Source organism: Pseudomonas sp. StFLB209 (assembly GCF_000829415.1).
Classification (GTDB): Bacteria; Pseudomonadota; Gammaproteobacteria; order Pseudomonadales; family Pseudomonadaceae; genus Aquipseudomonas.
On record NZ_AP014637.1, the window covers coordinates 6,133,507 to 6,332,373 of the forward strand.

General features: G+C 61.3%; 171 protein-coding genes, 5 tRNA genes, 3 rRNA genes and 1 pseudogene (1 of these 180 only partly in view). 80 read left to right on the top strand and 100 right to left on the bottom strand.

The features are described 5' to 3' along the window. The 8 genes in view from nuoG to nuoN are tightly spaced (at most 39 nt apart) and all read left to right on the top strand, a layout consistent with a single transcriptional unit that may run on beyond the window. Positions 1–2,420, top strand: the 3' portion of a protein-coding gene (nuoG, locus tag PSCI_RS27225; RefSeq protein ID WP_045493169.1) for an NADH-quinone oxidoreductase subunit NuoG. Its footprint begins 304 nt before the window's first position; only the last 2,420 of its 2,724 coding nucleotides appear in the window; its start codon lies off the left edge, out of view; its stop codon occupies positions 2,418–2,420. Further along, entirely contained in the window at positions 2,417–3,424 is a 1,008-nt protein-coding gene (gene nuoH / locus PSCI_RS27230; protein WP_045493172.1) for an NADH-quinone oxidoreductase subunit NuoH, read from the top strand. The genes nuoG and nuoH overlap by 4 nt, the downstream gene beginning before the upstream one ends. A 12-nt stretch (positions 3,425–3,436) precedes the next feature. Continuing rightward, positions 3,437–3,985 carry an NADH-quinone oxidoreductase subunit NuoI gene (nuoI, locus tag PSCI_RS27235; RefSeq protein WP_045493175.1) on the top strand — a complete coding sequence of 183 codons (549 nt, stop codon included), beginning with the start codon at positions 3,437–3,439 and terminating at the stop codon, positions 3,983–3,985. Positions 3,986–3,995: 10 nt separating this feature from the next. Continuing rightward, positions 3,996–4,511, top strand: coding sequence for an NADH-quinone oxidoreductase subunit J (gene nuoJ, locus PSCI_RS27240; RefSeq protein WP_045493178.1), 516 nt, complete (start codon positions 3,996–3,998; stop codon positions 4,509–4,511). Next, positions 4,508–4,816, top strand: a complete 309-nt coding sequence (gene nuoK, locus PSCI_RS27245; protein ID WP_003317980.1) for an NADH-quinone oxidoreductase subunit NuoK — start codon at positions 4,508–4,510, stop codon at positions 4,814–4,816. The genes nuoJ and nuoK overlap by 4 nt, the downstream gene beginning before the upstream one ends. Further along, positions 4,813–6,663, top strand: a complete 1,851-nt coding sequence (nuoL, locus tag PSCI_RS27250) for an NADH-quinone oxidoreductase subunit L (protein WP_045493186.1) — start codon at positions 4,813–4,815, stop codon at positions 6,661–6,663. Before nuoK ends, nuoL begins: the two co-directional genes overlap by 4 nt. Before the next feature lie 39 nt (positions 6,664–6,702). Then, positions 6,703–8,235, top strand: a complete 1,533-nt coding sequence (nuoM, locus tag PSCI_RS27255) for an NADH-quinone oxidoreductase subunit M (protein WP_045493189.1) — start codon at positions 6,703–6,705, stop codon at positions 8,233–8,235. Between the two features lie 7 nt (positions 8,236–8,242). Continuing rightward, entirely contained in the window at positions 8,243–9,712 is a 1,470-nt protein-coding gene (nuoN, locus tag PSCI_RS27260; protein ID WP_045493192.1) for an NADH-quinone oxidoreductase subunit NuoN, read from the top strand. A 55-nt stretch (positions 9,713–9,767) separates the two neighbouring features. On the opposite strand, the gene PSCI_RS27265 is transcribed toward nuoN, so the two are convergent. From PSCI_RS27265 to PSCI_RS27290, 7 genes and pseudogenes are all read right to left on the bottom strand, one after another. After that, positions 9,768–10,832 (bottom strand): AI-2E family transporter, encoded by a 1,065-nt coding sequence (locus PSCI_RS27265; RefSeq protein ID WP_045493195.1) that lies wholly within the window; start codon positions 10,830–10,832, stop codon positions 9,768–9,770. 93 nt (positions 10,833–10,925) lie between these two features. Beyond that, entirely contained in the window at positions 10,926–11,756 is an 831-nt protein-coding gene (locus tag PSCI_RS30390; RefSeq protein WP_442965486.1) for a methyl-accepting chemotaxis protein, read from the bottom strand. 27 nt (positions 11,757–11,783) lie between these two features. Next, positions 11,784–12,605, bottom strand: a pseudogene (locus PSCI_RS30395) (cache domain-containing protein); the annotation flags it as partial. A 92-nt stretch (positions 12,606–12,697) separates the two neighbouring features. Further along, on the bottom strand, positions 12,698–14,014 hold the full coding sequence (locus PSCI_RS27275) for a sensor histidine kinase (RefSeq protein ID WP_045493201.1): 1,317 nt from the start codon (positions 14,012–14,014) through the stop codon (positions 12,698–12,700). Then, positions 14,011–14,679 carry a response regulator transcription factor gene (locus PSCI_RS27280; RefSeq protein ID WP_045493204.1) on the bottom strand — a complete coding sequence of 223 codons (669 nt, stop codon included), beginning with the start codon at positions 14,677–14,679 and terminating at the stop codon, positions 14,011–14,013. The genes PSCI_RS27275 and PSCI_RS27280 overlap by 4 nt, the downstream gene beginning before the upstream one ends. Beyond that, the gene (locus PSCI_RS27285; protein WP_045493207.1) at positions 14,679–14,987 is read right to left on the bottom strand and encodes a PepSY domain-containing protein; all 309 of its coding nucleotides are present in this window, start codon (positions 14,985–14,987) and stop codon (positions 14,679–14,681) included. Before PSCI_RS27285 ends, PSCI_RS27280 begins: the two co-directional genes overlap by 1 nt. Continuing rightward, positions 14,987–15,295: a PepSY domain-containing protein gene (locus PSCI_RS27290; RefSeq protein WP_045493210.1), complete on the bottom strand. Its 309-nt coding sequence runs from the start codon at positions 15,293–15,295 to the stop codon at positions 14,987–14,989. Before PSCI_RS27290 ends, PSCI_RS27285 begins: the two co-directional genes overlap by 1 nt. A 171-nt stretch (positions 15,296–15,466) precedes the next feature. Between PSCI_RS27290 and queD the strand changes: the two genes are divergently transcribed. Next, positions 15,467–15,823: a 6-carboxytetrahydropterin synthase QueD gene (queD, locus tag PSCI_RS27295; protein ID WP_144403353.1), complete on the top strand. Its 357-nt coding sequence runs from the start codon at positions 15,467–15,469 to the stop codon at positions 15,821–15,823. Positions 15,824–15,948: 125 nt separating this feature from the next. Here the strand turns inward: queD and rrf are convergent. From rrf to PSCI_RS27320, 5 genes are all read right to left on the bottom strand, one after another. Further along, a 5S ribosomal RNA gene (gene rrf, locus PSCI_RS27300) occupies positions 15,949–16,064 on the bottom strand. Positions 16,065–16,197: 133 nt separating this feature from the next. Further along, a 23S ribosomal RNA gene (locus PSCI_RS27305) occupies positions 16,198–19,089 on the bottom strand. Positions 19,090–19,311: 222 nt separating this feature from the next. Beyond that, positions 19,312–19,387 (bottom strand) — tRNA-Ala (locus PSCI_RS27310). Between the two features lie 7 nt (positions 19,388–19,394). After that, positions 19,395–19,471 (bottom strand) — tRNA-Ile (locus tag PSCI_RS27315). 125 nt (positions 19,472–19,596) lie between these two features. Then, positions 19,597–21,133, bottom strand: a 16S ribosomal RNA gene (locus PSCI_RS27320). The 16S, 23S and 5S rRNA genes sit together here with 2 tRNA genes alongside, the layout of an rRNA operon. 606 nt (positions 21,134–21,739) lie before the next feature. On the opposite strand from PSCI_RS27320, the gene rhtA reads away from it, so the two are divergent. Together rhtA and PSCI_RS27330 are read left to right on the top strand one after the other, a co-directional pair. After that, the gene (rhtA, locus tag PSCI_RS27325; protein ID WP_045493213.1) at positions 21,740–22,627 is read left to right on the top strand and encodes a threonine/homoserine exporter RhtA; all 888 of its coding nucleotides are present in this window, start codon (positions 21,740–21,742) and stop codon (positions 22,625–22,627) included. Between the two features lie 161 nt (positions 22,628–22,788). Then, positions 22,789–23,079, top strand: a complete 291-nt coding sequence (locus tag PSCI_RS27330) for a hypothetical protein (protein ID WP_045493217.1) — start codon at positions 22,789–22,791, stop codon at positions 23,077–23,079. 18 nt (positions 23,080–23,097) lie between these two features. On the opposite strand, the gene PSCI_RS27335 is transcribed toward PSCI_RS27330, so the two are convergent. Next, on the bottom strand, positions 23,098–24,906 hold the full coding sequence (locus PSCI_RS27335; protein ID WP_045493220.1) for an aminopeptidase P family protein: 1,809 nt from the start codon (positions 24,904–24,906) through the stop codon (positions 23,098–23,100). A 100-nt stretch (positions 24,907–25,006) separates the two neighbouring features. Then, a complete protein-coding gene (locus PSCI_RS27340; protein ID WP_045493223.1) occupies positions 25,007–26,185 on the bottom strand; it encodes a cysteine desulfurase family protein in 1,179 nt (392 codons plus the stop codon). Between the two features lie 795 nt (positions 26,186–26,980). Here PSCI_RS27340 and PSCI_RS27345 point away from each other — a divergent pair. The 15 genes from PSCI_RS27345 (at position 26,981) to ssuE (ending at position 43,427) form a co-directional block, all read left to right on the top strand. Beyond that, entirely contained in the window at positions 26,981–27,784 is an 804-nt protein-coding gene (locus tag PSCI_RS27345) for a hypothetical protein (RefSeq protein WP_045493225.1), read from the top strand. Further along, positions 27,777–28,889, top strand: a complete 1,113-nt coding sequence (locus PSCI_RS27350) for a DegT/DnrJ/EryC1/StrS family aminotransferase (protein WP_045493227.1) — start codon at positions 27,777–27,779, stop codon at positions 28,887–28,889. The genes PSCI_RS27345 and PSCI_RS27350 overlap by 8 nt, the downstream gene beginning before the upstream one ends. Before the next feature lie 5 nt (positions 28,890–28,894). Beyond that, positions 28,895–30,391 (top strand): lipopolysaccharide biosynthesis protein, encoded by a 1,497-nt coding sequence (locus tag PSCI_RS27355; RefSeq protein ID WP_045493230.1) that lies wholly within the window; start codon positions 28,895–28,897, stop codon positions 30,389–30,391. Positions 30,392–30,394: 3 nt separating this feature from the next. Further along, on the top strand, positions 30,395–31,330 hold the full coding sequence (locus tag PSCI_RS27360; protein WP_045493233.1) for a glycosyltransferase family 2 protein: 936 nt from the start codon (positions 30,395–30,397) through the stop codon (positions 31,328–31,330). Beyond that, positions 31,320–31,775, top strand: coding sequence for a low molecular weight protein-tyrosine-phosphatase (locus PSCI_RS27365; RefSeq protein WP_045493236.1), 456 nt, complete (start codon positions 31,320–31,322; stop codon positions 31,773–31,775). Before PSCI_RS27360 ends, PSCI_RS27365 begins: the two co-directional genes overlap by 11 nt. Then, positions 31,772–33,988, top strand: coding sequence for a polysaccharide biosynthesis tyrosine autokinase (locus PSCI_RS27370; protein WP_045493239.1), 2,217 nt, complete (start codon positions 31,772–31,774; stop codon positions 33,986–33,988). Before PSCI_RS27365 ends, PSCI_RS27370 begins: the two co-directional genes overlap by 4 nt. Before the next feature lie 30 nt (positions 33,989–34,018). Then, positions 34,019–34,801, top strand: coding sequence for a WbqC family protein (locus PSCI_RS27375; protein ID WP_045493242.1), 783 nt, complete (start codon positions 34,019–34,021; stop codon positions 34,799–34,801). Positions 34,802–34,805: 4 nt separating this feature from the next. Then, a complete protein-coding gene (gene rfaH, locus PSCI_RS27380) occupies positions 34,806–35,291 on the top strand; it encodes a transcription/translation regulatory transformer protein RfaH (RefSeq protein ID WP_045493245.1) in 486 nt (161 codons plus the stop codon). A gap of 162 nt (positions 35,292–35,453) precedes the next feature. Continuing rightward, positions 35,454–36,455 carry a glycosyltransferase gene (locus PSCI_RS27385; RefSeq protein ID WP_045493247.1) on the top strand — a complete coding sequence of 334 codons (1,002 nt, stop codon included), beginning with the start codon at positions 35,454–35,456 and terminating at the stop codon, positions 36,453–36,455. After that, on the top strand, positions 36,452–37,681 hold the full coding sequence (locus tag PSCI_RS27390) for a glycosyltransferase family 4 protein (RefSeq protein WP_045493249.1): 1,230 nt from the start codon (positions 36,452–36,454) through the stop codon (positions 37,679–37,681). The genes PSCI_RS27385 and PSCI_RS27390 overlap by 4 nt, the downstream gene beginning before the upstream one ends. Before the next feature lie 65 nt (positions 37,682–37,746). Continuing rightward, a complete protein-coding gene (locus PSCI_RS27395; protein ID WP_045493251.1) occupies positions 37,747–38,832 on the top strand; it encodes a glycosyltransferase family 4 protein in 1,086 nt (361 codons plus the stop codon). Positions 38,833–38,902: 70 nt separating this feature from the next. After that, positions 38,903–40,108, top strand: a complete 1,206-nt coding sequence (locus tag PSCI_RS27400; protein ID WP_045493253.1) for a glycosyltransferase family 4 protein — start codon at positions 38,903–38,905, stop codon at positions 40,106–40,108. A gap of 9 nt (positions 40,109–40,117) precedes the next feature. Beyond that, complete coding sequence (locus PSCI_RS27405; protein WP_045493255.1) at positions 40,118–41,521, top strand: undecaprenyl-phosphate glucose phosphotransferase; 1,404 nt, start codon at positions 40,118–40,120, stop codon at positions 41,519–41,521. Between the two features lie 39 nt (positions 41,522–41,560). Further along, a complete protein-coding gene (locus PSCI_RS27410; protein ID WP_045493258.1) occupies positions 41,561–42,649 on the top strand; it encodes a polysaccharide biosynthesis/export family protein in 1,089 nt (362 codons plus the stop codon). A 196-nt stretch (positions 42,650–42,845) separates the two neighbouring features. Beyond that, positions 42,846–43,427 carry an NADPH-dependent FMN reductase gene (ssuE, locus tag PSCI_RS27415; RefSeq protein WP_045493261.1) on the top strand — a complete coding sequence of 194 codons (582 nt, stop codon included), beginning with the start codon at positions 42,846–42,848 and terminating at the stop codon, positions 43,425–43,427. 650 nt (positions 43,428–44,077) lie between these two features. On the opposite strand, the gene PSCI_RS27420 is transcribed toward ssuE, so the two are convergent. The 3 genes from PSCI_RS27420 to PSCI_RS27430 form a co-directional block, all read right to left on the bottom strand. Beyond that, complete coding sequence (locus PSCI_RS27420; RefSeq protein ID WP_045493264.1) at positions 44,078–44,680, bottom strand: LysE family translocator; 603 nt, start codon at positions 44,678–44,680, stop codon at positions 44,078–44,080. Between the two features lie 138 nt (positions 44,681–44,818). Then, on the bottom strand, positions 44,819–45,094 hold the full coding sequence (locus PSCI_RS27425) for a hypothetical protein (RefSeq protein ID WP_045493267.1): 276 nt from the start codon (positions 45,092–45,094) through the stop codon (positions 44,819–44,821). An 87-nt stretch (positions 45,095–45,181) separates the two neighbouring features. Continuing rightward, positions 45,182–46,072 carry a LysR family transcriptional regulator gene (locus PSCI_RS27430; RefSeq protein WP_045493270.1) on the bottom strand — a complete coding sequence of 297 codons (891 nt, stop codon included), beginning with the start codon at positions 46,070–46,072 and terminating at the stop codon, positions 45,182–45,184. Positions 46,073–46,222: 150 nt separating this feature from the next. Between PSCI_RS27430 and PSCI_RS27435 the strand changes: the two genes are divergently transcribed. From PSCI_RS27435 to PSCI_RS27445, 3 genes are all read left to right on the top strand, one after another. Next, entirely contained in the window at positions 46,223–46,921 is a 699-nt protein-coding gene (locus tag PSCI_RS27435) for a CoA transferase subunit A (RefSeq protein ID WP_045493272.1), read from the top strand. 15 nt (positions 46,922–46,936) lie between these two features. Further along, positions 46,937–47,593, top strand: coding sequence for a CoA transferase subunit B (locus tag PSCI_RS27440; protein WP_045493274.1), 657 nt, complete (start codon positions 46,937–46,939; stop codon positions 47,591–47,593). A 66-nt stretch (positions 47,594–47,659) separates the two neighbouring features. Continuing rightward, entirely contained in the window at positions 47,660–49,081 is a 1,422-nt protein-coding gene (locus PSCI_RS27445; protein WP_045493276.1) for a short-chain fatty acid transporter, read from the top strand. 50 nt (positions 49,082–49,131) lie between these two features. On the opposite strand, the gene PSCI_RS27450 is transcribed toward PSCI_RS27445, so the two are convergent. Together PSCI_RS27450 and PSCI_RS27455 are read right to left on the bottom strand one after the other, a co-directional pair. Beyond that, positions 49,132–50,067 (bottom strand): 2-hydroxyacid dehydrogenase, encoded by a 936-nt coding sequence (locus tag PSCI_RS27450; protein WP_045493279.1) that lies wholly within the window; start codon positions 50,065–50,067, stop codon positions 49,132–49,134. A gap of 72 nt (positions 50,068–50,139) precedes the next feature. Then, positions 50,140–51,402 (bottom strand): GGDEF domain-containing protein, encoded by a 1,263-nt coding sequence (locus tag PSCI_RS27455; RefSeq protein ID WP_045493282.1) that lies wholly within the window; start codon positions 51,400–51,402, stop codon positions 50,140–50,142. Positions 51,403–51,571: 169 nt separating this feature from the next. Between PSCI_RS27455 and PSCI_RS27460 the strand changes: the two genes are divergently transcribed. Beyond that, positions 51,572–52,705, top strand: coding sequence for a glycerophosphodiester phosphodiesterase (locus PSCI_RS27460; RefSeq protein WP_045493285.1), 1,134 nt, complete (start codon positions 51,572–51,574; stop codon positions 52,703–52,705). 152 nt (positions 52,706–52,857) lie between these two features. Then, positions 52,858–54,201 carry a CDP-diacylglycerol--serine O-phosphatidyltransferase gene (gene pssA / locus PSCI_RS27465; protein WP_045493288.1) on the top strand — a complete coding sequence of 448 codons (1,344 nt, stop codon included), beginning with the start codon at positions 52,858–52,860 and terminating at the stop codon, positions 54,199–54,201. An 87-nt stretch (positions 54,202–54,288) separates the two neighbouring features. Here pssA and nagZ read toward each other — a convergent pair whose 3' ends face one another. After that, complete coding sequence (nagZ, locus tag PSCI_RS27470; protein ID WP_173426727.1) at positions 54,289–55,284, bottom strand: beta-N-acetylhexosaminidase; 996 nt, start codon at positions 55,282–55,284, stop codon at positions 54,289–54,291. An 83-nt stretch (positions 55,285–55,367) separates the two neighbouring features. Then, the gene (locus PSCI_RS27475) at positions 55,368–56,087 is read right to left on the bottom strand and encodes a TetR/AcrR family transcriptional regulator (protein WP_045493293.1); all 720 of its coding nucleotides are present in this window, start codon (positions 56,085–56,087) and stop codon (positions 55,368–55,370) included. 229 nt (positions 56,088–56,316) lie between these two features. Here PSCI_RS27475 and lexA point away from each other — a divergent pair, with 229 nt between their 5' ends. Together lexA and sulA are read left to right on the top strand one after the other, a co-directional pair. After that, positions 56,317–56,928: a transcriptional repressor LexA gene (gene lexA, locus PSCI_RS27480; RefSeq protein WP_045493296.1), complete on the top strand. Its 612-nt coding sequence runs from the start codon at positions 56,317–56,319 to the stop codon at positions 56,926–56,928. Between the two features lie 11 nt (positions 56,929–56,939). Then, positions 56,940–57,410 (top strand): SOS-induced cell division inhibitor SulA, encoded by a 471-nt coding sequence (gene sulA, locus PSCI_RS27485; RefSeq protein WP_045493299.1) that lies wholly within the window; start codon positions 56,940–56,942, stop codon positions 57,408–57,410. 14 nt (positions 57,411–57,424) lie between these two features. On the opposite strand, the gene PSCI_RS27490 is transcribed toward sulA, so the two are convergent. From PSCI_RS27490 to PSCI_RS27520, 7 genes are all read right to left on the bottom strand, one after another. Then, on the bottom strand, positions 57,425–57,661 hold the full coding sequence (locus tag PSCI_RS27490; protein ID WP_045493302.1) for a hypothetical protein: 237 nt from the start codon (positions 57,659–57,661) through the stop codon (positions 57,425–57,427). A 67-nt stretch (positions 57,662–57,728) separates the two neighbouring features. Continuing rightward, positions 57,729–58,256: a DUF6586 family protein gene (locus tag PSCI_RS27495; protein WP_045493305.1), complete on the bottom strand. Its 528-nt coding sequence runs from the start codon at positions 58,254–58,256 to the stop codon at positions 57,729–57,731. 79 nt (positions 58,257–58,335) lie between these two features. Next, the gene (gene topA, locus PSCI_RS27500) at positions 58,336–60,948 is read right to left on the bottom strand and encodes a type I DNA topoisomerase (protein WP_045493307.1); all 2,613 of its coding nucleotides are present in this window, start codon (positions 60,946–60,948) and stop codon (positions 58,336–58,338) included. 115 nt (positions 60,949–61,063) lie between these two features. Further along, positions 61,064–61,300 (bottom strand): DUF1653 domain-containing protein, encoded by a 237-nt coding sequence (locus tag PSCI_RS27505; RefSeq protein ID WP_045493310.1) that lies wholly within the window; start codon positions 61,298–61,300, stop codon positions 61,064–61,066. A 100-nt stretch (positions 61,301–61,400) separates the two neighbouring features. Then, the gene (gene fadA / locus PSCI_RS27510) at positions 61,401–62,576 is read right to left on the bottom strand and encodes an acetyl-CoA C-acyltransferase FadA (RefSeq protein WP_045493312.1); all 1,176 of its coding nucleotides are present in this window, start codon (positions 62,574–62,576) and stop codon (positions 61,401–61,403) included. Positions 62,577–62,582: 6 nt separating this feature from the next. Further along, on the bottom strand, positions 62,583–64,748 hold the full coding sequence (gene fadB / locus PSCI_RS27515) for a fatty acid oxidation complex subunit alpha FadB (protein WP_045493315.1): 2,166 nt from the start codon (positions 64,746–64,748) through the stop codon (positions 62,583–62,585). A gap of 556 nt (positions 64,749–65,304) precedes the next feature. Next, positions 65,305–65,748, bottom strand: coding sequence for a hypothetical protein (locus PSCI_RS27520; protein ID WP_045493318.1), 444 nt, complete (start codon positions 65,746–65,748; stop codon positions 65,305–65,307). Positions 65,749–65,873: 125 nt separating this feature from the next. On the opposite strand from PSCI_RS27520, the gene PSCI_RS27525 reads away from it, so the two are divergent. Next, positions 65,874–66,314, top strand: coding sequence for a universal stress protein (locus tag PSCI_RS27525; protein WP_045493321.1), 441 nt, complete (start codon positions 65,874–65,876; stop codon positions 66,312–66,314). A 62-nt stretch (positions 66,315–66,376) separates the two neighbouring features. On the opposite strand, the gene PSCI_RS27530 is transcribed toward PSCI_RS27525, so the two are convergent. Next, positions 66,377–68,299, bottom strand: a complete 1,923-nt coding sequence (locus tag PSCI_RS27530) for an ATP-binding cassette domain-containing protein (RefSeq protein WP_045493323.1) — start codon at positions 68,297–68,299, stop codon at positions 66,377–66,379. Positions 68,300–68,491: 192 nt separating this feature from the next. On the opposite strand from PSCI_RS27530, the gene PSCI_RS27535 reads away from it, so the two are divergent. Then, entirely contained in the window at positions 68,492–70,420 is a 1,929-nt protein-coding gene (locus PSCI_RS27535; protein ID WP_045493326.1) for a transglycosylase SLT domain-containing protein, read from the top strand. Between the two features lie 176 nt (positions 70,421–70,596). Here the strand turns inward: PSCI_RS27535 and PSCI_RS27540 are convergent, their stop codons facing one another. Then, a complete protein-coding gene (locus PSCI_RS27540) occupies positions 70,597–71,406 on the bottom strand; it encodes an MOSC domain-containing protein (protein WP_045493329.1) in 810 nt (269 codons plus the stop codon). A gap of 42 nt (positions 71,407–71,448) precedes the next feature. Then, complete coding sequence (locus tag PSCI_RS27545) at positions 71,449–72,378, bottom strand: chemotaxis protein CheV (RefSeq protein ID WP_045493332.1); 930 nt, start codon at positions 72,376–72,378, stop codon at positions 71,449–71,451. A gap of 617 nt (positions 72,379–72,995) precedes the next feature. Between PSCI_RS27545 and PSCI_RS27550 the strand changes: the two genes are divergently transcribed. The 3 genes from PSCI_RS27550 to PSCI_RS27560 all read left to right on the top strand — a co-directional run bounded on the left by PSCI_RS27550 (position 72,996) and on the right by PSCI_RS27560 (position 75,174). Further along, a complete protein-coding gene (locus PSCI_RS27550) occupies positions 72,996–73,412 on the top strand; it encodes a hypothetical protein (protein ID WP_045493335.1) in 417 nt (138 codons plus the stop codon). 200 nt (positions 73,413–73,612) lie between these two features. Beyond that, positions 73,613–74,512: a sensor histidine kinase gene (locus tag PSCI_RS27555; RefSeq protein ID WP_231906537.1), complete on the top strand. Its 900-nt coding sequence runs from the start codon at positions 73,613–73,615 to the stop codon at positions 74,510–74,512. 2 nt (positions 74,513–74,514) lie between these two features. Beyond that, positions 74,515–75,174 (top strand): response regulator, encoded by a 660-nt coding sequence (locus PSCI_RS27560; RefSeq protein ID WP_045493341.1) that lies wholly within the window; start codon positions 74,515–74,517, stop codon positions 75,172–75,174. On the opposite strand, the gene yegS is transcribed toward PSCI_RS27560, so the two are convergent. Beyond that, positions 75,158–76,090 (bottom strand): lipid kinase YegS, encoded by a 933-nt coding sequence (yegS, locus tag PSCI_RS27565; RefSeq protein ID WP_045493344.1) that lies wholly within the window; start codon positions 76,088–76,090, stop codon positions 75,158–75,160. The two genes, PSCI_RS27560 and yegS, sit on opposite strands and share 17 nt — an antisense overlap. A 279-nt stretch (positions 76,091–76,369) precedes the next feature. On the opposite strand from yegS, the gene PSCI_RS30025 reads away from it, so the two are divergent. The 12 genes from PSCI_RS30025 (at position 76,370) to PSCI_RS27620 (ending at position 90,910) form a co-directional block, all read left to right on the top strand. Next, positions 76,370–76,504, top strand: coding sequence for a hypothetical protein (locus tag PSCI_RS30025; RefSeq protein ID WP_257106889.1), 135 nt, complete (start codon positions 76,370–76,372; stop codon positions 76,502–76,504). 68 nt (positions 76,505–76,572) lie between these two features. Next, a complete protein-coding gene (locus PSCI_RS27570) occupies positions 76,573–78,009 on the top strand; it encodes an undecaprenyl-phosphate glucose phosphotransferase (protein WP_045493347.1) in 1,437 nt (478 codons plus the stop codon). Beyond that, positions 78,009–79,466 (top strand): mannose-1-phosphate guanylyltransferase/mannose-6-phosphate isomerase, encoded by a 1,458-nt coding sequence (locus PSCI_RS27575; RefSeq protein ID WP_045493350.1) that lies wholly within the window; start codon positions 78,009–78,011, stop codon positions 79,464–79,466. Before PSCI_RS27570 ends, PSCI_RS27575 begins: the two co-directional genes overlap by 1 nt. 167 nt (positions 79,467–79,633) lie before the next feature. After that, positions 79,634–80,434, top strand: coding sequence for a polysaccharide biosynthesis/export family protein (locus tag PSCI_RS27580; RefSeq protein ID WP_373568494.1), 801 nt, complete (start codon positions 79,634–79,636; stop codon positions 80,432–80,434). A 17-nt stretch (positions 80,435–80,451) separates the two neighbouring features. Then, on the top strand, positions 80,452–82,443 hold the full coding sequence (locus PSCI_RS27585) for an exopolysaccharide transport family protein (protein WP_045493352.1): 1,992 nt from the start codon (positions 80,452–80,454) through the stop codon (positions 82,441–82,443). Next, positions 82,443–83,621, top strand: a complete 1,179-nt coding sequence (locus PSCI_RS27590) for a glycosyltransferase (RefSeq protein WP_045493354.1) — start codon at positions 82,443–82,445, stop codon at positions 83,619–83,621. Before PSCI_RS27585 ends, PSCI_RS27590 begins: the two co-directional genes overlap by 1 nt. 3 nt (positions 83,622–83,624) lie before the next feature. Then, positions 83,625–84,941: a cellulase family glycosylhydrolase gene (locus tag PSCI_RS27595; protein WP_045493356.1), complete on the top strand. Its 1,317-nt coding sequence runs from the start codon at positions 83,625–83,627 to the stop codon at positions 84,939–84,941. Positions 84,942–84,943: 2 nt separating this feature from the next. After that, a complete protein-coding gene (locus tag PSCI_RS27600; RefSeq protein WP_045495109.1) occupies positions 84,944–86,161 on the top strand; it encodes a glycosyltransferase family 4 protein in 1,218 nt (405 codons plus the stop codon). Then, positions 86,152–87,252, top strand: a complete 1,101-nt coding sequence (locus tag PSCI_RS27605) for a glycosyltransferase family 4 protein (RefSeq protein ID WP_045493358.1) — start codon at positions 86,152–86,154, stop codon at positions 87,250–87,252. The genes PSCI_RS27600 and PSCI_RS27605 overlap by 10 nt, the downstream gene beginning before the upstream one ends. Then, a complete protein-coding gene (locus PSCI_RS27610; RefSeq protein ID WP_045493360.1) occupies positions 87,252–88,667 on the top strand; it encodes an O-antigen ligase family protein in 1,416 nt (471 codons plus the stop codon). Before PSCI_RS27605 ends, PSCI_RS27610 begins: the two co-directional genes overlap by 1 nt. Then, entirely contained in the window at positions 88,664–89,485 is an 822-nt protein-coding gene (locus tag PSCI_RS27615; protein WP_045493363.1) for an acyltransferase, read from the top strand. The genes PSCI_RS27610 and PSCI_RS27615 overlap by 4 nt, the downstream gene beginning before the upstream one ends. A gap of 9 nt (positions 89,486–89,494) precedes the next feature. Beyond that, positions 89,495–90,910, top strand: a complete 1,416-nt coding sequence (locus PSCI_RS27620; RefSeq protein WP_045493366.1) for a lipid II flippase MurJ — start codon at positions 89,495–89,497, stop codon at positions 90,908–90,910. 508 nt (positions 90,911–91,418) lie between these two features. On the opposite strand, the gene PSCI_RS27625 is transcribed toward PSCI_RS27620, so the two are convergent. Beyond that, entirely contained in the window at positions 91,419–92,372 is a 954-nt protein-coding gene (locus PSCI_RS27625; RefSeq protein WP_045493369.1) for a LysR family transcriptional regulator, read from the bottom strand. 110 nt (positions 92,373–92,482) lie between these two features. On the opposite strand from PSCI_RS27625, the gene PSCI_RS27630 reads away from it, so the two are divergent. Continuing rightward, positions 92,483–93,352 carry a CAP domain-containing protein gene (locus tag PSCI_RS27630; protein WP_045493372.1) on the top strand — a complete coding sequence of 290 codons (870 nt, stop codon included), beginning with the start codon at positions 92,483–92,485 and terminating at the stop codon, positions 93,350–93,352. A gap of 184 nt (positions 93,353–93,536) precedes the next feature. Here the strand turns inward: PSCI_RS27630 and PSCI_RS27635 are convergent, their stop codons facing one another. Continuing rightward, positions 93,537–94,454, bottom strand: coding sequence for a LysR family transcriptional regulator (locus PSCI_RS27635; RefSeq protein WP_045493375.1), 918 nt, complete (start codon positions 94,452–94,454; stop codon positions 93,537–93,539). A 125-nt stretch (positions 94,455–94,579) separates the two neighbouring features. Here PSCI_RS27635 and PSCI_RS27640 point away from each other — a divergent pair, with 125 nt between their 5' ends. From PSCI_RS27640 to PSCI_RS27650, 3 genes are all read left to right on the top strand, one after another. Continuing rightward, positions 94,580–95,338: a 5-oxoprolinase subunit PxpA gene (locus PSCI_RS27640; RefSeq protein WP_045493378.1), complete on the top strand. Its 759-nt coding sequence runs from the start codon at positions 94,580–94,582 to the stop codon at positions 95,336–95,338. Between the two features lie 69 nt (positions 95,339–95,407). Next, positions 95,408–96,280, top strand: a complete 873-nt coding sequence (locus PSCI_RS27645; RefSeq protein WP_045493381.1) for a 5-oxoprolinase subunit B family protein — start codon at positions 95,408–95,410, stop codon at positions 96,278–96,280. Further along, entirely contained in the window at positions 96,277–97,251 is a 975-nt protein-coding gene (locus tag PSCI_RS27650) for a biotin-dependent carboxyltransferase family protein (protein WP_045493384.1), read from the top strand. Before PSCI_RS27645 ends, PSCI_RS27650 begins: the two co-directional genes overlap by 4 nt. A 24-nt stretch (positions 97,252–97,275) precedes the next feature. Here PSCI_RS27650 and PSCI_RS27655 read toward each other — a convergent pair whose 3' ends face one another. Then, positions 97,276–98,388 carry an MBL fold metallo-hydrolase gene (locus PSCI_RS27655; protein ID WP_045493386.1) on the bottom strand — a complete coding sequence of 371 codons (1,113 nt, stop codon included), beginning with the start codon at positions 98,386–98,388 and terminating at the stop codon, positions 97,276–97,278. Positions 98,389–98,521: 133 nt separating this feature from the next. On the opposite strand from PSCI_RS27655, the gene PSCI_RS27660 reads away from it, so the two are divergent. Further along, positions 98,522–99,145: a TetR/AcrR family transcriptional regulator gene (locus tag PSCI_RS27660; protein ID WP_045493389.1), complete on the top strand. Its 624-nt coding sequence runs from the start codon at positions 98,522–98,524 to the stop codon at positions 99,143–99,145. A gap of 632 nt (positions 99,146–99,777) precedes the next feature. Here PSCI_RS27660 and PSCI_RS27665 read toward each other — a convergent pair. The 4 genes from PSCI_RS27665 to PSCI_RS27680 form a co-directional block, all read right to left on the bottom strand. Next, on the bottom strand, positions 99,778–101,361 hold the full coding sequence (locus PSCI_RS27665) for a DHA2 family efflux MFS transporter permease subunit (RefSeq protein WP_269451219.1): 1,584 nt from the start codon (positions 101,359–101,361) through the stop codon (positions 99,778–99,780). 18 nt (positions 101,362–101,379) lie between these two features. Next, positions 101,380–102,585 (bottom strand): HlyD family secretion protein, encoded by a 1,206-nt coding sequence (locus PSCI_RS27670; RefSeq protein WP_045493395.1) that lies wholly within the window; start codon positions 102,583–102,585, stop codon positions 101,380–101,382. A gap of 72 nt (positions 102,586–102,657) precedes the next feature. Continuing rightward, the gene (locus PSCI_RS27675; RefSeq protein WP_045493398.1) at positions 102,658–103,146 is read right to left on the bottom strand and encodes a MarR family winged helix-turn-helix transcriptional regulator; all 489 of its coding nucleotides are present in this window, start codon (positions 103,144–103,146) and stop codon (positions 102,658–102,660) included. Positions 103,147–103,296: 150 nt separating this feature from the next. Next, entirely contained in the window at positions 103,297–103,908 is a 612-nt protein-coding gene (locus PSCI_RS27680) for a tRNA-(ms[2]io[6]A)-hydroxylase (protein ID WP_045493401.1), read from the bottom strand. A 140-nt stretch (positions 103,909–104,048) separates the two neighbouring features. On the opposite strand from PSCI_RS27680, the gene PSCI_RS27685 reads away from it, so the two are divergent. After that, positions 104,049–104,912, top strand: coding sequence for a universal stress protein (locus tag PSCI_RS27685; RefSeq protein ID WP_045493404.1), 864 nt, complete (start codon positions 104,049–104,051; stop codon positions 104,910–104,912). Positions 104,913–104,926: 14 nt separating this feature from the next. Here PSCI_RS27685 and PSCI_RS27690 read toward each other — a convergent pair whose 3' ends face one another. Next, positions 104,927–105,397: a DUF1289 domain-containing protein gene (locus tag PSCI_RS27690; protein WP_045493407.1), complete on the bottom strand. Its 471-nt coding sequence runs from the start codon at positions 105,395–105,397 to the stop codon at positions 104,927–104,929. Positions 105,398–105,798: 401 nt separating this feature from the next. Between PSCI_RS27690 and acnB the strand changes: the two genes are divergently transcribed. Beyond that, positions 105,799–108,408, top strand: a complete 2,610-nt coding sequence (acnB, locus tag PSCI_RS27695; RefSeq protein ID WP_045493410.1) for a bifunctional aconitate hydratase 2/2-methylisocitrate dehydratase — start codon at positions 105,799–105,801, stop codon at positions 108,406–108,408. 340 nt (positions 108,409–108,748) lie between these two features. Here acnB and PSCI_RS27700 read toward each other — a convergent pair whose 3' ends face one another. Then, positions 108,749–113,605 carry an NAD-glutamate dehydrogenase gene (locus PSCI_RS27700; RefSeq protein ID WP_045493413.1) on the bottom strand — a complete coding sequence of 1,619 codons (4,857 nt, stop codon included), beginning with the start codon at positions 113,603–113,605 and terminating at the stop codon, positions 108,749–108,751. Between the two features lie 360 nt (positions 113,606–113,965). Between PSCI_RS27700 and PSCI_RS27705 the strand changes: the two genes are divergently transcribed. The 10 genes from PSCI_RS27705 to PSCI_RS27750 all read left to right on the top strand — a co-directional run bounded on the left by PSCI_RS27705 (position 113,966) and on the right by PSCI_RS27750 (position 127,090). Continuing rightward, positions 113,966–114,328 (top strand): hypothetical protein, encoded by a 363-nt coding sequence (locus PSCI_RS27705; protein ID WP_045493416.1) that lies wholly within the window; start codon positions 113,966–113,968, stop codon positions 114,326–114,328. A 42-nt stretch (positions 114,329–114,370) separates the two neighbouring features. After that, the gene (locus tag PSCI_RS27710) at positions 114,371–115,129 is read left to right on the top strand and encodes an amidohydrolase family protein (protein ID WP_045493419.1); all 759 of its coding nucleotides are present in this window, start codon (positions 114,371–114,373) and stop codon (positions 115,127–115,129) included. A gap of 197 nt (positions 115,130–115,326) precedes the next feature. Then, positions 115,327–116,286, top strand: a complete 960-nt coding sequence (locus PSCI_RS27715) for an AAA family ATPase (RefSeq protein WP_045493422.1) — start codon at positions 115,327–115,329, stop codon at positions 116,284–116,286. A 4-nt stretch (positions 116,287–116,290) separates the two neighbouring features. After that, positions 116,291–117,235, top strand: coding sequence for a DUF58 domain-containing protein (locus PSCI_RS27720; protein ID WP_045493425.1), 945 nt, complete (start codon positions 116,291–116,293; stop codon positions 117,233–117,235). Beyond that, positions 117,232–117,726, top strand: coding sequence for a DUF4381 domain-containing protein (locus PSCI_RS27725; RefSeq protein WP_045493428.1), 495 nt, complete (start codon positions 117,232–117,234; stop codon positions 117,724–117,726). The genes PSCI_RS27720 and PSCI_RS27725 overlap by 4 nt, the downstream gene beginning before the upstream one ends. Then, positions 117,719–118,783: a vWA domain-containing protein gene (locus tag PSCI_RS27730; protein ID WP_045493431.1), complete on the top strand. Its 1,065-nt coding sequence runs from the start codon at positions 117,719–117,721 to the stop codon at positions 118,781–118,783. The genes PSCI_RS27725 and PSCI_RS27730 overlap by 8 nt, the downstream gene beginning before the upstream one ends. After that, entirely contained in the window at positions 118,780–120,495 is a 1,716-nt protein-coding gene (locus PSCI_RS27735) for a VWA domain-containing protein (RefSeq protein ID WP_045493434.1), read from the top strand. Before PSCI_RS27730 ends, PSCI_RS27735 begins: the two co-directional genes overlap by 4 nt. Next, the gene (locus PSCI_RS27740; protein ID WP_045493436.1) at positions 120,492–122,144 is read left to right on the top strand and encodes a BatD family protein; all 1,653 of its coding nucleotides are present in this window, start codon (positions 120,492–120,494) and stop codon (positions 122,142–122,144) included. Before PSCI_RS27735 ends, PSCI_RS27740 begins: the two co-directional genes overlap by 4 nt. A gap of 63 nt (positions 122,145–122,207) precedes the next feature. Next, positions 122,208–123,449 (top strand): exonuclease SbcCD subunit D C-terminal domain-containing protein, encoded by a 1,242-nt coding sequence (locus PSCI_RS27745; RefSeq protein WP_045493438.1) that lies wholly within the window; start codon positions 122,208–122,210, stop codon positions 123,447–123,449. Next, a complete protein-coding gene (locus tag PSCI_RS27750; RefSeq protein WP_045493440.1) occupies positions 123,446–127,090 on the top strand; it encodes an AAA family ATPase in 3,645 nt (1,214 codons plus the stop codon). Before PSCI_RS27745 ends, PSCI_RS27750 begins: the two co-directional genes overlap by 4 nt. A gap of 6 nt (positions 127,091–127,096) precedes the next feature. Here PSCI_RS27750 and PSCI_RS27755 read toward each other — a convergent pair whose 3' ends face one another. From PSCI_RS27755 to PSCI_RS27770, 4 genes are all read right to left on the bottom strand, one after another. Beyond that, a complete protein-coding gene (locus PSCI_RS27755) occupies positions 127,097–127,291 on the bottom strand; it encodes a hypothetical protein (protein WP_045493442.1) in 195 nt (64 codons plus the stop codon). Between the two features lie 300 nt (positions 127,292–127,591). Continuing rightward, complete coding sequence (locus PSCI_RS27760) at positions 127,592–127,780, bottom strand: hypothetical protein (RefSeq protein WP_045493444.1); 189 nt, start codon at positions 127,778–127,780, stop codon at positions 127,592–127,594. A gap of 121 nt (positions 127,781–127,901) precedes the next feature. Continuing rightward, positions 127,902–129,077, bottom strand: coding sequence for a lactonase family protein (locus tag PSCI_RS27765; RefSeq protein WP_045493446.1), 1,176 nt, complete (start codon positions 129,075–129,077; stop codon positions 127,902–127,904). 73 nt (positions 129,078–129,150) lie between these two features. Further along, positions 129,151–129,696 carry a hypothetical protein gene (locus PSCI_RS27770; protein WP_144403354.1) on the bottom strand — a complete coding sequence of 182 codons (546 nt, stop codon included), beginning with the start codon at positions 129,694–129,696 and terminating at the stop codon, positions 129,151–129,153. On the opposite strand from PSCI_RS27770, the gene PSCI_RS30030 reads away from it, so the two are divergent. After that, entirely contained in the window at positions 129,695–129,817 is a 123-nt protein-coding gene (locus PSCI_RS30030) for a hypothetical protein (RefSeq protein ID WP_257106902.1), read from the top strand. The genes PSCI_RS27770 and PSCI_RS30030 overlap by 2 nt on opposite strands. A gap of 114 nt (positions 129,818–129,931) precedes the next feature. Here PSCI_RS30030 and PSCI_RS27775 read toward each other — a convergent pair whose 3' ends face one another. The 17 genes from PSCI_RS27775 to PSCI_RS27855 form a co-directional block, all read right to left on the bottom strand. Then, positions 129,932–130,210, bottom strand: a complete 279-nt coding sequence (locus PSCI_RS27775) for a DUF5629 family protein (RefSeq protein WP_045493451.1) — start codon at positions 130,208–130,210, stop codon at positions 129,932–129,934. Positions 130,211–130,277: 67 nt separating this feature from the next. Continuing rightward, positions 130,278–132,671, bottom strand: a complete 2,394-nt coding sequence (locus PSCI_RS27780) for an efflux RND transporter permease subunit (protein ID WP_045493453.1) — start codon at positions 132,669–132,671, stop codon at positions 130,278–130,280. A 17-nt stretch (positions 132,672–132,688) separates the two neighbouring features. Further along, positions 132,689–133,681 (bottom strand): WD40/YVTN/BNR-like repeat-containing protein, encoded by a 993-nt coding sequence (locus PSCI_RS27785; protein WP_045493455.1) that lies wholly within the window; start codon positions 133,679–133,681, stop codon positions 132,689–132,691. Positions 133,682–134,041: 360 nt separating this feature from the next. Beyond that, the gene (locus tag PSCI_RS27790) at positions 134,042–135,199 is read right to left on the bottom strand and encodes a glutathionylspermidine synthase family protein (RefSeq protein ID WP_045493456.1); all 1,158 of its coding nucleotides are present in this window, start codon (positions 135,197–135,199) and stop codon (positions 134,042–134,044) included. A gap of 12 nt (positions 135,200–135,211) precedes the next feature. Then, positions 135,212–135,937, bottom strand: a complete 726-nt coding sequence (locus tag PSCI_RS27795; protein ID WP_045493458.1) for a DUF1190 domain-containing protein — start codon at positions 135,935–135,937, stop codon at positions 135,212–135,214. Between the two features lie 15 nt (positions 135,938–135,952). Further along, positions 135,953–136,378, bottom strand: a complete 426-nt coding sequence (locus PSCI_RS27800; RefSeq protein ID WP_045493460.1) for a DUF350 domain-containing protein — start codon at positions 136,376–136,378, stop codon at positions 135,953–135,955. Positions 136,379–136,395: 17 nt separating this feature from the next. Further along, a complete protein-coding gene (locus PSCI_RS27805; protein ID WP_045493462.1) occupies positions 136,396–137,049 on the bottom strand; it encodes a DUF2491 family protein in 654 nt (217 codons plus the stop codon). Beyond that, positions 137,046–138,071 (bottom strand): ion channel, encoded by a 1,026-nt coding sequence (locus PSCI_RS27810; RefSeq protein ID WP_045493463.1) that lies wholly within the window; start codon positions 138,069–138,071, stop codon positions 137,046–137,048. The genes PSCI_RS27805 and PSCI_RS27810 overlap by 4 nt, the downstream gene beginning before the upstream one ends. Positions 138,072–138,135: 64 nt before the next feature. Next, entirely contained in the window at positions 138,136–138,684 is a 549-nt protein-coding gene (locus PSCI_RS27815; protein WP_045493464.1) for a rhomboid family intramembrane serine protease, read from the bottom strand. Between the two features lie 140 nt (positions 138,685–138,824). Then, entirely contained in the window at positions 138,825–139,526 is a 702-nt protein-coding gene (locus tag PSCI_RS27820) for a PspA/IM30 family protein (RefSeq protein WP_045493467.1), read from the bottom strand. Between the two features lie 26 nt (positions 139,527–139,552). Then, the gene (locus tag PSCI_RS27825; RefSeq protein ID WP_045493470.1) at positions 139,553–140,206 is read right to left on the bottom strand and encodes a YjfI family protein; all 654 of its coding nucleotides are present in this window, start codon (positions 140,204–140,206) and stop codon (positions 139,553–139,555) included. 220 nt (positions 140,207–140,426) lie between these two features. After that, positions 140,427–143,081, bottom strand: a complete 2,655-nt coding sequence (pepN, locus tag PSCI_RS27830; RefSeq protein WP_045493478.1) for an aminopeptidase N — start codon at positions 143,079–143,081, stop codon at positions 140,427–140,429. Positions 143,082–143,094: 13 nt separating this feature from the next. Further along, the gene (locus tag PSCI_RS27835) at positions 143,095–143,928 is read right to left on the bottom strand and encodes a DUF2797 domain-containing protein (RefSeq protein WP_045493479.1); all 834 of its coding nucleotides are present in this window, start codon (positions 143,926–143,928) and stop codon (positions 143,095–143,097) included. Continuing rightward, positions 143,925–144,185: a YeaC family protein gene (locus tag PSCI_RS27840; protein WP_045493480.1), complete on the bottom strand. Its 261-nt coding sequence runs from the start codon at positions 144,183–144,185 to the stop codon at positions 143,925–143,927. Before PSCI_RS27840 ends, PSCI_RS27835 begins: the two co-directional genes overlap by 4 nt. Positions 144,186–144,213: 28 nt before the next feature. Continuing rightward, entirely contained in the window at positions 144,214–145,086 is an 873-nt protein-coding gene (locus PSCI_RS27845) for a rhomboid family intramembrane serine protease (protein WP_045493481.1), read from the bottom strand. Then, the gene (locus PSCI_RS27850) at positions 145,083–146,054 is read right to left on the bottom strand and encodes a metallophosphoesterase (RefSeq protein ID WP_045493482.1); all 972 of its coding nucleotides are present in this window, start codon (positions 146,052–146,054) and stop codon (positions 145,083–145,085) included. The genes PSCI_RS27845 and PSCI_RS27850 overlap by 4 nt, the downstream gene beginning before the upstream one ends. Next, positions 146,054–146,947 carry an NAD(+) kinase gene (locus PSCI_RS27855; protein WP_045493483.1) on the bottom strand — a complete coding sequence of 298 codons (894 nt, stop codon included), beginning with the start codon at positions 146,945–146,947 and terminating at the stop codon, positions 146,054–146,056. The genes PSCI_RS27850 and PSCI_RS27855 overlap by 1 nt, the downstream gene beginning before the upstream one ends. Before the next feature lie 257 nt (positions 146,948–147,204). Between PSCI_RS27855 and PSCI_RS27860 the strand changes: the two genes are divergently transcribed. Next, entirely contained in the window at positions 147,205–148,152 is a 948-nt protein-coding gene (locus PSCI_RS27860; protein ID WP_045493484.1) for a DUF1853 family protein, read from the top strand. 10 nt (positions 148,153–148,162) lie between these two features. Here PSCI_RS27860 and PSCI_RS27865 read toward each other — a convergent pair whose 3' ends face one another. The 5 genes from PSCI_RS27865 to PSCI_RS27880 all read right to left on the bottom strand — a co-directional run bounded on the left by PSCI_RS27865 (position 148,163) and on the right by PSCI_RS27880 (position 154,237). Continuing rightward, a complete protein-coding gene (locus PSCI_RS27865) occupies positions 148,163–149,368 on the bottom strand; it encodes an MFS transporter (RefSeq protein ID WP_173426705.1) in 1,206 nt (401 codons plus the stop codon). A 139-nt stretch (positions 149,369–149,507) separates the two neighbouring features. Beyond that, complete coding sequence (locus PSCI_RS27870) at positions 149,508–150,848, bottom strand: MFS transporter (RefSeq protein WP_045493489.1); 1,341 nt, start codon at positions 150,846–150,848, stop codon at positions 149,508–149,510. Positions 150,849–150,925: 77 nt separating this feature from the next. Then, positions 150,926–151,849 carry a 1-aminocyclopropane-1-carboxylate deaminase/D-cysteine desulfhydrase gene (locus tag PSCI_RS27875; RefSeq protein ID WP_045493492.1) on the bottom strand — a complete coding sequence of 308 codons (924 nt, stop codon included), beginning with the start codon at positions 151,847–151,849 and terminating at the stop codon, positions 150,926–150,928. Positions 151,850–151,916: 67 nt separating this feature from the next. Beyond that, positions 151,917–152,180: a bacteriocin immunity protein gene (locus PSCI_RS28870; RefSeq protein ID WP_084710170.1), complete on the bottom strand. Its 264-nt coding sequence runs from the start codon at positions 152,178–152,180 to the stop codon at positions 151,917–151,919. 20 nt (positions 152,181–152,200) lie between these two features. Continuing rightward, entirely contained in the window at positions 152,201–154,237 is a 2,037-nt protein-coding gene (locus PSCI_RS27880) for an NADPH-dependent 2,4-dienoyl-CoA reductase (protein WP_045493495.1), read from the bottom strand. 213 nt (positions 154,238–154,450) lie between these two features. Between PSCI_RS27880 and PSCI_RS27885 the strand changes: the two genes are divergently transcribed. The 4 genes from PSCI_RS27885 (at position 154,451) to PSCI_RS27905 (ending at position 159,801) form a co-directional block, all read left to right on the top strand. Beyond that, the gene (locus tag PSCI_RS27885; RefSeq protein ID WP_045493498.1) at positions 154,451–155,566 is read left to right on the top strand and encodes a carbon-nitrogen hydrolase family protein; all 1,116 of its coding nucleotides are present in this window, start codon (positions 154,451–154,453) and stop codon (positions 155,564–155,566) included. Between the two features lie 2 nt (positions 155,567–155,568). Continuing rightward, the gene (locus PSCI_RS27890; protein ID WP_045493501.1) at positions 155,569–156,612 is read left to right on the top strand and encodes an AraC family transcriptional regulator; all 1,044 of its coding nucleotides are present in this window, start codon (positions 155,569–155,571) and stop codon (positions 156,610–156,612) included. Positions 156,613–157,174: 562 nt separating this feature from the next. Next, positions 157,175–158,689 carry a threonine ammonia-lyase, biosynthetic gene (ilvA, locus tag PSCI_RS27900; RefSeq protein ID WP_045495112.1) on the top strand — a complete coding sequence of 505 codons (1,515 nt, stop codon included), beginning with the start codon at positions 157,175–157,177 and terminating at the stop codon, positions 158,687–158,689. Between the two features lie 68 nt (positions 158,690–158,757). Beyond that, positions 158,758–159,801: a DNA topoisomerase IB gene (locus PSCI_RS27905; RefSeq protein ID WP_045493504.1), complete on the top strand. Its 1,044-nt coding sequence runs from the start codon at positions 158,758–158,760 to the stop codon at positions 159,799–159,801. A gap of 2 nt (positions 159,802–159,803) precedes the next feature. Here PSCI_RS27905 and PSCI_RS27910 read toward each other — a convergent pair whose 3' ends face one another. Further along, a complete protein-coding gene (locus PSCI_RS27910) occupies positions 159,804–160,685 on the bottom strand; it encodes a DUF2242 domain-containing protein (RefSeq protein ID WP_045493507.1) in 882 nt (293 codons plus the stop codon). A gap of 299 nt (positions 160,686–160,984) precedes the next feature. On the opposite strand from PSCI_RS27910, the gene PSCI_RS27915 reads away from it, so the two are divergent. Further along, a complete protein-coding gene (locus PSCI_RS27915; protein WP_231906538.1) occupies positions 160,985–161,707 on the top strand; it encodes an IclR family transcriptional regulator in 723 nt (240 codons plus the stop codon). Between the two features lie 22 nt (positions 161,708–161,729). On the opposite strand, the gene PSCI_RS27920 is transcribed toward PSCI_RS27915, so the two are convergent. Together PSCI_RS27920 and PSCI_RS27925 are read right to left on the bottom strand one after the other, a co-directional pair. Beyond that, positions 161,730–163,223 (bottom strand): class I adenylate-forming enzyme family protein, encoded by a 1,494-nt coding sequence (locus tag PSCI_RS27920; protein ID WP_045493514.1) that lies wholly within the window; start codon positions 163,221–163,223, stop codon positions 161,730–161,732. 2 nt (positions 163,224–163,225) lie between these two features. After that, positions 163,226–164,248, bottom strand: a complete 1,023-nt coding sequence (locus PSCI_RS27925) for an alcohol dehydrogenase catalytic domain-containing protein (RefSeq protein WP_045493517.1) — start codon at positions 164,246–164,248, stop codon at positions 163,226–163,228. Between the two features lie 146 nt (positions 164,249–164,394). Between PSCI_RS27925 and PSCI_RS27930 the strand changes: the two genes are divergently transcribed. The 5 genes from PSCI_RS27930 to PSCI_RS27950 all read left to right on the top strand — a co-directional run bounded on the left by PSCI_RS27930 (position 164,395) and on the right by PSCI_RS27950 (position 171,592). Then, positions 164,395–165,096, top strand: a complete 702-nt coding sequence (locus PSCI_RS27930) for an enoyl-CoA hydratase/isomerase family protein (protein WP_045493520.1) — start codon at positions 164,395–164,397, stop codon at positions 165,094–165,096. A gap of 96 nt (positions 165,097–165,192) precedes the next feature. Next, positions 165,193–167,715, top strand: coding sequence for a TonB-dependent receptor plug domain-containing protein (locus PSCI_RS27935; RefSeq protein ID WP_045493523.1), 2,523 nt, complete (start codon positions 165,193–165,195; stop codon positions 167,713–167,715). 4 nt (positions 167,716–167,719) lie between these two features. Then, positions 167,720–169,072 (top strand): MFS transporter, encoded by a 1,353-nt coding sequence (locus PSCI_RS27940; RefSeq protein ID WP_084710176.1) that lies wholly within the window; start codon positions 167,720–167,722, stop codon positions 169,070–169,072. A gap of 11 nt (positions 169,073–169,083) precedes the next feature. Next, the gene (locus tag PSCI_RS27945; protein WP_045493526.1) at positions 169,084–170,268 is read left to right on the top strand and encodes an acyl-CoA dehydrogenase family protein; all 1,185 of its coding nucleotides are present in this window, start codon (positions 169,084–169,086) and stop codon (positions 170,266–170,268) included. Then, positions 170,234–171,592 (top strand): amidohydrolase, encoded by a 1,359-nt coding sequence (locus PSCI_RS27950; protein WP_045493529.1) that lies wholly within the window; start codon positions 170,234–170,236, stop codon positions 171,590–171,592. Before PSCI_RS27945 ends, PSCI_RS27950 begins: the two co-directional genes overlap by 35 nt. An 80-nt stretch (positions 171,593–171,672) precedes the next feature. On the opposite strand, the gene PSCI_RS27955 is transcribed toward PSCI_RS27950, so the two are convergent. From PSCI_RS27955 to PSCI_RS28100, 30 genes are all read right to left on the bottom strand, one after another. Next, a tRNA-Asp gene (locus PSCI_RS27955) sits at positions 171,673–171,749 on the bottom strand. A gap of 119 nt (positions 171,750–171,868) precedes the next feature. Beyond that, positions 171,869–171,945, bottom strand: a tRNA-Asp gene (locus PSCI_RS27960). Positions 171,946–172,015: 70 nt separating this feature from the next. Then, positions 172,016–172,091, bottom strand: a tRNA-Val gene (locus tag PSCI_RS27965). 220 nt (positions 172,092–172,311) lie between these two features. Further along, the gene (locus tag PSCI_RS27970; RefSeq protein WP_045495118.1) at positions 172,312–173,082 is read right to left on the bottom strand and encodes an SDR family oxidoreductase; all 771 of its coding nucleotides are present in this window, start codon (positions 173,080–173,082) and stop codon (positions 172,312–172,314) included. A gap of 11 nt (positions 173,083–173,093) precedes the next feature. Further along, a complete protein-coding gene (locus PSCI_RS27975; protein WP_045493534.1) occupies positions 173,094–174,305 on the bottom strand; it encodes an O-succinylhomoserine sulfhydrylase in 1,212 nt (403 codons plus the stop codon). Between the two features lie 18 nt (positions 174,306–174,323). After that, positions 174,324–175,832: an amidophosphoribosyltransferase gene (gene purF, locus PSCI_RS27980; protein WP_045493535.1), complete on the bottom strand. Its 1,509-nt coding sequence runs from the start codon at positions 175,830–175,832 to the stop codon at positions 174,324–174,326. Between the two features lie 12 nt (positions 175,833–175,844). Continuing rightward, positions 175,845–176,432 (bottom strand): CvpA family protein, encoded by a 588-nt coding sequence (locus PSCI_RS27985; protein WP_045493536.1) that lies wholly within the window; start codon positions 176,430–176,432, stop codon positions 175,845–175,847. A 102-nt stretch (positions 176,433–176,534) separates the two neighbouring features. Then, positions 176,535–177,215 carry an SPOR domain-containing protein gene (locus PSCI_RS27990; RefSeq protein WP_045493537.1) on the bottom strand — a complete coding sequence of 227 codons (681 nt, stop codon included), beginning with the start codon at positions 177,213–177,215 and terminating at the stop codon, positions 176,535–176,537. Positions 177,216–177,233: 18 nt separating this feature from the next. Beyond that, positions 177,234–178,514 carry a bifunctional tetrahydrofolate synthase/dihydrofolate synthase gene (gene folC, locus PSCI_RS27995; RefSeq protein ID WP_045493538.1) on the bottom strand — a complete coding sequence of 427 codons (1,281 nt, stop codon included), beginning with the start codon at positions 178,512–178,514 and terminating at the stop codon, positions 177,234–177,236. Beyond that, the gene (gene accD / locus PSCI_RS28000; RefSeq protein ID WP_045493541.1) at positions 178,511–179,437 is read right to left on the bottom strand and encodes an acetyl-CoA carboxylase, carboxyltransferase subunit beta; all 927 of its coding nucleotides are present in this window, start codon (positions 179,435–179,437) and stop codon (positions 178,511–178,513) included. The genes folC and accD overlap by 4 nt, the downstream gene beginning before the upstream one ends. Before the next feature lie 249 nt (positions 179,438–179,686). Beyond that, positions 179,687–180,307, bottom strand: a complete 621-nt coding sequence (locus tag PSCI_RS28005; RefSeq protein ID WP_045493545.1) for a phosphoribosylanthranilate isomerase — start codon at positions 180,305–180,307, stop codon at positions 179,687–179,689. 59 nt (positions 180,308–180,366) lie between these two features. Continuing rightward, positions 180,367–181,191: a tRNA pseudouridine(38-40) synthase TruA gene (truA, locus tag PSCI_RS28010; protein WP_045493552.1), complete on the bottom strand. Its 825-nt coding sequence runs from the start codon at positions 181,189–181,191 to the stop codon at positions 180,367–180,369. 147 nt (positions 181,192–181,338) lie between these two features. Next, on the bottom strand, positions 181,339–184,218 hold the full coding sequence (locus PSCI_RS28015) for a FimV/HubP family polar landmark protein (protein ID WP_045493555.1): 2,880 nt from the start codon (positions 184,216–184,218) through the stop codon (positions 181,339–181,341). Positions 184,219–184,305: 87 nt separating this feature from the next. Then, positions 184,306–185,316 carry an aspartate-semialdehyde dehydrogenase gene (locus PSCI_RS28020; RefSeq protein WP_045493558.1) on the bottom strand — a complete coding sequence of 337 codons (1,011 nt, stop codon included), beginning with the start codon at positions 185,314–185,316 and terminating at the stop codon, positions 184,306–184,308. A gap of 86 nt (positions 185,317–185,402) precedes the next feature. Then, positions 185,403–185,963: a DUF1285 domain-containing protein gene (locus tag PSCI_RS28025; RefSeq protein ID WP_045493569.1), complete on the bottom strand. Its 561-nt coding sequence runs from the start codon at positions 185,961–185,963 to the stop codon at positions 185,403–185,405. A gap of 7 nt (positions 185,964–185,970) precedes the next feature. Continuing rightward, entirely contained in the window at positions 185,971–186,573 is a 603-nt protein-coding gene (locus PSCI_RS28030; protein WP_045493573.1) for a DUF4823 domain-containing protein, read from the bottom strand. Positions 186,574–186,662: 89 nt separating this feature from the next. After that, positions 186,663–187,325 carry a TetR/AcrR family transcriptional regulator gene (locus tag PSCI_RS28035; RefSeq protein ID WP_045493577.1) on the bottom strand — a complete coding sequence of 221 codons (663 nt, stop codon included), beginning with the start codon at positions 187,323–187,325 and terminating at the stop codon, positions 186,663–186,665. A 427-nt stretch (positions 187,326–187,752) separates the two neighbouring features. After that, positions 187,753–188,538: a TatD family hydrolase gene (locus tag PSCI_RS28040; protein ID WP_045493580.1), complete on the bottom strand. Its 786-nt coding sequence runs from the start codon at positions 188,536–188,538 to the stop codon at positions 187,753–187,755. 13 nt (positions 188,539–188,551) lie between these two features. Continuing rightward, positions 188,552–188,908, bottom strand: a complete 357-nt coding sequence (locus PSCI_RS28045) for a PilZ domain-containing protein (protein WP_045493581.1) — start codon at positions 188,906–188,908, stop codon at positions 188,552–188,554. A 177-nt stretch (positions 188,909–189,085) separates the two neighbouring features. Next, positions 189,086–190,072, bottom strand: a complete 987-nt coding sequence (locus tag PSCI_RS28050) for a DNA polymerase III subunit delta' (protein WP_045493582.1) — start codon at positions 190,070–190,072, stop codon at positions 189,086–189,088. Beyond that, positions 190,065–190,697: a dTMP kinase gene (tmk, locus tag PSCI_RS28055; protein ID WP_045493583.1), complete on the bottom strand. Its 633-nt coding sequence runs from the start codon at positions 190,695–190,697 to the stop codon at positions 190,065–190,067. The genes PSCI_RS28050 and tmk overlap by 8 nt, the downstream gene beginning before the upstream one ends. Before the next feature lie 16 nt (positions 190,698–190,713). After that, positions 190,714–191,832 carry an endolytic transglycosylase MltG gene (gene mltG / locus PSCI_RS28060; RefSeq protein WP_045493586.1) on the bottom strand — a complete coding sequence of 373 codons (1,119 nt, stop codon included), beginning with the start codon at positions 191,830–191,832 and terminating at the stop codon, positions 190,714–190,716. 3 nt (positions 191,833–191,835) lie between these two features. Next, the gene (pabC, locus tag PSCI_RS28065; protein WP_045493589.1) at positions 191,836–192,651 is read right to left on the bottom strand and encodes an aminodeoxychorismate lyase; all 816 of its coding nucleotides are present in this window, start codon (positions 192,649–192,651) and stop codon (positions 191,836–191,838) included. Further along, the gene (fabF, locus tag PSCI_RS28070) at positions 192,651–193,895 is read right to left on the bottom strand and encodes a beta-ketoacyl-ACP synthase II (protein WP_084710178.1); all 1,245 of its coding nucleotides are present in this window, start codon (positions 193,893–193,895) and stop codon (positions 192,651–192,653) included. Before fabF ends, pabC begins: the two co-directional genes overlap by 1 nt. Before the next feature lie 255 nt (positions 193,896–194,150). Further along, positions 194,151–194,387 carry an acyl carrier protein gene (gene acpP, locus PSCI_RS28075; RefSeq protein ID WP_025261008.1) on the bottom strand — a complete coding sequence of 79 codons (237 nt, stop codon included), beginning with the start codon at positions 194,385–194,387 and terminating at the stop codon, positions 194,151–194,153. A 199-nt stretch (positions 194,388–194,586) separates the two neighbouring features. Continuing rightward, positions 194,587–195,327 carry a 3-oxoacyl-ACP reductase FabG gene (gene fabG, locus PSCI_RS28080; protein WP_045493596.1) on the bottom strand — a complete coding sequence of 247 codons (741 nt, stop codon included), beginning with the start codon at positions 195,325–195,327 and terminating at the stop codon, positions 194,587–194,589. Between the two features lie 16 nt (positions 195,328–195,343). Beyond that, on the bottom strand, positions 195,344–196,282 hold the full coding sequence (gene fabD, locus PSCI_RS28085; RefSeq protein ID WP_045493599.1) for an ACP S-malonyltransferase: 939 nt from the start codon (positions 196,280–196,282) through the stop codon (positions 195,344–195,346). Between the two features lie 109 nt (positions 196,283–196,391). Next, positions 196,392–197,429, bottom strand: a complete 1,038-nt coding sequence (gene plsX / locus PSCI_RS28090; RefSeq protein WP_045493602.1) for a phosphate acyltransferase PlsX — start codon at positions 197,427–197,429, stop codon at positions 196,392–196,394. A gap of 4 nt (positions 197,430–197,433) precedes the next feature. Then, a complete protein-coding gene (rpmF, locus tag PSCI_RS28095; RefSeq protein WP_009406838.1) occupies positions 197,434–197,616 on the bottom strand; it encodes a 50S ribosomal protein L32 in 183 nt (60 codons plus the stop codon). A 9-nt stretch (positions 197,617–197,625) separates the two neighbouring features. After that, positions 197,626–198,153, bottom strand: coding sequence for a YceD family protein (locus PSCI_RS28100; RefSeq protein WP_045493607.1), 528 nt, complete (start codon positions 198,151–198,153; stop codon positions 197,626–197,628). A 106-nt stretch (positions 198,154–198,259) separates the two neighbouring features. Here PSCI_RS28100 and PSCI_RS28105 point away from each other — a divergent pair, with 106 nt between their 5' ends. Then, positions 198,260–198,838, top strand: coding sequence for a Maf family protein (locus PSCI_RS28105; protein WP_045493609.1), 579 nt, complete (start codon positions 198,260–198,262; stop codon positions 198,836–198,838). Positions 198,839–198,867 lie beyond the last annotated feature (29 nt).

Below are 198,867 nucleotides of genomic sequence, written 5' to 3' on the forward strand. Positions count from 1 at the left end.
ACTGCCCGGTCTGCGAGGAAGGCGGTCACTGCCACCTGCAAGACATGACCGTGATGACCGGCCACAACGAGCGCCGCTATCGCTTTACCAAGCGCACGCACCAGAATCAGGACCTGGGGCCGTTCGTCGCTCACGAGATGAACCGCTGCATCGCCTGCTACCGCTGCGTGCGTTACTACAAGGACTACGCTGGCGGCACCGACCTGGGCGTGTATGGCGCTCACGACAACGTGTATTTCGGTCGCGTTGAAGACGGCGTGCTGGAGAGCGAGTTTTCCGGCAACCTGACCGAGGTCTGCCCGACCGGCGTGTTCACCGACAAGACCCACTCCGAGCGCTACAACCGCAAGTGGGACATGCAGTTCGCCCCGAGCATCTGCCATGGCTGCTCCAGCGGCTGCAACATCAGCCCCGGTGAGCGTTATGGCGAACTGCGGCGCATCGAAAACCGTTTCAACGGGTCGGTGAACCAGTACTTCCTGTGCGACCGCGGCCGTTTCGGTTACGGCTATGTCAACCGCAAGGATCGTCCGCGCCAGCCGCTGCTGAACAAGGGCCAGGAGCAGCTGAAACTGAGCCTGGACGAGGCGCTGGACACCGCCGCCGACCTGCTGCGCGGTCGTAACATCGTCGGTATCGGCTCGCCACGCGCCAGCCTGGAAGGCAACTACGCGCTGCGCGAGCTGGTCGGTGCCGAGCACTTCTACAGCGGTATCGAAGCCGGTGAGCTTGAGCGCGTGCGCCTGATCGCCCAGGTATTGAGCGACAGCCCGCTGCCGGTGCCGAACATGCGTGACATCGAAGATCACGACGCGATCTTCATTCTTGGCGAAGACCTGACCCAGACAGCTGCCCGGGTCGCCCTGGCCGTGCGTCAGGCGGTCAAGGGCAAGGCCCGCGACATGGCCGCCGCCATGAAGGTCCAGCCATGGCTTGATGCTGCGGTGCGTAACATTGCCCAGCACGAACTGAACCCGCTGTTCATTGCCAGCCTGACTGACACCCGTCTGGACGACGTGGCCGAGCACTGCGTGCACGCCGCGCCTGACGACCTCGCCCGTCTCGGCTTTGCCGTGGCCCACGCCATCGACGCCAGCGCCCCGGCTGTTGCTGGCCTGGACGCAGAAGCGCTGGAACTGGTGAAAACCATCGCTGATGCACTGCTGGCCGCCAAGCGTCCACTGATCATTTCCGGTGGTTCGCTGGGCTCCAAGGCCATGATCGAAGCCGCCGCCAACATCGCCAAAGCGCTGAAACTGCGCGAGAAAGAAGGCTCGCTGAGCCTGGTGGTGCCGGAAGCCAACAGCATGGGCCTGGCCCTGCTCGGTGGTGATTCGCTCGATGCTGCGCTGCAGCAGGTGATCTCGGGTCAGGCCGACGCCATCGTGGTGCTGGAAAACGACCTGTACAGCCGTACCGATGCCGCCACCGTGGACGCCGCACTGAACGCGGCCAAGGTAGTGATCGTTGCCGATCACCAGAAGACCGCGACCGCCGACCGTGCCCATCTGGTCCTGCCAGCGGCCAGCTTCGCTGAAGGCGATGGCACCCTGGTCAGCCAGGAAGGCCGCGCCCAGCGTTTCTTCCAGGTGTTCGATCCGACCTATCTGGACGCCAGCATTCTGGTCCACGAAGGCTGGCGCTGGCTGCACGCGCTGCGTTCGACCCTGCTCAATCAGCCGGTGGACTGGACCCAGCTCGACCAGGTCACCGAAGCCTGCGCCGCGGCCAACCCCCGCCTGGCAGGTATTGTCGATGCCGCACCGTCCGCGTCGTTCCGTATCAAAGGTCTGAAGCTGGCTCGCGAACCGCTGCGTTACAGCGGCCGGACCTCGATGCGCGCCAATATCAGCGTGCACGAGCCGCGCACGCCACAAGACAAGGACACGGCGTTCTCGTTCTCGATGGAAGGTTATTCGGGCTCGGTCGAACCACGCCAGCAGGTGCCATTCGCCTGGTCACCGGGCTGGAACTCACCACAGGCCTGGAACAAGTTCCAGGACGAGGTCGGCGGTCATCTGCGTGCCGGTGACCCGGGCGTGCGCCTGATCGAAAGCACCGGCGACAAGCTGAGCTGGTTTGCCAGCGTGCCACGCGCCTTCGCTCCGGCGCAGGGTAGCTGGCAAGCGGTGCCGTTCTACCACCTGTTCGGCAGCGAAGAGAACTCTTCGAAAGCCGCACCGGTGCAAGAGCGCATCCCGGCTGCCTACGTTGCACTGGCCAAAGCAGAAGCCGATCGTCTGGGCGTCAACGAGGGCGCGCTGGTCAGCCTGGAGGTGGCCGGCCAGACCCTGCGTCTGCCGCTGCGCATCAATGAAGAACTGGGCGCTGGCCTGGTCGCCCTGCCGGTCGGTCTGGCAGGCATTCCGCCGGCGTTTTCCGGCAAATCCGTGGCCGGTCTGCAGGAGGCAGCGCAATGAGCTGGTTCACCCCTGAAGTGATCGATGTGATCATTGCGGTCCTCAAGGCCATCGTCATCCTGCTTGCCGTGGTCATCAGCGGCGCGTTGCTCAGCTTCGTCGAGCGACGCCTGCTGGGCTGGTGGCAGGACCGCTATGGCCCGAACCGGGTTGGCCCGTTCGGTATGTTCCAGATCGCTGCCGACATGCTGAAGATGTTCTTCAAAGAAGACTGGATGCCGCCGTTTGCCGACAAGGTGATCTTCACCCTGGCACCGGTGGTGGCCATGAGCGCCTTGCTGATCTCGTTCATCGTCATCCCGATCACCCCGACCTGGGGTGTCGCAGACCTGAACATCGGCCTGCTGTTCTTCTTCGCGATGGCGGGTCTGTCGGTGTACGCAGTGCTGTTCGCCGGTTGGTCGAGTAACAACAAGTACGCCTTGCTGGGCAGCCTGCGGGCCTCGGCCCAGACCGTGTCGTACGAAGTGTTCATGGGTCTTGCGCTGATGGGCGTGGTGGTTCAGGCCGGCTCGTTCAACATGCGCGACATCGTCGAGTATCAGGCGCAGAACCTGTGGTTCATCATTCCACAGTTCCTCGGCTTCTGTACGTTCTTCGTCGCTGGCGTCGCCGTGACTCACCGTCACCCGTTCGACCAGCCCGAAGCCGAGCAGGAACTGGCCGACGGTTACCACATTGAATATGCCGGCATGAAATGGGGCATGTTCTTCGTCGGCGAGTACATCGGCATCGTGCTGATCTCGGCGCTGCTGGTCACCCTGTTCTTCGGTGGCTGGCATGGTCCGTTCGGTATCCTGCCGCAGATCCCCTTCATCTGGTTCGCTTTGAAGACCGCGTTCTTCATCATGCTGTTCATCCTGCTGCGCGCTTCGATTCCGCGCCCGCGCTATGACCAGGTGATGGATTTCAGCTGGAAATTCTGCCTGCCGCTGACCCTGATCAATTTGCTGGTGACTGCCGCGATCGTGTTGCTCAACACGCCGGCAGGCGCGGTTCAGTGAGGTAACTGACCCATGTTCAAATATATTGGCGACATCGTTAAGGGTACCGGTACCCAGTTGCGCAGCCTGGTGATGATTTTCGGTCACGGCTTTCGCAAGCGCGACACCCTGCAATACCCGGAAGAACCGGTTTATCTGGCACCACGCTATCGCGGCCGGATCGTCCTGACCCGCGACCCCGACGGTGAAGAACGCTGCGTGGCCTGCAACCTGTGCGCCGTGGCCTGCCCGGTCGGCTGCATCGCCTTGCAGAAGACCGAGGCCGAAGACGGTCGCTGGTACCCGGAGTTCTTCCGCATCAACTTCTCGCGCTGCATTTTCTGCGGCCTGTGCGAAGAAGCCTGCCCGACTACCGCGATCCAGTTGACCCCGGATTTCGAAATGGCTGACTTCAAGCGCCAAGACCTGGTGTACGAGAAAGAAGACCTGCTGATTTCCGGCCCCGGCAAGAACCCCGACTATAACTTCTATCGCGTTGCCGGCATGGCAATCTCCGGCAAGCCCAAAGGCGCCGCGCAGAGTGAAGCCGAACCGATCAACGTCAAGAGCTTGCTGCCTTAAGGAAGTCCAGATGGAATTCGCTTTCTACTTTGCATCCGGCATTGCTGTCGTGTCGACCTTACGGGTCATCACGAACACCAATCCCGTGCATGCCCTGCTCTACCTGATCATCTCACTGATCGCCGTGGCTATGACCTTCTTCAGCCTCGGCGCACCATTTGCCGGGGTGCTGGAAATCATCGCCTACGCTGGCGCGATCATGGTTCTGTTCGTGTTCGTGGTCATGATGCTCAATCTGGGCCCTGCCTCGGTGCAGCAAGAACGTAACTGGTTCAAGCCTGGGATCTGGGCGGGACCTGTGTTCCTGGGCGGCATGCTGCTGTTCCAACTGCTGTATGTGCTGTTTGCCAACCCGAGCGGTGCCGGCCTGGGCCACACCACAGTGGACGCCAAGGCCGTCGGCATCAGCCTGTTCGGTCCTTACCTGCTGGTGGTGGAACTGGCCTCGATGCTGCTGCTGGCGGCTGCCGTGACCGCATTCCACCTTGGCCGTACCGATACCAAGGAAGAAGGAGCCCAGCCATGAATGCAATTCCTCTCGAACACGGCCTGGCGGTTGCCGGGGTGCTGTTCTGCCTTGGCCTGGTCGGCCTGATGGTGCGCCGCAACATCCTTTTCGTGCTGATGAGCCTGGAAATCATGATGAATGCCGCCGCCCTGGCATTCGTGGTAGCCGGTAGCCGCTGGGGTCAACCGGATGGACAGGTAATGTTCATTCTGGTGATCAGCCTCGCAGCTGCCGAGGCCAGTATCGGCCTGGCGATCCTGATGCAGCTGTATCGCCGCTTCCACACTCTCGATATCGATGCTGCCAGCGAGATGCGCGGATGAACCTTCTCTTTCTGACTTTTGTATTTCCCCTGATCGGTTGGCTGCTGCTGTCGTTCTCCCGTGGCCGTATCTCGGAGAACCTCGCGGCACTGATCGGCGTCGGCTCGGTCGGCCTGTCGGCCATTGTCACTGCCTGGATCATCTGGCAGTTCAACGTCGCACCACCCGAAGGCGGCCACTACACCCAGGTGCTGTGGCGCTGGATGGACGTGGACGGCTTCAGCCCCAACTTCGCCCTGTACCTGGACGGCCTGTCGGTCACCATGCTCGGCGTGGTGGTCGGGGTGGGCTTTCTGATCCATCTGTTCGCCTCCTGGTACATGCGCGGCGAAGAGGGCTACTCGCGCTTCTTCTCCTACACCAACCTGTTTATTGCCAGCATGTTGTTCCTGATCCTGGGCGACAACCTGCTGTTCATCTACTTCGGTTGGGAAGGCGTGGGCCTGTGCAGCTACCTGCTGATCGGTTTCTACTATGGCCAGCGCAAGAATGGCGATGCCGCACTGAAAGCCTTCATCGTCACCCGGATCGGCGACGTGTTCATGGCGATCGGTCTGTTCATCCTGTTCCAGCAACTGGGCACCCTGAATATCCAGGAACTGCTGGTGCGTGCGCCTGAGCACTTCAAGGCCGGCGACTTCTGGATCGTGCTGGCGACCCTGATGCTGCTTGGCGGTGCCGTAGGTAAATCCGCGCAACTGCCGCTGCAGACCTGGCTGGCTGATGCAATGGCCGGTCCTACTCCGGTTTCGGCACTGATTCACGCCGCGACCATGGTCACCGCCGGCGTGTACCTGATCGCCCGTACCCACGGTCTGTTCGTCCTGGCGCCGGATATCCTGCATCTGGTCGGCGTCGTCGGTGGTGTGACGCTGGTACTGGCCGGCTTCGCCGCGCTGGTACAGACCGACATCAAGCGGATTCTCGCCTACTCGACCATGAGCCAGATCGGCTACATGTTCCTGGCCCTGGGCGTCGGTGCCTGGGAAGGTGCGATCTTCCACCTGATGACCCACGCGTTCTTCAAGGCCCTGCTGTTCCTTGCCTCCGGTGCGGTGATCGTCGCCTGCCACCACGAGCAGAACATCTTCAAGATGGGTGGCTTGTGGAAGAAACTGCCTCTGGCCTACGCCAGCTTCATCGTCGGCGGCGCCGCCCTGGCCGCCCTGCCGCTGCTGACCGCCGGTTTCTATTCCAAGGACGAGATCCTCTGGGAGGCTTTCGCCAGCGGCCATACCGGCCTGCTGTATGCCGGTCTTGCCGGTGCGTTCATGACCTCGATCTACACCTTCCGGCTGATCTTCATCGCCTTCCACGGCGAGGCCAAGACCGAAGCTCATGCAGGCCATGGCATCTCGCACTGGCTGCCACTGTCGGTGCTGATCGTGCTGTCGACCTTCATCGGTGCCTGGATCACTCCACCACTGGCAGGCGTGCTGCCGCAAAGCGTCGGCCATGCCGGCGGCGATGCCAAGCACAGTCTGGAGATCGCTTCGGGGGCCATTGCCATTGCCGGTATCGTGCTCGCCGCGCTGCTGTTCCTGGGCAAACGCACTCTGGCTACCGCCATCGCCAACAGCCGTATCGGCCGTTTGCTCTCGGCCTGGTGGTTCGCCGCCTGGGGCTTCGACTGGATCTACGACAAACTGTTCGTCAAGCCATACCTGGCGATCAGTCACTTGCTGCGCAGTGATCCGTTCGACCGTCTCATTGGTGTGATCCCGCGTCTGGTCAAAGGCGGTCATGTTTCCATGAGCCGCACCGAGACTGGTCAGCTTCGTTGGTACGCTGCCTCGATCGCGTTTGGTGCCGTTCTGGTACTGGGCGGCATTCTGGTTGCGGTCTGACATGAACCTTGCGAATTTGCGAAAGGAATTGAGCCCGTCATGATTCTGCCTTGGCTAATCCTGATCCCCTTTATCGGCGGCCTGCTCTGCTGGCAGTTCGAGCGCGTCAGCGCGACAATGCCACGCTGGATCGCGCTGGCGACCATGTCCCTGCTGCTGGGCCTCGGCCTGTGGCTGTGGGCTGTCGGCAACTACACCCTGGCCCCTGCGCCGGGCGGTAATCCTGCCTGGGCCCTGGAATTCCAGGCCCAGTGGATCACCCGCTTCGGTATCAGCCTGCACCTGGCGCTCGATGGCCTGTCGCTGCTGATGATCATGCTCACCGGCCTGCTCGGTGTGCTGTCGGTGCTTTGTTCGTGGAAAGAGATCGACCGCAAGGTCGGCTTCTTCCACCTCAACCTGATGTGGATCCTCGGTGGCGTGGTCGGTGTGTTCCTGGCCATCGACCTGTTCCTGTTCTTCTTCTTCTGGGAAATGATGCTGGTGCCGATGTATTTCCTCATCGCACTCTGGGGTCACAGCTCCTCGGACGGCAAGAAGACCCGGATTTACGCCGCGACCAAGTTCTTCATCTTCACCCAGGCCAGCGGCCTGATCATGCTGGTGGCGATCCTTGGTCTGGTTCTGGTGCATTACAACCAGACCGGCACCCTGACCTTCGCCTATGCCGAGCTGCTCAAAACGCAACTGGCACCTGGCACCGAGTACATCCTGATGCTGGGCTTCTTCATCGCTTTCGCGGTGAAGCTGCCGGTGGTGCCGCTGCACTCGTGGCTGCCTGACGCTCACGCCCAGGCGCCGACCGCAGGTTCCGTGGACCTGGCCGGTATCCTGCTGAAAACTGCTGCATACGGCCTGTTGCGCTTTGCTCTGCCGCTGTTTCCGAATGCTTCGGCAGAGTTCGCGCCGATTGCCATGACCCTGGGTCTGGTCGGGATTTTCTACGGTGCCTTCCTGGCGTTCGCCCAGAGCGACATCAAGCGCCTGATCGCGTTCTCCAGCGTCTCGCACATGGGCTTCGTGCTGATCGGTATCTACTCGGGCAGCCAGCAAGCCCTGCAGGGCGTGGTGATCCAGATGATCGCCCACGGCCTGTCGGCAGCGGCACTGTTCATCCTCAGCGGCCAGTTGTACGAGCGTCTGCACACCCGTGACATGCGCCAGATGGGTGGCCTGTGGTCGCGCATTCCTTACCTGCCGGCAATCAGCCTGTTCTTCGCAGCCGCGTCGCTGGGCCTGCCCGGCACCGGTAACTTCGTCGGTGAGTTCCTGATCCTGCTGGGTGCCTTCGTCAGTTCGCCATGGGTCACTGCCATCGCCACCTCCGGTCTGGTGTTCGGTTCGGTCTATTCGCTGATCATGATCCACCGCGCCTACTTCGGCCCGTCGCAGTCCGATGCGGTCTACAAGGGCCTGGATGCACGGGAAATGATCATGGTGCTGGGTCTTGCCGTCCTGCTGATCGTGCTCGGGGTCTACCCGCAGCCGTTCCTGGACACTTCGGCGTCGACCATGCACGGCGTGCAGCAATGGCTAGGCACTGCCTTCACTCAACTCGCTTCGGCCCGGTAAGAGCGCTATGGACCTGACGATTCAACACTTTATTGCGCTAGGCCCTCTGCTGATCACCAGTATCACCCTTGTGGTGGTGATGCTGGCCATCGCATGGCGCCGCAATCACTCGCAAACCTTCCTGCTCAGCGTGGCCGGCCTGAACCTGGCCCTGCTGTCGGTTTACCCGGCCCTGAAGGTCGCGCCACTGGTGGTCACCCCACTGCTGCTGGTCGATCCGTTCGCCTGCTTCTACATGGCGCTGATCCTCGCTTCGACCCTGGCTTGCGTGACCATGGCTCATGCCTATCTGGGTGATGACAAGACCGGCTATCCAGGCAACCGCGAAGAACTGTACCTGCTGATTCTGCTGGCGGCAGCCGGCGGCATGGTGCTGGTCTGCGCGCAGAACCTGGCCGGCCTGTTCATCGGCCTGGAATTGCTCTCGGTACCGGTCTATGGCCTGGTAGCCTATGCGTTCTTCAACAAGCGTTCGCTGGAAGCCGGTATCAAGTACATGGTGCTGTCGGCAGCCGGCTCAGCGTTCCTGCTGTTCGGCATGGCACTGCTGTACGCCGAAGCCGGCAGCCTGAGCTTCGACGCGATCGGCAAGGCGCTGGAGGCCACCGGCCTGCCTAGCCCGATTGCCAGCATGGGTCTGGGCATGATGGTCATCGGCCTGGGCTTCAAGCTCTCGCTGGTGCCGTTCCACCTCTGGACGCCAGACGTTTATGAAGGTGCTCCGGCGCCGGTCGCGGCCTTCCTGGCCACTGCCAGCAAGGTGGCGGTGTTCGCGGTGCTGGTGCGGCTGTTCCAGATGTCGCCGGCGGCAAGCGGCGGTGTGGTGCTGGACGTGCTGGCGGTTGTGGCCGTGGCATCCATCCTGGTCGGCAACCTGCTGGCACTGGTGCAGAACAACCTCAAGCGGCTGCTGGGTTACTCCTCGATCGCCCACTTCGGTTACCTGATGATCGCGCTGGTGGCAAGCAAGGGCATGGCGGTAGAAGCCATCGGCGTGTACCTGACCACCTATGTGCTGACCTCGCTGGGCAGCTTCGGTGTGATCACCATGATGTCCTCGCCGTACAGCGGCCGTGACGCTGATGCCATGTTCGAGTACCGCGGCCTGTTCTGGCGTCGTCCATACCTGACCGCAGTGATGACCCTGATGATGCTGTCGCTGGCGGGTATTCCGCTCACTGCAGGCTTCATCGGCAAGTTCTACATCATCGCTGCCGGTGTCGAGTCGCACCTGTGGTGGCTGATCGGTACGCTGGTGCTGGGTAGCGCCATCGGCGTGTTCTACTACCTGCGGGTGATGGTCACCATGTACCTGGTCGACAACAAGCTGCCGCGTCATGACGCCGCCTTCAACTGGGCACAGCGTACCGGCGGTGTGATGCTGCTGGCCGTGGCGATCCTGACCTTCGTGCTGGGTGTGTACCCGCAGCCGTTGCTGGATCTGGTACTCAGTACCGGCCTGCAAGTACCGAGCTGATTCACTGCGCATAAAAAAACCCTGCCTCGGCAGGGTTTTTTATTGCCTGGGTTTTTTAACCCGGCAGGCGTACCGGGCGTTTATTGCTGCTGAACAGTGCCCAGGACGACATGAACAGGGCAGCGATCAACGGCCCGATGACAAAGCCATTGAGGCCAAATACCGACATGCCGCCCAGGGTGCTGATCAGGATCAGGTAGTCCGGCATCCGAGTGTCCTTGCCGACCAGTACCGGGCGCAGCACGTTATCTACCAGGCCGATCACAAACACGCCGAACAAGGCCAGTACCACACCTTGCCAGATCATCCCGCTGAGCAGGAAGTACACTGCCACCGGCGCCCAGACAATCCCTGCACCCACCGCCGGCAACAGCGACAGGAAGGCCATGATCACTGCCCAGAGCAACGCACTGGGAATATCGAGGAACCAGAAGATAAGGCCACCCAGCGCGCCCTGGGTGACCGCAACCACCAGGTTGCCCTTGACCGTGGCGCGCACCACGCGGGTGAACTTCAATTGCAGGCGGCGCTTGTGCTGGTCTGCCAATGGCGCTGCATTGCGCATCTTGCGGACCAGTTCCTGACCGTCACGCAGGAAAAAGAACAGCAGGTAAAGCATGATGAAGAAGCTGACCACAAAATCGAAAGTGCCCTGACCAAAACTGAACGCCTGGCCGGCCAGGTATTGGCTGCCTTGCATGGCCCCCTTGGAGATTTTGTCGCGCAAGCCGTTGAAATCGCCCATGCCCATCCGGTCCAGCAGACGCTGCCCTGAGGCCGGCAACAGTTCCTTGTACTCGGTCAGGTACTGCGCGACATCCAGCTTGCCGCTCTCGACATTCTTGTACAGCAGCGCGCCTTCCTGAACCAACATGGCGCTGATCACGATCACCGGCAAAATGGCGATGACCAGACAGATTCCCAAGGTCAGCAACGAGATACGGTTACGTGGCCAGCCCAGCTTGAGTTGCAGGCGACGCTGCATGGGGGAAAAGATAATGGCCAGGATCACCGCCCAGAATACCGCGCCATAGAACGGCAGCAGGATCCAGATAAAAGCGATGCTGACCAGCACCAACAGGAGCAGAAAGGTCTTGTAATGCAGGGAGGTTTCGTTCATGTCTCATCCGTGTCGTCAGGCTGGCTAGATGCCCGCTCAGAGCATTAGTCAGCCACGACACGCAGGAGTGCCCCGAAGCCTTCGGGCAATGGTTCAGACGCGAAATTGTGCCGCCAGCCCTCCCAGCCGCTGGCCGAGATCGGACAGGCTGCGTGAAGTGATCGCGCTCTGGCGGGTTTCCTCAGCAACGCTGTCCACTGCTACGGCGATCTGGTGCACGCTGCGGTTGATCTCTTCGGCCACGGCAGTCTGCTCCTCTGCGGCGCTGGCAATCTGCGCGTTCATCGCGTTGATGGTGGCGATCAGTTCACCAATGGTGACCAGCGAACGGCCGGCTTCGTTGGCCTGCACCGAGGTGCCCTCCCCCGCCTCACTGGAACGCCGCATGGCACTGACTGCCTCTTGAGTGCCAGACTGCAGACGGTCGATCATGCCCTGGATTTCCTGAGTGCTCTGCTGGGTTCGGCTAGCCAGCGCCCGAACCTCATCGGCAACCACGGCAAAGCCACGTCCCGCCTCGCCGGCCCGCGCCGCTTCGATGGCTGCGTTGAGCGCCAACAGGTTGGTCTGCTCGGCAATCGAACGAATCACCCCCAGAACGCTGACAATCGACCCGACGTCTTGCTGCAGGCTGTCGAGCGACACACCACTTTTGCGAATGTCTTCGACCAGCGAATGGATCTGCACAATGCTGCCGTCCACCACCCGCTTGGCAGTACGCCCCTGCTCGTCGGTCTGCTGCGCGGCGTTCGAGGCATTTTGCGCGCTGCTGGCTACCTCGTGGGCAGCTGCAGACATCTGGTTGATGGCAGTGGCCACCTGATCGGTTTCGTAGCGCTGGCGCTCCATGGCCTGCTCAGAGCGCTGAGCCTGGGAGGACACCTCAGCCACCAGCCCGGTGAGTTGCGAGGTCACTTCGGTCATTTGCCGCACCAACGAATGGATCTTGTCGACAAAGCGATTGAAAGAACCGGCAAGCTCGCCCAACTCGTCCTGACTGGTGACAGGCAGACGGCGGGTCAGGTCGCCTTCGCCGGCGGCAATATCGTCAAGGCTGGCTTTCATCAGGCGCAGTGGGCGCAGCAGCGTGCCTGTCACCAGCACGCCAATCACGCTGATGATGACCAGCACCACCAAAGTAATGCCGACAATGCTGTAGAGCATGTCCTGCAGGCGAGCATCGACATTCTTGCGCACCTGTTCGACCTGGGCCTCGATGCCATCAAGGTTGACCGCGCTGCCAACCACCAGGTCCCACTTGGGCAGGTATTCGGTGTAACCCACTTTAGGTACCGGTTCGCTCTTGCCCGGCAATGCCGAGGCGTAGCGCACGTAGTGAGTACCGTTTTTAGCCACCGCCACCAGTTCGCGGTTCAGGTAGATGCCGTTGGGGTCCTTGGTGTCCTTGAAGCTCTTGCCCAGACCATCGGTGCTGTTACTGCGAAAGATCCGGATAATCTCCGAATCATAGCCGAACAGATAACCGTCTTTGCCGTAGCTGACAGAGGCAAACTGCTTGATCGCAGCGGCGCGGGGCGCTTCATCGCCAGGCGCGGCAGCATCGTAAAGGGGTTTGATCGCACTGATGGCGACGGAGACGTGATCCTTGAGATTGCTTTTGGCTTCTTCAAGCAGACGTTCACGGGTCTCGTTGACCTCTATATCAGCCTGTTGGTGGAGGATATAGATCGTCGAGGCACTGACGACCAGGGCGAATAACAGAACCGGCGCAATCGCCAGTGACAGCACTTTGGCCTTGAGATTGGGTCGCATGATCTTTGCCTTATCGTTATTGTCGTTCTTGAAACAAGCGCTCTTGATCAGCTATCGACTGATAGCCAGGAAACTGATGCCCCTTTGGCAATTCATTTACGTTCTGGCAAATCGATACGGACGCGTAGCCCGTCTGCCGGGCTCACCAGCAGTTGCAATGTGCCACCCCATGTTTCCACGATATCACGAACAATGCCCAAGCCAAGCCCGTGGCCGCTAATCTGTTCATCCAGACGGGTTCCGCGGCTGAAAACCCCTTCACGGCGTGACTCAGGAATACCCGGACCGTCATCATCAATCAACAGGCATGTTCCTGCTGCGCTGACACTGATGCTCAGGCTCACCTCGCTGTCGGCCCATTTGCAGGCGTTGTCCAGCAAATTGCCGAGCAGTTCCAGCAGATCCTCGCGATCCCAGGGCAGCGTCAACCCGGGTGGGGTGTCGTTGACCAGTTGCAAGTGTTCGCCATGGATCATGTTCAGGGTGGAAAACAGCGCGGGAAGCTCCACATCACAATCAAAGCGTGCCCCCGGTAACGCATCTCCCGACAGGCGTGCACGATTAAGCTCACGTTCAAGACGCTGCTGAATCTGTTGCAGTTGTTCATGCAAGGTCTTGCGCAGCGCAGGCTGGGACTCCAGCGCCGGGCTGGACGCAATGCTGAGCAGCACCGCCAACGGAGTCTTGAGTGCATGGCCAAGATTGCCCAAGGCATTGCGCGAACGTTTGAGGCTGTCTTCAGTGTGGGCAAGCAGATGGTTGATCTGGTCGACCAAGGGCTCAAGCTCACGAGGCACCTGATCATCAAGTTGCGAACGCTGGCCCTGCTGCAACTGAAAGATCTGTTCACGTACGGTATTGAGAGGCCGCAGTGCCCTGCGCACAGTAACCCGCTGCAAGCCCAAAACCAGTAACAACGCCGCCAGCCCCAGCCCCATGCCAATCTGCTGCACGCGCTTGAAGGTCTGGCGTACTGGCGTGTAGTCCTGCGCGACGCTGATGGAGAACTGCTGGCCGAACTTGCGGTAATCGGCTGTCAGGACCAATAACGACTGGCCAGTCTCGCCCAGTTCGAGGTCGCTGTGCAGCCCTGTGCTCTGTGGCTTGGGCAGCTCGAAATCCCACAAGGATCGCGAGCGCCAGTGGCCATCGGCAAAATCGACGCGAAAGTAGTGACCCGAGAAAGGCCGATGGTAGGCGCCGGACAACCGCTGCTCGTCAAGTTGCAAGCCCACCGGGCCGCGCACGATAGCGACCAACAGGTTCTCACTCTCGTTGCGCAGTCCTGACTCCAGATAACGCTGCAGGCCCAGCTCGAACAACCACAGACTGGTCTGCGCCATGACCAGGCCGATCACCAGCATGATCGCGACCAGCCCCAGGCTCAGACGTCGCTGGATGGACCTCAACCGCCAGCCCCACCATACAGATAACCCTGACCGCGGCGGGTTTCGATCACTGAGCGGCCCAGCTTGCGGCGCAAGTGATTGACGTGAACCTCGATGACATTGGAATCACGCTCGCTCTCGCCGTCGTAGAGATGCTCGGCCAGATGACTCTTGGAAAGGATTTGTTCCGGGTGCAGCATGAAGTAGCGCAGCAAGCGGAACTCTGCGGAAGTCAGCTGGATATCGACGCCGTCGCGTGCCACCGATTGACGTCCCTCATCCAGGTGCAAGCCTGCCGACTCCAGTTTCGGCTGATTGGCCAGGCCCCGGGCGCGGCGCAGCAGGCCCTGAATGCGCAATTGCAGTTCTTCAGGATGAAAAGGCTTGGTCAGGTAATCGTCTGCACCGGCCTTGAGTCCCTCTATGCGCTCTGACCAGGAGCCGCGCGCGGTCAACACCAGCACCGGCGTCGCCAGACCGTTGCTGCGCCAGTGCGCCAGAACTTCCAGGCCGGGTATGCCCGGCAATCCCAAATCAAGCACGATGAGGTCATAGGGCTCGCTCAGCCCCTGATACTGCGCATCCCGGCCATCTGCCAACCAGTCAACCGCATAACCCTGGCGGGCCAGGGTCGCCATTAGCTCATCAGCCAGAGATACATGGTCTTCAACCAGCAACAGACGCATCAGTCATCTTCCTCGTCTTTGAGTAACCGACTGTCACGGGCATCGAACTTGAGTTCACGTACCACGCCTTCAGGAGTAACCAATTCAACCTCATAGACATACACATCGTTCTTTTCTTCGAGTTCGGCCTCAAGCAACCTGGCGCCGGGATACCGCGCCAAGGCCTGCCCGATGAACTGTTCGAGTGGCAGAATAACGCCACGCTGGCGCAGTTGCAGGGCTTCATCCTGGTCAAGGTCACGGGCCTGAACCAAGGTGCAGGTAAACAGCAGACCCAGTAATGCGATACGACGCTTAGCAGCAGTCATCAATTATCCTGATGGTTCTTGTAGATCTGCCCGGTTACCGCATCGAGTTCCAGATCCCATTCAATGCCCTTAGTATCGCGCAATTCCACCTGGTAAACATATTTGCCGTATTCACTTTCGAGCTCAGTATCGGTAATGCTCGAACCAGGATGAGCGGCCAGCGCAACGGCGTTGAGTTTCTCGAACGACTGGATAACACCGTTATCTCTGAGTCGCAGGGCTTCATCCGGACCCAGGTCCCTGGCCTGTGCCAGATTGGCCGTCAGGGCCCAGGCAAAGGCAGTTGTAAAGGTCAGCAAAGCTTTCATTGTTGGCTCCACGGTCAGCTAATGTTGATGCCGTCACCATACCTTCAGGAACTTAATTCAAACTGAATGACTCTGGCCACATGCCATTAGCTTTGCAATGGTACTGATCATGCCGTGTTGAGTGTATTGCTGTTACACTCGTGTGCTGTATCTCGTTTCAGAGTCAAGATTTTGGAAATTTTCAAGGAATTCACCTTTGAGTCCGCGCATCGCCTTCCCCACGTGCCGGAAGGCCACAAGTGCGGTCGCCTGCATGGCCACTCATTTCGCGTAGGTATCCATCTGTCCGGCCCGGTCGACCCCCATACCGGCTGGATCCGGGACTTCTCAGAGATCAAGGCGATATTCAAGCCGCTGTACGAGCGACTGGATCACAACTACCTCAATGACATTCCCGGCCTGGAGAACCCGACCAGCGAAAATCTGGCCAAGTGGATCTGGAATGAGTTGAAGCCGCTGTTACCTGAGCTGTCTGCCATTCGTATTCACGAGACCTGCACCAGCGGGTGTGAATACCGAGGCGACTGAAACAGAATTGACGTTGTTGACCGCCCTCTGAGGCGGTCTTTTTTTGCCCGGCAGGAGCGGCCGACTTTTCTTTCGCGCAAAGCAAAACCCCCGATCGCAGAGCGATCAGGGGTTCTGTGTTTGAATCTTGACGATGACCTACTCTCACATGGGGAAGCCCCACACTACCATCGGCGATGTATCGTTTCACTACTGAGTTCGGGATGGGATCAGGTGGTTCCAACACTCTATGGTCGTCAAGAAATTCGGTGGCCAGTGCGTTTTCACACGCTGGCAAATTCGGTTATGTGAACATTTTTCAGCGTTTGTTGATCAGCTTTCGGCTGTATCGTCTTCACACACCGCCACTGCTGTGCAGATGGCTTGGGTGTTATATGGTCAAGTCTCACGGGCAATTAGTATGGGTTAGCTCAACGCCTCACAGCGCTTACACACCCCACCTATCAACGTCGTAGTCTTCGACGGCCCTTCAGGGGATTCAAGATCCCAGTGAGATCTCATCTTGAGGCAAGTTTCCCGCTTAGATGCTTTCAGCGGTTATCTTTTCCGAACATAGCTACCCGGCAATGCCACTGGCGTGACAACCGGAACACCAGAGGTTCGTCCACTCCGGTCCTCTCGTACTAGGAGCAGCCCCTCTCAAATCTCAAACGTCCACGGCAGATAGGGACCGAACTGTCTCACGACGTTCTAAACCCAGCTCGCGTACCACTTTAAATGGCGAACAGCCATACCCTTGGGACCGGCTTCAGCCCCAGGATGTGATGAGCCGACATCGAGGTGCCAAACACCGCCGTCGATATGAACTCTTGGGCGGTATCAGCCTGTTATCCCCGGAGTACCTTTTATCCGTTGAGCGATGGCCCTTCCATACAGAACCACCGGATCACTAAGACCTACTTTCGTACCTGCTCGACGTGTGGGTCTCGCAGTCAAGCGCGCTTTTGCCTTTATACTCTACGACCGATTTCCGACCGGTCTGAGCGCACCTTCGTACTCCTCCGTTACTCTTTGGGAGGAGACCGCCCCAGTCAAACTACCCACCATACACTGTCCTCGATCCGGATAACGGACCTGAGTTAGAACCTCAAAGTTGCCAGGGTGGTATTTCAAGGATGGCTCCACGCAGACTGGCGTCCACGCTTCATAGCCTCCCACCTATCCTACACAAGCAAATTCAAAGTCCAGTGCAAAGCTATAGTAAAGGTTCACGGGGTCTTTCCGTCTAGCCGCGGATACACTGCATCTTCACAGCGATTTCAATTTCACTGAGTCTCGGGTGGAGACAGCGCCGCCATCGTTACGCCATTCGTGCAGGTCGGAACTTACCCGACAAGGAATTTCGCTACCTTAGGACCGTTATAGTTACGGCCGCCGTTTACCGGGGCTTCGATCAAGAGCTTCGCTTGCGCTAACCCCATCAATTAACCTTCCGGCACCGGGCAGGCGTCACACCCTATACGTCCACTTTCGTGTTTGCAGAGTGCTGTGTTTTTAATAAACAGTCGCAGCGGCCTGGTATCTTCGACCGGCATGGGCTTACGGAGCAAGTCCTTCACCCTCACCGGCGCACCTTCTCCCGAAGTTACGGTGCCATTTTGCCTAGTTCCTTCACCCGAGTTCTCTCAAGCGCCTTGGTATTCTCTACCTAACCACCTGTGTCGGTTTGGGGTACGGTTCCCGATTATCTGAAGCTTAGGAGCTTTTCCTGGAAGCATGGCATCAACCACTTCATGTTCTAAAGAACACTCGTCATCAGCTCTCGGCCTTGGGATCCCGGATTTGCCTAAGATCCCAGCCTACCACCTTAAACCTGGACAACCAACGCCAGGCTGGCCTAGCCTTCTCCGTCCCTCCATCGCAATAACCGGAAGTACAGGAATATTAACCTGTTTTCCATCGACTACGCTTTTCAGCCTCGCCTTAGGGACCGACTAACCCTGCGTCGATTAACGTTGCGCAGGAAACCTTGGTCTTTCGGCGTGGGAGTTTTTCACTCCCATTGTCGTTACTCATGTCAGCATTCGCACTTCTGATACCTCCAGCAAGCTTCTCAACTCACCTTCACAGGCTTACAGAACGCTCCTCTACCGCATCACCAAAAGGTGATACCCGTAGCTTCGGTGCATGGTTTGAGCCCCGTTACATCTTCCGCGCAGGCCGACTCGACTAGTGAGCTATTACGCTTTCTTTAAAGGGTGGCTGCTTCTAAGCCAACCTCCTAGCTGTCTAAGCCTTCCCACATCGTTTCCCACTTAACCATGACTTTGGGACCTTAGCTGACGGTCTGGGTTGTTTCCCTTTTCACGACGGACGTTAGCACCCGCCGTGTGTCTCCCATGCTCGGCACTTGTAGGTATTCGGAGTTTGCATCGGTTTGGTAAGTCGGGATGACCCCCTAGCCGAAACAGTGCTCTACCCCCTACAGTGATACATGAGGCGCTACCTAAATAGCTTTCGAGGAGAACCAGCTATCTCCGAGCTTGATTAGCCTTTCACTCCGATCCACAGGTCATCCGCTAACTTTTCAACGGTAGTCGGTTCGGTCCTCCAGTCAGTGTTACCTAACCTTCAACCTGCCCATGGATAGATCGCCCGGTTTCGGGTCTATACCCAGCGACTAAACGCCCTATTAAGACTCGCTTTCGCTACGCCTCCCCTATACGGTTAAGCTTGCCACTGAATATAAGTCGCTGACCCATTATACAAAAGGTACGCAGTCACCTAACAAGTAGGCTCCCACTGCTTGTACGCATACGGTTTCAGGTTCTATTTCACTCCGCTCTCCGCGGTTCTTTTCGCCTTTCCCTCACGGTACTGGTTCACTATCGGTCAGTCAGTAGTATTTAGCCTTGGAGGATGGTCCCCCCATATTCAGACAAGGTTTCTCGTGCCCCGTCCTACTCGATTTCATGACAAGGAGATTTTCGCGTACAGGGCTATCACCCACTATGGCCGCACTTTCCAGAGCGTTCCGCTAATCTCCAAGCCACTTAAGGGCTGGTCCCCGTTCGCTCGCCACTACTAAGGGAATCTCGGTTGATTTCTATTCCTCAGGGTACTTAGATGTTTCAGTTCCCCTGGTTCGCCTCTTGCACCTATGTATTCAGTGCAAGATACTCAGCTTGTGCTGAGTGGGTTCCCCCATTCAGAGATCTCCGGATCAAAGTCTGTTTGCCGACTCCCCGAAGCTTATCGCAGGCTACCACGTCTTTCATCGCCTCTGACTGCCAAGGCATCCACCGTATGCGCTTCTTCACTTGACCATATAACCCCAAGCTATCTGGTTATACTGTGAAGACGACATTCGCCGAAAGCTTGATTCAACAAACTTTCTTTGCCTTAGCCTGCACCCCACCAGTGAAAGTGGCGCACAGTCTAAAATGTTTCACATATCCGAATTTTTAAAGAACGATCTGGTAAAAACCAGAAATCAACATTCGCACCGCGAATATTCATTTCTATTTTCTAACCAAGGAAGCAGTTAATGGTGGAGCCAAGCGGGATCGAACCGCTGACCTCCTGCGTGCAAGGCAGGCGCTCTCCCAGCTGAGCTATGGCCCCAGGGAACTGGTAGGTCTGGGCAGATTTGAACTGCCGACCTCACCCTTATCAGGGGTGCGCTCTAACCAACTGAGCTACAGACCTAGATCTTGATGCCTACAACAATCAAGCCTGAAGCTTGCAGCTTAAAGCTTGGAGCTACTTCTATCGTCTTCTTCAATGAATCAAGCAATTCGTGTGGGAACTTACGACGCAGCTGGGTCGTCGATTAAGGAGGTGATCCAGCCGCAGGTTCCCCTACGGCTACCTTGTTACGACTTCACCCCAGTCATGAATCACACCGTGGTAACCGTCCTCCCGAAGGTTAGACTAGCTACTTCTGGTGCAACCCACTCCCATGGTGTGACGGGCGGTGTGTACAAGGCCCGGGAACGTATTCACCGCGACATTCTGATTCGCGATTACTAGCGATTCCGACTTCACGCAGTCGAGTTGCAGACTGCGATCCGGACTACGATCGGTTTTGTGAGATTAGCTCCACCTCGCGGCTTGGCAACCCTCTGTACCGACCATTGTAGCACGTGTGTAGCCCAGGCCGTAAGGGCCATGATGACTTGACGTCATCCCCACCTTCCTCCGGTTTGTCACCGGCAGTCTCCTTAGAGTGCCCACCATAACGTGCTGGTAACTAAGGACAAGGGTTGCGCTCGTTACGGGACTTAACCCAACATCTCACGACACGAGCTGACGACAGCCATGCAGCACCTGTCTCAATGTTCCCGAAGGCACCAATCCATCTCTGGAAAGTTCATTGGATGTCAAGGCCTGGTAAGGTTCTTCGCGTTGCTTCGAATTAAACCACATGCTCCACCGCTTGTGCGGGCCCCCGTCAATTCATTTGAGTTTTAACCTTGCGGCCGTACTCCCCAGGCGGTCAACTTAATGCGTTAGCTGCGCCACTAAAATCTCAAGGATTCCAACGGCTAGTTGACATCGTTTACGGCGTGGACTACCAGGGTATCTAATCCTGTTTGCTCCCCACGCTTTCGCACCTCAGTGTCAGTATGAGCCCAGGTGGTCGCCTTCGCCACTGGTGTTCCTTCCTATATCTACGCATTTCACCGCTACACAGGAAATTCCACCACCCTCTGCCCTACTCTAGCTTGCCAGTTTTGGATGCAGTTCCCAGGTTGAGCCCGGGGATTTCACATCCAACTTAACAAACCACCTACGCGCGCTTTACGCCCAGTAATTCCGATTAACGCTTGCACCCTCTGTATTACCGCGGCTGCTGGCACAGAGTTAGCCGGTGCTTATTCTGTCGGTAACGTCAAAATCGCCACGTATTAGGTAACGACCCTTCCTCCCAACTTAAAGTGCTTTACAATCCGAAGACCTTCTTCACACACGCGGCATGGCTGGATCAGGCTTTCGCCCATTGTCCAATATTCCCCACTGCTGCCTCCCGTAGGAGTCTGGACCGTGTCTCAGTTCCAGTGTGACTGATCATCCTCTCAGACCAGTTACGGATCGTCGCCTTGGTGAGCCTTTACCCCACCAACTAGCTAATCCGACCTAGGCTCATCTGATAGCGTGAGGTCCGAAGAGCCCCCACTTTCTCCCGTAGGACGTATGCGGTATTAGCGTCCGTTTCCGGACGTTATCCCCCACTATCAGGCAGATTCCTAGGCATTACTCACCCGTCCGCCGCTCTCAAGAGAAGCAAGCTTCTCTCTACCGCTCGACTTGCATGTGTTAGGCCTGCCGCCAGCGTTCAATCTGAGCCATGATCAAACTCTTCAGTTCAATACTGCTTGGGTTTTGAGAAAACCCTAAACTTGGCTCAGCAATCTCAAATGACTATGTGATTTCTCGCATGGTCACTTACGTTGCTGATAATCTGTTGACTCTCAGTCTGACAGCGCAAGCACCCACACGAATTGCTTGATTCAATTGTTAAAGAGCGGTTGGTTGAGCCTTTCGCTTCAACCGAGGCGCGCATTCTACGCTAACCTCTTGTTCTGTCAAGCGTTTATTTTAAGAAGTTTCAAACTCATTCAAAACTTCGAAACGCTAGAACTGAACAGCGTGCCGAGCATCTTTCGACTAACTCGTCAGCGGGAGGCGAATCTTACAGCATCCTAAGTTGCTGTCAACTGCCTTTTTCACCGCCGGAGCCAGGAGGCTCGCACCGCCTCCAACCCTTTCTGAACTGCTAACTCGTTGATTACCAAGAAGTTTTTCGTTCATTCCGCGTTGGAAGTGGTGCGCATTATAAGGACATCTGAAACCCCGTCAACCGTTAATTCTATTTTGTTTCAAAATTAAATAATTGCGCATTATATTGCGCACTTCTGCATTGTTACGCATCATGCTCATCAGTGATCCATCCTTATCCTGTTCGAGCCTGTCATGACCACTTCATCCCGTAGCCTCGCCCCCCTACTCTTCCCGCTGGGATTGCTGTTGATCGCGATGGCTTCGATCCAGACCGGCGCATCCCTGGCCAAGAGTCTTTTTCCTGCTGTAGGCGCACAAGGCACAACGACTCTGCGCCTGATATTCGCCGCCATCATCATGATCCTGGTGCTGCGCCCCTGGCGTGCGCGTCTTACCGCCCAGTCCATTCCGGCCATTATTCTTTATGGTGTGGCGCTGGGCGGCATGAACCTGCTCTTCTATATGTCGTTGCGCAGCGTACCGTTAGGCATTGCCGTGGCACTGGAACTTACCGGCCCGCTAACAGTGGCGCTGTTCGCTTCGCGCAAGCTGGTCGACTTTCTCTGGATAGGCCTGGCGATTCTTGGTTTGCTGCTGCTTATACCGGGTAGCGAGTCAGCCGCCAGCCTTGATCCATTCGGCGCCGCCTGCGCCCTGGGTGCCGGCGCCTGCTGGGCAGCTTATATCGTGTTCGGCCAGAAGGCCGGTGAGCATAACGGCGTGCAGACTGCCGCACTTGGGGTAATTGTGGCCGCGATGTTCGTTGCCCCGTTCGGGATCGCGCATGCCGGCTCTGCATTACTGGATATTTCACTACTGCCCGCGGCCATCGGGGTGGCCATCCTCTCCACAGCCCTTCCTTACAGTCTGGAGATGGTCGCCCTGACCCGCATGTCGGCGCGAACCTTTGGCACCCTGGCCAGTCTGGAGCCGGTATTTGCCGCACTTTCCGGCATGGTCTTTCTCCATGAGCAATTGTCACTGCTGCAATGGTTGGCCATCGGCGCCATTATCCTGGCTTCTATAGGCGTCACGCTGTCGACGGCCCCGGACCAGCCCAAACTGGTACCGGCTGACTGAGTGCCGAGCATGCAGGGCTAGTATTTATCTCGCACATGAGACATGTTTAGGCCATCTCTGGTACGGTTTATTCATATGGATGAACTGACTACGGTGAAAGCCATCGAATGTCCACGCCAGCTTCAATGCAGGCTCAACCAGGTGACCGGTTAAGGAGCGGGATGAAATACATCGTTATCGTACTGGCGCTCGTGGCCGTGGCAGGCTGCGCAGCCACCAGCGCACCGGTCAAGAAGACCAAACGCGGCATTCATATCAATTGCTCGGGCCTGTCGTCCTCTTGGGACAGGTGCTACGAACAAGCGACCAATGTCTGCGAGTCGACCGAGTACCGGGTCATCGCCAAGTCTGGCGATGCCGTCGAAGATCCAGGCGATTACCCCTTCGGCCTCAATCCCGCCGGCTACACCAGCCGCAGCATGATCATCATCTGCAAGAAACCCCGCCTTTAGTCTGACGGTGCCGCTGTCTCAGACAGCGGCAGTACGCGCCCTCAACCATGCCAGCCCAGCCCCCTGCAGCAAGGGGCTCAGCCGCTCGTTAACGTGAGCATGGTAGGCATTGAGCCAGCCTTTTTCTTCAGCGCTGAGCATACTCAGGTCCAGGCAACGGGTGTCGATCGGGCACAGGGTCAGGGTTTCAAAACGCAGGAACTCGCCAAACTCGCTTTGCCCCGCCGGCTGATTAATCACCAGATTCTCGATTCTCACGCCCCACCGCCCCGGCCGATAAGTACCAGGTTCAATGGAAGTAATCATGCCCGGTAGCATGGCGGTCTGCGGCGTCGCCGGTGCCTGGTAGGCGATCACTTGCGGCCCTTCATGAACGTTCAGGAAGTACCCGACCCCGTGCCCGGTTCCATGACCATAGTTCACCTCATCAGCCCAGATGGGCGCCCGCGCAATCGCGTCCAGCAAGGGTGACAGGATGCCTTTGGGGAAATGCGCCCGTGACAGGGCAATCACGCCCTTGAGTACTCGACTGCAGTCCTGCTTCTGCTCGGCACTCAGCCGACCGACAGGAACCATACGGGTAATGTCGGTGGTGCCACCCAGGTACTGACCACCCGAGTCGATCAGCAACAGGCCATCACCTTCGATCTGCGCAAACGCCGCCTCGCTAGCGCGGTAATGCGGCATGGCCCCATTGCCATTGAATCCGGCAATCGTGGCGAAGCTGGGGCAGATGTAACCAGGACGACGCTTACGGGCCAGACTCAGTTGCTCATCGATATCAAGCTCACTGACCGGCTCACGCCCCAGCGCCCCGTCCAGCCAGGCAAAGAATTCGCACAGTGCTGCGCCGTCCTGCTCCATGACTCGACGAATATGCCGTGTGTCCTCAGCGTTCTTCTGCGCCTTGAACTGGGTGGTCGGGTTCAGCGCTTCGACCAGACTGACTTGTGCATCCAGATAGTCGAGCAGACCGCAGGTCACCTTCGCAGGGTCCAAAAGCAACCGCGCATCGCCCGGCACTTCACGCAAGGCCGCACCAATCTGGGTGTACTCCAGTAACGACACACCGTCGCGCTCCAGGCTTTCGCGCACAAACTTGCTGACCTTGTCGCCTGCGACAAACAGCGTGACGCTGTTCGGTCCGATCAGCGCAAAACAGATGAACACCGGGTTATAGGAGACATCCGAACCCCTCAGGTTAAACAGCCAGGCGATGTCATCCAGGGTCGCAATGAAATGCCAGTCGGCATCGCGTTCGAGCATGCTCTTGCGCAACCGCTCGATCTTGTCGCGACGGCTCTCGCTGGCCTGGGGCGGCAAATGCTCATACACCGGGTTGGCCGGCAGCGCCGGGCGATCCCGCCACAGCTCGTTGAGCAGGTCCATATCGGTACGCAGGCGGGCACCACGCTCATAGAGCTTGCTGGCCAACGCCCGCGAAGAGGCCACCGCCAGCACCGTACCGTCGACTGCTACCACACTGTCGGCGACCGCCTGATCAGCCAGCCACTCCAACGGGCCTTGCTGGCCGGGCAACAGCTTGACCAGTTCGACGCCACTGCCAGCCAGCTCCTTTTCGGCCTGCTCCCAGTAGCGACTGTCGACCCACAACCCGGCGAAATCATGGGTGATAACCAGCGTGCCAACCGAACCGTTGAATCCGCAAAGCCATTGCCGGCCTTGCCAGTAGCCCGGCAGGTATTCAGAGAGATGCGGATCAGCCGACGGCACCAACCACGCGTCGATTCCTTCACGACTCATCAACGCCCGCGCGCTGGCCAGACGTTGCGCCGCCACTCCCTTGGCATGGGTTTGTGTACTCATTGCTACTCCTGCTGACCCGTTCGATTCAGGTCAGATAATGGAGCAGGTCTTAGAGGGTGTCTACAAAATGGCTGCGCTCGCCGATTCTGTAGCCTCCCGCTCAGGCATGGGCAACCGCCCAGAACGGCGCCGGCCGCAACGCATCGCGAATCAGCCCGGCAACCCGTTCGATATCCGCCGCCTGGGTGAAACGCCCCAAGCTCAGGCGGATGGTCTGTGCAGCGCGCTGCGCATCGTATCCCAGCGCCGACAAGACATGGGACGGAGCGCTGCTGGCCGAATTGCACGCCGAGGTCGAAGAAAACGCCAACGATTGCCCCAGTGCGGCGACATCCAGGTCCAGATGAGTAAAGGTCAAGCTCAAGGTATGCGGTATACGTTGCTCGCGGCTGCCGTTAATGACCAGCCCGGGAACGTCTGCCAGCAATTCGCACAAGCGCCGGTTCAACTGCCATGTGTCGGCAATCTCCTGTTCCAGATGTTCGCCAGCCAGAGCGAAAGCGCTGCCCATTCCGGCAATCTGGTGGGTCGCCAGAGTACCGGAGCGCAAGCCCTGCTCATGGCCGCCACCGTGAATCTGCGCCAGTACCCGCTGCTCGGCACGCGGTCCGACATACAGCGCGCCGATACCTTTGGGCCCGTAAATCTTGTGCGCTGAAAACGACATCAGATCGACCTCCAGTACGCTCAGATCAATCGCCAACTTGCCCGCCGCCTGAGCCGCATCGACGTGCAGCAAGGCGCCATGGGCGCGCACCCGGCGACCGGTCTCGGCGATGTCATTGACCGTGCCCAGTTCATTGTTGACCAGCATCAGCGAGACCAGCAGCGTGTCTTCACGCAGCGCGGCGCTGACCGCCTCGGGAGTGATCAGCCCGTCCGCGTCAGGGACCAGGTAAGTCACCTCAAAGCCCTGCCCCTGAAGGTAATGGGCAGTATCGAGAATGGCTTTGTGCTCAATCTGGCTGGTGATGATATGCCCGCCGGCGCGACCCTGGCGCTGACACCAGGCTTGCGCTGCGCCCTTGAGTGCCAGATTGTTGGATTCGGTGGCCCCGGAGGTCCAGATGATCTGGCCGGCGCTGGCGCCCACCAGTGTCGCGACCTGTTGGCGGGCCAGTTCGACCGTTTGCCGTGCTGCCTGCCCGAACCGGTGAGAACTGGAAGCCGGATTACCAAAGGTGCCTGATTGGCCCAGACACGAAACAATCACCTGAATGACCCGCTCGTCCACAGGCGTGGTGGCGGCATAATCGAAATACAGTGCGTTATCGCTCATGAACATCCCTCTAGAATGCACGATCTGGCTCGGCAGATCGTTTCCAGGGCCGGCTCACGTTACAGAGGTTGCGTGATACCCGACCCATCTAACCATGGGCTCATGATGCACCAGACCAAATAGAACTAAAAATTATTAATTTGAATTAATTAATAACCAAATCACATATAAAAATACTCATTATCCCGCCAACTTGATCAACAGACCGATTCAAGGCGTACCGCAAGACTGTCAAGTCATCAATAAAACCGGCAGTAAACCGGACAGTTAAAAGTCGACACAGGGGCGCCAAAAAAACAACACATGTTTTTTGACACCTTTAAAATCAATCGGTTACCTGAAAGTCATGTTTTTTATCAGAAACAAAACAGGATTTTGACGAAATAATTTGACAGATCCTCAGACGGCCCCAATATATAGGTCTGTCTGACCACACCTGGCTTGTATGCCAATGCCACAGAGCATTGCATTGATGTGGTCGTATTGACCCCTACATGGTTGTATTCCCGTATTCCGGTTGTTTCCAGGGTGCTATTGGCGCCACTGGATGTCTGTCAACTCGCATACCCCTTATTGAACTGCTGACTCTGTTCGGTGTGGCGGTAGCTTTGCCTGGAGTTTTTCCATTGCTCGGACATTTCTGAGCGATTGACAAGGACTGGTTACACCTATTCACGCCTCCCCCCGAAGCATTGAGCTTCGGGCGGTAGCGTGCCCAGACAAATGCTCGATGAACCAGGCCATGGCGCCAATGTATTTGGTTTTTCGCCTCCTCCTACCCAGAGGTGTGAACGAATGCCGTCTACTTTTGCAGCTGTTTCTGAACCGATCAGACAATTGGCCCGCAGCATTGATACTCAGGGCTACGCCTGTATCGAGAGTCTGTTGAGCCACGATGACCTGACACAACTGCGCGCCTTTACCGACCAGCAGGCCCAGCGGCATGCCGGGGAGTATTTCGCCTGTCATGGAGAACAGGCACTGGCAGGTTGTTCACTGCTGCAGATGTGCTCCAGCCCGACCCTGCAACAATTGCTCGCCGACCTTTACTGCCTGGCTGCCGGCCAGCAAAGCGTAGGCCAGAGCATCTTTCCGGTCTTGCGTTGCGTGCAAGGCAACCAAGGGCGTCGGGAGTCGAACTGCTTTCACTTCGATGCCAGCCTGGTCACGGTGCTCATCCCCATCTACATCCCGGATGAAGGCCAGCAGCGTGGCGACCTGATGATGTTTCCCAACCTGCGCAGCGCCTCGCGTTCGTTGCTGGTCAATGTGCTGCACAAGATGCTGCTGCAAAACGCCATAACCCGCAGCTTGCTGGCATGGGCAATCCGCCTGGGCTGGCTCAAGCCGCTGATCGTGCAATTGGTCCCCGGCAGCATTTACCTGTTCTGGGGCTACCGATCGCTGCATGCCAACCAGCCGTGCAGCCCCGGCGTTATCCGCGCCACCGCCATTTTGCACTTCGGCGACCCGCACCACGGCAGCCTCATTACCCGTCTGATCCGGCGCATTACCGAACGCCGGGCCATGCGGGTCAGCGCTCAGGCCCTCAGGCCTGACGCTTCTTCAGCCCGACAACACGGAGGTTCAGATGATTAACGTGACCAAGACGTACCTTGGCGACATCGACAAGTTCAAGCGCTACGTCGAAGGGATCTACAGCCGTGGCTGGCTGACCAATCACGGGCCACTGCTGATGGAACTGCAAGCCCGGCTGCGCGACTACCTGGGCGTGCGTCACGTGATCCTCACCAACAACGGCACCCTGGCCTTGCAAATCGCCTACCGCGCACTGAACCTGACCGGCAGTGCCGTCACCACCCCGTTCAGCTTCGTCGCCACCACCAGCTCATTACAGTGGGAAGGCATCCGCCCGTTATTCTCCGATATCGACCCACAGACCTGGAACCTCTCCCCGGCGCACATCGAACAAGCCATCGAAGCCGACACCAGCGCCATCGTTGCCACCCATGTGTTTGGCAACCCGTGTGACGTCGAGGCGATTGACAGCATTGCCCGCCGGCGCAACCTGAAAGTCATCTACGACGGTGCTCATGCCTTCGCGGTGCGCCACGCCGGGCAATCGGTGTACCGCTGGGGTGACATCAGCACCTTGAGTTTTCATGCCACCAAGCTGTTTCACACCATCGAAGGCGGCGCCATCGTCACTGACGATGACGAGGTGGCGCGGCGGGTCATGCTGCTGTGCAACTTCGGCATCGCCAATGTCGACCGCATCGAGGGCATCGGCATCAATGCCAAGCTCAACGAATTCTCCGCCGCCATGGGCCTGTGCATCCTCGACGATATCGACAACATCCTTGAAGCCCGTGCCGAAATCGCCTGGCGCTATAACAGCCGCTTGCGCGACTACATGGACCTGCAGAGCGCCCAGGCCGACAGCCAGTTGAACAACAGCTACTTCCCGGTGGCCCTGCGCGACGAGCAGCAACTGCTCAAGGCGCGTACGGCGCTCAACGCCAACGGCATCAATCCGCGCCGTTACTTCTACCCCAGCCTCGACACGCTGGAATATCTCCAGCCACAAGCCGGCCAACCCATCGCCCGCGCCCTGAGCGAGCGGGTGCTATGCCTGCCGATCTACCCAGGCCTGCACCCGCAAGAGCAGCAACAAGTGATCCAGACCCTGCTCGAAACCTGCAGTCCAGAGGCTGCCGGCTCCGCCGTGGCCCAGGTCGGGTGACAGCCATGTCGGTCATGCGCAATACGCTGTTCAACTATGCCGGGCAAGCCTACGTGCTGCTGGTCGGCATTGCTGTAATGCCGTTCTACCTGGCGCATCTGGGGGCAGAGGCCTATGGCCTGATCGGCTTCTTCACGGTGTTGCAAGCCTGGTTGCAATTGCTCGACGCCGGCCTGTCACCGAGCCTGGTACGCGCCGTTACCCAACAACCGGCAGACGCAGCCGGTCGCCAGGCAAGCGGGCGGCTGCTGCGCTCGTTCGAGCTGCTGTTCGTGCCGCTGACCGTCGCTTGCGCGCTGGCCGTGCACCTGGCCAGTGCGTGGCTGGCCAGCCAATGGCTGAACGCACAAGTGCTCTCGGCGCAGACTGTCAGCGATTGCATTAGCCTGATGGGCGTGATTATCGCGCTGCGCCTGTACGCGACCCTGTATCGCAGCGGGCTACAGGGCCTGGAACAGCACGCCTGGCTGAACGCCGCCAATGTGCTGGTCGCGACCCTGCGTTATTTCGGTGCCCTGCTGCTGGTCAGCCTGTGGTCGCAAGAGGTACGCGATTTTTTCCTGTTCCAGGTACTGGTCAGCCTGCTGGAAAGCTTGCTGTTCGCGGTGCGAGCCTGGCGGCAAATGCCTGCCGGCCTGGCTGGTTTCGATGCCGCGCTGGTCAGGCCGCTCATGCCGTTCGCCGCCAGCCTGTCGTTCACCGCGATCCTGTGGATCGTGCTGACCCAACTGGACAAGGTGTTGTTGGCCGAGCGCCTGCCGCTCGATGAATACGGCTACTTCGCGCTGATCGCACTGATCGCCACCGGCCTGCTGACCCTGACCAACCCGCTGGTGCAGACCCTGCTGCCGCGCCTGGCACGGTTGATGGCCGAGAACCGCGAAGCGGACATGCACCGGCTGTTTCTTGATGCCCACCGGTTTGTCTGCACCCTGCTGTTTCCTCTGGCAGGGATCATCGCCCTGCATGGCCAGGCGCTGATCTATGCCTGGACCGGCGACCTGCAGGCCGCCCGCTGGAGCCAGCCGGTGCTGGGCTGGTACGTGCTGGGCAGCGCGATCATGGCCATCAGCGGCTTTCAGTTTTACCTGCAATACGCCTACGGGCAGATCCGCCTGCACGTCACCTACAGCCTGGTTTGCGCCGTCATCAGCGTGCCGCTGACGGTCTGGGCCATCCATGAACTGGGCGTGCTCGGTGCAGCGCTGAGCTGGGCCGGCCTGCGTCTGGTGTCACTGGCGATCTGGCCGCTGATCGTCCACCGCCGCCTGGCGCCTGCCCTGCATGGGCCGTGGCTGCGCGACCTGCTGCGGATCAGCCTGATGACCTTGCTCGGCCTGACGCTGAGTGCGCCGCTGTTCAAACTGATTGCCGGCCCTGATCGTTTCAGCGTGGTCCTTGCGCTGGCGCTCTGCGGTTTGCTGACCCTGTTGCCGGTGACCCTCAGTCATCGCCCGCTGCTGCACAAGATCTATCTAACGTTGAGCAAACCGAGTACCTGAGCCATGGATGCCATTGCCCGTCATACGCGCCACGAATCGTCCCAGCCACCGTTGTTGAGCATTGTCTGCCCGACCTATAACCAGGAAGCGTTCATCGCCCAGACCCTGGATGGATTTCTGGCGCAGCAGACCGATTTCAACTTCGAGATCCTCATCAACGACGATGCCTCGACTGACAACACCGCGCGGATCATCGCGCAATACGCCGAGCGCTATGCGCACATCATCCGGCCGTTTTATCAGAGCGAAAATCAGTTTCGGCTCGGCAAGCCCTGTGTGCCCGAATTGTTTGTCAAAGCGCGGGGCCGCTATATCGCGTTCTGTGAAGGTGATGACTACTGGACCGACCCGCGCAAACTGCAGTTGCAGGTGGATTTTCTGGAGCGCCACCCCGACTACGTGATCACCTACCACGACGCGATTGCCTTCGATGACAAGGGCCAGTACGGCGTGCAACTGCAAGGTAAATTGCGCGGCGATGCCACTGCGCTGGAGCTGCAAAAGGCCCGGCCCATATCGACCCTGACCACCTGTTTTCGCAATGTGCTGAGCAGCATGCCGCCAGAGTTGCAGATGCGCGTCGCACCGCTCAACGACCTGTGCTGGTGGTCGCTGCTCGGCGCCTATGGCAAAGGCAAGTTCATGGCGCAAATCAAACCGGCGGCCTACCGCCTGCACCCTGGCGGGATCTTTTCGATGCGTAGCGACAAGCGCAAGTTGCACATGAGCCTGCAGACCAGCTCAAGCCTGGCCAACTACTACCACCGCCTCGGCAACCAGGCGCTGTATGAGCACTTCCTGATCCAGAGTGTCTGCCTGTCGCTGTCTGCCTTGTCGCCGCGCCACAAGGTCCAGGCCCTGCTGCGGGTGGCACGCAACTTCGTTGTCAACCTTGGCCGGCGCCTGCGTCCACAACCGGCCAAAGCCCATGTTCAGTGAACTGCTGGTGGTCTGCGTCGGCAACATCTGCCGCAGCCCCATGGCCGAGGCCATTCTGCGTGACCGGCTGGCAGACCGGCCGATCTCGATCCGCTCGGCCGGCCTGCACGCGCTGACCGGCGCACCGATCGATGGCCTGGCCAGGGAAGTACTGGACCTTCACGGCCTTGAGTTGCCCGGCCATCGCTCGCAGCAGGTGGACCGGCAAATGTTGCGCCGTGCCGACCTGATCCTGTCGATGGAGCAACCGCACCTGGCCAGTCTGTTTCGTCTGGCCCCGGAGGTGCGCGGCAAGACCTTCCTGATCGGCCAGTGGCAGCACGCGGCAGAAATCGTCGACCCCTATAAGCGCCCCAGAGCGGCGTTCGAACAGACCTACACGCATCTGTCGCGCTGCGTCGATGACTGGCTTCCTTATATTCAGTCAGGAGATCCGAACCAATGACTGTCATGAACCGCTCCACCCTGGACCACTACCAGGACACCCGGATCGACCTGACCACCCTGTTACACCTGTTGCTCGACCACAAGCGCCTGATTTTCTGGCTGACCGGCATGTTCTTGGTGCTCGGCGTACTGTACGTGGTGCTCGCCACACCGGTGTACCAGGCCTCGGCGATGATCCAGATCGAACCGCGCAAGGTTGGTATCGAAGGCGTGCCGGAGGTCAGCAACAAACCGATGTCGGCCTCCCAGGCCACCACCGAGATCGAGCTGATCAAATCCCGCGCGCTGCTGGTCAAGGTGGTCGATGACCTGCGCCTGAACATCGAGGCAACCCCCGACCACGTGCCGGTCATCGGCGCCTGGCTGGCGCGTAATTTCCAGCCCCAGTACCAAGGGCAACTGGCCGAACCGCTGTTTGGCCTCGATAGCTATGCATGGGGCGGGGAGAAGCTCGATATTTTCCAGCTCACAGTGCCCGAGGCGTTGCTGGGTGAGGCATTGAAACTGGTGGCCGGCAAAACCGGTGAGTACAGCCTGTATGACGCCGACGGCAATCTGCTGCTCAATGGCGCGGTACGACGCACCAGCCTGGGCCATGGTGTGATCATGCAGGTCGCCGAACTCAACGCCCGTCCCGGCACCGAGTTCAGCGTGTCGCGTCAGCGCACCCTGAGCAGCGCGCTGCTCTGGCAGGATCGCCTGAAGATCATCGAGGCCGGCAAGGACTCGGGCATCATCTACCTCTCTCTGCAGGACCCGGACGCCGAGAAAGCCAACCGCATTCTCAACGAGGTCAGCCGCCTGTATGTGCGCCAGAATGTCGAGCGCAGTTCGGCCGAAGCCGCGCAGCGGCTGGAGTTTCTTCGCTCGCAATTGCCGATGGTGCGCAAGCAACTCGAAGAAGCCGAGACCGCTCTGCAGAAATTCCAGACCAGCGCCCGCTCGGTGGACCTGTCCATTGAAACCAAAGGCGTGCTCGATCAGGTCGTGGAGATGGACAACCGGCTCTCGGAGCTCAAGCTCAAACGCGTCGAGCTGGAGCGTCTTTACACCCGCGAGCACCCCACCTACCGCAGCTTGATGAGCCAGATCGGCCAACTGGAAGGCCAGAAGCAGATCCTGCTGAAAAAGATCGACAGCCTGCCCCAGTCACAGCAAGAACTGTTGCGCCTGACCCGCGACATGCAGGTCATCAGTCAGACCTACACCCTGATGCTCAACAAGAGCCAGGAACAGGACATCCTGCGCGCCGGCAGCATCGGCAACGTACGCATCATCGACAATGCCGACACCAACATCGAGAAACCCGTCAAGCCAATGAAGAAACTGCTGGTGCTGGTCGCCACCCTATGTGGCGCCCTGCTGGCGGTGATCATCATTTTTATCCGCCAGGCGTTCTATCGCGGCATCGAAAACCCCGACCTGATCGAAAACCTCGGCATGCCGGTGTACGCCTCGCTGCCGTTCTCGCGCCAGCAAGAGCGTCTGGATAAAACCGCCAACGCGGCGGGCTTGCCCCGCGAGTCGCGCCTGCTCAGCACCCGCGCCCCGGAAGAACTGGCCCTGGAATCCTTGCGCAGCCTGCGCACCAGCCTGCATTTTGCGATGCTCGAAGCGCGCAACAATGTGCTGATGATCACCAGCCCCCTGCCCGGCGCCGGCAAGTCGTTCGTCTCCGCCAACCTGGCGGTGATCATTGCCCAGACCGGCAAGCGGGTCCTGCTGATCGACGCCGACATGCGCAGGGGCTACCTGCACAAGGTACTGGGCCTGCAACCGCGCCACGGGTTGTCTGACACCCTGGCAGCAAGGCTCAAGTACACCGAGGTCATTCATCACACCGAAGTCCGTCACCTGGACTTCATTTCCTGTGGCTTCGCGGCGCCCAACCCGTCGGAATTGCTGATGCACGACAACTTCAACCGGATGCTCGGCGAGCTATCGCCGCAGTACGACCTGATCATCATCGACACCCCGCCGATCCTCGCCGTGACCGACGGCACCCTGGTCGGCCGCCAGGCCGGCACTTGCCTGCTGGTGGCACGTTTCGGCCTGACCACCACCCGCGAACTGGAAGCCTGCAAACGCCGCCTCAACCAGAACGGCATCGTCATCAAGGGCGCGATTTTCAACGCAGTGGTGCGCAAGGCCTCCACCGCCGAATACGACTGCACGACCTACGGCTACAGCTACCACCCGGTTCAAAAATAAACCGGCCTGCGACGAACAAGGAGCTTTACCATGACCAGGACCATCGCAATGATGCAGCCGTACCTGTTTCCCTATCTGGGCTATTTCCAGCTCATCGCCACCGCCGATGTATTCGTACTGGGCGATGACCTGCAATACATCCGCGCCGGCTGGGTCAACCGTAACCGTATCCTCTGCGAAGGCCAGCCACGGCTGATGACTTTTGCAGTCAAAAAGGACCGCTTCGAGCTGCCCATCATGCAGCGCCAACTGGCCGACAGTTTTTTCGAGAACGACGCGCCGCGGCTGGTCAACCTGCTCGTTCACAGCTACCGCAAGGCACCTTACTTCAGTGAGGTCATGCCGCTGCTGGAGCGGCTGATCCGATTCCCCCAACACAATCTGGCCCTGTATGCAGAAAACGCCCTGCGTGAAATCTGCGCTTACCTACAGATCAGCACGCCGATCCTGCGCGGCTCAAACCTCACCCTTAGCGCCTGCACGGACAAGCAGGAGCGGGTCATCAACATCGCCCACACCTTTTCGGCAGGCACCTTCCTCAATCCGATTGGCGGCCTTGAGCTGTACGACCGTGAGCGCTTCGCCCGCAACGGCCTGCAACTGCGCTTCTTCACCATGAACCCGATCAGCTATGCACAGCTCAAGCATGAGTTCGTGCCCAACCTGTCGATCATCGATGTGCTGATGTTCAACAGCGTCGAGCAGGTGCAGGCGCTGCTCGGCAACTTCAGTGTGAGTGAGGGCGGTGCTGCCAACGACCCGTGCATGGACGCCGATATCGTGCCGTTCAGCTCACAGCTTGCCGGGGAGTGATTGCATGACGACTCTCGCCGTCCCCGCCCGCTGGTACCTGATCCAGACCCGCCCACGCCAGGAAGCCCGTGCCCTGGAGCATCTGCAGCGCCAGCAGTTCGAGTGCTATCAGCCGCTGACCAATAACACGGCCCGCCCCGAAACCCTGTTTCCCGGCTATCTGTTCATCCGCATGGACCAGATGCAGGACAACTGGTACCCGATTCGCTCCACCCGTGGCGTGTCGCGAATCGTGACGTTCGGTAGCCAGCCGACCCCGGTAAGCGATGAACTGATCGAACAGATCCGCCAGCGCCTGGCCGGTCAGACACCGCACTCAAGCTTCAACCAAGGTGACCCGGTGCTGATCCGCAGCCGCAGCTTCTGTGACGTGGAAGCCATTTTTCTGGCCTTCGACGGCACCGAACGGGCCGTGATCCTGCTTAACCTGATGCAGCGCCAGCACCGGGTCGTCCTGCCGCTCAACGAGTTGGCGCGTGTACCGGCCTGAAGCCTGCGGATTTGTCGGCTGGATTGCTTCTCTGTAGGAGCGACCTTGGTCGCGAATGCTATTGGCCAGGCGCCACAAATGTCGTGACTGCAATTGCCTCTTCGCGAGCAAGTTCGCTCCTACAGGCAAATCACCACCCTCGCCTTTACAACGGAATGTCCCATGTCCAAGCAGACCACGCTGGTGACCCTGACCTACGGGGATCGCTACAGCTATTTGCATACGCTGATCAGCCGCTCGCTGGCAAACCCCTTGATCGAGCGGGTCATTGTGGTCAGTAACGCCTCGACGGCGCCGCTGCACAAATTGACCGAACAGTGGCCCGAGCAGGTTCGGGTGATCCACCTTGAGCACAACACCGGCTCGGCCAACGGCTATGCCATAGGGATTCAGGCCGCGCTGCAGGCCGGTGGCGAGTACCTGTGGTTGATGGACGACGACAATGCGCCGACGCCCAATGCCGTAGAAGTGCTGCATGACCGGCTACAACGCCTGATCCAGGCGCACGACGCCGACAACACCGCAGTGCTCGGCTTTCGCCCTACCCATCAGGCCGACATTGCCACCGGCGTGCCGCAGCGTTTTGCCCTGCAGAAGCGCTCAAGCTTTCTGGGTTTTCATATCGCTCAGGTGCCGTACAAACTCTGGCGGCGCTTGCCGTGGGGACGACCACGGCTCAGTGCTGGCCTGCCTTCGCTGGTGCAACTGCCGTTTGCCACGTACGGCGGTCTGCTGGCCCATCACAGCCTGTACCGCAAGATCGGTCTGCCGCTCGATGCCTTGAAGCTGTACGCCGACGACAACGAATACACCTGGCGCATCACCGCCAATGGCGGACGCTTGTTTCTGGTGCCCGAAGCGCTGCTCGACGACCTGGAGCATTCCTGGAACATCAAGCAACGCACCAGCAATGTCTACGAGAGTTACCTGCTCGGCGATTCCGACCTGCGCGCCTACTACGGTGCACGTAATCAGGCCTGGTTTGACAAGAACATCTGGGTCAGTTCGCCGTTGCTCTACCAGCTCAATCGCTGGTTGTTCCTGCGCCTGCTGCGGGTCTTCGCCCGCCGCTGCGATGCCGGCCCGCGTCTGAAACTGCTCGAACAGGCGATTGCCGATGGCGAGTCGGGGCTGTTGGGCCTGAACCGGTCCTATCCGCTATGAAGCTTCTGTTTCTCAGCAGCCTGTATGCCCCGGACATTGGCGGCGGTGCAGAAATCATCCTGCAACGCACTGTCGAAGGGTTGCAGGCGCGCGGCCATAACGTACGGGTGCTGGTCACGGGTGCCAAAGCCGGCCTGTATCAGGAAGAGGTCAATCAGGTCAGGGTCTACCGCGCCGGCCTGCGCAATTTCTACTGGCACTTCACTCAGCGCCGTCCAGGTCGGCTGGCACGCCTTGGCTGGCACCTGCGTGACCGCTACAACAGCGGCATGCGCGAGCACCTCAAGCGGGTCATCAAGCTCGAACAACCCGACCTGGTGGTCTGCCATAACCTCACCGGCTGGTCGGTCTCGGCCTGGGATGAAATCAGCCATAACAACCTGCCCATCGTTCAGGTGTTACATGACCTGTACCTGCTGTGCCCGAGCAGCACCATGTTCAAGCAAGGCCGTGACTGCCAGCAGCGCTGTGGAATGTGCGTGCAGTTTCGCAAGGGGCACGCCGAACGCTCGACGCAGGTCGACAGCGTGGTCGCGGTCAGCCGCTTCATGCTCGACCGGCTGCGTAACCATGGCTACTTCAAGGGCGCGAGCTGTCAGGTGATCTATAACGCCAGCCCGTTTCCAGCGCCCTTGCCGGCCTGGTCGCCGAGCCGCAGTGCGCAAGCACCGCTGCGCTTCGGTTATCTGGGCACGCTGTCAGAGCCCAAGGGCGTGGGCTGGCTGATCGAGCAGTTCAAGCGCCTGCCGTTCGACGCCACGCTCGATATCGCCGGGCGCGGCCAAGTGGCCGATGAACAGCGCTTCAAGGCCATGGCCGGCAATAGCGAGAGGATCCGTTTTGTCGGCTATCAGCAACCGGAACGGTTCTACGCCGGAATCGATGTGGCGGTGGTGCCTTCGACCTGGAGCGAGCCATTCGGCATGGTCGCCGTAGAAGCCTGCGCTCATTCGCGGCCGGTGATCGCCAGTCGTATGGGCGGCCTGACGGAGATCATCCAGGACCAGCTCAATGGCCTGCTGTGCAGCCCGGACGACCCCGACTCACTGGGCCTGGCGATGCTCAAACTGCACCAGCAACCGCAACTACTGGCCCGCCTCAGCGCTCAGGCGCGCAGCAGCGTTGCCGCGCTACTCGACCTGGAGTTGATGCTCGACAGCTACGAACGCCTGTTCATCCAGACCCTGCAAGGGCGCATGGCCCTGCCCCAGCCACATCCGATCTGACGCCCGCGACACAACCCGTCAAGGCTCTGACATTCATCCGCTTCATCACTTTGCAGGCCCCTGCGATGATCGTTATCAATGCCCGTTTTCTGACTCAGGACACCTGCGGTGTGCAACGCTACGCCGAGCAGATCTGCCTGGCGCTGCGCCAACTGCGCGACGATCTGGTCTTCGTCGCCCCGCACGGTATCAAAAACCACGCCAGCGCCCAGGCCTTGCAGGTACAGTGCATCGGCCGCCACCAAGGCCATTTGTGGGAACAGCTTGACCTGCCGCTGTACCTGCGGCGCAACGGCAATCCGCTGCTGCTGTCACTGAGCAACAGCAACCCGATGTTCTACCGCAATCAGGTTGCCACCCACCACGACATCACCTACGTTCGCCATCCGCAAAGCTATAGCTGGCGCTATCGCGCAGCCTACCGGACGATCATGCCGATCCTGCTGTCGCGGGTCCGCGCACTGGTCACCAACAGCGAGTTCTCCAAAAGTGAAATAGCCGGATTTTACCGGCTGCCCAAAGAGCGCATCCTGATTCTGTCAGCCGCCGTCAGCGAGCAGTTCATGCCCGCCGCCAGCCAACCGGAACAGCCTTACCTGCTGGCGGTCTCCTCACCCAATCTGCACAAGAACTTCAGGCGCATGATCCAGGCGTTCCTGAGCCTGCGCGGCCAGCCAGACCTGCAACTGCACATCGTCGGCAGCGCCAACAGCCTGTTCGCTGACCCGGACCTGCAACAACTGGCCTGCCGCGACCCACGCATCCGTTTTCTCGGCCGCCTCGAAGATGCCGAGCTGATCGCCCAGTACCAGGGTGCCACGGCATTCGTGTTTCCTTCACTGTACGAAGGTTTCGGCATCCCGCCACTTGAGGCCCAGGCCTGTGGCTGCCCGGTGCTGGCGTCCAGCGCCGCGTCGATTCCGGAAGTGCTGCGCGACAGCGCGCTGTACTTCGACCCGCTGGATGTCCAGCAGATGGCCGCCGCCATGCAGCGGCTGCTCAATGAGGCGGATCTGCGCCAGTTCCTGCGCCGCAAGGGCCTGGCCAACGTTGCGCGCTTCAGTTGGCGCCACTCAGCGCTGCGGCTGTCGCAACGGCTCGACCAGCTCCCCGAACCTGGCGTGCAACGCAGCAGCCTGCCGCGCACCTGACCCCAAGCCCTGAGATCCGGCTGCACGCTGTTCGCATCGCCGCTCACTCGCCACCGCTCAAGGAAGACCCATGAAAATCGCAATCGTCCACGACTGGCTGGTGACCTACGCCGGCGCCGAACGCGTATTGGCCTCGCTGCTCAAGGTCTGGCCGCAAGCCGATCTGTTTGCCGTGATCGACTTCCTCAGCGACCGTGACCGTGCCCAACTGGGCGGCAAAGTCGCCACCACCAGCTTCATCCAGAAACTGCCCGGTGCACGCAAGCACTACCAGCGCTATCTGCCGCTGATGCCGATGGCCATCGAGCAACTGGACCTGTCTGGCTACGATCTGGTGATCAGCAGCAGCCATGCGGTCGCCAAAGGGGTGTTGACTGGCCCGGATCAGTTGCACGTCAGCTATGTGCATTCACCGATTCGTTATGCCTGGGACCTGCAACATCAATACCTGCGTGAGTCAGGCCTCGACAAGGGGTTCAAGGGCACTCTGGCGCGGATGGTCCTGCACTACATCCGCATGTGGGACCAGCGCAGCGCTGCCGGGGTCGATGAGTTCATTGCCAACTCGGCGTTCATCGGCGCGCGCATCGACAAAGCCTATCGGCGCTCGTCCACTGTGATTTATCCGCCCGTGGACACTCTGCACTACACCCCGCTGGGGCTGCGCGATGACTACTATTTCACCGCCTCGCGCATGGTGCCTTACAAGCGCCTGCCGATGATCGTCGAGGCATTCGCCAACATGCCGGACAAACGTCTGGTGGTGGTCGGCGACGGTCCGGAAATGCCGCGCTGCCAGGCCATCAACGCCCCCAACGTCACGCTGCTCGGCTACCAGCCGGCGGCGGTAATGCTGGAGCACATGCGCGCCGCCAAAGCCTTTGTGTTTGCCGCCGAAGAAGACTTCGGCATCAGCCCGGTCGAGGCCCAGGCCTGCGGCACCCCGGTGATCGCCTACGGCAAGGGCGGGGTGCTGGAAACCGTGCTGGGGCTGGACCATCCAACCCCGACCGGGGTGCTGTATGACCGCCAGGACGCCGCGTCATTAATAGCCGCCGTTGGCCATTTCGAAAGCACTCAGGGGCGGATCAGCGCCAGCGCCTGCCGCTTCAATGCCGAGCGTTTTTCCACGGAACGCTTTGAACAGCAGATCAAGGCCCTGGTTGACGCCCGCCTGGCCAGTGCCCGGCAACAGCGCCCCAACCTGCTGGACTGGCGCGCAGCTTCGCCTGACAGCGAGCTGGCCGCCCGCGTCGTACCGATCAAATCGGTCTGAGGGTGAACCATGGACACTCCGCTTCGCGGCATCTTACATGCCCATCAATCGCTGCTGTCAGTCGCCCACCGCCTGCTGGATCTGCTGGTCATCGTGCTGATCGGCTATTGGCAACACCAGCAGCAAGCGTTGTTTGGGCCTACCGAAAGCTGGCTGCAGATTCTTATGGCGGTGCTGGGCTTTCACTGGCTCAGCGAATTTCACCAGTTGTACGGATCCTGGCGTGGCGAGCGTATTTTCGGCGAACTGGCCAAGGTCTTCACCTGGTGGTCACTGAGCTTTGTCAGCTTGCTCTCGATGGATTACCTGTTGCTCGACGGCCAGGCATTGCCAACGCCCCAACAGATGACCTGGTTCGCCCTGGTGCTGGCGACCCTGTGCGGTTATCGGGTGCTGATTCGTCAAGTGCTGCACGCCTTGCGCCGACACGGTTTCAATACCCGCCGGGTGGCCATCGTCGGCACCGGCCAGGTCGGTGCCAGCCTGGCCCGCTCGATTGCCGATGCGCCGTGGATGGGCCTGAAACTGCTGGGCTTCTATGACAGCCACCCGCAGCAGATGGACCTCGACAGCAAGGGTTCGCGGCTGCTGGTGCTGGGTGACCTTGAGCAATTGATCATTGATGCCCGTCAGGGCCGCATCGACAAGGTCTACATCACCCAGGCCGAACCCCACCTGCGCGAGCTGATTACCGGGCTGTCCGACACCACCGTCTCGGTGTACCTGATCCCGGATGTGTTCACGTTCGAGCTGTTGCATGCGCGCAGCGAGAGCATCAACGGCCTGCCCACCATCAGCATTTTCGACTCGCCCATGGAGGGAGCGCTGGGCCTGGTCAAACGTGCCGAAGACGTGATCCTGGCCAGCCTGATCCTGCTGCTGATCGCGCTGCCGCTGCTGGTCATCGCCGCTGCGATCAAGCTCACCTCCAAAGGCCCGGTGCTGTTTCGCCAGCGCCGCTACGGGCTGGACGGCCGGCCGATCATGGTCTGGAAATTTCGCAGCATGACCGTCCAGGAAAACGGCGACGAGGTCCGCCAGGCAACCCGCAATGACGCCCGTGTCACGCCGCTGGGCGGCTTTCTGCGGCGCACTTCGCTGGATGAACTGCCGCAGTTTTTCAACGTCCTGCGCGGTGACATGTCCATCGTCGGGCCGCGCCCCCACGCCGTGGCGCACAACGAGCAATACCGCAAGCAGGTCAGCCGTTACATGTTGCGCCACAAGGTCAAGCCGGGGATCACCGGCTGGGCTCAGGTCAATGGCTGGCGCGGTGAAACCGACACCCTGGACAAGATGCGCAAGCGCGTCGAGTTCGACCTGCAGTACATCCAGCAGTGGTCGCTGTGGCTGGACCTGAAAATCATCCTGCTGACCCTGTTCAAGGGCTTTCTCAACAAGAACGCCTTCTGACCCCACCCCACCGCGTATTCTCAGGAAGGAAACCTCCCTATGTATCGATCGCCCGTCGCCGCACTGCTGTTTGCCCTGCTCCTGCAAGGTTGCGCATTCGCCCCCGGCCAGCATATGAGCCTCAGTGATGTCGAAGCCGATGACCCTGACGGCCCCAAGGCCAGACTGGTCAACATCACCCCGCAGAGCCTGGCGCAGCAGCAACAGGTCGCCCTGGCCAATGGCAAGCCGCTACCGGCGCAGCTGTTGAACTACACCACCCCGGAGTATCTGGTGGGGCCGGGCGATACCTTGCTGGTGACCGTGTTCGAACATCCGGAACTGACCGCGCCGGGCTCGCAGGACCAGCTCGATGCCAATACCCGTGAAGTCCAGGGCGACGGTACTCTGTACTTCCCGTATGTCGGGCGTATCCAGGCAGCCGGCAGATCCGTGCGGCAGATCCGCGATCAACTGCGCATGGGCCTGTCGCCGCAGTACACCGAGGTCAAGGTCGATGTGAAGGTGCTGCGCTACAACAGCCAGCGGGTGCTGCTGTCCGGCTCGTTTCGCAATCCCGGGCAACAGTCGATCACTAACATTCCATTGAGCCTGGTGCAGGCGGTCAGTACCGCAGGCATCGATAGCAGCGATGCCGACCTGGCCAGCCTGACCCTGCGCCGTGACGGCACCGATTATCAGATCGACATCGACGCGCTCAACCGCAAGGGCTCGCAACTGGGGCGCATCTATCTCAAAGACGGCGATCATCTGCACCTGAACAGCAACTCGAAAAACCGCATCTATGTGCTGGGTGAGGTGCGCAACCCGCAGGTGCTGTCATTCGGCACCACCCAGGTGACCTTGCTGGAAGCCTTGGGCAACTCCGGCGGCCTGAGCCCGGACAGCGCCGACGGTGATGCGGTGTATGTGATTCGCGGCGTGGACAATCAGGCCAATGCCGAATCGACGGTCTACCACCTCAACGCCAAGAAGCCTACCGCGTACCTGCTGGCCCGCCAGTTCGAACTCAAGGCCCAGGATGTGGTGTTCGTAGGCCCGGCGAACATTACCCGCTGGAGCCGCTTCATCAGCCAGTTGCTCGGCTCGGCAAGTGTCGTGCAGACCGGCGCGGCGTTTCGTAACTGACCGGGCATTGCGTTAGGCGCAAGTGTTGCTGAGGCAACAGTGCTTCGACACTGCTGTGTTGCTCCAGCACCAATCCAGCCTGCAAACAACCCTCCAGCGGTCATGAAATGCCTTGTGTTAGCTCAGTGGCAATGAGTCTCGCAAGCTGGCACACAAGCTGCTTTGCGTATGGACGCTTATTGCAAGGAATCTCTCGATGTTGGTTGTTTCACTCTCAGGCAGTCCCTCTCCTACTTCGCGTTCGGGCGTGGTACTGGCACATGCCGGTAACTGGCTCAAAGCCCACGGCGTGGATGTCACCACCGTACGGGTGCGTGACTTCAATGCTGAAGATCTACTGTGGGCGCGCTTTGACAGCCCGCCAGTGCAGGCCTTTATCGAGGCCGTGCGCCAAGCGGACGGGTTGTTGATTGCCACCCCGGTGTACAAGGCATCGTTTGCCGGAGCCTTGAAGACGCTGCTGGATCTGTTGCCGGAGCGGGCGCTGTTGGGCAAGGTGGTGTTGCCGCTGGCGACCGGTGGCAGTATTGCCCATATGCTGGCGGTTGATTACGCGCTCAAGCCGGTGTTGTCAGCGCTCAAGTCCCAGGAGGTCCTGCACGGGATCTTCGCGATCGACAGCCAGATCAGCTACGGCGATGTGCCTGAGGGCGGCGTGCTGGATGAGGTGCTGACCGGGCGACTCCATGAAGGGCTGGAGCATTTTCTACGCGGCTTGCAGCATCGGTTGCATACGCGCAAAAAGGCGGTTGGCGCGCATTTGCAGCTGGCGCTTTGATTTACAAGAACTCTTTCGATCGATGGAAAATCCTTTATCGCGGTGGCTGGGCTGCAGGTTTCGCCCTGCTGGGCGAGTTCCTTTGTCTTGGCAAAGGAACCAAACCGCTTGCTCCGGTCTTGGCCCCGCCCTTGAGGGCGGGGTTCCCTCGCTCCGGCGCCCCATCACCGGTACGCGCTGATGTGCCCTCCATGGCACAGCAGCGCTTGCCAGGCATCCATGCCTGGCACCCGGTTCTGCGACACCTGCGCTCGGCCAGCGCCAATCGTCGCGTTCGGCGTCGTCTGTGCCATCTCGACTCAAAGATCAACAGCAACAGCAACGAGCTAAAGCCAGGCGTGGATCATCTGAAATGCAATCTCACAGACGCCGCCGAACGCGACTTGGGCGCAGGCCGAACGCAGGTGTCGATTTGGTGGGAAAGCCGGCAGGGAAGCCGCTGCTCTTTCTATAAGGAGCAGGTGCGCTGGGCAGGACGCCCATCGCGCCGACCGCCAAATCGGCCAAAGGGCGGGGCCAAGGCAGGAGCAAACGGTTTTGGTTACTTGCCACCAAGACAAAAGTGACCCGCTGTAAAAGCGGAAAAGTGACTCAAACCCAACGCCGCTGCGGCGAATGCACGCCACTCAAACCGCCAAACCGCCAAACGATCAGTGTTGCACCACCAGCGGATACAACGATAACACCAGCAGCAACGCCATCACGCCATTGAACACCCGCACCCGACGCGGGTCGCGCAATACGTTGCGCAGCAGGCTGCCAAACCCCGCCCAGATCCCCACCCCCGGCAGGTTGATCAAACCAAACACCGCCGTGATCACCAACACATTGGTGAAATACCCCTGCATCGGCGTATAGGTCGTGATTGCCCCCACCGCCATCACCCAGGCCTTGGGGTTGACCCACTGAAACAGCGCAGCGGCAAAAAACGTCATGGGCTCGCCGCGTGACGGCCCGTTATCACCCACCGGCCCGGACGTCGCGATCTTCCAGGCCAGGTACAACAGATACGCACCGCCGACATACCGCAGCAAGGTATAAAACCATGGCCAGCTCTGGAACACACTGCCCAGGCCCAAGCCTACCGCCAGCACCAACACCATGAAGCCGATACTGATACCGAACATATGCGGCACCGTGCGGCGCAAACCGAAGTTCACCCCCGAGGCCAGCAGCATCATGTTATTAGGGCCCGGCGTGATCGAGGAGACCAGCGCAAACAGGGCAAATGCCAGAAGCAGATCGAAAGACATACGGCAATCCGTGCAAACCAGTGAGACAGGTCGCTCACCCTACCCAGACGGCGTCTGGAAACACACGGACAGCTAGAAGAAAGTTTTACCGGTACAGTTTTCGCAAATCAGAAAATCAGTAGAACTGTCAGAGTCGCATCAGCCCTGACGATCCCGGCTGACGACGCCCGCGTCAACATTGACTTCGGCGCTGTGGTCAAACTCGCGTACTTGCTGCAGCTGCGGGTTGGCCAGCAACTGGGCCTTGCGGGCATGGTATTCGTCGAACGACAGGCCGCGACGGTTAAGGTCTTCCAGCGCCAGTTGCAGGGTTTCTTCAGCGCTGTAAGGGCGCTGCTCGACGGCATGGTGGGTCGAGCAGCCGCTGATCATGGCGACAGAGAACAACAGGGCAAGAGCAGTAAAACGGTGCATGGTGACCTCCTTGGAAGGTTCGATTCGGGAATGAACAAAGGTTAATCCCGCCCCGCTTCCAGCAGAAATCACCGCAACTGATAGTGACTATCGGCGCATTGATGCCTGTTCGATCAACACCTCACGCAGGGCCTGGGCCGCCACCGACAACTGCTGATCGGCCAAGGTCATCAGGCCAATGCGCCGCTCGATGCGCGGCCCTACCAGCGGGATGCAGCAGGCGCCCAGTTCGTGCATCTGCTCGATACACAGTGCCGGCACGGCACTAACGCCCAGACCACTGGCAACCATCCGTCCCACCGTCGCCAACTGATGACTCTCGAAGGCCACCGCCAGCCGTCCATGCTGCGCAGCCACCGATTGCTCCAGCAGCAGGCGCACTGCCGAAGGTCTTTGCAAGGCGATGAAGTCCTCTTTGAGCAATTCACTCCAGTGCAACTCGGCACATCCGGCCAGGGGGGAATCGGCAGGCACCACGGCAACGAAACGGTCTACGCAGAACGGCGTGAAATGCAGTGAGTGGCCAGGCTCCGGCTCGAAACCGATGCCCAGTTCGACCCGCCGCTGGCGGACCATCTCCAGCACCTCTTCGTTGATCACATCGTGCACCGCGATATTGACCCGCGGGTAACGCTCGCGGAACACCTTCAAGGCCGCCGGCAAACGGTTGCCGGCATACGAAGGCATCGCCGCCAATGAAACCTTGCCCATTTGCAGGGTAAAACGCTGGTGCAGCAATTCTTCGGTGTTGTCCCAGTCAGCCAGCAACTGGCGAGCCAGCGGCAGCAGGGTTTCGCCTTCCGGGGTGAGGTTGACGCTGCGTGTGGTGCGAATCAGCAACTGCCCCCCCAGCGATTCTTCAAGCCCCTTGATCGTCAGGCTCAGGGCCGGTTGTGACAGGTGCAGGCGCTCACCGGCCTGGGCAAAGCTCAGGCATTCGGCAACCGCCACGAAGGCGCGCAGGTGTTTGACGTTCATTGTTTTGTCTTTCTTATCAAACCATCAGAAAAACAAAATTAACAAATCATTCGCCAAGACAGAAGATGTCAACAACGCGATTCAGTGGCAGAGCAACTAGCCTGTCCATTGCAGCGACAACGACAACAACAATGACCAGAGGCCGACATCATGGCTGGACTCGACAAACGAGTGGCGACCTACGAGCAAGCCCTCGAAGGGCTGACCGACAACATGACCGTGCTGTGTGGCGGCTTCGGGCTGTGCGGCATACCGGAAAACCTGATTGCCCAGATCAAGCGCATGGGCACCCGTGGCCTGACCGTTGTGTCCAATAACTGCGGGGTCGACGGGTTTGGCCTGGGCATCCTGCTCGAAGACCGGCAGATCCGCAAAATGATCTCTTCCTACGTCGGTGAGAACGCGCTGTTCGAGCAACAGTTGCTCAGTGGCGCGCTGGAAGTCGACCTCACCCCGCAGGGCACCCTGGCCGAGAAACTGCGTGCCGGCGGTGCCGGGATTCCGGCCTTCTACACCGCCACCGGCTTCGGCACGCCGGTGGCCGAGGGCAAGCAAAGCCGTCAGTTCAACGGCCGCGATTACATTCTTGAAGAAGCCATCACCGGTGATTTTGCCCTGGTCAAAGGCTGGAAGGCCGACCACTTCGGCAATGTGATCTACCGGCATACCGCGCAGAACTTCAACCCACTGGTGGCCACCGCCGGGAAAATCACGGTGGTGGAGGTCGAAGAAATCGTCGAGCCCGGCGAACTCGACCCGGCGCATATCCACACCCCGGGTATCTACGTCGACCGGCTGATCCTCGGCAGCTTCGAGAAACGCATCGAAAAGCGCACCCTCAAGGCCTGAGAAAGGAGTTGCACCATGGCACTTTCCCGCGAACAAATGGCACAACGGGTCGCCCGCGAACTCAAGGACGGCTACTACGTCAATCTGGGCATCGGCATCCCGACCCTGGTCGCCAACTACGTACCAGACGGCATTGACGTGATGCTGCAATCGGAAAACGGCCTGCTGGGCATGGGCGAGTTTCCCACCGAGCAGACCGTCGACGCCGACATGATCAATGCCGGCAAACAGACCGTCACAGCCCGCCGCGGCGCATCGATTTTCCACTCCGCCGACTCGTTCGCGATGATTCGCGGCGGGCATGTCGACCTTACGGTGCTGGGCGCATTCGAAGTCGATGTGCAGGGCAACATCGCCTCCTGGATGATCCCCGGCAAGCTGGTCAAAGGCATGGGCGGTGCCATGGACCTGGTCGCCGGTGCCGAGAACATCATCGTCACCATGACCCACGCCTCCAAGGACGGCGAGTCGAAACTGCTGGATCGTTGCGAACTGCCGCTGACCGGCGCCGGGTGCATTCGCCGGGTGCTGACCGACCTGGCTTATCTGGAGATCGACAACGGTGCCTTCATCCTGCGCGAACGTGCGCCGGGCATCAGCGTCGAGGAAATCGTCGCCAAGACCGCCGGCCGGCTGATCGTGCCCGACGATGTGATTGAAATGCGTTTCTGAATCTTCGAGGCCCCGTCAGGGGCCTCGAACGTTGTGCCTTCAAAAAAACAATAAAGAGGTATTGCTATGTCGTCCGCTTCCCTCCAGGAAAGCCGCTCCGCGCGCTTTGCCCTGCGCTGCTCGGCCTGGGCCGAGCGCTGGTTTCCCGATGCCTGGGTATTCGCCGCCCTGGCCGTACTGATCGTCACGCTTGCGGTGCTGGGCATGGGCGCCAAGCCTGCCGACACCGCCAAGGCATTTGGCGATGGCTTCTGGAGCCTGATTCCCTTCACCCTGCAAATGGCGTTCGTGGTGATCAGCGGCTACGTGGTCGCCAGCTCGCCACCGGCGGTGCGTCTGATCGACCGCCTGGCACGCCTGCCGTCCAATGGCCGCAGTGCGGTGGCCTGGGTGGCGCTGATCTCGATGCTCGCCTCCTTGCTCAACTGGGGCCTGTCGCTGGTATTCGGCGGCCTGCTGGTACGCGCACTGGCACGGCGCAAGGACCTGAAAATGGACTACCGCGCCGCCGGTGCCGCCGCCTATCTGGGCCTGGGCGCAGTGTGGGCGCTGGGCATCTCGTCGTCGGCTGCGCAATTGCAGGCCAACCCCGGCAGCCTGCCGCCATCGATCCTGGCCATCACCGGGGTCATCCCGTTTACCGATACCATCTTCCTCTGGCAGTCCGGGGTGATCCTGCTGGTGCTGATCGTGCTGTCGATCATCGTCGCCTACGCCACCGCGCCAGGCCCGGCCAATGCCCGCAGTGCCGAGGACTGTGGCGTCGACCCGGCTTTCAACCTGCCACCGCTGGCGCCGCGCACCCGTCCTGGCGAGTGGCTGGAATACAGCCCGCTGCTGATCATCGTGATGGTGGCGCTGGGAGTCGGCTGGCTGATCAACGAGTTCAGCAGCAAACCGGCGATCACCGCCATCTCGGGCCTGAACACCTACAACTTCCTGTTCATCATGCTCGGCGCCCTGCTGCACTGGCGCCCGCGCAGCTTCCTTGATGCGGTGGCGCGTGCCGTGCCGACCACCACCGGGGTGCTGATTCAGTTCCCGTTGTACGGCTCGATCGCCGCGCTGATGACCACCGTCAAAGGCAGCGATGCGCAGACCCTGGCGCACCATATCTCGCTGTTCTTCACCAGCATCGCCACCCACGATACCTATGCGGTGCTGATGGGCGTCTACTCGGCCGTGCTGGGCTTCTTCATCCCCTCCGGTGGCGGCAAGTGGATCATCGAAGCACCCTACGTGATGCAGGTGGCCAATGAACTGCAGTACCACCTGGGCTGGGCGGTGCAGATCTACAACGCCGCCGAGGCATTGCCGAACCTGATCAACCCGTTCTACATGCTGCCGCTGCTCGGCGTACTGGGTCTCAAGGCCCGGGAGCTGATTGGCTTCTCGTTCGTGCAGTTGCTGGTGCACGCGCCGGTGGTGCTGTTTCTGCTCTGGGCGCTGGGCACAACCTTGAGCTACACCCCACCGGTCATGCCTTAAGGGCAGTTGCAAGCGATAAGCGTCACGCTCCAGGCTATGCGGTGTTGCCCTCAGTCTGCCGAAACCGGGGTCAACACCGGCTGGCCGGCAAAGAACGCCTGCAGGTTATCGCGTACCAATTGCACAGAGTCATGCGAAGCCTCTGGCGACAGGCCCGCCACGTGGGGGGTAAGCACCACATTGGCGAGGCTCTTGAACGCATCCGGCACGTTCGGCTCGTCATCGAATACGTCCAGCGCAGCGCCGGCGATGCGCTGTTCGCGCAAGGCGCCGAGCAGTTCCTGGGTATCGACCACGCTGGCCCGGGCGATATTCACCAGATAACCCTGCGGGCCAAGCGCCTGGAGCACTTCGTCATCGACCAGATGGCGGGTATTGGCGCCACCCGGCGTGGCCAGAACCAACACGTCCGAGGCCTCGGCCAGTTCGCGCACCGAGCGATACCAGACATAATCCACATCACTGCGTGCGCGCCGATTGTGATAAGCGATGGACATGTCAAAGGCGGCTGCGCGCCGGGCGATGGCCAGGCCCACTGCGCCCAGACCAAGGATGCCCAGGCGTTTGCCAGCCAGCGAAGGGCACATCGCCTTGCGCCACTCGCCACGACGTACCGAGGCATCGGCCTGGGGGATGTCGCGCATCACCGCCAACAGCAGGGCCATGGCATGGTCGGCCACGGTCGATGCATTGACCCCGGCACCGTTGGTGACCACGATGCCACGGGCCTGGGCGGCCGCCACATCGACCTTTTCATAACCCGCCCCGCTGACGCAGATGATCCGCAGGTTCGGCAGGGCGTCCATTTCTTCGGCAAACAGCCCCAGCGGCCCACGGGTCACCACGGCCTGGATTTCGTCGCCATGTCGGGCGATCGCCTCGGCACGCAGCTCGGGGGTCTGCGCACGGATCAACCGAAAACCGCTGTCTTCGAGTATCGGCAGATACTCGTTGAGGTTTTCGACCAGTACCAGCAGGGTCGTCATGGGAATCAGTCCTCGGTCCAGAGAAAACACTGACAGTAACCCGAGAGGCTCTGCCTGCACAGCAACGGATCGCTAGCCCGGACGCCGACTGCGCTTTTTCGCGGCATACATCGCCTGATCTGCATGCCGGAACAACTGCGCCAGATCACTGGCATCATCAGGGTAGCGGGCGATGCCGATGCTTGATGAGATACGCCAGCTCTGCCCTTCCAGCAGCACCGGAGCCTTCAGCGCACGATCAATGACTTGCGCCACCCGATCGGCGTCAGCATCGTCATGAATGCGTTCAAGAAGCACCACAAACTCGTCGCCGCCGATCCGCGCAACGGTATCGATGGCCCGGACACAGGCTTTCAGGCGCCGGGCGACTGCCTGCAGCAAGGTGTCGCCAGCCGCATGCCCGAGGGTGTCGTTGACCTGCTTGAACTTGTCCAGATCCAGATACAGCACCGCCAACCGGTCACCGTGCCGGTCAGCCTGCTGCACCGCATGCTGCAAACGCTCGTTGAGCAAGGTGCGGTTGGCCAGTTGGGTGAGCGGGTCATAGCGGGCCATCGCATGCAGCCGTTCATAGAGCTGCTGACGCTCGATGGCCGTGGCCACGTGGCTGGACACCAATTGCAACAAGTCCTGATCACGCGGGGTATAAAGCGGCGCATCAAGCTCACCCTTGATCAGCAGCGCGCCGATAATCCCGCTGGCGGTTTGCAGGGGTACGCCGAGCCGGTCGCAACGCAGCACCGGCCGACCGCGACTGAAGACCTCCGTGGCCAGGGCGCGGGCAGCATCGTGCGGTTCATCGTCGGGATAGACAAACGAGTAACGCGCAGGCTCGCCTTCACACAGGACAATCGACAGATAGCGAGCGCCGAGCAAATTACCGAGGATCTTATGAATGCGCTCGAACAGGCAGGCAAGGTCGGTACTGCCATTGGCCGCCTCGGAAATTTCCAGCAGCGTGGCGCGCAGGCTGTCGGCGCGCTTGAGTTCAGTGATATCCCGGGCCACAGCAATACGCAGGCGGTCCGCCGGCGACCAGCACGCCGACCACATCACATGCACGACATGGCCGCTCTTGTGCAGGTAGCGATTTTCAAAGTGTAACTGGGGATTGCCGGCCATGATGTCGGCGGCGGCCTCAAGGGTCCGCGCCCGATCATCGGGATGCACCAGATCAAGCATCTGGGCACCGATCAGTTCCTGAGGGTGATAGCCGAAAATCCGCTCGAATGCCGCGCTGACGTAGACATAGCGTCCCTCTGTGTCCACTACGCAAATCGCATCCATGAGCCTGTCGACGAATCCCTCCAGTGCCTGGTTGGCGATATTTACCATAGGGAAATACCCGCAGATGTGGGACGGTCATACCCGCGACGCATTTGCTGCCCAGACTGACAGCCGATATTGTTCTGTTTCAGTCCAATAGTGCCCAACTAAAAGGCTTTTTGCCATCAGCCGCCTGCGAGGGTGACGGACGGCGAGTTACCGATAAGGAATCGCGTGCATGAGTTCATTTGCTTCGCTGACCAGATTACTGACGGTTACCACCCTGACCGGTGCCATGCTGCTGTCAGCAACCGCCATGGCTTCTGGATCCCCTGGCAAAGCGCTGAGCGAAAAGGCCGGCCTGCCCTGGCCGGCAGTGATTGCCCATCGCGGCGCCTCATTTGATGCCCCCGAAGAAACCCTGCCGGCCTTCATCCTGGCCCGCGAGCTGGGTGCCGACTACCTGGAACTGGACCTGCAACGCAGCAAGGACGGGGTCCTGCTTGCCCTGCACGACGACAGCCTGGTGCGTACCACCAACATCGCCGAGGTGTTCCCGGCCCGTGCCCAGGAGCCGGTGAGCAGCTTTACCCTGGCTGAACTCAAGCAACTGGATGCCGGCTCGTGGTTCAACAAGGCCTACCCGGCGCGGGCGCGGGACAGTTATGCGGGCCTGAAGATCCTGACTCTGGATGAGGTGATCGACATCGCCGAAGGTGGCGCCAACAAGCCCGGCCTGTACATCGAAACCAAACAGCCGCAGCAATTTCCCGGCATCGAAGCCGACCTCAAGCAAGCGCTGGAGAAACGCGGCTGGCTGCGTGAGCGCCCTGCGGCTGCGCCCGGTCAGGTCAACGTCGCGCAGTTGCCCGGCCGGGTCGTGCTGCAAACCTTCGACAAAACCAGCCTGCAACTGCTGCACAAGGAAATGCCTCAGGTGCCCAAGGTCTTGCTGCTATGGATAGGCCAGGGTGCCATCGCGCCAAAATCCAGCGTGGCGTTCAAAGACTCGGGGTTCAAGGACAAAGCGGCCTGGTACGCCAGCCAGGAAGTCAAATCAGAAGCCGAGTTTGCCGCCTGGATCGACTGGGCAAAGGCCAATGGTGCAATCGGCACCGGCCCTGCGAGCCGGCTGGCCGACGGCGGTGAGCAGAGCTACATGGATCTAGTCAAACCGTGGATGAACACCATGACCCACGCCAAGGGGCTGATCATTCATCCTTATACCGTGGACAATGCTGTGGACTTCAACGCTATCAGCGCTGCCGGCGTCGATGGCTTTTTCACCAATCGCCCGGCGCAACTGCTGGAGTTCTACGCACGCCCGGCCAAAGAGACGGTCGATAGCCTACTCAAACGCAACGGCTATTGAGTTACTGTCCCGCAGGCCGGGTAGTCTGCCTGCCGCAATCGGCAGGTGGACACTGGCTTGCCCAACCATCACACAGCTTTTTTTAACCCAGCGACTTTTCATGGCAAGCCTGGTGTAAGCTCGCAGGTCGTCGCCAACCGAACGAGAGGCTTATGCAGTCCCCCTTCAGACGCTCGACCCTTGCCACGCTGTGCGGATTCGCCTTGCAAGACCAGGCAATCACTCTGTTGCCCACGGCCGCCGACTATCGTCGTTGCCTGCTGGAGAAAATCGCCTCGGCTACCCGGCGCATCTATATCATCGCCCTGTATCTGCAACAGGATGAAGCCGGTCAGGAAATCCTCGATGCCCTGTATGCGGCCAAGGTCGCCCGCCCCGGTCTTGAAGTGCGGGTCCTGGTCGACTGGTTCCGTGCCCAGCGCGGGCTGATCGGTGCCGGTCGACAGCCGGGTAACAGCACCTGGTATCAGGCGCAGCATCTGGAATACGACGTCGAAGTTCCGGTCTATGGTGTACCGGTGCAGACCCGCGAGCTGTTCGGCGTGCTGCACCTCAAGGGCAGCGTCATCGATGACGAGGTGCTCTACACCGGCGCCAGCATCAATAACGTCTATCTGCACAAGCTGGACAAGTACCGGCTGGACCGCTACCACCTGATCCACAACGCGCCATTGGCAGACAGTTTTGTCATGCTGGTACAGCAGGAGATCATCGGCTCGCCGGCAGTGCACCGCCTGGACCTGCCGCAACCGCCCAGCTCAAAGAGCCTGCGCGGTGAGATCCGCGCCTTGCGCAGCCAGCTCAAACGCGCCAGCTACAACACCGATGCAGGCAGCCTGGAAAATGGCGAAATGCGCGTCATCCCGCTATTGGGTGTCGGCCCGCGCAACCGCCTGAACCGCACCATCTGCGATCTGATCGCCAGCAGCCAGAGCCAGCTGACCATCTGCACGCCGTACTTCAATCTGCCGGTCGCTGTGACCCGTGAAATCAACCGCGCACTCAAGCGTGGCGTGGTGGTCGACATCATCGTCGGCGACAAGACCGCCAACGACTTCTTCATTGCACCTGAAGAGCCGTTCAAGGTGATCTCTGCCCTGCCCTATCTTTACGAAATCAGCCTGCGCCGTTTTGCCCGCAAGCACCAGACGGCAATCGCCCGGGGGCGGCTGAATCTGCACCTGTGGAAGCATGGCGACAACACCTACCACCTCAAGGGCATGTGGGTCGATCAACGTTATACCCTGCTGACCGGCAACAACCTCAACCCACGTGCGTTCAATCTGGATCTTGAAAACGGCCTGCTGATCGATGACCCCAAGGGGCAATGGCTCGACCCGCGCGCAGCCGAGCTGGCCAGCCTGATGCAACATACCCGGCGGGTCGACAATTTCGAGCAATTGCAGACCCTGGCCGAGTATCCCGAAGGCGTGCACAAGTTCCTGCGCCGGGTCAGCCGGGTGAAGATCGAGCGGTTGCTGTACCGGATTCTCTAAAGAACCCGGTACGACTTGCCCGACGCACTCTGCAAGAGCGGCTTTAGCCGCGAAAAACGGTGCCGGGCATCGCGGCTGAAGCCGCTCCTACAGCAGCCCTGCGCTACGCAGCGCCTGTAGCGCTTGCAGCCAGCGTGGCTGGCTGCGGTAGTCGGTGCTGGCATGGCTCTGGCCACGCATGCGCGCCAGCCGGGGCGAGGGCTTGACCTTGAGGCGCTGCGCGGCGCTCAGGGCAAGTTCAGCGCTGGCGCGATCGTTGCACACCAGCCCCATGTCACAACCGGCGCTCAGCGCCGCTTCGATCCGGCTGGCAGCGTCGCCCACCACATGGGCGCCAGCCATCGACAGGTCATCACTGAAAATCACCCCATCGAAGCCCAGCTCACCGCGCAGAATATCTTGCAGCCAGCGCCGGGAAAAGCCCGCCGGCTGGTTGTCGACCTGCGGATAAATCACATGGGCGGGCATCACCGCGGCCAATTTCTGGCTCAGGCGGGCAAAAGGCACCAGGTCCTGGGCACGGATACTGTCCAGGCTGCGTTCATCGTTGGGGATCGCGACGTGCGAGTCCGCCTCAGCCCAGCCATGCCCCGGAAAATGCTTGCCGGTCGCCGCCATACCGGCTTCATTCATACCCCGGATGAAGGCACCTGCCAGTTGCGCGGCACGTTCCGGATCACCTTCGAACGAGCGGGTGCCGACCACCGCACTGCGCTCATGATCCAGGTCAAGAACGGGGGCGAAGCTCAGGTCCAGGCCCACCGCCAGCACCTCGGTCGCCATCAGCCAGCCGCAATGGGCTGCCAGCGCCTCGGCATCCGGACAGGCAGAAATGGCGCGCATGGCCGGCAGACGCACGAACCCTTGACGCAGACGCTGAACGCGTCCGCCTTCCTGATCCACCGCCAGCAGCAGGTCCGGACGCACAGCGCGAATCGACGCACTCAGTTCACGAACCTGGCGTGGATGCTCGATATTGCGGGCAAAAACAATCAGGCCACCGATTTGCGGTTGGCGCAGTAGATGACGGTCTTCAGCAGTCAGCCAGGTACCGGCGACATCGACCATCAAGGAGCCTTGCAGGCCAGAACTCATAGAAAACACCATTACCTTGGATCAAGCCGGCATGGTGCTTGATCCTGCAGCCCGGTGCAACGCAGCCGTACTCAGGCCTTGACCGCGGCGGTGTTGGTTACCGCAGCGACCTTGCTGCGCGGCCTGAGCTGGGCGGCGATCATCTGCGGATCAGTGACGCCGGTTTGCGCACGCATGCCGGCCGCCAGAAACGGCACCATCAGGCGCATGACCTGCTCGATCGAGGTATTGATGCCGAAGTCATTCTCGGAAATGGCCCGCAGCGCCTTGATGCCCGACATGCTGAATGCCGCAGCACCGAGCATGAAGTGAACGCGCCAGAACAGCTCGATCGGTGGAATGCATGGCGCGGCCTCATTGACCAGCACCATATACCGGCGAAACACCTTGCCGTACATGTCTTCAAGGTAACGCCGCAGATGCCCCTGGCTCTGGCTGAACGCCAGGCCAAGCAGGCGCATGAAGATCGACAGGTCGTTACCGCTGCGCGGCTGCACCGCCATGGCCTGCTCGACCAGGATACCCAGCAGTTCCTCAAGGTCAGGCTTGTGCTCCGGCTGGGCCTGACGGCGCTCCAGCTCACGCTCAAGGCTCGCGCAGAACGGCCCGAGAAAGCGCGAGAACACTGCCTGGATCAAGGCTTTTTTGGAGCCGAAATGATAATTGACCGCTGCGAGGTTGACCGACGCCTTGCTGGTGATCAGGCGCAAGGACGTCTCGGCGAAGCCCTTCTCGGCGAACAACTGTTCGGCAGCATCAAGAATACGTTCTACGGTTTCCGACTGGGCCATGGCTCTCTGCCTGACAAAACAATCGTTTGAAACATACGTTTCAGGCAGGCGGTTTGTCAAGCGGGCGGTTCATTTTGTGGCTGAACAGTCACGCATTCAAGCCACGCCGACGAGCGATCCATCCAGCCATGCGCCTGGCCGTTCGGCACAAAGATTCAAAAGCATGATTGCCAAGCCGCCTTCACTGTATATAATCCCAGTCACTGTACAAAAAGACAGAGCGCACGACATGATCAAACTGACGCCCCGCCAGGCCGAAATCCTGGACTTCATCAAACGTTGCCTCGAAGACAACGGCTACCCGCCAACCCGGGCGGAGATAGCCCAGAAGCTCGGCTTCAAATCACCGAATGCCGCTGAAGAACACCTCAAGGCCCTGGCCCGCAAAGGCGCCATCGAGATGACGCCGGGCGCCTCGCGAGGCATCCGCATCCCAGGTTTCGAAGCCCGCCAGGCCGACGACAGCAGCCTGCCCATCATCGGCAGGGTTGCCGCCGGCGCACCGATCCTCGCCCAGCAGCACATCGAGGAGTCATGCAACATCAACCCGACCTTCTTTCATCCAAGCGCCGACTACCTGTTGCGCGTCCACGGCATGAGCATGAAGGACGTCGGCATCCTCGACGGCGACCTGCTGGCAGTACACACCACTCGCGAAGCACGCAACGGGCAGATCGTGGTAGCCCGGATCGGTGACGAAGTCACAGTCAAGCGCTTCAAACGCGAAGGCAACAAGGTCTGGCTGATTGCTGAAAACCCTGAGTTCGCGCCTATCGAGGTCGATCTCAAGGAGCAGGAACTGGTCATCGAAGGCTTGAGCGTCGGCGTGCTGCGCCGCTAAGGGAGAACACCATGCAGTTTCATCCGGCCCCTCACACCCAATTACCACTGTTCGAAGCATTCCTGGCCCAGCCCATCGCCCCTTCCCTGCAGGAGCTGCCCCAGGCATTCCGGGAGACGGCACCGCAGGTGTTCAGCGAAGTGTCATTGCGTGGAGCGGCCGGAAGCTGCCTGAGCCTGCTGGCGCCAATTCTTAGAGATTTGAGTGAGGAGCAGGATCCACGCTGGCTCAGCCTGATCGCTCCGCCTGCCAGCCTGACCCAGGCATGGCTACGTGAGGCGGGCCTGAACCGGGAGAGAATCCTGATTCTGCAGCCCCGCGGCACACAAACCGCTCTGGCACTTGCTCGCGAGGCATTACGGCTGGGGCGCAGTCACACAGTGGTGAGCTGGCTCAATCCCCTCAGCGCAGCTGCACGGCAACAGCTGACGGCTGCGGCCCGTATCGGTGAAGCGCAAAGCCTGAATATCCGATTGGGCTGATCGCCCGACGGGCCTCAATGCAGAACCCGGGGTCCGTCTTCTTCTTTTTCCAGCACACCTTCGGCCAGACGGCCGGCCATCTGCACGCCGACGCTCAACATGGCTTTGGCGACTTCAACGTGCTGACCTTGCAGAAACACCTTGGCGTCCTCCGAAAAGTTCAGAGTGACCAGCGAGCCCTCATCCTCGGCACGACGCAGCTCGATACGGCCGTCAGGAAGCTCGACAATTTCAAGAAAAGAGGTAGGCATCAGTACAAATACTCCGCGAAAGGCGGGCAGTGTAACAGCCTGCACTGATGCGTACATCAAGCTTGTATCAGAACTCGTTCATCCCCTGGCGAAAACGCACCGCCAGTGACTTGATCGATTGCCGCCAGCTTTCCAGCTCGTCACGGGTCAAGCCCTGCTCCGGCTCTGGCTCATCATCCAGATTCACTGCCTGGATGATCGGCTGGGTGACATCGCCCTTGGGCTTGACCGGCGCACGTGGCGGCTCGAACAACGCTGCATAGGCCACCAACAATTGACCCAGCCAGGTATGCCGGTTCTGCGCCAGCTCGATCAACTCGCCCAGCTCAGGGATGGCAACGCTTTCCAGCACCTCAGGCGCCAGCAACAGTTCGGCGCGTGGTGCCCCGGCTTGCGGCAGGCGGTAGTAACCGGCGATCTCGTGACACAGGCCCAGCAAAGCGCCGTACAGATGAAACAACACAGTTTCACGGCCAGCCTGGATCTGCGCCTGGGCATTCATGGCCTGGCCTTGCTCAGCCTTGCCCAGGGTTTCCAGAGCCAGGCCGGCGAAGAAAATCTTCTGGTTGGTGCGGGTGTAAAGTTCTTGGGCCATGTCAAAACCTCCCTTGCAGCGTTGGCGAAAAACCGATCAAAGCAAAAACCCCCTTGCCTGGCTGGCAAGGGGATTTCGATCAACGCTTGTCTTCGACCTTCCAGGCGTTGCCATCGTGGAACGCGCGCCAGCCAGTCGGCTTGCCGTCCACTTCGGTCTGGACATACTGCTCCTTGGTCTTGCGGCTGTAGCGCACAACCGCCGGGCGGCCATCAGGGTCCTTGACCGGCGCATCACACAGGAAATGATACTTCGGATCGATTTCCTGTTTATGCGGCACCAGTTCCAGCACCAATGGCGCACGGGTTTCGCGATTTTTCGGGAACTGGCTGGCAGCCAGGAACAGACCTGAAGCACCGTCGCGCAAGATGTAGGTGTCGTCGACCTTCTCGCACTTGAGCTCCGGCATCTTCACCGGGTCCATCTTCGGCGGCGCCGCCTCGCCGCTCTTGAGCAGCTTGCGGGTGTTCTTGCACTCGGCGTTGGTGCAACCGAAAAACTTGCCGAAGCGACCGGTCTTGAGCTGCATTTCACTGCCGCACTTGTCGCATTCCAGGCTCGGGCCTTCGTAGCCCTTGATCCGGTAAGTGCCCTCTTCGATTTCATAGCCGGTGCAATCTGGGTTGTTACCGCAAATGTGCAACTTGTGCTTTTCATCGAGCAGGTAGGCATCCATCGCCGTGCTGCAGATCGGGCAACGGTGCTTGCCGCGCAGTACCCGCGACTCCGATTCACCCTCATCGTCATCGGCAATCTCGTCGCCCGGCGTCAGGTTGACGGTTGCCTTGCAGCGTTCCTTAGGCGGCAGGCTGTAGCCCGAACAGCCAAGAAACACGCCGGTGGACGCAGTGCGGATCTGCATCGGGCGGCCACAAGTCTTGCAAGGGATATCAGTCATCACCGGCTGGTTGGCACGCATGCCGCCCTCAGGCGCCTCGGCGACTTTCAGCTTGGTCTGGAAGTCCTCGTAGAACTCGTCCAGCACGTTTTTCCAGTCCCGCTCACCCTGGGCAACGTCGTCGAGATTCTCTTCCATACCGGCGGTAAAGCCGTAGTCCATCAGATTGGAAAAGCTTTCGCTCAGGCGCTCGGTGACGATATCGCCCATCTTTTCGGAATAGAAACGCCGGTTGTGCAGGGTCACATAGCCGCGATCCTGAATGGTCGAGATGATCGCCGCATAAGTCGATGGACGACCGATACCGCGCTTTTCCATCTCCTTGACCAGGCTGGCTTCAGAGAAGCGCGCTGGCGGCTTGGTAAAGTGCTGGCTGGGGTCGATACCCAGCAAGTCGAGCTTCTCGCCCTCACCCATGTCAGGCAGCACACCGTCGTCACCCGGCTTGGCGATCTGCGGCAAGACCTTGGTGTAACCGTCGAACTTGAGAATACGCCCCTTGGCCCGCAGCTCGAAGCTACCGGCAGTCACGCTGACAGTGGTCGACAGGTATTGCGCCGGTGGCATCTGGCAGGCCACGAACTGGCGCCAGATCAGCTCATACAGGCGCTCGGCGTCACGCTCCATGCCCGACAGCTTGCTGGGGTGGGTGTTGACGTCCGAAGGACGGATCGCTTCGTGCGCCTCCTGGGCGCCTTCCTTGCTGCTGTAGACATTCGGCGCATCAGGCAGGTATTTCTTGCCGAACTCGCTCTCGATGTAGCTGCGCGCCATGCTCACCGCATCGGCCGACAGGTTGGTCGAGTCGGTACGCATATAGGTGATGTAGCCCGCTTCGTAAAGACGCTGGGCCATCATCATGGTCTTCTTCACGCCGAAGCCCAGGCGGTTGCTGGCAGCCTGCTGCAGGGTCGAGGTGATGAATGGCGCAGAAGGCTTGCTGCTGGTCGGCTTGTCTTCGCGCTTGGCAATGCTGTAGCTGGAGGCCTTGAGCTTCTCCAGTGCCGCCATGGCCTGGGCTTCGTTAAGCGGTTTGAAAGCCTCGCCGTTCTCGCGGGCCACCTCAAAGCGCACTTTGGCGCCCTTGGCGGTGCCCAGGTCGGCATGCACTTCCCAATACTCTTCCGGGTTGAAGGCGCGGATTTCGCGCTCACGCTCAACCACCAGTTTGACCGCTACCGACTGGACCCGACCGGCCGACAGGCCGCGAGCAACCTTGGCCCAGAGCAGCGGCGAAACCATGTAACCAACGACACGGTCGAGAAAGCGACGCGCCTGCTGGGCATTGACCCGGGCGATATCCAGTTCGCCAGGCTCGGAGAAGGCTTCCTGGATGGCTTTTTTGGTGATCTCGTTGAACACCACGCGCTTGTAGCGCTCATCATCACCACCGATGGCCTCGCGCAGGTGCCAGGCAATGGCTTCCCCTTCGCGGTCCAAGTCCGTTGCCAGGTAAATGGTGTCGGCATCCTTGGCCAGCTTGCGCAGCTCTTCGATGACCTTTTCCTTGCCCGGCAGAATCTCGTACTTGGCTTTCCAGCCCTGATCGGGATCAACGCCCATTCGCGCCACCAGCTGGCGACGGGCCTTTTCCTTGGGGCTCAGCGCCGGAGCATCGCCGGCAACCGCCTTGCCACGCTTGGCAGCAGGCTCCTTGGAGGCACTGGCCGAACCGCTGGTGGGCAGGTCACGGATATGGCCGATACTCGACTTCACCACGTACTGGTTGCCCAAATACTTGTTGATGGTCTTGGCCTTAGCCGGGGATTCCACGATGACCAGCGATTTGCCCATGGATCAGAAAATTCCTGAATACGATAAATGAAAGACAGACGCGAGCCTGTAAAGGCATCGCTATATATAGTGGCTACAGAGTGAGGTCAAGCCGCGCCAATGGTAGCGTTGCGCCTCACGGCCTGGAAAAAAGACTTTCTTCGGCCTGGACCAAAGCAAAGCGCGGCACGCGCTCGCCGTCAACCTCGACAGTTTCCTGAAACATTGTCAGAGGTCTTACCCACATACCGTAGTCCCCGTACAGCGCTTGATAAAAGACCACGTACTCTTCGGTCTCAGAGTGCCGCGCGACGCTGAAAACGCGGTACTGCGGCCCTTTGTAATGACGATAAAGTCCTGGTTGCAAGTGCATGCGGTAATCCCCGGAAAAAAATTACATATTTTGAAAAAAATGCCGTCGATAAAACGCAAAAGCCGGGGCACAAGGCCCCGGCCAATGCAATCAGGATGAATCAGACCCGCTCGAAGACGGTGGAAATACCCTGACCCAGACCAATACACATGGTTGCCACACCCAAGCGGCCGCCATTTTGTTTCATGACGTTGAGCAAGGTGCCCGAGATCCGCGCACCGGAACAACCGAACGGGTGACCCAAAGCAATCGCGCCGCCATGCAGGTTAACCTTCTCGTTCATCTTGTCGAGCACTTTCAGGTCCTTGAGCACCGGCAGCGCCTGCGCCGCGAACGCTTCGTTGAGCTCGAAGAAGTCGATATCAGCAATCGACAGGCCGGCACGCTTGAGCGCCTTCTGCGTCGCAGGTACAGGTCCGTAGCCCATGATCGCGGGGTCTACGCCGGCCACCGCCATCGAACGGATCACCGCCAACGGCTCCAGCCCCAGGTCTTTGGCACGCTGGGCAGACATTACGATCATGCATGACGCGCCGTCAGTAATCTGCGAACTGGTACCGGCGGTCACGGTGCCGCCCTTGGGGTTGAAGGCTGGCTTCAAGGCTGCCAGGCCTTCCAGAGTGGTCTCGGGACGAATGGTTTCATCCTGAGCAAACACCTTGAGGAAACCGTCTTCGTCATAGCCCTGCATCGGAATGATCTCGTCCTTGAAACGCCCCTCCACAGTGGCCTTGTGGGCCAGTTGGTGAGAGCGCAGGGCGAATGCATCCTGCTGCTCGCGGCTGATGCCATGCATCTTGCCCAGCAACTCGGCAGTCAGCCCCATCATCCCCGAAGCCTTGGCAGCATAGAGCGACAGGTGCGGGTTAGGGTCCACACCGTGCATCATCCCCACATGGCCCATGTGCTCGACACCGCCGACCACGAAAACATCACCGTTGCCGGTCATGATTGCCTGGGCGGCCGTGTGCAGCGCGCTCATCGACGAGCCGCACAGACGGCTGACCGTCTGGGCTGCCGAGGTATGCGGAATCTGGGTCAGCAGCGAGGCCATGCGGGCGATGTTCCAGCCCTGCTCCAGGGTCTGGTTGACGCAGCCCCAGATCACGTCTTCGACTTCTGCAGGATCGACCTTGTCGTTACGCTCCAGCAGCTTGCTGATCAGGTGCGCCGACATGTCCTCGGCGCGGGTATTGCGGTGCATGCCGCCCTTGGAGCGGCCCATGGGTGTGCGCGCGAAGTCGACGATCACCACATCTCTTGGATTCAGACTCATGGGTTGTTACTCCTTGACTGGCGCTTGACCGAAGAAACGCTGGCCGGTACGGGCCATCTCACGCAGTTTCGCGGTCGGTTCATACAGGGCGCCCAGTTCGGCATAGCGGTCAGCCAGGGCCACGAATTCAGCTACGCCAATCGAATCGATGTAACGCAGTGCCCCACCACGGAACGGAGGGAAGCCAATGCCGTAGATCAGCCCCATGTCAGCCTCGGCGGCCGTCTCGACGATACCGTCTTCAAGGCAGCGGACAGTCTCCAGGCACAGCGGGATCATCATCCAGTTGATGATGTCCTCATCGCTCAGCTCGCGCTGCTCGTAGACAATCGGCTTGAGCACGTCGAGCACCTCAGGGTCGGTGACCTTCTTCGGCTTGCCCTTCTTGTCGGTTTCATACGCGTAGAAACCCTTGCCGTTCTTCTGCCCAAGACGCTTGGCGTCATACAGGACATCGATAGCCGAGCGGCGGTCGTCTTTCATCCGATCCGGGAAGCCTTCAGCCATCACGTCGCGACCATGGTGGCCGGTGTCGATACCGACCACGTCCATCAGGTACGCCGGGCCCATCGGCCAGCCGAATTTTTCCATGATCTTGTCAATGCGCACGAAGTCGACACCGGCACTGACCAGCCGGGCAAAACCGCCAAAATACGGAAACAGCACCCGGTTGACCAAAAAGCCCGGGCAGTCATTGACCACAATCGGGTTCTTGCCCATTTTCTTGGCATAGGCAACGGTGGTTGCCACGGCTTGTTCGCTGGACTTCTCGCCACGGATCACTTCCACCAGCGGCATCATGTGCACCGGGTTGAAGAAGTGCATGCCGACGAAGTTTTCCGGGCGTTTGAGCGCCTTGGCCAACAGGTTGATGGAGATGGTCGAGGTGTTCGACGCCAGGATGGTGTTTTCGCCAACCTGTTCTTCCACCTCAGCCAGCACCGCCTGCTTGACCTTGGGATTCTCCACCACAGCTTCGACCACCAGATCGACGTGGCCGAAGTCGCCGTAAGACAGGGTCGGACGAATGGCATTGAGCGCTTCGGCCATTTTTGCCGGCGTCAGGCGGCCTTTCTCGACCCGGTTACCAAGCAGCTTGGACGCTTCGTTGAGACCCAGCTGGATGGCCTCTTCGCGGATGTCCTTCATCAGGATCGGCGTGCCTTTGACTGCTGACTGGTAGGCGATGCCGCCTCCCATGATGCCCGCGCCCAGCACCGCCGCCTGCTTGACCTCGCGGGCTTGCGCATCATAGGCCTTGGCCTTGCGCTTGAGCTCCTGATCGTTAAGGAACAGGCCAATCAGGCTCTGCGCGGCAGAGGTCTTGGCCATTTTGACGAAGCCTGCGGCCTCGACTTCAAGTGCCTTGTCACGACCGAAACTGGCAGCTTTCTGAATGGTCTTGATCGCTTCGACCGGCGCCGGGTAGTTAGGGCCGGCTTGACCGGCGACAAAGCCCTTGGCTGTCTCGAAGGCCATCATCTGCTCGATCGCATTGAGCTTGAGCTTTTCGAGCTTGGGCTGGCGCCTGGCCTTGTAATCGAACTCGCCGCTGATCGCGCGCCTGATCAGATCCAGCGCCGCTGCGCGGAGCTTGTCGGCCTCGACCACGGCATCGACTGCACCGACTTTCAGCGCATCTTCGGCGGTGTTTTCCTTACCCGAAGCAATCCATTCGATGGCGTTGTCGGCACCGATCAGACGTGGCAGGCGCACTGTGCCGCCAAACCCGGGGTAGATGCCCAGCTTGACTTCCGGCAGGCCGACTTTGGCACCGCTGGCCATGACTCGGTAGTCGGCCGCCAGGCACATTTCCAGGCCACCGCCCAGTGCAATGCCATTGATCGCGGCCACAGTCGGCACACCCAGGTCTTCAAAGTCGCTGAAGATCCGGTTGGCCTGCAGGTTGCCGGCGATCAGCTCGGCGTCGGGCAACTGGAAATTGTCGACGAACTCGGTGATATCGGCGCCGACAATGAAGACATCCTTACCGCTGGTGACGATCACCCCGGTGACCGACGCATCGGCCTTGAGGGTATCGACCACCTGACGCAACTCGTCGAGGGTAAGGCGATTGAACTTGTTGACGGACTCACCCTTGAGATCGAAATTCAATTCGACGATGCCACCTTCAAGAGCCGTAACCGTGATGGCTTTACCTTCGTAAATCATCAACTGATCTCCACGATATGGAAGCTGAACAATACACACCGGGCCTTACAGCCCGACGAGACCACGACGTCGCCGTCAATGAACACACCAGATCACAGGCTCACCGCCGACGTGGCAGTCCGAATTCTGTAAGAGCCGTCTGACACCAAACGCTCAATTCATACGCCCGTTTGACTTGGGTACGCACACCTTCATGCAAAACCGGTTAATTGTCAATTCGCCGCCCCGGTCATCAATACCGTGCTTCGGCCAGATGCCAGCCTTGCCTGGAAAACAGAATAGTCGCTGCCAGTCGCATTCCCCTGTTCGAGGAGCGGCGCGACGAAGTATGGGTCAAAGTTCATCCCTTGCCCGTGCACCGTCATGGTTCACAGCAATAAATAGTAAGGAAAGAAAGCGACAAAACGGAGCAAAGCGGCTAGAGTTCAGCCAGCGCTGAAGCGATGACCGTTCGAGGCACTGCAACCACGGCATTGCACCGTCAGCCCACAGAATTACCGGCCTGCCTGGCCACCCCCGGCCCGATATGACTATCGGGCTTTTTTATGGGCGACGATCAGAGCCGGGCGAGCGCCTTCATCGCCTCATTAATATGCTGCAACACTTGAGCATCGCCACGCTCCCCCCAGTACAGGGAGAGCATCCGGGCATCCACCTCGACCTTGTAGACATCGCCCGGCAACCCTTGCAAATGGGCCATGACCCGCTCATCCGCGCAAGGCTCACGCCAGCGATTGACCCACGTCCCCGGCTCGGTTTGCCAGTATTGCCATTGGCCAGATTCTGCCGACCGGCGCGGGCAGTGATACTGCGCGCAGGAACCAGGCGGCTCGCGCAGCAACCAGTGCGGCCACTCTTCCCGTGCCAGTTGCATACCCAGCCCCAGGCGCCGTGCTTCAAGGCGCAGCGCCATTCTTGTGCTCTGTCTGCGTGATGGCAGCATCCACACCAGCGGGCTGAGCATCACACAAATGATTGACAGAATGATCCAGCCCGTCATATTTCTTGCCCCCGCGCTATCCAGACCAGATAACAATCATTAATAAAACGGCCGCTAGAAGGCCTGCCCAGACGGGCGCGAAAAGGCCATACTGGCTTCAACGCATTGTTCCGGAGGTTACTCTCATGCCGTATCAACACATTTTGGTCGCCATAGACCTGACCGACGAATGCGACCCGGTCATCAAGCGCGCTCGCCTGCTGGCCCAGGCCAGCGGTGCCACGTTATCTTTCGTGCATATCGTCGAACCCATGGCCATGGCCTTTGGTGGCGACGTGCCGATGGACCTGTCCCAGTTGCAGCAGCAGCAATTTGACCAGGCCCAGGCGAAGCTGGACCTTATCAAACAGAAATACCCGGAAGTTCTGGTCGGCAAAAGCCACCTGACCTATGGCCAGCCACGCCAGGAAATCCACAAACTGGCCAAGGAGCACGGCTGCGACCTGATCGTCGTTGGCAGCCACGGCCGCCACGGCCTGGCCCTGTTGCTGGGTTCTACAGCCAATGACGTGCTGCACGGTGCGCCTTGTGATGTGCTTGCAGTACGCCTGAACAAGCAGGACTGATACTGCAACGCGCCTGACGCAGTCTGGCAGGTGCGCGCCCTGTGGCGCGCCCTGCCCGCCTGTCAGTCGTCCAGTTCAGCCCAGCGCTCCAACAGCGCATCCAGCTCAGCCTGGACCGTCTCGACCTGGGCCAGTACCGCCGTGACCTCGGTAGACGGCCGCTGATAGAACGCCGGCTGGGTGATTTGCTCGTTCAACGCCGCCAAGCGGGTTTCAGTTTCGTCGATCCGGCCAGGCAAGGCCTCCAGTTCGCGCTGCTCCTTGTAGCCGAGCTTTTTCTTCGCCACTGGTGCGGCCTGCACCGGTGCAGCGCTTGCTGTTGGCTTGGGTGCGACCACAGCACTATTGAGTTCCGATTTGCCTGACTTGCTGTCAGTCACTCCCAACAGACGTGGCGAGCCGCCCTGACGCAACCAGTCCTGGTAGCCACCGACGTACTCACGGACCTTGCCACCGCCCTCGAAAACCAGGGTACTGGTGACCACGTTGTCCAGGAAGGCCCGGTCGTGGCTGACCATCAACACGGTACCTTTGTAGTTCGACAGAACCTCTTCGAGCAACTCCAGGGTTTCAACGTCCAGGTCGTTGGTAGGCTCGTCAAGCACCAGCAGGTTGGCCGGCTTGCTGAACAGCTTGGCCAGCAACAGCCGCGCCCGCTCACCACCGGACAGCGCCTTGACCGGCGTGCGGGCACGCTGCGGGCTGAACAGGAAATCGCCCAGGTAACTCAGTACGTGGCGATTCTGGCCGTCGATCTCGATAAAGTCGCGACCTTCGGAAATGTTGTCGATGACGGTCTTTTCCAGATCCAACTGATGGCGCAACTGGTCAAAGTAAGCGACCTCAAGCTTGGTCCCTGTCTGCACGTCACCGCCGGTCGCCTGCAGATCGCCCAGCATCAGTTTGAGCAGGGTGGTCTTGCCGGTACCGTTGGCACCCAACAGGCCAATCCGGTCCTCGCGCTGCAGGACCATAGAGAAGTCCTTGACCAGCTCAGGACCGCCCGGATGGGCGAAGCTGACATTTTCCAGCACGATGACCTGCTTGCCGGATTTCTCCGCCGACTCGATCAGAATATTGGCCTTGCCGGTCCGTTCACGACGCTCACTGCGCTCGACACGCAACGCCTTGAGCGCACGCACACGGCCTTCGTTACGGGTGCGCCGCGCCTTGATCCCCTGGCGAATCCAGACTTCTTCCTGAGCCAGACGCTTGTCGAACAGCGCATTGGCGGTTTCTTCGGCGGCCAGCATGGCTTCCTTGTGCACCAGAAAACTTGCGTAGTCGCCGTTCCAGTCGATCAGCCCGCCGCGATCAAGCTCCAGAATGCGGGTCGCCAGGCTCTGCAGGAAGGCCCGGTCGTGGGTGATGAACAAGACCGCGCCCTGGAAGTCCTTGAGTGCCTCTTCGAGCCAGGCAATCGCACCGATATCCAGGTGGTTGGTCGGTTCGTCGAGCAACAGCAGGTCAGGCTCGCAGACCAGCGCCTGAGCCAGCAGCACCCGACGGCGCCAGCCACCGGACAACTCGGCCAGGGTCTTGTCAGCCGGCAACTGCAGGCGGCTCAGGGTGCTGTCGACCACCTGCTGCAGGCGCCAGCCATCACGGGCTTCCAGCTCCTGCTGAACATGCATGAGTTTGTTCAGGTCGTCTTCGGTGACGCAGTTCTGGGCCAGATGGTGATATTCAGCCAGCAGCGAGCCAACCCCGTCCAGGCCTTCGGCGACCACATCGAACACGGTGCGCTCATCAGCCGCCGGCAGCTCCTGAGGCAACTCGCCAATTTTCAGGCCAGGTGCGCGCCAGATACTGCCGTCGTCGGGCTTTTGAACGCCCTTGACCAGCTTGAGCATGCTGGATTTGCCTGTGCCATTGCGGCCGATGATGCACACCCGCTCACCGCGGGCGATCTGCCAGGAGACCTTGTCCAGCAACGGCATGGCGCCGAATGCAAGGGACACTTCGCTGAATTTGAGCAGGGTCATGAGCTTCTCCAAAAACCGGGCGCGCATTCTACCCGAGATAGAGTCCCGCTGTCGGCAGCAGGACGAAATGACTCGCTTGCACCCCCGGTAATTATTTCCGGACACGTCACAGGCAGTCGCGCCACTTTCAACCCAAGCAGGCAAAAGGCTAAAGTAACGGCACTTTTCACGACTCAACAGCCCGGAAGTCCCATGCGCGGTCGTTTGTTCAGCCTAGTATCCTGTCTGCTTCTTTCCGCAACCGCTGCCATGCAGGTCCAGGCAGCGGATATCACCCAACAGCGCAAACTCTATGACGAGGCCAAGAGAGCCCTGGCCAAAGGCGACACCGGCCCCTACATGCGCTCTGCAGCAGCGCTGGCCGACTACCCGTTGCAACCGTATCTGGAATACGACGAACTGACCGCCCGTCTGAAGAGCGCCAGCAACGCCGAAATAGAAAAGTTTCTCGCCGAGCACGGCGACCTGCCCCAGGCCAACTGGATGAAATTGCGCTGGCTGCGCTGGCTGGCCGAGCGCGGTGACTGGCAGACCTTCGTCAAGTATTACGATGAAAAGATGAATTTCACCGAGCTGGACTGCCTGTACGGCCAGTACCAGATCAACAATGGTCAGCGCGCCGAAGCCTACGCCAGCGCAGAAAAACTGTGGATGACCATCAAGAGCCTGCCAGGCTCGTGCGATACGCTGTTCGCCCAGTGGGCCGCTGCCGGACAATTGACCGAGCAGAAGCGTTGGCAGCGCGCCAAGCTGGCCGCCCAGGCACGCAACTACAGCCTGGCAACCACACTGGTCAACAGCCTCAATTCGCTGGCACCGCAGGGCAAGCTGTTGCTGGCGGTGGCGCAGAAACCGGAAATGCTCGACAACCCGGCGCAGTTCAGGCCGGTGGACGAAGCCATGTCGGATGTGGTCGGTCTCGGTCTGCGGCGCCTGGCCCGCCAGGATCCGCCGAAAACCCTGGCGATGCTCGACAGCTACGCCACCACAATGCACTTCTCCAAAGAAGAAAAGGTCGAGATCGCCAAGGAGATTGGCCTGACCCTGGCGCGTCGTTATGACGACCGGGCACTGGAGATCATGAGCCGCTACGACCCTGACCTGCACGATGACACCGTCAGCGAATGGCGCATGCGCCTGCTGTTGCGCCTGGGGCGCTGGCAAGAAGCTTATGACCTGGCACGCCGCCTGCCGGCCGACCTGGCCGACACCAACCGCTGGCGCTACTGGGAAGCGCGTGCGCTAGAGCTGGCGCAACCGGGCAACCCGCAAATTCCGGCCTTGTACAAACAAGTCGCGCAAGAACGGGACTTCTATGGTTTTCTGGCCGCCGACCGCACCCAGAGCCCGTACCAGCTGAACAACAAACCGCTGGTTCTTAGCCAGGCCACGATCAACAAGGTGCGCAACACCCCCGGCATTCGCCGTGCGCTGGAATTTCACAATCGCGGCGAGATCGTCGATGGCCGGCGCGAGTGGTATCACGTCAGCCGGCATTTCAACCGCGACGAAATGGTTGCCCAGGCCAAACTGGCCTATGACCTGAAATGGTACTTCCCGGCAATCCGCACCATCAGCCAGGCCAAATATTGGGATGATCTGGATATCCGCTTCCCGATGGCTTATCGCGACACGCTGGTGCGCGAAGCCAAAGTGCGGGGCCTGCATTCGAGCTGGGTATTTGCTATCACCCGTCAGGAAAGTGCGTTCATGGACGACGCCCGTTCCGGCGTGGGCGCCAGTGGCCTGATGCAGTTGATGCCGGCCACGGCCAAAGAGACCGCAAAACGCTTCAATATTCCGCTGGCCTCACCGCAACAGGTGTTTAACCCCGATACCAATATTCAGTTGGGCGCGGCGTTTCTGAGCCAGGTGCACGGGCAGTTCAACGGCAACCGGGTATTGGCGTCGGCGGCCTACAACGCAGGTCCAGGACGGGTGCGTCAGTGGCTCAAGGGTGCCAACCACCTGGCATTCGATGTCTGGGTGGAAAGCATCCCGTTCGACGAGACGCGCCAGTATGTGCAGAACGTGTTGTCGTACTCGGTGATCTACGGCCAGAAGCTGAATAACCCGCAGCCGCTGGTGGACTGGCACGAACGATTCTTTGACGATTTGTAGAACCGGCCGGGCTGTCGTACTGCAAACACGGCGCCTCGCAGGAGCCGCTTTAGCTGCGAAGCCTTTCGCGGCCAAAGCGGATCACCGCCCGGCCGCTCCTACAAGATAAGCATTAAAAATCAATTGGCTGTGATTTGTTTGATGAGAGAGCGGTGGTCGCCACAACGGCCCCGCTCCTACTCCAGAACTTCCACCCGCATCCCCACCTCCAGCCGTCCTTCGCCATCGCTGACCAGGTTTTGCCCGAACAGGATTTCGTTTTCGATCAGACGGTAGCTCTTGAGGGTATTGAGCGGTTCGCGATCGGGACTGCGCTGGCCGGTGGCGGGGTCGATGGTGGTCAGGACACAGCGCGAGCAGGCCTTGAGTACCCGCAATTCCAGTTCGCCGATGCGGATGCGCTTCCAGCTGTCTTCGGCATAAGGCTCAGCGCCGCTGATCACCAGATTGGGTCGAAAGCGCAGCATCTCCTGCGGCCGACCGATACGCGCAGAGAGGTCGTCCAGAGACCCCTGACCAATCAGCAACAGCGGAAAACCATCAGCGAACCCGACTTTGTCGTCGATCGTCCCGTAACCATCGGGCAGCCAGCGTGCACGGGCCTGAGGGACATGCACCACCCGCACTGGTTTGCCAATGAAGGCACTGGCCCACTCGGCCGCCTCGTCACCGGCGTCCGGCACCTGCAAACTATCACGCCATACGGTGACACCGCGCAGGTTATCGGCCCGGTCTTCAGGCAACGCCACATCAAGCGCCGTGAAGCCTGGCGCTGAGAATGTCACGCCGCCAGAGGCATTCCACAGCACCGACAACTGCGACATGTGCGGCAATGCACGCTGGGTGAGAAAACGCCCGGTAGCGGCATCGACCAGCATCCAGCGCCGGTCGCCAACCAGCCCCAAGGCATCGAAAGCAGCGCTGTCGAGCACCTCGGGTTTGCACGACTTCAAGGGATAGCGGTAAAGCGCACTCAGTTGCAACATGGCCTGTTCCTGGTGGAGTTCAGGCCACAGATTACACTGGCCTCAGCCGTACACCATCACTAACCGTTCACGAACAACATCGACCAGCTTGTCCGGCTGGAACTTGGACAGGAAGTTATCGCAACCGACTTTCTTGACCATCGATTCGTTGAAGCTGCCCGACAGCGAAGTGTGCAACACCACATACAAGCCCTTGAGCCGTGGGTCGTTGCGAATCTCGGTGGTCAGTCGGTATCCGTCCATTTCCGGCATCTCTGCGTCGGTGAACACCATCAGCAGCTTCTCGTTCATGTCCTGGCCGGTGTCGGCCCAGGCTTTGAGCATGTTCAGCCCCTTGAGACCATTGCTGGCGGTATGCAGCTTGATGCCGAGCTGCGACAAGGTATCGCGCAACTGGTTGAGTGCGACCTTGGAGTCATCCACCAACAGAATTTCCAGACCCTTGGCGCGTTCCAGAATCGGATCCTCAAGCTTTTCGGTCGACACCCGGGCGTTGTAGGGCACGATCTCGGCCAGCACCTTCTCGACATCGATGACTTCGACCAGTTGGTCGTCGACCTTGCTGATTGCCGTCAGGTAGTGCTGGCGACCGGCGCTGGCCGGTGGCGGCATGATGGCATCCCAATTCATGTTGATGATGCGGTCCACGCCGCCCACCAGGAACGCCTGCACCGAGCGGTTGTATTCAGTGACGATAATCGTGCTGTTCGGGCCCGGCACCAGCGGCCGCATGCCGATCGCTTGCGACAGGTCAATAACCGGCAGGGTCTGGCCGCGCAGGTTGACCACGCCACAGACGAACGAATGGCGTTGTGGCATGAGCGTCAGCTTGGGCAGTTGCAGCACTTCCTGAACCTTGAAGACGTTGATCGCAAACAACTGGCGGCCCGCCAGCCGGAACATGAGGATTTCCAGGCGGTTCTCGCCCACCAACTGGGTACGCTGATCCACTGTGTCGAGAATGCCAGCCATGTAGAACTCCTGAAGCGTTAATGACGATACGTCTGCCCGGTGTATCGGCCGAAGCCGCTCAGACCTTAGCCTGTGCACCCGGGCTTTATCGCGAAATGGCAACCCACTGACTCCACCCGACACCTGATCAGACAACCGCCGGCGATCATTGATATCATATTAGCATCATGCTTTACTGGCTTTACCTTGCCAACTGCCTTGACGATATATATGTCGTTACGGGTCAGATCTTTTTTCAAGTATCAAAGAATTTGATGCTAGGGGTAACCCTGAGTCCAACTCAGGGCAAACCTGATATTCGCCTTATTCAATAGATATTATTGTGACACCATTCTCAATACATGAATGGAGTCAGGCTGTTGTTGTGCGTGCAGGCTCAAGCCCTGCCCCATGCGCGGCCGCCAAGGGGCAATGAAGCAAGCCTGCGCATCAGGGATCAAGTCGACGGCTGAGATTTTCGGCACTGGCTGGCTAATGCGTGCCGATAGACATCATATAGCCACCATCGAACAATATTCAGAATCCCCCTACAGACTTTCAGCTGAAATAGACATTAACTGTCTGGCATTCCCCGCGAGCGCTCTGTCTACGCGATCGATGAAGTACGGAGACCCAGAATGCTGAACAGTAATCAATGGCAGCAGCGACATGACCAGGTGCTGGATGAATGCCTGAGGTTGCTGGACCGCTCCGAAGACTGCCTGGCGCATCTGGAGATGATCGCCAACGACAAGGACGCTATCAAAGGCCTGCAAAGCACCTTGCGCTCACTCACCGAGAAAGCCGTCGGCGCAGCACTGCACAGTACCGCCAGCTTTGCTGGCCAGTTGCAGCAACAACTCGAAGGCCTGGGTGATGACATGCTGCAGCACGAAGCCCTGCGCACACTCAGAGACTGCCTGGGCCTGCTGGCCTGGCAACTGGAACTGATTGACCCGCAGACCGGCGAGCTGGGCATGGACGACAGCGAACAACACGAACTGCTCAACCGTCTTGCCGACCAGACCCGCGCAGCACCCAGGGCCGGTTGTTGATGCGGGGCAGACAAAAATATCCACACGCAACAAATAAGCCTTACGCTATCAATCAGCACAAACGCATTGCCGATGGTTTCGATATCAGGCATATCTTCGTTCATCAATACGGTTAAGTATTGCATTGCGATAACGGTTTGCTTGTCTGTAGCGCACCCATTGGGTCGCTGTCGCCGTGGACCACCAGCCAAGACTTTTCAATGATCGCCTTAATACCCCTGCGCAACTTGATCTCTCGCTTGTGCCCTATGGGCAACCGTTATGCCCTGGTGCTGACAGCCACACTCGGGACGCTCGCCACCCTCGCCAACACACTGGTTTATTGGCATACGCAGACACTGCCCGGCGCGTTGTTGCTGTTCAATCTGCTGACCTTGATCCTGCTCTGGCTGCCACAGCTGGGCGCACGCCAGGACGTTTGCCTGACCCCTGTTGAACTGGCCGAACACATGTTGCAGGTGCAAAAGACCGAGCGCCAACGACTCAGCCGCGAACTGCACGACGATATCGGCCAGATGCTCACTGCCGCCCGCCTGCAGCTCGACTGGTTGCAACGGCGCCTGCCGGACGATTGTCACGAACAGGGACGATTGCTCAACAACACACTGCAAGAGACGCTGGACAAGATCCGCGACCTGTCGAGCATCCTCAATCCGCGCCAGCTCTCAAGTCTGGGGCTGGAAGCGAGCCTGCGCTCGCATCTGGTACGCACCCTGGCCGACAGCGAGGTACGCTGGACCTTCGACTGCCCGCAACCGCTCAATGGCATTGCAGAAGAGATCGCCGTTGCCGCCTTCCGGATTACCCAGGAAGCGGTAACCAACATGCTGCGCCATGCTCAGGCACGCAACCTGGTGGTGCGCCTGCAACGTCTGCCCCACGGCTTGTCGCTGTTCATTCAGGACGATGGCCAGGGTTTCGAGCCAGCCTTGAGCCCCGCCCAGGAAAACCAGCGCGGTATCGCCGGCATGAGCGAACGGGCGTGCCTGCTCGGCGGCGCCTGGTCGCTGCACAGCGAACCAGGCGTCGGCACTCGTATTGAAGCCGTTTTCCCGTGGGCCCCACGCAACCAGCAACGGGCCCGCCCGCACAAGACCTGATCATGACCTGCACACTCTTACTGATCGACGACCACTCCCTGATCCGTGCCGGCATCCGCGCCATGGTTGCCGACATTCCCGGCTTCAGCGTGATCGGCGAAGCCGCTGACGGTGACCACCTGCCCGAACTGGCCCTGAGCCTGGACCCGGATATCGTCCTGCTGGACATCTCGATGAAGCAGACCAGTGGCCTGGATGCCCTGCAACAGCTATTGCGGGCAAGACCGCACAGCAAAGTGCTGATCATCTCGATGCATACCGAACCGGCACTGATCATGCGCGCCTTGCAGACCGGCGCCCACGGCTACCTGCTCAAAGACACCACCGCAACCGAGCTGCAGCACGCGCTCCTGGCGCTGGCAGCGGGCGAGCGCTATCTCAGCCCGGCGATTGCCCACACCGTCATCAATCAGGCGTTGCTCGGGACGCCGAGCCTGCCTCTGAACACCCAGGACAGCCTCAACCTGACGGCCCGGCAACTGGAAATCCTGCGCCTGATCGTGCGCGGCAAATCCACCCGGGAAATTGCCTCGGGCCTGGGCCTGTCGGTCAAAACCGTCGAGACCCACCGCGCGCAAATCATGAAGCGCTTGCAGATCTACGACATCGCAGGCCTGGTGCTGTACTGCGTACGCGAACGAATCATCAGTCTGGACGACTGAGCCACGGCGTCTCACTGTCGCCCAACAGCGCCGAACCGGCTGGCAAATGCACCATCAAGGCAGCATGACGCGCCTCGAAACGCAGGTGCTGGCAGTTGAGGGGTTCGCCATCGAGGTTGATATCCAGCCCGTGGACTGACTTGAGCTCGATCCAGGGCAGGCGGGCCCGGACGAACATGTTCTCGATACCCAAGCCGCCGGCCAGCAAACCTTTCAGGGTGCCGACCAGTTCCTGTGGGGCCGGCAGGATACTGATGTCCAGCAAGCCATCGTCGGCCAGCGCATTGGGGCATAACACATGACCGCCGCCGGCCTGTCGACCGTTACCGATGCCCAATGCCAGCAAGTCTCCGGCCCAGTGAAAGTCTGGACCGCTCAGTTCGCCATAGGCCGCATGCAGCTCACTGAAACGGGTCAGCCCAGTAAACAGGTATGCAGCGCCGCCGAGCACCTTTTTCAGGTCTTCGGAGGTATTGGCCGTCACCTGGCTGCCAAAGCCGCCGGTGGCCATGTTCAGAAACAGTCGCCCATCGACCTCGCCCAGATCGACGGCGCGCGCCGGAACGTCCAGCAGATCAAGTGCTGCATCGACCTCAAGCGGTACACCAGCGGCGTGGGCAAAATCGTTGGCAGTGCCCAGCGGCAGAATCACCAGGCTCACAGGCTGATCAGCCGTACGACTGAGCGCCAGCGCTTCGGCGATATCGCGCAGGGTGCCGTCGCCGCCTCCGGCGATCACCTGCCGATGACCGGCGGCCAGGGCTTCGGCAACCAGCCGCTGGGCATCGCCGGCTTCCCAGGTCAGACGCACATCAAGCTCCCACCCCTGCTCGCGCTTGCGGGCAACCGCATCGCGGACCTGCTCGTTGAGCGACTGCTTGCCATGAAGAATCAGAATCGCTCTGCGTTGTGCCATGACACTCCCCTGTGTTTGATCAAAGGTTGCTGTCTATCCCGCGACTCTTGGTTCGGTGCATGACAGGTCTGCTTATGACCCCGGACGAAGTGAAAGCGCTCGCGGCTTCGAAGATTTTTTTATCCGGGCGCCATGGCCTCGTTGCCCCGTGTTTATTGAGCCATATTGCCATCAGGCGCCTTGACACGCTCTAGCGCCGGCAAAACCCGGACGAGAAACTCCACGTTTTCTGTTGCATGAGCTTTACTGTCAAAAAAGCTGCTCAAGGAGGTTTGCGCTATGAATCAAGGACTCATCCCGCAACACAACGGTAATACGCCGACCGACCGTGCCCGGGCCAATGCCCGCATGACCTCCTCCTGCAGCCAGACCGCCACATCCTTGACAGACGCCAGACCAACCTCGACTTATTGACCCACACCGCTACTGATCAGCCATGGATCGATACCCAACCAAAGGATTAATAGCAGTGAGTGAGCGCCATGCGTTTACAACCCGTTGACAGTCTTTCCCTGACCCGTACCAGCCTGGTGGAATACTTCCTGTTTGGTATCCGTCTGGCCCATGGTCTGGCCTGCATTCTGCCAGGGCTGGTGATTCTGGCCCTCGACCCCGCAGCACCCGCAGATGCCGCCAAAGGGCAACTGGGCATGCTGCTGGTGTTCGGCATCCTCAGCGTGGTGGTATTCCAGGCCTTGGGGGTGTATTCCGAAGCGCTGTTCAGCAACTCGGTGCGCCTGCGCATGATCGTGTTTGCCTGGACCGCCGCATTCGGTCTGCTGCTGATCATGCACCACATGATGGATGTGCTCGAAGCGGTCGATCAGGACCAGCTGTTGCTCTGGTATCTGGCGACTCTGGGATTGCTGAGCATCGTGCGGCTGATGCTGCTGGTGCTGTTCCGTCAACAAATGAAAAAGGGCGTATTCCTGCAGACGGCGGTGATTCTCGGCGCGACGGAGAACGGCCTGCGGCTGGCCGAGTATCTGGTCGAACATCAGGACATCCGTTCCGGGGTCATCGGTTTTATCGACGATCGCATCGGGCGCATGCCCAAGACGGTCGCCAACCTGCCTTTGCTGGGCAACACCGGCGACCTGGAGCGGCTGATCCGCGAAGACAAGGTCACTCAGGTGCTGGTGGCGCTGCCATGGACTGCAGAAAACCGCATGGACTACATCATTCGCGAACTGCGTCGCCTGCCGGTCAATGTGTTGCTGGTGCCAGACATGATTGCCTTCCGGCACACCCACAACCGCATCACGGAAGTGGCCAGCCTGCCGATGTTCAACGCCTCCGATGTGCCGCTCAGTGGCTGGTCGCCGTTCATCAAGCGTGCCGAGGATATCGTTCTATCGTCGCTGGCCATCCTGGCCCTGTCGCCACTGATGCTGCTTATCGCTGCCGCGATCAAACTCGACTCCAAAGGGCCGGTGCTGTTCCGCCAGAAGCGCTACGGCTACAACAACCGCCTCATCGAGGTATTCAAGTTTCGCTCCATGCATCAGCACCAGGCTGATGCCTCAGCGGAAAAACAGACCACCCGCAACGACGCCAGGGTTACGCGGGTCGGGCGCTTCATCCGCAAGACCAGCCTGGATGAGCTGCCACAGCTGTTCAATGTAGTGGCCGGCAGCATGTCAATGGTGGGCCCGCGCCCCCATGCCACAGCCACCAAGGCGGCCGGCATTCTCTTCGAGCAAGCGGTGAAGGAGTACACCTCGCGCCACCGGGTCAAACCTGGCATTACCGGCCTGGCGCAGATCAAGGGCTACCGGGGTGAGACAGATACCGTCGAGAAAATCGAGAAGCGCGTCGAACTTGATCTTGAGTACATCGAAAACTGGTCCGTCTGGTTCGATCTCTACATCCTTCTGCGCACTGTTCCGGCAGTGCTACTCAACCGAGAGGTCTATTGATGAGCACCCTCATCCCCTGCATCGTCGCCGGTGGTTCCGGCACCCGACTCTGGCCGGTCTCTCGCGAAGCCATGCCCAAGCCGTTCATGCGCCTTCCCGATGGCGAAAGCCTGCTCCAGAAAACGTTCAACCGCGCCACCCACCTGCCGGGTGTCGAGCGCCTGCTGACCGTCACCAACCGTGAGGTGTACTTCCGCACGGTGGACGACTACCGCCCGTTGAACAAACAGCGGGCAAAACTGGACTTCATCCTGGAACCTGCCGGGCGCAACACGGCCCCGGCGATTGCCGCCGCGGCCTTGCATGTATCGACACTTTACGGGGCCCAAAGCCAGTTGCTGATTCTGCCGGCCGATCACCTGATCGCTGACGTGCCAGCGTTCGAGGCGGCGGTGGCCCGCGCCCGTGAGCTGGCCGAGCAAGGCTGGCTGGTGACCTTCGGTATTCTGCCCGACAAGCCGGAAACCGGCTTTGGCTACATCGAAAAGGGCCAGGCGCTCAACGGCGCCGGTTATCAGGTCGCGCGCTTCGTTGAAAAACCTGATGCCGCTACTGCCAAGGCCTGGGTCGATGGCGGTCTGCATCTGTGGAACGCCGGGATGTTCTGCCTGCGTGTCGATGTGCTGCTGGCAGAGCTGCAAGCCCATGCCCCCGACGTACTGGAAGCGGTGCAAGCGTGCCTGGACAAGAGCACCAGCAAGCAAGGCAGCAATGAATTGCAGCTCGAACTGGACGCTGAGCTGTTCGCTCAGGTGCCGGATATATCCATTGACTATGCGCTGATGGAGCGTTCGGCCAAGGTCGCGGTAGTGCCCTGCCAACTGGGCTGGAGCGATATCGGTTCGTGGCAGGCGCTGCGCGAGCTGACCCCGGCCGACGCCAATGGCAACCAGTTCAATGGCGAGACTGTTCTGCACGACGTGCATAACTGCTACATCGACTCGCCCAAGCGGCTGGTCGGTGCGGTGGGGCTGGAAAACCTGATCATCATCGACACCCCCGATGCGCTACTGGTCGCCGATGGCAACCGCACCCAGGATGTGAAACTGATCGCCCAGCAACTCAAGCGTCAGAACCACGAGGCCTACCGCCTGCACCGCACAGTGACCCGGCCATGGGGCACCTACACCGTGCTGGAGGAAGGCAAACGCTTCAAGATCAAGCGCATCGTGGTTCACCCGCAGGCTTCGCTGTCACTCCAGATGCATCATCACCGCAGTGAACACTGGATCGTGGTCAGCGGCATGGCTACCGTCACCAATGGCGAACGCGAATTCATGCTCGACACCAACGAGTCGACCTTCATCAAACCCGGCCACACCCACCGGCTGGTCAACCCCGGTGTCATTGACCTGGTGATGATCGAAGTACAAAGCGGTGAGTACCTGGGCGAGGACGATATCGTGCGCTTTACCGACATTTATGGACGAGTGCCGGCCCAGGCCAACAAGGCCTGACCCTGGCGAAATGCAGAATTGCCCGCACCACCCGGCGTGGGCAACCGGACAGCGTTGCATCCTGGAATCGGCAGACAGGGATTGTTGAGGTTTCACCAAGGCGATACTGAAACAGCAACAGCCCCGATGTCGACATGACTGTTTTTCCCCGTCAGGGAGCTGTATTCATGCATCAGAAACGTTCACGGCTCTTGCAGAGCTTGCTGGTGGCAACCAGCGTACTGGCACTGAGTGCCTGTAATACTCCGGCCAGGGTTGGCCTGCCGGAGGACCAGGCCGTGATCGAGGCTGCGCAGAATGCCGGCCGCGAACTGGCCGGCAAGCCGCTGCCGGCCCAGAAGATTCGCTCTGGTGACACCCTGCGGATCGTCCGCAACACCGGTGAACCACCGACCATCTCGGCGTTCACCGCCAACTCGATTTACGAGCTGACCCTGTTTCAGGTGCTCACCGATGGCACCTTCTCGTACCCCTATATCGGTACTGTGCAGGCCGCCGGCCTGACCGTGCCGGAACTGACCCGACAATTGCAGAGCCGTCTGGAGAGCGTGTACCGCGAGACGGCGCTGACCATCAATATTTCCCAAGCGCCGGGCAACACCGTGTTCGTCGGTGGTGCGGTGCGCAACTCGGCGTCACTGCCGGTGACCGTGGCCACCACCCTGGATCAGGCGATTGTTGGCGCCGGCGGCGTGGCACCCGACGCCGATGCCCGTCAGGTGGCGCTGCTGCGCCTGGAGGATAACGGCCTGTACAAGACTTACCTGTTCGATTACAGCAAGTTCCTCTGGGCCTCCGCCGAAGCCCCGCGAGGGCCTGTGTGGCTGCAACGCGGTGATGTGGTGTTCGTTCCCAAGTCCTCGGTCGGCAACAAGGTCGACGGTGTCAACCTGTACTTCAACCAGTTGATCCCTTTCGCCAAATCGATCGGTCTGGGCCTGAACTACGAGTTGCGTAGTCAAAATTAATCGTCAGGGAATCAGACATGATCAGTATCCGTTCCTTTCGCGACCTGCTGCGCCTGTTCTTTATTTTCCGGCGAGAGGTCCAGACCACCGTCCTGGTGAGCTTCATCATCGTCGTGCTGGGCGCTTTCATTCTGCCCAACCGTTATGAGTCCACTGCCCTGCTGCTGGTCAAGCCGGGCCGCGACAGCAGCACGGTGCCGATCGAATTGTCCAACCGCCAGGCCATCGTGGTGCCCAGCGCCATGCGCGACCCACTACTCGATGAAGAGCGCATGCTGACCGGTCGACCCATCACCCGCACGGTGGCCGAGCAATACCTGGCGAAAATGTCCGAAGCCCGGCAGGACGCGGGCTTCATGACCTCGGTGAAGAACCTGCTCAAGGACTCGGTGTATGCCGTGGTCGATACCGGCCACAAGTTTCTGGAACTGATCGGTCTGGTCGAGCGGCGCTCCCAGATCGAGCGACTCGCCGAGTCCCTCGAAAAAGGCTTCAAGGTTCGCCACGATCCGGGCTCTTCGGTGATGGAGCTGACCTTCACCTGGGATGACCCGGCGGTGGCCCAGGACGTGCTGCGCCACTGGATCGAGGAGTATCAGGTACAACGCACCAAGACCCTGGGCCGGGTCAGCCTGTATGCCTTCTTCGACACCGAGGTCAAGGAAACCGGCGCCAACATCATCGCCTACAAGCAACAGATCCAGGCCTACCTGAACCAGCTCAGTGCGGTGAGCATCGCCCAGCGTCTGGCCGACACCTCTCAGGGTCTGAACGATCTGCGCACCGAGCGTAACAACACCATCCGCGCCATCGCCTCGACCAAGGCCGGCCTCGACACCCTGAGCAAACAACTGGCCAGCCAGCCCAAGACCGTCTCGGCCGGCCGTGAGCTGTCACTCAACCCCAACCGCCAGGATCTGCAAAACCGGATCAACGCCAAGGAAGTCGAGCGCCAGGAACTGCGTCGTTCGTTCCGCGACACGGCGCCGCCGGTCAGGGCTATCAACGAGGAAATCGACAATCTCAAGCAACTGCTCAAAGAGCAGGACGCGACCATCCAGCGTTCGGAAAGCATCACTCCCAACCCGATCTACAACCGCATGCAGAACGTCTACGCCGACCAGCAGACCAGCTACGCAAGGCTGCAGACGCAACTGGCCCAGCAAGACGCACAACTGGCACAACTGGAAAAGGACCGGCTGCTGGCCTTGAGCCTGGAGCCGGAGCTGTCACGCCTGCAGAACGAGCTGGATGCCGCCGAAAAAAGCTACGCGTTGTACAGCGACAGCCTGGAAAAAGCGCGCATCGACCGCGAGCTGGATAACAGCCAGATCAGCAACATCGCGTTGATCGAAGAAGCCACCTTCAACCCCAGCCGGGTCTTCCCCAAGAGCCTGCTGATGCTGGTGCTGGCCTTGCCGCTGAGCTTGCTGGTGGGTCTGCTGGCACTGTACTTCTTCTACCTGCTCGACCAGCGCATCCACGATGGCGAAAAAATCGAGAGCCGCTTTGGCGTGCCGGTGTGGACCAGCTTGCCAGACCTGGAGCGCGCCCAGGAACGCAGCGCGGCGTTCACCTCGCACCTGCACCGGGTCTACGGCATCCTGCCGCTGGGCCAGGTCAAGGAGCGCGGCCTGGCGATCGGCTTTACCTCTGAACACAAGGGCGAAGGGGTGAGGTTCGTCATCGAGCGGCTTGCCGCCATGCTGGCCGAACATGGCCATACCGTGCGCACCGAAGGACCAGGGCCGGCCAGCCCCGGCGAGATCGTGCTGATCAATGCCTCGGGCCTGTATGGCAACGACAAGACCTTCGTACTGCTGCGTGAAGCCGACCTGATTGTGCTGATCGTGCGCGCAGAACAGACCACCGTGCCGATGCTCGAAGACGCGCTGACCACCCTGAACACCGCCTTCAAGCGGGTCGACGGCATCATCCTCAACCGCCGCCGCTTCGAAGTCCCGGAGAAAGTACTGAAGTTTTTCAAACGCATCGGGAGTCGTGGCTGATGCGCGTGGCCCTGATCGCCCCATTGCCGCCCGAGCAGAACGGCATCGCCGACTATGCCGGCCATTTGCGCAACGCCCTGCAGGCGCTGGACGTGGAGGTGGTCACGCCGTTGCAAGGCGTGGGCAACGATCCGCGCCAAGCCCGCCAACGCATCGCCGACAGCAATTGGCAAGGCATTGACCTGGTGCATGCCGAAATCGGCGGCGGACGGCTGGCCGAGTTCCGCGCCTTGCAGGCGCTGCGCGAGCGTTTCGCCCAACTGCCGTTGACCGCCACAGTGCATGACCCGGAACGGCTGGTGTGGCGCCTGGAAAAGCTGCCCTGGCCGCTGTCACTGGCCGAACACCTGCCCTCGCCCGTCCCTCAGGCAGCCACCCTGCTGGCTGACCCGTTGTGCCTGCGCGAGGAACGCCAGCTGGCGCGCAGCATGACCCGTCTGGTGACGCTGACCCGCGCCGGCAGCCAGAGCCTGCGCCAGCGCATGGGCTTGCACGAGCAACAAATGGTGGTGATCAACCACGGCAATCTGGCCATCGAGCCACAGCCGCTGCCGCCGCTCCAGCCGCTGCGGCTGTTGTACTTCGGTTTTATCTATCGCGGCAAAGGCATCGAAGACTTGCTCGACGCGCTGGCCAGCCTTTTTGTCAGCCAGCCGGCCTTGCGCGCCAAAGTGCGTCTGACCCTGGCCGGTGGCAGCGAACCGGAAATGGCCTTCGCCAGCAAGGGCAGCTACCTCGAGGAGCTGCGCCTGCGCATTCGTCAGTTGGGCTTGAGCGACCTGATCGACTGGCAACTGGACCTGCCTGGCGACCAGATTGCCCCGCTGATCCAGGCCCATCATCTGATGGTGCTGCCGTACCGCGAATCCAGCAAGCTCAGGCTGCTGGGCGAATTGCGCGGCACCAGCGGCGCACTGTCGTGGGCAGTGGCATGCGGCCGCGGGGTGATCACCTCCGACGCCCGCTCGTTTGCCGAAGAGGTGTCGCACGGCAACGGCACGATCTACCCGCAAGGTGATGTGCAGGCGTTAAGCAAGGCCCTGGCGCAAGTTTGCAGCGACCCTCAGTTAGCTGCGCAGTGGGCTGCCAGCGCTGCGCAACTGGGCCAGGCGCGGCAGTGGCAGCACACCGCCGAACGTTTCCGCGACATGTTCCGCCAGGCCTGCGGGCAGAGGTGAACCATGCTGAATGGCACATGCAAAAAATGGCTGTACTGCGCATTGCTGGCCGCAAGCCTGGCGCCGTCTGCGGCACTCAAGGCCGAAACGATCCTCAAGGCCTCGCGGCCGGTGGAGTGGCAGGATTTTCTCGGTGTCAATGTGCAGTTCCCGTACTTCACCCCGGACATCTACCAGCAACAGATGAATCGCCTCGACGCGCTGGGCCTGAACTGGGTGCGCCTGACCCTGCACTGGCCGCTGATCGAGCCACGCAAGGATCAACTGGAACTGGGCACCGTGGACGCCGCAATGAGCGCGATGCACGAGCGCGGTTACAACGTGCTGGCGTATCTGGTCGGCTCGGCGCCGTTTGCCAGCAGCGCACCGGCCAATGCCGAAGGCCGCGACCAGTTTCCGCCAACCGACTTCGGTCTGTTCGCCACCCGCATGGCCAGCCTCGCCCAGCGCTATCCACAGGTGAACACCTGGCAGGTGTGGAACGAGCCCAATATTGTCTGGCGCCCCAAGGAAGACCCGGTGGCTTATGCCCGTCTGCTGGCCGTCAGCACCGAGGCGATTCGCAAGGCCGTACCCGGCAAGCCGGTGGCCACCGCCGGCATGGCCTATTACAGCCAGATGCACAGTACCCCCGGCTACATGTTGCAGACCCTGGTCGAGGGCGGGCTGGGTCAGCAGAACGTGGTCGCGGCCTATCACCCCTACTCCGAATACCCTGAAGGCGACTCGCCAGCCGACCGGGATTTTCTGGTGCGCGGCAACGCCATGAACCAGTTGCTGCACAGCAATGGCGTGCAACAGGTGTGGGCCACCGAATGGGGCTGGTCGAGCTACGCAGGACCGGTGGAAATGCAGGCGCTTATCGGTTTGCGTGGCCAGGCCGACTACACCCTGCGGCGCCTGGCACTGATGAGCACGATGGACTACCAGCGCATTTTCCTGTTCAACCTCAGCGACCTGGACGAACGCGCCACCGCCCGTGACCAAGGCTATGGACTGGTGGACCTGCAAGGCAATCCGAAACCTGTGTACCTGGCGCTGCAGAACTTCCTGAAAATCACCGGCCCGCGCTTGTTGCCCGCCGACCCGCCGGCGGTCAGCAGCGTGCCCCGCGACCTGTACGCCGTGTCATGGAGCCGCCCGGACGGCAGCCAGTTACTGATGACGTGGAGCGCTTCGGCCGCCTCGCTGAGCTTCCCAAGGATTTTCGATGCGGTGCTGCACGACCCGCTGGACGGCACCCGCACCTCACTGGCCAACCGCCAGGGCATTACCCTGACGCTCAAGCCGTCCCTGCAGATTCTGGAGTGGAAGCCCTGACCATGCGCATCCTCTGGACCCTGCCCTATCTGCCGTGGCCGACCACCAGTGGCGGCAAGACCCGGGAATATCACCTGCTGCGCAACCTGGCTGCGCGCGGTCACCGGATTACCTTGCTGGTGCAATCCAAGACCGCCCTGGAGCAAGACTGCCGACAGGCCATGGAACCCTGGCTGGAACGCCTGATCGTGCTGCCGCGTCGCCCGCTGCGCAGCCTGCGCACGCTGCTGGCCGTCGGCCTGGCGCCGGTGCCGATGCTGGCCAGCGTCAACGGCTACGCGCCGCAACTGGAGCAGGCGTTCGAAATCCTGCTGGAGGAACACTGGGACGTGATCCAGATTCAACACACCTACGCCTTCCAGCCGTTCGAAGCCGCGCTCAAGCGCAGCGGCAAGCCGTTCATTCTCACCGAACACAATGTCGAATCGGCGCTCGGTGCAGCCAGCTACGACAAACTGCCCGGCTGGCTGGCGCCCTTCACCTGGTACGACCGCTGGCGTTACCGGCGCTGGGAAACCCGGGTGTTCCGGCAGGCCAGCGAGTTGATCTCGGTGACCGAAGCTGACGCCAAGGCGCTGTCCAGGCTCAGTGGCAAACCGGTGTCGATCGTGGTCAACAGTGTCGATTGCGGCTACTACGCCAGCGTGCATCCCGACCGCGAGGGCAGCAACCTGCTGTTTATCGGCAACTATGAATATGCGCCGAACGTCGATGCCGTGCATTGGGCGCTGGACACCATCATGCCCCGCGTATGGGCGCTCAAGCCCGACGTGCGACTGACCATCGCAGGCTTCGCCCTGCCCGCTGCATGGCGCGAACAATGGCCTGACCCGCGCCTTGAATGGCTGGGCTACGTTCCTGACCTGCGCGCCCTGCAAAGCCGCTCGACGCTGTTCTTCGCGCCGCTGCGCCAGGGCGGCGGCTCGAAGCTGAAAATTCTCGAAGCCATGGCCGCCGGCCTGCCGGTGGTGACCACTGCCCAAGGTGTCTCGGGCCTGGCGGTCAGGCACCAGGAACATTATCTGGGCAGTGAAGACCCCCAAATGCTGGCGCAACTGATCGCCGACTACCTCGACACGCCGCTGCGCCTGGCACAGATCGGCGAGGCCGGCCGCGACTATGTGCGCTCGCGGCACGACTGGTCGGTTTCAGCAGCCCAGCTCGAAGGGATTTACACCCGGCTTACGCCCCCGACGCCAGGAGTGCGCCCATGCGTATAGGACTCGATTATCGCGCCGCTGCGGGTTATCCCGTCAGCGGCATCGGCCGCCAGAATTTCGCTCTGGAAGATGCGCTGCGCAGCCATCCCGGCTCCAGCCTGCAACTGTTCGGCGTGGCGCCAAGCGACCACCCGGTGCGTCGGCGCCTGCATGCGCCGCGCTGGTCAACGCCAATCGACTCGGTGCATCGCCTGCCTGAGCGGTTCAAGTTCGAAGGGCTGTTTCTGCCTGGCGCGCTGCGCGACGCTGAGGTGCAGTTGTATGTCGCCAATATCAACATGGGCCTGCCGCTGGGCCGCAAGCCGCCAGGCTTGAAGTATGTGCTGCAATTGCACGACCTGTTCCAGTTAACCGAGAACAACCACCACGGCTCACAACTGAAGGCGCGGGTCTACCGGTTCACCGACCGGCTTTCGATCATCCACTCATTAAAGGTTGCCGATCAGGTCTGGGTGCCGTCGCAGTACACCGCCAACGAGACCCTGCGATTGTTCCCATGGGTGGCAGGCAAGCTGCGGGTATTGCCGCACCTGGTTGAGGGTTTTGCCGGGGAGCCGGCAGATATCAGCGCCTTGCAGTTACCCGAGCGCTATTGGCTATGCGTCGGTACCCGCGAGCCGCGCAAGAATATGGCCTGGTTTGTCGAAGCCTGGCAGACCGCCCGGCGGCGCTACCCGAACATCCCCGAGCTGGTGCTGGTCGGCGGTGATGACGCCCTGCATCCCAATCAGCGCAGCCTGGCCGGCCTGCATGTGCTGCGCGGGATTGGTGACGACCAGTTGCATGCCGTGTATCAGCAGGCCGAACGCCTGTGGCACCCATCGCGGGCTGAAGGCTTCGGCCTGCCGGTGATCGAGGCGCTGAGGGTCGGCACGCCGGTGGCGGTGGCCAGCGGCAGTTCGCTGGATGAAATCACTCCGCCCGACAGCCCGCGCTTTGCGCCCGCTGACTCTGACGCACTGATTCGGCTGATGGGCGTGCTCGCCAGTGCCGCCAGCGAAGACTCGCAGCCGCTCAAGGACTGGGCTGGGCGCTATGGCCGCGAGGCATTCAGGCAGCGGATTCACGCGGCCCTGGAGGAGTTGCGCTAATGCCCATTGCCCTGCCCGTCGGGCTGATCCTGGCGCTATTCATCGGTCTGCTGATCTGGCTGGCACCGGTGCCGATGGTGCTGTTGGTGCTGGCCGGGCTGGCCTCGGTCGTCACGGTGATCCGCCGCCCGACCCTGGGCCTGCTGCTGTTTTGTGTGCTGGGCACTTTCATCCCCTACTCCACCATCCAGATCGGCGTGCGGACCACGGTTTCCGAAGCGATGATCATGCTGACCTGGGCCAGCTACCTGTTGCAGGCGATGTTCTTCGACCAGCCCAAGCGCCCGCCCATGCAGCGCACTGAGCGGCTGCTGCTGATGCTGATGCTGTTCAGCGCCTTTCCGTTTCTGGTCGGTCAGGTTTCAGTGGTGGCCGAGGGCAATGGGCCGATCAACTGGGTGCGCTGGCTGTTCAATCTGTCGATCCTGTTTCTGGTGCCGCGGCTGCTGCTCGAGCGCCAGACTCTGGAGCAACTGATCATGTGCCTGATGCTCGGCACCCTGGCGATGTTGCTGATGTCGATTCCGGTGTTTCTTGCCGAGCGCAGTGCCACAGCGATGATCCCGATCCTCGGCGTACTGGGCTACAGCGGCGTGGATGTACTCAATAGCAGCCTGTTGGCGCTGGCTGACCGGATGGGCTCACCCTGGATGCACCCTAACGTGGCCGGCGGCGCTCTGGCAATGCTGTTGCCGCTGGCGTTCTGCTACGGCCTGAGCCGCAGCGGCGGCCCGCGCAGCATCGCCCTCGCCGTTGCCGTACTCGGCGTGATCGGGCTGCTGCTGACCGGCTCGCGGGGGGCGTTGATCAGCCTGGTCGCGGTGATGCTGTGGATGGCCCGCCGACGCATCCCGCACCTGGGGCGCATCCTGCTCGGCGGGGTGTTTGCCGGCACTGCATTGCTGCTGCTCTATCCACCGCTGCAAGACCGGATCATGAGCCTGTTCTCCGACGATGACGTCAGTACCGCGATCCGTTTTCTGGAGTACAGCCACTTCCCTGATGCCGTGGCCATGTTTCCGTTCGGCATCGGCTTCAAGGTCGACCCGCCGGTACTCAACTACACCGAATTCGGGATTTCCAACCTGTGGCTGAACTTCGTCTACAAACTCGGCCTGCCGGGCATGCTGCTGTTCATTGCCATCACCACAAGCTGGTGGAAGCAGGTGCGGCCGGCCAAGGGCCCTATCGTGCTGACCGCTGACAACTGCATTGCGCTGGGCACCACCTGCGGCGTGCTGGCGGCGCTGTTCAGCGGCCTGTTCGACCACTATTTCAGCTTCACACCGGTCCTGAGTGCGCTGTTCTGGCTGTTCGTCGGCATCAGCCTGCACGAGAACCGGCGCCTGCACCAACAGGCCATTGCCTCATTCAAATCCCACGTTGCCAGACCCGAACAGGGAGAGCGCCCATGAAACATCGCCTGATGCACTCGCACAATCTGCGACAGGCCCTGCCCGAATACGCCGAGAAAATGGGCGTCAGCCTTGATGATCTGCAAGCGGCTTATGAATGGATGCTGGCCAACGAGGTGTGTTTCGAGACCCAGGTCAAAGACACCACGCTGTCGTTCATCTGCTACCTGAATATCGAGCCGCGCATCGAGCATCCGTTGGCACGGCGGTTCTATCGCCTGCTGGCCAGTGAGATGCACGGCGCATTGATTCCGCTGTACGGCATCAACTGGCCGACCCTGCGCGACCGCATGCTGCGGGTCTGGGAGCAGCTCTACAACATGCTCATCTGCAAGCTGCCCAGCCATCATCTGCGCCTGGCCTGGTTGCGCCTGGGTGGCGCCAAGATCGGCAAGGGCTCCACCGTGTGGCGCAACACCGAAATTCTCGGCGTGGACAGCTTGCGCATCGGTAATGACAGCACCGTGGGCTGGCACTGTCAGTTGGATGCCCGCGGCGGGCTGATCATCGGTGACCACGTCACCATCGCCTCTCATGTGCTGATCATCGCCGGCGGTCATGACCTGAAAGAGCCGGAGTTCTGGGCGGTCGGCGGGCCGGTATGGATTGGCGACTACGCCTGGATCTGCAGCCGCGCACTGCTGTCGTTCGGCGCTGACATCGGGGAAGGTGCGGTGGTGGGCGGGGCCAGCGTGGTCTCCAAACCGATCCCGCCCTACGCCATCGTCAGCGGGCCGAATGCCGAGATCAAAGGCGAGCGCGCCCGCAACCTCAATTACAAGGTGGGCGGCAAAGGCCTGTTCACCTTGTTCCACTGACCCGCCGCAATGCTCGGTTCGACCCTGTGGCTGACCCTGGCCACCCTGACCGGCCTGGCGGCAGGTTTTGCCCGCGAGTGGCTGTTGGTGGCGGCCTGGGGGGCTGGCAGCCAGAGCGATGCATTTCTGGTGTCGATGTTCCTGCCCGAAGCCCTGCGCATGTCACTGGCCGGCGGCCTGCTCAGCGCCGCCGCCCTGCCGCTCTATCAACAGCGTGACGACCAGCAGCAACGCCGTTGGCTGGCAGCGCTGACTACCCACCTGCTGTTGGCCGCGTTGCTACTGAGTGGTTTGCTGAGTCTGGGTGCCGGGTTGTGGGTGCGTTTGATCGGGCCGGGCCTGGACACCGGAGCCTATGACCAGGCAGCCGGCAGCCTGCACTGGCTGGCCTGGTGCGCACCGGGTTTTGTCCTGCATGGATTGCTGTGCGTGCCGTTGCAGGCCAGCGCAAGGTTTGTCCTGGCCGGGCTGGGTTCGCTGTTGTTCAACCTGCCGCCGGTGGTGTATCTGGCGATCATGGGCCAGGCGGCAACGCCCGATGGCGTGGCGGGCGCCTGCCTGCTGGGCAGTCTGCTGATGCCCGGGGTGTTGCTGCCCAGCCTGTATCGCCTGGGCTGGCGACCGTGGCGCGGCGACGCAGAGCCCGGCGCACTGCGCGAGTTACTGCAACGGATGGGGCCGCTGCTGGGCAGCAACCTGGCCAGTCAGGGCCTGGCGTTACTGGAGCGGATGGTCGCCTCGCTGCTGGGCGAAGGTGCAGTGACCTGGATCAACCTGGCGCGCAAGTTGATCAACCTGCCGTTGATTGCGCTGATGAGCCTGAACCAGGTGCTGCTGGGTTTGATGAGTGGCAGCGCCGGTCAACAACGCCTGGCGCTGCTGCGCCGCGGGTTGGCCAGCGCCACCTTGCTGACCTTGCCGGCCGTGGCCGGGTTGATCGGCGCAGCCGGCGCGCTGGTGGTGTTGCTGCTGCCGCAACAGACCCACGCGGCGCCCTTGCCGCAGCTGCTGGCCTGGTTTGCCACGCCGCTGTTGTTCAACGCCTGGAATGCCTTGCTGGCGCGCTATGCCTACGCAGGCGGCGATACCCGTCTGCCGCTCGGTTGCGAGTTGGCCGGCAGCCTGTGCAACGCGCTGCTGCTGGGGCTGTTGCCGTGGTGGTTGGGCGTTGAGGGAATTGCTTTGGCTGCCTTGGGCGGCGCACTGCTGACCGGAATCTTGCTGTTACGCCGCCAAGGGCTTGGCCAGGTCGCGCCATGGCGCAGCCACTGGCCGCTGGCAGCGCTGGCGATGGGCGTTGCGGCGCTGGTTTTACATCCCTTGCAGTCGGTGCCGCTGCAACTGGGGCTCAGTACCTTGTATGGATTTTTGTTGCTGACGGGTATGGCACTGTGGCTTAAACCCTGGCGGGCGGATCTTGGGTAAAACCGGTTGCAGAGCAATCAGGTTTGCACGCGGCGCGCCTTCGGGCGATGGAAAATCCTTCATCGTGTTGCTTGAACTGCGGGTTTCGCCCTGCTGGGCGAGTTACTTGGGGGCGCTGTAGGAGCGGCTTTAGCCGCGAATTGCTTTATAGACCGATGGAAAATCCTTCATCGTGTTGCTTGAACTGCGGGTTTCGCCCTGCTGGGCGAGTTACTTTGGGGCGCCAAAGTAACCAAAACGCTTGCTCCGGTCTTGGTCCCGCCCTTCGGGACGGGATTCCCTCATTCCGACACCGCAGAACCGGTACGCGCCGATGTGCCGTCCTGGCACAGCGGCGCTTGCTCGGCATCCATGCCTCGCACCCAATTCTGCGGCGCCTCCATTCGGCCAGCGCCAATCGTCGCGTTCGGCGGCGTCTGTGCCATCTCGGCTCAAAGATCAACGGCAACGGCAACGGCAACGGCAACGGCAACGGCAACCGGGAGCCTGTTCCCTAAACTGATCGGCATTACCCCGCAGAACCAGTCGCTTCTATATTTCCCGCAGCGGCTACCGGCTTGCCCTGATACCCCGAACAGATCCGCTTCAACGTCTGGCGCAGCCAACGATGGGCCGGGTCTTTATCGAACCGTGGATGCCAGGCCTGGATGACCACCACTTGTTCCAGCTCCAGCGGCAGTTCGAAGGCGCGCATGCGCAAGCCCATGGTTTGCAGGCCCCAGATCACCGGCTCCGGCAACGGCAACAACAGATCGGAGTCAGCAATACCAAAGATCGCCGAGTGAAAATGCGGGGTGATCAATGCCACCCGCCGTTGCAGGCCCAACGCCGCCAGGGCCGTATCGATCGGACCACGGGCACGGCCGCGGCGTGACACGCTGACATGGTCGTAGGCAGCCAGGCTTTGCGGGGTAATAGAACCTGCAAAGATCGGATGCTCTTCGCGCGCCAGGCCGCAAAACCTCGAAGTGAACAGGTTCTGAACCTTGATTTCGGGACCGAAGTTACGCCGTGAGGCGATATACAGATCGATACGCCCTTCCCTCAAGGCATCGTCGTCATCGGCCCCCTCGGGCACAAAGCGCAAGGTGCAGCCTGGCGCGTCTTCACGCAGGGCATCCATCAGGCGTGCACCGAACGAACCGAAAAATACGTCGTTCGAGCGCACGTTGAAGCAGCGCTCCAGAGTGCTCATGTCGACCTCGTCGCGGGCCTGGAACACTTGCGCAGCCTGTTCGACCAGTTCGCGGACCTGGGCTTGCAAGGCCAGCGCCCTGGGCGTGGGCACCAGCCCACGGCCGGCGCGCACCAGCACCGGATCGCCCAGCGCCTCGCGAATGCGCGTCAGGGTACGGCTCATCGCCGCCGGGCTCAGGTGCATGCGCCGTGCCGCACCGACCACGCTGCCCTCCTCGAGCAAGGCATCAAGTGCGATCAAAAGATTAAGATCCGGGAGCAGCATGGCATCATCCGTTGTCAGAGGCGGTGATGATAACGCGAAGCACAAGCCAGACGGGTCGCTCCCGCCACGCAAATCGCGCATCATGTGCAGTGTGCTGAATGGAGAACGTCATGCGCTTGATATCCACTGTAGTGCCGCTTGCGGCGTTGTCTTTGAGCCTGTCGTTCAGCGCCATGGCCAACGCCGGCGAAGAAACCCGCCTGCTGGAGGCGATCAACAGCTACCGCAGCCAGGTTCAGCCTTGTGGTAATCAGGCCTCGGCCGAGCTACCGCCGCTGGCGGCCGACCCGCGTCTGATCATGCCGGTGAGCAACACCAGCGATCTGCAGCAAGCCATGACCCGCGCCTCTTACCCGATGGTCACTGTACAGGCCATCACCCTGTCCGGCCCGCGGGATGCCGATGCCGCCATGCAGGCGGTGCGCGAGAGTTTCTGCCAGGTGGTACTTGATCCACAGTTTGTCGATATAGGCGTGAGCCGTGAAGGTCGCGACTGGCGCATTGTTCTGGCTCGGCCACTGCTGACCGCACGGTTGCGCGACTGGCAGAGTGAAGGACAGGCCTTACTGAGCTTCGTCAACACCGCTCGCAGCCAGCCACGCCAGTGCGGTACCCAGGCCTTCGATGCGGCCCAGCCGCTGGCCTGGAATGCCAGCCTGGCCGGCGCCGCCGAAGGCCATAGCCGCGCCATGGCCAACAATAATTTTTTCGATCACAAAGGCCGTAATGGCGATACCCCGGGCGACCGGGTCGAGCTGGCGGGCTATCAGGCCCAGCAAGTGGGAGAAAACATCGCCGCAGGCCAGGATAATGCACGCAAGGTGGTCGACGGCTGGTTGGCAAGCCCCGGCCATTGCGCAACCCTGATGAATCCGGCTTATCGCGAAGTCGGCGCAGCCTACGCCGCCGATCCGAAAAGCGATGCCGGCATCTACTGGACCGCGCTGTTCGGCACGCCTTCGGGTAACGTCAGCGAATAATCTGGAAGGCCGTTGAAAAACGTAGGCGAGGCAGCCAGTGCAAGGCAAAAACAGGCGAGCAAGCGCAATTTACGGGTTGTAAATGAGCATTTGACCGGGCTGGCGTTCCAGCCTGTTTTTAACGCAGCAATGGCGCGCGTAGCGCCGTCGGCGCCCAGCCAGCAGGTAGTTTTTCAACAGCCTGTTAGCGCCGCACCGCCATACTCTGCGGAGCCAGAAACGCCTCATTGAAATACGTGCGCACCACCTGCATCACCGGGCTCAATTCCCGTTCGCGGTGCCAGGCCAGGCCGACACTCATCGGCGGCACCCCGTCGCTGACCGTCCGGGTCTCGATGCGCTTGCCCTCCAGCGACCATGGGCGGTGCACCAGGTCCGAGAGAATCGCCACCCCGCTGCCATTGGCGACCATGCTGCGCACCGCCTCCACTGAGCTGGTCCGCACCCGCACATCGGGTTGTTGCCGGGCCTGGCGCCAATAACGCATGGCACTCTCTTCAGCCTCATCGACGGTCAGCAAGATAAACGGCTCGCGGGCGATATCGGCCAGGCTCACCAGCGGCTGCTCGCACAACCGATGACGGCTCGGCACCCACAGTCGGCGCTCGGAGTTGAACAGCGTTTCGGAAACGATATCGGGGTGCGTAAGGTTGGCGGTCAGCACCACAGCCATGTCGAAACAGCCGTCGAGCAGCCCGTGTTCGATGGCTTGACGCTCGCGCTCATGCACTTTGATTTGTACGGCCGGGTGCAGCTGTTCCAGTCGTTGCAGGTGGTGGGGCAGAAAATAACCGATCACCGTGTAACTGGCGGCCAGATTCAACACCCCCTTGGCACAGGCATTGGGCATCGGGCTGCTCAACGCATCATCGACACTGCGCAGAATCACGTAGGCATGATTGAGAAAGTGCCGGCCGGCGTCGGTCAGGCTCATGCCCTGGGCCGAGCGCTGGAACAGCAAGGTGCCGAGCATGCTTTCCAGTTCCTTGATCGCCGTGGTGACCGCCGACTGGGAAATATTCAAGTGTATGGCGGCCTGGGAAATCTGCCCGATTTCTGCGGTAGCGACGAAGTAACGCACCTGGCGCAAGGTCAGAGACATTCAGCCTCCCGGCATTAGCTATCTGTTTTTCAGATGACACCCCCTCTATTAATAAATCTTCCCAAGGGGGCGCTGCAAAATCTAACGTGCCAGCCATGCACTCACAAGGACAGGGAGCAATTTGTATGCAGTCAGTGGACTTCAATTCGGACATGGGTGAGAGCTTCGGCCCGTGGACCATTGGCGATGGGGTCGATAACGAACTCATGGCACTGATCAGTTCCGCCAATATCGCCACCGGTTTTCACGCTGGCGACCCCGGCACCATGCGCCGTACGGTCGAGCGGGCGAAAAGCCTCGGCGTGGGCATCGGCGCCCATCCGGGCTTCAGAGACCTGGTGGGTTTCGGCCGCCGCCACATCAATGCCCCGGCTCAGGAACTGGTCGACGACATGCTCTATCAGTTGGGCGCACTGCGGGAAATCGCCCGCGCTCAGGGCGTCGGCCTGCAGCACATAAAGCCGCATGGCGCGCTGTTCATGCACCTGGCCCGCGACGAGGAGGCCGCACGGTTGTTGGTCGAAAACCTGCAGCGCCTCGAACCTCAATTGCTGCTGTATTGCCTGCCCGGCTCGGTGATTCATCGGGTCGCGCAAGAGCTCGGCCAGCCAGTGGTGCGCGAATTCTATGCCGACCGAGAATATGATCTGAGCGGCTCGATCGTATTCACCCGCAACGTGCGTGCGTTTGATCCGGCGGTGGTTGCCGCACGGGTGCTGCGCGCCTGCCAGCAAGGTCTGGTGCGCACCGTCGAAGGTCAAGACCTGGCGGTTTCGTTTGATTCGGTCTGCCTGCACAGCGATACGCCCGGCGCGCTGGACCTGGCTGAAGCCATCCGGCAGATGCTCGATGAGGCAGGCATACAGGTAAGATCACCGCGCTGAACCGGCACGCTGGCAGATATCCAGATCTGGCAAGCGACCTTGCGCTCAATCATTCCAGGAGGAACATGCATGGACCAACCGATCCGCTATAGCTTTGGTGCCGACGAGCACCTGTTTGCGGAAGTCAGCGAGAGCATGTCGCTCGAAGCGTTTTTCAAGGGCATGGCAATTACCCGTGCGGTGGAACGTCTGGAGCTGGACGGCGTACTCGACGTCTGTCTGGCCAACGCCTCGTTTCAGATCCGCTTCGACCCGGACCGGATTGCCCCACACGCCCTGCTCGACGCCGTCAAAGGTGCCGAAGCCGGTGCCGTGGCCGAGCGCAGTCTGCACACGCGAATCATCGAAATTCCGGTGCTGTACAACGACCCGTGGACCCATGAAACGCTGATGCGCTTTCGTGACCGCCACCAGGACCCGGATGCCACCGACCTTGAGTACGCGGCACGCATCAACAACCTGGCCGATACCGAGGCGTTTATCACGGCCCACAGCGGCGCGCCCTGGTTCGTCTCGATGGTTGGCTTCGTCGCCGGTCTGCCGTTCATGTTCCAGATGGTTGAACGCCAACGCCAGCTCCAGGTGCCCAAGTACCTGCGCCCCCGCACCGACACACCGAAACTGACCCTTGGTCACGGCGGCTGCTTTGCCTGCATTTATTCGGTGCGCGGGGCGGGCGGTTACCAGATGTTTGGCGTGACCCCGGCGCCGATCTACGATCCACAACAGCAATTGCCGTACTTGCAAGAGCACATGGTGTTCTTCCGCCCCGGTGACATCGTGCAGTTCAAACCCATTGACCGGCAGACCTACGATCAGGCGGTGGCCGATGTCGAGGCCGGGCATTTCGATCTGCGTATTCGCCCGGTGGAGTTTTCACTGGACGCCTTTCTCGCCGACCCGACCGGCTACCCACAGACGCTGCTGGAGGTGCAGGCATGATCAAGGTCCTCAAACCCGGCCTGGCCACCTCCGTGCAAGACCTCGGCCGCGAGGGTTACTACCATTTGGGTATCCCGCCCTCCGGCGCATTGGACCAGTACGCCCTGAGCGCTGCCAACCGGCTGGTCGGCAACCCGGCCAATAGCGCCGGGCTGGAGTGCACCCTGGTCGGGCCGGAACTGCAATTCGAGCGCGATGCATTGGTGGCGGTGTGTGGCGCGCAGATGATGCCGCGTCTTGATGGCCAGCCCATGCATCCCGATACCGCTTTTGCGGTCAAGGCCGGTCAGGTGCTGCGTTTCGACTTTCCCACCGCCGGCGCACGGGCTTACCTGGCGGTTTCAGGTGGCATCGATGTGCCGGTGGTGCTGGGCAGCCGCGCCACCTATACCCTGGGCGCACTGGGCGGTTTCGCCGGGCGTTGCCTGATGGCTGGCGACCGCCTGCCACTGGGTGCGGAGCACGGCAAGGGCCGACCTGGCGCCAGCTTGCCCATGGCGCTGCGCCAGACCTTGGGCGGTGAAGTGGTGCTGCGCGTGGTACCGGGCCTGTATTACCACCGGCTGAGCAAAACCGCCGCCAGAGATTTCTTTGCCGACTCCTGGACCGTCGGCTCCGAAGCCGACCGTATCGGTTATCGCTTCAAAGGCAGCAGTGCACTGAGCTTCGAGCCTCGCGAACAACCGTTTGGCGCCGGTTCCGATCCGTCGAACATTGTCGACAGCTGCTACCCCATCGGGTCGATCCAGGTGCCGGCCGGGCTGGAACCGATCATCCTGCACCGCGATGCGGTGTCCGGTGGCGGCTACGCGATGATCGGCACGGTCATCAGCGCCGACCTGGACCTGGTGGGCCAGATGCAACCGAACCAGAAGGCGCGCTTTGTCGAGGTGACTCTGGAGCAGGCATTGGAGGCGCGGCGCTCGTGGAAAAAACGCCTGGCCTGTCTGGAGCAACTCTTCCCATCCTGAGCCCCGGCAACGACTGCACGGGTGTCAGGCACTCTGCCGACGTCCCACGCATCGTCCGCGACAGTCCTGACTGCGTGCCGAAGCCTCAGGCATTTGTGCCTGGGGCTGCGCGGCCTCATCGACTTCCAGCCACCAGGTATCACCACGACTGGGGTATTGCAGGTAAAACGGCTGGCCCATCATGGGGGTGGTGATATTGACGTTGTTCTCCCAGGCCAGCGCCAGAATCCGGTCGAAAGGCTCGTGCCAGGTGTGCATCGACAAATCAAAGGTGCCGTTATGGATCGGCAGCAGCCAGCGCCCGCGCAAGTCCTTGTGCGCCTGCAAGGTTTCTTCGGGCTGCATGTGCACCATCGGCCACTCGACGTTGTAGGCGCCGGTTTCCATCAGGGTCAGATCGAACGGCCCATACTGCTCGCCGATGCGTTTGAAACCCTCGAAGTAACCACTGTCGCCACTGAAGAAGATGCGTTGCTCGCCGTTGAGAATGCTCCAGGAACACCACAGGCTGCGGTTGCCATCCCACAGACTGCGCCCGGAAAAGTGCTGCGACGGCGTGGCGACGAACTCGATGCCGGCCACTTGCGTGGACTGCCACCAGTCCAGTTGCCGAACCTTGCTGGCCGGCACCCCCCACTCCACCAGGGTATCGCCCACACCTAACGGTGCCAGGAAATACTCAGTCTTTTCCTGCAAAGCCCTGATGCTCATGCGGTCGAGGTGGTCGTAATGGTTGTGCGAAAGGATCACAGCCTTGAGCGGCGGCAGATCCTGCAGGCTGATCGGCGGCTGGTGAAAGCGTTCGGGGCCGGCCCATTGCACGGGCGAGGCGCGGTCGGCAAACACCGGGTCGGTGAGCCAGAACTGGTTGCGCAGTTTCAGCAACACCGTGGAGTGGCCCAACCGATAGACACTGTTGTCCGGTGCCGCCAGCAGTTGCTGGCGCGACAGCGGCTGGAGCGGAATCTGCCCGGCAGGCCGGGTGCCGGCCGGTTTGTTGAACGCCTGATCCCAGAACACCCGCAGCGTACGTAGCAGGCTGAGCGGTTTCATCAGCGCATGGTTGCGGTAGCGTCCCTGTTCGCGAGACAGAATGGGCAAGCTGGAGACGTCCGGGTTTCGGTGGGTCTTGGCCATGATGCGCGGGCTCCTGGAAGCAGGTTTCACGTGACAATTACACTACACGGTGTAGTTTTAAGCTTGCAGGAATGATGCAGACAAGTAAACTGCCGAGTGTAATTTTCTCTAAACGCACGTTTGAAGCCGACCTATGACCGCCCCCGTACGCCTCACCGACCAGAAACGCGAAGCCATTACCCTGGCGGCGATCGCCGAGTTTCGCGACCGGGGCTTCGAGGTCACGAGTATGGACCGGATCGCGGCGCGAGCGGAGGTGTCCAAGCGTACGGTCTACAACCACTTCCCGAGCAAGGAAGAACTGTTCGCCGAAATTCTCCGGCGCCTGTGGAGTTGCGCAGCACCGGCACCAGACGCCAGCTACAGCAGCGAGCGCGGCCTGCGCGAGCAGTTGCGCGATCTTTTAAAGGGCAAGATGGCGACCCTCAATGACCCGCACTTTCTGGATCTGGCGCGGGTGGCGTTTGGCGCCACCATTCATTCACCGGATCGCGCCCAGACCTGGGTCAATCGCCTCAACGAGCGTGAAGAGGCGTTCACTGTGTGGATTCGTGCCGCCCAGCAGGACGGGCGGCTGAAGCCGCTGGAGCCGGAGTTCGCGGCTACCCAAATCCATGCCCTGCTCAAGTCGTTCGCTTTTTGGCCGCAGATCACCCTCAATGCGCCGCTGCTCAGTGCCGACAAACAACACGAGGTGGTGGAGTCGGCGCTGGATATGTTTCTGGGCTGGTATGAGCTGCGGGGCCAGGTTTTGTAGGAGCGGCCGGGCGGCGATCCGCTTTAGCCGCGAATTGGCCTTTAGAGCGATGGAAAATCCTTCATCGAGTTGCCTGAGCTGCAGGTTTCGCCCTGCTGGGCGAGTTCCTTTTGTCTTGGTGTATGGACCGGACACATGGTTGACGGGTGTACGGAGACATGGGCATCCCTGCCCAGCGCACCTGCCCTTCATATCAAGAGCAGCGACATCCATGTCGGTTTCTCCCCCGAATCGACGCCTACCCTCGGCCTGCACCCAAGTCGCGATTTGCGTCGTCTGTGCCAGCTCGGCTCGAAGATCAAAAGCAACGGCAACGGCAAATTAAGGCCGGACACTGCTGCTCTTGAAATGAGGTCTTGCAGGCGCCGACGATCGCGACGTTTGGTGCAGGCCGAATGCAAGCGCCGCGTAGGGGGAATAAGGGCCATGGACGGCCCTTCGTGGCGGCCCCCGAAGCGGTGCTGGAATGAGGGTACCCCGCCCCAAGGCGGGGCCAAACCTGTCGCAATGGTTTCCCCCCTTTGCCGAAACAAAGGGGGTCGTCCGCCAGGACGAAACACGGCGGCCGATCAAGCACCATCAACCTTCTGGAATGCATCGCGACTAACGCCGCGACGATGCAAGTCGAAAGATTAGTGCCCGCCTCCCCCCGGCGGCGCGGCCTTGGCAGTGAACGGCGGTCTGGCGAACCAGACCAGCAGGATCAAGCCCATGAAGATCCACGCCAGCAGGTAGAAGTAATCGACGGTGGACATCATGTAGGCCTGGCTGCTCAGGGTCTGTTCCATTTGCGCGTAGGCCTGTGGCCCGGCGCCGCCGAGGCTGTCGAGGGTCTGGCGGGTGACCGGGTCGTAGTTGCTGATATTTTCGCTCAGGTACGCATGATGCTGATCAGCGCGGCGGATCCAGATCCAGGTGGTCAGCGACGCGGCGAAGCTGCCGCCCAGGGTGCGCAGGAAGGTCGCCAGCCCCGAGCCATCGGCGATCTGCTGCGGCGGCAGGTCCGAGAGCAGGATGCTTAAGGTAGGCATGAAGAACAACGCCACGCCAATACCCATGAACATCTGCACCAGCGCAATGTGCTGGAAATCCACTTCGTGGGTGAACCCGGCACGCATGAAGCACGACAGCCCCATGGCAAGGAACGCCAGCCCGGCCAGCAGACGCAGGTCGAAGCGATGCGCGTATTTGCCCACCAACGGTGACAGCAACACAGGCAGGATGCCGATCGGCGCCACGGCCAGGCCGGCCCAGGTGGCGGTATACCCCATCTGGGTCTGCAACCACTGCGGCAAGATCAGGTTGATGCCGAAAAACCCGGAATAGCCGCACACCAGTACCAGGGTGCCGATGCGAAAGTTGCGGTAAGCAAACAGCCGCAGGTTGACGATGGGGTGGCGGTCGGTCATTTCCCAGATCACGAACACCGCCAGGGCGACCAGCGAGATCAATGAACCAATGACGATAAAGCCCGACTCGAACCAGTCCAGGTCGTTGCCCTTGTCGAGCACCACTTGCAAAGCGCCCACACCAACGATCAAGGTAATCAGGCCGACATAATCCATCGGCTGGCGGCTGGTGTTGACCGGCCGCCTGGCCATCTGGGTTTTGACCACAAAGGCGGCGAACAAACCGATAGGAATGTTGATAAAGAAGATCCACGGCCAGCTGTAGCTGTCGGTGATCCAGCCGCCCAGAATGGGTCCGGCAATCGGCGCCACTACCGTGACCATCGCCAGCAGCGCCAGGGCCATGCCGCGCCTGGCCGGTGGGTAGATGGCAATCAGCAGGGTCTGGCTCATCGGGTACAGCGGGCCGGCCACCACCCCCTGCAATACCCGAAAGCCCACCAGCTCGGGCATCGACTGCGAGATACCGCACAAGAACGAGGCCAGCACGAACAGCAACGTTGCCCAGATGAACAGCTTGACCTCGCCAAACCGTCGGCTCAGCCAGCCGGTCAGCGGCAAGGCGATGGCGTTGCTCACCGCAAACGAGGTGATCACCCAGGTGCCTTGTTCGGAGCTGACCCCCAGGTTGCCGGAAATGGTCGGCAGCGCGACGTTGGCGATGGTGGTGTCGAGCACCTGCATGAAGGTCGCCAGCGACAGACCGATGGTACTGAGCAACAGGCTCGGCGGGGTGAATGAAGCGGGAGCGTTCTGACTCATCGCGAATCCCTTGACACATGAACGGTGCCCCGGCCGGCTGGCCAGGGCATGGGGATCTTTCGATCAGCGCTGCGCGGTGGCTTTGCTGGCCGCAGCGCTGTTGTCGTGGATCAGTTGGGCGATTCGCGCATCGGCATCGGCCAGTTGCCGGTCATACACCTGGGTGCTGAAGCTCGGCTGCTTGGGCGGCTGCTGGGCCAGGACCGGGCCGTTCTGGTCATGCAGGTTGACCTCAACGGTGGTCGACAGCCCAATGCGCAGCGGGTGTTCGGCCAGTTCCTGAGGATTGATATGAATGCGCACCGGCACCCGCTGGACGATCTTGATCCAGTTGCCGGTGGCGTTCTGCGCCGGCAGCAAGGCGAAGGCACTGCCGGTACCGGCACCCAGGCTGTCAATGGTGCCGCTATAGGTCACGTCGCTGCCGTACAGGTCGGCGCGAATCTCCACCGGCTGGCCGATACGCATCTTGCCCAGTTGGGTTTCCTTGAAGTTGGCATCAATCCATAGCTGGTCGAGGGGAATCACCGCCATCGTTGCGGTGCCGGGCTGAATACGCTGGCCCAATTGCACATTGCGCTTGGCCACATAACCGGTGACCGGCGCCACCAGCGTGGTACGTGCATTGGCCAGCCAGGCCTGGCGCAACTGCGCGGCGGCGGCCTTGACGTCAGGGTGCGAAGAAACGTGCGTATCGTCGACCAGCGCCACGCTGCTGGCCAGTTGTTGCTGCACGTTGTTCAGAGCACTTTGCGCGCTGATCAGATCATCCTTGGCATGCGACAGCTCTTCTTGAGAAATCGCCCCGCTGCTCGCCAGGCTGCGCCGCCGGTTGTAATTGTCCTGGGCCTTCTGCACCGCTGCACGCTGGGCTGCCAGTTGCGCCTTCATGCCATCGACATTGCTGTACAGTCCCCGCACCTGACGTACCACGCGGGCCAGATTGGCCTCGGCGCTCTGCAGGCCGACCTCGGCATCGCTGGGGTCGAAGCTGAGCAGCACCTGCCCTTCACGCACCAGGTCACCGTCATCGGCGCCGATGCTGATCACCGTGCCGGTGGTCTGCGGAGTAATGGACACCACATTGCCGTTGACGTAGGCATCGTCGGTGCTTTCCTGCCAACGACCATAGAGTTCATGCCAGGCCCAGACACCCAGGCCGCCGGCGACCACCAGGGCCGCCAGCCCCAGCAGCAACACTTTACGCTTGCCGGAAGCCTGATCCTTGGTGGTGGCAGTGGATGAAGATTCAGCAGCGGGAGTCGCCATGATGGTTACCTTGTCAGCAAAACGGTTAAAGGCCGGGTGCCCAGGCTCAAGCCATGGGCGTAATGCGGCAGGTCATTGCCCACGCCCGGATTTGAAGCTCAGGCGCGTCAGGGTGATGTGGTCATCGGCGGCCACCAGCAGCTTGGTGAGGATGCGCTGCAGGGTGTCGACTTCGTCCTTGTCCAGTGCCGCAAAGGTGTCATTCATCGCGTCGGCGGCGATACTCGGCAGCAGGTCGGCCAATTGCTGGCCCTTGTCACTGAGCACCAGCCGTACCTGACGCCGGTCGCTGGCGCAGCGACTGCGCACCACCAGCCCCTTGTGCTCCAGACGGTCGAGCATGCGGGTCATCGAGCCGCTGTCCAGCGACAGGTGCCGACACAACTCGACCGGTGTGTCAGAGCTGAACTGGGCAATGATGATCAACACCTTGTACTGCGCGAATGTCACGTCATGGGGCAGCAGGTACTTGTCGAGCATCCGGTCTTTGAGGGCGTTGGTACGCCCGACCAGCAAGCCGATAAGACTGGAATCGAAGTTGTCCGCCGAGAAATGTTTCAAAGGATCACCCTAAAAGCTGCCTAGGCAGTTATTTCAAAATATTACTGCCTGAGCAGCTAATGTCAAACTATTCGTTAGCTTGCTTATCAACGCCCGAAAAAAAACGACCGGTTGTCAGCCGGTCGTTCTGTGAGGGGGGCGCCTGACGCGTCAGGCCGCGACGGGCACGCCGCTGTGAAAACGGAAATCTTCGTCCGGGCTTTCAATCAGGTCTTTTTCGGCCAGGCGGACCTCTTCGATCTTGGCATCGACATCGTCCTTGTCGCCGTACAGGTAGGCCAGCTTCAGATAGTCCTGAAAATGCCGCGCCTCGGATTTGAGCAGGCTGGCGTAGAACTTGCCGAGCTCCTCATCCAAATGCGGCACCAGCGCCGCAAAACGCTCGCAGGAGCGCGCCTCGACGATGCCGCCGACAATCAGCGCATCGGTCAGGCGATAGGGGTTGTGGTTACGCACCAGCTTGCGCAACGCGCCGGCATAGCGCGCCGAACTGACGTTAGCCATGGGGATGCCGCGTTTGCGGATCAGGCTGATGACCTGTTCGAAGTGACGCAGCTCTTCTCGGGCCAGGCGCGACATCTTGGCCTGCAGGTCAAACTTGTCGTTGTACTGGAACATGAACTGAAACGCAGCGCCCGCTGCCTTTTTCTCGTTGTTGGCGTGATCGATCAGCAGGATATCCAGATTGCGCGTGGCCGCCTGCACCCAAGCATCAGGGGTACGACACAACAGGAACGCTTCGATTTCAGGGATCGGGTACATAGGCTCACGAGGACGACGGGACAAAGCCGGGCATTATACGAGCGCCTGTTTCATGCACGCCAGCCCGCAGCCAGGTACAGGCGGACTATAGTCATGGCAGTGGTTGTGTTTGAACCGTCGTGAGTGAGGAGCAAAACCTCATGCAATCGATCCGTAGCATTCTGGTGGTGATCGACCCCGGGCGTCCCGATAACCTGGCACTCAACCGTGCCCGCCAGATTTCCGGGGTCACCCAGGCTCATCTGCACGTGCTGATCTGCGACAGCAAGCACCCGCATACCCAGCAGCTCAACGAGCTGATGCGCGACCTGCACGCCGAAGGGTTCACCGCCAGCGCCCAGCAGGACTGGCAAGGGTCGACCTACAAGACCATCATCAAGGCGCAACAGGCTGAAGGCTGCGGACTGGTGATCAAACGCCACTGGCCCGACAACCCGCTGAAAAAGGCCCTGCTCACCCCCGATGACTGGAAACTGCTGCGTTATTGCCCAAGCCCGGTGCTGATGGTCAAGAGTGAGCGCCCCTGGAGCGGCGCGGTGGTGCTGGCCGCCGTGGATGTCGGCAACGCAGACGAGCCACACAAAGCCCTGCACGAGTCGATTGTCGACCACGGTTACGCCATCGCCAGCCTGGCTAAAGGCGAGCTGCACGTCATCAGCTCATACCCGGCGCCATCCTTGTCAGCAGCCGACCCGGCCAATCAGGGCGACGGCAGCCTGCAAGCGCGCTACCGCGAACAATGCGTCGACTTTGAGCAGCGCTTCGACATTGCCGACGAACGGCTGCACATTACCGAAGGCCCTGCCGATGTGCAGATTCCGCATCTGGCGCATCGGCTCGGCGCCGCCGTGACGGTGATCGGCACCGTGGCCCGCACCGGCATTGCCGGCGCATTGATCGGTAACACCGCCGAGGTGGTACTCGATGCGCTGGAAAGTGATGTGCTGGTGCTCAAGACCGAAGCCATCGTCGAGCATCTGGAGGCGTTGCTGGTCCAGACCTGAGAGCATCAGAATAATCAGGCGCCGAGCGCGTCGCGCAGAAAAGACGGGGCGATGTAGCGCTCGTAATGAGCATCGGACAACAGAAAGAACTCGCGGTCGATGGCATCGCGCAGGTCAGGCAGGGTCCAGCAGCGGAACTCCGGCAACAGCACGAAACCGTAGGCCTCGACATTGGTGATGACCCGTGCACCGCGGGCAATCAGTTGATAGGCCCAACAGTATTCGGACTGATTGGCAACAAAGCGGATCTTGCGCTGGGTCAGTTGCCAGCGCAGCTTGTCAGCATCGAAGACTTCGAGCTTGGCGGTCATGACCTGGACCAGCAACTGCTCAAGACGCAGCCATACGGCGCGCTTCTCGGCTTCGCCGTAGCTGTTCCAATTGACGATCTCGTGATGAAAGCGCTTGCAGCCCCGGCATACCCGGTCACCGAACACGGTGGAGCAAAGGCCGACGCAGGGCGTCTTGATGATCTGATCGGGCATGACGGGCAACGACTGGTGGAACGAGCGGCCATGTTAGCCCTTTGTCTAACAGGGGTCACCCCTCAAGATGTAGGGCCTAACTTACACTGGGCGAAGTTTTGCCGTAGAATCACCGTGCCTTTTAAAGGCGCAATGTCCGTCGGAAGCTGTTTTCAAAGCGTCACGAGCACAGTCAAGTTTTCCCGCAGCCCGGTGTCGTCTGGCCATTCCCTCATCACGAATGGCCGCCCGACCGCCCCACCCAGCCGGTCTGCAGGCGTAAAACTTTGAAAACAGCTTCGTAAGGAATTGCCGTTACCCTTGGCCAAAGTGCTCAAAAAGCATCGGCGCGCAGGGTGCGGATGATTTCTGGATGAGCGTCCCGGACACCCCAAGATGGGACCACTGATGAGGGTAATACTGTGCTTGAAGCCTACCGTAAACACATCGAAGAGCGTGCCGCCCAAGGCATCGTGCCTCAGCCGCTTAACGCCGAACAAACCGCAGGCCTGGTCGAGCTGCTGAAGAATCCCCCGGCTGGCGAAGAAGAAGTCCTCGTTGACCTGCTCACCAACCGCGTTCCACCAGGCGTTGACGAAGCGGCCTACGTCAAAGCCGGTTTCCTGTCTGCCATCGTCAAGGGCGAAACCAGTTCCCCACTGATCGACCGCAAGCGTGCCACCGAACTGCTGGGCACCATGCAGGGCGGCTACAACATTGCCACCCTGGTCGACCTGCTGGATGATGCCGAACTGGGCGCAGTGGCTGCCGAGCAGCTCAAGTTCACCCTGCTGATGTTCGACGCCTTCCACGACGTATCCGAGAAAGCCAAGGCTGGCAACGCCCACGCCAAGGCCGTTCTTGAGTCCTGGGCGGCCGGTGAGTGGTTCACCAACAAGCCTGCCATCGCCGAGAAGTACAGCCTGGCGGTGTTCAAGGTTCCGGGCGAAACCAACACCGACGACCTGTCCCCTGCCCCGGACGCCTGGTCACGCCCTGACATCCCTCTGCACGCCCTGGCCATGCTGAAAATGGCCCGTGACGGCATCGAGCCTGAGCAACAAGGCGCCATCGGCCCACTCAAGCAGATCGAAGAAGTCAAAGCCAAAGGCTTCCCTGTCGCCTACGTCGGTGACGTGGTCGGTACCGGTTCGTCGCGTAAGTCGGCAACCAACTCGGTGCTGTGGTTCTTCGGTGACGACATCCCTTACGTGCCGAACAAGCGCGCTGGCGGTTTCTGCTTCGGCACCAAGATCGCTCCGATCTTCTACAACACCATGGAAGACGCCGGCGCTCTGCCAATCGAATTCGATTGCACCGACCTGGCCATGGGCGACGTCATCGACGTTTACCCATACAAAGGTGAAGTGCGCCGTCACGGCAGCGACGAGCTGGTGACCACCTTCGAACTGAAAACCCCTGTGCTGCTGGACGAAGTCCGCGCCGGTGGTCGTATTCCGCTGATCGTTGGCCGTGGCCTGACCGAAAAAGCCCGCGCCGAACTGGGCCTGGGTCCAACCGACCTGTTCAAGCTGCCGGAAGCGCCGGTCGACACTGGCAAGGGCTTCACCCTGGCGCAGAAAATGGTCGGCAAGGCCTGTGGTCTGCCAGAAGGCAAAGGCGTACGTCCTGGCACCTACTGCGAACCGAAGATGACCACCGTCGGTTCCCAGGACACCACTGGCCCGATGACCCGCGACGAGCTCAAAGACCTGGCGTGCCTGGGCTTCTCCGCCGACCTGGTCATGCAGTCGTTCTGCCACACCGCGGCTTATCCGAAGCCGATCGACGTCACCACCCACCACACCCTGCCGGATTTCATCCGCACCCGTGGCGGCGTGTCCCTGCGTCCTGGCGACGGCATCATCCACAGCTGGCTGAACCGCATGCTGCTGCCTGACACCGTCGGCACCGGCGGTGACTCGCACACCCGCTTCCCGATCGGCATCTCGTTCCCGGCCGGTTCCGGCCTGGTCGCCTTCGCCGCTGCCACCGGCGTCATGCCGCTGGACATGCCTGAGTCGGTTCTGGTGCGCTTCAAGGGCAAACTGCAACCGGGCATCACCCTGCGTGACCTGGTACACGCCATCCCTTACTACGCGATCCAGAAGGGCCTGCTGACCGTCGAGAAGAAAGGCAAGAAGAACATCTTCTCCGGCCGCATCCTCGAAATCGAAGGCCTGGACGAGCTGACTGTCGAGCAGGCATTCGAACTGTCCGACGCCTCGGCCGAACGTTCGGCTGCCGGTTGCTCGATCAAGCTGCCTGAGAAGCCGATCGCCGAATACCTGCAATCCAACGTCACCCTGCTGCGCTGGATGATCAGCGAAGGCTACGGTGACCCACGTACCCTGGAGCGCCGTGCCCAGGCGATGGAAGCGTGGATTGCCAATCCTGTGCTGCTGGCGGCTGACCCGGACGCCGAGTACGCCGAGATCATCGAAATCGACCTGGCCGACGTCAAAGAGCCTGTCCTCTGCGCGCCGAACGACCCGGACGATGCCCGCCTGCTGTCTTCGGTACAGGGCGAGAAGATCGACGAAGTGTTCATCGGTTCGTGCATGACCAACATCGGCCACTTCCGCGCTGCCGGCAAGCTGCTCGAGAAGGTCAAGGGTGGCATTCCTACCCGTCTGTGGCTGTCGCCGCCGACCAAGATGGACGCTCACCAACTGACCGAAGAAGGCTACTACGGCATCTACGGCAAGGCCGGTGCACGCATGGAAATGCCAGGCTGCTCGCTGTGCATGGGTAACCAGGCACGGGTACAGACCGGCTCGACCGTGGTTTCCACCTCGACCCGTAACTTCCCGAACCGTCTGGGCGATGCGACCAACGTGTATCTGTCCTCGGCCGAACTGGCTGCGGTCGCTTCGATTCTCGGCAAGCTGCCGACCGTCGAGGAGTACATGACCTACGCGAAAGACATCGACAGCATGTCTGCCGACGTTTACCGCTACCTGAGCTTCGACCAGATCGCCGAGTTCCGTGAAGCGGCGGCAAGCGCCAACATTCCGGTTGTTCAGGCTTGATGGTGTAAACCTGCGTTAAAAAGAAACCCCGCCTTGTGCGGGGTTTTTTTATGCTCTTTTATTGCGGACGACCGCGTAACTCAGTATGAGCGGCTTTAGCCGCGAATTGGTTTTTAGACCCCTGGAAAATCCTTCATCGCGGTGGCTGAGCTGCAGGTTTCGCCCTGCGGGCGAACTTCCCTCCGTCCGGCACCCAAGTCGCGATTGGCGTCGTCTGTGCCATCTCGATTCGAAGAGCAAAAGTAACGGGCATAGCAAATTTCGCTTTCCGCTTGCAGCTTGCAGCTGGCAGCCAAAAAAAACGCCTCTCACGAGGCGTTTTTTTCATCACATCAACTCATCAAACCGTACTGCCCTGCCCGCTCAGGGCCAGGTCCAGCAGCTCGCGGTTGGCAACCGCGTACATGGCGTAGTCGGTGCCGCTGGCGGCACGCAGTTCGACCAGCATGGCGCGCCAGCGCTCGACCATTGCCGCGTGCTGTTCCAGCCACAACGCCAGGCGTTCTTCGATATCCTCCGGCGCCTCCTGCATCTGCAGAACCGAGATAGTGATCGCCCGTTGCTGCCAGTCGATATCATCACGGAACGCTTCGCGAGCCAGTGCCTGCCAGTTGTTTTCCACTGGCAGGTTGCTGATTTGCTGCAAGTACCAGGTGATTTCCAGGGCGCTGCCCACGGCGAAGAAGGTCTTGGCGACGTCAGCGGCGTTGTGGCCGGTCACGTCAGAGGCTTCGATGATCGGCAGCAGGGTATACAGGTGGGTAGTACCTGCCACCATCCGCGCCAGCAGCTCAGGTACGCCTGACTCGACGTAAGCCTCGTAGCGTTCCTGCCAGACCGAACGGGTGCGACCTTCGAGCAGCTCGTCGAGCTTCAGGCCCAGGGCCGCGATGTGCGGACCGAAGTGCGCAACGTCACGACCGGCATCCAGTTCATTGCGACGGCTGCGCAGGAACCAGCGCGTGGCACGACGCCCCAGACGCATCAGTTCATCCATCAGGGTCAGCTGGATCTCGGCCGGAACCTTGTAGTCCAGCGCCTCGATCTGCCGGAACCAGTGCGGCAGGTGGAAGATGTCACGCACGATGACATAGGCACCGGCGACCGCCGCCGCGCTCATGCCGGTGGACTCCTTCAGACGCTGTACGAAGGTGATGCCCATGTGGTTGACCAGATCGTTGGCGATCTGGGTGCTGACGATCTCGCGCTTGAGCCGGTGGCCGCGCATCGCTGCCGAGTAATCAGCACCCAGCGACGACGGGAACGCAGTTTCCATATCCCGGGCCAGGTAGTCATCATCGGGCACACGGGACTCAAGCAGCGCTTCCTTGAGGTCGATCTTGCTGTAGGAGATCAGCACCGACAGCTCGGCACGGGTCAGGCCATGACCACTGGCAACCCGTTCGGCGATCTGCTCTTCGGATGGCAGGAACTCAATGACCCGGTCCAGCTTGCCGCGCGCTTCGAGATCGTTCATCAGGCGCTTGTATTCGGCAATCCGGTCGTAAGCCCGACGCGCCGCCAGCGACAGTGCCTGGGTCTGCTTGTAGTTGTTGCCCAACACCAGATGACCCACTTCGTCGGTCATGCTTTCGAGCAGCTGGTTGCGCTGCTTCTGGGTCATGTCGCCGGCCTGGACCACTTCGTTGATCAGGATCTTGATGTTCACTTCGTGGTCGGAACAGTCCACACCACCGGCGTTATCGATGAAGTCGGTGTTGGTGGCGCCGCCATGCAGGCCGAACTCGACCCGGCCGAGCTGGGTCATGCCCAGGTTGCCACCCTCGCCCACCACCTTGCAGCGCAGCTCATCACCATTGACCCGCAGCGCATCGTTGGCCTTGTCGCCAACATCGGCGTGGCTTTCTTCACTGGATTTGACGTAGGTGCCGATGCCGCCGTTCCACAGCAGGTCGACCGGCGCCTTGAGCAAAGCGTGCATCAGCTCGGTCGGCGTCAGCTTGTCAGCCTTGATATCGAAGCGTTCTTTCATCTGCTCGGAGATCGCAATGCTCTTGGCGCTGCGCGGGAAGATGCCGCCACCGGCAGAGATCAGGCTGGCATCGTAATCGGTCCACGCCGAACGCGGCAGGTCGAACAACCGCTGACGCTCGGCGAAGCTGCTGGCCGGCTCCGGATTGGGGTCGATGAAGATATGCAGGTGGTTGAAGGCCGCGACCAGCTTGAGTTTGTCAGACATCAGCAAGCCGTTGCCGAACACGTCGCCAGCCATGTCACCGATGCCGATCACGGTGATGCTGTCTTGCTGGACGTTGATGTCACGCTCACGGAAGTGGCGCTGGACACCCACCCAGGCACCCTTGGCGGTGATGCCCATTTTCTTGTGGTCGTAACCTGCCGAACCACCCGACGCGAAAGCGTCACCGAGCCAGAAGCCGTAGTCGATGGCGATGCCGTTGGCGATGTCGGAGAACGTCGCGGTGCCCTTGTCGGCCGCCACCACCAGGTACGGATCGTCATCATCGTGACGCACCACATTGGTCGGCGGCACCAGCACACCTTCCTTGAGGTTGTCGGTGATGTCCAGCAGGCCGGAAATGAAAATCCGGTAGCAGGCAATCGCCTCGGCCTGGACTTCATCACGACCACCGGAAGTCGGCAGCCGACGCGGTACGAAGCCGCCCTTGGCCCCGACCGGCACGATCACCGAGTTCTTCACCTGCTGGGCTTTTACCAGGCCCAGCACTTCAGTGCGGAAGTCTTCTTCGCGGTCCGACCAGCGCAGGCCGCCACGCGCCACGTTGCCGAAGCGCAGATGCACACCTTCGACACGCGGCGAGTAAACGAAGATCTCAAACTTCGGCACCGGCTTGGGCAGCTCGGGGATCAGGCGCGGGTTGAACTTGAAGCTGAAGTAGCCCTTGTTCTGACCATTGGCGTCGGTCTGGTAGAAGTTGGTACGCAGCGTGGCCTTGATCAGGTCCAGGTAACGACGCAGGATCCGGTCTTCGTTGAGGACCTGAACATCATCGAGCGCGGTGAGAATCGCCTGCTCCAGGCGCAGTTGCTTGTCGTCCAGATCGTCCGAGCCCAGCTTGCGCGCCAGGTAGAAGCGGGTCTTGAACAACCGGGTCAGTTCACGGGCGATATCGGTGTGGTTGTTCAGGGTGCTGGCGATATAACCCAGGTCGAAGCCCAGGCGGATCTGTTTCAGGTAGCGGGCATAGGCCCGCAGCAGCGCCACATCGCGCCATGGCAGGCCGGCCGTCAGCACCAGGCGGTTGAACGCATCGTTCTCGGCGTCGCCGCGCACGATATGCACGAAGGCATCCTGCAACACGTCGTTAAGCTGCTGGATATCCAGGTCCAGACCTTCAGCGTAAGTGAACGCGAAGTCATGAATCCAGAATTCACGGCCATCGACATGCTGCAAACGATAAGGGAACTCGCCCAGCACCCGCAGGCCGAGGTTCTCCAGGATCGGCAGGACATCGGACAGCGCCAGCGGGGTATCGGCGTGGTACAGCTTGCAATGCAATTGCTGACGACGCCCGGCCAGTGGCTGATAGAAACTCATCACCAGCGGATTGTCTTGCGACAGGCTCAGCACATGCTGCATGTCGACCACTGCCGAATGCGCGGCAAAGCGCTCGCGATAGCCGGCGGGGAAGCCTTTCGGGAAGTCTTCCAGAACGTTGGTGCCGTGGGCCTCGCCGAAGCTCTCGATGACCAGGCTGGCATAATCGTCTTTCCACGAGCGACAGGCCTGGATGACTTCGTTTTCCAGTTGGACCGGGTCGATATCCAGCGTGACTTTCGGGTCAACCCGCAGGATCAGTTGCACGCGGGCCAGGACCGACTCGGAGAAGAACGTCCAGAACTCGCAATCGCTGGCCTTCAAGCGCTCCATGAGCACTTGCTGGATCTTCTGCCGCACCTCGGTGGAATACACGTCACGCGGCACGTAGGCCAGGCAGTAGCAGAAACGCCCGTACGGGTCCTTGCGCAGGAACACCCGAATCTTGTTGCGCTCCTGGATCTGGACGATCGACATCACGGTGCCGAACAGTTCGTCCACCGGGGTCTGGAACAGGTCGTCACGCGGCAACACTTCGATGACCTGGGCCAGCTCCTTGCCCAGGTGCGCCTTGGCGTCGAAGCCGGAGCGACGCTCGACTTCCGCGACCTTGCGGCGAATGTAAGGAATACGATGCACGTTCTCGCCATACACCGACGAGGTGTACAGGCCCATGAAACGGCATTCCTTGACCACGCTGCCCGAGGCATCGATCAGGCGGATCGACACGTAGTCCGGGTAAGCCGGACGGTGCACCCGGCTGGGCAGCGCGGCCTTGGCGAACGACAGCAGGGTCGGCTCCTGCAGGTATTTCACCGCATAGTCTTCGATATGCAGGTCCTCGTCACTGAGCCCGGCACGCAGCAAACGGGTCAGGCCCAGCAGGGACGAGGGGTCGTATTCGATGTGACCGCCATCGGCTTCACTGCGCACCGTGAACTCTTCATAGCCCAGGAAAGTGAAGTGGTTGTCCACCAGCCACTGCAGGAACACCTTGACCTCGGCTTTCTCCTCGGGGTCGATGGCATATTGGCTGGCATCAATGGCCGCCAGTACATCGTTGACCCGGGCCTTCATCGGCTCGAAGTCTTCAACCGCCACCCGCACCTCGCCCAGCACCTGTTCCAGCTCACGGGCCAGGGCACTCAACTCGCTGGCATTGGAGCAGCGGTCGATTTCCAGGTACATCAGCGACTCTTGCAGCACGCCCTCGCCGCTGGTGCCTTTGGGCAGCAGTTCGAGCAGTTCGCCCTGGGGACCACGGCGTACGCTCAGAACAGTGGTCTGCAAGGTATGGATGCTGTAGCTGCGGCGATTGAGCTCGGTGCGTACCGAGTCGACCAGGAACGGCAGGTCGTGATGCAGCACTTCGACCACGGTATGGGTCGACTGCCAGCCATGGCGCTCGTAGTCAGGGTTGTAGACGCGTACTTGCGGAGTATCGTGTTCGAAGCGTTCCAGCAGTCGCCAGGCCGACAGCGTACAACCGGCCAGATCGGACAGGCGGCGCTGAGTCAGTTCATCCAGAGAAATGATGCCGAAAAATTGCTCGGCGAACAGGGCCACTTGTGGCAAGGCCTGATCGCTGATGTGCTGCGCCAGGGCCGCTTGCAGTTGATGCTGGAAGTCGGCCTTGCTGGCTGCGGTGAAGAACGCCATCGATGATACTCCGCTTTGGCTTTTTTAGAGGGCTGAGCAGCTTGTCGTGATCCGGTCGTCGACAGGATCGAGTGTAGAGCGAAATAGACACAACCTCGGGCAACGACACAATCGGTTGCCCATTTCCGGAAGTACGTCAGAAAAAGCCACGAACCGGCAACACGCCAGCACACAACCGTTCATCGCCTTTTTCCAGCTTAACGACAGCAGCGCGGCAACGGCTTACAGGGCTGCGACATATTCGGTCATCGACCAACAGGTACGATAACCACCCGACCGGCGCCAACCCGCCGCACCAGCAAAGTTCATCAGGTGCTGGCACAATTGCGCCCCGCCAGTAGCCCGGACCAGGAATCTCACATGCTGATCAACACCCTCTGCCTCATTGCCAATCCCTGCGACGACGAATACGACGACATGGCCATGCTCTGCTGCCACGGCGATAATGGCGATCTGTTTTCGCTGGGCCGCTTCCCGGATGAGGATCAGGTCGAGATCCGCATAGGCGACGATAAAAGCCTGGAAGTCAGCAGCCTGAAGATCACCCTTGAAACCGCTCGACTGCTGATCGAGCTTGAGCCAGCCGATGCGGCGCGCCTTGAAGGCCATGGGCACTATGAAATCCACTACGACAGTCAGGTCAGTGACCTGGCCGAAATCGACCAGACCCTGCGCATTATTCTGAGCAACAATGTCGGTACATATGTCAGCCAGATCAGCTGAGCTGAGCGGGTAAAGTCATGCGCCATCGCCCAGGAGGCCGCCATGACCACGCCACGTTTCGACGCTCATTGCCATATTTTCAACCCGCGCTATTCGCTCAAGGTCTGTAACCGGCCGGTGCCCGGCCCCTTCACCGTCGCCGACTACCAGGCCAGTGTCGCGCCACTGGGGTTTACCGGTGGTGCGGTAATTTCCAGCACCGCCCAAGGCTTTCACCAGGGCCACCTGCTTGACGCGCTGCGCTGGCTGGGTCCTGGCTACGTCGGGGTCACCCGCCTGCCAGCCACGGTCGCCGACGCCGAACTCGACACCTTGAACGGCTTCGGGGTACGCGGCCTGCGCCTGGCGCTTAAAACCGGCGAGCCGCTATTGCAGGAGCAGATCCTGGCGATGGGGCGGCGGGTACACCGCCATGTGGGCTGGCATGTCGAGCTGGCGGTGGACGCCCGCGAACTGGCCGACCTTGAAGACTGCCTGTCGCAGCTGCCAGCGCTGTGCCTGGACCACCGGGTACTGAGCCGCAACGGTCTGCCGACCCTGCTGCGCCTTGCCGAACAGGGCGCGCACGTCAAGATCTGCGGCATGAGCGGCTTCAATGCCACCTCCGTCGGGATGCTCAAGGACATCCATGCAGCCAACCCCAGCGCGCTGATGCTCGGCACCGGCCTGCCGTTGATCAACGCAACACCGGACGCCCTGCTGCGCGACCTTGAAATGCTCTTCGAGACCCTCGGCGACTCGGCAGCCCAGCGCGTGCTATGGAACAACGCGGCCAGTTTCTATCGACTGCAAACCAGTTGAGGCGGTAGCCGCCGAAAAATACCCGCCGCCATTAGTCGTCAGGGGTCCGGATAGATTAAAGTAGCGCCCCCAGCCCAGGGTTCTGTTTTGCAGGCCGACTCCCGGTATCCGGTTCACCGGACTACTTGCATGGCCTGACTCGCGACACTCGGGGCCGCCATTGCACAGCGGTACCACCTTGCCAGGAACCATCATCGATGGAACATCGTGAAGCGCTGATTGCGCTGCGCAGCTTTCTTTCAACCCAGATCCTCGGTCAGGAAAAGCTGGTCGACCGGCTGCTGATCGCTCTGCTCGCCGATGGCCACATGCTGGTCGAGGGTGCGCCGGGGCTGGCCAAGACCAAGGCCATCAAAGAACTGGCCGAAGGGGTCGAAGCCCAGTTTCATCGTATCCAGTTCACCCCTGACCTGCTGCCGGCGGACATCACCGGCACCGAAATCTACCGCCCTGAAACCGGCAGCTTCGTGTTCCAGCAGGGGCCGATCTTCCATAACCTGGTGTTGGCCGACGAAATCAACCGCGCCCCGGCCAAGGTCCAGTCAGCCCTGCTCGAAGCCATGGCTGAGCGTCAAGTCAGTGTCGGGCGCAGCACCTACGACCTGTCGCCGCTGTTTCTGGTCATGGCCACCCAGAACCCTATCGAGCAGGAAGGCACTTACCCGCTGCCTGAGGCCCAGCTCGACCGTTTTCTGATGCACGTCAAGATCGGCTTCCCGGACGCCGCCGTAGAACGCAAGATTCTCCAGCAGGCACGCGGCGAGGCCTTGAACGGTGAAACCAAGCCGGAGCGGCGGGTCAGCCAGCAAGCGATCTTTGCCGCACGCAAGGAAATCCTCGGCTTGTACATGGCCGATGCCGTGGAGGAGTACCTGGTGCAATTGGTAATGGCCACCCGCACGCCCGCCAAGTTCGACCCGGAACTGGCCGAGTGGATCGGCTACGGCGCCAGCCCGCGCGGCTCGATTGCCCTGGACCGCTGCGCACGGGCGCACGCGTGGCTGGCCGGGCGCGACTTTGTCAGCCCCGAAGACATCCAGGCGGTGCTGTTTGACGTGTTGCGTCACCGCATCATCCTGTCGTTCGAAGCCGAAGCGGCCGGTATCGATCAGGACCGGGTGACCCAGCGCATCCTCGACGTCGTCGCCGTCGCCTGACGCCATGCCAGCAGACCTGATTTCTCAACCGGGCATCCGGGTCAGCCTGCGCGAACTGATCGAGATGCGCCATCGCGTTCGTGAGGTGCAGCTGTTCTCCACGCCAAACCGGCGCAGCCCGCTGATCGGCCTGCACCACTCGAAGCTGCGCGGGCGCGGCGTGGACTTCGATCAGGTGCGGGTCTACCAGGCCGGCGACGATGTGCGCAACATCGACTGGCGAGTCACCGCCCGCACCCAGGAACCACATACCAAGCTGTTTCACGAAGAGCGTGAACGGCCGATTTTCATCATGGTCGAGCAAAGCCGCCGGCTGTTCTTCGGCTCAGGGCTGACCTTCAAATCGGTGCTGGCGGCGCAAGCGGCCGCCTTGATCGGCTGGGCCGCCCTGGAACACAACGACCGGGTGGGCGGCCTGGTGTTCGGTGACCGGGAACACTACGAAATCAAACCGCGACGCAGCAAGCAGAGCCTGCTGCAACTGCTCAATCGGCTGGTGCGGGTCAACCAGTCGCTGCACACCGAAATCGCCGCCGATCGCGATGCCTTCGGTACCGCATTGCGCCGCGCCCGCGAAGTGCTACGCCCCGGCAGCCTGGTGATCGTGCTGTGTGACGAGCGCGCGCTCAGCGATGCGGCCGAGCAGCAGCTGAGTCTGTTGTCACGACATTGCGACCTGCTCCTGCTGCCGCTCTCCGACCCGCTGGACCGCGCCCTGCCCGCCGCCGGCCTGCTGCGCTTTGCCGAACGAGGCGCCGAGCTCGAGCTCGATACCTTGAATGTCGAACTGCGCAAAAACTACCGGGCGCTGGGCGAAGCCCGCTGCGCACGCTGGGAACGTCTGGCGCAAAAGCTGCGGGTGTTGCTGATGCCCTTGAGTACCCAGATCGAACTGGTCGAGCAGTTGCGTGAGTTCCTCAAGGCCCAGCGCCCGGTGAAGCAGCCATGAGCCTACTGGACCAGCTACAGCCATTGATCGCACCTGCGCCGCCGGGGCTGTGGCCGCCCGCGCCGGGCTGGTGGCTGCTGATCGCCCTGTTGCCCTTGGCCGGCTGGGGATTATGGCGATCCTACCGGCTGCTGCGGGCGCGTAACCCGTTGCCACGCGCCGAGCAACCGCTGGACCCGGTACGGGTGGCGGCACTCGCAGAACTGGCCAGCCTGGCCAAGCCCTATGACGGTGCGCCGGCCGGTGCCTGGCTGCAGCAAATCAACGGTTTGCTCAAACGCCTGTGTCGCAACCACTATCCGTACAGCCAGAGCCACACCCTCAATGGCCGTAAATGGCTGGCGTTTCTCGACAACCGTTGCCCGGCCGCAGGCCTGACGCGCTGGATGGTGTTGGTCGAAGGCGCCTACAAACCCGAATGCAAACTGGACGATAAAGCGATCAACGGCCTGACCCAGTCGGTCGAAACCTGGATCCGCAAACATGTTTGAGTTCGCCTGGCCGTGGATCTTCGCCCTGCTGCCGCTGCCTTGGCTGATGCGCTGGCTGCTGCCGGTGGCCGACAACGGCGAGGCGGCGCTCAAGGTCAGCTTCATCAGTGAACTCGAAGGCCTCAAAGGCCGCCGCGCCAGAGCCAACCTGCCCGCCTGGCGGCAACGCGGCCCGTTGCTGGTGATCTGGCTGTTGCTGTTGCTGGCCAGTGCCCGCCCGCAATGGCTCGGCGAGCCCTTGCCGATTGCCGCCAGCGGCCGGGACCTGCTGGTCGCGGTGGATGTCTCTGGCTCCATGGACTACCCCGACATGCAATGGCAGGGTGAAGAGCTCAGCCGTCTGGCCCTGGTGCAGCAGATGCTCGGCGACTTTCTTGAACACCGTGAAGGCGACCGGGTCGGCCTGATCCTGTTTGGCAGCCAGGCTTATGTGCAGGCCCCCCTGACCTTCGACCGGCGAACCGTGCGGGTCTGGCTGGACGAAGCGCGGATCGGCATTGCCGGCAAGAACACCGCCATCGGTGATGCCATTGGCCTGGCCTTGAAACGCCTGCGCCAACGGCCGGCCGAAAGCCGGGTACTGATTCTGGTCACTGATGGCGCCAACAATGGCGGGCAGATCGACCCGGTGACCGCTGCCCGACTGGCGGCCGATGAGGGGGTGAAGATCTACCCGATCGGCATCGGTGCGGACCCGGACAGCACCGGCATCCAGAGCCTTTTGGGCCTCAACCCGAGCCTGGACCTCGACGAGCCGACACTCAAGCGTATCGCCGAGCTCAGCGGCGGCGAGTATTTCCGTGCCCGCGACGGCGACCAACTGGAGAACATCCGCAGCATCCTCGATGCTCTGGAGCCGGTCGCCCAGCAACCGACCCAGGCCCGCCCGGCCCTGCCGCTCTATTCCTGGCCACTGGCGCTGGCGCTGCTGCTCAGTGTGCTATGGGTGATTGTCGAGCTCTGGCCTGACAACGCACTGGAGCGCCTGCGCCAGGCCGCAGTCGAGCGACTGAACGCCCTGCGCCAGCGCCTTAAAAAGACCGGAGCCCGCAAATGAGCGCATTCTGGCCTTACTGGCTGCGCCCGCTGTGGCTGCTGGTCATCCCCTTGCTGGTCTGGTTGCTGTACAAGCTCTGGCACCGCCAGAAACGCGCCGGGCGCTGGCAGCTGCTGATACCGCCCGCGTTTCACGCAGCACTGCTCAACGGCGGTAACGGCCGGGGCAGCAAACAACCCTGGGTGGTGCTGGGTCTGGCCTGGCTGCTTGCCGTACTGGCCCTGATCGGTCCCAGTTGGCAACGCATCGAACAACATGGTCAGAAGCCGGTTGATCCATTGGTGGTGGTGCTTGAGCTCACCCCGCAGATGCTCGCCACCGACACCCCGCCCAGCCGTCTGGAGCAGGCCCGGCGAAAACTGCGCGACCTGTTGCAGGCGCGCAGCGATACCCAGACCGCGGTCGTCGTGTACGCCGGCAGCGCCCACACGCTGGTGCCACTGTCTGACGACCTGGCCACCAGCTACAACCTGATCGACGCCATCAAGCCGTCGATCATGCCGGCCGCCGGGCAGCGCGCCGACCTGGCGCTGGGCAAGGCTCTGGAGCTGCTGCGCCAAGCCGACCTGGGCCAGGGCCGGGTGCTGCTGATGACCTCTGCACTCAATGAACAGGAACGTCAGGGCATCCGCCAGCGGCTGGGCAACCAGAGCCCGTCGCTGAGCATCCTTGGCCTGGGCAGCAATGATGGCGTACCGGTGACCCAGGAGAATGGCGGTCTGTTACGCGATGAACACGGCGCGATCATGGTCGCCCGGCTCGACAGTCAGGGGCTCGCTGATTTCGCAGCACAGGTCGGGGGCAACTACCGTCAGGCGCGTCCTGGCCTTGACGATCTGCGCAGCCTGGGTCTGCTCGACAGCCCGCAGCAAATCAATCGCGATGGCCGCGTTCTGCGCCTGGACAGCCGCGCTGACCAAGGCTATTGGCTGCTCCTGCCACTGCTACTGCTGGCCGCCTGCGCGGCACGCCGGGGCTGGCTGTTCGTGCTGGCCCTGCTGTGTGTGCTGCCGCACAACGCCATGGCGTTTGAATTCCAGGACTTGTGGTTGCGCGCCGATCAACAGGGTCAGCGGCTGATGCAAAAAAAGCGCCCTGGCGAAGCAGCGCAACGCTTCACTGACCCGCGCTGGAAAGGCACGGCGCTCTACGCAGCCGGCGACTACGCCGCTGCGGCGCAACAATTTGCCGGCGGTGATACGCCCGCCGACCACTACAATCGTGGTAATGCCCTGGCCATGAGCGGTGAGCTGGAAGCGGCGCTGGATGCCTATGAGCAGGCGCTGGAGCGCCAGCCTGACTTTCCTGCCGCACAGTTCAACCTGAGCCTTGTCCAACAGGCTCTGGATCAACTGCAACCCGCTGCAACCGACGAGCCGCAGCAGCCGCCAAGCGAAGAACAGGCGTCACCGGACGAAGCGGCTGACAGCGCTCAGCAGGCTGACACCAGCCAGCAACAAAGCCAGGCCCAGCACAGCGAACAAGACGAGCCACCGAGCCAGACCCGCGACGCGAGTAACATGAACTCAAGCGATGCCATCGACGAAGCCGACAACACCACTCGCCCGCCCGTGGCCCTGCCCGACGAGCCGTTCGATGGCGAGCGGCGCCAGTCGCTGGAGCACTGGCTCCGGCAGATCCCCGATGATCCGGGCGAACTGCTGCGACGCAAATTCCGTTATGAGCAGCAACATCAGGAAACCAGCCGATGAGCCGCGCCCCCCTTTTGTTGTCCGGCCTTCTGCTGTGGATGACCGCACTGTGTAGCCAGGCCGCCGAACTCACCGCGCAGGTCGACCGCACCCGGCTGGTCGCCGGTGAGACGGTCGAGCTGACCCTGGAAACCAACGACGTCACCCAGTTCGGCAAACCTGACCTGAGCGTGCTGGACGAAGCCTTCGAAGTGCGTGACACCCGCCAGGTCAACAGCCTGACCACCCTGGACGGCAACAGCCAGGCCAATACCCGCTGGCTGATCACCCTGTTGCCACGCCACACCGGCAGCGTCGAGATACCACCGGTGCAACTGGGCCAATCACGCACCCAACCGGTCTTGCTGCAGGTATTGCCCGGCGATGCCCAAGAACCGGGCAGCGAGCTGGCACCGGTGTTCATCGAGGCCAGCCTCGACCAGGACAGCGTCTATGTACAGGCCCAGGCGGTGCTGACCCTGCGTATCTATCACTCGGTGTCACTGTTCGACGACAGCAGCCTGAGCCCGCTGCAACTGCCCGAAGCCCGTATCGAGAAACTCGGTGACTCACGAACCTACGAGAAACTCATCAACGGTATCCGCCACGGGGTGATCGAGACCCGCTACGCCATCTATCCGCAACAAAGCGGGCTGCTGAAGATTCCGGCGCTGGTGTTCAGCGCCACCCAGGCCCAGAGCCCCTCGGCGGCCAGCCCCGGCCAGCAACAGGCGCCTAACCCCTATGGGCCGCAACCGGGCAAGGCCCTGCAGGTCAGCTCGGCGGAAATCAGCCTCAAGGTCAAGGCGCGCCCGGAGTTGTGGCCGGCCGATAAGCCATGGCTGCCGGCCAGCAGCGTGAATCTCGAAGAAAGCTGGAACCCGGACACCACCACCGTCCAGGCCGGGGATTCACTGACCCGGACCTTGACCCTCAAGGTCGAGGGCCTGTCGGCTTCGCAATTGCCGCCCCTGCAGATCCCCGACTTGCCAGGCGTACGCCGCTATCCGGACCAGCCACAACTGACCAATCAGCCAGGTGAGCGTGGCCTGACTGGCAGCCGCAAAGAAAGCGAAGCGCTGGTACCGGGCCGGGCCGCCAGCCTGGAACTGCCGGCAGTGGAAGTCACCTGGTGGAACACCCGCGAAGACCATATCGAACACACCAGCCTGCCGGCGCGTACCTTGCAGGTCAGCGTCAACCCGGGGCTGGCAGTCGACACCCCGGTATCCGGTGAGCACGGGCTGTCGCCATGGCTATGGATCTGGCAACTGAGCACGCTGTTTTTCGCCTGCACAACCCTGCTGGGCCTGTGGCTCTGGTGGCGGGCCCGCGGCCTGCCGGCGGTGGCGCGCGCCGCGCAGACCGGTCCCAGCCCGCGCACGGTGCTCGATGACCTCAGGCGTGCCTGCCTGGCCAACGACCCGCAAAGTACCCGCCAGGCGCTCGACGCCTGGGCCCGTCAACAGCCCGAAACCCTGGCCGACATGGCCGCGCGCTTTGTGCCGCTGTCCGATGCGCTGGACGGTCTGAACGGGGCGCTGTACAGCGAAGCCGGGCCGTTCTGGCTCGGTGAAGAGTTGTGGCGGGCGATCCGCAGCCTGCCGACGGTAGAGCCCATACAAGACAGCTCGGCAGACGCCGGGCTGCCACCGCTGTATCCGAAATGAATTCACGGCCTTGCAGGAGCGCTGCCCGGCGGGTCCTGCGCGGTTCAATCACAAGGTAATGCAATGCGTCTGTTTCACACCTCCGACTGGCATTTGGGTCAGCACCTGCATGGTCAGGAACGCGATTTCGAGCATCAGGCTTTTCTGGGCTGGCTGTTGGCCCGACTGGCCGAGCGGCGACCCGACGTGCTGCTGATCGCTGGCGATATCTTCGATACAGTCAACCCGCCGGTCAGTGCCCAGGAGCGCCTGTACGAATTCATCGTCGACGCCCATGAGCAGCAGCCACACCTGACCATCGTGATGATTGCCGGCAACCACGACTCCGGCTCGCGTATCGAACTGCCCGCGCCGTTGATGCGCCGCCTGCGTACCCACGCGCTGGGGCGGGTGCTGTGGCTCGATGACGGCAGCCTGGATGCCGAGCGCCTGTTGCTGCCATTGCCCGATGCCAGTGGCTCGGTGCGGGGCTGGTGCCTGGCGTTGCCGTTCCTGCGCCCGGCGGAAGTCACTGGCGCGCAGGCGGGCGATAACTACCTGCACGGCATTGCCCAGGTGCATCGCCTGCTGATCGACGCCGCGCAACGCAAACGCGAGCCCGGCCAGGCACTGATCGCCATCAGCCATGCGCACATGGCCGGCGGCAGCGTGTCCGAAGACTCCGAACGCAGCCTGATCATCGGCAACGCCGAAGCCCTGCCAGCAGCCCTGTTCGGCCCGGAAATCACCTACGTGGCGCTTGGGCACCTGCATAAGCCACAGCAGGTCAACGGCGAGACACGCATCCGCTACAGCGGCTCGCCGATTCCGCTGTCATTCTCAGAGATTGGCTACAAGCACCAGATACTGGAAATCACCTGCGAGGGTGAACAACTGGTGAGCGTCGAACCGCTGCTGATTCCACGTGCCGTGCCCCTGCAACGCCTCGGTCCGGCGCTGCTCGACGACCTGTTGGTACAGCTCGGCGCACTGCCACAGGTCGACTTGCTTGATGAACCCCATCGCCAGCCATGGCTGGAGGTCCGGGTGCGTCTCGACCAGCCGCAGCCAGACCTGCGCAACCGTATCGAGGCGGCACTGCAAGGCAAGGCTGTACGCCTGGTACGCATCGCCGCCGAATATGCCGGGCGCAACGGCGACGCTGAAGACGCTGCCGCCAGCGAGCTGATCGACCTCGAACAGCTCACCCCCCATGAACTGTTCCGGCGGGCCTGGCAGGACAACTACGGTAATGAGGTCGACGACCAGACCCTCGATGATTTCGCCACGCTGCTGCGTGAAGTGCAGCAGGAGGCCGAACAATGAAGATTCTTGCCATCCGCCTGAAGAACCTGGCATCGCTGGCCGGCCCGTTCGAGGTCGACTTCAGCGCAGAACCGCTGGCCAGCGCCGGATTGTTCGCCATCACCGGCCCGACCGGAGCCGGCAAGAGCACCCTGCTCGACGCCCTGTGCCTGGCACTGTTCGGCGCCGTGCCACGTCTGAGCCGGGTCGGCCAGTCCAAGGTGCCGGACATCGACGGTGAGATCACCACCAGCGACCCGCGCACCCTGCTGCGCCGTGGGACCGGCAGCGGTTATGCCGAAGTGGACTTCATCGGCATTGATCAGCGCCGCTACCGTGCCCGTTGGGAGACCAATCGCGCCCGCGACAATGCCAGCAAAAAACTGCAGGCCAGCCGGCAGATCCTGACTGATCTGGACAGCGAGCAGGTGCTCAGCAATCAGAGCAAACGCGAGTTCGAGCAACTGGTCGAACAACGCCTGGGCCTGAATTTCGAGCAGTTCACCCGTGCCGTGATGCTCGCCCAGAGCGAATTCAGCGCCTTTCTCAAAGCCGACGACAAAGAACGCAGCGAACTGCTGGAAAAACTCACCAATACGGCCATTTACAGCCAACTGGGCAAGCGCGCCTGGCTCAAGGCCAGCGACGCAAAAAAAGCGCTGGAAGACCTCAACCTGCTGGCCAGCGGCGTGGCCCCCATGCCCGCCCAGGCCCGTGCCGAGCTGGATGAGCAGTTGAGCCTGGCCCAGCAGCAGCTCAAGCTCGCCCAGCAGCGCCTGCGCGAGCTGGAACAGCAACAGCAGTGGTTCGGCCAGTTACAACGGCTGGGCGCAGAGACCCAGGCCACTCGTCACAGCCTGGCCTGCGCCGAGCAAGACTGGCAGGATCAAGCCGGCGAGCGAGACAAGCTCGGCCAACTGGAGCGCCTCGCACCGCAACGCCATCGCTTTGTCCGACGCGCCAGCCTGGATGCGCAACGGGCACCGTTGGCGCAGCACATCGCCCGGCAACAGGCCCGCCACGGCGAACTGAGCGCCGCCCACCAGCAGTTGCAAGCCAGCCGCGACATGGCCCACACCACACTGCTTGCAGCCCAGCAACAGGCCAGCGAGTCACGAAGCCGGCTGCAACACGCCTTCGACACCCAAAACACCCTGAGTCATCAGGCCGACGCGCTGAGCAAAACCCGCGCCAGCCAGCAACAACATGAACACGACTGCCAACAGGCTCAGCAGCAACTGGACAGTTTGCTCGCCCAACAGCAACACGTCGCACAACGCCTGGCCGACATCACCGCGCAGCTCGACAACAGCAGTGCACTGGCGCCCCTGACCCAGGCCTGGAGTGCCTGGCAAGGCCGGCTCAAGTCACTGACCCTGACCGCCAATCGCTGGCGCCACGGGCAACAGGAACTGCCGGCCCTGACCCGGCGTGCCAGCGACGCCGAACAGCAACTGGCCGAACAGCGCAACGCCCTGGAACTGCTGTACCGCGAAGCCGACTGCGAAGTCTCGGCGGTAACCGAACAGCTGCAATTGCTCGGCGGCCTGCTGCAAGACAACCGCAAGCAACAGCGTGCCAGCGAAGAACTTGAGCGGCTGTGGACCAGCCACCAGCAATTGGAGCAACAACGCCAAGGCATCACTGACCAGTTGCATAAAGCCGGCCAAGAGCGCGAACAACTGGCCGCCGATGGCAGTGCGGTCAACGAGCAGCTCAAAGTCGCCGAACAAACCCTCAGCGTCACCCGCGAACTGCTGGAGCGCCAGCGCCTGGTGCGCAGCGCCGGGGTCGATGCGCTGCGCAACCAGTTGCAGGACGAGCAGCCTTGCCCGGTGTGCGGCAGCATCGAGCACCCTTGGCACCAACCCGAAGCGCTGTTGCAGGGGCTGGCCGAACACGATGAAAGCGAACAGGCCGGCGCCGAAAAGGCCGTCGAAGAGCTCAAGGAACGCCGCAGCCTGCTGCGCGAGCAATACGCGGTGCTTACCTCACGCATGAAAGACCTGCTGGGTCAGCAGGATCAGTTGCAAAGCCAGCAGCAAGCATTGGCAAAGCCGTTGCAGGAGCATCCTCAGGCAGCCGCCCTGCATGCAATTAACGAGGCAGAACGCGCGGCCTGGCTGCAACGCCAACAGCAGCAGCTCACCCAGGTCATTGAGCAGGACGAGCAGCGCCAGCAGGCGCTGCTCAAGCTGCAACAGGACGCCGGCCGGCTGCAGCAACAACTGCAAGAAGCCCAGCAAGCCAGCCAGAACGCCAACGCCCAGATTGAAGAGCAGCAACGTCAACTCAATAGCGACCATGCGCGTCTTGAAGAAGAACTTGGCGCATTGCAGCCGATACTGCCAAGCGACTGGCTTGAGGCACTGCGCAACGAGACCTCGGCCAGTGTCATGCGGCTGGAGCAGCAAGTCGTTGAACGCCTGGCGCTGCTTGAGCAGCAACAGGAGCAACAGCAGGAGCAGGCTGAGCGACACAAGCGCGTTGAACAGCAACAACTTGAACTCACCGCTCGCCAGCAACGTCAGGCTGAACTGCAACAACAGGTGCAAAGCCTCAGCGAACAACAGCAGGCCAGCCAGACGCTATTGGGCGAACTGCTTGGTGGCCATGCCAGCGCCGAACAATGGCAGCAAACGCTGGAACAGTCGATTGAACAGGCCCGCGCAGCCGAGCAACTGGCCGCCCAGGGGCTACAGGACAACCAGGCGCAGAGCATCCAGCTGGCCGCCGAACTCAAGGCCAGCGAACAACAGCAGCAGGCGTTGCAGGATGAGGCCGCCGGACTCGATGAGCAGATCAGCGCCTGGCGCAACAGCCATGCGCAACTGGACGATGCGACCCTCAATGCCTTACTGGAAGTCGACGACGCGCAGCTTGAAGAACTGCGTCAGCGCTTGCAGGCCGCCGAGAAAGCGCTGGAGCAGAACCGGGTCCTGCTGCACGAACGCGAACAGCGCCTGAGCGAACATCAGGCCCACTTTCCAGAGCTTACCGACGGCGCCGGGCTGGAACAGGCCGCACAGCAAAGCCGCGAGCAGTGCGCAGTGACCGAACAACAATGCGCTGATCTGCGTGCGCAGGTCAGCGAGGACCAGCGCCGCCAGCAAGCCAATGGTGAGCTGCAGGCGCGTATCGAGCAGGCTACGGCCGAACGCCTGCGCTGGGGCCGCCTGGCAGAATTGATTGGTTCAGCCGAAGGCGACCGTTTCCGCAAGATCGCTCAGGCTTACAACCTCGACCTGCTGGTCCATCACGCCAATGCCCAATTGCGCCAACTGGTGCGCCGCTACCGGCTCAAGCGTGGCGGCAGCCTGTTGGGCCTGCTGGTGATGGACACTGAAATGGGCGACGAACTGCGTTCGGTGCATTCACTGTCAGGCGGCGAAACCTTCCTGGTGTCGCTGGCCCTGGCGCTGGGCCTGGCCTCGATGGCCTCCAGCACCTTGCGCATTGAATCGCTGTTCATCGACGAAGGCTTCGGCAGTCTCGACCCTGAGTCACTGCAACTGGCCATGGACGCCCTCGACGGCCTGCAAGCTCAGGGGCGCAAGGTCGGGGTGATTTCCCACGTCCAGGAAATGCACGAGCGCATTGCCGTGCAGATTCGTGTCCGCCGCCAGGGTAACGGCCAAAGCACCCTGGAAGTGGGCGGCTGAGCAGGGTCAGGACGCGTGCTGAGGCAGCGGTTGTCCGGTGGCGGCGCTGTGCACGGCCACCGGCGCCTGAGCACTGCTGACCTGAGCGGCATTGATTTGCGGATTCATGCTGGTCACGGTCACCACGGCAATGAACACCACATACAGGGCAATGGCGATATACGCGCCCTGCTTGATCGAATGAAGTATGGCTGTGGCCATCGGTTTTGCTCCATCACGGGTTTCAGAACACTAGCATTACTGAAAACCGGGTCCATGAAAAAACATACCTCTATATATCAGGCATCAATGGTATTGATGCTTGCAGCCGCTGAAAGTTGAAGTTTTTTTACTGGCCAAAAACACCAATCCCCGTGAGCGCAATACTCACGGGGATCGTGCAGATACAAGGGCTTTCGCGAGCAGGCTTGCCGCCGGGTCTGCGTTGCCTAGCGCACGTTGGCTAGAGGTCGTCAGCTCGGGGTTGGCAAACAGGCTCGCGAAAGCCTCATGAAACTCGCGTCACTGGCCGGTCTTGTGATCCAGCGCAGCATAGAAGTTGGCGCTCTGTTGCAGGTACTGCGGGGTATAGCTCTGGCTTTGGGCAACATGCAGTTTGTTTTCGGTCACTTCAGTGTTGGCGCTGGCAGGCAGAGCGGCAGTGGCAGAAATGGCGGATGCGGCAATGATCGAGAAGAGATTGAAGTTCATGATGCAAATCCTCGGAAGTGGTTTGGGTTCCGGGCCGTGAGGCCATGGATCAAACTTACTCCTGAGGATCGCGGGGAAAAAATCCTTTCTGGCACTAGCCTTTATCACTGCGATTAATAGTTCATTGTGCCGACGGCAAAAACAGCAGTGCCGACGGCGCCGGCATGTCCAGCGCCTGCACCACATCACCCAACCGCCCGCTCTGCGGGTCACGCTTGAGGGTCACGATCTGGTTGCTCTTCTGGTTGGCGATCAGCAAGAACCTGCCGCTGGGGTCAATGCTGAACTCCCGCGGTTCACGGCCCTGTACGGAACGGCGCTGGAGCTCCTTGAGTGCCCCACTGGCCGGATCGATGCTGAACACCAGCAGTTCGTTGGCATCGCCACGGTTGGCCACGTAGAGAAAACGGCCATCAGCAGAGGCATGCAAGCCGCTGGCGCCGACCGCCTGGTGCTTGCCGGGCTGTTTGAGATCAACCAGTTGAGTCTGCCGGAACCGACCATTGTGATAGTCGAACACCGCGACCTGAGCGGTCATTTCCAGAGTCAGCCAGGCGTGCTTGCCATTGTCACTGAACAACAGATGCCGTGGGCCACTGCCCTTGGGCAGGCTTACCGTGGCCGCCTGGAACGGCTGCAATGGCTGCCCGAGTTGCGCGTCGTAGTGGTAGACAAACAGCTTGTCAGCCCCCAGGTCCGCTGCCACTACGTACTTGCCATCCGGAGTCGGCAGCACCCCATGCACATGTGAAGAACTCTGGCGTTCGGCATTGACCTTGCTGGGCGGGTTGGGCCCAAGCACCTGCACCGCATCACCCAGGCGGCCAGCGCTGTCGACTGGCAAAACGGCCAGCGCCCCGCCTGGCCTGGCCTGCACCGCATAGTTGGCCACCAGCAGATAACGCTGATCAGGTGTGAGGCTTGAATGAGTCGGCTCATCGCTCTGGCTGGCGACCTGATTGATCAGGCGCAATTCGTGGGTCTGCGGGTCAATCGCATAACTACTGACCTTGCCCTGAGTGTCTGCTTGTCCCGGACCGTTTTCATTGACCACGAACAGATAACCGGCTTCGCGCGACAGGGTCAGCCAGGACGGATTTTCACTCACCACCACTTGCCGTGGCTGGGTGTCGATCAAGCCGGTCTGACTGTTAAAGCCCATCCGGTAAAGCCCCTGGCTGTCACCCTGGGTATAGGTGCCCACCAACAGATCGAGGTCGGCGTTGTCCTGAGCATGAGCGGGCAAAACACTGAAGATGCTGGCAAGCACCAGCCAGGGCAGCAATGGGCGGGACATGACGGCCTCCTTTGAGCACTCTTGGAAATTGTTATTCGCGCTTGATTCAGGACACCGCCTTTACTGCAAAGGTTCAGCTTTCTGGCTGGCGCAGATCTTTGGCACCGCCGTCCTCTAACGCCAACGGCATGACTGCCAGGCTTGGAATCAGAGACTCTGCCCATTGCCGGTAGTCAGGTCCGAACTGGCGAATCTGGGCCAGCGGATCCAGTGAAATGCCGGCCAGCAGCAGGGCCACGATCAAATGGCCGAGTGAGAAGGGTCGGCCGGTGGGTTTAAGACTGCGTCTGATCACTGGCAGCAACAGCAGCAGACCAATCAGAAACCAGATCAACAGACGCGGCAGCAGTTGCTGACGATCCAGGCCGACTTCCCATAGTGCCCCGACGGTCCCCAGCGACAGGCATAACGTGAACAGCCACACCGCCATGTGCACAACCAGCATCAGCGACAGGCCGCACAGGGCAAAGCCGAGCCCGGAAAGGACGTAATAGTAGGAACCGCCCAGACTGACCAGCTTCAAGCCGGCACTGAATTTGACCAGGCCGAGCACCAGCAGCCCGGCGCCGAAAAAAGTTGGCAATAGCCGAGCACGACTCAACGCGCCTTGAGTAGACATGGAAATCTCCCTGATGAATGCTTCGCTCGCTTCCGTGGAGCGGATGACTGGCAATGGCCAGCAATTTGAAGGTCGTTACCCCGCAAGCGGAGCAAGAAAAGGCAAGCACATCCTTGTGTAGTGACCGATGCGCAAGCACCGGCACCCTACCATCCCGATGCCGGCCTCTGATTCAGAGGGCCGACACGCGCCTGCGAAGTTTAACGGCTGGCGCGCTCTAAAAGACTGATCTGGATCAATCCAGATCGGCCTCGTCATCATCGTTTGCACTGACGGCATCCATGCAGACGATCCGGTGATCCGCCTCACCGTCGTTGATCACCCAGCTCTGCAGGGATTCATCGAACGCGGCGGCCTGTACCTGCGCTGCGCTGAACGACCAGACCTTACGCGCCCGGCCGTCCATGCATTCGACTTGCAGGCCATCATCCAGGCTGAATTCCCAGGCATGCAGACCGTCGATTTCGAGCATGGTGGTGGTTTGCAGGGCTTGCAGGAAGGAAGTAGTAGTCATGTTCAGTCAGGTACCTGGGAAAAACGCCAATGATAGGGCAAAGCTCTGCGCCTTGCCCTGCCGCGTTTCAATGAGAAAACAACGAATGCCCCACCTGCCCGGCCATTTTCTCGGGTTTGATCAGAAAGCGTGCCAGTGCCGGCAACAGCCACAAGGCGCCGAACATGTTCCACAGCAGCATGAAGGTCAGCATCAGGCCCATGTCGGCCTGGAACTTGATGGCCGAGAAGATCCAGGTGCAGACACCAATCGCCAGGCACAGACCGGTGAACAGCACCGCCTTGCCGGTGGACTTGAGCGTCTGGTAATACGCCTCCTGCAACGGCAGGCCGGCGCGCAGGAAGCTTTCCAGACGGCTGTAGATGTAAATGCCGTAATCGACACCGATGCCCACCCCGAGGGCGATCACCGGCAGCGTCGCCACCTTCACGCCGATGCCCAGCAAGGCCATCAGCGCGTTACCCAGTACCGAGGTCAGCACCAGCGGCAAGACAATGCACAGGGTCGCAGCCCAGGAGCGGAAGGTGATCATGCACATGCCTGCCACACACAGGTAGACCAGCACCAGGATCAACAGCTCGGACTCTTTGATCACCTGGTTGGTCGCGGCCTCAATCCCGGCGTTACCGGCCGCCAGCAGAAATTGCAGATCGGGGCTGTTGTGTTGCGCAGCAAACTCCTCGACCGCCTTGACCGCCCGATCCAGGGTTTCGGCCTTGTGGTCGTTGAGGAAGATCATCAGTGGCGCCAGCGAGCAGTCGGTGTTGTACAGCCCTTCGGCACGGGCGATGGAGCTGTTGAGCACATCCTTGTTACGCGACAGGGTTTCCCACTTCAGGCTGCCTTCGTTCATGCCTTTGATCACCTGGCGTGAAACGTTGACCAGGGAAACCGTCGATTGCACGCCAGGGGTGTTGTCCATTTTCCAGGCCAGCTCACTGATCGCCGACATGGTCGAATACGCCGAGCAGCCTTCAGCCTGAGTCTTGACCATCACCACCAATACATCAGAACTGGTGGAGTAATGCTCGATGATAAAGGCATTGTCCTGGTTGTAGCGTGAGTCAGGACGCAACTCTGGAGCGCCCTGGTCAAGGTCACCGATCTTCAGGTTCTGGCTGTACCAGAGCCCGCCGCCGAAGGCCAGCAACGCCAGCACCACCGACACCGGCGCCACTTTGGGGTTGGCAAACCCCGACAGCAGGCGCCAGAACGGATGCTCGCTGACCGCGTCCTGCTTGCTGCGGGTGACCGCCCGCTTGCTGATGCCGACATAGGAAATCATCACCGGCAACAGAATCAGGTTGGTGAACACGATCACTGCCACACCGATGGACGCGCCGATGGCCAGCTCGCGGATCACGCCGATATCGATAATCAGCAGGGTAATGAAGCCCACGGCATCGGCCAGAATGGCGATCATCCCCGGCAGGAACAACTGACGGAAGGTCCGCCGTGCCGCGGTCAGGGCGTTATCGGCCTCGCTGGACTGCAAGGCAATGCCGTTGATCTTCTGTACGCCATGGGAAATGCCGATGGCAAAGATCAGGAACGGCACCAGCATCGAGTACGGATCGATGCCGAAGCCGACCACATGCATCAGGCCCAGTTGCCAGATCACCGCGATCAGCGTGGTGCAGAGCACGGCGATGGTGCTGCGCAGGCAGCGGGTGAACCAGATCAGCAGCACCAGCGTGATGACAAAGGCGATGCCGAAGAACGCCACCACCATGAACAAGCCGTCGATCAGGTCGCCGACCTTCTTGGCGAAGCCGACGATGTGCACTTTGATCTGCGGATTCTGCGCCTGGAACTTGTCGCGGATCTTTTCTTCGAGCTGATGCGAAAACTGCTGGTAATCAAGGGTCAGCAGCACGCTCTGGTCATTGGGATCCGGATAAGCCTCCAGCAGCGGTATCTCGACGATGCTCGACCTGAAGTCGTTGGCCACCAGCCGACCGACCTGGCCAGACTTGAGCACGTTGTTGCGCAGGGTATCGAGGCTGTCCTGACCGCCATCGTAGCTCTTGGGAATCACCTCGCCGCCGGCAAAGCCTTCTTCGGTCACCTCGGTCCAGCGCACGCTGGGGCTCCACAGTGACTTCATGGCCGAGCGATCGACGCCCGGGATATAGAAGGCTTCGTCGTGAATCTGGCGCAGGGTCTCCATGTAGTCGCGCGAGAAAATGTCGCCGTCCAGCGACTCGACCGAGATGCGCACGCTATTGCCCAGATTGCCCAGGTCATTGCGGTGCGTAAGCATGTTCTGGATGAAGGGGTGCTGCAGGGGAATCATCTTCTCGAAGCTGGTCGAAGGTCGCACCTGCAAAGCCTGCCAGACCAGCACCAGGGTGGTCAGCAGACAGAGAATGATCACTGTGGGGCGATTGTTGAAGATCAACCGTTCAAGAAAGGTCGCTTGCTCGTCGGCGGGCGTGGCGCGCTGCTGAAGATCGTTCATGCATGGAGTCCTTGTGCTTATCGCTGACTGAGCGCTGCGCCATTGGCCGAGCCAAGACGTACACCGCCCTGCCCGACCAGAATCAGTTCACCGCGGGCATTGCCGGTCACCCCGGACAGGGCGATATGGTCGGCGCGGTTGAAAACCTTGAAGCTCTGCCCGTCATCACTGCTGCGCAATACGCTGCCGGCATTGCCGACCAGCACCAGCGTGCCGTCACTGAGCAGGCTGGCGCCAGCCAGGGTGGCCTGCAGCGGCCCCCGTTCGCCGGGCAGTTCGATGTGGGTCCAGGTGTCGCCAAAGTCAGTGGAACGCAGCAAATTGCCGCGCAATCCGTAGGCCAGCAGCGTCTGCGCCTGGGAGGTGCCGATGACCCCGAACAGCGAGCCGTGATAGGGACTTTCGAGTTTTTCCCAGCTCAGGCCGACATCGCGGGAACGGAACATGCCGCCGGCTTCACCGACGATGAACAGCCCGCCTTGCGCCACATGGGCGATGGCATTGAGGTGATACTGATCTTGGTTGTCCAGCCGCTCGCTGACGTCCTGCCAGTGCCGGCCACCATCGGTGGTGGTCAACAGGGCACCGTAGGCGCCGATAGCAAAGCCGGTGCTCTGGTCCTGGAACCAGACATCCAGCAGCGGCGCTTCGCGGGTCAGGTCTTCGAACTGTTTGGTCCAGCTCTGGCCGCCATCGCTGCTGGCCAGAATCTGGGCATCGTGGCCGACGGCCCAGCCATGCTGCGCGTCGACAAAATAGACGGCGGTGAGCAACTGGCGGGTCGGCACTTTGGCCTGTTGCCAGTTATGGCCCTGGTCGTCGGAGTACAGGATATGGCCGTGGTCGCCCACCGCGACCAGACGCTGACCGGCATGCACGACGTCCAGTAACAGGCTGGTCGCGGCCTTGGGCGATTCGATGGCGTAGCTGTCTGCTGCGGTTGCTGCGACGGCGGAACTGACTGCTGTGAGGCCCAATAAGGCGGCCAGGCAGACAATGGACAGATGCATGCGTCTCTCCCGGTTTTATTGTTGTGCGAGGTGGCTGGATAAACCGGCCCTGCGCTTTTTTGGAGGCGGGGCCATGCTAGGCAGTAAAGCCTGTGCCTGACAATTGTCGTGACGTTATGTTTTGTTAAGCGCTACTGGCATTGAGGCAGTCTAGGCGATGATCTGGAGAGCATGGGTCGCGGCTTTAGCCGCGAAAAGGGCGTGATCTGCGGACCGATGGAAAATCCTTTTGCGCGGTGTCTGGACTGCAGGTTTCGCCCTGCCGGGCGAACGTCCCTCCGAACGGCGCCCAAGCCGCGATTTGCGTTGTCTGTGCCATCTCGGCTCGAAGATCAAGATCAACAGCGGCTGCGCACCTTCTTAATCAATCACCACATGCGGCAAAAACCGGCTGCTGTCTTTGGTAATCAGGCTGTCGTCTTCGCGGATGCCGATCCCGGAGGCCAGGTCGCCGATGACCCAGGAGCCGATCAGGGTGTAGCTGTCGCCGAAACGCGGCAGCGGTGAGTATTGCTGGAGGATGTACGGCGCGTCGGTGTAGGGGCCGTCTTCGGCAATGGTTTCGTCGCCTGGGGTGCGGATTTCAATGTTGGCGCCTTCGCGGGAAAAGAAAGGCTTGCGCACCCAGCCTTTGGGTACCGGGCTAGCGGGGTATTGGTCGACGAACGATGGCAGCAGGTTGGGATGGCCTTCGTTGAACTGCCAGAGCAGCGGCAGGATGCCTTTGTTGCTGAGGATGGCTTTCCAGGCAGGTTCGACGAAGCGGGTGCCACTGGCGGCGATGTGCGCACCGAACGGCTCGTGGAAGATGTGCTCCCAGGCATGCAGTTTGAACAAACGCTCGATGCGGTTGCCGTGCAAATCGACGAAGCGTCCCTGTTGATCAAGGCCGATGTCCTCAATGTCGATATGCCGGGTCTCGATGCCTGCATGAGCGGCCATGCGCCGCATGAATTCAGTGGTGCCACGGTCTTCGGCCGAGCCGGACATGGCCGAAAAATAGAACGGCGCCGGTCCCCGGAACGGCTCGAAGGCCTTGATCAGGTCTTCGGCAATCGCGTTGAACTGGGTTGCCCTGGCCGGCAGCACGCCGCGTTCAATCTGCTCTTCCAGCCACAGCAATTGAAACGCCGCCGCTTCCATCAGGCTGGTGGGGGTGTCGGCGTTGATTTCATACATCTTCGCCGGCCCGTCGCCGTGGTAAGCGAAGTCGAAGCGTGCATACAGGTGCGCATGCCGCTGCTGCCAGGAGTCGCGGATCAGGTCGAAGTACGCTTGCGGGATTGCCAGTTGGCTGAGCAATGCCTCGTCATCGACCACCCGCGCCACCACATCCAGGCACATCTGGTGCAGCTCCTGGGTCGGTGCTTCAAGATCGCGGGTGACCTGCCGCTCGTTGAACTGGTAGTAGTGCCGCTCGTCCCAATAGCGCTCACCGTCGATGGTGTGAAAGTCGAAACCTTCACGTTCGGCAGTGGCGCGCCAGGCTGGGCGCTCTTCGATGCTGATCCGTTTCATCCAACAGATTCCTTAACCGCCGAAGCTGGAGCGGCTGCTGCTCTTGCCACTCCAGCCGCTGCGCGCACTGGCCTGGCTGCCGAAACCGCCACGCGACACAGTGGACGACACCGACGAGCCACTGCCAAGGCTGCGGCCCAGCGTGCTTTTACTGTAGGTCTTGTCGGTGCTGTAACGGGCCTGGGTCGAGCGGCTGAAGGTCTTGCCGCGGTCGATATGGGTATAGAGCGAAGAGTTGTAGTAACCGCCGCGATCATCGCGGCCCATGTACACCGGCTGCGCGTAATAGCGGCCACTGTTACCGAAGCCGTTGCTGAGCAGGTTGCCAATCAGCAACCCGGTAAGGAAGTTGCTGGTCGCGCCGGGGTTGGACTGGATGATCTGCTGGTTGGTCTGGTCCAGCACCTCTTTGGGCACGTTGCCGGCGAACGACAGCTCGAAACCGCCGAGTTTTGGCGAGTATTTGCCGTCGCTGCCAACCTGGCAGTAGTCCGGCACGAAATCTGCTTCGCAGGAGGCCTGGTCGTCGTAGGTCGGGGCAATGCGCCGGTGATCGGTCAACGCCTCCATGAACGAGTTGGAACAGACCTCGATCGGCACCTTGGCGTCGGTGCATTCCTGCACGGTCTTGAAGGTGGTCTTGGTGGTGAAGTTCGGCTCATCATCCGATGACCCGCAGGCACTCAGGGCCAGCGGCAAGGTACTGACCAGCACGAGCTTGACTGAACTGCGTCTCATGATCGCTCCCCCGGCTCAGTTCGACGGTGTCATGCAGGCCGCGTTGAGCATGCCGACACTGACCGCGACACTGGCGGCGTAGATGGCCGCGGCCATCTCGCCCTTGGCAATGCGTGCCGACAGGCCCTTGAGCACCAGGCTGGTGGCACCGAACGCCAGCAACTGGACCACTGCCGCAATCAACGCCCAGACCACCACGTCCAGAATATTGATGCTGTAGGCGATGACGTTACTGGCGGGCAAGGCGAAACCGATCAACGAACCGCCCAGGGCCAGGGCCGCTGCGCTGTTGTTGTCGCGGATCAGGACAAACTCTTTGTGCGGGGTCACCCGGCTGTAGATGAACTGGAACACCGCGAACAGTAGAGCGGCGACCAGAATATAGAGAATGAAGCCGAACACCGCCTGGGCATCGAGCGACATACGCAACGCGTCGAGCATGAAGATTTCCTTTTCTTTTATAGAACGTTGATGTCTGTAGAAAGCAGCGTCACACCGACCGCCGTTGTAAGGGTAATGTTCCCTTGCTCGTCTTCTTCCACCGAGAACAGCAAAAACTCACGGCGGTCGATCAGGCCGGTTTCCCGCGCATAGAGCATGCTCAGGTGTTTGACGCGGTAGGCAGTGTCAGGACTGACGACGTTCTCGTCCATAGGCGTGAGTTCGGTCTGACCGGTCTCGGTGCCCCATTGGCGCTCGAACACTTCGCCTTCATGCTCATAGGTCGGCAGGCCGATTTTCGAATCCGGCCCGGTCAGGCGCAGAAGCTCGTCACGGCTGTTGATCGGCGTCGCGCTGTAATAGCCGAACAGCACGATATCCTGAATGTCCTCAGGCAACGGCCCGTTGCTGAGGATCTGCAGAAAGTAGTCTTCATCGTCGAGATAGAAGCGGCGCAGCACCATGGCCTGGCCCAGATCGATCTCCCCCACCGCCCAGACCTTTTCATCGCCCGGCAGCACAACATAGCTGTGGCCATCGAGCAGCAGTTTCAGGGAAGAGTCCAGACACAACATGCCACCGCTGCGCAGCCCCAGCGGACTGGAGGCACTGGCAGCCGTGTTTTTCGGCAGGGGCGCTTCCAGGCCCATGACTCGCTTGAACCAGCTCATAATGCGTTTCCTTGAAGCCGAGTGGATGCAATGTAGAAAATTTCACCGCCCTCGATACGCAGATCGTTGGCGGGGTTGAGTTCGAAATGGCTGCCCTGCGGCGTCCGATAACCGATCAGGGTGGCGTTGAATTCCTGGCGCAGGCGGATATAAAGCTCGCCGCAGGTGATGCTGAAACCGGGCGACAACACATGACGGAACTGGGTTGCGCCTTCACCGATGCACAGCAGTTCGTTGATTACGGTGCTCGAACCCGGATCCTGGGCCGAACGCACCAGCATCTCGATGGCCATGTTGGAGGTGCATTCCAGTTCCGGGGCATAGCTTCTGGCCAGGGCGGCGCGTTCAGAGTTGTCAAAATGGGCAACCACATGACCGGCAGGCTCGAGTTTTTTCAGGGTCAGGACAATCGCCAGGGTCAGGCTGTCGGAGCGGGTGTGCACCAGAATCCGTTCAGCGCCACGAACCCCGGCGCGTAACAGCACCGCCGGCGAATCGAGCGAATCGCCCTTGATGAATGAGGCATGGCCTGGCATCGGATTTTCAGTGATCAGCGAATCGCAGATCACCAGCCCGCCGCTGCGGGTGCGGCAGTCCTGGCTGAGCAGTTCGACAATCCGCTCGCTGGCATCACCGTCCCAGCCGACCAGCACGGTATGGCCGCTTAGTGCTGAACAATCGCCCTGCCCTTTCATGTTGCGTCTCCAGATATCGCCAACCGACGTCGACGCCTTGCCAATCACTGTGGTCAGTAACGCAATCCCGCCGAGCATGATCCAGGTACTGGTAATCAGCTTGCCGGCAGCAGACTTGGGTGACAGGTCGCCGTAGCCCACGGTGGTGGCCGTGGTCAGGTAAAAATAGGTGAAATCCAGCCCGCTCAGCAGATGCTCTTCAGCGGCCAGGGCCAGCAACAGGTAAGACAGCAAGTAGTGACCGAGCAAAAACATGCCGATTCCGGCCCAGCCGAAACGCTCGAAAAAAGCAGACACATGACGCCTGAGCAACAGCAACACCATCATTGGCGCAATCCATTTATCAGAACCCGGTATGTTTCAGCGGCTCGGTCGCCACCATCGCCCTTACTCAGACCTTGCCTTGCCCGGCATGCAGCAGCCTGGCTGCGAAGATTCCTGCCAGCGCACCGCCGATATGTGACTCGAACGATACCCCCGGTGACGGCAGAAAACCCAGCACCAGACCGCTATAACCGGCCAGAGCGATCAACGCCACCAGCAGGCTGGCGAAGCTGCGTTGATACCAGACCCTGGCCAGCAGATAGGTCCACAGGCCGAAAATCAGGCCACTGGCGCCAACGTGCAGGCTGGTACGGCCAAACACCCAGACCAGACCGCCGCCAAACAGGCAGACCAGTATCACCACCCAGGCATAGCGCTTGACACCCTCGGTCGCCACCAGCCAACTGAGCACCAGAAACGGCAGCAGATTGCTGAGCAGGTGGGCGAAGGATCCATGCAGCAGTGGCGCCAGGGCAATGCCCTGCAAGCCTGAAAGATGACGCGGCAGGATACCGTGGCCCACCAGGCTATAGCCACTGGCCGCGTTGTAGATCTGTACGGCGAGCATCAGTGCCGCCAGACCGAGAATAACGCGAAGTCGGGTCGAGAATGCCAAGCGGTCTTCCTTGTCTATGGCGTTGCGGCTTGATAAGCGTTCGCCCGCCGCGCTGTCGCGCAGCAGACACAGAACCCGGTAGGAGCAGCTTCAGCTGCGAAGCCTGCGCAACTGAAGCCGGTACTGTTAGCTGCCGCCTGTTACTGAGGTGTCTGGCGAGCCTTCAAACGCGCCAGTACATCGTCGGCACCGCTGCTGCTGGCGCCGATGCCGGCTTCCTGCAGACGGCGCTCCAGATCACCGCCATTGGACTGGCTGGCCAGTTCTTCGGCGGCTTCAAGCTTGGCGTCCTGCTCGTCCTGGCGTTGCTTGAGACGGGCCAGCGAACCGACGGCGGTCTCGACCGCGCCATTGGCACCACCGGTGGCATTGGCGGTGGCGACACGGGCACGCTGCACGGTTTCCCGGGCCTTGGCCATCTCGACCTGCTGCTTGAGGCCGCGAATCCGCGCCTCAGACTTGACCACCTGCTCTTGCAGCAGCGCAGCCTGCTTGCCGAACTGGTCGGCCAGGGCTTTTTCCTGATCACGCTGGGCCTCGATCTCGGCGATCTTCGCCGCGCACTCGACGGCCAGGCTTTCTTCGCCCTTGTTGAGGGCTTGCAGGGCACGGTTTTCCCAATTGGCGATATTGGTGCCATGTTCTTCAAGGCGCTGCGCAGAAAGCTTGTGCTTGGCCTTGATACCGATCAGACCTTCACGGGCCTTGGCCAGTGCGTTGTCAGCGTCGCGGATTTCCTGGTCGAGAATCCGCAGGGCGTTGGCGTCGATGATTGCCTCACCGGCTTCTGATGCGCCACCGCGCACGGCAGTGACCAGTTTTTTCCAGATGCTTGTCGTCATGAGTGTTCTCCTGCCAAAACCGCTATTCAGTCGATGAAGTGATCTTCGAAAGCTTCTGCCGCACGAATCACGTTGTCGGCCAGCGTCAGCACTTCCTGGACGATCACGGTCAGGCTGGAAGCGGCACTCAATGCACCGAACAGGCAGTAGACTTCCTGGCCGTCGGCCAGACGCTCGATACCCACCGCCGACAGCGGGAACAGGTCACGGCTGCGCAGCACGATGTCGTTGAAGGCTGCGGTGTCCTTGACCCGGCTGACTTCGATCAGGGTGGTATCGGCGAGGATCTGCTCGCCAACCACGGCCAGATAGACCGGCAGGTCGCCGAACTCCTTGAGGATCAGACGGATACCGGTTTCGGCACCGTCGGTGAGGGACAGGTCGATCTGCCCCAGGCTGACGAGCTCAAGCTCGGCCAGCGATTGATGCAACGAGCTGATGGTCCAGTGGGTGTTCCCGGTCATGAAATCCTCCAGATTGATTCGTTTACCGAGGTAGGGCTGTCGCAAAGCTTTTTCGATACCGCGCAGGGCATCGACGTTTTCAGGACGGATCCAGAACTCACGTTTGACCAGACCCGCGTCCTTGAGGCGTTGGCGCATTTCGCGCATGTAGTCGGTCGAGCTTTTCAAGCTCTTGCCCTGTTCAGCAGTGGTTGCGCCCCCGGTCTTGCGAGGCATAGGCACGGCTCCCTGGATTGGTTGTGGCAATGGAGGTGAACGCTATCAGATACCCAGGCCGAACAAAAGCCTCACATGTGAGGATTTTTGTAGAATGTTTCATCGTGCTTATTCGGCCACTGACAAACGCAGCCACGTCAGTTAGAAGCACCATACCTGCGATAAAAAAGGGCGCTATCGACCATGGCCGATAGCGCCCCTTCTCCAGCGAGAACCCTGCTTAAGCCAGGCTCTTGCTCACCACCTCAAAGACATCAGCCGACAACTCACCGCTGCTGCGGATACGCTCAAGCTCGGCCTTCATCAGCGCCTGACGGGCGCTGTCGTACTTGCGCCAGCGGGTCAGCGGCGCCAGCTGCCGCGAGGCGATCTGCGGGTTGAAGCCGTTGAGTTCGATGACGATGTCGGCCAGGAAGCGGTAGCCCGAACCATCGGCGGCATGGAAGTTGATCAGGTTCTGGCCGGCGAAAGCACCGATCAGGGCACGGACCTTGTTCGGGTTCTTGATGTTGAATGCCTTGTGCTGCATCAACTCGCGGACCCGTGCCAGGCCACCCGGCAAGGTGCTGCCTGCCTGAACACTGAACCACTGGTCCATGACCAGCGGGTTGTCCTTGAAGTGTTCGGCGAATACCGCCAGTGCCTGGGCGCGCTCCTGCTCGAACGGCGAGTTGACCAGCACCGCCAGCGCGGTCAGGCGCTCGGTCATGTTGTCGCTGCTGTCGAACTGGTCGATGGCCGCCGCCAGCACTTCAGGCTTGCCGCTGAGCATCAGGTACGACAGGGCAATGTTCTGCAGCGCACGGCGGGCAAAGTGCTCTGCCTCGGCGATGTAGGCGGTGTTGCGCGACACTTCGCGGTTGGCCTGGTAACGCGCCCAGAGACTGTCGAACAGGTTGTCGGCGATGGCTTTACGGGCAAACTCGCGAGCGGCATGAATGGCATCGACGTCGGCGACCTGGCTGATTTCGGTGAGGTACGCCTCACCCGGCAGCGACAGCATCTCGGCAACCATCGCCTGATCCAGGGTCTCGTCAGCCAGTACCGTGCCCAGTGCAGTCAGCAGCCGCTGATCGAGTACCAGTGGCTGGCCGGCCTGATGCTGGCCGATCAACTCTTGCAACACCTGCACCGCCAGTTGCTGGCCCGCTTCCCAGCGATTGAAGCCGTCGCTGTCGTGCTGCATCAGGAACATCAACTGGTCGCGGCTGTACGGGAAGCTCATCTTGACCGGGGCCGAGAAACCGCGCAGCAGCGATGGCAATGGCTTGGCAGGCACGTCAACGAAGCTGAACGTCTGCTCGGCCTCGGTCACCGAAATGACCCGGCTGGTGCCTTGCGCAGCAGCTTCGCCACTCAGGCGCAGGGCGATTTCGTTGCCCTGCTCATCGAGCAGGCCCAACGCCACGGGAATCACGAACGGCAGTTTTTCCTGCTTGTCCGGGGTAATCGGGCAGCTCTGCCGGAAGGTCAGGCTGTAGGTGCCGGCAGCGCTGTCATAGGCTTCGCTGACGTCCAGGCGCGGGGTACCGGCCTGGCTGTACCAGCGTTTGAACTGGGTCAGGTCGACGCCGTTGGCATCTTCCATGGCCTTGATGAAGTCGTCACAGGTCACCGCCTGGCCGTCATGGCGCTCGAAGTACAGGTCACTGCCTTTACGGAAGCCCTCGGCACCCAGCAGGGTTTGGAGCATGCCGACCACTTCCGAGCCCTTCTCGTACACGGTCAGGGTGTAGAAGTTGGAGATCTCGATAAAGCTGTCCGGGCGCACCGGGTGCGACATGGGGCCTGCATCTTCGGCAAACTGGTGAGTACGCAGGTAGGCGACGTCCTGGATGCGCTTGACCGTGGCGGAGTTCATGTCGGCCGAGAAACCGGCGTCGCGAAACACCGTGAAGCCTTCCTTGAGCGAGAGCTGGAACCAGTCGCGGCAGGTCACGCGGTTGCCCGACCAGTTATGGAAGTATTCGTGGGCCACGATCGCCTCGACCCGCTGGTGCGCGGCATCGGTGGCGGTTTCAGCGCGAGCCAGCACGGCGCTGGAGTTGAAGATATTGAGGCCCTTGTTCTCCATGGCGCCCATGTTGAAGTCGTTGACCGCAACGATCATGAAGATGTCCAGATCGTACTCGCGGCCATAGACCTCTTCGTCCCAGCGCATGGACTTCTTCAGGCTGTCCATGGCGTGCTGGCATTTGTCGACGTTTTCGGGTTCGACATAAATGCGCAGGGTGACTTCACGCTGGCTGCGGGTGGTGAAGGTGTCTTCAATGCACCACAGGTCACCGGCCACCAGGGCGAACAGGTAGGCCGGTTTCTTGAACGGGTCTTCCCAGGTTGCCCAATGGCGGTCGCCGTCCTGGCCGCTGGCAATCGGGTTGCCGTTGGACAGCAGGACCGGATAGCGCTGCTTGTCGCCGCTGACCGTGGTGGTGAAGCTGCTCATCACATCCGGGCGGTCGAGGTAATAGGTGATCTTGCGAAAGCCTTCGGCCTCACACTGGGTACAGAACATGCCGCTGGACTTGTACAGGCCTTCCAGTGCGGTGTTGGTTTCCGGGTGGATGCGCACCGTGCTGTCGACCGTGAAGCTGGCGCTGGACGGCTGCAGGGTCAGGTGGCTGTCGGTGAGTTGGTAATCGGCCGGTTGCAGCTCGCGGTCATCGAGTTGCAGCGACACCAGCTCCAGTTGCTGGCCATCGAGCACCAATGCCGGCAAGCCAGCGCCGCGCTCGGGGTTGCGGCGCATCACCAGTTGCGCATGCACCAGGGTGTGGTCCTCGAACAGCTCGAAAGTCAGGTGCGTCTCGTCGATGAGATACTCGGGCGCCTGATAGTCCTTGAGGTAGATCACTTGCGGTTGTTCAGTGCGCATGCGCGAATCCTTTTTACTGGAGCACGGCCAGTTGATAGGCCGTGTACTTGCGGATATTGATGACGCCGGTGTCGAAAATCAGGTACTGGCCCTTGATACCCAGCAGCGTGCCTTCGGCGATCGGGTTCTTGTCCAGGTTGAAGCTGACGATCTTGGTCGGGTAGGCCTCGACCGGGTAGCGAAACTCCAGCGGTTCGACATCGTGCAGCATCTGGATGGCCTGCAGGCCGAAGCGTTCCTGCAACCCCGCCAGCCCCTCGGCGCACTTGTCGAACAGTTCGTCGCGGATAGCGACAAGGTCCACCGGCAGCGCCTCACCCTTGAGCAGTTCGCGCCAGTTGGTGCGGTCGGCAACGTGGCTGCGCAGCAGGTCTTCGACAAAGCCCGATTGCTGCCGGGTGGCGACGCGCAGGATCGGCAGCGCCTGGCTGGCGCCCTGGTCGAGCCAGCGGGTCGGCAGCTGAGTGGCGCGGGTAATCCCGACCTTGACCCCTGAGGAGTTGGCCAGATAGACAATGTGATCGGTCATACAGAACTGCTCGCCCCATGAAGGCTCGCGGCAGGTGCCCTCATGGTGATGGCACTTTTCCGGGCTCATGATGCATACGTCGCACTGCGCCAGCTTCTGCATGCACGGGTAGCAGTAACCCTGGCTGTAGCTGGTTTTGGTCTTGCGCCCGCAATGGCTGCAGTGAATCGCGCCCAGGTATTCCAGACGCAGGCTCTGGCCAATCAGCGGATTGACGGCAATCTCGCTGTCGCCCAGCCGAAAGGCATATTGCACAAACGGCGCGTCAGCCTGACGCACCGCCATCTTGTTGACGGAACCGCGACCCAATTCAATCAATGGATGGCATCCGACTTGAACAGGATGTTGGGCACCGGTGCCGACTTCGACGCGCATTCTTGCGGGCCCATGTAGCCGGTGCGCTGCTCTTCGGGCAGGTTTTGCGCTTCCCAGGCGATCAGCGCCTGCAGCGACAGCTCGCGCTGTTCCTGGGTCAGTTTGCGGCCATCGGACCATTTGCCGATTTCGACAGCCAGCTTGAGGCTCTCGTAGATATCGGGGGTGATGTTTTCAATCATTTCCATAAAAGAGGACATGGCGTACTCCAGAAGACAGCCGGGAAGTTTAGGCTTTTCGGCGCGCGATCGCACCCCCTGCGAGTCCCGTGACACAACCAATGATCAAGCCGCCGACATGTGCACCGTTGGCGATCTCGCCAAAGCCAAGCACACTCACCAGCCCCGACAGGCATAGCAGCAGCCAGACCAGCATCATCACCAGCACGCCCCGCGGCAGACGGTAGATCGGGTTGGGCGCCAGCCACTGGAACAGCCAGCAGTGCCCCAGCAGACCATAGAGCACGCCCGACAGGCCGCCGAATAAAGTCGGGCCACCGAAATAATACTGCACCGCGTTGGAGAACGCGGCGAACACCAGGGTCAGCAACAGCAATTGCCAGCCGCCCTGGCGCAGTTCGATGCGCCGCCCCAGTTCCCAGTACCACAGGCTGTTCATGGCCAGGTGCAGAACACCGAAGTGGATCAGCATCGGCGAGACGATCCGCCACCACTGCCCGGCGGCCAGGCTGTCGGCCAGCGGCACGAACATGGCGTACTCGCCCTGCACCCGGAAGTCGAGAAAGGTCAGCCAGCGCACCGCATCCAGGTTTTCACCGAGCATGGTCAGGCCCGCCACCACCAGGGTCGCGAGCAACACCAACACGGTGAACGGCACCTGCCTTGCCTGTTGGGCAAGACCGGGACGAGCCAGCGCTGCACCCTGACTGTCCGGCGGCGGCTGATAGGCGTCATTGCCCTCGGGGAAACGCTCGTACAGCTCGCGAACCTCGTCGACCAATTGCGGGTTACCCGGCACCCACAGCACCTGCTCGCCAGCCTCCTCGGCCACCCGGTGCGGCACATTCAGGCGCCGCAGCAGGCTGACAAAACCACTCAGGTCGGTGGACAGCGGCAGGCGCAAAACAGCGACAGGGCTCATGACTTCAACTCCGGGCGGTGCACATCGACCCAGACGAATTTTTCCGGGTCGATTGAAGTTTCCTGGTCCAGCCGATAGGCCACCAGCTTGCCGTACAGCACGGCGCTGTAATCCAGACAGGCCAGATTGGGCCGGATCGGCGCCGGCACACCGCTGCGCCAGTAGTGACCGACAAACAGCAGCGGCTCGTCGCTGCCATAGCGCAGCAAAGCATTTTTGTCAGTGGTTGACAGTGGCGTCTTGGCCACCCCTTCAGGCAGCGCGTCAGGCTGAAAGACCACATCACCATAGGTCTGCGGGTCATCCTCCCAGAACTTGGTACGGAAGAACTCGCGGGTCAGGCCATCGCCGCCGGTGAGGGTCAGGCCGTGCGGCAGACGCATGTCGGTGCCGCGCAGCAAGCGGTTGAAAACGTTGCTGGCAAAGCTGCCAGGCGTGGCGCTGGCCTGGATGAACTGTTGGTTGATCAACCCGTTGCCATGCAGGCCACGCAGCGGCTCGATCAGGTTAGGGTCCCAGCAGGCATGCACGGCGCGAAAGCGTCCGGCATCAATGAACAACGGCAACTCATAAAGCCAGTCGATGAACTCGCGCCACTCCTGCGGATACTGCTCGAACTGGGCCAGGGTTTCGGCGATGAGCCGCTCGTGACGCGGGGTGTGCTCACGGACGAACTTCTGGCCGGTGTGGGCCGGCGCTGGCGTCACCCAGCCCAGCACGTTGAATTCGTGGTTGCCCATGATGCACAGCGCCTGACCGGCCTGGACCATGTCGCGCACGATATGCAGCGCTTCGCGAATCCGTGGGCCGCGGTCGACGATATCGCCCAGAAACAATGCCATACGCCGTGGATGACGCCATACGCCGGCCTCGCGGCGATAGCCCATCTGCTCCAGCAGCGCCTCAAGGGTCTGGGCGCACCCGTGCACGTCACCGATCAGATCAAAGCCACGCGCCGGATCGATCATCAGTCGTCTCCTCGCCCACCGAGGCGGCTGCCCCAGCCGAGCTTGGTCCGGCAGACTTCGTAGTAGTTGTGATCCAGCGGGTGAATCAGGCGCAGCTTCTTGGGCTTTTTGCGCACCGTGATGGTGTCGCCCGGCGCGCAAGTGAAATGGTTTTGCCCGTCACAGGACACCTGCGGGTAGATGGTCATGTCTTTGGCCACAACGATCTTCAGCTCGCTGTTGCCATCGACCACGATGGGCCGCCCGGACAGGGTGTGCGGGTACATCGGCACAATGACAATGGCGTCGAGTTTGGGGTGCATGATCGGGCCGCCGGCCGACAGCGCGTAGGCGGTAGAGCCGGTCGGGGTCGCGACGATCAGGCCGTCGGCCTTCTGGCTGCAGACGAACTGGCCATCGATGTAGATTTCAAACTCGATCATCCGGGTTGATTTGCCGGGGTGCAGCACGACATCGTTAAGCGCATCGCCCTGACCGATGCTTTCGCCGTGACGACGCGCTTCGGCTTCGAGCAGAAAACGGTTTTCGACCAGATAGTGACCGTCGAGGACTTCTGCGACTTTCAATTCCAGTTCGTCGGGGCGGATATCGGTGAGAAAGCCCAGGTTGCCGCGGTTGATGCCCAATACCGGGACATTGTGGCGGGCCAAGGCGCGGGCGGCGCCGAGCAGGCTGCCGTCGCCACCGACGACAATGACCAGGTCGCAGACTTCGCCGAGCATTTTGCGTGAGGACGTTTGCAGGCCATGACCGGGCAGCACCTCGGCGATGGTGTCTTCGAGAATGACGTGCAGGTGGCGGTCCAACAGGAACCTCTTGAGCCGGCGCACCGTTTCCAGCACCTGGGCGCTGCCCAGACGGCCGATGATGCCGATATTACGAAAGTGCTCCATGAGGCTCCTGCTAAGTCTGCGAAACGGCGTTATGAGCGCGATTATGGCGAAACGCCCGGCGGGCGGCAAACCGGGGGTGGGTCGGGTGCTGTTGCGGGCATTGCCTGGCGTCCGAAAGCCCGCCTTCGATCTACCTTGCAAGACCTGCCGGGTGGCGATCCGCTTTAGCCGTGAAGGCCATCCAACATTAACCTGATTAATCAGTGGCCTTTTTCTGATGCCTTACCTTGTCACTGCGCCAGCGCTATTCTTGCTGCATGACACCTTTCCCTTCTCTCTCCGGTCTGCCCCGCCAGCTACGCCATCCCGAGGTGCGTGATCTGGCCTGGGTGATGCTTGCTCCGCCGATGCTGGCCGAGGCGCCTTGGGTGCAGCGTCATCCGCTCAGCGGCAGCGATTGGGTGGCGGCCCCCGAACAGTTGCGTGACTGGCTGCTGGCCCTCGATCACCACCCGGCTTCGCTGGTCCAGTGGCTGGAGCAGGCGTCGACGCGCCGGCTGGGGCGTTACTACGAGCGACTCTGGCAATACGCAGTGCTGCAGGCTCCGGGTGTCGAGTTGCTGGCGGCCAATCTGCCGGTGCGCCAGCAGGGCCAGACCTTGGGCGAGCTGGACATGCTGCTGCGTGACCGCGACGGGGTGCATCATGTCGAGTTGGCGATCAAGTTGTATCTGGGCCCGCAAGACGGTAACGGCCGTGACCCGGCGCAGTGGCTGGGGCCCAGTGCCCATGACCGGCTGGACCGCAAGCTGCGCCATGTAAGCCTGCATCAATTGCCGATGTCGTCACGCCCGGAGAGCCGCGCAACCCTGGCCGGGCTGGGGGTCGAGGCGTTCAGTGCCGAGCTGTGGCTGGGTGGCTATCTGCTGTACCCCTGGCCCGGCCATGCGCAGCCGCCCGAAGGCGCCCATGACCAGCATCTCAAAGGGCTTTGGCTCCATCAGCGCGACTGGCCAGCGTTTGTCGCCGCCAGCCGCCCCGGCCGCTGGCAACCGCTGCCCCGCCACGCCTGGCTGGCGCCGGCACGTTATCAGGACGCCTGGAGCGAGGCGCAATTGCAAGACTGGCTGACGCAGCTTGAGCCACTGGCCCCGGCGCAATTGCTGGTGCGCCTGGAGCCAGACGCCGAGGGCGGCTGGCAGGAAGCCGAGCGGCTGTTTCTGGTGGCCGATGCCTGGCCTGATCTGCCCGACACCGGCCGCTGACCCGCCGCCTTTATTTGGTACGTGGCAGCAGGATGGTCAGAAAGCCCAGCAACGGCAGGAATGAACACAGGTGGTAGACATAGGCGATGCCGTGGCTGTCGGCCAGGTAACCCAAGGTCCCGGCGCCGATGCCGCTCAAGCCGAACATCAGACCGAAGAACACCCCGGCGATCATGCCTACGTTGCCTGGCACCAGTTCCTGGGCGTAAACCACAATGGCCGAGAACGCCGAGGCCAGGATAAAGCCGATGATCACGCTCAGCACCGTGGTCCAGAACAGATCCGCATACGGCAGCGCCAGGGTGAACGGTGCCGCGCCCAGAATCGAAAACCAGATCACCGCCTTGCGGCCGATGCGGTCACCAATCGGTCCGCCGAAGAAGGTGCCCGCCGCCACCGCGCCGAGGAACAGGAACAGGTGCAGTTGCGAACTGGCCACCGACAGGTCGAACTTTTCGATCAAATAAAAGGTGTAGTAGCTGGTCAGGCTGGTCATGTACCAGAACTTGGAAAAGATCAGCAGCGCCAGAATCGCCAGCGAGAAGATCACTTTCTGCTTCGAAAGACCGTGGGTGGCTTTGTGCCCGGCCTTGAGTTTGAACAGGTTCAGGTGCGCCTTGTACCAGCGGCTGATGGCCCACAGCAGACCCAGCGCGAGCAAGGCGATGATGCCGACGAACACCACGTTACCCTGGCCGAACGGAATGATGATCGCTGCCGCCAGCAACGGGCCGATCGCCGTCCCGGCGTTACCGCCGACCTGAAAGGTCGACTGCGCCAGGCCAAACCGCCCGCCTGAGGCCAGCCGCGCAATACGCGAAGCTTCGGGGTGGAAGGTCGACGAGCCGATCCCGATCAAGGCTGCCGCCAGCAGAATCATTTCGAAACTGCCGGCCATCGACATCATCACGATACCGATGAGGGTACAGACCGAGCCCATCGGCAGCACCAGCGGGTTGGGGTGCCGGTCGGTGTAGTAACCGACCCAGGGTTGCAGCAAGGACGCGGTGAGCTGGAACGTCAGGGTGATCATGCCGATCTGTGCAAAGCTCAGGTCATAGTTGGCTTTGAGCATCGGGTAGATGGACGGCAGGATCGCCTGGATCAGGTCATTGATCAGGTGCGCCAGCGCCACTGCGCCGATGATGCGCATCACCAGCGGGCTGGACTGTGGCGTGGCCGGAGCGGCCGCCGAAGCGGGTTGGACACTGGACATGAGGGTCATCCGTAAAGGCAGGTTGCAGAGCCCTCAAACCGATATTACAAAATATGTCATCAGCCCGAAGGGGGCGACAATGTGCCATTTTTCCGGGCCGCAGCGCCACGCTTTATTGTCGTTTTTGTGGCTCTGGTCCTTACTCGGCCAATGGCTGAACGGTGCGCGCCTTATCCATCGACGGCACCTCATGCAGGGAAATCCGCGAGGTTTCCGGCAATGCCAGGCCCCCCATCAATGCCAGCAACGACACCGCCACCAGATAGAACGCCGGTGACAGGTTGCTGCCGGTGGTGGAGATCAGCCAGGTGGCGACCAGCGGTGCGGTGCCGCCAAACAGGGTGTAGGCCATGTTGTAGGTGATTGCCGAGGCGGTGTAGCGGGTCCGGGTCGGGAATACTTCCGAAAGCAGCGCGGCGGTGACCACGCCACTGAGCACCGCGCCTACGGCCAGCAACATCACACCGAGCACCGAGGCGGCGAACGATCCGGAGCTGGCCATCAGAAACGCTGGCAGTACCACAACGATCAACAGCGCGCAGGTGGTGGCAATGGTCTTGCGTCGCCCGACCTTGTCGGAAAATGCCCCGGCCAGCGGGCAGATCAGCGCAGCAAACAGCAGCGCGATCAGCGCCACCAGCAGCGAAGTGGCACGCGTCAGACCACCCGCCACTTGCAGGTAGGTGGCGAAGTAAGTGGTGAACATATAAAACGACAGCGCCGTCAGCGATACAAAGGCGCCCAGGCACAGAATCGGACGGGCGTGGTGGCGAAGGGTTTCCTTGAGCGGCGAATGGGCCACTGCATGCTCATCACTGACCGCCTGGAAGGCAGGGGTCTCGGCCAGCCGCGAGCGCAGATAGAGACCGATCAGGCCCATGGGGGCGGCGATCAGAAACGGCAGACGCCAGCCCCAGCTCTGCATGGTTTGACTCGACAGCGTGGCTTCCAGTGCATACGCCACCACGGCTGCGGTGGCAAACGCGGAGAACGTCGAAACCGGCAGGAAGCTGCCGTACCAGGCGCGCTTGTCAGTCGGCGCATGCTCCATCACATAAGCGCAGGCCCCGGCATACTCGCCGCCAGCGGAAAAGCCCTGGGCGCAGCGAATCAGGGTCAGCAGGATCGGCGCCATGACCCCGATGCTGGCGTAGGTGGGCAGTATGCCGATCAACGTGGTGGCGGCGGCCATCAGCAAAATGGTCATGGCCAGAGTGCGTTTGCGCCCGATCCGGTCGCCGAGCATGCCGAAAAAGATCCCACCCAGCGGCCGGAAGGCAAACGCCACGGCAAACACGGCGAAGGTCTTGAGCAAGGCGACACTGGGGTCACCACTGGGGAAAAACAGCAAGGCAATGGTGGTGGCCAGAAAACCATAGACGGCAAAGTCGAACCACTCGACAAAGTTGCCAATGGCCGCAGCGACGATGACTTTTCTCAGGGTGGCAGGATCAACCTGCGGGGCGGCGGGGTTTGTCATGCGGACCTCGGCATGCTGATCGGGATTGCCCCGATTATCCGAAGCGCCGCCTGTCCGACTCGCTCTGAAAGGGGCCTCTACGTACCCGAGACCGACACACTGGCCCGCTTGCCCTGCAAACCACCGGTGTGGACGAACAATAACCGGGTGCCGGAGGCGAAACGACCCGCCATGACGGCCTGGTGCAAGGCCAACAACGCTTTGCCGGTGTACAGCGCTTCCAGCGGCATGCCGCTCTGTTGCTCACTGTCACGAATAAAGGCCAGCAGCCGAGCGTCGGCTTTCGCAAATCCACCGCGACTGGCGTCGAGCAATTCATAACCGCTGCCGGGTGCTTGCAGCAAACCCGCAACATTGCCCGCCACACCGTGATCGTCCGGCACCGCCAGCGCGCCGAACACCCGATGCGCCCCGGCCTCGGCACGCACCAGCCCGGCCAGGGTCGTGCCGGTGCCGGCGGCCAGCCACCAGCCGTGGTAATCCTCCCAGCCCAGCCCCGCCAGTTGCCCTGTGACCATTGGCAGCAACTGCGCACAACCAATAAGCCCTGCCGCCCCGCCGCCGCCTTCGGCAACCGGCTGAAACTGCGGATACCGCGCCTGCCACGGGCCCCAGAAATCGGCCTGATGGCGCTGGCGATAACCGCCGTAACCCAGCCAGTGCAACTGCATGCCGAAGTCTTGCAGGTCTTGCACGGTTGGCGTGAGCTGTTCATGACCACGCAGCAGACCAACCGTGGCAAAGCCAAAGCGTTTGCCCGCGGCGGCCAAGGCATGCAGATGATTGGAGTGGGCGCCACCGAGGCTGATCACGCCCGCCGCATCCTGAGCAGCGGCCGCTTGCAGATGGCCAATGAGCTTGAACCACTTGTTGCCGCTGATCAGCGGGTCGATCAGGTCCAGACGCAGCACGGCCACCTGCACCCCGGCCTGGCGCAGCCAGGGCAGATCAAGAGGGTGCAGGGGGGCTGTGGGTTGCCAGGTCAGGGCGTCATCAAGCATAAGAACTATCGGCCGGGAAAAACGCGCAGTGTATCGCTTGCGACTGAAAACCGGCCTGCAACCTGGATCACTCGGTTTTCAAGCCTGGCTTGCCGTTCTCGGCTCGCCATTTTTTTACGGTGTTCACGATACCTTCAGGGGAACAATCTTCATCAGGTGACGGATAGTAGAACAGATCGCTTCCTCTGGGGTGCTCTGTGATTTTTCTGAAGTGCATGATCCACGAATTGTGTTCGCGCTCACTGGCTGATCTGACGAACCAGATGTCATTGATAAATTCAGAAAACTCCAATTCGGTATAGTCATTAAAGCTTTTCTTTAGCTCAGCCACGTTTCTACCCCGCAGAAAACCTACAGCACCGCCGCCAGCCGTGACCCCTGATCGATGGCCCGCTTGGCATCCAGCTCGGCGGCGACATCCGCGCCGCCGATCAGGTGCACGCTCTGCCCGCCCGCCAGCAGCGCTTCATGCAATTCACGCAAAGGCTCCTGGCCGGCGCAGATGATGACGTTGTCCACCTCCAGCACAGTCGGCTCGCCCTCGCCCACGCGGATGTGCAGGCCAGCGTCGTCGATCTTCAGGTACTGCACGCTGCTGAGCATCTGCACCTGACGGTTTTTCAGGCCGGTACGGTGGATCCAGCCGGTGGTTTTGCCCAGCCCGTCACCGACTTTCGATGCCTTGCGTTGCAACAGGTACACCTGGCGCGCCGGAGCGTGCACTTCGGGTTTGATGCCGGTGACGCCGCCACGGGCCTGCAAGGCGGTATCAATGCCCCACTCCCTCCAGAACGCTTCGCGGTCCAGGCTGGTGGACACGCCCTGATGGACCAGAAACTCCGATACATCGAAGCCGATACCGCCAGCCCCGATCACCGCCACGCGCTGGCCCACCGGCTGGTGCTCGCCAATCACCTGCAGGTAGTTCAATACCTTGGGATGGTCGATACCCGCAATCTGCGGTGTGCGCGGCACGATGCCGGTGGCCAGCAAGACTTCATCAAAACCGGCGCTCAGCAGGTCCTGGGCTGCGACCCGGGTATTGAGGCGCAGCTCGACACCGGTGCTTTTGAGCTTGTGGTCGAAGTAGCGCAGGGTCTCGAAGAACTCTTCCTTGCCCGGCACCTGCTTGGCGATATTGAACTGCCCGCCGATTTCACTGGCCGCATCGAACAGCGTGACCTGATGCCCGCGCCCGGCCGCCACCGTGGCCGCCGCCAGCCCCGCCGGTCCGGCACCGACCACGGCAATACGTTTGGGCTGCGTGGTGGGCAGGTAGTTGAGTTCGGTTTCATGGCAGGCCCGCGGGTTGACCAGGCAACTGGTCAGCTTGCCGGCGAAGATATGGTCCAGGCAGGCCTGGTTGCAGCCGATGCAGGTGTTGATTTCATCGGCGCGACCGGCAGCGGCCTTGTTGACGAACTCAGGATCGGCCAGAAATGGCCGGGCCATGGACACCATGTCGGCGTCGCCTTCGCGTAAAACCTGCTCGGCCACCTCCGGGGTGTTGATGCGGTTGGTGGTGATCAACGGAATCTGCACCGCACCGCGCAGGTGCGCGGTGACTTTGGTGAAGGCAGCACGCGGCACCTTGGTGGCGATGGTCGGAATGCGCGCCTCGTGCCAGCCAATACCGGTGTTGATCAACGTAGCACCAGCCACCTCGACGGCCTTGGCCAGTTGCACGATCTCGCTCCAGTCGCTACCGCCCTCCACCAGGTCGAGCATCGACAGGCGATAGATGATGATGAACTGCGCGCCCACTGCCTCACGCACCTGGCGGACGATTTCCACCGCCAGACGCATGCGGTTCTCGAAGCTGCCGCCCCAGCGGTCGTCGCGCTGGTTGGTGCGCGCGGCGAGGAACTGGTTGATGAAATAGCCTTCCGAGCCCATGATCTCGACCCCGTCGTAGCCGGCCTCGCGGGCCAGGCTGGCGCAATTGACGAAATCACCGATCTGCTTCTCGATGCCCTGTTCGTCCAGCTCACGGGGCTTGAACGGGTTGATCGGCGCCTGAATGGCGCTGGGCGCAACCAGACCCGGGCTGTAGGCATAGCGGCCCGTGTGCAGGATCTGCAGGCAGATCTTGCCGCCGGCCTGATGCACCGCCTCGGTGACAATGCGATGATGAGCGGCCTCCTCGGCAGTGGTCAGCTTCGCCGCGCCCTTATAGGTCACCCCCTCGTCGTTCGGCGCAATACCGCCGGTGACGATCAGCCCCACGCCGCCTCTGGCACGCTCGGCAAAATAGGCCGCCATGCGCTCGAAGCCGCCTGGCTTTTCTTCCAGGCCGGTGTGCATCGAGCCCATCAGGGTGCGGTTGCGCAAGGTGGTGAACCCCAGGTCCAGCGGGGCGAGCAGGTGCGGGTAGGCGGTGACGCTCATTGTCAGGCTCCAGCGAAATCATCACGGTCAAAGGCGAGGGAATCTCAGCGGATGCCCTTTCGGTATGTTGCCCACAGTAAATAGCCCGGCCAACGCACTCAATGACCACAACTGACAAGTTAATGATCAAAATGCACAGCAGCGGGCTTGGCAAGCCTGTCGCGACGCCCTACCCTGACTGGCATTCTGCTTACCGCATCCATTCTGGACCTTATGCGCAAACTACTCGGCCTGTGCCTGTCCGCTGCTCTTGTCGCCCTGCTGCTCAGCTATGGCGTGTGGACCTCGCAACGCCCGCTGGGTCATTACCTGTCAGATCTGCGCAGCCATCTGGCAATCAATCAAGGCACGCCTGCCGGGCGCGGCAACCTGCTGGGCATCGAAACCGAGCTGTACCCCACCGATTATCAGGACCTTGAGCGCTTGCACCGCAAGCTGGCGGCCTGGCTGCAACAGGCTCGCGAGCAAGGACTGCTCAATGATAAAACCCTGGTGGTATTGCCCGAACACATCGGCACCTGGCTGTTTGCCGCTGGCGAAAAGAATCAGTTCTACAAGGCCGAAACGGTCGATGAGGCCATGACCTGGCTGGCCTGGAGCAACCCGATCAAGTTTGTCAGCGCGTTGCTCAATGCCCGCGGCGAGCAACGCCTGGGTGATGCGCACTTGCGCATGAAAGCGCAATCGATGGCCAGCGACTACCAGCAGTTGTTCGGCGGCCTGGCCAGCGAGTTCAGCGTCACCCTGGTGGCCGGCTCGATCATCCTGCCTGAACCACACATCGAAGGCGGCCAACTGACCGTCAGGCCAGGTCCGCTGTACAACGTCAGCCTGGTGTTCGGCGCCGACGGCAAACCACTGGGTCAACCCCAGCGCCAGGTGTATCCGAGCGTTCATCAAGGCGGCTATGTACAGGCAGACCGCCAGGCGCCCTTGCAGGTGTTCGACACACCCGCCGGCCGCCTGGCGGTGCTGATCGGCAGCGACAGCTGGTATCCGGACAACTATGCACGGCTCAATGCCAGCGGCGCCGAGCTGATTGCCGTGCCGGCTTTTATCCCTGGCCGACAGCGCTGGAGCGCGCCGTGGCCGGGCCACACCAACCAGGGACTGACGCTGCCGGCTGGTGCCCTCAGCGAAGGTGAAGCCTGGCAACGCCTGACCCTGACCGGGCAGCCCTCACAGAGCAACGCCCGCGCCGGCATCAGCGTATTCATGCACGGCCAGTTCTGGAATCAGGGGGCTTCAGGTGACAGCTTCGTGCACCAGCAAACCTCGCCGCCTGGCGCACCGCTCGGCGGCACCCGTTTGATCAACCTCTGGCTGTGAACATGAACCGCCCGCCCTTGCGCCTGGGGGATCTGTCGGTAGGTTTTATCCAATGCCTGGATGAAGCACTGCGCAGCCTCGGCCATGACCCCACGGCGCTCTTGCAGCAATATGGCCTGGACAGCCATAGCCTGAGCCAGGCCGGCGCGCGCCTGAGCATTGCCCGCTATATGCGCCTGGGCCACGCCGCCATCGAGCTCAGTGGCCAGCCGGCGTTGGGCTTACAGATGGGCAAACTCAGCCGCCTGGGCCAGGCCGGGCTGGCCGGGGTCACCGCAGCCCAGGCTCCGGATGTCCGTGAGGCGGCGCGCACCCTGCTGCGTTTCGAGCCGCTCTACGCGGCCAATTACCGGGGCCAGTCGCGTCTGCTTGAAGACAGTGAGGGTGCTTGGCTGCGGTTCTATTCAATCAGCCCCTACAACGCCTACAACCGTTTTGTGGTCGACTCGCTGCTCAGCGGCTGGTTGAGCCAGTTGTCTGGCGTGGCCGACCGCAGCTTGCAGGCCCAGCGCATCGATATCGAGTTCAACGCGCCAGACTATGCCGCGGCATACGCCGCCCTCAGCGAACAACCTGTTGTGTTCGCGGCGGCAACCAATCAGCTGCGTCTGGATAACGCCAGCCTGGAGATCCGCAACCCGGCTCATTGCCCGAGTACCTGGCAACAGCTGGTGCAGTTATGCGAACTGGAGCTTGAGCGCCTGACCCGCACCCGCAGTCTGCGCGAGCGCATCATCAGCCTGCTGGGGCCATTGCTCAATGGCGGTCGAGAACCGGATCTGGAAGAAGTGGCGGCCAGACTCAAGCTGCCCACCTGGACCCTGCGGCGCAAGCTGGCCGATGAGCAGACCAGTTTTCGGGCCGTGCTCAACGATACCCGCCGCGACCTGGCCATGACCTACATCCGCGACACGGAACTGGCCTTTGGCGAAATCGCCTACTTGCTGGGGTTTGCCTCTGCTGAGGCCTTTCAACGGGCTTTCAAGCGCTGGAATGGCCAGACGCCCGGGGAGTTTCGCCGCAGCCAGCGCCTGGGCGCTCGCTGAGTGTTATAGCTCGGTCGCGTCGTCAGCCGGTTCCGGCATGTCGAGTTCATAGGCGCGGTATTCGAGCAGTTCTTCTTGATAGTCATCCATGGTGCTGGTCCTCTTGGCAGGTGTTCAATGCGGCGTCAGACGTTGAGCGCAGCGTGCAGGTAATGACCCTTGTCCTGACAGTAAGGTTCGCATGTGACAGGAAAATGTCCGTATCTGGATGATACGAAGCGCCAGGCGGCTAAATTAATCCGGCGCGCGAACCAACTGATATCGCCCTTGACTTTTCCCGTACTGGCGCAATACCCTCAGTGCCATGAATACCTCCAAGCAGTTCTTCGGCCAGATTATTATTACCGTCATTCCAGTCATGGCGGGTTAGCCGACGTTTGCTTGAAAAACCCGCCCTGGAGGCGGGTTTTTTCTGTCTCCCGGGTCTTGAAAGCTTGAACCAGGAGTCAGACATGATCGCTATCGCCCGCCCAATCGTCGCTTGCCCATCCGTTATCGGCCAGTTGTCTGTGCCTCGTGCCCTGTACAAGGAAACGACGCGATGAGCTATGCCGAGTCCGATTTGCTCAACCACTACGTACGCAAGATCCTCACCTCCCGCGTCTACGACGTGGCCATCGAAACCCCGCTGCAGGGGGCTCGCCAGCTGTCTGAGCGGCTCGGCAACCAGATCCTGCTCAAGCGCGAAGACCTGCAGCCGGTTTTCTCCTTCAAGATTCGCGGCGCCTACAACAAGCTGGCGCAACTGAGCGCGGCAGAGACCGCCCGTGGCGTGGTCACCGCCTCAGCCGGCAACCATGCCCAGGGCCTGGCCCTGGCGGCGCGGGAGCTGGGCATCAAGGCGGTGATCGTGATGCCCAAGACCACCCCGGAAATCAAGGTCGAGGGCGTGCGCTCGCGCGGTGGCCAGGTGGTGCTGCATGGCGACTCGTTCCCGGAGGCGCTGGCCCATTCACTGCGGCTGGTCGAGGAACAGGGGCTGGTCTATGTCCACCCCTATGACGACCCCGACACCATCGCCGGGCAAGGCACCGTGGCCATGGAGATCCTGCGCCAGCACCCTGGCCAACTGGACGCAATCTTCGTCCCGGTCGGTGGCGGCGGGCTGATCGCCGGCATTGCCGCGTACGTGAAATACCTGCGCCCGGAAATCAAAATCATCGGCGTCGAACCGGACGACTCCAACTGCCTGCAAGCCGCCCTGGCTGCTGGCGAGCGGGTGGTGCTCAACCAGGTCGGGCTGTTTGCCGATGGCGTGGCGGTGGCGCAGATCGGTCAGCATACCTTTGAGGTCTGCCGGCACTACGTCGACGAAGTGATCACCGTCAGCAGCGACGAAATCTGCGCGGCGATCAAGGACATCTACGACGACACCCGCTCGATCACCGAACCTGCCGGTGCGCTGGGCGTGGCGGGCATCAAAAAGTACGTCGAGCAACGTGGCATCAGCGGCCAGACCCTGGTGGCCATCGACTCCGGGGCCAATATCAACTTCGACCGCCTGCGCCATGTCGCCGAGCGCGCCGAGCTGGGTGAAGGCCGCGAAGCCATCATTGCGGTGACCATCCCGGAGCGGCCCGGCAGCTTCAAGGCGTTCTGTGAAGCGATCGGCAAGCGCCAGATCACCGAATTCAACTACCGCTACCACACCGACCGCGAGGCGCACATTTTCGTTGGCGTGCAGACCCACCCGGAGCGCGACCCGCGCAGCGCGCTGATCGCCAGCCTGAGCGAACAAGGCTTTCCGGTGGTCGACCTGACCGACAACGAACTGGCCAAGCTGCACATCCGCCACATGGTCGGCGGGCACTCGGAACGGGTCAGCGACGAAGTGGTGCTGCGCTTCGAATTTCCCGAGCGGCCGGGCGCGCTGTTCAACTTTTTGAATAAACTGGGCGGACGCTGGACCATTTCGATGTTCCACTACCGCAACCATGGCGCAGCCGATGGCCGGGTAGTGGCGGGGCTGGTGGTGCCGGAAGATGAACACGACCTGGTCCAGGACACCCTGCAAGAGATTGGTTACCCCTATTGGGACGAGACCAATAACCCGGCGTATCGGCTGTTTCTTGGCTAAGTCAGATTTATCGCACCTAGAAACACAGTGATGGTCAATGAAGGTATCGCCCTGTGGACGCTACCTTCATGCCAGACGCCATCGCCGCCGACCAGCTCCCCCCTGACCTGCATTACGTCGACGACAGCGAGCCCGGCTTTAGCCGCAAGCTGCTGCGCGGCAAATTTGCCTATTTTGACCTGGACGGCCAACGGATCCGCGACAAGGCCGAGATCCAGCGCATCAACGCCCTGGCCATCCCGCCGGCCTATACCGATGTGTGGATCTGCGCCGACCCGCGCGGCCATCTGCAGGCCACCGGCCGCGATGCGCGCCAGCGCAAGCAGTACCGCTATCACCCGCGCTGGCGGGAAATCCGTGACCAGAACAAGTACGCGCGCATGATTGCCTTCGGCAGCGCCCTGCCCAAGGTGCGCAAGCAGCTTGAAGCGCAAATGAGCCAGCCCGGCATGGGCCGCGACAAGGTGATCGCCACCGTGGTCAGCCTGCTCGACGCGACGCTGATACGCATCGGCAACTCGCGCTACGCCCGTGACAACCGCTCGTTCGGCCTGACCACATTGCGCAACAAGCATGTGGACATCAAAGGCAGCGAAATCCTCTTCCAGTTTCGTGGCAAAAGCGGCGTGGAGCACCAGATCAGCATCAAGGACCGGCGCATGGCTAACATCATCAAGCGTTGCATGGAGTTGCCGGGCCAGAACCTGTTTCAGTATCTGGACGCCGACGGCCAGCGCCACGGCATCAGCTCATCGGACGTCAACGCCTACCTGCATACCCTGACTGGCGCCGACTTCACTGCCAAGGACTACCGCACCTGGGCCGGCAGCGTGTTGGCCCTGACGACCTTGCGCAAGCTGGATTGGGAACCGGAAAGCGACGCGAAGAAGCATATCGTCGAGATGGTCAAAAATGTCGCCCGCCAGTTGGGCAACACTCCGGCGGTCTGCCGCAAGTGCTATATCCACCCGGCGGTGCTCGAAGGCTTCGTGATCGGCGAACTGGCCAAACTGCCGCGCTCGCGCAAACGCCAGGGCTTGAGCGCCGAAGAGGTTGCCTTGGCAGCCTTTCTCCAGCAGTTGCATGCACAGAGCGCCGGGCAGCGCTCCTGAGGTTACTCGGCGGGCGGGCTCTGCTCTGCGGGAGCGGAATGCTGCTCAAGCAGCTCTTCCAGACTACTCGGCTCGCTGTCGAGGGGATGGGCACTGTCTGTCGGCGCGGCCGGCGACTCGACCTGCTCAACCTTGAATGAACCGGCTTCGACGGGCGCGGCGAGTGGCTGGCTTGTGTCAGCGGGCGCGGCTACTGGCGCTGCGGTTTCGGTGGCTGGCGCTGGCGGCTGCTCAGGGGCGGCCGCCGGAGCAGTTGCAGGAGCCGCAGCAGGGACCAGCGCAGCCGGTGCCGGCGCGGTCGCTTCAGGCACACCCATGTCAGGCTTGGGTTGCTCGACGATGTGCGCCGCCTGCTTGACTTCCGGCGGCAGGAAATTCTCTACCAGGCCGAAAAAGCGCTCGTAGAACTTGGTGGATGCGACGGTCTCACTGGCCACTTTGACCATCGAATCGTCGGTGGAACCGATCGGCATCGACACCGAGCCCAGCACACCGACGCCCAGGCTGGCCGACGTGTTGGTTTTCTTCAGCGCGTAGCGGTCCTGCAGGGCGTTGGCGAACATGCTCGACGTACCGGCATGGGCGTCATCGGCGCAGACCACGTTGAAGCTGATTTCGATATGGGTATCGCCAGTCTGCTGGAAGCTCTTGCGCCCGCTGATCATCTTCGGGTCGTTGCTGGTGATGATGTAGCCCTGGCTGAGCAGTGCCCGCCGCGCCGCCTCGCAGGACGCGGTATCGCTGGCCGGGTAGGTGCGCGAGAAGGTTCCGGCGTCATCGAAATGCTCATGATCGTAGATCGCCTGCTTGGGCGAGGAACAACCAGCAGCCATGAGCAGGGCAGACACCCAGCAGGCAGTACGAACATTCAGAACATTGAACATCGGAAATCCCGGAGATAAAGAACGGCAGGGCGATCAGGAAAATGGCGCTAAGTCTGCAACAACCCAGGCGCGGGATCAACGCAGACTTGGCAAGCATTTGGTTACATGAAGTCTTATTCACTGAAATCTGCCCGCCAGCCCCCCTGTTCATACTCAACGCTTCACCCAAGCGGCGATCACGGCTACCCTTGAGCGCCGCGAGCCGCACGTCAGACGATTCGGAAACCACTGCCACGATGGATACCCCCCCTATTAACCGCGCATCTGAAACCGGCAAGGAAACGACCGGTGGCGGCCGAGTGCAAGTCATTGACCGCTCGATCGTGCTGCTGCGCACGCTTTCCAGCCAGAAGAACGGCGCCAGCGCGCTGGATCTGGCGCGCCTTACCGGAATCGACCGGACCACCATTCACCGGCTGCTCAAGACCCTGACCTACTGGAGCCTGATCGAGTCGCACAACGGCACCTACCGGCTCGGCCCGGAGTGCCTGGTGTACTCCACCGCTTACCTGAACCGCCTGAATCTGCGCAAGATCGCCCTGCCCTACGCCATCGAACTGCAACGCGTCACCGCTGACCGCCAGGCCATCGTCTCGGTCTCGGTGCCGGTGGGCGACCAGGTGGTGTTGATCGAGCGCATGTGGACCCCCATCACGCCGTTGAACGTGATTGTCGATCTGGCCGACCACTTTCCACTGGAAGGTAGCCCGAGCGGCCGCGCCATCCTGGCCACCTACGATACGGCTCAAGCCATTGCCGTGCTGGGCGCCGAACGCCACGCCAGGGTGCTGCCAAACCTGGACACCATCCGTCAGCAACAGGACTTCGCCTTCGGCCACAACGAGTTCAAGCCCGGCCTGTCATCGGTGGCCTACCCGATCCGCGCTGGCGACGGCCCGGCAATCGGTGCGCTGGTGGTTGCCGGGCTGGAGATGGAAAGCGAAATCCATCCGCAGTCGCCGCTGGCCAGCCATGTGCGCCGCGCCTGTGACGGGATCGCGGCGCAACTGGGCGACCTGTAGCAGCCAGCCGCCCCGGCCGGGCTCACTGGCCCGGCCCTGCATCAAGTTCGGCCAGCAACCGGTTCTGCTGCACCTTGCCGTAGTGTGAGCGCGGCAGCTCATTGAGAAACCAGATGCGCCGCGGCACTTTGAAACGCGACAGCCGCGCGCGACAGTGCTCGATCAGTTGCTGGTCCGAGAGCGCGCCAGGCTCACTGAGTACCACGGCAGCACACACCTGCTCACCCCACTCCAGATCTGCCAGGCCAAACACATGGACATCGGTCACCTGGGCCAGCTCACGCAGGCTCTGCTCGACCTCGCTCGGCTGCACCGATTTACCGCCGCTACGGATGATGTCCTTGCAGCGACCTTGCACGCTTAGCAGGCCATCAGCGCGGATACTGCCCAGATCGCCACTGCGCAGCCAGCCGTCGGCCAGGGTGCGCTCGGTCAGCTCAGGCTGCTGCCAGTAGCCGGCCATCAGTTGCGGTCCGGCGATCAGAATCTCGCCCACCCCCTGTTCGTCCGGCTGGTCGATGCGCAGCGCCGCCGAGAACACCGGGCGTCCGACCAGCCCTTGAGCAGACTCACCCGCAGCACGGGTCGCGGCCATCTGCGCCACGTTCAAATAACAACTCCACGGTGCTTCGGTCATGCCATACAGCACGCTCAGCCGGCTGCCGAACAACTGGCATGCGCCCTCCAGAACCTCGCTGGCCAGCGCCGCCGCACCGATGTCCAGGGTTTTCAACGAGGGCAGATCAGCTGCCGCAGTGCCGGCTTCGCGCAGCAGGCGCAACAGCTGGGTCGGAACCAGCGAACTGAAAGCCGCCTGATGCTCACGCAACTGACCGATGAATGCTGGCGCCTCGAAGCGCCCGCCCAGCACCACCTGGCCGCCACTGAGCAGATGCCCCAGTACCGCGACCGCCGCGATTGGCCAGAGCGGGCGCACGTTGAGCAGCACATCACCCGGCACTGCACCACGGGCCATGACGATGTTCTGCAACACCGCACACAGGCTGGCATGCCGGTGCATCACGGCCTTGGGCAGGCCCGTCGTACCGCCGGTGTAGTTCAGCGAAGCCAGGGCTTGCGCCGGCTGGGCTGCACGGGCGGGCAACGGCAGCGCGGATGCCTCGGCAAAGCCCTCCAGGGCCAGACACGGCACACCTGCCTGGCGCAGTTGCCCGGCCAGCGCCTGATAGTGGCTGGAGAACAGCAGCAACTGCGCCCCCGCGTCACGCACCTGTGCCAGCAGTTCCTCACCCGACAACGCCGGGTCCAGCGGCACCCGCACCCGGCCTGTCGCCATGCAGCCATAGTCGGCCAGCAGGTAATTGATGCTGGCCTCGGCCAGCAGCGCCACCCGTGCACCGGCCTGCACATTCAAACGCTCCAGCGCCAGGCCGAAGGCCGTCAGTTGCCGGTCCAGATCCGCAAAGCTCAGGCTGCGGTGCACTGCCGGCTCATACAGAGCAATACGTTCAGGCCACTTGTGCGCGGCCTGACTCAACAGGGTGCTGATATCCATGCTTACCACCCGCTCAGGACGATGCGCCCATTGACCTGCCGCGACTCCAGCAGTGCATGAGCCTGGGCCACCTCAGGAAACGGCAACACCCGGTCGATCAGCGGCCTGACCTGGCCGGCGGCGATCAACGCCAGCGCGGTGCGCAGCTCTTCAAGCGTCGCGCTACCCGACCCCTGCAGTTTCAAGCGTCGGCCAATCAGCAATCCGGGATTGACCGCTACCGCCCCGGGGCTGACGTTACCCAGTACCACCACCCGCCCCCCCAGGCTCATGCTGCGCAGGGTGTCCTCCAGCATATGCCCAAGGTTTTCAATGGCCACGTCCACGCCACGCTTGCCGGTCAGTCGCCAGACCTCGGCGCTGTAGCTGCCGTTGCTGACAATCACCTCATGGGCGCCCAGCGCCTCAAGAAACTCGCGCTTTTCAGCGCTGCCAGTCACGGCGATGACCCGCGCGCCCAAGGCTCGGGCCAACTGAATCTGATGCGCGCCCAGGCCGCCGCTGGCGCCGTTGATCAGCACCGTTTCACCCGGTTTGAGCGCAGCCTCGCCATGCAGGGCGCGCACGCTGGTGGCGATCGGGCACGAAGCCAGCGCCGCCTGCACATAGTCGAGCCCCTCGGGCAATGGGACGGCAGAAATGGCCGGCACCCGCAGGTACTCGGCATAGGCGCCCTCGGTATCCACCGACGGCAGGCCCAGTGCCCGGCACAAGTCCTGGCGACCGCGCAGGCACTGCCGGCACTGGCCGCAGAACCGCCGCTGGTAGATCACCACCCGTGCCCCGACGGCCAGATTCAGCACATCGTCACCGACCTGCACCACTTCCCCGGCCACCTCATGGCCTAACACCACACCGGTGTGTGCGCCGGGCAGCTGCCCGGCACGGTGCAGCAGATCGTGGTGGCAGACACCGGCGGCGTGCACCCTGACCAGCACTTCGCCGCGCCCCGGCTGCGGGGTGGGCACCTCTTCGACCTGCAACTGCTCGGGCCCGCCGAAGCCTTTCAGAACTATCGCTTTCATCTTTTATAACCGTTGGTAACCACTTAAGAATATGTTCATATAACAAACATGTTGTTTGCATTGTGCACATCAATTAAGTTTTCCCCACTTTGACGCCGACCTCAAGAGGCAATGCGTCTTTCTTTCACAATCAGCGAAATCACGTGATGACAGTCGAGTATCAGAAGCAGGGCGACGGCGTTCTGCTGGTCACCCTCAACCGCCCGGAGCGTCTCAACGCGCTGGACAGCCAGACCAAGGCCGCACTGGGTCAGGTGTGGCAACGCGCCCAGGACGACACCGACGTACGCGCCATCGTGCTGCGCGGTGCCGGCGAGCGGGCGTTTTGCGCCGGTTCCGACCTCAAGGAAATTCACAGCACCGGCCAGACCGCCAGCAGCGACGTGCTGGCCAACGCTCTGCCTGGGGTGGGCGTCAACCTGCGCAAGCCAGTGATCGCCGCTTTGCACGGCCATACCCTGGGGCTGGGCATCAGCCTGGCGATTCACTGCGATTTGCGTATCGCCCGTACCGACACGCAATTCAGTTTCCCGGAAGTGCGCCACGGCATGCTGTCGGGCTTCAGCGCCATCACCCTGCCGAGCCTGATCGGGGAAGCCGCGGCACTGGACATCATGCTCAGCGCCCGGACCTTCGATGCCGATCAGGCGCTGGCCCTGGGGCTGGTCAATGAGGTGGTCGACGACCCGCACAGCCGCGCCCTGGAACTGGCCGCGCAACTGGCCGCCCATGACCCGCGCGCGGTCGAGTGGAGCAAAACCTTGCTATTGGCCGAACGCAGAGAACGGCTGCAACGGCATCTGGCGCTGGTCGATCAGGCCAGGATCGACGTCATGCGTGACCGATAACCATAACCATAACTGCCCACCCTTTTCCGCCACGCCCGTACTGCCAGGCACACCCACCACCAGCGATGGAAGCGGCGTTTCACTTGGAGCTTCACTATGTCTCGCCCTTGCATTGCTTATCGCCCAAGGCTCAGTCTGCTGACCCTGGGTATCCTCGGCCTGTGCGCCACACCGCAGGCGTTCGCTGCGCAGCCGACCCACACCGCTGACAACCAGGACACCGCCTTGCAGACGGTGGTGGTCACCGGCGCCCGCGACGCCGGCCGCACCGTGGCTGAAAGCCTGGCGCCGATTGATGTGATCAGCGGCGAGGCCCTGGCCCGCTCCGGCAAACAGAACCTGCGCGAGGCCCTGGCCGCCAGCGTGCCGTCCTACACCAACGCCGCAGGCTTTACCGGCGGCACCGGCCTGGCGGTGAAATCCGCGACCTTGCGCGGCCTGGGCGGCAACCACGTACTGGTGCTGGTCAACGGCAAGCGCCGGCATAACACCTCGTTGATTTTCGTCCAGACCGCCGCGACCTCCAGCGGCCAGTCGCCTGCCGACCTGGACCTGATCCCGGTCAGCGCCGTGGACCATGTCGAGGTACTGCGCGACGGTGCCGCCGCCCAGTACGGCTCCGACGCCATCGCCGGGGTGATCAATATCATCCTCAAGCAGAACGATCAGGGCGGCAGCGCCAGTGCCCTGTATGGTCAGTATCGGGAACGGGTCGGCGGCAAGGGCAACTTCGGCGCCCGCGGCCAGGCCCAGATCAACCAGGGCTTTGCCCTGCCCAATGACGGTTTCTTCAGCCTCAGCGCCGACGTCGGCATCCAGGAAAGCTCTAACGTCGCCGGGGCCGTACCGGATTCCACGCGCATCTACTTTGCCCAGAACGGCCAGCCCGACCCGCGTGAAACCGGCGAAAGCCGCTACCGCCAGCAGCTTGGCCAGCCGCGCTCGCAGACTTACAACCTCGGTTACAACGCCGAACTGCCGCTCAACGACGACGTCACCGTCTATTCGTTCTCCACGGTCAGCCATCGCAACTCCACCAGCTGGGGCACCTACCGCACCGCCAACTCGCCGCAAAATATTGTCTCGGTGTACCCGGACGGTTTTGCGCCGCGCTTTGTGGTCGAAGAGGACGACTTCCAAAGCGTGATCGGTGTACGCCACGACGACCTGCTGGGCTGGAAATGGGACCTGTCCAGCAGCTATGGCCGCAACGACGCTAATATCCGCAACGAACGCTCGCTGAACCCGTCGCTCGGCCCGGACAGCCCCCGCGACATGGACGGCGGCCATCTGATCGCCAGCCAGTGGACCAATAACCTGGACCTGACCCGCGGCTTCGACACCGGCTTGTTCAGCAGCCCGCTGAACGTCGCCGCCGGCCTTGAGTTTCGCCGTGACGGCTTCCAGATTGAGGATGGCGAGTTCGCCTCTTATGGTGACGGCGGCTATATTTTCCCGGCCGGTCACCCGCTGGCCGGCCAGCGCCCCAACCCCGGCGCGCCGGGCCTGGCCGGTTTCACCCCGCAGGACGCGCACAATTACTCGCGCACCAACACCGCCGCCTATGTCGACCTCAGCCAGCGCCTGACCGACAAGTGGGATGTCAGCCTGGCCGGGCGTTTCGAGCACTACAGTGACTTTGGCGACACCACCAGCGGCAAGTTCTCGACCCGCTATGCCTTTACCCCGGCCTTCGCGGTACGCGGCACCATCAGCAACGGCTTCCGCGCCCCGTCGCTGCAACAACAGAACTACTCTTCGTCGCTGACCGCCTGGCGCGCCAACAGCTTCACCGGCCAACTGGAGCAGAACACCACCCGCTACGTGACCGTCGATGATGCCGCCGGCCGCGCACTGGGCGCCAAACAGCTGGACCCGGAACGCTCGCTGAACTACAGCCTGGGCTTTGTCGCCACGCCCACCGACAACCTCAGCGTGACGGTCGACCTGTACCAGATCGACATCAAGGACCGCATCCTGCAGACCAGTAACCTGCAAGGCACAGCGGTGTCCAACCTGCTGGCCGGCCAAGGGCTGAACCCCAACCAGATCGTCTCCTACTTCGGCAACCTGGCCGACACCCGCACCCGTGGCATCGACCTGGTGGCCGACTATCGCTATGACTTCGGCCAGTACGGCAAGACCCAGTGGACCCTGCTGAGTAACCAGAGCCTGCAGACCATCGAGAAACTCAAGGAGCCTGCCGCACTGGCCGGCACCAGGGTCAGCGCAGTGGGCCGCGACCGGCAGGGCAACCTGACCACCGCCTACCCCAAGAACGTCACCTCGCTAAACCTCAACTGGCAGTTGGGCGACTTCGATGTGAACCTCAAGGGCACCCGCTATTCGCAAGTGGTGGGGCGCAATCAGATCTCCGAAAGCCGTGACGAGAAGATCCGCCCGGCGTTCATCACCGACCTGAGCCTGGGTTACTACCTGACCGACGCGGTGAAACTGACCGTCGGCGGCGAGAACATCTTCGACCGCCGGCCGCAGCAGCTCAATGCCGAAGCCAAGCGCTTCTATTTCTTCCCCACCGACAACCCGACCTACAGCTGGTATTCGCCCTATGGCCTGGAAGGCGCGTACTACTTCGCCAAAGTCGACGTGAGCTGGTGACCCCATGAGTCTTTCAAACAGCACGCCAGCCCCCGAGGGGCTGGTCGAACATACCCCCTCACAGGGCTTCGATCAGGCGCTGTACCGCAAGCTGGCCTGGCGGATCATGCCGTTTCTGTTTCTGTGCTTCGTGCTCAACTGGCTCGACCGGGTGAACATCAGCTTCGCCCATTTGCAGTTCAAGACTGATCTGAACATCAGCGACGCGACCTTCGGGATCATCGTCGGGGTGTTCTCCATCGGCTACCTGCTGTTCGAAATCCCCAGCAACCTGCTGCTGGAAAAGATCGGCGCAAAGAAGACCATGATGCGCATCATGGTGCTCTGGGGCCTGGTGACCATCGCCACCGCCTTTGCCCAGACGCCGATGCAGTTCTATGTGTTGCGCATCCTGCTGGGCGCCGCCGAGGCCGGCTTTTTTCCCGGCGTGATCCTGTACCTGACCTACTGGTTCCCGGCCAGCTACCGCGGGCGTATCACCTCACGGTTCATCATGGCCATCGCGGTCTGCGGGATCATCGGCGGCCCGCTGTCGACCTGGATCATGAGCCACTTTGCCGGCCTGGGCGGGTTCACCGGCTGGCAATGGCTGTTTGTGGTCACCGGCATCCCGCCGGTACTGGCCGGGCTGTTCGCCTGGTACTGGCTGGATGACAAACCGGCCAACGCCAAGTGGCTGAGCGACGATGAGAAACGCCGCATCGCGCATGCCCTCGACGAAGAACGCCGCAACCGCAAGCCGGGCGGGCATCAGCGTTTCGTCGAAGCGCTGAAAGACCGCAAGGTGTGGTTCATCACCCTGGCCTACTGCCTGACCATCATGTGCACCGGCAACGTGACCAATATCTGGGCGCCGTCGATCATCCGCGAATCGGGGGTCGCCAACCTCAGCCAGTTGGGGCTGTTTTCGGCGCTGCCCTATGTGGTCGGGGTGGTGGTCATGCTGCTGGCCTGCCGGCATTCGGACCTGCGCCAGGAACGCCGCTGGCATTTCGCCCTGGGCGGCCTGACCGCGGCCACGGCAATGCTGATCCTGCCAAACTTTCTGGTCAGCCCCTGGGCCGCCATCGCGATCCTGACCCTGATGACCAGCGGCTACCTGGTGGCCACGGCAGTGTTCTGGACCATTCCCACCTATTACCTCTCCGACCAGGCCAAGGCGGCCGGGCTGGCGATGGTCAATTGCTGTGGGCAGGTCAGCAGCCTGCTGACGCCGATCATGATCGGCTCGATCAAGACCAGTACCGGCAGCATCTCGCTTGCGCTGTATATCGTCGCCGGCCTGGTGACCTGCGGCGCGTTGATTCTTTTGTTCGGTGTCCCGCGCCAAGCGCTGCGTGATGCTTCTGAAACCTGATGGATAGCTCAATGACTGATTACGTTGCACTGGCCCACCAACTGGCCGCGCAGATCCAGCCCGGCGCCGCCGAGCGCGACGCCAAGCGCACCCTGCCCTACGCCCAGCTTGACCTGATCCGCGAGTCCGGCCTGGGCGCGGCACGGGTGCCCAAGGCGCTGGGCGGTGGCGATATTGACCAGTTGCAGGTGGCGCAGATCTTCATGGCCCTGGCCAAGGCCGACCCCAGCGTGGCCCAGGCACTGTTCCCGCATTTCGCCACGGTCGAGCACCTGCGGCTGATCGCCAATGAGCGCCAGCAGCGCGAATACCTCGGTGCCTTTGTCGACCGCAAGCTGTCGTCCGGAGCCATCGCCGAACGCAGCGGCACCTTTCGCGGCGAAATCCACACCCGGCTGCAACGCCAGGGCGAGCAACTGCTGCTCAACGGCAGCAAGTTCTACAGCACCGGTTGCCTGTTCGCCGACCTGCTGAAAATCCAGGCCGTGGATGAAGCCGGCCAGGCCGTGTATGTGATGCTGCCCGCCGACACCCCCGGCATCAGCCTGCTAGACGACTGGGACGGCATGGGCCAGCGCACCACCGCCAGCGGCAGCACCCTGCTGGAGAACGTGCCGGTGCACCCCGATCAGGTCATCGCGCTGGCGCAGTGGTATCAGCGGCGCAACTACATCGGCGCCAGCGCCCAGCTCATCCACTGCGCGCTGGACGTCGGGATTGGCCTGGCGGCGCTGGACGATGCCATCGCCTGGGCACGCAGCGGCGTGCGCCCGGTGCGCGAAAGCGGCGTCGACAAGGCCAGCAACGATCCGTACATCCTGCACACCATTGGCGAGCTGTCGGCCACCATCCATGGCGCCCAGGCGCTGGTGGAAAAAGCCGCCGGTGCGGTACAGACCGCCGCCGTCACCCAGTTGCAAGGCCTGGCCGAAGGCGCAGAGCTTGACGCCATTCTGGCGCGCTCCTCGATTGCCGTGGCCGAAGCCAAGATCGCGTCGACCCGCGCCGCCCTGCATGTCTGCGAGCGGCTGTATGAGGTAGGCGGCGCCGCAACCACTCAGAGCCGCTACAACTTCGACCGTCACTGGCGCAACGCCCGCACCCACACCACCCACGATTCAGTGGCCTATAAGTACAAGGCCATCGGAGACTACCTGCTCAATGGCAACTATCCCCCCATCGCGTTCACCTATTAAACCGCTGCTGGCGCTGAGCCTGCTCTGGCTGGCCATCGGCACTCAAGCCAGCGCTGGCAGCGGCGACCCCTGGGCTGATCTGCCGGCCCAGGTCGACACGTTGCTGCCCGGCGTGATCGAACTGCGCCATGCCATTCACCGCCACCCCGAGCTGGGCAATCGCGAGTTCAAGACTGCCGAACGCATCGCCCGGCGCCTGCGCGAGCTGGGCTTCGAGGTGCAGACCGGGGTTGCCCATACCGGTGTGGTCGGCGTGCTCAAAGGCGGCCAGCCCGGACCGGTGGTGGCCATCCGCGCCGAGCTCGATGCCCTGCCGCTCACCGAACAGACCGGTTTGGCCTATGCCTCGACGCTGCGCGCCAAGGACGAAGGCAATGACCTGCGCAGCCGTGGCAAGGACGTCGGGGTGATGCATGCCTGCGGTCACGACGCGCATATGGCCATGGCGATCGGCGTGGCCGAAGTGCTGGCCGCACACCGCGACGCGCTGCCCGGCACCCTGAAGCTGATTTTCCAGCCCGCCGAAGAGGGCCCGCCACTTGGCGAGCAAGGCGGCGCCGCGCTGATGATCAAACAGGGCGTACTGCAGGCGCCGGCACCGGAGGTGATTTTCGGCATTCACGTCACCGCCGGCACTGCCGGCACCTTTACCCTGAGCAAGGCACGCACCACCGCCTCGGCCGACACCTTCGTGGCCCGCATCACCGGGCGCCAGACTCACGCGGCCTTTCCCTGGACCGGGATCGACCCGGTGCCGGTGGCGGCGCAGATCATCCTCGCCTGGCAGACCATTCCCAGTCGGCAGTCGAACCTGAGCGTGCTTCCAGCACCGGTGATTTCGGTGGGCCGCCTGGAGGGCGGCGACCGCCATAACATCATCCCGGCCGAGATACGTCTGGAAGGCTCGATACGCACGATCAGCGATGAGCAACGCGAAGATGTGCTCAAGCGCATGAGCAATACCGCGCAGAGCATTGCCCAGGCATCCGGCGCTACGGCAACGGTGGAGTATCTGCCTGGTGGCTACCGGTCAGGCTATAACGACACGGCACTGGCTGAACGCATGTTGCCGGTCCTGCAACAGGTGTCCGGCACGCCGGTGAAGATCGACAACGGCACCTATGGCGCCGATGACTTTGCCGAGTATGCGCGGCAGATTCCGGGGCTGTTCATGCGCATGGGGGTCACTCCGCCGGCACTGCAGGACAAACCGGTGTGGCCGACTCATTCGCCGGGCTTTCAGGTCGACGATCCGAGCCTTGCCACCGGCATTAAGGCGCTGAGCCTGATGACCCTGCGTTACATGAGGGGCGAAGGACAGTAAAAATCGCAGACAACAAAAAAGCGACCCTAAGGTCGCTTTCATGTTTGTTCCAGAGAGTTCAAGGGCTCTGGAACCGGATATGGCGCAGCGGACGGGACTCGAACCCGCGACCCCCGGCGTGACAGGCCGGTATTCTAACCGACTGAACTACCGCTGCGTATCGCTTGTAACTCTTGCTTCAACCTGAAACAAACTTTCGGTAGTTTGAATCACGGCATGATTGAACTGCCAGTTGGCGTTTCAATCGCAGACCCGGCGAACCCGATCTGGATAAAGTGGCGCAGCGGACGGGACTCGAACCCGCGACCCCCGGCGTGACAGGCCGGTATTCTAACCGACTGAACTACCGCTGCGCATGCAGGACTTTCATCCTGGTTTTTACAACCTTGAAAGTTCTCGTGAATCAACTTTCAAACTCAACGATGGTGGGTGATGACGGGATCGAACCGCCGACCCTCTGCTTGTAAGGCAGATGCTCTCCCGGCTGAGCTAATCACCCTTTGCTTCGCTGAGGCCGCGAACTTTACGCACCCCCCTCATGCAAGTCAACACCTGGAGTGAAATATTTTTCAAATCAGGGAGATACGGTTGAATCCGGGGACCGTCTTGAGCCGGGAAGCCCTTTAAAAAGATCCCGCCGCTGGGTTGGAGGACCCCGGTTCCCATGCCACTCAAATAAAAAAACCGGCATGGCGCCGGTTCAGGTATTTGCTTGAGTACTACGCTTGTTCGGCGTAGATCATCTTGCGGCTCATGCCACCATCGATGACGAACTCCTGGCCGGTCACGAAGCCTGAGTTGCGTGACAACAGCCAGCTCACCATCGCGGCTACGTCTTCCACGGTCCCGACCCTGCCCACCGGGTGCTGAGCGTGGTCAAGGTCAGACAGCGGTTCGGCGCGGCGTGCCGACGGGTCGCGGGCGTCGATCCAGCCGGGGCTGACCGCGTTGACCCGGATCTGTGGGCCGAGGCTGACCGCCAGTGCATGGGTCAAGGCCAGCAGGCCGCCCTTGCTGGCCGCATAGGCTTCGGTGTCGGCTTCAGACTGATGGGCACGGGTGGAGGTCAGGTTGACGATCGCGCCACCGTGCGCACGCAGGTACGGCGCACAGTGCTTGGCCAGCAGCATGGGGCCGGTCAGGTTGACCCCCAGCGCGCGGTTCCAGCGCTCCAGGCTGAGGCTTTCCAGAGTACCGTTATGGGGCTCGGAAATTGCCGCGTTGCACACCAGAGCGTCCAGCCGGCCAAACTGGCGCAGCACCTTGGCCACACCACCGACCACGTGTTCTTCGCTGGACACGTCCATGACCACGAACATCGCGTTATCGCCCAGGCTTTCAGCCACCTTGCTGCCACGAATGCGGTCCAGGTCGGCCAGCACCACCTGCCAGCCCTCGCTGATCAGCCAGGCGGCAATGCCCAGGCCGATGCCGCGTGCAGCGCCGGTCACCAGAGCCACCCGGCCGTTAGTCGGCCCGGCAGCCTGCATGGCCCACTCGCTCACAGCGCTGCCAGGCCGCGAGCCAGATCGTTCTGCAGGTCGACAACGTCTTCCAGGCCGACTGCGACACGAATCAGGCTGTCGCTGATACCCGCCGAGGCACGCTCCTGCGGGGTCAGACGCCCATGCGAAGTCGTGCCTGGATGAGTAATGGTGGTTTTGGCATCACCCAGGTTGGCGGTGATCGACACCAGACGCGTGGCATCGATAAAACGCCATGCACCCTCTTTGCCACCCTTGACCTCAAAACTCACCACTGCGCCGTAGCCTTTCTGCTGGCGCTGGGCCAGTTCGTGCTGCGGATGGCTCTTGAGGCCGGCATAGTGAACCTTCTCGATACCGTCCTGCTGTTCCAGCCACTCGGCCAGCGCCTGGGCGTTGGCACAGTGGGCGCGCATGCGCAGGTTCAAGGTTTCGAGGCCCTTGAGAAAGATCCAGGCGTTGAACGGGCTGAGGGTCGGGCCGGCGGTGCGCAGGAAGCCCACCACTTCTTTCATCTGCTCGCTGCGTCCGGCAACCACACCGCCCATGCAACGACCCTGGCCGTCGATGAACTTGGTGGCCGAGTGCACCACCACATCGGCACCCAGCTTCAGCGGTTGCTGCAAGGCCGGTGTACAGAAGCAGTTATCGACCACCAGCAAGGCACCCTTGGCATGGGCGATTTCTGCCAGCGCGGCGATATCGACCAGTTCAGCCAGCGGGTTGGATGGCGACTCGACAAACAGCAGCCTGGTGTTCGGCTTGATCGCCGCATCCCAGCCAGCCAGTTCAGCCAGCGGCACGTAGTCGACCTCGACACCGAAACGCTTGAAGTACTTCTCGAACAGGCTGATGGTCGAGCCGAAGACGCTGCGCGACACCAGCACGTGATCGCCGGCGCTGCACAGGCTCATCACCACCGACAGGATTGCCGCCATGCCGGTGGCGGTGGCCACTGCCTGTTCGGCGCCTTCAAGAGCAGCAATACGCTCTTCGAAGGCACGCACAGTCGGATTGGTGTAGCGCGAATAGACGTTGCCCGGCACCTCACCCGCGAACCGGGCGGCGGCATCAGCCGCCGTACGGAACACGTAACTGGAGGTGAAGAACATCGGGTCGCCATGCTCGCTCTCAGGGGTGCGGTGTTGACCCGCACGCACGGCCAGGGTGTCGAACCCTACGCCTTCAAGATCGCTGTCCAGCCGGCCTGCATCCCATTGCTCTGCCATGCCCGTTTTCCTTGTCAATCAGTTGTTGTACAGATCGATGATCGCGCTGACGGCCTGGCTCTTGACCTTGGCCGCGTCATTGCGGGCGTCTTCGATCCGGTTCAGGTAGTGCTCATCGATATCACCGGTGACGTACTGGCCGTCGAACACCGAGCAGTCGAAGTTATCGATCTTGATCTTCTTGCTGCCACTGACCGCTTCAATCAGGTCACTGAGGTCCTGATAGACCAGCCAGTCGGCGCCGATCAGATCAGCCACTTCCTGGGTGGTACGGTTATGGGCGATCAGTTCGTGAGCACTCGGCATGTCGATGCCGTAGACGTTCGGGTAACGCACGGCCGGTGCGGCCGAGCAGAAATACACATTCTTGGCGCCGGCTTCACGCGCCATCTGGATGATCTGCTTGCAGGTGGTCCCGCGCACGATGGAGTCATCGACCAGCATCACGTTCTTGCCGCGAAATTCCAGCTCGATGGCGTTGAGCTTCTGACGCACCGACTTCTTGCGCGCCGCCTGGCCCGGCATGATGAAGGTCCGGCCAATGTAGCGGTTCTTGACGAAGCCTTCGCGGAACTTGACGCCCAGGTGGTTGGCCAGCTCCAGCGCCGCGGTGCGGCTGGTGTCCGGAATCGGGATGACCACGTCGATGTCGTGGTCGGGACGCTCGCGACGGATTTTTTCCGCCAGGCGCTCGCCCATGCGCAGCCGCGCCTTGTACACCGAGATACCGTCAATGATCGAGTCAGGACGCGCCAGGTAGACGTGCTCGAAGATGCACGGCGCGTAACGCGGGTTCGGCGCGCACTGGCGAGTGAACAGCTTGCCGTCGTCGGTGATGTACACCGCTTCGCCCGGTGCCAGGTCACGGATCAGGGTGAAGCCCAGCACGTCGAGGGCGACGCTTTCGGAGGCGATCATGTACTCGACGCCTTCGTCGGTGTGACGCTGGCCGAACACGATCGGGCGGATGGCGTCCGGGTCACGGAAGCCGACGATGCCGTAGCCGGTGACCATCGCCACCACGGCATACCCACCGCGGCAACGTTTGTGCACGTCAGCCACGGCGGCGAAGATGTCCTCTTCGGTCGGCTGCAATTTGCCGCGTACCGCCAGTTCATGGGCGAACACGTTGAGCAGCACTTCCGAATCGGAATTGGTGTTCACATGACGCAGATCGGACTCGTAGATTTCCTTGGCCAACTGCTCGACGTTGGTCAGGTTGCCGTTATGCGCCAGGGTGATGCCATACGGCGAGTTGACATAAAACGGCTGGGCTTCGGCCGACGTCGAACTGCCGGCTGTTGGATAGCGCACATGGCCGATGCCCATGTGCCCAACCAGACGCTGCATATGACGCTGCTGGAACACATCGCGCACCAGACCGTTGTCTTTGCGCAGGAACAACCGGCCATCATGGCTGGTCACGATACCGGCAGCATCCTGGCCGCGGTGCTGGAGGACGGTGAGCGCGTCATACAGCGCCTGATTGACATTCGACTTACCGACGATTCCGACGATGCCACACATGCGACACAACCCCTACTTAGTGGAACTGGATTTACCGAGCACATCCTGGGCCATTTCCGGCGACAGGATCTGCTCCTTGAACGGCAATTCGGCAGGAATGCCGATGCCGCTGGTTGACCACTGACCGGACATCCCGACAATCAGGTTTTTCGACCAGTCAGCGACCATGAGAAACTGCGGCACCAGGCGTGATTCCTGCCACCACTGATCCTGTTGCACCGGGCCCAGGCTCAGCAGCCCGACCGCGACAACGATCAGCAGGGCGCCACGCGCGGCACCAAATACCATACCGAGGAACCGATCGGTCCCGGACAACCCGGTGACGCGAATAAGCTCGCCGATGAGAAAATTGACCATCGCCCCGACAATCAGGGTGGCGACGAACAGAATGATGCAACTGGCGATCACCCGCATCGAAGGCGTGGCGATGTAGTCGGCCAGATAATGGGACAGCCCGGCACCGAACATCCAGGCGACTGCGCCTGCGATGATCCAGATCAGCAGCGACAAAGCTTCCTTGACGAAGCCGCGCTTGATGCTGATCAAAGCGGAGATGGCGATGATCACGAGAATCGCCCAGTCAACCGGAGTAAGTGCCACGTTGCAGCCTGCAGACGGATAAGGCGGCGCATTTTAACAGAGCGGCCGCCGGTCGGTAAGCGGCGATTATCGGTGAGCTGAATTTTCTCGAAACAGCTGTGTTCAGCCGCGTTCCGGCTGGAAACGCACCACGATACCCTTGAGTTTCTGCTGTTTGTCGAGCTGGTCGCGCAGACGATCGGCTTCGCCACGCTCGATCAGCGGCCCGACGAACACCCGATTGACGCCATCGGAGGTGCGAATGTAAGCGTTGTAGCCTTGGGCACGCAGGGTCTTTTGCAGGTTATCGGCATTGGCCCGATTGGACATGCTGGCCAATTGAACCGACCAGCTGACCGACAGGCCGTTGGCGTCCACACCGCTGGGCGCAGCCGCCTTGGCCTGGGTCGGCGCAGGCGGCTGAACAGGCGTTGACGGCTGGGCAGGCGCTGGCGCGGGCTTGACGGCCGGCTTGGGTGCGCTGGCCACAGGTGCGGAGGCCACAGGTGCAGCGGCAGGCGCCGCTGGAGCCGCCTGCTGGGCCGGCGCCGGGGCAATCGGCCGCGATGGCGGCGCCGTGCTCGGCGCTGGGGTTTCGACCTGAGTGATCTGCTGGGGCTCAGGCACTGCGACCGGCTCGATTTGCACCGGCTGCATCACCGGGGCTTCGGGCGCAGCAGGCGCATCGACCCGCACGCTGCGGGTTTCGTCTTCACGGGTGAACAGCATCGGCAGAAAGATGACCGCAATGGCGATCAGCACCAACGCCCCCACCATCCGCTGTTTGTAAGCCTTGTCCAGCATCGCAGCCACCTTCAGTCCTCAATCAGCGTGATCGGCCAGCCATTCAAGCGCTTCGGCCACGCAGTAAAAAGATCCGAACAACAGGATCTCGTCATCCGCCGTCGCCTGCTCACACTGTGCCAACAGTGCCTGGGCCACGTTCTGATAGGACGTCACGCTCGCACCAAGGTTCTGCAAGCAGGCCTGCAATTGCTCAACCGGCGTGCTACGCGGGGTTGGCAACGGCGTCACAGCCCAATGCGCGACCCCCGCCACCAGCTCGGCAACCACGCCTTCGAGATCCTTGTCGCCCAACAGACCGAACACCGCCAGGCGCTTGCCTGGCACCGGACGCTGGACAAGCCGTTGCGCCAGAAAACGCGCAGCGTGAGGGTTGTGCCCGACATCCAGCAATAGATTGAGGGTTTTGCCTTTCCAGCGCAGCACCCGTCGGTCAAGCCGACCGACAATCCGGGTACCGCTCAGCGCCTCGGCCAACACCCTGGGCTGCCATGGCAGATCGAGCAAGGCATAGGCTTGCAATGCAAGCGCGGCATTCTCCATCGGCAGATCGAGTAGCGGCAGATCAGTCAGCACCAGCGGCTGCCCTGCCCCATTCACTCCTTGCCAGGACCAGGCATTGACGTCGATAGCGACGCTGAAATCCCGACCGCGTAACAAAAATGGGCAGTTGAGCGCTGCTGCCTGCTCCAGCAAGGGTGCAGGCGGATCAAGATCGCCACACAGGGCCGGTTTGCCAGCACGCAAGATGCCGGCCTTCTCGAACGCTACTGACTCACGGGTATTGCCCAGCCAGTCGGCATGGTCCAGACCGATACTGGTGACCAGCGCCAGATCAGCGTCGACCAGATTGACCGCATCCAGACGCCCGCCCAGCCCGACTTCCAGCACCACAGCGTCAAGCCCGGCCTGTTCGAACAGCCAGAATGCCGCCAGCGTGCCCATTTCAAAGTAGGTCAGGGTGATATCACCACGCGCCGCCTCGACAGCGACAAAGGCCTCGCACAATTGAGCATCGCTGACCTGCACGCCTTGCACTTGCACCCGCTCGTTATAGTGCAGCAGGTGCGGCGAACTGTAGACACCCACTTTCAGACCCTGAGCCTGCAACAGTGCCGCCAGAAACGCACAGGTCGAACCCTTGCCGTTGGTGCCGGTCACCGTGATCACTCTGGGCGCCGGACGACTCAGGCCCAACTGACCGGCGACTTGCCGGGCACGGTCCAGCCCCATGTCGATGGCCGACGGGTGCAGTTGCTCCAGATAGGCCAGCCATTGACCCAGGGTCCGCTGTGTCATGCGGTTGCCGGAGTCGGAGCCGGAGTAATCTCGACCACTTCCAGAACCGGCTTGTCAGCCTTTGGCGATGGCAGGTTCATCATCTGCGCCAGCAAGCGACCCAGACGCTCGCGCAGTTCAATGCGCGGAATGATCATGTCGATGGCGCCGTGCTCGATGAGGAACTCGCTGCGCTGGAAGCCTTCAGGCAGCTTTTCACGTACGGTCTGCTCAATCACTCGCGGGCCTGCAAAGCCAACCAGCGCCTTGGGCTCAGCGACGATCACATCACCCAGCATGGCCAGGCTGGCGGAAACGCCGCCGTAGACCGGGTCGGTCAGCACCGAAATGAACGGAATGCCTTCTTCACGCAGCCGCGCCAGCACCGCCGAGGTCTTGGCCATCTGCATCAGCGAGATCAGCGCTTCCTGCATCCGCGCACCGCCGGAGGCCGAAAAGCAGACCATCGGGCAACGGTGCTCAAGGGCATAATTGGCCGCACGCACAAAGCGCTCGCCAACGATCGCACCCATCGAGCCGCCCATGAAGGAGAACTCGAACGCCGAGACCACGATCGGCATGCCCAGCAAGGTCCCGCTCATGGAAATCAGCGCGTCTTTTTCACCGGTCTGCTTTTGTGCAGCGGTCAGACGATCCTTGTACTTCTTGCCATCGCGGAACTTGAGACGGTCTACCGGCTCCAGGTCAGCACCCAGCTCATTGCGACCTTCGGCGTCCAGGAAGATGTTCAGCCGGTTACGCGCACCGATACGCATGTGATGGTCGCACTTGGGGCAGACGTCCAGGGTCTTTTCCAGTTCAGGGCGATACAGCACGGCTTCACAGGATGGGCACTTGTGCCACAGCCCCTCAGGGACCGAGCTTTTCTTGACCTCTGAACGCATGATCGAAGGGATCAGTTTGTCTACCAGCCAGTTGCTCATGCTTTCTTTCTCCAGTGCCGATTCGGCTCCAGCACCCGGCGTTGTAACGCCCGGCACCCGCCCTTGGCTAAATGTGTAAAAAGTGACGAGCAAGGACAGCCTGCGGTCGGCACCTGGCCAGACCTGCCCCTCTCAGCCGTAATACTTGAAACCGCACCCGACGCAAAAGCGTCCGGTTAATCAATTCAGCCCGCACATGTTCATTACCGGGACAGGCTAATGGACGGCGGCAGCTGCCACGCCGTCACATCAGGCTTCACGCACCGCACGCATGAAAGCCCGCACCTTGTCGTGATCCTTTATGCCTTTACTGCGCTCTACCCCGCCACTGACATCCACCGCATAGGGCCTGACCTGAGCAATGGCCTGCGCCACGTTACCCGCGTCAAGACCGCCAGCCAGGATGATCGGCTTGGACAGATCACCGGGAATCAATGACCAGTCGAAGCGCTCCCCCGTGCCACCGGGCACACCCGGCACATAAGCATCAAGCAGGATGCCGCTGGCTTTGCCATAAGCCCGGCAGGCGGCGGCGATATCGTCACCCGGCTTGACCCGCAATGCCTTGATGAAAGGCCGGTGATAGCCGTCGCATGCCTCGGGTGATTCATCACCATGGAATTGCAACAGATCCAGCGGCAATGCATCGAGGGTTTCGTTCAATTCACAGGAACTGGCGTTGACGAACAGGCCAACCGTGGTCACGAAGGGCGGCAGGCCGGCAATGATCGCCCTGGCCTGTTGCACGCTGACCGCACGCGGGCTGGGCGCGTAGAACACGAAGCCCAGCGCGTCGGCACCCGCCTCAACGGCCGCCAATGCATCCTCCAGACGGGTAATCCCGCAGATCTTGCTGCGAACGGCTGACATATGACGAAACCTCAGTCCTTGCGCAAAGTCTCGGATGGTAACAAATGCAGGTTCAGCCGTCAGCCTTCAAGGCCAGCGAAACCGGTCAGAAAATGCGGACCGATGTAACGCTGCGGCAGACCGAATTCATCGGCATACTCGACCTCAACCAGATACAGGCCAAAGGGGTGCGCAGTCACGCCGCCGTTACGCCGCACCCGACTCTGCAGCACTTCATTGATCCACTCCACCGGGCGCTCGCCAGCACCGATGGTCATCAGCACACCGGCAATGTTTCTCACCATGTGATGCAGGAACGCACTGGCCCGTACATCAATGACAATCATCTTGCCGTGACGACTGACGCGCAGGTGATGCATCTGCTTGATCGGCGATTTGGCCTGGCACTGGCCGGCGCGAAACGCGCTGAAATCGTGGGTACCGACCAGATACTGGGCGGCCTCGGCCATGCGCTCGACATCCAGCGGACGATAGTTCCAGGTTACTTCCTCACCCATATGCGCCGGGCGAATCTGATCGTTGTAGATCACATAGCGGTAGCGCCTGGCCTTGGCCTTGAAGCGCGCATGAAAGTGCGCTGGCATGACCTTTGCCCAGGTCACGCTGATGTCATGTGGCAGGCTGGCATTGGCGCCCATGATCCAGGCTTTTTCCGAGCGCTCTGTTTGCGTATCGAAATGCACCACCTGACCGCAGGCATGCACACCGGCATCGGTGCGCCCGGCACACAGCAAGGTGACCGGGGAGGCAGCGACCTTGCCCAGAGCATTTTCCAGTGTTTCTTGTACGGTGGGCACGCCACTGGCCTGACGCTGCCAGCCGTTGTAGCGCGAGCCTTTGTATTCGACGCCTAGCGCGACGCGATGAAAGCCCTCGGCAGCCATCTCGGCGGCCGGGTTGTCTATGTTCGCCAAGGAGTTACAGCCCGTGGGTTGCGAAAAGGGCGGCCATTATAAGGCTGTCGGGCAAAGACGCCAGCGCACGCAGCGAGCAATCCGCCAGATCAGGCGGATCGCTCACCGCGAGCAGGCTCAGGCCAGCCGGGCGAGCATTTCCCGGGCTTCATTTTTCTGCACGTCATCGCCTTCAGTGACCACTTCACCGAGGATATCGCGCGCGCCCTCGGCATCACCCATGTCGATGTAGGCCCGCGCCAGATCCAGCTTGGTCGCAGCCTCGTCAGTACCGGACAGATAATCGAACTCCAGGTCGTCTTCCAGCGCAGCGGCATCACTGGCAGTGAAGCTTGGCGTGTCGAGTGGCGGGCTTTCCAGATCCTGAGACAGACGATCAAGCTCGGCGTTGACGTCGTCGATCTCCGAAGCGAATGCCTCGGTGGCCTGGTCGGTTTCGATTTCATCGGCCAGCGACAGATCGAAGTCTTCCGGCAGCTCAAGGTCATGCCCCAGGCTGTCAGCGCTGCTCAGCCCCAGATCCAGTGGTTCTTCACCCAGACTCAGAAGCAGATCGTCCTCAGTCTTGAGCGCAGCCTCCTCCTGGGTCAGGTTCAGATCGAACTCGTCCAGCGGCTCTTGCGCCTCAGCCACCACCGGCGGCAGCGGCTCAGCATCGAGCAGATCGGCCAGCAGGTCATCTTCAGCCACCACCGGCGACAGCGGCTCGGCGTCGAGCAACTCGGCCAGCGGGTCATCCTCGACAGCCGTCAGCGGCTCGGGTTCGAAGCCGCCGTCATTGAGCAGGTCATCAAGATCGTCAACCGTCACCACCTCGTCAGTGGCAGCCGCCTCGAACTCGTCCAGGCTCAGATCAAAATCGTCATCCGCCGCTGCTATCACAGGCTCTGCTTCGGGCTCCGGCTCGGGCTCTGCCTCCAGGGCAGGCTCCGCCTCGGCCGCTGCCGGCTCATCATCAGCCAGCAGCTCTTCCAGATATTTGGCATCCAGCTCCGCCGCGATCGCCGCCGCAGACGTGGCCGCCGCAGCGGCTGCCACGGCCGCCACCGGCGCCACAGAAGCAGGCGCAGGCTCGGCAGGTTTGGCCAGCTCGATCACAGGCGCCGGTGTCGGCGCCTGCGCTACACCCTTGGTCGAGTGATCGTCTTTTTGCTGCTCGACCTCAGCTTGAAGCTTTCCCGCCGCCACCAGCTTGCGCTCGTGCGCGGCATACGCCTTGTTGTTGCCTTGTTCGGCGTAGATTTCCATCAGTTTCAGACGAATATCGTCGCGCTCGGGAGTCTCTTTCAAGGACTCTTCCAGCAACTCCACGGCCTGGTTCATACGGCCGTAAGCGATATGAATCTCGGCCTGCACCAGCGGGTCGGTCGGTCGCTCACGCGAAGCATTGGCGGCAGCCGCGGCAACGGCAGCCGGGGCCATGGTGTAGCTCGGCGACGGCGTCACCAGGCTGTCGAAGCTGTCCGAAGAGGCGTTCAGGTCCATGTCAGAGACAAACTGCGACTCTTCAGCCAGTGCACGGGCCATATTGCGGTGTTTTTCTTCCTCGGCCCTGGCCCTGTTACGCCGCGCCAGGAACAACAGCAGCAGGGCCAGGAACAGCAAGGCCGCGCCACCGATAAGCCCCAGCAAGATCGGGTTTTCAAGGATAGCCTTGAACGGATCGGTTTCTTCCTGGGCAGCCACCGGCTCTACCGCCAGCGGCTGTTCGGCAGGCGCTGCAGCAGATTGGGCAGCACTGGCTGCCAGCGCATCTTCAGGGGCCAGCTCGCCTATCGGCTTGATCGGCGCGCCACTGGCATCGACGGCTGCAGCCGGCAATGGCGGGCTGACCGCTGGTGCGGCACCGGCACCGGCACCGGCAGCCTGCATCTTGGCCAACTGATCATTCTTGAGTTCCATCAACCGCTGCAGTTTGTCCAACTGGCTTTGCAGGTCGGTCAGGCGACTGTTGAGTTCAGCGTTGTCGCGCCGCGAGGTGTCCAGCGCCTCCTGGGTAACAGCCAGCTTGTTGGCCAGATCATTGTCAGTCGCCGCGCCCTTGCTGCCAGGCGCCTTATTGGCCGCGACCAGGCTGAGATTGTCAGGGGTCTCGACCCGGGCTGGCGCCGCTCCGGTGCCGGCACGCCGGGTCGCGTCGACCTGACGCTGACCGGCTGCACTGCGGCGCCCGTCACGCCAGGCCTGATACTGCCGGGCCACTTCGGCAATCGCCTGGCCTTGCGGCAGCGCGGTGGCCTGTTGAGCCGTTGGCAGGCGCAGCACCTGACCACGCTTGAGGCGGTTGATGTTGCCACCAATGAAAGCGTCCGGATTCAACGCCTGGATCGCCAGCATGGTCTGTTGAATGCTGCCGCCATTGCGTACCTTGGCTGCGATCTCCCACAACGTGTCGTTGTTGCTGGTCACGTACTGCTCGGGCTTGTCTACCGCCGGCGGCGGCAGCGCGGGCTGGGCAGGCGCGGGCGGCGGAGCGGCGGGCGGTTGCGCGGCAGGCGCCTGCACGGTCGCCGCCGGGGCGACCGCAGGCAGTTGCACAGGCGCTGCGGCCGGGGCCGGGGCCGGAGCAGGCGCTGACGCAGCCGTTTCGGAAGAGAAGCGCGGCGGGTCGAGCAACAGGCTGTATTCGCGCTGGGCACGACCGTTGGGCGACAGCACCTGAACCAGGAATTTTACATAAGGATCGGTCACCGGCTTGCTGGAGGTGACGCGCAACACGCTCTTGCCACCGGGGTTAATCACCGGGGTAAAGGTCAGGTCATTAAGGAAAGCCTGGCGGGTGACCCCTGCCTGAGAGGAATCTGCCGTGGTTCCCAGACTGGGTACCAGTTGCGAAGCATTGATGCCACGGGCATCGGTCAGCTCGATTTCAGCCACCAGCGGCTGGTTCAGGGTCGATTTGACCGACAGCTCGCCGAGCCCCAAAGCGTGTACTGCACCCGACGACAGCGCCGAAGCCGCAGCAATCGCTACTACCAGTTTACGAACCTGAACCATAGCCCATCCCTTGTTTGAAGACTCTCCGAAACCGGAGTAAGGCGTGTTGCCGCTAGAATCATTATCCAAATCGTTGCCAAGTATCTTTTACACATGGCCTTTTATCAACAACTCAGCCACTTGCACAGCATTGAGCGCCGCACCTTTGCGCACATTGTCGCAAGTCAGCCACAGGCTGAGCTGGCGTGAATCGTCGATACCGCGGCGCACCCGGCCGACATACACCACATCCTGCCCTACCGCATCGCCCACCGGGGTCGGGTAATCTCCGGCATCGACCAACTCCACGCCCGGCGCGGCATCCAGGCGCTTATTGACCAACGCCAGGTCGACATCCTGGGCGGTTTGCAGCGATATGCTGAAACTGTCGCCGAAAAATACCGGCACCTGGATACAAGTAGCGCAGACCTTGAGTAAAGGCAGCGCCAGCAATTCGCGCAACTCGCTGACCAGACGTTTTTCTTGCGGCGCATGACCGTGCTCATCCGGCGTACCGACCTGGGCAAGCAGGTTAAAAGCCACCTGGCGATCATAAAACCGCGGTTCAAGAGGCCGCATGTTGAGCAACTCGGCGGTCTGCCGCGCCAGCTCGCTGACACCCTCACGCCCCAAGGTCGAGACGGCCATGCAGGCCGTCACATCGACGCGCTGGATATCCAGCACCTCGCGCAGCGGCGCCAAAGCCAGAGCCAGCGCCGTCGCCGCCGAGCCCGGATTGCTCAACAACAGTGGCGCAGAGCGGCCAGCAAGCTGCGCGGCGTTGATTTCCGGCACCAGCAGCGATGCCTGCTGGTGATCGAAGGCGCCGGACAAATCAATGACCGAACAGCCCGCCTGCAGGGCACGCGGCGCAAAACTGCGACTGATCGCAGCGCCTGCGGCAAAAAACGCCAGGCCGACTCTGGAAAAGTCAAACGCGTCCACTTCCCGCGCACGCAGATTCTTGCCTTTGAATGGCAACGAGGTACCTGACGATTCGGCACTGGCCAGCAAATGCAATTCGCTCAGTGGAAAGTCGCGCTCCTCAAGAATCTGGACGATGGTTTCGCCCACGGTTCCGGTGGCGCCGATCACGGCGATAGCAAAGGGCTGACTCATGCATAAACCTCAGGGAAAAATGGGGAGCGGCACTTTACCCGCGCCACGGATGCCAGGCAATCAAGGCTGCCCGCTCTAGACTGCTTTCATGGCTCTGGGCCAATAGGAAAAAACACACCATGGCTCCACACGCCCAACCAGCGCTGGCCGTCCAATTCGGCAGACACGGCCAGGTCGACCAATTGATAGAAGACATTGCGATGCAGCAGCGCCTCCAGATTGGCGCGCACCAGCACATAAGGGGCCGGTTCAAGGGTGACTGGGTCGGTTTCGACCCGCAGCGGATGTTGCGGGCCGATCTCGACCTGATCATCGACGTGGGTGACCAGGCTCAGAATCTGGCGCTCGCCCGCCCCGCTGACACTGAGAGAGATGGCCACAAAAGGCGCGTCATCCACCTGGATGCCGACCTTTTCTACCGGTGTGACCAGAAAGTAGTCATCGCCATCGCGACGGATGATGTTGGAAAACAGCTGGACCATGGGCTTGCGGCCAATCGGCGACCCTTGGTAGTACCAAGTGCCGTCACGGGCGATACGCATATCGATATCGCCACAAAATGCCGGATTCCACAGATGCACCGGCGCAGGACCCCGGCCTTTGGGGAGTTGCGCCAGCAGGTCGGAGGTCTTGCCTGAATCGCTCATACCGGTCCTATCGAGAGACACCTATCAAGCCACGAGCATATTGCTCCATGGGCGGACCAAGCAAATCTTCGGGACGGGTGTCGTAAAGCGTCAGCAAACCGCCACGACTGCGGATTCGTGCGCTGTCGATCAAGTATTGCGTGGAGGTTTCGATCAGCATCATCTGAATGACCCCGCTGTCGATGCCAAAGCGATCCAGCGCTTCTTCATCAGCCCACTGGTCCCAAGTGCCGATCCGGTCGTCAGCACGGGCGAAACGGGTATACAACAGGTAGTGCGCACCAGCACTGCGGGCTTCGCTCAAGGCTTGATCGAGACCCACCGGGGCACGGGCACGGCGCACCAGGGGAAAGAACTCGATGAAGTTATTGAAAGCCTCTTCGGCCACTACGTTAGGACGCGGATAAGCCCTGCCTGGCGGCACGAAGGCCGCTTGAGCGATATAGATAAAGGAGTCGGGCTGCAGGCGAAAGTTACTGGTCCGCCGGGTCTGGCTGTGATCGAGCAGCCCGGCATCGCTGAACTGCTCGTGAACGCCATCGGCCATGTCGCTGACTTTCATGCAGCCACCAAGCGCGACAAGCGCCAGCAGCAGAATCAGGCTACGCATCATTACTCTCCCAAAAACCGGTGACGAAAAACCGGCGAATGGCCGTCGGATGCAGCTTCCGCGCCATTTTCACCTACCCGGCAGGAAACTCATTTCGCCGCAGGGTCGGGTTTTACTTCAACAGCCAGCTCAGGGTCGCGCTTGCGTTTGTTGCCCATGCGCACGCCGATGTCCATCAGGAACTGGAAAAAGCCTTCCTGATCTTCGAGCACATTGCTCCAGAACGGCGAGTGGTACAGCGCCACAGCGCCGTGGACCAATGCCCAGGCGGCACAATAATGGAAGTATGGCGGGACATCTTCGAGCTTGCCTTCGTTGATACGCCCCTTGATAAGCAAGGTCAGATGCTCAAAGTTAGAGGCACGAATGCGGTGCAGCTCTTCGACCATTTCCGGCACCTGGTTGCCCTTGACCACTTTTTCTTCGAGGCGGTCGAACAACCGGTAACGCTGCGGGTCGCGCATGCGGAACTCGAAGTAGGCCCGTGACAGCGCCTCCTTGTCACGATCGACATCGGCCGAGTGCAGCAATTCGTTGAGATCGCGCTCGTAATCAAGCATCAGCCGCAGATAGATCTCGGCCTTGGACTTGAAGTGCTTGTAGATCGTCCCTTTGCCGATCCCGACCGCGTCGGCGATCATCTCGACAGTGACACTGTCCTCACCCTGCTCCAGAAAAAGCTTCAGTGCGGTGTCGAGAATTTCCTGTTCACGGCGGCGAAATTCACGGACCTTTCGAGGTTCTTTTTGCATAGTGAGAGGGTCTGCAAGGCTCAAAATCGAAGCCGGGTATTATGCCTAATTGGCGCGAAAATGCACTGTTCATCCATCTTGTCGAGCACCCGCTGTCTGCATTTCGCCCCCCCTGCCCTGCAAGGCTGGCACTTGCGGCACAAACCGCCGGACACAGTGGCCCCCCATCAAGGCTGCCCAACCCTATACATCAATCAGGCACTCAATAACGGTTTTAGTATTCCAAAACTGTTTAAAAAATGACCAATGGCGACTGGCAGGCCAGGTATTCTCATCAATACTTAAAGCGTTGGTACGCATTCCCCCCAAATGCCGCACCAATAAAGGCATTCATGGATGGCATGCCTTTGTTTTACTCCTAATGGTCTTGACCCGGTTTCACCCCCCAGAATCCGGGTTTCTTTTTGCCTGCTGTTTTTGTCTGGCCTCAACGCTGCAAGTGGGCCAGAGGAAACAACCGGGCGAAGTTATCGGTGGTCTGCTCAGCGAAGCGCTCGTAGCTTTCACCGCGCAGCATGGCCAGAAACTGGGCGACTTCACGCACATATTGCGGCAAGTTGGGTTTGCCACGGTAAGGTATCGGCGCCAGGTAAGGAGAGTCAGTCTCGACCAGCAACCGGTCGGCCGGAACCTGACGAGCCACATCACGCAACGCATCAGCATTGCGGAAGGTGACGATGCCCGACAACGAGATATAAAACCCCAGATCCAGAGCGGCTTTGGCCATTTCCCAGTCTTCAGTGAAGCAATGCAGCACGCCGGCCTGAGGCAATGCCGCCTCACGCAATAACTGCAGAGTATCGCTGCGCGCCGCGCGGGTATGCACGATCACCGGCTTGCCGGTAATCCGTGCGGCCTCCAGGTGCAGGCGAAACGACGCCTGCTGCAGTTCGGCCGCCTCAGGCTCGTAATGGTAATCCAGGCCGGTTTCACCGATGGCCACCACCCGCGGGTGATCCAGCTCCCGGAGCAGCCATTGCAGTGCAGGCTCCTCGCCGGGTTTGAGGTCCAGCGGATGAACGCCCACCGAACAGTCGACATCGGCATAGCGCTCAGCCAGTGCCTTGACCGTTGCGGCGTTGTCAGCGCTGACACCGATGCACAGAAAATGACCTACCCCCTGGTCACGTGCCGCTTGCAGCGCGGCATCCAGAGAACCCTGATGCAGGGTCAGGTCGAGGCGGTCCAGATGGCAATGAGAATCTATAAGCATGAATAAGGCACAGTCACATCGTATGGGTGGGGCGGTCGGACTTCAGGGCACCGGCCAGGTAGGTTTCGATCAGGTTGCGGGCAGTATTGTCACCGTCGTTGAACTGCACACCGACACCGGCGGTGCGATTGCCCTGAGCGCCTTTGGGGGTGACCCAGATGACTTTGCCGGCGACCGGGACTTTTTCCGGCTCGTCCATCAGGTTCAGGAGCATGAACACTTCATCGCCCAGCTTGTAATTCTTGGGGGTCGGAATGAACAACCCGCCATGCTTGATGAACGGCATATAGGCGGCGTAGAGCACGGACTTGTCCTTGATGGTCAGGGACAGGATGCCGTTACGCGGACCAGGATTGATCGGCAGGCTCATTGCATCTCCTTGGAATAACGTTCAGCGCTGAGGGTACCTCTAAAAACGTAAGCGAGGCAGTCAGCGCAAGGCGAAAACAGGCGAGGAAGCGGAGTTTACGGGTTGTAAATGAGCATTCCGAGCCTGTTTTCAACGCAGTGATGGCAACGTAGGTAGTTTTTAGAAGTGCCCTTGAGTCTACCCTTGTCCGGGCAGCGCCGCCCACTGCACCAGCAGTGCCTCAAGCAGCAGCACACGGTTGAGGTTGGCCTTGCCCATGACTTTCTGGCGCTGGGCAAGCACCCAGTCCTGCATCCCCAGCACTTTGCCACGCGGCGACTTCTGCGCCAGATACTGCACCACCTTATGCATGTCAGCCAGCCCGAGGCCGTTTTCATCCTCAGTCATCTGGTAACGCAGAATAAGATGCGCCCAATCGCAAAACCAGTCGAACAGCAGCAACAGGGGAACATCTTTCCATCCCTCGGCGAGCTGGGTCGGCGATAGCTGCTGCTTGAGCAGCTTCTTGACCCCGTCAACGACCAGCGCACGCTGCTCAATGACGCCCTGCCCGTGCAGCTTGAGGGCCAGCAATGGCGAACCGGCAGCCAGTGCCAGCAGGTCGTTGCGCAATTGCGCGTCACCGTCCGGCAAGGCGGCACTGAGCCATTGCAGACTGGCCGCCTCACCGGGCAACGGGCAAGCCTGTTGCACGCAGCGGCTCTTGATGGTCGGCAGCAGACGGCTGGGCTGGTGGCTGACCAGCAGCAGCACGGTATTGCCCGAGGGCTCTTCGAGGCTTTTCAAAACGGCATTGGACGCATTGATGTTCATCGCCTCCACCGGCTCGACCAGCACCACCTTGCGCCCGCCCATCTGCGCGGTCTGCACCACGAAGTTGACCAGCTCACGGACCTGATCGACCTTGATCGGCTTATCGTCTTCTTCAGGCTCAAGCACGAAGTTGTCCGGGTGGCTACCGGCGGCCAGCAACTGGCAGGATTTGCATTGCCCACAGGCACCCTGCGGCGCGGGTCGCTGGCACAACAGAAACGCCATCAACCGCTCCGCCAGGGCGCGCTTGCCAATACCGGCCGGGCCGTGCAGCAGATAAGCATGCGCGTGTTGCGTACGACCGGCCAGTTGCTGCCAGAGCGCCGCCTGCCACGGATAGGCCTCAGCCACGGCAGCGCTCCAGCAAGCCCGGCAGCAGGGCGGACAATGACGCCTGAACCTCAGCCAGCGGCTGGGCGGCATCAATCAACTGGTAACGCTCAGGCGCTGCAGCAGCGCGCTGCAAATAGGCACCGCGCACAGCTTCGAAAAAGTCACGGCCTTCCTGCTCGAAACGATCCAGCCGGCCACGCGCCGCAGCACGGGACAGGCCAATCTCCACCGGCAGATCGAAAACCAGCGTCAGGTCAGGGCGCAGCGAACCCTGGACGAACTGCTCAAGGGTCGCGATGCGCTCTTGCGACAGGCCGCGCCCGCCGCCTTGATAAGCGTACGTGGCATCCGTGAAACGGTCACAGAGCACCACCGCGCCCCGATCCAGCGCCGGGCGAATCACCTCAGCCAGATGCTGGGCACGGGCCGCGAAAACCAGCAGCAACTCAGCGTCGGCGTGCATGACCTCGTCGCTGGGCGCCAGGAGGATTTCCCGAATCCGCTCAGCCAGCGGCGTGCCGCCAGGCTCTCGGGTCAGCACGACATCTACACCACGAGCGCGTAATTGCTCGGCAAGAAAATCACGATTGGTACTTTTACCGGCGCCTTCCGGCCCTTCGAGGGTAATAAACAGGCCAGTCACAGGCAGTCCTTGAAATTCATTGGGCAGACGACTCACTGTCGGGCGCGTCAGGCGCCTGGACGGGGTCGGTCTGTACCGGGGTGGATTCGTCAGCAGAGGGCAGCGGTGCCGGGCTGGAGCGATAATCGGTGCGGCGCTTGAGCTGATACTCACGCACCGCCGCATTGTGCTGGTCCAGATTGACAGAAAACACATGACTACCATCGCCCTTGGCCACGAAGTACAGGCTACGCCCCGGCACCGGCTGCAGAGCCGCATGAATCGCTTCACGCCCGGCCAGGGCAATCGGGGTCGGTGGCAAACCGGAAATCACATAGGTGTTGTAGGGCGTGGGTTCACGCAGATCAGCTCGGGTGATCTTGCCGTTGTAGCGCTCGCCCATGCCATAGATGACGGTCGGGTCGGTCTGCAGCAACATGCCGATCTGCATACGGCGCACGAACACCCCGGCGATCTGGCCGCGCTCTTGCGGCACGCCGGTTTCTTTCTCTACCAAAGACGCCATGATCAGCGCCTGATAAGGATCGCTGTACGGAAGATCCGGGGCACGCTGGCGCCACTCTTCGTCCAGCACCAGCTCCAGGCGTTTGTAGGCCTGCTTGAGCAACTCGGCATCGGTCATGCCACGCACATAGTGATAGGTATCAGGAAAGAAGCGACCTTCAGGAAATATATCCGGATACCCCAGGCGCGCCATCAGCTCACTGTCACTGAGCCCGGCCAGGGTCTGTCCCAACTTGGGCTGGCGCTCCAGGGCGCTGCGCACCTGGCGGAAATTCCAGCCCTCAACCAGAGTAATGGTGTATTGCACCACTTCCTTGCGTTTCCAGATCCCGAACAGGTCCTGCACACTCATGCCCGGCGTCATGCGGTACTCACCGCTGTGCAACGGCTGGCCGGCCAGATTGAAACGCCAGTAGAGGCGCAGCAGGAATGCGTCGTTGATCACCCCGTCGGCTTCCAGGCGATTGAGCACGCCCGAAGGGCTGGAGCCGCTCGGCACATCGAGCAACTGCTCTTGGGCAACGTTGAGCGGTTGATGCAATGCCTGGTTCTGTCGCCAGATGCCATAGCCCAGCACCAGAACCCCCACGACCACAGCGGTTTCCAGCAAAACCAGTAATTTTCGAATCACGAATCAGCTACCCAGAAGTGCGTACGCAACAGCCTGCATTCTACGGGTGAGCGGCCCGACCGGCCAGTTCAGCTGAGCAAAGCCGCGAACCGGCCAGATGCCATATACGCTGTTACAAACAAAGAGTTCGTCCGCCTGCTCCAGGTCGGACATCGACAGGTCGCGGACTTCGACAGCGATCCCCAGGGTTGGTGCCTGATCGAGCAATTCGGCACGCATGACACCGGCCACCCCACAGCGCAGCAGATCAGCCGTGATCAGCCGTCCGTCACGCACCACAAACAGGTTGCTGTACACCCCTTCGACCGGGCGGCCGCTGGTGTCGCGCATCAGCCCTTCGGCAAACTCCGGCGTTTGCCATTCGGCGCGGGCCAGCACCTGCTCCAGCCGGTTGAGATGCTTGATACCGGCCAACAGGGGCTGCTCGGCCAGGCGGGTCTGGCATTCGTAAAGACGAACCCCCTGTGCAAAGTGACCCGCAGGGTAAACCGGCGCGGGCGAGCCTTGCAGGATACGCCGTGGCGCGGAACCGGCAGCCGGTGCATAACCGCGCTGGCTGTCGCCACGCGTGAGGATCAGCTTCATCACACCGGCATCCAGCTGCCTGGCAAAGCGGGTCATTTCAGCGCGGATCAACGCCAGGTCAGCCTCTATGCCCAGACGCTGGCAGGAGACGGCCAGACGCTGCACATGGCGATCGAACAGCAGCGGCTGCCCGGCCCGCACAGCGATGGTCTCGAACAGCCCATCGCCATAGGCCAGCCCGCGGTTAGCCAATGCCAGGCTGTCTGCCGGCTGGCCGTCGACCCACGCCGTCATCACTCGCTGAACCGGCGGAACACCAGCGAGCCATTGGTACCGCCAAATCCGAAGGAGTTGGACAGCACGACATCGATCGGCATACCCCGCGCCTGATGAGCGACAAAGTCCAGATCGCAGCCTTCGCTTGGCTCATCGAGGTTGATGGTCGGCGGAGCAACCTGATCCAGCAGGGCCAGCACGCTGAAAATCGCCTCGACAGCACCGGCAGCGCCTAGCAGGTGGCCGGTCATCGATTTGGTGGAGCTGACCGCCAGTTTGTAGGCATGTTCGCCGAACACCGTCTTGATCGCCTGGGCTTCGGCAAGGTCACCGGCAGGTGTCGAAGTACCGTGCGCATTGATGTACTGCACCTGCTCGGGATTGATCCGCGCATCGCGCAGGGCATTGACGATACAACGCGCAGCACCGGCGCCGTTATCTGGCGGCGAGGTCATGTGGAAGGCGTCGCCGCTCATACCGAAACCGACCAGCTCGGCCAGAATGTTGGCGCCTCGCGCCTTGGCGTGCTCAAGTTCTTCAAGCACCATTGCACCGGCACCGTCGGACAGAACAAAGCCGTCACGGTCCTTGTCCCACGGACGGCTGGCACGAACCGGATCGTCATTGCGGGTCGACAGCGCACGCGCTGCGCCAAAACCGCCCATGCCCAGACCGCAAGCAGCCATCTCTGCGCCGCCCGCGATCATCACGTCGGCTTCGCCGTAGGCGATATTGCGCGCCGCCATGCCGATACAGTGAGTTCCGGTGGTGCAGGCGGTGGAAATGGCGTAGTTAGGCCCTTGTGCACCCAGGTGGATGGACAGGAAGCCGGAAATCATGTTGATGATCGAGCCAGGCACGAAGAACGGCGAAATACGCCCAGGGCCTTGCTCATGCATCAGTCGACTGCTGGTTTCAATATTGGTCAGGCCACCAATGCCCGAACCCATGGCGACACCAACGCGCTCACGGTTGGCATCAGTCACTTCCAGCCCGGCATTACGCACCGCCTGAAAGCTGGCCGCCAGGCCATACTGAATGAAAAGATCGACCCGCCGCGCCTCTTTGGGCGCCAGGTACTGGCTGACGTCAAACCCTTTGACCGAACCACCAAAACGCGTGGTGAAAGCCGACAGGTCGGTGTGCTCGATAGGACCGATACCACTTTGCCCTGCCAGAATGCCTTGCCAACTGCTGGGTACATCGTTACCCAGTGGCGATATCATTCCCATCCCGGTGACCACGACGCGTCTACGCGACACAGGACTCTCCTTCTCTCTCGTTGGCGATACATCTTCAGGGTGCATCCAAAAACTGCCTGCGTGGCCATCACTGGGTTGAAAACCGGTTCACAATGCTCGTCGACAAACCGTCAACGGCGCTTGCCCGCCTGTTTTTCGTCGTGCTGGCTGCCTCGCCTGAGCCTTCAGAGACACCTTTATCTTTACTAAAGAAAAAACCGCACGCCGGTAAGCAGTGCGGTTTTTCCCATAACAGCAATCAGCGATTACGAAAAATCAGCCCTGGTGGCTGTTCACGTAGTCGATGGCAGCCTGAACGGTGGTGATCTTCTCGGCTTCTTCGTCAGGGATTTCGGTCTCGAATTCCTCTTCCAGAGCCATTACCAGCTCAACAGTGTCCAGGGAGTCAGCGCCCAGGTCTTCAACGAAAGAAGCAGTGTTGACAACCTCTTCTTCTTTGACGCCAAGTTGCTCGGCAACGATTTTCTTGACGCGCTCTTCGATGGTGCTCATACCTAGTTTTAACTCCTAGTGGAAATGTTCAGGCATTTGGCCGGTGGCTAAGTGTATAGAAGAGGTTTTGCGCTTTTCAAGCTCAAAGCTCCCCTCCCGCTCCGTCACGACCCAGTACCCATTAAAAGATTGCAGCTTTATAACGGATTTTAGACAGCTCGTATGACATTTTTCTGAAACGAGCGTTTATAAAATCCGGTTACATGTACATCCCGCCATTGACCGGAATGGTCGTACCGGTCACATAACCCGCGCCTTCAGAGGCCAGGAACGCTACAACATTGGCGATTTCCTGTGCCTGGCCCAGACGCCCCAGAGGAATCTGGGTCAGCAAGGCCTCACGCTGGGCCTCAGGCAACTCACGGGTCATATCAGTATCAATGAAGCCTGGCGCGACAGCGTTCACGGTCACAGCACGCGAACCGAGCTCACGCGCCAGGGCACGACTGAAACCTTCCAGCCCCGCCTTCGCGGAAGCGTAGTTTACTTGACCGGCATTGCCCATGGCACCGACTACCGAACCAATATTGATGATCCGCCCCCAACGCGCCTTGGTCATACCCCGCAACACACCCTTGGACAGGCGGTAGAGGCTGTTGAGGTTGGTATCGATGACGTCGTTCCACTCGTCATCTTTCATGCGCATCATCAGGTTATCGCGGGTGATGCCGGCATTATTGACCAGGATCAACGGCGTGCCTACACGCTCGACGATGGTCGCCAGGACCGCTTCGACCGACTCGGCCTTGGTCACATCCAGCGCCAGACCAAAGCCTTCGATGCCGCTTTCCTTGAAGGTCGCAGTGATGCGCTCTGCACCGGCCTCAGACGTCGCAGTGCCGACGACAACGGCACCGTTGCGGCCCAGTTCCAGAGCGATAGCCTGGCCAATACCACGACTGGCACCGGTTACCAGTGCAACTTTACCTTGCAGACTCATGCAGGTTTCTCCTTATTCAGGCCAGTGCCGCACGGGCGGCAGCAAAGGCGTCAGGGGTATCCAGGTTGTAAGTCACCACGCCATCGGCGCAGCGTTTGTTGAGGCCGGCCAGCACTTTGCCCGGACCACACTCCACCAGTTGGGTCACACCCAGGCCCGCCAGGCACTGAATGGACTCGACCCAACGTACAGGCTTGTACAACTGTTCAAGCAGATCACGCTTGAGGGTCGCCAGATCAGTGACCGCCGCGGCGCTGACGTTCTGCACCAGCGCGATTTCCGGCGCCTGCCAGTCGATAGCTTCAACCGACTCGGCAAAGCGTTCGGCCGCCGGGCGCATCAGCTCGCAGTGCGACGGCACGCTGACCGGCAACGGCAGGGCGCGCTTGGCGCCTGCGGCCTTGCACAGCTCGATGGCACGCGCCACCGCCTCGGCATTACCGGCGATCACCACCTGGCCTGGCGAATTGAAGTTGACCGCACTGACAACCTGACCTTGCGCAGCTTCAGCACAAGCGGCTCTGACCTGGTCATCATTGAGCCCCAGGATTGCAGCCATGCCGCCCTGACCGGCCGGCACCGCTTCCTGCATCAACTGACCACGTCGTTCGACCAGCTTTACAGCATCGGCCAGTGTCAGACTGTTGGCCGCCACCAGAGCACTGTATTCGCCCAGGCTGTGACCGGCCACGTAAGCAGGAACCGCACCACCCTCGGCCAGCCATACATGCCATAGCGCGATGGAGGCCGTCAGAATGGCCGGCTGGGTCTTGTCGGTCTGATTAAGCAGCTCGGCAGGCCCCTGCTGGGTCAAGGCCCACAGGTCATATCCCAGAGCGTCGGACGCCTGCTCAAAGGTATCGAGGATCAATGGATGCTGCGCACCTTGCTCGGCGAGCATGCCGAGCGATTGCGATCCTTGACCCGGAAAGACGAATGCGAGGGATGCAGACATGTAACAGGCCCCTGATTGGTTATCTTGAAAAATAGGCCCCCGGCCCAGCCGGCGGCAGTGAAGCAAATCGATATGACTGAACGTTTGGATGACGCTCTGACGGCCAGCGTCACATTTCCGGCGCCCCCGGCGACAAGCCCGGCAACAGCGCCTCAAGCCGCCCGCGCAGACGCTGCGGCAGGTTGTCCTGGATCTGCACGACGGTACGCAGGATTGCACTCTGCAAGCCCTCAACCCCGGCCGCCCCGTGACTCTTGACCACAATGCCCTGCAAGCCCAGCAGGCTCGCACCATTGTGCCGCGCCGGTGCAAACTCGGCCTGCAGACGCTTGAGCACAGGCAAAGCCACCACGCCCGCCGCCCTGCCAAGCAGACCCTGCCTGAATAGCGTTTCAATTCGTGCAGCGATCATGGTCGCCAGGCCTTCGCTGGACTTGAGCAATACATTGCCGACAAAGCCATCGCACACCACCACATCAGCCTCCCCACGATAGAGCCCGTCACCTTCAACGAACCCGATGTAGTTCAGACCTGGCGCCGCCTGCAACAACGCTGCCGCCTGACGAACCTGCTGATTGCCCTTGATGTCCTCGGTACCGACATTGAGCAGCGCGACCCTTGGCCGCACCACCCCCATGACCTCGGCATTCACAGCACCCATTACAGCGAACTGATACAGGTTTTCGGCACTGCAATCGACATTGGCTCCCAGATCCAGCAACTGACAATAGCCGGTACGGGTCGGAATTGCCGCCACCATCGCCGGACGATCGATACCCGGCAGGGTCTTGAGCACAAAACGCGACAAGGCCATCAGCGCTCCGGTATTACCGGCACTGACGCACGCCTGAGCCTGACCGCCAGCCACCAGCCCGAGGGCGACACGCATTGATGAGTCGGGCTTGCCGCGCAGGGCCTGGGACGGTTTTTCATCCATACCAATCACTTCGCTGGCATGCACAACGTGCAGGCGTGCGCGGTCGACCTTGCGATGGGAGGCAATCAGTTCGTCAATAAGGGGAGCTTGGCCGACAAGGGCCAGGTGGAGCGAGGGGGTAGCAGCCAGGCAGGCGATACTTGCCTGAACAATGCTGCGGGGACCGAAGTCCCCGCCCATTGCGTCGATCGCGATGATCGGAGCGGACAAGAAATTACTCGTCAGCGCCCTTGTCGATCACTTTGCGGCCACGGTATACGCCTTCTGGCGAAACGTGGTGGCGCAGGTGAACTTCGCCAGTGGTTTTTTCCACGGACAGAGCGTTCGCTTCGAGAGCGTCGTGCGAACGACGCATATCGCGAGCAGAGCGGGATTTTTTGTTCTGTTGAACAGCCATAATTAACTCCTAAACGTTTGGGTCACGCTTTAATTGCGCCAATACACTGAACGGGTTGGACCGTGTTACCTCGTCCACGCTCGGTTCGGGCTCATCGAGACCCGCCGGTTGCTGGCATTCTTCAGGATGATGAGCAGGCACGATTGGCAAGGCGAGCAGAAGCTCTTCCTCAATCAATGCCAGCAGATCCAAAGGATCCTCGCCCAGTTCCAACACGTCATAGCCTTTCGGCAACGATTGGGTGTTCGCACCCTCCTTCACCACAACGTAAGTACATTCGCTCTGGATCGGCAGGGTAACCAGCTCAAGACAACGCTGGCAAACCATCTTGACCGAGGTCTTGAGCCGACTGTGGAAAACCGCAGTGCGACGCTCGTCACGCTCAAAAATGAAGTTGGCCTGAACCGCACCGGCGTTATCAGCCAATGGGTCGCAGAGTCTTTGCAGGTCAGCCAGCAGCACTTCACCCTGGAGGGTCGTGCCGCGATCAGCCAACTTGCGCGGGTCAATATGAGATGGAATCGGGTCATTCAACATAGGCGCAGCATTCTAGGGATGCACCTTTAGCATGTCAAAGGAAATTCAGGCCTATCAGGGCTTGCCGGCACTTATTAGAATTGCGGCTCAGACCACGGAGAATCGCATGCCTTCCCTGCTCCTTGCTTCCAGCTCGCCGTATCGACGTCAATTGCTCGCCCGACTGCGCCTGCCATTCACCTGCAGCTCGCCGGACATAGACGAAAGCCGCCTGCCCGGCGAGAGTGCCACCCATCTGGTAAAGCGCCTGGCACAACAAAAAGCCCAGGCCCTGGCCGGCGATCACCCGGACCACCTGATCATCGGCTCCGATCAGGTGGCCGTGCTCGGTGACGAAGTACTCGGCAAGCCGCACGACTTCGAGCGGGCGCTGGCGCAACTGTCGGCCGCCAGCGGCCAAAGCGTAAGCTTTCTTACCGGCCTGGCCGTGCTGAACACCCGCACTGGCCAATGCCAGGTCGACTGCGTGCCGTTCACCGTGCACATGCGCGAACTGGACACAGACACCCTGCAACGCTACCTGCATGCCGAGCAACCCTACGACTGCGCCGGCAGCTTCAAGGCCGAAGGGCTTGGTGTAATGCTGTTTCGCAGCACCGAAGGACCAGACGCCACCAGCCTGGTCGGACTGCCCCTTATCCGCTTGGTAGACATGCTGATGCAAGAAGGCGTGAGCATTCCCTGAACACCCCAGAAACAACAAACCCGACCAAT

Bases quoted from the DNA above. Each gene is read 5' to 3' on its own strand.
- PSCI_RS27840 (WP_045493480.1), bottom strand. From the start codon at position 144,185: ATGTCCTCTTTTATGGAAATGATTGAAAACATCACCCCCGATATCTAC.
- folC (WP_045493538.1), bottom strand. From the start codon at position 178,514: ATGACACAGCGGACCCTGGGTCAATGGCTGGCCTATCTGGAGCAACTG.
- PSCI_RS27340 (WP_045493223.1), bottom strand. From the start codon at position 26,185: ATGAGCGATAACGCACTGTATTTCGATTATGCCGCCACCACGCCTGTG.
- ssuE (WP_045493261.1), top strand. From the start codon at position 42,846: ATGTTGGTTGTTTCACTCTCAGGCAGTCCCTCTCCTACTTCGCGTTCG.
- nuoH (WP_045493172.1), top strand. From the start codon at position 2,417: ATGAGCTGGTTCACCCCTGAAGTGATCGATGTGATCATTGCGGTCCTC.
- nuoI (WP_045493175.1), top strand. From the start codon at position 3,437: ATGTTCAAATATATTGGCGACATCGTTAAGGGTACCGGTACCCAGTTG.
- PSCI_RS27410 (WP_045493258.1), top strand. From the start codon at position 41,561: ATGTATCGATCGCCCGTCGCCGCACTGCTGTTTGCCCTGCTCCTGCAA.
- PSCI_RS28035 (WP_045493577.1), bottom strand. From the start codon at position 187,325: ATGCAAAAAGAACCTCGAAAGGTCCGTGAATTTCGCCGCCGTGAACAG.
- fabG (WP_045493596.1), bottom strand. From the start codon at position 195,327: ATGAGTCTGCAAGGTAAAGTTGCACTGGTAACCGGTGCCAGTCGTGGT.
- PSCI_RS28040 (WP_045493580.1), bottom strand. From the start codon at position 188,538: ATGCTTATAGATTCTCATTGCCATCTGGACCGCCTCGACCTGACCCTG.
- PSCI_RS27330 (WP_045493217.1), top strand. From the start codon at position 22,789: ATGAAATACATCGTTATCGTACTGGCGCTCGTGGCCGTGGCAGGCTGC.
- PSCI_RS27750 (WP_045493440.1), top strand. From the start codon at position 123,446: ATGAAGATTCTTGCCATCCGCCTGAAGAACCTGGCATCGCTGGCCGGC.
- acpP (WP_025261008.1), bottom strand. From the start codon at position 194,387: ATGAGCACCATCGAAGAGCGCGTCAAGAAAATCGTTGCCGAGCAACTT.
- purF (WP_045493535.1), bottom strand. From the start codon at position 175,832: ATGTGTGGCATCGTCGGAATCGTCGGTAAGTCGAATGTCAATCAGGCG.
- PSCI_RS27625 (WP_045493369.1), bottom strand. From the start codon at position 92,372: ATGCTGCTCCCGGATCTTAATCTTTTGATCGCACTTGATGCCTTGCTC.
- pssA (WP_045493288.1), top strand. From the start codon at position 52,858: ATGCAGTCCCCCTTCAGACGCTCGACCCTTGCCACGCTGTGCGGATTC.
- PSCI_RS27725 (WP_045493428.1), top strand. From the start codon at position 117,232: ATGAGCCTACTGGACCAGCTACAGCCATTGATCGCACCTGCGCCGCCG.
- PSCI_RS27390 (WP_045493249.1), top strand. From the start codon at position 36,452: ATGAAGCTTCTGTTTCTCAGCAGCCTGTATGCCCCGGACATTGGCGGC.
- PSCI_RS27770 (WP_144403354.1), bottom strand. From the start codon at position 129,696: ATGTCTACTCAAGGCGCGTTGAGTCGTGCTCGGCTATTGCCAACTTTT.
- pabC (WP_045493589.1), bottom strand. From the start codon at position 192,651: ATGACGGCGTGGGTCGACGGCCAGCCGGCAGACAGCCTGGCATTGGCT.
- fabD (WP_045493599.1), bottom strand. From the start codon at position 196,282: ATGTCTGCATCCCTCGCATTCGTCTTTCCGGGTCAAGGATCGCAATCG.
- PSCI_RS27495 (WP_045493305.1), bottom strand. From the start codon at position 58,256: ATGGCCCAAGAACTTTACACCCGCACCAACCAGAAGATTTTCTTCGCC.
- PSCI_RS27385 (WP_045493247.1), top strand. From the start codon at position 35,454: ATGTCCAAGCAGACCACGCTGGTGACCCTGACCTACGGGGATCGCTAC.
- PSCI_RS27285 (WP_045493207.1), bottom strand. From the start codon at position 14,987: ATGACTGCTGCTAAGCGTCGTATCGCATTACTGGGTCTGCTGTTTACC.
- nuoN (WP_045493192.1), top strand. From the start codon at position 8,243: ATGGACCTGACGATTCAACACTTTATTGCGCTAGGCCCTCTGCTGATC.
- PSCI_RS27490 (WP_045493302.1), bottom strand. From the start codon at position 57,661: ATGCCTACCTCTTTTCTTGAAATTGTCGAGCTTCCTGACGGCCGTATC.
- PSCI_RS27715 (WP_045493422.1), top strand. From the start codon at position 115,327: ATGGAACATCGTGAAGCGCTGATTGCGCTGCGCAGCTTTCTTTCAACC.
- PSCI_RS27365 (WP_045493236.1), top strand. From the start codon at position 31,320: ATGTTCAGTGAACTGCTGGTGGTCTGCGTCGGCAACATCTGCCGCAGC.
- lexA (WP_045493296.1), top strand. From the start codon at position 56,317: ATGATCAAACTGACGCCCCGCCAGGCCGAAATCCTGGACTTCATCAAA.
- PSCI_RS27705 (WP_045493416.1), top strand. From the start codon at position 113,966: ATGCTGATCAACACCCTCTGCCTCATTGCCAATCCCTGCGACGACGAA.
- PSCI_RS27405 (WP_045493255.1), top strand. From the start codon at position 40,118: ATGGACACTCCGCTTCGCGGCATCTTACATGCCCATCAATCGCTGCTG.
- pepN (WP_045493478.1), bottom strand. From the start codon at position 143,081: ATGCGCACTGAACAACCGCAAGTGATCTACCTCAAGGACTATCAGGCG.
- PSCI_RS27355 (WP_045493230.1), top strand. From the start codon at position 28,895: ATGTCGGTCATGCGCAATACGCTGTTCAACTATGCCGGGCAAGCCTAC.
- PSCI_RS27970 (WP_045495118.1), bottom strand. From the start codon at position 173,082: ATGCAGGCTGCCGGGCCGACTAACGGCCGGGTGGCTCTGGTGACCGGC.
- PSCI_RS27855 (WP_045493483.1), bottom strand. From the start codon at position 146,947: ATGGAGCACTTTCGTAATATCGGCATCATCGGCCGTCTGGGCAGCGCC.
- PSCI_RS27860 (WP_045493484.1), top strand. From the start codon at position 147,205: ATGACACCTTTCCCTTCTCTCTCCGGTCTGCCCCGCCAGCTACGCCAT.
- PSCI_RS27335 (WP_045493220.1), bottom strand. From the start codon at position 24,906: ATGAGTACACAAACCCATGCCAAGGGAGTGGCGGCGCAACGTCTGGCC.
- PSCI_RS27530 (WP_045493323.1), bottom strand. From the start codon at position 68,299: ATGACCCTGCTCAAATTCAGCGAAGTGTCCCTTGCATTCGGCGCCATG.
- nuoL (WP_045493186.1), top strand. From the start codon at position 4,813: ATGAACCTTCTCTTTCTGACTTTTGTATTTCCCCTGATCGGTTGGCTG.
- PSCI_RS27735 (WP_045493434.1), top strand. From the start codon at position 118,780: ATGAGCGCATTCTGGCCTTACTGGCTGCGCCCGCTGTGGCTGCTGGTC.
- PSCI_RS27990 (WP_045493537.1), bottom strand. From the start codon at position 177,215: ATGCTGGACAAGGCTTACAAACAGCGGATGGTGGGGGCGTTGGTGCTG.
- PSCI_RS27345 (WP_045493225.1), top strand. From the start codon at position 26,981: ATGCCGTCTACTTTTGCAGCTGTTTCTGAACCGATCAGACAATTGGCC.
- PSCI_RS27930 (WP_045493520.1), top strand. From the start codon at position 164,395: ATGACAGTCGAGTATCAGAAGCAGGGCGACGGCGTTCTGCTGGTCACC.
- PSCI_RS27780 (WP_045493453.1), bottom strand. From the start codon at position 132,671: ATGAACGATCTTCAGCAGCGCGCCACGCCCGCCGACGAGCAAGCGACC.
- PSCI_RS27350 (WP_045493227.1), top strand. From the start codon at position 27,777: ATGATTAACGTGACCAAGACGTACCTTGGCGACATCGACAAGTTCAAG.
- truA (WP_045493552.1), bottom strand. From the start codon at position 181,191: ATGGCTGCCGAGGGCTTTCATCGCGTCGCGCTAGGCGTCGAATACAAA.
- PSCI_RS27440 (WP_045493274.1), top strand. From the start codon at position 46,937: ATGGCACTTTCCCGCGAACAAATGGCACAACGGGTCGCCCGCGAACTC.
- PSCI_RS27920 (WP_045493514.1), bottom strand. From the start codon at position 163,223: ATGGATATCAGCACCCTGTTGAGTCAGGCCGCGCACAAGTGGCCTGAA.
- PSCI_RS27450 (WP_045493279.1), bottom strand. From the start codon at position 50,067: ATGACGACCCTGCTGGTACTGGTCGAAAACCTCAACGAGTATCTGCCG.
- PSCI_RS27600 (WP_045495109.1), top strand. From the start codon at position 84,944: ATGCGCATCCTCTGGACCCTGCCCTATCTGCCGTGGCCGACCACCAGT.
- PSCI_RS27635 (WP_045493375.1), bottom strand. From the start codon at position 94,454: ATGTCTCTGACCTTGCGCCAGGTGCGTTACTTCGTCGCTACCGCAGAA.
- PSCI_RS27825 (WP_045493470.1), bottom strand. From the start codon at position 140,206: ATGCCTCGCAAGACCGGGGGCGCAACCACTGCTGAACAGGGCAAGAGC.
- sulA (WP_045493299.1), top strand. From the start codon at position 56,940: ATGCAGTTTCATCCGGCCCCTCACACCCAATTACCACTGTTCGAAGCA.
- fadA (WP_045493312.1), bottom strand. From the start codon at position 62,576: ATGAGTCTGAATCCAAGAGATGTGGTGATCGTCGACTTCGCGCGCACA.
- PSCI_RS27875 (WP_045493492.1), bottom strand. From the start codon at position 151,849: ATGCTTGATGACGCCCTGACCTGGCAACCCACAGCCCCCCTGCACCCT.
- PSCI_RS27645 (WP_045493381.1), top strand. From the start codon at position 95,408: ATGGACCAACCGATCCGCTATAGCTTTGGTGCCGACGAGCACCTGTTT.
- PSCI_RS28015 (WP_045493555.1), bottom strand. From the start codon at position 184,218: ATGGTTCAGGTTCGTAAACTGGTAGTAGCGATTGCTGCGGCTTCGGCG.
- nuoM (WP_045493189.1), top strand. From the start codon at position 6,703: ATGATTCTGCCTTGGCTAATCCTGATCCCCTTTATCGGCGGCCTGCTC.
- PSCI_RS27905 (WP_045493504.1), top strand. From the start codon at position 158,758: ATGCCAGACGCCATCGCCGCCGACCAGCTCCCCCCTGACCTGCATTAC.
- PSCI_RS27765 (WP_045493446.1), bottom strand. From the start codon at position 129,077: ATGTCCCGCCCATTGCTGCCCTGGCTGGTGCTTGCCAGCATCTTCAGT.
- PSCI_RS27755 (WP_045493442.1), bottom strand. From the start codon at position 127,291: ATGGCCACAGCCATACTTCATTCGATCAAGCAGGGCGCGTATATCGCC.
- PSCI_RS27445 (WP_045493276.1), top strand. From the start codon at position 47,660: ATGTCGTCCGCTTCCCTCCAGGAAAGCCGCTCCGCGCGCTTTGCCCTG.
- PSCI_RS27790 (WP_045493456.1), bottom strand. From the start codon at position 135,199: ATGAAACGGATCAGCATCGAAGAGCGCCCAGCCTGGCGCGCCACTGCC.
- PSCI_RS27925 (WP_045493517.1), bottom strand. From the start codon at position 164,248: ATGAAAGCGATAGTTCTGAAAGGCTTCGGCGGGCCCGAGCAGTTGCAG.
- PSCI_RS30025 (WP_257106889.1), top strand. From the start codon at position 76,370: ATGAATCAAGGACTCATCCCGCAACACAACGGTAATACGCCGACCGAC.
- PSCI_RS27595 (WP_045493356.1), top strand. From the start codon at position 83,625: ATGCTGAATGGCACATGCAAAAAATGGCTGTACTGCGCATTGCTGGCC.
- PSCI_RS30030 (WP_257106902.1), top strand. From the start codon at position 129,695: ATGGAAATCTCCCTGATGAATGCTTCGCTCGCTTCCGTGGAGCGGATG.
- PSCI_RS27550 (WP_045493335.1), top strand. From the start codon at position 72,996: ATGCTGAACAGTAATCAATGGCAGCAGCGACATGACCAGGTGCTGGAT.
- PSCI_RS27540 (WP_045493329.1), bottom strand. From the start codon at position 71,406: ATGTTGCAACTGAGTGCGCTTTACCGCTATCCCTTGAAGTCGTGCAAA.
- PSCI_RS27800 (WP_045493460.1), bottom strand. From the start codon at position 136,378: ATGCTCGACGCGTTGCGTATGTCGCTCGATGCCCAGGCGGTGTTCGGC.
- PSCI_RS28030 (WP_045493573.1), bottom strand. From the start codon at position 186,573: ATGCGTAGCCTGATTCTGCTGCTGGCGCTTGTCGCGCTTGGTGGCTGC.
- PSCI_RS27650 (WP_045493384.1), top strand. From the start codon at position 96,277: ATGATCAAGGTCCTCAAACCCGGCCTGGCCACCTCCGTGCAAGACCTC.
- PSCI_RS27810 (WP_045493463.1), bottom strand. From the start codon at position 138,071: ATGATGGTGTTGCTGTTGCTCAGGCGTCATGTGTCTGCTTTTTTCGAG.
- PSCI_RS27865 (WP_173426705.1), bottom strand. From the start codon at position 149,368: ATGTCCAGTGTCCAACCCGCTTCGGCGGCCGCTCCGGCCACGCCACAG.
- PSCI_RS27290 (WP_045493210.1), bottom strand. From the start codon at position 15,295: ATGAAAGCTTTGCTGACCTTTACAACTGCCTTTGCCTGGGCCCTGACG.
- PSCI_RS27400 (WP_045493253.1), top strand. From the start codon at position 38,903: ATGAAAATCGCAATCGTCCACGACTGGCTGGTGACCTACGCCGGCGCC.
- PSCI_RS27660 (WP_045493389.1), top strand. From the start codon at position 98,522: ATGACCGCCCCCGTACGCCTCACCGACCAGAAACGCGAAGCCATTACC.
- PSCI_RS28025 (WP_045493569.1), bottom strand. From the start codon at position 185,963: ATGAGCGATTCAGGCAAGACCTCCGACCTGCTGGCGCAACTCCCCAAA.
- PSCI_RS27555 (WP_231906537.1), top strand. From the start codon at position 73,613: ATGATCGCCTTAATACCCCTGCGCAACTTGATCTCTCGCTTGTGCCCT.
- PSCI_RS27910 (WP_045493507.1), bottom strand. From the start codon at position 160,685: ATGTTCAATGTTCTGAATGTTCGTACTGCCTGCTGGGTGTCTGCCCTG.
- PSCI_RS27605 (WP_045493358.1), top strand. From the start codon at position 86,152: ATGCGTATAGGACTCGATTATCGCGCCGCTGCGGGTTATCCCGTCAGC.
- PSCI_RS27655 (WP_045493386.1), bottom strand. From the start codon at position 98,388: ATGGCCAAGACCCACCGAAACCCGGACGTCTCCAGCTTGCCCATTCTG.
- PSCI_RS27710 (WP_045493419.1), top strand. From the start codon at position 114,371: ATGACCACGCCACGTTTCGACGCTCATTGCCATATTTTCAACCCGCGC.
- PSCI_RS27360 (WP_045493233.1), top strand. From the start codon at position 30,395: ATGGATGCCATTGCCCGTCATACGCGCCACGAATCGTCCCAGCCACCG.
- PSCI_RS27525 (WP_045493321.1), top strand. From the start codon at position 65,874: ATGCCGTATCAACACATTTTGGTCGCCATAGACCTGACCGACGAATGC.
- PSCI_RS27820 (WP_045493467.1), bottom strand. From the start codon at position 139,526: ATGACGACAAGCATCTGGAAAAAACTGGTCACTGCCGTGCGCGGTGGC.
- PSCI_RS27730 (WP_045493431.1), top strand. From the start codon at position 117,719: ATGTTTGAGTTCGCCTGGCCGTGGATCTTCGCCCTGCTGCCGCTGCCT.
- rpmF (WP_009406838.1), bottom strand. From the start codon at position 197,616: ATGGCTGTTCAACAGAACAAAAAATCCCGCTCTGCTCGCGATATGCGT.
- PSCI_RS27700 (WP_045493413.1), bottom strand. From the start codon at position 113,605: ATGGCGTTCTTCACCGCAGCCAGCAAGGCCGACTTCCAGCATCAACTG.
- PSCI_RS27690 (WP_045493407.1), bottom strand. From the start codon at position 105,397: ATGCCCGATCAGATCATCAAGACGCCCTGCGTCGGCCTTTGCTCCACC.
- PSCI_RS30390 (WP_442965486.1), bottom strand. From the start codon at position 11,756: ATGACCGAAGTGACCTCGCAACTCACCGGGCTGGTGGCTGAGGTGTCC.
- PSCI_RS27670 (WP_045493395.1), bottom strand. From the start codon at position 102,585: ATGGCGACTCCCGCTGCTGAATCTTCATCCACTGCCACCACCAAGGAT.
- PSCI_RS27585 (WP_045493352.1), top strand. From the start codon at position 80,452: ATGATCAGTATCCGTTCCTTTCGCGACCTGCTGCGCCTGTTCTTTATT.
- PSCI_RS27720 (WP_045493425.1), top strand. From the start codon at position 116,291: ATGCCAGCAGACCTGATTTCTCAACCGGGCATCCGGGTCAGCCTGCGC.
- PSCI_RS27775 (WP_045493451.1), bottom strand. From the start codon at position 130,210: ATGACTACTACTTCCTTCCTGCAAGCCCTGCAAACCACCACCATGCTC.
- PSCI_RS27850 (WP_045493482.1), bottom strand. From the start codon at position 146,054: ATGATCGATCCGGCGCGTGGCTTTGATCTGATCGGTGACGTGCACGGG.
- PSCI_RS27795 (WP_045493458.1), bottom strand. From the start codon at position 135,937: ATGAGACGCAGTTCAGTCAAGCTCGTGCTGGTCAGTACCTTGCCGCTG.
- PSCI_RS27545 (WP_045493332.1), bottom strand. From the start codon at position 72,378: ATGGCTGGCATTCTCGACACAGTGGATCAGCGTACCCAGTTGGTGGGC.
- fadB (WP_045493315.1), bottom strand. From the start codon at position 64,748: ATGATTTACGAAGGTAAAGCCATCACGGTTACGGCTCTTGAAGGTGGC.
- PSCI_RS27370 (WP_045493239.1), top strand. From the start codon at position 31,772: ATGACTGTCATGAACCGCTCCACCCTGGACCACTACCAGGACACCCGG.
- PSCI_RS27940 (WP_084710176.1), top strand. From the start codon at position 167,720: ATGAGTCTTTCAAACAGCACGCCAGCCCCCGAGGGGCTGGTCGAACAT.
- PSCI_RS27785 (WP_045493455.1), bottom strand. From the start codon at position 133,681: ATGCATCTGTCCATTGTCTGCCTGGCCGCCTTATTGGGCCTCACAGCA.
- PSCI_RS27760 (WP_045493444.1), bottom strand. From the start codon at position 127,780: ATGAACTTCAATCTCTTCTCGATCATTGCCGCATCCGCCATTTCTGCC.
- PSCI_RS27425 (WP_045493267.1), bottom strand. From the start codon at position 45,094: ATGCACCGTTTTACTGCTCTTGCCCTGTTGTTCTCTGTCGCCATGATC.
- PSCI_RS27935 (WP_045493523.1), top strand. From the start codon at position 165,193: ATGTCTCGCCCTTGCATTGCTTATCGCCCAAGGCTCAGTCTGCTGACC.
- PSCI_RS27430 (WP_045493270.1), bottom strand. From the start codon at position 46,072: ATGAACGTCAAACACCTGCGCGCCTTCGTGGCGGTTGCCGAATGCCTG.
- rfaH (WP_045493245.1), top strand. From the start codon at position 34,806: ATGACGACTCTCGCCGTCCCCGCCCGCTGGTACCTGATCCAGACCCGC.
- PSCI_RS27845 (WP_045493481.1), bottom strand. From the start codon at position 145,086: ATGAGCCCTGTCGCTGTTTTGCGCCTGCCGCTGTCCACCGACCTGAGT.
- PSCI_RS27870 (WP_045493489.1), bottom strand. From the start codon at position 150,848: ATGACAAACCCCGCCGCCCCGCAGGTTGATCCTGCCACCCTGAGAAAA.
- PSCI_RS27630 (WP_045493372.1), top strand. From the start codon at position 92,483: ATGCGCTTGATATCCACTGTAGTGCCGCTTGCGGCGTTGTCTTTGAGC.
- PSCI_RS27590 (WP_045493354.1), top strand. From the start codon at position 82,443: ATGCGCGTGGCCCTGATCGCCCCATTGCCGCCCGAGCAGAACGGCATC.
- PSCI_RS27745 (WP_045493438.1), top strand. From the start codon at position 122,208: ATGCGTCTGTTTCACACCTCCGACTGGCATTTGGGTCAGCACCTGCAT.
- PSCI_RS28020 (WP_045493558.1), bottom strand. From the start codon at position 185,316: ATGAGTCAGCCCTTTGCTATCGCCGTGATCGGCGCCACCGGAACCGTG.
- PSCI_RS27975 (WP_045493534.1), bottom strand. From the start codon at position 174,305: ATGGCAGAGCAATGGGATGCAGGCCGGCTGGACAGCGATCTTGAAGGC.
- PSCI_RS27460 (WP_045493285.1), top strand. From the start codon at position 51,572: ATGAGTTCATTTGCTTCGCTGACCAGATTACTGACGGTTACCACCCTG.
- PSCI_RS27420 (WP_045493264.1), bottom strand. From the start codon at position 44,680: ATGTCTTTCGATCTGCTTCTGGCATTTGCCCTGTTTGCGCTGGTCTCC.
- PSCI_RS28045 (WP_045493581.1), bottom strand. From the start codon at position 188,908: ATGAGCCTGCCGATCAATCCTGGTCCGCGTAACGGCATCCTGTCCCTG.
- PSCI_RS27890 (WP_045493501.1), top strand. From the start codon at position 155,569: ATGAACCGCCCGCCCTTGCGCCTGGGGGATCTGTCGGTAGGTTTTATC.
- PSCI_RS27620 (WP_045493366.1), top strand. From the start codon at position 89,495: ATGCTCGGTTCGACCCTGTGGCTGACCCTGGCCACCCTGACCGGCCTG.
- PSCI_RS27535 (WP_045493326.1), top strand. From the start codon at position 68,492: ATGCGCGGTCGTTTGTTCAGCCTAGTATCCTGTCTGCTTCTTTCCGCA.
- PSCI_RS27560 (WP_045493341.1), top strand. From the start codon at position 74,515: ATGACCTGCACACTCTTACTGATCGACGACCACTCCCTGATCCGTGCC.
- accD (WP_045493541.1), bottom strand. From the start codon at position 179,437: ATGAGCAACTGGCTGGTAGACAAACTGATCCCTTCGATCATGCGTTCA.
- topA (WP_045493307.1), bottom strand. From the start codon at position 60,948: ATGGGCAAATCGCTGGTCATCGTGGAATCCCCGGCTAAGGCCAAGACC.
- yegS (WP_045493344.1), bottom strand. From the start codon at position 76,090: ATGGCACAACGCAGAGCGATTCTGATTCTTCATGGCAAGCAGTCGCTC.
- PSCI_RS27375 (WP_045493242.1), top strand. From the start codon at position 34,019: ATGACCAGGACCATCGCAATGATGCAGCCGTACCTGTTTCCCTATCTG.
- PSCI_RS27945 (WP_045493526.1), top strand. From the start codon at position 169,084: ATGACTGATTACGTTGCACTGGCCCACCAACTGGCCGCGCAGATCCAG.
- nuoK (WP_003317980.1), top strand. From the start codon at position 4,508: ATGAATGCAATTCCTCTCGAACACGGCCTGGCGGTTGCCGGGGTGCTG.
- PSCI_RS27280 (WP_045493204.1), bottom strand. From the start codon at position 14,679: ATGCGTCTGTTGCTGGTTGAAGACCATGTATCTCTGGCTGATGAGCTA.
- PSCI_RS28100 (WP_045493607.1), bottom strand. From the start codon at position 198,153: ATGTTGAATGACCCGATTCCATCTCATATTGACCCGCGCAAGTTGGCT.
- PSCI_RS27395 (WP_045493251.1), top strand. From the start codon at position 37,747: ATGATCGTTATCAATGCCCGTTTTCTGACTCAGGACACCTGCGGTGTG.
- nuoJ (WP_045493178.1), top strand. From the start codon at position 3,996: ATGGAATTCGCTTTCTACTTTGCATCCGGCATTGCTGTCGTGTCGACC.
- PSCI_RS27610 (WP_045493360.1), top strand. From the start codon at position 87,252: ATGCCCATTGCCCTGCCCGTCGGGCTGATCCTGGCGCTATTCATCGGT.
- PSCI_RS27740 (WP_045493436.1), top strand. From the start codon at position 120,492: ATGAGCCGCGCCCCCCTTTTGTTGTCCGGCCTTCTGCTGTGGATGACC.
- PSCI_RS27580 (WP_373568494.1), top strand. From the start codon at position 79,634: ATGCATCAGAAACGTTCACGGCTCTTGCAGAGCTTGCTGGTGGCAACC.
- PSCI_RS27265 (WP_045493195.1), bottom strand. From the start codon at position 10,832: ATGAACGAAACCTCCCTGCATTACAAGACCTTTCTGCTCCTGTTGGTG.
- PSCI_RS27950 (WP_045493529.1), top strand. From the start codon at position 170,234: ATGGCAACTATCCCCCCATCGCGTTCACCTATTAAACCGCTGCTGGCG.
- PSCI_RS27520 (WP_045493318.1), bottom strand. From the start codon at position 65,748: ATGACGGGCTGGATCATTCTGTCAATCATTTGTGTGATGCTCAGCCCG.
- PSCI_RS27805 (WP_045493462.1), bottom strand. From the start codon at position 137,049: ATGAGCTGGTTCAAGCGAGTCATGGGCCTGGAAGCGCCCCTGCCGAAA.
- PSCI_RS27505 (WP_045493310.1), bottom strand. From the start codon at position 61,300: ATGCACTTGCAACCAGGACTTTATCGTCATTACAAAGGGCCGCAGTAC.
- PSCI_RS27475 (WP_045493293.1), bottom strand. From the start codon at position 56,087: ATGGCCCAGTCGGAAACCGTAGAACGTATTCTTGATGCTGCCGAACAG.
- PSCI_RS27885 (WP_045493498.1), top strand. From the start codon at position 154,451: ATGCGCAAACTACTCGGCCTGTGCCTGTCCGCTGCTCTTGTCGCCCTG.
- PSCI_RS27455 (WP_045493282.1), bottom strand. From the start codon at position 51,402: ATGGTAAATATCGCCAACCAGGCACTGGAGGGATTCGTCGACAGGCTC.
- PSCI_RS27680 (WP_045493401.1), bottom strand. From the start codon at position 103,908: ATGTACCCGATCCCTGAAATCGAAGCGTTCCTGTTGTGTCGTACCCCT.
- PSCI_RS28005 (WP_045493545.1), bottom strand. From the start codon at position 180,307: ATGTCAGCCGTTCGCAGCAAGATCTGCGGGATTACCCGTCTGGAGGAT.
- PSCI_RS27575 (WP_045493350.1), top strand. From the start codon at position 78,009: ATGAGCACCCTCATCCCCTGCATCGTCGCCGGTGGTTCCGGCACCCGA.
- rhtA (WP_045493213.1), top strand. From the start codon at position 21,740: ATGACCACTTCATCCCGTAGCCTCGCCCCCCTACTCTTCCCGCTGGGA.
- PSCI_RS27570 (WP_045493347.1), top strand. From the start codon at position 76,573: ATGCGTTTACAACCCGTTGACAGTCTTTCCCTGACCCGTACCAGCCTG.
- PSCI_RS27435 (WP_045493272.1), top strand. From the start codon at position 46,223: ATGGCTGGACTCGACAAACGAGTGGCGACCTACGAGCAAGCCCTCGAA.
- PSCI_RS28105 (WP_045493609.1), top strand. From the start codon at position 198,260: ATGCCTTCCCTGCTCCTTGCTTCCAGCTCGCCGTATCGACGTCAATTG.
- PSCI_RS27640 (WP_045493378.1), top strand. From the start codon at position 94,580: ATGCAGTCAGTGGACTTCAATTCGGACATGGGTGAGAGCTTCGGCCCG.
- PSCI_RS27685 (WP_045493404.1), top strand. From the start codon at position 104,049: ATGCAATCGATCCGTAGCATTCTGGTGGTGATCGACCCCGGGCGTCCC.
- PSCI_RS27615 (WP_045493363.1), top strand. From the start codon at position 88,664: ATGAAACATCGCCTGATGCACTCGCACAATCTGCGACAGGCCCTGCCC.
- PSCI_RS27880 (WP_045493495.1), bottom strand. From the start codon at position 154,237: ATGAGCGTCACCGCCTACCCGCACCTGCTCGCCCCGCTGGACCTGGGG.